The organism is Sanguibacter gelidistatuariae, from assembly GCF_900096585.1.
Taxonomy (GTDB): domain Bacteria; phylum Actinomycetota; class Actinomycetes; order Actinomycetales; family Cellulomonadaceae; genus Sanguibacter; species Sanguibacter gelidistatuariae.
The window spans coordinates 285636-503878 of record NZ_FMYH01000003.1 but is presented as its reverse complement, the minus strand read 5'-3'; the positions used below and the strand labels follow the sequence as shown (position 1 = coordinate 503878).

198 protein-coding genes, 1 pseudogene and 1 riboswitch (1 of these 200 only partly in view) are annotated in these 218243 nt (G+C 70.3%); of the genes and pseudogenes, 50 read left to right on the top strand and 149 right to left on the bottom strand.

What is annotated here, in order from left to right:
• Positions 1–726: 726 nt before the first annotated feature.
• The 11 genes from tyrS to argC all read right to left on the bottom strand — a co-directional run bounded on the left by tyrS (position 727) and on the right by argC (position 12255).
• Entirely contained in the window at positions 727–1992 is a 1266-nt protein-coding gene (gene tyrS / locus BLQ50_RS10015) for a tyrosine--tRNA ligase (RefSeq protein ID WP_093183259.1), read from the bottom strand.
• 61 nt (positions 1993–2053) lie between these two features.
• Positions 2054–2746 carry a DNA-3-methyladenine glycosylase gene (locus tag BLQ50_RS10010; RefSeq protein ID WP_093183370.1) on the bottom strand — a complete coding sequence of 231 codons (693 nt, stop codon included), beginning with the start codon at positions 2744–2746 and terminating at the stop codon, positions 2054–2056.
• A gap of 39 nt (positions 2747–2785) precedes the next feature.
• A complete protein-coding gene (locus BLQ50_RS10005; RefSeq protein WP_093183257.1) occupies positions 2786–3352 on the bottom strand; it encodes a uridine kinase family protein in 567 nt (188 codons plus the stop codon).
• 55 nt (positions 3353–3407) lie between these two features.
• The gene (gene argH, locus BLQ50_RS10000) at positions 3408–4883 is read right to left on the bottom strand and encodes an argininosuccinate lyase (RefSeq protein WP_093183255.1); all 1476 of its coding nucleotides are present in this window, start codon (positions 4881–4883) and stop codon (positions 3408–3410) included.
• A 2-nt stretch (positions 4884–4885) separates the two neighbouring features.
• Entirely contained in the window at positions 4886–6130 is a 1245-nt protein-coding gene (locus tag BLQ50_RS09995) for an argininosuccinate synthase (protein WP_093183253.1), read from the bottom strand.
• 111 nt (positions 6131–6241) lie between these two features.
• The gene (locus BLQ50_RS09990; RefSeq protein WP_175559088.1) at positions 6242–6769 is read right to left on the bottom strand and encodes an arginine repressor; all 528 of its coding nucleotides are present in this window, start codon (positions 6767–6769) and stop codon (positions 6242–6244) included.
• The gene (argF, locus tag BLQ50_RS09985) at positions 6766–7698 is read right to left on the bottom strand and encodes an ornithine carbamoyltransferase (RefSeq protein WP_093183251.1); all 933 of its coding nucleotides are present in this window, start codon (positions 7696–7698) and stop codon (positions 6766–6768) included. The genes BLQ50_RS09990 and argF overlap by 4 nt, the downstream gene beginning before the upstream one ends.
• Complete coding sequence (locus BLQ50_RS09980) at positions 7699–8988, bottom strand: acetylornithine transaminase (protein ID WP_425424093.1); 1290 nt, start codon at positions 8986–8988, stop codon at positions 7699–7701.
• Positions 8989–9017: 29 nt separating this feature from the next.
• The gene (gene argB / locus BLQ50_RS09975; protein WP_093183247.1) at positions 9018–9998 is read right to left on the bottom strand and encodes an acetylglutamate kinase; all 981 of its coding nucleotides are present in this window, start codon (positions 9996–9998) and stop codon (positions 9018–9020) included.
• Positions 9995–11185, bottom strand: coding sequence for a bifunctional glutamate N-acetyltransferase/amino-acid acetyltransferase ArgJ (gene argJ / locus BLQ50_RS09970; RefSeq protein ID WP_093183245.1), 1191 nt, complete (start codon positions 11183–11185; stop codon positions 9995–9997). The genes argB and argJ overlap by 4 nt, the downstream gene beginning before the upstream one ends.
• Complete coding sequence (gene argC, locus BLQ50_RS09965; protein ID WP_093183243.1) at positions 11182–12255, bottom strand: N-acetyl-gamma-glutamyl-phosphate reductase; 1074 nt, start codon at positions 12253–12255, stop codon at positions 11182–11184. The genes argJ and argC overlap by 4 nt, the downstream gene beginning before the upstream one ends.
• A gap of 56 nt (positions 12256–12311) precedes the next feature.
• Between argC and BLQ50_RS09960 the strand changes: the two genes are divergently transcribed.
• Together BLQ50_RS09960 and BLQ50_RS09955 are read left to right on the top strand one after the other, a co-directional pair.
• Positions 12312–13112 carry an alpha/beta hydrolase gene (locus BLQ50_RS09960; protein WP_175559087.1) on the top strand — a complete coding sequence of 267 codons (801 nt, stop codon included), beginning with the start codon at positions 12312–12314 and terminating at the stop codon, positions 13110–13112.
• Positions 13109–14107 carry a quinone oxidoreductase family protein gene (locus BLQ50_RS09955; RefSeq protein WP_093183240.1) on the top strand — a complete coding sequence of 333 codons (999 nt, stop codon included), beginning with the start codon at positions 13109–13111 and terminating at the stop codon, positions 14105–14107. Before BLQ50_RS09960 ends, BLQ50_RS09955 begins: the two co-directional genes overlap by 4 nt.
• Positions 14108–14463: 356 nt before the next feature.
• Here the strand turns inward: BLQ50_RS09955 and BLQ50_RS09950 are convergent, their stop codons facing one another.
• The 4 genes from BLQ50_RS09950 to BLQ50_RS09935 are packed head-to-tail and all read right to left on the bottom strand — an operon-like array spanning position 14464 to position 17342.
• Positions 14464–15222 (bottom strand): ABC transporter ATP-binding protein, encoded by a 759-nt coding sequence (locus BLQ50_RS09950; protein WP_093183239.1) that lies wholly within the window; start codon positions 15220–15222, stop codon positions 14464–14466.
• The gene (locus BLQ50_RS09945; protein WP_093183237.1) at positions 15203–16237 is read right to left on the bottom strand and encodes an ABC transporter substrate-binding protein; all 1035 of its coding nucleotides are present in this window, start codon (positions 16235–16237) and stop codon (positions 15203–15205) included. The genes BLQ50_RS09950 and BLQ50_RS09945 overlap by 20 nt, the downstream gene beginning before the upstream one ends.
• 41 nt (positions 16238–16278) lie before the next feature.
• The gene (locus tag BLQ50_RS09940; RefSeq protein WP_093183236.1) at positions 16279–17052 is read right to left on the bottom strand and encodes an ABC transporter permease; all 774 of its coding nucleotides are present in this window, start codon (positions 17050–17052) and stop codon (positions 16279–16281) included.
• Complete coding sequence (locus BLQ50_RS09935) at positions 17049–17342, bottom strand: thiamine-binding protein (RefSeq protein WP_093183234.1); 294 nt, start codon at positions 17340–17342, stop codon at positions 17049–17051. The genes BLQ50_RS09940 and BLQ50_RS09935 overlap by 4 nt, the downstream gene beginning before the upstream one ends.
• Positions 17343–17507: 165 nt before the next feature.
• A riboswitch (TPP riboswitch) is annotated at positions 17508–17635 on the bottom strand.
• A 99-nt stretch (positions 17636–17734) separates the two neighbouring features.
• On the opposite strand from BLQ50_RS09935, the pseudogene BLQ50_RS19285 reads away from it, so the two are divergent.
• The 3 genes and pseudogenes from BLQ50_RS19285 to BLQ50_RS09920 form a co-directional block, all read left to right on the top strand.
• Positions 17735–17980 (top strand): annotated as a pseudogene (locus tag BLQ50_RS19285) (alcohol dehydrogenase catalytic domain-containing protein); the annotation flags it as partial.
• Positions 17981–18044: 64 nt separating this feature from the next.
• Positions 18045–18587: a transposase gene (locus BLQ50_RS19205; RefSeq protein ID WP_175559086.1), complete on the top strand. Its 543-nt coding sequence runs from the start codon at positions 18045–18047 to the stop codon at positions 18585–18587.
• A gap of 206 nt (positions 18588–18793) precedes the next feature.
• Positions 18794–19048: a hypothetical protein gene (locus tag BLQ50_RS09920; protein WP_139185795.1), complete on the top strand. Its 255-nt coding sequence runs from the start codon at positions 18794–18796 to the stop codon at positions 19046–19048.
• Positions 19049–19161: 113 nt separating this feature from the next.
• Here BLQ50_RS09920 and pheT read toward each other — a convergent pair whose 3' ends face one another.
• The 7 genes from pheT to infC form a co-directional block, all read right to left on the bottom strand.
• Positions 19162–21750, bottom strand: a complete 2589-nt coding sequence (gene pheT, locus BLQ50_RS09915) for a phenylalanine--tRNA ligase subunit beta (protein WP_093183231.1) — start codon at positions 21748–21750, stop codon at positions 19162–19164.
• Positions 21750–22889 (bottom strand): phenylalanine--tRNA ligase subunit alpha, encoded by a 1140-nt coding sequence (gene pheS, locus BLQ50_RS09910; RefSeq protein ID WP_093183230.1) that lies wholly within the window; start codon positions 22887–22889, stop codon positions 21750–21752. Before pheS ends, pheT begins: the two co-directional genes overlap by 1 nt.
• Positions 22890–22938: 49 nt before the next feature.
• The gene (locus tag BLQ50_RS09905; RefSeq protein ID WP_245701049.1) at positions 22939–24345 is read right to left on the bottom strand and encodes an amino acid permease; all 1407 of its coding nucleotides are present in this window, start codon (positions 24343–24345) and stop codon (positions 22939–22941) included.
• Complete coding sequence (locus tag BLQ50_RS09900) at positions 24332–25171, bottom strand: TrmH family RNA methyltransferase (RefSeq protein ID WP_093183228.1); 840 nt, start codon at positions 25169–25171, stop codon at positions 24332–24334. Before BLQ50_RS09900 ends, BLQ50_RS09905 begins: the two co-directional genes overlap by 14 nt.
• Positions 25172–25240: 69 nt before the next feature.
• On the bottom strand, positions 25241–25627 hold the full coding sequence (rplT, locus tag BLQ50_RS09895; protein ID WP_093183227.1) for a 50S ribosomal protein L20: 387 nt from the start codon (positions 25625–25627) through the stop codon (positions 25241–25243).
• A 68-nt stretch (positions 25628–25695) separates the two neighbouring features.
• Positions 25696–25890, bottom strand: coding sequence for a 50S ribosomal protein L35 (gene rpmI, locus BLQ50_RS09890; protein ID WP_093183225.1), 195 nt, complete (start codon positions 25888–25890; stop codon positions 25696–25698).
• A gap of 119 nt (positions 25891–26009) precedes the next feature.
• Positions 26010–27038, bottom strand: coding sequence for a translation initiation factor IF-3 (gene infC / locus BLQ50_RS09885; RefSeq protein ID WP_093183223.1), 1029 nt, complete (start codon positions 27036–27038; stop codon positions 26010–26012).
• 394 nt (positions 27039–27432) lie between these two features.
• Here infC and BLQ50_RS09880 point away from each other — a divergent pair, with 394 nt between their 5' ends.
• The 6 genes from BLQ50_RS09880 to BLQ50_RS09855 all read left to right on the top strand — a co-directional run bounded on the left by BLQ50_RS09880 (position 27433) and on the right by BLQ50_RS09855 (position 32136).
• Positions 27433–27882: a Fur family transcriptional regulator gene (locus BLQ50_RS09880; RefSeq protein ID WP_093183222.1), complete on the top strand. Its 450-nt coding sequence runs from the start codon at positions 27433–27435 to the stop codon at positions 27880–27882.
• Between the two features lie 51 nt (positions 27883–27933).
• The gene (locus BLQ50_RS09875; protein ID WP_093183220.1) at positions 27934–29427 is read left to right on the top strand and encodes a catalase; all 1494 of its coding nucleotides are present in this window, start codon (positions 27934–27936) and stop codon (positions 29425–29427) included.
• Positions 29428–29680: 253 nt separating this feature from the next.
• The gene (locus BLQ50_RS09870) at positions 29681–30055 is read left to right on the top strand and encodes a DUF1844 domain-containing protein (RefSeq protein ID WP_093183219.1); all 375 of its coding nucleotides are present in this window, start codon (positions 29681–29683) and stop codon (positions 30053–30055) included.
• A gap of 98 nt (positions 30056–30153) precedes the next feature.
• Positions 30154–30795, top strand: a complete 642-nt coding sequence (locus BLQ50_RS09865; RefSeq protein ID WP_093183217.1) for a hypothetical protein — start codon at positions 30154–30156, stop codon at positions 30793–30795.
• Entirely contained in the window at positions 30792–31565 is a 774-nt protein-coding gene (locus tag BLQ50_RS09860) for a S1C family serine protease (protein WP_425424090.1), read from the top strand. The genes BLQ50_RS09865 and BLQ50_RS09860 overlap by 4 nt, the downstream gene beginning before the upstream one ends.
• Positions 31566–31626: 61 nt before the next feature.
• Entirely contained in the window at positions 31627–32136 is a 510-nt protein-coding gene (locus tag BLQ50_RS09855) for a spore germination protein GerW family protein (RefSeq protein WP_093183216.1), read from the top strand.
• A gap of 12 nt (positions 32137–32148) precedes the next feature.
• Here BLQ50_RS09855 and BLQ50_RS09850 read toward each other — a convergent pair whose 3' ends face one another.
• The 6 genes from BLQ50_RS09850 to BLQ50_RS09825 all read right to left on the bottom strand — a co-directional run bounded on the left by BLQ50_RS09850 (position 32149) and on the right by BLQ50_RS09825 (position 36751).
• Positions 32149–32883, bottom strand: a complete 735-nt coding sequence (locus BLQ50_RS09850) for an SseB family protein (protein ID WP_245701047.1) — start codon at positions 32881–32883, stop codon at positions 32149–32151.
• Positions 32880–33611, bottom strand: coding sequence for a bifunctional 1-(5-phosphoribosyl)-5-((5-phosphoribosylamino)methylideneamino)imidazole-4-carboxamide isomerase/phosphoribosylanthranilate isomerase PriA (gene priA, locus BLQ50_RS09845; RefSeq protein ID WP_093183362.1), 732 nt, complete (start codon positions 33609–33611; stop codon positions 32880–32882). Before priA ends, BLQ50_RS09850 begins: the two co-directional genes overlap by 4 nt.
• A gap of 102 nt (positions 33612–33713) precedes the next feature.
• Positions 33714–34352 (bottom strand): imidazole glycerol phosphate synthase subunit HisH, encoded by a 639-nt coding sequence (hisH, locus tag BLQ50_RS09840; protein WP_093183215.1) that lies wholly within the window; start codon positions 34350–34352, stop codon positions 33714–33716.
• A 1-nt stretch (position 34353) separates the two neighbouring features.
• Entirely contained in the window at positions 34354–35001 is a 648-nt protein-coding gene (locus BLQ50_RS09835) for a hypothetical protein (protein WP_093183213.1), read from the bottom strand.
• The gene (gene hisB / locus BLQ50_RS09830) at positions 34998–35612 is read right to left on the bottom strand and encodes an imidazoleglycerol-phosphate dehydratase HisB (protein WP_093183212.1); all 615 of its coding nucleotides are present in this window, start codon (positions 35610–35612) and stop codon (positions 34998–35000) included. The genes BLQ50_RS09835 and hisB overlap by 4 nt, the downstream gene beginning before the upstream one ends.
• On the bottom strand, positions 35609–36751 hold the full coding sequence (locus BLQ50_RS09825) for a histidinol-phosphate transaminase (RefSeq protein ID WP_093183360.1): 1143 nt from the start codon (positions 36749–36751) through the stop codon (positions 35609–35611). Before BLQ50_RS09825 ends, hisB begins: the two co-directional genes overlap by 4 nt.
• A 990-nt stretch (positions 36752–37741) precedes the next feature.
• On the opposite strand from BLQ50_RS09825, the gene BLQ50_RS09820 reads away from it, so the two are divergent.
• Positions 37742–39862: a RecQ family ATP-dependent DNA helicase gene (locus tag BLQ50_RS09820; protein ID WP_245701079.1), complete on the top strand. Its 2121-nt coding sequence runs from the start codon at positions 37742–37744 to the stop codon at positions 39860–39862.
• Between the two features lie 42 nt (positions 39863–39904).
• Here the strand turns inward: BLQ50_RS09820 and hisD are convergent, their stop codons facing one another.
• Positions 39905–41227 carry a histidinol dehydrogenase gene (hisD, locus tag BLQ50_RS09815; protein WP_093183209.1) on the bottom strand — a complete coding sequence of 441 codons (1323 nt, stop codon included), beginning with the start codon at positions 41225–41227 and terminating at the stop codon, positions 39905–39907.
• 213 nt (positions 41228–41440) lie between these two features.
• Here hisD and BLQ50_RS09810 point away from each other — a divergent pair, with 213 nt between their 5' ends.
• A complete protein-coding gene (locus tag BLQ50_RS09810) occupies positions 41441–41659 on the top strand; it encodes an RNA-binding S4 domain-containing protein (protein WP_093183207.1) in 219 nt (72 codons plus the stop codon).
• 33 nt (positions 41660–41692) lie between these two features.
• On the opposite strand, the gene BLQ50_RS09805 is transcribed toward BLQ50_RS09810, so the two are convergent.
• From BLQ50_RS09805 to BLQ50_RS09680, 26 genes are all read right to left on the bottom strand, one after another.
• Positions 41693–42130: a pyridoxamine 5'-phosphate oxidase family protein gene (locus tag BLQ50_RS09805; protein WP_245701045.1), complete on the bottom strand. Its 438-nt coding sequence runs from the start codon at positions 42128–42130 to the stop codon at positions 41693–41695.
• Between the two features lie 68 nt (positions 42131–42198).
• Positions 42199–42663: an NUDIX hydrolase gene (locus BLQ50_RS09800; RefSeq protein WP_093183206.1), complete on the bottom strand. Its 465-nt coding sequence runs from the start codon at positions 42661–42663 to the stop codon at positions 42199–42201.
• The gene (gene dnaE / locus BLQ50_RS09795; RefSeq protein WP_093183204.1) at positions 42663–46211 is read right to left on the bottom strand and encodes a DNA polymerase III subunit alpha; all 3549 of its coding nucleotides are present in this window, start codon (positions 46209–46211) and stop codon (positions 42663–42665) included. Before dnaE ends, BLQ50_RS09800 begins: the two co-directional genes overlap by 1 nt.
• A gap of 111 nt (positions 46212–46322) precedes the next feature.
• Complete coding sequence (locus tag BLQ50_RS09790) at positions 46323–47261, bottom strand: RluA family pseudouridine synthase (protein WP_093183203.1); 939 nt, start codon at positions 47259–47261, stop codon at positions 46323–46325.
• Complete coding sequence (gene lspA, locus BLQ50_RS09785; protein WP_093183201.1) at positions 47261–47911, bottom strand: signal peptidase II; 651 nt, start codon at positions 47909–47911, stop codon at positions 47261–47263. Before lspA ends, BLQ50_RS09790 begins: the two co-directional genes overlap by 1 nt.
• Positions 47912–47992: 81 nt before the next feature.
• Positions 47993–48454, bottom strand: a complete 462-nt coding sequence (locus BLQ50_RS09780) for a TraR/DksA family transcriptional regulator (RefSeq protein WP_093183200.1) — start codon at positions 48452–48454, stop codon at positions 47993–47995.
• Positions 48455–48608: 154 nt separating this feature from the next.
• Positions 48609–49265 (bottom strand): DivIVA domain-containing protein, encoded by a 657-nt coding sequence (locus BLQ50_RS09775; RefSeq protein ID WP_175559096.1) that lies wholly within the window; start codon positions 49263–49265, stop codon positions 48609–48611.
• A gap of 179 nt (positions 49266–49444) precedes the next feature.
• Positions 49445–49732: a YggT family protein gene (locus BLQ50_RS09770; RefSeq protein ID WP_093183197.1), complete on the bottom strand. Its 288-nt coding sequence runs from the start codon at positions 49730–49732 to the stop codon at positions 49445–49447.
• Positions 49733–49735: 3 nt separating this feature from the next.
• The gene (locus BLQ50_RS09765; protein ID WP_093183356.1) at positions 49736–50227 is read right to left on the bottom strand and encodes a cell division protein SepF; all 492 of its coding nucleotides are present in this window, start codon (positions 50225–50227) and stop codon (positions 49736–49738) included.
• 133 nt (positions 50228–50360) lie between these two features.
• Positions 50361–51110 carry a peptidoglycan editing factor PgeF gene (gene pgeF / locus BLQ50_RS09760; protein WP_093183196.1) on the bottom strand — a complete coding sequence of 250 codons (750 nt, stop codon included), beginning with the start codon at positions 51108–51110 and terminating at the stop codon, positions 50361–50363.
• Positions 51111–51131: 21 nt separating this feature from the next.
• Entirely contained in the window at positions 51132–52496 is a 1365-nt protein-coding gene (gene ftsZ / locus BLQ50_RS09755) for a cell division protein FtsZ (RefSeq protein WP_093183194.1), read from the bottom strand.
• A gap of 245 nt (positions 52497–52741) precedes the next feature.
• Positions 52742–53833, bottom strand: coding sequence for a cell division protein FtsQ/DivIB (locus BLQ50_RS09750; RefSeq protein ID WP_093183193.1), 1092 nt, complete (start codon positions 53831–53833; stop codon positions 52742–52744).
• Positions 53830–55380 (bottom strand): UDP-N-acetylmuramate--L-alanine ligase, encoded by a 1551-nt coding sequence (locus tag BLQ50_RS09745; RefSeq protein ID WP_093183191.1) that lies wholly within the window; start codon positions 55378–55380, stop codon positions 53830–53832. The genes BLQ50_RS09750 and BLQ50_RS09745 overlap by 4 nt, the downstream gene beginning before the upstream one ends.
• Positions 55377–56543: an undecaprenyldiphospho-muramoylpentapeptide beta-N-acetylglucosaminyltransferase gene (murG, locus tag BLQ50_RS09740; RefSeq protein ID WP_093183190.1), complete on the bottom strand. Its 1167-nt coding sequence runs from the start codon at positions 56541–56543 to the stop codon at positions 55377–55379. The genes BLQ50_RS09745 and murG overlap by 4 nt, the downstream gene beginning before the upstream one ends.
• Entirely contained in the window at positions 56543–57892 is a 1350-nt protein-coding gene (locus BLQ50_RS09735; RefSeq protein WP_425424089.1) for an FtsW/RodA/SpoVE family cell cycle protein, read from the bottom strand. Before BLQ50_RS09735 ends, murG begins: the two co-directional genes overlap by 1 nt.
• Positions 57893–57901: 9 nt before the next feature.
• Positions 57902–59392, bottom strand: a complete 1491-nt coding sequence (gene murD / locus BLQ50_RS09730) for a UDP-N-acetylmuramoyl-L-alanine--D-glutamate ligase (protein WP_281181320.1) — start codon at positions 59390–59392, stop codon at positions 57902–57904.
• A complete protein-coding gene (gene mraY / locus BLQ50_RS09725; protein ID WP_093183188.1) occupies positions 59392–60468 on the bottom strand; it encodes a phospho-N-acetylmuramoyl-pentapeptide-transferase in 1077 nt (358 codons plus the stop codon). The genes murD and mraY overlap by 1 nt, the downstream gene beginning before the upstream one ends.
• On the bottom strand, positions 60465–61853 hold the full coding sequence (locus BLQ50_RS09720) for a UDP-N-acetylmuramoyl-tripeptide--D-alanyl-D-alanine ligase (RefSeq protein WP_093183187.1): 1389 nt from the start codon (positions 61851–61853) through the stop codon (positions 60465–60467). The genes mraY and BLQ50_RS09720 overlap by 4 nt, the downstream gene beginning before the upstream one ends.
• Positions 61850–63514 (bottom strand): UDP-N-acetylmuramoyl-L-alanyl-D-glutamate--2,6-diaminopimelate ligase, encoded by a 1665-nt coding sequence (locus tag BLQ50_RS09715; RefSeq protein ID WP_093183185.1) that lies wholly within the window; start codon positions 63512–63514, stop codon positions 61850–61852. Before BLQ50_RS09715 ends, BLQ50_RS09720 begins: the two co-directional genes overlap by 4 nt.
• Before the next feature lie 85 nt (positions 63515–63599).
• Positions 63600–65429 (bottom strand): peptidoglycan D,D-transpeptidase FtsI family protein, encoded by a 1830-nt coding sequence (locus BLQ50_RS09710; protein ID WP_245701043.1) that lies wholly within the window; start codon positions 65427–65429, stop codon positions 63600–63602.
• A gap of 464 nt (positions 65430–65893) precedes the next feature.
• Positions 65894–66319 (bottom strand): cell division protein FtsL, encoded by a 426-nt coding sequence (ftsL, locus tag BLQ50_RS09705; RefSeq protein ID WP_093183182.1) that lies wholly within the window; start codon positions 66317–66319, stop codon positions 65894–65896.
• A 2-nt stretch (positions 66320–66321) separates the two neighbouring features.
• Positions 66322–67341, bottom strand: coding sequence for a 16S rRNA (cytosine(1402)-N(4))-methyltransferase RsmH (rsmH, locus tag BLQ50_RS09700; RefSeq protein WP_093183181.1), 1020 nt, complete (start codon positions 67339–67341; stop codon positions 66322–66324).
• A 180-nt stretch (positions 67342–67521) separates the two neighbouring features.
• Positions 67522–67986 carry a division/cell wall cluster transcriptional repressor MraZ gene (gene mraZ / locus BLQ50_RS09695; RefSeq protein WP_093183351.1) on the bottom strand — a complete coding sequence of 155 codons (465 nt, stop codon included), beginning with the start codon at positions 67984–67986 and terminating at the stop codon, positions 67522–67524.
• Positions 67987–68547: 561 nt separating this feature from the next.
• The gene (locus BLQ50_RS09690; RefSeq protein WP_093183179.1) at positions 68548–68979 is read right to left on the bottom strand and encodes a DUF3040 domain-containing protein; all 432 of its coding nucleotides are present in this window, start codon (positions 68977–68979) and stop codon (positions 68548–68550) included.
• Positions 68980–69020: 41 nt separating this feature from the next.
• Positions 69021–70280 carry a DNA polymerase IV gene (gene dinB / locus BLQ50_RS09685; protein ID WP_093183350.1) on the bottom strand — a complete coding sequence of 420 codons (1260 nt, stop codon included), beginning with the start codon at positions 70278–70280 and terminating at the stop codon, positions 69021–69023.
• Entirely contained in the window at positions 70277–70744 is a 468-nt protein-coding gene (locus tag BLQ50_RS09680; protein WP_093183178.1) for an SAV_6107 family HEPN domain-containing protein, read from the bottom strand. Before BLQ50_RS09680 ends, dinB begins: the two co-directional genes overlap by 4 nt.
• A gap of 78 nt (positions 70745–70822) precedes the next feature.
• On the opposite strand from BLQ50_RS09680, the gene BLQ50_RS09675 reads away from it, so the two are divergent.
• The gene (locus BLQ50_RS09675; RefSeq protein ID WP_093183177.1) at positions 70823–71785 is read left to right on the top strand and encodes a spermidine synthase; all 963 of its coding nucleotides are present in this window, start codon (positions 70823–70825) and stop codon (positions 71783–71785) included.
• Between the two features lie 29 nt (positions 71786–71814).
• On the opposite strand, the gene BLQ50_RS09670 is transcribed toward BLQ50_RS09675, so the two are convergent.
• The 4 genes from BLQ50_RS09670 to BLQ50_RS09655 all read right to left on the bottom strand — a co-directional run bounded on the left by BLQ50_RS09670 (position 71815) and on the right by BLQ50_RS09655 (position 76284).
• Complete coding sequence (locus tag BLQ50_RS09670) at positions 71815–72768, bottom strand: PAC2 family protein (RefSeq protein ID WP_093183175.1); 954 nt, start codon at positions 72766–72768, stop codon at positions 71815–71817.
• A gap of 79 nt (positions 72769–72847) precedes the next feature.
• Entirely contained in the window at positions 72848–73288 is a 441-nt protein-coding gene (locus tag BLQ50_RS09665) for a response regulator (protein WP_093183174.1), read from the bottom strand.
• 72 nt (positions 73289–73360) lie between these two features.
• On the bottom strand, positions 73361–74992 hold the full coding sequence (locus tag BLQ50_RS09660) for a sensor histidine kinase (protein WP_093183348.1): 1632 nt from the start codon (positions 74990–74992) through the stop codon (positions 73361–73363).
• On the bottom strand, positions 74989–76284 hold the full coding sequence (locus tag BLQ50_RS09655) for a PP2C family protein-serine/threonine phosphatase (RefSeq protein ID WP_245701042.1): 1296 nt from the start codon (positions 76282–76284) through the stop codon (positions 74989–74991). Before BLQ50_RS09655 ends, BLQ50_RS09660 begins: the two co-directional genes overlap by 4 nt.
• Before the next feature lie 174 nt (positions 76285–76458).
• On the opposite strand from BLQ50_RS09655, the gene BLQ50_RS09650 reads away from it, so the two are divergent.
• A complete protein-coding gene (locus tag BLQ50_RS09650; protein ID WP_093183172.1) occupies positions 76459–78693 on the top strand; it encodes a HelD family protein in 2235 nt (744 codons plus the stop codon).
• A gap of 77 nt (positions 78694–78770) precedes the next feature.
• The gene (serA, locus tag BLQ50_RS09645) at positions 78771–79982 is read left to right on the top strand and encodes a phosphoglycerate dehydrogenase (RefSeq protein WP_093183171.1); all 1212 of its coding nucleotides are present in this window, start codon (positions 78771–78773) and stop codon (positions 79980–79982) included.
• 119 nt (positions 79983–80101) lie between these two features.
• Here the strand turns inward: serA and BLQ50_RS09640 are convergent, their stop codons facing one another.
• The gene (locus BLQ50_RS09640) at positions 80102–80290 is read right to left on the bottom strand and encodes a DUF5302 domain-containing protein (RefSeq protein WP_093183169.1); all 189 of its coding nucleotides are present in this window, start codon (positions 80288–80290) and stop codon (positions 80102–80104) included.
• A 144-nt stretch (positions 80291–80434) separates the two neighbouring features.
• On the opposite strand from BLQ50_RS09640, the gene BLQ50_RS09635 reads away from it, so the two are divergent.
• A complete protein-coding gene (locus BLQ50_RS09635; RefSeq protein WP_093183168.1) occupies positions 80435–81478 on the top strand; it encodes an aldo/keto reductase in 1044 nt (347 codons plus the stop codon).
• Between the two features lie 10 nt (positions 81479–81488).
• On the opposite strand, the gene nrdR is transcribed toward BLQ50_RS09635, so the two are convergent.
• On the bottom strand, positions 81489–82025 hold the full coding sequence (gene nrdR, locus BLQ50_RS09630) for a transcriptional regulator NrdR (RefSeq protein WP_093183345.1): 537 nt from the start codon (positions 82023–82025) through the stop codon (positions 81489–81491).
• Positions 82026–82384: 359 nt separating this feature from the next.
• Entirely contained in the window at positions 82385–82843 is a 459-nt protein-coding gene (locus tag BLQ50_RS09625; protein ID WP_139185793.1) for a hypothetical protein, read from the bottom strand.
• 398 nt (positions 82844–83241) lie between these two features.
• Here BLQ50_RS09625 and lexA point away from each other — a divergent pair, with 398 nt between their 5' ends.
• Positions 83242–83985, top strand: a complete 744-nt coding sequence (gene lexA, locus BLQ50_RS09620) for a transcriptional repressor LexA (RefSeq protein WP_217629145.1) — start codon at positions 83242–83244, stop codon at positions 83983–83985.
• Between the two features lie 80 nt (positions 83986–84065).
• On the opposite strand, the gene BLQ50_RS09615 is transcribed toward lexA, so the two are convergent.
• The 3 genes from BLQ50_RS09615 to hflX are packed head-to-tail and all read right to left on the bottom strand — an operon-like array spanning position 84066 to position 88827.
• Positions 84066–85061 (bottom strand): L-lactate dehydrogenase, encoded by a 996-nt coding sequence (locus BLQ50_RS09615; protein ID WP_093183163.1) that lies wholly within the window; start codon positions 85059–85061, stop codon positions 84066–84068.
• A gap of 43 nt (positions 85062–85104) precedes the next feature.
• The gene (locus BLQ50_RS09610; protein WP_093183162.1) at positions 85105–87228 is read right to left on the bottom strand and encodes an ATP-dependent DNA helicase; all 2124 of its coding nucleotides are present in this window, start codon (positions 87226–87228) and stop codon (positions 85105–85107) included.
• A 51-nt stretch (positions 87229–87279) separates the two neighbouring features.
• Positions 87280–88827, bottom strand: a complete 1548-nt coding sequence (hflX, locus tag BLQ50_RS09605; RefSeq protein ID WP_093183160.1) for a GTPase HflX — start codon at positions 88825–88827, stop codon at positions 87280–87282.
• A gap of 134 nt (positions 88828–88961) precedes the next feature.
• Here hflX and BLQ50_RS09600 point away from each other — a divergent pair, with 134 nt between their 5' ends.
• Entirely contained in the window at positions 88962–89609 is a 648-nt protein-coding gene (locus tag BLQ50_RS09600; protein ID WP_093183159.1) for a class I SAM-dependent methyltransferase, read from the top strand.
• 52 nt (positions 89610–89661) lie between these two features.
• On the opposite strand, the gene dapF is transcribed toward BLQ50_RS09600, so the two are convergent.
• Positions 89662–90663, bottom strand: a complete 1002-nt coding sequence (dapF, locus tag BLQ50_RS09595) for a diaminopimelate epimerase (protein WP_093183157.1) — start codon at positions 90661–90663, stop codon at positions 89662–89664.
• Complete coding sequence (gene miaA, locus BLQ50_RS09590; protein ID WP_093183156.1) at positions 90660–91625, bottom strand: tRNA (adenosine(37)-N6)-dimethylallyltransferase MiaA; 966 nt, start codon at positions 91623–91625, stop codon at positions 90660–90662. Before miaA ends, dapF begins: the two co-directional genes overlap by 4 nt.
• 175 nt (positions 91626–91800) lie before the next feature.
• Here miaA and BLQ50_RS09585 point away from each other — a divergent pair, with 175 nt between their 5' ends.
• Genes BLQ50_RS09585 through BLQ50_RS09575 form a run of 3 tightly spaced genes read left to right on the top strand, consistent with a single transcriptional unit; the run spans position 91801 to position 96222 of the window.
• Entirely contained in the window at positions 91801–92271 is a 471-nt protein-coding gene (locus tag BLQ50_RS09585; RefSeq protein WP_175559084.1) for a type III secretion system chaperone family protein, read from the top strand.
• A 25-nt stretch (positions 92272–92296) separates the two neighbouring features.
• Positions 92297–94186 carry an HSP90 family protein gene (locus BLQ50_RS09580; RefSeq protein ID WP_093183154.1) on the top strand — a complete coding sequence of 630 codons (1890 nt, stop codon included), beginning with the start codon at positions 92297–92299 and terminating at the stop codon, positions 94184–94186.
• A complete protein-coding gene (locus tag BLQ50_RS09575; protein ID WP_093183153.1) occupies positions 94183–96222 on the top strand; it encodes a hypothetical protein in 2040 nt (679 codons plus the stop codon). The genes BLQ50_RS09580 and BLQ50_RS09575 overlap by 4 nt, the downstream gene beginning before the upstream one ends.
• Here the strand turns inward: BLQ50_RS09575 and BLQ50_RS09570 are convergent.
• A complete protein-coding gene (locus BLQ50_RS09570; RefSeq protein WP_093183151.1) occupies positions 96219–96827 on the bottom strand; it encodes a hypothetical protein in 609 nt (202 codons plus the stop codon). The genes BLQ50_RS09575 and BLQ50_RS09570 overlap by 4 nt on opposite strands.
• A 123-nt stretch (positions 96828–96950) precedes the next feature.
• Between BLQ50_RS09570 and BLQ50_RS09565 the strand changes: the two genes are divergently transcribed.
• A complete protein-coding gene (locus BLQ50_RS09565) occupies positions 96951–97565 on the top strand; it encodes a type III secretion system chaperone family protein (RefSeq protein WP_093183150.1) in 615 nt (204 codons plus the stop codon).
• Positions 97562–98119, top strand: a complete 558-nt coding sequence (locus BLQ50_RS09560) for a type III secretion system chaperone family protein (RefSeq protein ID WP_093183148.1) — start codon at positions 97562–97564, stop codon at positions 98117–98119. The genes BLQ50_RS09565 and BLQ50_RS09560 overlap by 4 nt, the downstream gene beginning before the upstream one ends.
• Positions 98120–98154: 35 nt before the next feature.
• Here the strand turns inward: BLQ50_RS09560 and miaB are convergent, their stop codons facing one another.
• On the bottom strand, positions 98155–99885 hold the full coding sequence (gene miaB, locus BLQ50_RS09555) for a tRNA (N6-isopentenyl adenosine(37)-C2)-methylthiotransferase MiaB (RefSeq protein ID WP_093183147.1): 1731 nt from the start codon (positions 99883–99885) through the stop codon (positions 98155–98157).
• Between the two features lie 134 nt (positions 99886–100019).
• Between miaB and BLQ50_RS09550 the strand changes: the two genes are divergently transcribed.
• The 4 genes from BLQ50_RS09550 (at position 100020) to BLQ50_RS09535 (ending at position 103402) form a co-directional block, all read left to right on the top strand.
• Positions 100020–100799: an amino acid ABC transporter ATP-binding protein gene (locus BLQ50_RS09550; RefSeq protein ID WP_093183145.1), complete on the top strand. Its 780-nt coding sequence runs from the start codon at positions 100020–100022 to the stop codon at positions 100797–100799.
• Positions 100800–100907: 108 nt separating this feature from the next.
• A complete protein-coding gene (locus BLQ50_RS09545) occupies positions 100908–101783 on the top strand; it encodes a glutamate ABC transporter substrate-binding protein (RefSeq protein WP_093183144.1) in 876 nt (291 codons plus the stop codon).
• A gap of 126 nt (positions 101784–101909) precedes the next feature.
• Positions 101910–102560, top strand: coding sequence for an amino acid ABC transporter permease (locus BLQ50_RS09540; RefSeq protein ID WP_093183142.1), 651 nt, complete (start codon positions 101910–101912; stop codon positions 102558–102560).
• Positions 102557–103402, top strand: coding sequence for an amino acid ABC transporter permease (locus tag BLQ50_RS09535; protein ID WP_093183141.1), 846 nt, complete (start codon positions 102557–102559; stop codon positions 103400–103402). The genes BLQ50_RS09540 and BLQ50_RS09535 overlap by 4 nt, the downstream gene beginning before the upstream one ends.
• A 36-nt stretch (positions 103403–103438) precedes the next feature.
• Here BLQ50_RS09535 and rny read toward each other — a convergent pair whose 3' ends face one another.
• The 4 genes from rny to BLQ50_RS09515 all read right to left on the bottom strand — a co-directional run bounded on the left by rny (position 103439) and on the right by BLQ50_RS09515 (position 107215).
• Positions 103439–104905, bottom strand: a complete 1467-nt coding sequence (rny, locus tag BLQ50_RS09530; protein WP_093183140.1) for a ribonuclease Y — start codon at positions 104903–104905, stop codon at positions 103439–103441.
• A 126-nt stretch (positions 104906–105031) separates the two neighbouring features.
• Complete coding sequence (locus tag BLQ50_RS09525; protein ID WP_217629144.1) at positions 105032–105634, bottom strand: regulatory protein RecX; 603 nt, start codon at positions 105632–105634, stop codon at positions 105032–105034.
• Between the two features lie 62 nt (positions 105635–105696).
• The gene (recA, locus tag BLQ50_RS09520) at positions 105697–106782 is read right to left on the bottom strand and encodes a recombinase RecA (RefSeq protein WP_093183137.1); all 1086 of its coding nucleotides are present in this window, start codon (positions 106780–106782) and stop codon (positions 105697–105699) included.
• A gap of 199 nt (positions 106783–106981) precedes the next feature.
• Positions 106982–107215: a DUF3046 domain-containing protein gene (locus BLQ50_RS09515; RefSeq protein WP_093183135.1), complete on the bottom strand. Its 234-nt coding sequence runs from the start codon at positions 107213–107215 to the stop codon at positions 106982–106984.
• Between the two features lie 195 nt (positions 107216–107410).
• On the opposite strand from BLQ50_RS09515, the gene BLQ50_RS09510 reads away from it, so the two are divergent.
• Complete coding sequence (locus tag BLQ50_RS09510) at positions 107411–112363, top strand: DEAD/DEAH box helicase (RefSeq protein WP_093183344.1); 4953 nt, start codon at positions 107411–107413, stop codon at positions 112361–112363.
• Positions 112364–112453: 90 nt separating this feature from the next.
• Here BLQ50_RS09510 and BLQ50_RS09505 read toward each other — a convergent pair whose 3' ends face one another.
• The 3 genes from BLQ50_RS09505 to pgsA form a co-directional block, all read right to left on the bottom strand.
• The gene (locus tag BLQ50_RS09505) at positions 112454–112789 is read right to left on the bottom strand and encodes a helix-turn-helix domain-containing protein (protein WP_093183133.1); all 336 of its coding nucleotides are present in this window, start codon (positions 112787–112789) and stop codon (positions 112454–112456) included.
• A gap of 223 nt (positions 112790–113012) precedes the next feature.
• Positions 113013–113549, bottom strand: coding sequence for a CinA family protein (locus tag BLQ50_RS09500; RefSeq protein WP_093183131.1), 537 nt, complete (start codon positions 113547–113549; stop codon positions 113013–113015).
• A gap of 25 nt (positions 113550–113574) precedes the next feature.
• A complete protein-coding gene (gene pgsA, locus BLQ50_RS09495; RefSeq protein WP_281181319.1) occupies positions 113575–114171 on the bottom strand; it encodes a CDP-diacylglycerol--glycerol-3-phosphate 3-phosphatidyltransferase in 597 nt (198 codons plus the stop codon).
• A gap of 58 nt (positions 114172–114229) precedes the next feature.
• On the opposite strand from pgsA, the gene BLQ50_RS09490 reads away from it, so the two are divergent.
• Positions 114230–115549: a CapA family protein gene (locus tag BLQ50_RS09490; RefSeq protein ID WP_245701040.1), complete on the top strand. Its 1320-nt coding sequence runs from the start codon at positions 114230–114232 to the stop codon at positions 115547–115549.
• 92 nt (positions 115550–115641) lie between these two features.
• Here BLQ50_RS09490 and BLQ50_RS09485 read toward each other — a convergent pair whose 3' ends face one another.
• The 4 genes from BLQ50_RS09485 to dapA all read right to left on the bottom strand — a co-directional run bounded on the left by BLQ50_RS09485 (position 115642) and on the right by dapA (position 122606).
• Positions 115642–118317 (bottom strand): DNA translocase FtsK, encoded by a 2676-nt coding sequence (locus BLQ50_RS09485; RefSeq protein ID WP_093183127.1) that lies wholly within the window; start codon positions 118315–118317, stop codon positions 115642–115644.
• 320 nt (positions 118318–118637) lie between these two features.
• Entirely contained in the window at positions 118638–119732 is a 1095-nt protein-coding gene (locus BLQ50_RS09480; RefSeq protein ID WP_093183125.1) for a hypothetical protein, read from the bottom strand.
• A gap of 199 nt (positions 119733–119931) precedes the next feature.
• Positions 119932–121626: a ribonuclease J gene (locus BLQ50_RS09475; RefSeq protein ID WP_093183124.1), complete on the bottom strand. Its 1695-nt coding sequence runs from the start codon at positions 121624–121626 to the stop codon at positions 119932–119934.
• 77 nt (positions 121627–121703) lie between these two features.
• On the bottom strand, positions 121704–122606 hold the full coding sequence (gene dapA, locus BLQ50_RS09470) for a 4-hydroxy-tetrahydrodipicolinate synthase (RefSeq protein WP_093183122.1): 903 nt from the start codon (positions 122604–122606) through the stop codon (positions 121704–121706).
• A 214-nt stretch (positions 122607–122820) separates the two neighbouring features.
• On the opposite strand from dapA, the gene BLQ50_RS09465 reads away from it, so the two are divergent.
• On the top strand, positions 122821–123606 hold the full coding sequence (locus BLQ50_RS09465) for a polysaccharide deacetylase family protein (RefSeq protein ID WP_139185792.1): 786 nt from the start codon (positions 122821–122823) through the stop codon (positions 123604–123606).
• 33 nt (positions 123607–123639) lie between these two features.
• On the opposite strand, the gene BLQ50_RS09460 is transcribed toward BLQ50_RS09465, so the two are convergent.
• On the bottom strand, positions 123640–124176 hold the full coding sequence (locus BLQ50_RS09460; protein WP_093183119.1) for a dihydrofolate reductase: 537 nt from the start codon (positions 124174–124176) through the stop codon (positions 123640–123642).
• Positions 124173–124994, bottom strand: a complete 822-nt coding sequence (locus BLQ50_RS09455) for a thymidylate synthase (protein ID WP_093183118.1) — start codon at positions 124992–124994, stop codon at positions 124173–124175. Before BLQ50_RS09455 ends, BLQ50_RS09460 begins: the two co-directional genes overlap by 4 nt.
• A gap of 67 nt (positions 124995–125061) precedes the next feature.
• On the opposite strand from BLQ50_RS09455, the gene BLQ50_RS09450 reads away from it, so the two are divergent.
• A complete protein-coding gene (locus BLQ50_RS09450; protein ID WP_093183340.1) occupies positions 125062–126534 on the top strand; it encodes an NAD-dependent succinate-semialdehyde dehydrogenase in 1473 nt (490 codons plus the stop codon).
• A 74-nt stretch (positions 126535–126608) separates the two neighbouring features.
• Positions 126609–127118, top strand: a complete 510-nt coding sequence (locus tag BLQ50_RS09445) for a GNAT family N-acetyltransferase (RefSeq protein ID WP_093183116.1) — start codon at positions 126609–126611, stop codon at positions 127116–127118.
• Positions 127119–127157: 39 nt separating this feature from the next.
• On the opposite strand, the gene BLQ50_RS09440 is transcribed toward BLQ50_RS09445, so the two are convergent.
• Together BLQ50_RS09440 and dapB are read right to left on the bottom strand one after the other, a co-directional pair.
• A complete protein-coding gene (locus BLQ50_RS09440) occupies positions 127158–127604 on the bottom strand; it encodes a hypothetical protein (protein ID WP_093183114.1) in 447 nt (148 codons plus the stop codon).
• A gap of 7 nt (positions 127605–127611) precedes the next feature.
• A complete protein-coding gene (gene dapB, locus BLQ50_RS09435) occupies positions 127612–128388 on the bottom strand; it encodes a 4-hydroxy-tetrahydrodipicolinate reductase (RefSeq protein WP_281181318.1) in 777 nt (258 codons plus the stop codon).
• 106 nt (positions 128389–128494) lie between these two features.
• Here dapB and BLQ50_RS09430 point away from each other — a divergent pair, with 106 nt between their 5' ends.
• Positions 128495–129397, top strand: coding sequence for a hypothetical protein (locus BLQ50_RS09430; protein ID WP_093183113.1), 903 nt, complete (start codon positions 128495–128497; stop codon positions 129395–129397).
• Positions 129398–129498: 101 nt separating this feature from the next.
• On the opposite strand, the gene BLQ50_RS09425 is transcribed toward BLQ50_RS09430, so the two are convergent.
• From BLQ50_RS09425 to BLQ50_RS09405, 5 genes are all read right to left on the bottom strand, one after another.
• Positions 129499–130824 (bottom strand): M16 family metallopeptidase, encoded by a 1326-nt coding sequence (locus BLQ50_RS09425; protein ID WP_093183111.1) that lies wholly within the window; start codon positions 130822–130824, stop codon positions 129499–129501.
• Between the two features lies 1 nt (position 130825).
• Complete coding sequence (locus tag BLQ50_RS09420; RefSeq protein WP_093183109.1) at positions 130826–133051, bottom strand: polyribonucleotide nucleotidyltransferase; 2226 nt, start codon at positions 133049–133051, stop codon at positions 130826–130828.
• A 233-nt stretch (positions 133052–133284) separates the two neighbouring features.
• A complete protein-coding gene (gene rpsO / locus BLQ50_RS09415) occupies positions 133285–133554 on the bottom strand; it encodes a 30S ribosomal protein S15 (protein WP_066463546.1) in 270 nt (89 codons plus the stop codon).
• 152 nt (positions 133555–133706) lie between these two features.
• A complete protein-coding gene (locus BLQ50_RS09410) occupies positions 133707–134504 on the bottom strand; it encodes a LuxR C-terminal-related transcriptional regulator (protein WP_425424088.1) in 798 nt (265 codons plus the stop codon).
• On the bottom strand, positions 134501–135763 hold the full coding sequence (locus tag BLQ50_RS09405) for a sensor histidine kinase (protein ID WP_093183108.1): 1263 nt from the start codon (positions 135761–135763) through the stop codon (positions 134501–134503). Before BLQ50_RS09405 ends, BLQ50_RS09410 begins: the two co-directional genes overlap by 4 nt.
• A gap of 161 nt (positions 135764–135924) precedes the next feature.
• On the opposite strand from BLQ50_RS09405, the gene BLQ50_RS09400 reads away from it, so the two are divergent.
• The 3 genes from BLQ50_RS09400 to BLQ50_RS09390 are packed head-to-tail and all read left to right on the top strand — an operon-like array spanning position 135925 to position 138385.
• Entirely contained in the window at positions 135925–137028 is a 1104-nt protein-coding gene (locus BLQ50_RS09400) for an ABC transporter permease (protein ID WP_093183106.1), read from the top strand.
• Positions 137029–137069: 41 nt separating this feature from the next.
• Entirely contained in the window at positions 137070–137810 is a 741-nt protein-coding gene (locus BLQ50_RS09395) for an ABC transporter ATP-binding protein (RefSeq protein WP_093183104.1), read from the top strand.
• A gap of 47 nt (positions 137811–137857) precedes the next feature.
• The gene (locus tag BLQ50_RS09390) at positions 137858–138385 is read left to right on the top strand and encodes a DinB family protein (RefSeq protein ID WP_093183103.1); all 528 of its coding nucleotides are present in this window, start codon (positions 137858–137860) and stop codon (positions 138383–138385) included.
• A gap of 21 nt (positions 138386–138406) precedes the next feature.
• On the opposite strand, the gene BLQ50_RS09385 is transcribed toward BLQ50_RS09390, so the two are convergent.
• The 9 genes from BLQ50_RS09385 to BLQ50_RS09345 all read right to left on the bottom strand — a co-directional run bounded on the left by BLQ50_RS09385 (position 138407) and on the right by BLQ50_RS09345 (position 148596).
• The gene (locus BLQ50_RS09385) at positions 138407–140029 is read right to left on the bottom strand and encodes a DUF6297 family protein (protein WP_093183101.1); all 1623 of its coding nucleotides are present in this window, start codon (positions 140027–140029) and stop codon (positions 138407–138409) included.
• Positions 140029–140721, bottom strand: coding sequence for an ABC transporter ATP-binding protein (locus BLQ50_RS09380; protein WP_093183100.1), 693 nt, complete (start codon positions 140719–140721; stop codon positions 140029–140031). Before BLQ50_RS09380 ends, BLQ50_RS09385 begins: the two co-directional genes overlap by 1 nt.
• Before the next feature lie 7 nt (positions 140722–140728).
• Positions 140729–141688, bottom strand: coding sequence for a bifunctional riboflavin kinase/FAD synthetase (locus BLQ50_RS09375; protein WP_093183098.1), 960 nt, complete (start codon positions 141686–141688; stop codon positions 140729–140731).
• A gap of 154 nt (positions 141689–141842) precedes the next feature.
• A complete protein-coding gene (gene truB / locus BLQ50_RS09370; protein ID WP_093183096.1) occupies positions 141843–142874 on the bottom strand; it encodes a tRNA pseudouridine(55) synthase TruB in 1032 nt (343 codons plus the stop codon).
• Between the two features lie 25 nt (positions 142875–142899).
• The gene (rbfA, locus tag BLQ50_RS09365) at positions 142900–143391 is read right to left on the bottom strand and encodes a 30S ribosome-binding factor RbfA (RefSeq protein ID WP_093183095.1); all 492 of its coding nucleotides are present in this window, start codon (positions 143389–143391) and stop codon (positions 142900–142902) included.
• A 114-nt stretch (positions 143392–143505) separates the two neighbouring features.
• Positions 143506–146379: a translation initiation factor IF-2 gene (gene infB, locus BLQ50_RS09360; RefSeq protein ID WP_093183093.1), complete on the bottom strand. Its 2874-nt coding sequence runs from the start codon at positions 146377–146379 to the stop codon at positions 143506–143508.
• A 91-nt stretch (positions 146380–146470) separates the two neighbouring features.
• Positions 146471–146725, bottom strand: coding sequence for a YlxR family protein (locus tag BLQ50_RS09355; RefSeq protein ID WP_093183092.1), 255 nt, complete (start codon positions 146723–146725; stop codon positions 146471–146473).
• A gap of 166 nt (positions 146726–146891) precedes the next feature.
• Entirely contained in the window at positions 146892–148058 is a 1167-nt protein-coding gene (gene nusA, locus BLQ50_RS09350) for a transcription termination factor NusA (RefSeq protein WP_093183090.1), read from the bottom strand.
• A 1-nt stretch (position 148059) separates the two neighbouring features.
• Entirely contained in the window at positions 148060–148596 is a 537-nt protein-coding gene (locus BLQ50_RS09345; RefSeq protein ID WP_093183089.1) for a ribosome maturation factor RimP, read from the bottom strand.
• A gap of 283 nt (positions 148597–148879) precedes the next feature.
• Here BLQ50_RS09345 and BLQ50_RS09340 point away from each other — a divergent pair, with 283 nt between their 5' ends.
• Complete coding sequence (locus BLQ50_RS09340; protein WP_175559081.1) at positions 148880–149923, top strand: DUF4439 domain-containing protein; 1044 nt, start codon at positions 148880–148882, stop codon at positions 149921–149923.
• Between the two features lie 248 nt (positions 149924–150171).
• Here the strand turns inward: BLQ50_RS09340 and BLQ50_RS09335 are convergent, their stop codons facing one another.
• From BLQ50_RS09335 to rpsB, 12 genes are all read right to left on the bottom strand, one after another.
• On the bottom strand, positions 150172–151947 hold the full coding sequence (locus tag BLQ50_RS09335) for a proline--tRNA ligase (RefSeq protein WP_093183086.1): 1776 nt from the start codon (positions 151945–151947) through the stop codon (positions 150172–150174).
• 150 nt (positions 151948–152097) lie between these two features.
• Positions 152098–152976 (bottom strand): GNAT family N-acetyltransferase, encoded by an 879-nt coding sequence (locus BLQ50_RS09330; protein WP_093183084.1) that lies wholly within the window; start codon positions 152974–152976, stop codon positions 152098–152100.
• A 53-nt stretch (positions 152977–153029) separates the two neighbouring features.
• Positions 153030–154187, bottom strand: a complete 1158-nt coding sequence (gene ispG, locus BLQ50_RS09325; RefSeq protein WP_093183083.1) for a flavodoxin-dependent (E)-4-hydroxy-3-methylbut-2-enyl-diphosphate synthase — start codon at positions 154185–154187, stop codon at positions 153030–153032.
• A 71-nt stretch (positions 154188–154258) separates the two neighbouring features.
• Positions 154259–155575, bottom strand: coding sequence for a M50 family metallopeptidase (locus BLQ50_RS09320; protein WP_093183082.1), 1317 nt, complete (start codon positions 155573–155575; stop codon positions 154259–154261).
• 97 nt (positions 155576–155672) lie between these two features.
• Entirely contained in the window at positions 155673–156878 is a 1206-nt protein-coding gene (dxr, locus tag BLQ50_RS09315) for a 1-deoxy-D-xylulose-5-phosphate reductoisomerase (protein ID WP_093183081.1), read from the bottom strand.
• Positions 156879–156882: 4 nt separating this feature from the next.
• A complete protein-coding gene (locus BLQ50_RS09310; RefSeq protein WP_093183079.1) occupies positions 156883–157434 on the bottom strand; it encodes a DivIVA domain-containing protein in 552 nt (183 codons plus the stop codon).
• Positions 157431–158522, bottom strand: a complete 1092-nt coding sequence (gene rlmN / locus BLQ50_RS09305; RefSeq protein WP_217629148.1) for a dual-specificity RNA methyltransferase RlmN — start codon at positions 158520–158522, stop codon at positions 157431–157433. Before rlmN ends, BLQ50_RS09310 begins: the two co-directional genes overlap by 4 nt.
• A gap of 179 nt (positions 158523–158701) precedes the next feature.
• The gene (locus BLQ50_RS09300) at positions 158702–159556 is read right to left on the bottom strand and encodes a phosphatidate cytidylyltransferase (protein ID WP_093183076.1); all 855 of its coding nucleotides are present in this window, start codon (positions 159554–159556) and stop codon (positions 158702–158704) included.
• Positions 159556–160113, bottom strand: coding sequence for a ribosome recycling factor (frr, locus tag BLQ50_RS09295; RefSeq protein ID WP_093183075.1), 558 nt, complete (start codon positions 160111–160113; stop codon positions 159556–159558). Before frr ends, BLQ50_RS09300 begins: the two co-directional genes overlap by 1 nt.
• Before the next feature lie 79 nt (positions 160114–160192).
• The gene (gene pyrH / locus BLQ50_RS09290) at positions 160193–160960 is read right to left on the bottom strand and encodes a UMP kinase (protein WP_425424087.1); all 768 of its coding nucleotides are present in this window, start codon (positions 160958–160960) and stop codon (positions 160193–160195) included.
• Between the two features lie 126 nt (positions 160961–161086).
• Entirely contained in the window at positions 161087–161926 is an 840-nt protein-coding gene (gene tsf / locus BLQ50_RS09285; protein ID WP_093183071.1) for a translation elongation factor Ts, read from the bottom strand.
• A gap of 90 nt (positions 161927–162016) precedes the next feature.
• The gene (rpsB, locus tag BLQ50_RS09280; protein ID WP_093183070.1) at positions 162017–162994 is read right to left on the bottom strand and encodes a 30S ribosomal protein S2; all 978 of its coding nucleotides are present in this window, start codon (positions 162992–162994) and stop codon (positions 162017–162019) included.
• Positions 162995–163348: 354 nt separating this feature from the next.
• Between rpsB and BLQ50_RS09275 the strand changes: the two genes are divergently transcribed.
• Complete coding sequence (locus tag BLQ50_RS09275) at positions 163349–163981, top strand: M23 family metallopeptidase (RefSeq protein ID WP_093183068.1); 633 nt, start codon at positions 163349–163351, stop codon at positions 163979–163981.
• Here BLQ50_RS09275 and BLQ50_RS19345 read toward each other — a convergent pair.
• The 32 genes from BLQ50_RS19345 to BLQ50_RS09120 form a co-directional block, all read right to left on the bottom strand.
• Positions 163918–164946 (bottom strand): FliA/WhiG family RNA polymerase sigma factor, encoded by a 1029-nt coding sequence (locus BLQ50_RS19345; protein ID WP_425424086.1) that lies wholly within the window; start codon positions 164944–164946, stop codon positions 163918–163920. The genes BLQ50_RS09275 and BLQ50_RS19345 overlap by 64 nt on opposite strands.
• A 17-nt stretch (positions 164947–164963) precedes the next feature.
• The gene (locus BLQ50_RS09265) at positions 164964–165896 is read right to left on the bottom strand and encodes a tyrosine recombinase XerC (protein ID WP_093183067.1); all 933 of its coding nucleotides are present in this window, start codon (positions 165894–165896) and stop codon (positions 164964–164966) included.
• Positions 165897–166055: 159 nt separating this feature from the next.
• Positions 166056–167318, bottom strand: a complete 1263-nt coding sequence (dprA, locus tag BLQ50_RS09260) for a DNA-processing protein DprA (RefSeq protein WP_245701038.1) — start codon at positions 167316–167318, stop codon at positions 166056–166058.
• Positions 167315–168850, bottom strand: coding sequence for a YifB family Mg chelatase-like AAA ATPase (locus BLQ50_RS09255; RefSeq protein WP_093183064.1), 1536 nt, complete (start codon positions 168848–168850; stop codon positions 167315–167317). The genes dprA and BLQ50_RS09255 overlap by 4 nt, the downstream gene beginning before the upstream one ends.
• The gene (locus tag BLQ50_RS09250; RefSeq protein ID WP_093183062.1) at positions 168850–169209 is read right to left on the bottom strand and encodes a YraN family protein; all 360 of its coding nucleotides are present in this window, start codon (positions 169207–169209) and stop codon (positions 168850–168852) included. The genes BLQ50_RS09255 and BLQ50_RS09250 overlap by 1 nt, the downstream gene beginning before the upstream one ends.
• Positions 169210–169352: 143 nt before the next feature.
• On the bottom strand, positions 169353–169652 hold the full coding sequence (locus BLQ50_RS09245) for a DUF2469 domain-containing protein (protein ID WP_093183060.1): 300 nt from the start codon (positions 169650–169652) through the stop codon (positions 169353–169355).
• 7 nt (positions 169653–169659) lie between these two features.
• On the bottom strand, positions 169660–170400 hold the full coding sequence (locus tag BLQ50_RS09240) for a ribonuclease HII (protein ID WP_245701036.1): 741 nt from the start codon (positions 170398–170400) through the stop codon (positions 169660–169662).
• The gene (gene lepB / locus BLQ50_RS09235; protein WP_245701034.1) at positions 170397–171074 is read right to left on the bottom strand and encodes a signal peptidase I; all 678 of its coding nucleotides are present in this window, start codon (positions 171072–171074) and stop codon (positions 170397–170399) included. Before lepB ends, BLQ50_RS09240 begins: the two co-directional genes overlap by 4 nt.
• A 258-nt stretch (positions 171075–171332) precedes the next feature.
• Entirely contained in the window at positions 171333–171692 is a 360-nt protein-coding gene (rplS, locus tag BLQ50_RS09230) for a 50S ribosomal protein L19 (protein ID WP_093183057.1), read from the bottom strand.
• Between the two features lie 224 nt (positions 171693–171916).
• On the bottom strand, positions 171917–172693 hold the full coding sequence (trmD, locus tag BLQ50_RS09225; RefSeq protein ID WP_093183055.1) for a tRNA (guanosine(37)-N1)-methyltransferase TrmD: 777 nt from the start codon (positions 172691–172693) through the stop codon (positions 171917–171919).
• On the bottom strand, positions 172694–173281 hold the full coding sequence (rimM, locus tag BLQ50_RS09220; RefSeq protein ID WP_093183054.1) for a ribosome maturation factor RimM: 588 nt from the start codon (positions 173279–173281) through the stop codon (positions 172694–172696).
• Between the two features lie 141 nt (positions 173282–173422).
• Entirely contained in the window at positions 173423–173662 is a 240-nt protein-coding gene (locus BLQ50_RS09215; RefSeq protein WP_093183052.1) for an RNA-binding protein, read from the bottom strand.
• Positions 173662–174117, bottom strand: coding sequence for a 30S ribosomal protein S16 (gene rpsP / locus BLQ50_RS09210; RefSeq protein ID WP_093183051.1), 456 nt, complete (start codon positions 174115–174117; stop codon positions 173662–173664). The genes BLQ50_RS09215 and rpsP overlap by 1 nt, the downstream gene beginning before the upstream one ends.
• Before the next feature lie 196 nt (positions 174118–174313).
• Positions 174314–175420 carry an amidohydrolase family protein gene (locus BLQ50_RS09205; protein ID WP_093183049.1) on the bottom strand — a complete coding sequence of 369 codons (1107 nt, stop codon included), beginning with the start codon at positions 175418–175420 and terminating at the stop codon, positions 174314–174316.
• Positions 175421–175450: 30 nt separating this feature from the next.
• Positions 175451–177034, bottom strand: coding sequence for a signal recognition particle protein (gene ffh / locus BLQ50_RS09200; protein ID WP_093183048.1), 1584 nt, complete (start codon positions 177032–177034; stop codon positions 175451–175453).
• A gap of 115 nt (positions 177035–177149) precedes the next feature.
• Positions 177150–178970, bottom strand: a complete 1821-nt coding sequence (locus BLQ50_RS09195; protein ID WP_093183046.1) for a [protein-PII] uridylyltransferase family protein — start codon at positions 178968–178970, stop codon at positions 177150–177152.
• A 13-nt stretch (positions 178971–178983) separates the two neighbouring features.
• Entirely contained in the window at positions 178984–179322 is a 339-nt protein-coding gene (locus BLQ50_RS09190; RefSeq protein ID WP_093183045.1) for a P-II family nitrogen regulator, read from the bottom strand.
• Positions 179319–180629, bottom strand: coding sequence for an ammonium transporter (locus BLQ50_RS09185; protein WP_093183043.1), 1311 nt, complete (start codon positions 180627–180629; stop codon positions 179319–179321). The genes BLQ50_RS09190 and BLQ50_RS09185 overlap by 4 nt, the downstream gene beginning before the upstream one ends.
• 134 nt (positions 180630–180763) lie before the next feature.
• Positions 180764–181954, bottom strand: a complete 1191-nt coding sequence (gene ftsY, locus BLQ50_RS09180) for a signal recognition particle-docking protein FtsY (RefSeq protein ID WP_093183042.1) — start codon at positions 181952–181954, stop codon at positions 180764–180766.
• A gap of 115 nt (positions 181955–182069) precedes the next feature.
• Positions 182070–182552 carry a hypothetical protein gene (locus BLQ50_RS09175; protein WP_093183040.1) on the bottom strand — a complete coding sequence of 161 codons (483 nt, stop codon included), beginning with the start codon at positions 182550–182552 and terminating at the stop codon, positions 182070–182072.
• 189 nt (positions 182553–182741) lie between these two features.
• A complete protein-coding gene (locus BLQ50_RS09170) occupies positions 182742–186476 on the bottom strand; it encodes an AAA family ATPase (RefSeq protein WP_093183039.1) in 3735 nt (1244 codons plus the stop codon).
• 188 nt (positions 186477–186664) lie between these two features.
• Positions 186665–187102 carry a nucleoside-diphosphate kinase gene (gene ndk, locus BLQ50_RS09165; RefSeq protein WP_093183037.1) on the bottom strand — a complete coding sequence of 146 codons (438 nt, stop codon included), beginning with the start codon at positions 187100–187102 and terminating at the stop codon, positions 186665–186667.
• A gap of 83 nt (positions 187103–187185) precedes the next feature.
• On the bottom strand, positions 187186–187560 hold the full coding sequence (locus BLQ50_RS09160) for a DUF4233 domain-containing protein (protein ID WP_281181317.1): 375 nt from the start codon (positions 187558–187560) through the stop codon (positions 187186–187188).
• An 82-nt stretch (positions 187561–187642) separates the two neighbouring features.
• Positions 187643–189376: an MDR family MFS transporter gene (locus tag BLQ50_RS09155; RefSeq protein WP_093183036.1), complete on the bottom strand. Its 1734-nt coding sequence runs from the start codon at positions 189374–189376 to the stop codon at positions 187643–187645.
• Between the two features lie 28 nt (positions 189377–189404).
• Positions 189405–190028 (bottom strand): TetR/AcrR family transcriptional regulator, encoded by a 624-nt coding sequence (locus BLQ50_RS09150; protein ID WP_175559080.1) that lies wholly within the window; start codon positions 190026–190028, stop codon positions 189405–189407.
• A 90-nt stretch (positions 190029–190118) separates the two neighbouring features.
• Positions 190119–190844, bottom strand: a complete 726-nt coding sequence (gene dhaM / locus BLQ50_RS09145; RefSeq protein ID WP_093183332.1) for a dihydroxyacetone kinase phosphoryl donor subunit DhaM — start codon at positions 190842–190844, stop codon at positions 190119–190121.
• Positions 190841–191482: a dihydroxyacetone kinase subunit DhaL gene (gene dhaL, locus BLQ50_RS09140; RefSeq protein ID WP_093183033.1), complete on the bottom strand. Its 642-nt coding sequence runs from the start codon at positions 191480–191482 to the stop codon at positions 190841–190843. The genes dhaM and dhaL overlap by 4 nt, the downstream gene beginning before the upstream one ends.
• 57 nt (positions 191483–191539) lie before the next feature.
• Positions 191540–192535 carry a dihydroxyacetone kinase subunit DhaK gene (gene dhaK, locus BLQ50_RS09135; RefSeq protein WP_093183331.1) on the bottom strand — a complete coding sequence of 332 codons (996 nt, stop codon included), beginning with the start codon at positions 192533–192535 and terminating at the stop codon, positions 191540–191542.
• 64 nt (positions 192536–192599) lie between these two features.
• Positions 192600–194000 carry a bifunctional folylpolyglutamate synthase/dihydrofolate synthase gene (locus BLQ50_RS09130; RefSeq protein ID WP_093183031.1) on the bottom strand — a complete coding sequence of 467 codons (1401 nt, stop codon included), beginning with the start codon at positions 193998–194000 and terminating at the stop codon, positions 192600–192602.
• Positions 193997–197380: an isoleucine--tRNA ligase gene (gene ileS, locus BLQ50_RS09125; protein WP_093183030.1), complete on the bottom strand. Its 3384-nt coding sequence runs from the start codon at positions 197378–197380 to the stop codon at positions 193997–193999. The genes BLQ50_RS09130 and ileS overlap by 4 nt, the downstream gene beginning before the upstream one ends.
• A 285-nt stretch (positions 197381–197665) precedes the next feature.
• Positions 197666–197839, bottom strand: coding sequence for a hypothetical protein (locus tag BLQ50_RS18630; RefSeq protein WP_175559079.1), 174 nt, complete (start codon positions 197837–197839; stop codon positions 197666–197668).
• A gap of 263 nt (positions 197840–198102) precedes the next feature.
• Positions 198103–198897 carry an SDR family NAD(P)-dependent oxidoreductase gene (locus tag BLQ50_RS09120; protein ID WP_093183028.1) on the bottom strand — a complete coding sequence of 265 codons (795 nt, stop codon included), beginning with the start codon at positions 198895–198897 and terminating at the stop codon, positions 198103–198105.
• 139 nt (positions 198898–199036) lie between these two features.
• On the opposite strand from BLQ50_RS09120, the gene proC reads away from it, so the two are divergent.
• The 4 genes from proC to BLQ50_RS09100 all read left to right on the top strand — a co-directional run bounded on the left by proC (position 199037) and on the right by BLQ50_RS09100 (position 203044).
• Entirely contained in the window at positions 199037–199864 is an 828-nt protein-coding gene (proC, locus tag BLQ50_RS09115; RefSeq protein WP_093183027.1) for a pyrroline-5-carboxylate reductase, read from the top strand.
• Positions 199865–199995: 131 nt separating this feature from the next.
• A complete protein-coding gene (locus BLQ50_RS09110; RefSeq protein ID WP_245701033.1) occupies positions 199996–201057 on the top strand; it encodes a putative F420-0 ABC transporter substrate-binding protein in 1062 nt (353 codons plus the stop codon).
• Between the two features lie 2 nt (positions 201058–201059).
• Positions 201060–202214, top strand: a complete 1155-nt coding sequence (locus BLQ50_RS09105; RefSeq protein WP_093183025.1) for a putative F420-0 ABC transporter permease subunit — start codon at positions 201060–201062, stop codon at positions 202212–202214.
• Positions 202211–203044, top strand: a complete 834-nt coding sequence (locus BLQ50_RS09100; RefSeq protein WP_093183024.1) for a putative F420-0 ABC transporter ATP-binding protein — start codon at positions 202211–202213, stop codon at positions 203042–203044. The genes BLQ50_RS09105 and BLQ50_RS09100 overlap by 4 nt, the downstream gene beginning before the upstream one ends.
• 72 nt (positions 203045–203116) lie before the next feature.
• Here the strand turns inward: BLQ50_RS09100 and BLQ50_RS09095 are convergent, their stop codons facing one another.
• Together BLQ50_RS09095 and BLQ50_RS09090 are read right to left on the bottom strand one after the other, a co-directional pair.
• Positions 203117–204016, bottom strand: a complete 900-nt coding sequence (locus BLQ50_RS09095; protein WP_093183022.1) for an HAD family hydrolase — start codon at positions 204014–204016, stop codon at positions 203117–203119.
• 279 nt (positions 204017–204295) lie between these two features.
• A complete protein-coding gene (locus BLQ50_RS09090; RefSeq protein ID WP_093183021.1) occupies positions 204296–204796 on the bottom strand; it encodes a DUF6325 family protein in 501 nt (166 codons plus the stop codon).
• Positions 204797–205307: 511 nt separating this feature from the next.
• Here BLQ50_RS09090 and BLQ50_RS09085 point away from each other — a divergent pair.
• Positions 205308–205673 carry a VOC family protein gene (locus tag BLQ50_RS09085; protein WP_093183019.1) on the top strand — a complete coding sequence of 122 codons (366 nt, stop codon included), beginning with the start codon at positions 205308–205310 and terminating at the stop codon, positions 205671–205673.
• A 20-nt stretch (positions 205674–205693) separates the two neighbouring features.
• Here the strand turns inward: BLQ50_RS09085 and BLQ50_RS09080 are convergent, their stop codons facing one another.
• From BLQ50_RS09080 to BLQ50_RS09065, 4 genes are all read right to left on the bottom strand, one after another.
• Positions 205694–206746 carry a LacI family DNA-binding transcriptional regulator gene (locus tag BLQ50_RS09080; protein WP_093183018.1) on the bottom strand — a complete coding sequence of 351 codons (1053 nt, stop codon included), beginning with the start codon at positions 206744–206746 and terminating at the stop codon, positions 205694–205696.
• A 3-nt stretch (positions 206747–206749) separates the two neighbouring features.
• Positions 206750–207691 (bottom strand): carbohydrate ABC transporter permease, encoded by a 942-nt coding sequence (locus BLQ50_RS09075; protein WP_093183016.1) that lies wholly within the window; start codon positions 207689–207691, stop codon positions 206750–206752.
• Between the two features lie 2 nt (positions 207692–207693).
• Entirely contained in the window at positions 207694–208665 is a 972-nt protein-coding gene (locus BLQ50_RS09070; protein ID WP_425424085.1) for a carbohydrate ABC transporter permease, read from the bottom strand.
• Between the two features lie 98 nt (positions 208666–208763).
• Positions 208764–210098 (bottom strand): ABC transporter substrate-binding protein, encoded by a 1335-nt coding sequence (locus BLQ50_RS09065; protein ID WP_093183013.1) that lies wholly within the window; start codon positions 210096–210098, stop codon positions 208764–208766.
• 196 nt (positions 210099–210294) lie between these two features.
• On the opposite strand from BLQ50_RS09065, the gene BLQ50_RS09060 reads away from it, so the two are divergent.
• Positions 210295–212385, top strand: a complete 2091-nt coding sequence (locus BLQ50_RS09060) for a beta-galactosidase (protein WP_093183012.1) — start codon at positions 210295–210297, stop codon at positions 212383–212385.
• Positions 212386–212476: 91 nt separating this feature from the next.
• Here the strand turns inward: BLQ50_RS09060 and BLQ50_RS09055 are convergent, their stop codons facing one another.
• The gene (locus BLQ50_RS09055) at positions 212477–212908 is read right to left on the bottom strand and encodes a CoA-binding protein (protein WP_093183011.1); all 432 of its coding nucleotides are present in this window, start codon (positions 212906–212908) and stop codon (positions 212477–212479) included.
• Between the two features lie 97 nt (positions 212909–213005).
• On the opposite strand from BLQ50_RS09055, the gene BLQ50_RS09050 reads away from it, so the two are divergent.
• The 5 genes from BLQ50_RS09050 to BLQ50_RS09030 all read left to right on the top strand — a co-directional run.
• Positions 213006–214361 carry an MFS transporter gene (locus BLQ50_RS09050; RefSeq protein WP_245701032.1) on the top strand — a complete coding sequence of 452 codons (1356 nt, stop codon included), beginning with the start codon at positions 213006–213008 and terminating at the stop codon, positions 214359–214361.
• Entirely contained in the window at positions 214358–216235 is a 1878-nt protein-coding gene (locus tag BLQ50_RS09045; protein ID WP_093183010.1) for a glycoside hydrolase family 2 protein, read from the top strand. The genes BLQ50_RS09050 and BLQ50_RS09045 overlap by 4 nt, the downstream gene beginning before the upstream one ends.
• Positions 216236–216242: 7 nt before the next feature.
• Positions 216243–216824, top strand: a complete 582-nt coding sequence (locus tag BLQ50_RS09040) for an HhH-GPD-type base excision DNA repair protein (protein WP_093183008.1) — start codon at positions 216243–216245, stop codon at positions 216822–216824.
• Between the two features lie 18 nt (positions 216825–216842).
• Entirely contained in the window at positions 216843–217892 is a 1050-nt protein-coding gene (locus BLQ50_RS09035; RefSeq protein WP_093183007.1) for a zinc-dependent alcohol dehydrogenase family protein, read from the top strand.
• 241 nt (positions 217893–218133) lie between these two features.
• On the top strand, positions 218134–218243 hold the 5' end (the start) of the coding sequence (locus BLQ50_RS09030) for a hypothetical protein (RefSeq protein ID WP_093183006.1). It continues 784 nt past the right edge of the window; only the first 110 of its 894 coding nucleotides appear in the window; it begins with the start codon at positions 218134–218136; the stop codon falls past the right edge of the window.

The following is a 218243-nucleotide window of genomic DNA, read 5'->3' as shown; positions in this document are numbered from 1 at the left end:
CGAAACCAGTTAACAACCATACGAAGCAAGCACCCCTGCAAAGAGGCACTTGATTAATCAAGGCTACAAACCGAAAACTTGCGTTTTCAATTCATACCAAATAAACCTTGCTGCGAATCAGCCACCAGATCGAAGACCCGGCAACCAACACCAGACAAGGGGTCTTGGCATTGACTATTAAGCACACTGTTGAGTTCTCAAGGAGCGGACGCGCACCACTTCCAGACCGCTAAGGTCCTTCTCTTGGGGCAACCGTTCAAACTTACCCGATCCGCATCTCACTGTCAACCAGTCCGTTTCCGAACCACCTAACCGCCAAGAGCGGGCCATTCCAGTCTATCCGATCCAACCTGGCCTCGGAACCACTCTTTCAAGCAGTTCCGCGCACCGGTCTGAACCAGAAGCCCAACACTACCCCACCCAGCAAGACGAACTCACCAGCAGAAACAGCGTGGAAATCAACCCCGGGACCAGCCACTTCGCGGCGGCTCTCACGAGCTTCGCAGTGGTGTCTGTGTCTCCCGGTCGGGCTGACTTCCAGAACATTACGGTGGCCCGACCGCACACGTCAACCGAGGGCGACGTGACGGCCAGCACAGTGCCAGCGAAGGAGATCTGCCTAGACAGGGATGGCTCGCCTCCCCGTGGGAGACGAGCCATCATCTGACAGTGCGCCACGCACCGCGACCGGTTCGCGGCCGAGCCGCGTGCCAACTGCTGCTCCGGCTACTGCTGCGCGACCCGCACCACGGCGAGCGTCTTCTTGCCGCGGCGCAGGACCGCGAAGCGGCCGTCGAGCAGATCGTCGGCGGTGAGCACTGCGTCGTCCGCCGTCACCTTGATGTTGTTGACATAGGCCCCACCCTCGGCCACGGCGCGCCGGGCGGCTGCCTTCGAGGCGACGAGCCCGCTGCTGATCATCACGTCGATGATCGAGGTGCCCACCCCGCCCTCGGTGGAGGGGAGCTCCGCGACGGCTGCCTCGATAGTTTCCGGGTCGAGGTCCGCGAGCTCCCCGCGACCGAACAGCGCCGAGCTCGCGGCGATCGCCTGGGCGGTCGCACGTTCTCCGTGCACCATCGTGGTCACGTCGCCGGCCAGGATCTTCTGCGCCTCGCGGGCCTGCGGCCGCTCGGCGACGGACTGTTCGATCTCGGCGATCTCCTCCCGGGTACGGAAGGTGAACGTCTTGACCCAGCCCACGACGTCGGCGTCGGCCGCGTTGATCCAGTACTGGTAGAAGGCGTACGGGCTCATCATGTCCGGGGCGAGCCAGACGGCGCCGCCCTCGGTCTTGCCGAACTTGGTGCCGTCGGCCTTGGTGATCAGCGGGGTGGTCATGGCGTGTACGGCAACCTTGTCCGACTTGCGGATCAGCTCGACGCCGGCCAGCAGGTTGCCCCACTGGTCGTTGCCGCCGGTCTGCAGCGTGCAGCCGTGCCGGCGGTTGAGCTCGAGGAAGTCCATGCCCTGCAGGATCTGGTAGCTGAACTCCGTGAAGGACACACCCTCGTCGCTCGCGAGGCGGCGGGCGACCGTCTCCTTGGCGAGCATGGTCCCCAGCCGGAAGTGCTTCCCGATGTCCCGCAGGAAGTCGATCGCGGAGAGCTCACCGGTCCAGTCGAGGTTGTTGACCATGCGCGCGGCGTTCTCCCCCTCGAAGGACAGGAAACGTGAGGCCTGCGCCTGGAGCCGCTCGACCCAGCCGGCGACGGTCTCCTTGGAGTTGAGCACCCGCTCCCCCGACATCCGCGGGTCGCCGATCAGGCCGGTGGCGCCGCCGACCAGGGCGATGGGGTTGTGCCCGGCGAGTTGGAGGTGGCGCAGCACGATCAGCTGGACGAGGTGGCCGTGGTGCAGGCTCGGTCCGGTCGGGTCGAAGCCGCAGTAATACGTGATCGGGCCGCTCTCCAGAGCCTCACGCAAAGCCTCGACGTCGGTGGTCTGAGCGACCAGTCCGCGCCAGGTGAGTTCATCAAGAACGTTGCTCACTACTGCTCCTTCGGTTCGCGCGCCTCGAACGGCGCTCCCCTAGTCTGCCGTGTCCGGGCGATCAGCGAGAACGTGGGCCGGATCGTGAGCGCGGCGCGGCGGCCGCCCGGTACGCCGAGACGGCCGGGTCGCCGGTGATCCACAGTCTCCAGGGGAAGAGCGCACCCTCGCCGCCCGCGCCGGAGACGCCCACGCGCGGCCCGGAGCTGACCGCGTCGTCCGGGAGCCTCCATCCCGTGCCCGACGCCGTAGCCACCTCGAGCGACAGCGCGGAGTCCGGGTCGAGCAGGTCCAGGCCGTAGTCGGTCATGGTCACGCCGAGGGCGACTGTCAGCCGCGCGGGGCCGCGCGCGAGGTCCACGGACCGGGTCACCGCGCCCGCCGCGAGCCGCCGACGACGGGCGACCGGTTCCCCGGCGACCACCTCCCCCGCGCGCAGCAGGACCGCGGCGGCCTTGCAGTCTGGGCCGCACACGATGTTCATGCACGTGTGCAGGCCGAGGTGGCGGTAGACATAGAGCCGTCCTGGCTCACCGAACATGACCTGGTTGCGGGGGCTCGGACCGCGGAAGGCGTGGGAGCCGGGGTCCTGCTCCCCCTGATATGCCTCGACCTCGGTGATACGCACGGTCACGTCACCGCCTGGGTCGCGGCGCGTGAGGTGAGCACCGAGCAGGTCGCGGGCGACGTCGATCCCCGGCCGCGCGAACCAGGCCCGGTCGGGTTGCTGCCCCGCGAGCGTCGGCACGGACACCGGCTCAGCCTCGGACTCAGCCGCGTTCGCCGGCACCGCTCAGCCGACCAGGCGGCCGAGGCCGTCGAGACGAACGTGGGCACGCTCAGGAGTCCTGTTGGCGGCGTAGAGCTCGCGCTCGGTGACCATCCACCGGGTCCACTGCTCGGAGGCGTCAGCCCCGTCGCGGTCCAGGCCGCGGGCGAGGCGCAGGTCATCGTCGGCCTCGACCCAGATGATGAAAGGCGCGTACTCGTCGACCGGCAGCGCGGCGGAGTTGCAGCCCTCGACGATCAGGAAGTCTGCCAGGGGCACGGTGTGCCGTTCGGCGTAGACGCCGAGCGGCCAGTCGTAGCGCCGGTAGCGTCCGGGCACGCCGTGGGCGAGGGGGCCGAGGACCCACTCCCGGAGCAGGTCCGCCCCCTCGGCCATGCCGGACCACCCAGGGTAGAGGTCGTCCATGTGCACCACCTGGGCGGGCAGCGACCAGGCAAGCTGGGTGGCAAGGGTCGTCTTGCCCGAGCCGGCCGGGCCATCGATGCACACCAGCCGGGAGCCGCCGAGACCAGCCGGTGCGGCCTCGATCGCGGAGACGAGCTCGGTGAGAACCGAGTCGGGGACGGTCATGAGCGTGTGACCTCTGCCATGACCGTCCCCAACGTCGTACCGATGTGTTCTGTTCCTAGCCGTTGACCCAGTAGCGGTACTCCGCGACCTGGACCTTGGCCTCTTCGAGCTGCTCGGCCACCCGCTCGGGGGCCGTACCGCCCACCGCATTGCGGGACCCGAGGGACCCTTCGACCGTGAGCACCTCGCGTACACCGGGGGTGAGGTGCTCAGAGATGGCGAGCAGATCGGCGTCGGACAGGTCCCACAGCTCGATGCCGCGGTCCTCGCAGACCTTGACGCACGCGCCGGCCACCTCGTGGGCGACCCGGAACGGGACGCCCTGGCGGACCAGCCACTCGGCGATGTCGGTCGCGAGCGAGAAGCCCTGGGGGGCGAGCTCGGCCATCCGCTCGGTGTTGAAGGTCATGGTGGAGACCATGCCCGCGAAGGCCGGCAGCAGGACGGTGAGCGTGTCGACCTGGTCGAAGACGGGCTCCTTGTCCTCCTGCAGGTCACGGTTGTACGCGAGCGGCAGGCCCTTGAGCGTGGCCAGCAGACCTGTGAGGTCACCGATCAGGCGCCCGGCCTTGCCGCGAGCGAGCTCGGCGATGTCCGGGTTCTTCTTCTGCGGCATGATCGAGGACCCCGTGGAGTACGCGTCGTCCAGGCGGACGAAGCCGAACTCCTTGGTGTTCCAGATGATGATCTCCTCGGAGAACCTCGAGAGGTCGATCCCGAGCATCGCCGAGACGAAGGCGAACTCCGCGACGACGTCGCGGCTGGCCGTCCCGTCGATCGAGTTCTCGACCGCCCGGTCGAAGCCGAGCTCGGCCGCGACCGCCTCGGGATCCAAGCCCAAGGAGGACCCGGCGAGGGCGCCCGAGCCGTAGGGCGAGCGCGCCGCCCGCACGTCCCAGTCGATGTAGCGGTCGACGTCGCGCAGCAACGGCCACACGTGGGCGAGCAGGTGGTGGGCCAGCAGGACCGGCTGGGCGTGCTGCAGGTGCGTGCGCCCGGGCATGGCCGCACCGGGGTGCGCCTCGGCCTGGGCGATGAGTGCGTCGGCGACGTCGAGCACAAGAGCGCCGATCACCTTGGCCTCCTCGCGCAGGTACATCCGCACGAGGGTCGCGATCTGGTCGTTGCGAGACCGTCCGGCGCGGAGCTTGCCGCCGACCTCGGGCCCGGCCCGCTCGATCAGGCCTCGCTCGAGGGCCGTGTGCACGTCCTCGTCGGCGACCTCGGGGCGGAAGCCCCCGCTCTCGACGTCGACCGCCAGCCGGTCGAGACCGTCGAGCATGATCTCGAGCTCGTCGTCGGACAGCAGGTTCGCGGTGTGCAGCACGCGGGCGTGCGCCTTGGACCCGGCGATGTCCTGGGAGGCGAGCCGCCAGTCGAAGTGGGTCGACAACGACAGCGCAGCCAAAGCCTCCGACGGACCGCCGGCGAACCGCCCGCCCCACAGGCTGACCCGCTGCTGCGGTTCAGCCTGCGGGGCGACGGCCTCCGAGGCCGCGGCGTCGGAGGCAGCGCCCTGGTCGTCGCTCATGCTCAGGCCTGGCTGCCCGGCAGGGAGGACCCGGACAGGTCCACGCCGTTGCCGAACTTCACGTCGCGGGCGGCGGAGAGCTTCGCGGTGAGACCAAAGATCTCGATGAAGCCACGCGCCTGGCTCTGGTCGAAGGTGTCGCCCTCGTCGTAGGTGGCGAGGTTGAAGTCGTACAGGCTCGCCTCGGACCGACGACCGGTCACGGTCGCGCGGCCACCGTGCAGGACCATGCGGATGTCGCCGGAGACGTACTGCTGGGTGTCGTTGATGAAGGTCTCGAGGGACTTCTTCAACGGCGAGAACCACATGCCGTCGTAGACGAGCTCGGTCCAGCGCTGCTCGACCGTCCGCTTGAAGCGAGCCTGCTCGCGCTCGACCGTGATGTTCTCGAGCTCCTGGTGCGCGGCGATGAGCGCGATGGCGCCCGGCGCCTCGTAGATCTCACGGGACTTGATGCCCACGAGACGGTCCTCGACGATGTCGATGCGGCCCACGCCCTGGGCGCCGGCGCGACGGTTCATCTCCTGGATGGCCTGCAGCGGGGTGACCGGCACGCCGTCGAGGGCGACGGGGATGCCCTTCTCGAACGTGATGATGACCTCGTCCGCGACGGGCGGGAACGTGGGGTCGTCGGTGTAGTTGTAGACGTCCTTGGTCGGGGCGTTCCAGATGTCCTCGAGGAACCCGGTCTCCACGGCACGGCCCCACACGTTCTGGTCGATCGAGAACGGGTTGTGCTTCGTCGTCGCGATCGGCAGCTTGTGCAGCTCGGCGTAGGCGATGGCCTTCTCGCGGGTGAGGGCGAGGTCACGGACCGGTGCGAGGCACTTGAGGTCCGGGGCGAGGGAGGTGATGCCCACCTCGAAGCGGACCTGGTCGTTGCCCTTGCCGGTGCAGCCGTGCGCGACGGTCTGCGCGTCGAACTGGCGAGCGGCACGCACGAGGTGCTTGACGATCGTCGGACGCGAGATGGCCGAGACGAGCGGGTAGCGGTCCTGGTAGAGGGCGTTGGCGCGCAGCGCCGGCATGCAGTACTCCTCGGCGAACTCGTCGCGGGCGTCGGCGACGTAGGCCTCGACCGCGCCGCAGTCGAGGGCGCGCTGGCGGATGACCTCGAGGTCCTCACCGCCCTGGCCGACGTCGACGGCCACGGCGATGACCTCGGCGCCGGTGCGCTCGGCGATCCATCCGATGGCAACAGAGGTATCCAGGCCGCCGGAATAGGCGAGCACGACGCGTTCAGTCATGGCACTTCTCTTTCTCACGTGTTGATTGGGTCAAGTCTGTCATCCTCGGCGCGACTGCGATGACCGCAGATCGCCCCTCGGACAGGTGTGGGCAGCGTGGGCAGGCGCCCGTCACGGGCTGTCGCTCGCGAGCGCGACGAACCGGGCAGCCAGCTCGTCGCCCCCGTCGCCGTCCCGGGCGATCACCAGGACCGTGTCGTCGCCGGCGATCGTGCCGAGCACCCCGGGCAGGACCGAGTGGTCGATCGCCGAGGCGAGGTACTGCGCCGCGCCGGGCGGGGTGCGCAGCACAACGAGGTTTGCCGAGCTCTCGGCCGAGACGAGGAGCTCCCCACACAGCCGCGCGAGCCGCGCGGCCAGGTACTCCGCGTCCGCCGTCCCCTGCACGCTGCGGTCCCCGCCCTCACCGGGCACGGCGTAGACGCCCGCGCCGGAAGTGGTGCGCACCTTCTCCGCGCGCAGCTCGATGAGGTCGCGCGAGAGCGTCGCCTGGGTCACGTGCAGGCCGTCCCGGGCGAGCGCCCTGGCGAGCTCGGCCTGGGAGTGGATCTGCTCGCGGACCAGCAGCTGGACGATCCGGGCGTGCCGGGCGGCCTTGGTCGCGGGCACGGTGCCCGAGGGAACCGAGCTGATCGTCACTGGCGCTCCAGCAACCAGGTGAGCAGCGCCTTCTGTGCGTGCAGGCGATTCTCGGCCTCGTCCCAGACGACCGACTGCGGGCCGTCGATGACGTCGGCCGTGATCTCCTTGCCGCGGTAGGCCGGCAGGCAGTGCAGCACGACGGCGTCGGGCGCGGCGTGCGCCATGAGCTCGGCGTTCACCTGGAAGGGCACAAAGGGCTGGGCGCGGTCGGTCGCCGAGGCCTCGTCTCCCATGGACACCCAGGTGTCGGTCGCCACGGCGTCCGCGCCGGCCACGGCCTCGGCCGGATCGGACGTGACGAAGACCGAGCCGCCGGTCTGCTCCGCGATCCGGGCAGCGTCGGCGAGGAAGACCGGATTCGGCGGGTACCCGGCGGGCGTCCCGATCCGCACGTGCATGCCCGCCAGCGCGCCACCGATGAGGTAGGAGTGGGACATGTTGTTCGCGCCGTCACCGACGTAGGCCAGCGTCTGGCCGGCGAGGGCGGCGACCCCGCCGCGGTGCTGGGCGATGGTCAGCAGGTCCGCGAGGATCTGGCAGGGGTGGAAGTCGTCGGTGAGGGCGTTGACCACGGGCACTGAGCTCGCCGCGGCCATCTCCTCGACGCGGTCCTGGCCGAAGGTCCGCCACACGATCGCGGCGGCCTGGCGGTCGAGCACCCGAGCGGTGTCGGCGATCGGCTCGCCGCGCCCCAGCTGAGAGCTGGCAGCGTCGATGACCAGCGGGTACCCGCCGAGCTCGGCGATCCCGACCGAGAACGACACCCGGGTCCGGGTCGAGGGCTTGTCGAAGATCACCGCGACGGCTTTCGGGCCGTGCAGCGGCACCCGGTGGAAGCGGTCCTGCGCGAAGCGCAGGCCCAGCTCGAGGACCTCGGCCTGTTCGGCGGGGCTGAGGTCGTCGTCGCGCAGGAAGTGGCGGGTCATCTAAGCCTCCGCAGGGGTGAGGTCGGCAGCAGTCGTGGGCAGGTCCGCGAGGAAGGCGACGAAGTCGTCGACCTGGTCGCGGGTGAGGATGAGGGGAGGCGCGAGGCGGATGGCGGTCGGGTTCACCGGGTTGACGATGAACCCCGCCTCCAGGGCGCGTGTGGCCACGGCCGGTGCAACCGGGGCGGTGAGCTCGATCGCGATGAGCAGGCCCTCCCCGCGCGCGGCGGCGATGAGCGGGTGCCCGACGGCGTCCACCTGCTCGCGCAGGTAGCTTCCGGTCTCCCGGACGCTGGCGAGCAGGCCGTCGCGTTCGATGACGCCGATCGTGGCCAGGGCCGCGGCGGCCGCGACCGGGTTGCCGCCGAAGGTCGTGCCGTGCTGGCCGCGGCCTAGCAGCGTCGCGGCCCGATCGCCGTAGGCGACGACGGCGCCGATCGGGAAGCCGCCGCCGAGGCCCTTGGCGAGGGTCACGACGTCGGGCACGACGCCGCCGCCGATCTGCGGGAGGTGGTGGGCCATCCAGGCGCCAGTGCGGCCCATACCGGTCTGCACCTCGTCGAGGATGAGCAGGGTGCCGTGGGCGCGGGTGAGCTCACGGACGCGGGCCAGGTAGCCGGCGGGCAGCGAGCGGACGCCGGCCTCACCCTGGATTGGCTCGATGAAGAAGGCAGCGATGTCGCTCGTGGCCGCGCCGTCGACGGCACCGGCGAAGACGGCCTCGAGGGCGTCGAGGTCGCCGAAGGGCAGGAACTCCACTCCCCCCGGCAGCGGCTCGAAAGGCTCCCGGTAGGCGGCCTTGGACGTGAGGGCGAGCGCGCCCATCGTGCGTCCATGGAAGCTGCCCTCGAGGGCGAGGATCCGGGGCCGACCGGTGCGCCGGGCCATCTTGAAGGCGGCCTCATTGGCCTCGGTCCCGGAGTTCGTGAAGAACACCCGCGAGCCCTGGGGCGCCCGGCTCAGCTCGAGCAACCGCTCGGCGAGGGCGATCTGGGTGGGCGTGCCGAAGAAGTTGGACACGTGCCCGAGCGTCCCCAGCTGGGCGCTGATCGCCGCGGTGAGCGTGGGGTGGGCGTGGCCGAGGGCGTTGACGGCGATCCCGGCGAGCAGGTCGAGGTAGCGCTTGCCGTCCGCGTCCCACACGTAGGCGCCCTCGCCGCGGACCAGCACGCGCTGGGGTGGGCCGAAGGTGTCCATGACGGCGCCGGTGTACCGCTGGGTCCACTCGGCCGCGGAGCCGGCGGCGGGCTGAACCACGGTCTGGGCGGCGGGCTGGGCTGCGGTGTCCACGGCCGCGCTCGGGGCGGCGTTCTGGTCGCTCACGCGGGAGCTCCGTTCTGGGTTGGTACGGGCTGAGTCTGGGCGGTGGGGATGGCATCGTCGGGCACGACCATGGTGCCGATGCCCTTGGTCGTGAAGACCTCCATGAGGACCGAGTGCGCGAGCCGGCCGTCGATCACGTGGGCCTCGCGAACCCCGCCGAGGACAGCTCGCAGGCACGCCTCCATCTTGGGGACCATGCCCGACTCGAGGGAGGGCAGCAGGTCCGCGAGCGCACCGACGCCGATCTGACTGGCGAGGGAGCTGCGGTCCGGCCACGAGGTGTACAGGCCCTCGACGTCGGTCAGCACGATGAGTTTGCGCGCACCGAGCGCGACGGCCAGCGCTGCGGCGGCGGTGTCCGCGTTGACGTTGAGCACCTGGGTCGGGTCGTCGACGTCGGGGGCGATCGTGGAGACCACCGGGATCCGGCCGGCGTCGAGCAGGTCCTGGACGGCGCTCGGGTCGACCTCGACGACGTCGCCGACGAGGCCGACGTCGACAGGCTCGCCGTCGACGGTCGCGTGGCGGCGGCGGGCGCGCAGCAGCCCGCCGTCCTCACCGGAGAGCCCGACGGCGTAGGGGCCGTGGGCGTTGATCAGGCCGACGAGCTCGCGGGAGACCTTGCCGGTGAGCACCATCCGGACCACCTCCATGGCCTCGGGGGTGGTCACCCGCAGCCCGCCGCGGAACTCGCTGGGGATGCCGAGCCGACCGAGCATCTCCGAGATCTGCGGGCCGCCGCCGTGCACGACGACGGGGTGCAGGCCCACCTGGCGCAGGAACACCATGTCCTGGGCGAAGGCGGCCTTGAGACTGTCGTCGATCATGGCGTTGCCGCCGTACTTGATGACGACGAGCGCGCCGTTGAACTCCTTGAGCCACGGCAGGGCCTCGAGGAGCACCTCTGCCTTCTGGGCGGGGGTGAGGTCGGCGCCGACGTCCATCTGGGAGAAGTCGAGGGCGGTGGGCGCTCTCATGAGGAGTACGCGCTGTTCTCGTGGACGTAGTCGTGCGTGAGGTCGTTGGTCCACACGGTCGCGGTCGCGGGTCCGGCGTGCAGGTCGATGAGCACCCGCACTTCGCGGTTTCCGGCCAGGTCGACGAGGGTGCGGTCCTCGCCCACTCCCCCGGCGCGGCACACCTGGACGCCGTTGATCGAGACATCAAGCCGGTCGGCGTCGAAGGTGGCGACGGATTCCGGGACGGTGCCCACGGCCGAGAGCACCCGTCCCCAGTTGGGGTCGTTGCCGAAGACGGCGGCCTTGAAGAGGTTGGACCGGGTCACGGCGCGGGCCACGGCCACGGCGGCGTCCTCGGAGTGTGCGCCGACCACCTCGACGGCTACGTCGTGGCTCGCGCCCTCGGCGTCGGCCACGAGCTGGCGGGACAGGGAGGCGCACGCCGCGGTGAGCGCGGTCGTGAGCTCGGCGGCGGTCGCGGTCAGGCCGCTCGCGCCGGAGACGAGCAGGATCACCGTGTCATTGGTCGACATGCAGCCGTCGGAGTCCACCCGGTCGAAGGTCAGCCGGGTCGCCTCACGCAGGGCGGCGTCGGCCGTGGCCGAGTCGACGACGGCGTCGGTCGTGAGCACGCAGAGCATGGTGGCCAGGCCTGGGGCGAGCATGCCCGCCCCCTTGGCCATGCCACCGACGGTCCACGTCGGGGCACCCGGCTCGGCCGGGCCGGATCCGCCGGTGATCGCGACGGTCTTGGGCACGGTGTCGGTCGTCATGATGGCCGCGGCGGCGAGGAAGCCGCCGTTGCTGGCGAGCTGCGCGGCGGCGTCGTCCACCCCGGCGAGCAGCTTGTCCATGGGCAGCCGTTCGCCGATGAGGCCGGTCGAGCAGACGAGGGTGTCCCCCGCGGAGGTGCCCAGCACACCGGCGAGGTGCTCGGCGGTGCGGTGGGTGTCGGCGAAGCCCTCAGGGCCGGTGCACGCGTTGGCGCCGCCGGAGTTGAGGACCACAGAGGTCGCGCGACCGTCGGCGACCACCTGGCGGGACCAGGCGACCGGGGCGGCGAAGACCCGGTTGGAGGTGAACACCGCGGCGGCCACGTCGAGCGGGCCGTCGTTGACCACGACGGCGACGTCGGGCTTGCCGGTGGACTTCAGGCCGGCGACAACCCCGGAGGCCCGGAATCCCTGGGCTGCGGTAACGCTCACGGCGCGACTCCTTGTGCGGTCAGGCCCAGGGTCTGGGGCAGACCCAGGGCGATGTTCATGGACTGGACGGCGCCGCCTGCGGTGCCCTTGACGAGGTTGTCGATCGCGGTCACGGTCACCACGCGCCCGGCGCGGCGGTCGATCGCGACCTGCACGAGCGCGGTGTTGGCGCCCGCGGTCATCGCCGTGGTCGGCCACTGGCCGGCCGGCAGGAGCTCGACGAAGGGCTCACTGACATATGCCTGCTCCCAGGCCTGACGCAGCTCGGCAAGATCGATGTCCTCGTGGCCGGGGGCCAGGCGGGCGGTTGCGGTCGCGAGGATGCCCCGGGACATCGGGACGAGCACGGGGGTGAAGGAGATCGTGACCTCACCGGCCCCGGCGATGCGGAGGTTCTGCTCGATCTCGGGGATGTGCCGGTGGCTGCCGCCGACGGCGTAGGGCTGGGCCGAGCCGAGCGCCTCGGAGGCCAGCAGGTGGGTCTTGAGGGTCTTGCCCGCGCCGGAGTAGCCGACGGCGAGGACCGCGACGAGGTCGTGGGCGCTGAGCAGACCGGCCGCGATGCCTGGCTGCAGGCCGAGGGTCACCGCGGTGACGTTGCAGCCGGGGACCGCGATCCGACGGGCGTCGGCGAGCAGCTCACGCTGCTTCATGAGCTCGCCGGTGCCAGCCCCGCCCGCGCGCAGCAGCTCGGGCAGGCCGTAGGGCCAGGTCCCGGCGTGCGGGGTGCCGTAGAAGTCGGTCCATGCCTGGGGGTCGACGAGGCGGTGGTCGGCGCCGAGGTCGATGACAAGGACGTCGTCGGGAAGCTGGGCGGCGATCTCGCCCGAGGCGCCGTGCGGCAGCGCGAGCACGACGACGTCGTGGCCGAGCAGGTTCTCGACGTCCGTGGGGAGCAGGACGCGGTCTGCGAGCGCCCGGATGTGGGGCTGGTGCAGACCCAGCTGGCTGCCTGCGTTGGAGTGCGCGGTGAGGGCACCGATCTCGATCTCGGGGTGGTCGGCGAGGATCCGCAGGGTCTCCCCACCTGCGTATCCGCTCGCCCCTGCGACTGCCACTGTGAAAGTCATATGTATAACAATACACACCGATGCGAGTTGATACAGCCGGGGGCTATCCTCTGCCCATGACCAGCCTGAACATCGACCGCGCTCCTCTGACCGTTCTGCCCGCGCCCGACCCCGGCGCGGGCGGGCGCTCGCGGGGCTTTGTCCTCGTGCTCGCCGGCGGTGGCTACGTCGGGCGCGCCGAGCACGAGTACCTCGACGTGACGGCGTGGTTGGCCGCGAACGGTGTGGCCTGCGCGTACCTGGACTACGCGGTCGCACCGGCGACATACCCGGTCGCCCTCGGCCAGGTGCTCCGGGCCGTCGCCGAGCTTCGCTCGGGCGAGCACGGCCCGGTCGACGGGCCGATCGCAGTCCTGGGCTTCAGCGCCGGGGCGCACCTGGCCGGGCTGGCGCTGACCGCGACCGACGCGGAGCTCACGCTCGCGGCGCAGGGCCTCGACCGCCCCACCCGCCCGGACGCCGGCGTGCTGTGCTACCCGGTCGTGTCGATGACCGACCTCCCCCACCTGGGGTCACGGGGCAACCTGCTGGGCGCCCGTGCCGACGACACCGCCTACGCCAAGGCGCTGAGCGTCGAACGCCGGGTCGACCTGCGAACGCCGCCCACCTTCCTGTGGCACACGGCCGACGACGCGGTCGTCGACGTCGAGCACAGCCTGCGGCTCGCCGGCGCACTGGGCCGCGCGCACATCCCCTACGAGCTACATGTCTACCCGACCGGTTCGCACGGCCTCGGCCTGGCCGAGACAGCCGGAGCCCCTGCGGAGTGGACCCAGGCGTGCCTACGCTGGCTCGGCGAGCAAGGAATCGGACCGGCGCAGGGAGAACAGATGACCAGATCAGGGGAGACCACATGAACGACCAGACCACCACCCATGCCATCGTCGCCACCCGTGCGGGAGGCCCCGAGGTCCTTGAGCTCCGCGAGATCCCGGTCCCCTCCCCCGGTGACGGAGAGCTGCTCGTCGAGGTCGCCGCAGCGGGCGTGAACTTCATCGACACCTATCGCCGGTCCGGGGTCTACCGGATCGACTACCCCTCCGTGCTGGGCACCGAAGGCGCCGGGGTGGTCGTGGCTACGGGCTCCGACGCGGGTGGCTTCACGGCCGGCGACCGGGTCGCCTGGTCCGATGCCCCTCGTTCCTACGCGGGCCACGTCATCGTCCGGGCGGAGCGCGCCCTGCCCGTCCCACCGGGGATCGACCTTCAGGTCGCGGCCGCACTGCCTTTGCAGGGCATGACCGCGCACTACCTCGCGACGTCGACCTACCCGATCGCCGCCGGCGACCAGGTTCTGATCCACGCCGGGGCGGGCGGCGTCGGGCTGCTGCTCACCCAGCTCGCCGTCGCCCGCGGGGCGACTGTGATCACCACGGTCTCGACCGAGGCCAAAGCCGATCTCTCCCGGGGGGCCGGCGCCCACCACGTCATCAACTACCGCGAGCTGACGGACCTGACGACCGAGCTGCCCGCCCTCGTGCGAGAGCTGGCCGGCGGCGGCGTGCACGTCGCCTACGACTCGGTCGGCAAGGACACCTTCGACGCTTCCCTGGCCAGCCTGCGCCGGCGCGGCATGCTGGTGCTCTTCGGCGGGTCCTCGGGGCAGGTGCCGCCCTTCGACATCCAGCGGCTCAACGCAGCAGGCTCGGCCTTCCTCACCCGGCCGACCCTCGGCGACTACGTGGCTACCCGCGCCGAGCTGCTGTCCCGGGCGGAGGAGCTCTTCGCAGCCGTGCGCACGGGGCAGCTGAACGTGCGGATCGGGGCGACGTTCCCGCTCACCGAGGCCGCCGCGGCGCACACTGCCCTCGAGGGACGCCGCACGACCGGGAAGGTCCTGCTGCTTCCCTGAGCACCGGCTACCGTTGCTTAGGACTTGAGTTTTCCTGAGTGGGCTGTAGCGGGCGCCTGCGCGCGGCGCCGGGCGTAAAGCTCGGGAGTCGCACGTAGGTGCCGGCGGTAGGCCCATCGGGCACCCTCGAACGTGAGGGTGGTAGTCCTGTCGTTCCGGCACTGGACGGGTGTGTCCTGGGTGTCCGGCCCCACCGAACGGTGTCCGGCCCCACCGAACGGTGTCCTGCCAAGGGCAGGGGTGGGGCGCTCGCGCGCCCAGCTCGTGAGCTCGTGAATCGTTGCGCCGACCGGGTGGGGGTCGGGCTGGTCTTGTCCCGCGTGCGTTGACGCCCTTCTCGATACGCTCGTTCCTCTCTACTCGACCGACAACGCTGCAAGCACGCGCTCCCTGGGCGATTGTTCGGTGGCGACGACTATCTCGTCGACGATGCGCCCCGGCCTTGAGCTCATGACGATGACTCGGTCCGCGAGGGTCACGGCTTCGTCGACGTCGTGGGTGACCAGGACGACGGTGCTGGGCAGGGCGCCGTCGTGCGACCGCCGCAAGTCGGCGAGCCACTGGTTCATCGAGCGGCGGGTGATCGCGTCGAGCGCTCCGAACGGCTCGTCGAGCAGGAGCACGCTGCGGCCTGTGAGCGTGGTGCGCAGCAACGCGAGTCGCTGACGCATCCCACCTGACAGCTCGTGCGGCCACGATCGTTCGAAGCCTGCGAGACCGAAGCGTTCGAACATCTCACTAGCCCGATGTACCGCCTCGGCGCGCGGCACCCCCGCCACCCTCGCCCCCAGTGCGGCGTTCGCCATCGCCCGGCGCCACGGCAGCAAGCAGTTCTGCTGTGGCATCCACACGACGTCGGGCCGCCCCGAAGCATCACGCGGAACCGTGATCGTGCTGGACCGGTCGACGACCGCTGACGCCAGAAGCAACCCAGCGAGCGCCCGCAGCAGTGTCGACTTGCCGCACCCTGACGGTCCCACCACCGCGAGGAACTCCCCTGCCGCCAGCGTGAGATCGACGTCCTGCAGCGCTGTCACCTCGCGTCGGCCGGTGCGGAACGTGACGGTGAGGCGCTCGACGCCGAGGACGCGCCCGTCAGTGCGGAAGGTAGTCATCAGTCCACGCCGCTGCGGTGTCGAAACCAGGCTTGATCAGGTCGTTGTCCTCGAGGAATCCGACAAATCCGTTCCACACGACAGCGTCCTGCTGGCCCCAGCGCGCGGGGTCGTCGGTGTACCGGGTCGCGAGGTAGTTGGCGCTGCGCTCGACGAGACCGCGGTCCAGCTCCGGCGCGGCCTTCAGTAGGTCGTCGGCCGCCAACGGCGGGTCGCTGATCGCCTTCTGGTAGCCCTCGCTCAGCGCGGCAAGGAAGTCGCGCACCAGCTGCGGGTTCTTCGTGATCGTCTTCCCCGACGTCGCGAGCAGCGGCGTGTACCAGTCGGGGATGCAGTCGGTGTGATCGGAGAAAGCGATCGTCGAGACGTCGAGGTGGTCGACGTCGCGCAGGCGGATCGTGTCCCACGCGTCGAAGACCCACGCGACATCGAACTGATTCTGCGTCAGGCCGATGCGGAAGTCGTCGGAGCCGAGCGGGGCGAAAGTGACCTTGTCCGGGTCGCCGCCGTCGCATGTGACGAGCTTGCGGATCAGCGCCTTCTCCAGGTCGCTGCCATAGGTGCCGTACGAGCGCCCCTCGAGGTCGCGCGGTCGGGTGATACCGCTGCTGGTCAAGGAGATCAGGCTCGAGGTGTTGTGCTGGATGATCGTCGCCACCGAGACGACATCGGCCCCGGCCTGGCGCGCAGGCACGAGGCTCTCGGCGACCGAGTAGGCGAGGTCCGCCTGCCCGGCGGCGACGAGATCGAGGCCGGAGGTCTCCCCCGGCTCGATGATCGTCACGTCAAGGCCACGAGCGGCAAAGTAGCCCTCGGTCTGGGCGACGTAGAGACCCGAGTGGTTGGTGTTGGGGGTCCAGTCGAGAACGACGGAGACCTTGCGGAGGGCGTTGGCCTGCGAGCCGCCAGTGGCGGCAGGCGACGTCGTCGAGCATCCTGCGAGCGCGAGTGCGGCAGCGATCGCCGCGCCGGTCGCGATGATGGCTCGGCAACGTCGGGCAGTGGCAAAGAACATGAGAATGCCTTTCGAGAATGAGTAGAGAGAAATGAGTGCGATCAGCGCTGATCGCGCTGCCAGGGGGTGGCGAGCCTGCACAGGGTGTCGACGATGACAAACAGCACCGCAGTGAGCACGGCGATCACGAGGATCGCCACGAAGATCTGGTCGACGGCGTAGGCCTTGCGTGACCGTTGGATGAAGACGCCGAGCCCGCTCTGGCCCGCGAGGTACTCCGAGACGACGGCGGCGCCGATCGTGTACGTCGCCGCGAGCCGCAGTCCGGACAGTGCACCGGGCAGCGCGGCGGGCAGTCGCACGAACCACAGCTGGTGGCGGCGTCCCCCACCGAGCCCTGCGACCATGTCGGTGAGGTCCGCCTCGACCGATCGCATCGCGCTGACCGCCGAGACGAGCACCGGGAAGAACACCGTGAGTGCCACGAGGATCACCTTGGGGGTCAGGCCGAAGCCCGCCCACAGGATCAAAAGTGGGGCGAGCACGATGATCGGGATCGTCTGGCTGAAGGTCACGAGCGGGTAGATGGCGTCGCCCACCGCCGGGATCGCAGCGATGACGACGGCAAGCAGCGCACCGACAGTCACGCCCAGCGCCAGGCCCAAGCCCGCCTCGGTGAGCGTCGTGGCGATGTGCTCGCCAAGGAGCGGCGCGGTGCGGACCGCGGCGTGCCAGACGTCGGAGGGTGCCGGCACGATGAAGATCGGGACATGGCTGACCCGGACCGTGACCTGCCACGCGACGATCAGTGCGGCACACAGGGCCAGCGGCGACACGACCCGGCGCACCGTCACAGCACCGTTCGGACTGCTCACGCCCGGAACTTCCCGACCAGGTCGATGATCGACGGGCCGTCGTCGTCCGCGCCCTGACCGACCTTGATGTGACTCGTCACCCCCGCGGCGCCCGCCTTGAGCGTGGCCTCGTGGACGGCGCGCAGCAGCGTCCACACCTGCTCGGGCGTTCCCTCGATGGTCGTGCCCATGGCACCGACCTCGTAGACGAGCCCGGCATTTTCGATGACCGCGATCGCGGCCTCGATGTGCGCATAGGGGTTCTCAGCGTTGCCGCCCGGGCGTGGTGACACTTGGATCTCAGCGAGCATGACTTCCTCCGACGGTCCGGGGGAATGCGCAGCGCGGCGGCATGAGGCAAGGACCCGCGAGACCGGGCACGGTTCACCCGGTACGACGTCGGTCGACAGCCCTCCGCGCACACGGGCCTAGGGCTCGCGCACATGGGGGCCGTCGGCGGTCTGTCGAGCAGTGCGCACAAGCACTACGACGCATCCCTCCGCTGGCATTACCCAGTTCAGGTTCGCGGGTCGGTGGCGCTGGCACGTGTTGTGCCCAGCCACCCTCTCAGCTCGATCTGCTCCGAGCTCCCCGGCGTATCGGAGCCACTGTAGGCACATCGACAGACCGGCGGCGAGGGCTCATAGGGTGACCTCAGTCACGTCCCGCTCGCGCGCGTGCAGGTCCGAGTGGTTGTCTGGGTATGCGAGCCATCATCGCCGCCCACGCCGGCGGCCCAGACGTCCTCGAGATCGACGAGCTGCCGGCCCCCCGTCCAGGACCACTCGACGTGCTCGTTCGTGCTGCGGCTGCGGGCGTGAACTTCGTCGATGTCTATCGCCGCTCCGGCATCTACTCGGCGTCGTTCCCGCAGGTCCCGGGCTCGGAGGGCGCCGGGACGGTCATCGAGGTCGGTGACGACGTGCACGACGTCGCCGCCGGGGACCGGGTCGCGTGGACCGAAGCGCCTGGGTCGTATGCGGAGCTCGTCGTCGTGCCTGAAGCTCACCAGCATGCCCGAGAACGCACTGCTGGCCATGCTGCGCCACACCCACCCCGGCGACCCCCTCGACAACGCCGAGAAGGCAACGACGATCGGACTGCGCCACCTGGCCCGCCGCCACCGGGTCCTGACCGAGGAGATCGAAGAGACCACCGACGAGTTGCGCGCCCTGGTGACCTCAGTCGCCCCAGCGCTGCTGGCCTCGAGAGGAGTCGGGGTAGTTACCGGCGCTCAGCTGCTCATCACCGCCGGCGACAATCCTCACCGGATCACCAGCGAGGCCGCGTTCGCCGCGCTCTGCGGCACCAGCCCGCTACCGGCTTCTTCCGGTCAGACCACCCGCCACCGCCTCAACCGCGGCGGGGACCGTCGCGCCAACTGCGCCCCGCACCAGATCGTCCTGGTCCGCATGACCTGCGACCCACGCACCAAGGACTACGTCACCAAGCGACGCGCCGAGGGCAAGAGCGCCCGCGAGACGATCCGCTGCCTCAAACGAGCCCTCGCCCGCCGCCTCACCCTCCAAGACGTCGCCGCCCACTTCGGCCTCTAGCCCGCCGCCACACGATCGAAGGGGCCAAGCGCCGAGACGACACATTCGCCACCACCTACCGAGAATGGCTCACCCACGACCTTGACGAACGATAAGAGCGTCACACAGGATCAGACAAGCCACCGGAGCTCCTTTTGCGGACCGAAAGCGCAGCACGGCTACGGAACACTAGAGAAATCGCGCAACTGTTGTCTACCCTCATGTCCATGATCAACAACTCCTGGGCCGACGGCGGCTACGAGGACCGCGGTCCGGCGCCGTCCCGCCGGGTCCGGGTGGCCACGACCGTGGTCATCATCCTCAGCACCGTCGTCGGGGTCGCCTGGTTCGCGAAGGTCGGCCTGGACCAGTCCAGGGCCGACTGCTACGCCAACGCCCCGGCCGGTACGACCGTGGCGGACGTGACGACGACGCTGCGCTGGTTGCCGCCCGGCTACGACTGCGAGTACGACCAGCCCTGACGAGCACCCGTGGCGCCGCCCTCGGGTGGCGCCGGAGACACGAACGGCCCGGTTCCCTCGAGGGAACCGGGCCGTCAGCCAGCCATCACCGCGCAGCGATCAGCGCCGCCGCATCAGCCGCGCAGCTCCGCGCCGCATCGGGCATGAGCCTCGGCGACGGCCGCCTCGCGGACGGCCGCGGTGTCCTCCGCGGTGAGCGTGCGGTCGCTCGCACGCAGCCGCAGGGAGAAGGCCAGGGACTTCTTCCCCTCCCCCACCTGCTCGCCGGAGAAGACGTCGAAGAGCCGCAGCTCCTCGAGGAGGTCGCCGGCCCCGGCGCGGACCGCGTCGAAGACGTCCTGGGCCGCGACCGAGGCGTCCACGACGAGGGCCAGGTCTTCCTTGGCGAGCGGGAACGTCGAGACCGGGGAGCCCTGCAGCGGCTCGGTGGGGGCGGCCGCGAGCAGCACGTCCAGGTCGACCTCGAAGGCGACGGCGCGTGCCGGCAGCCCGCTCCGCTCGATCACCTTCGGGTGCAGCTCCCCGGCGTGGCCCACGAGCGTGCCGTCGGCCAGGGTGACCTTGGCGCAGCGACCGGGGTGCCACGGTGCGTGGTCGGAGTCTCCCGAGAGCACGACGTCCACGCCGAGCCGGTCGGCGACCAGCCGGACTGCCGCGACCGCGTCCGTCCAGTCCGCCGCGCGGCCCGCGCCCCACCATCCCGGCAGGTCGCGCTGACCGGCCAGCAGGCCGGCCACTCGGCGCGGCTGGGCGGGCACGCCAGCCTGCAGCCGGGCGAGCTCGTCGTCACTGGGGCGGCGCGCTCCGGGGAGCAGCGGCGCCACCGGTGCGCCGAGGACCGGGCGGGTGACCAGGCCCATCTCGAAGAGCGCGAGGTCGCTCGTGCCGCGGGCGACGTTGCGGCGCGCGGTATCGAGCAGCGTCACGAGCAGGTTCGTGCGCATGAGGTTCTTCTCAGCGGACATGGGATTGAGGACCCGCAGGGCCACGCGTCGTGCGTCGTCGGCGGCGATACCCAGGTCGTCGAGCTGACCGGAGCCGATGAACGGGTAGCTCAGGGTCTCGACAAAACCCGCCTCGGCCAGCGCGCGAGCCACCGAGCGGCGACCCCGCTGTCCCGCAGTGAGGCCGCGCCCGGCCGGGGCGACCGGCAGGATCGAGGGGATCGTGTCGTAGCCGACGAGGCGGGCGACCTCCTCGACGAGCTCGGCGGAGCCGGTCAGGTCCGGGCGCCACGTGGGCACCAGGACGGCGACCCGCGCCTGCAGACCCGACCCTTCGATCAAGGAGACCTCGCAGCCGATCTGGCGGAGCACGTCAACAACCTGGTCGGCGGTGTAGGCCACCCCCACCAGACGCTCAGGCTCGGAGAGGACGAAGGGGATCGCCTGGCGCTCGGGAAGGTCGGACAGGTCGCTCACGGCCGGGTCGGCCGTTCCACCGCCGTGCTCGACGAGCAGGTCGACGACGCGCTGGGCCGCAACGGCGGGCAGCATCGGGTCGACGCCGCGCTCGAAGCGCTTGGCCGCCTCGCTGGGCAGCTTGTGACGGCGGGCGGTACGGGCGATCGTCACCTGGTCGAAGTGCGCGGCCTCGATGAGCAGGTCGGTCGTGGAGCCGGAGACCTCGGTCTCGGCCCCACCCATGACACCGGCCAGGCCGAGCACGCGAGCCCCGACGTCACCGACGCTGTCGGTGATGAGCAGGTCCTCGCCATTCAGGGCGCGGTCGGCTCCGTCGAGCGTGGTGAGGCGCTCACCGGGCTGGGCGCGGCGCACGACGATCGGGGCGACGAGGGTGGCCAGGTCGTAGGCGTGCAGCGGCTGGCCCAGGTCGAGCATGACGTAGTTGGTCACGTCGACGGCGAGGGAGATCGGTCGCATGCCGGCCTGGGTCAACCTGCGCTGCATCCACGCGGGCGACGGCGCCGCGGCGTCGACTCCCCGGACGATGCGGGTCACGAAGCGGTCGCAGCCGACCTGGGCGTGAATCGGTGCGACGTCGTCGACGACGACCTCGAAACCGTCGGGCGTCGGTGAGGGCAGCGGCCCCTGCGCCAGGCCGGGGTCGGTGAAGACCGCGCCGGTCGAGTGGGAGAACTCTCGTGCCACGCCGCGCATGGAGAAGCAGTAGCCCCGGTCCGGGGTCACGTTGATCTCCAGGACCTCCTCGCCGAGCCCGAGCAGGGCGATGGCGTCGGTCCCGGGAGTCGTGTCGTAGCCGTTGTCCGCGGTGTAGCCGAGGCGGTCGAGCACGATGATGCCGTCGTGGTCCTCCCCCAGGCCCAGCTCGCGGGCCGAGCAGATCATCCCGTCAGAGATGTGCCCGTAGGTCTTGCGGGAGGCGATCGGGAACGGGCCGGGCAGCACCGCGCCGGGCAGAGCGGCGACGACACGGTCACCAGGGACGAAGTTGTGCGCCCCGCAGATGATCCCGCGCGGGACGGTGGGCTGGCCGACCTCGTCGAGGGTGTTGTGCGCCCCGACGTCGACCTGGCACCAGTTGATGACCTTGCCGTTCTTCTGCTCCTCCTTGACGAGAGAGACAACCTGCCCGACGACGAGGGGCCCGGTGACGGCCGCGCCGTGCACGCCCTCCTCCTCGAGGCCGACGCGGACGAGGTCCGCGGCCAGCTGCTCGGCGGTCAGACCCGCCGGGAGCTCGACGTGCTCGCCGAGCCAGGACAGTGCGATGTACGGCATCAGATTCCCATTCCGAAGTGCTGGGAGAAGCGGACGTCGCCCTCCACCATGTCGTGCATGTCGGCGATCCCGTGACGGAGCATGAGCGTGCGCTCAATGCCCATGCCGAAGGCGAAGCCGGAGTAGACGTCGGGGTCGATGCCCGCCGCGAGCAGCACGTTCGGGTTGACCATGCCGCAGCCGCCCCACTCGATCCATCCTGCGCCGCCCTTCTTCTGCGGGAACCACAGGTCCATCTCGGCGCTGGGCTCGGTGAAGGGGAAGAAGGACGGGCGCAGGCGCGTCTTGGCGTCGGGGCCGAACATCGCCTTGGCGAAGTGGTCCAGGGTGCCCAGCAGGTGCGCCATGGTCAGGCCCCTGTCCACCGCGAGGCCCTCGACCTGGTGGAAGACGGGGGTGTGGGTCGCGTCGAGCTCGTCGGTGCGGAACACCTTGCCCGGGCACGCGATGTAGATCGGCAGGTCCCGCTCGAGCAGCGTGCGGGCCTGGACCGGTGAGGTATGGGTGCGCAGCACGAGGTGCGCGGGAACGCCCGCGGTGTCGGGGTCGCTCAGGTCCACAGGCCCCTCGACGAAGAACGTGTCCTGCATCTGGCGCGCGGGGTGATCAGGGCCGAAGTTCAGCGCGTCGAAGTTGAACCACTCCGCCTCGACTTCGGGGCCTTCGGCGATCTCCCAGCCCATCGAGACGAAGAAGTCACCGATCCGCTCCTGGAGCGACTCGAGAGGGTGACGCGCGCCCGGCGCGCGACGGTCGACCGGGAGGGTGACGTCGACGGACTCCTCGACGAGCACCCGGGCGTCGCGCTCGTCCTCCAGGACGACCTGACGGGCGGCCAGCGCCTTGCCGATCGCGGCGCGCACGGGTCCCAGCACCTTGCCTGCGGTCGCCTTGTCTGCCGGGGCCAGCTTGCCGATCTCCCGGTTGGCCAGGGACAGCGGGCTGCGGTCACCGGTCTGGGCAATGCGGACGGCCTTGAGCTCGTCGAGATCGCCGGCCCCCGCGATGGCCGCCAGTGCGGTCTGCAGAGCCTGGGCCGCGGCGTCGGCGTCGATCGGGGAGAAGGACTCAGGTGCGGGGGTGACGGCCTCGGTGGAGGCGGCAGACTCGTCAGAGTGTGCCCGTTCAGGGGTAGACATGCATGCCTTCCAAGCGTTGTCGATCGACCAAGGGACGAGTGAGCCGATTCTAGTCGGCGAGGGTGCGGCCTCGGCGTACCTGGCGAGCCTGTCGCACGGCGTAGACCGCGGCGATGACCAGGGTGAGCGTGAGGGCCGAGAGCAGCTGGCGGCGGGCTGCGGCGTCGAAGAGCATGAGGACGGCGACGCCGGCGAGCAGCGCGAGGGTGAACCAGGTCAGGTACGGGTAGGCCCACATGCGCAGCGACAGCGAGCCTTCGGCCGCGAGCCGCGGTCGCAGCCGCAGCTGGGAGACGGCGATGAACGCCCACACGACGAGCAGGGTCGCGCCGACGGCGTTGAGCAGGATCCCGAGGATCTGATCGGGCAGCCAGGCGTTGAGCGCGACGGACACGACCCCGAAGGCCACCGACGTCCAGACCGCACGGCTCGGCACACCGGTCGCTGAAACCCCCGCGAAGTACGCGGGGCCGTCCCCGCGCTCGGACAGGGAGAACACCATCCGCGACGTCGCGTAGATGTTGGCGTTGAAGGCGGAGAGCAGGGCGATGACCACGACCGCCTCCATGACCGTCACCGCACCGGGGATGCCCGCGATCGCCAGGACCGCCACGAACGGACCAGCCACCAGCTCCGCGGAGTCCCACGGGAGGATGAGGACCATGACGAGGACCGATCCGATGTAGAAGAACAGGATCCGCCAGACCGTGCTGGCGGCCGCCTTGGCGATGCTGCGCGCCGGGTCCCGGGACTCCGCGGCCGCGATCGTGACGATCTCGATCCCACCGAAGGCGAAGACCACGGCGAGCAACCCGGCGGCGATCCCGGCAACTCCGTTCGGGGCGAAGCCGCCGTTGCTCAGCATGGCCGTGAGCCCGACATCCTGACCGACGTGCAGCACGCCCGTCAGCACGAGGACCCCGACCACCAGGAAACCGATGATCGCGACCACCTTGATCGCCGCGAACCAGAACTCGAACTCACCGAAGTGCGCGACGACCGACAGGTTGACCACCGCGAAGGCGCAGACGAACACGAGGGCCACGACCCACTGCGGGACGCCGGGGATCCACCCGTGCACGATGCGTGAGGCTCCGGTGATCTCCACCCCGAGCACCATGATGAGCATGAACCAGTACAGCCAACCGGTCGTGAAGCCGGCCCAGCGCCCGATGGCAAGGTCCGCGTAGCGGGAGAACGCCCCGCTCGAGGGGATGGCGGACGCCATCTCGGCGAGCATCCGCATGAGCAGGATGACGAGCAGGCCGGCGATCGCGTAGGAGACCAGCACGGCCGGACCGGCGGCCTGGATGCCGACCCCGGTGCCGAGGAAGAGCCCGGCGCCGATGGCCGAACCGAGGCCCATCATCGTCAGGTGGCGGACCTTGAGCCCGTGGGAGAGGTTCGCCGGGATGGGCGGCGCCGGGGCGAGCGCCGGTCCGTCAGCGCTGCGCACGTGAGCTCGCGTAGAGGCACACGGTCGCCGCGGTCGCGAGGTTGAGCGACTCGGCCTTGCCCCGGATGGGGACACGCACGACGGCGTCGGCCAGCGCTCGCTCCTCCTCGCGCAGGCCCCAGGCCTCGTTGCCGAAGATCCAGGCGGACGGCTGGGACAGGTCGGGGACGCCGTCGGTGGCCGAGCCGGCCGTGTCGAGCAGGTCGTCGAGGTCGTGGGTGCCGACGCCGTCCGCGGCCAGGGTCGTCAGGCCGCGGCGGGACAGGGCGGCGACGATCTCGGTGAGCGGCAGGCCCGTCACGACCGGAAGGTGGAACAACGAGCCCGCCGTGGAGCGCACCACCTTGGGGCTGTGGATGTCGACGCTCTCGGACGTCAGGACGACGAGGTCGGCGCCGGCAGCGTCAGCCGCGCGGATGACGGCCCCGGCGTTGCCGGGGTCCCGCACGTTGGACAGGACCGCCACGAGGCGGGGACCGGCATCGAGCAGCACCTCGAGGTGCTGCGCAGGATCCTGGGCTGCGGGGAGGTCGAGCACAGCGAGGACGCCCTGGGCGTCGGGGCTCATCAGGTTGAGCACCTCCTCGCTGGCCACATGGGTGACCATGCCGGCGAGCTCGGATTCGACCACGATCTCGGTGTACCGCTCGTAGGAGTCCCGGGTGAAGTAGATGTCGCGGACCTGGCCGGGGGCGAAGCGGACGGCCTCGCGGACCCCCTGGGGGCCTTCGACGAGGAACCTCCCTGCCCGGGAACGCGCAGAACGCCCAGCCAACGACCGAGTGACCTTGACCCGCTCGCTGCGGACATTCGTCAGTTCAGTCATTGTCTGGGCGTTCCGTGATTCTCTCGGGTGACATGGTGCGCCTTAGGGGCGCACCCTCCACGCAGAGGGTCAGGCCGCGACCTTGGGCGCGTTGACGTCAGCGGGGAGTGCAGCCTTCGCGAGCTTGACGAGCGCGTTGAACGCGGCGACGTCGGAGATGGCCAGCTCGGCGAGGATACGACGGTCAACCTGGATCTCAGCGGCCTTGAGGCCCTGGATGAAACGGTTGTACGTCATGCCCTCAGCGCGGGCTGCAGCGTTGATGCGCTGGATCCACAGGCGACGGAAGTCACCCTTGCGCTTCTTGCGGTCACGGTAGGCGTAGACGAGGGAGTGGGTGACCTGCTCCTTCGCCTTACGGTAGAGACGCGAGCGCTGGCCGCGGTAACCCTTGGCGCGCTCGAGTGTTGTACGACGCTTCTTCTGGGCGTTTACCGCCCGCTTCACGCGTGCCACGTGATGCTCCTTGCAGTTCGGGGCTGGAAAGGGAATCCGTCGGCGAGCCGTAGCTCGCCGTCAGCAGATCACTTACCGAGCAGCTTCTTGATCTTGCGGACGTCGGCGGGGCTGACAACCAAGTCAGCAGACAAGCGGCGCTTGCGACGGCTCGACTTGTGCTCGAGCAGGTGGCGCTTGTTGGCCTGCTCGCGCATGACCTTTCCACTACCGGTGATGCGGAACCGCTTCTTCGCGCCGGAGTGCGTCTTGTTCTTCGGCATGGCTGCCGTTTCTCCTCGGGTCTGGTCAGGTGTCAGGATCGACACACGACGTCGGTCGGGTCAGAACCGGTGGGTTCCGACTCGGTTAGGTCTAGGACCTAGCCAGATGGTCGTGGTGCTTACTCGCTCTTCTTCGGAGCGGGCTTCACACTCGGCTTGGGCGCCGTGGCAGGCTTCGCCGCGGGCTTGGGCATTGCAACCGGCTTCGCCGTAACGGGCTTGGCTGCAACAGGCTTCGGGGTCACCGGCTTGGGGGCCGCGGCCGGCTTCTTGACGACGGGCTTGGCTGGAGCAGCCGGGGCTGCCACAGGCTCGACGACGGTGGGCGCGGACGGCTCGGCTGCTGCCACCGGCGCGGCGGCCGTGACCGGAGCTTCCTCGGCAGGAACCTCGACCGGAACTTCCTCGACAGCCGGTGCGGCTGCCTGGGCTGCCTCGGCGGCCTCGACCTGGGCCAGGGACTGCGCGGCGAGCTCCTCGAAGGACTCCGCAGCCTCAGTCGAGTCCGACTCACGAGGCTCACGGGCCGGACGCGCGGGTTCTGACTCCTGCGCGCGGCGTCGCTGCTCGTTCTTGGCGTCGGCCTTCTTCTTCGTCGGGCCGAGCACCATGATCATGTTGCGACCATCCTGCTTCGGCATGCTCTCGATGAAGCCCAGCTCCGCGACGTCGTCGGCCAGACGCTGCAGGAGGCGCACGCCCATCTCCGGGCGCGACTGCTCGCGGCCTCGGAACATGATCATGACCTTGACCTTGTCGCCTGCGGCCAGGAAGCGCTCGACGTGGCCCTTCTTGGTCCCGTAGTCGTGCGGGTCGATCTTCAAGCGGAAACGGATCTCCTTGAGGACCGTGTTCGCCTGGTTACGGCGGGCGTCACGGGCCTTCATGTCCGACTCGTACTTGAACTTGCCGAAGTCCATGAGCTTGCAGACCGGCGGTCGTGCGTCCGGGGCGACCTCGACGAGGTCCAGGTCAGCGTCCTGGGCAAGGCTCAGGGCGACCTCAATGCGTACGACGCCGACCTGCTCTCCACCTGGGCCGACAAGCCGGACCTCGGGAACGCGGATCCGATCGTTGATGCGAGGCTCGCTGATGTGATGCTCCTTGAAACTCGTCGGTAGCTCGCCAGGAATGAGAAAGGCCCCCACTCCTGAGCACAGGATGGAGGCCTCGATATCCGACGGTCACCGCGACACTGCCCGCGTCTGCACGCGTGCGGTCGAGCAACACGGTCATGCAACGCATCCTCAAGACACGATCCACGACCCGGACCAGAACCCGGATTCGGTTGTCGGCTGCGATGATCAGATCATCTGCCAAGCTGTTGAAACTCAGGTGGGAGAGACTCCACTTGCGCACCACCGTCTCGCTCTCACCCTCCGCGAAGGGGGCGATCACAATGAGATGGTCGGTCAACTGGGAACACTAGCACGCTAGCGTGGCCCATCGCGACCGACGGGGCGCCACCCCCTCGTCCAGGCCGGTGATCTAGATCGGTTCTAGAACTGGAAGAGTTCCAGTTAACGTGCGTATGATGAGGTCATGACACCAACCGAGCAGGAAGAGGCGCTGCGGTCGCGCGGCCTCCGGGTCACCGCGACCCGCCTCGCGGTGCTCGGCGCGGTCTCTGACCATCCCCATGCGACGACCGACACGATCCTCGGCAAGGTGCGCCACGCCCTGGGCACCGCCTCGACACAGGCGGTCTACGACGTGCTCGCCGCGCTGACTCACGCCGACCTCCTGCACCGCATCGAGCCGGCCGGGCACCCCGCCCGCTACGAACGGCGCGTCGGCGACAACCACCACCACCTCGTGTGCCGCACCTGCGGCACGGTGACCGATGTGGACTGCTCGGTCGGTCACGCTCCGTGCCTTCGCCCCGCCGACGACCACGGTTTTGTCGTCGAGGAGGCCGAGGTCATCTACTGGGGCCTGTGCCCCGCGTGCCGGTCTAGCGTTCACACAGAGGCCGCACAGCCGACCATCTAGCTTCCCTGACACCTTGATCCCCCAACCCCCTTGTTTTGAAGGAGTGCTCCGATGACAGATTTCACGACCACGCAGACCGGCTCGCCGGTCCCCAGCGACGACCACTCGCTGACCACCGGCCCGGACGGCACGACCGCGCTGCACGATCGCTACCTCGTGGAGAAGCTGGCCCAGTTCAACCGCGAGCGCATCCCCGAGCGCATCGTGCACGCCAAGGGTGGCGGCGCCTTCGGCACCTTCGAGGTCACCGGTGATGTCTCGGCCTACACCCGGGCCGCCCTCTTCCAGCCCGGCGCCGTGACCGAGACGGTTCAGCGCTTCTCCTCGGTCGCCGGCGAGCAGGGCTCCCCCGACACGTGGCGCGACGTCCGCGGCTTCTCGGTGAAGTTCTACACGACCGAGGGCAACTACGACATCGTCGGAAACAACACCCCGGTGTTCTTCATCCGCGACGGCATCAAGTTCCCCGACTTCATCCACTCCCAGAAGCGCCTGCCCGGCTCCGGCCTGCGCGACGCGGACATGCAGTGGGACTTCTGGACCCTCTCCCCCGAGTCCGCCCACCAGGTCACCTACCTCATGGGCGACCGCGGGCTGCCGCGATCCTGGCGCGAGATGCCCGGCTTCGGCTCGCACACCTACCAGTGGATCAACGCCGAGGGCGAGCGCTTCTGGGTTCAGTACCACTTCAAGTCCAACCAGGGCAACGTCGAGATGACTGCGGACGTCGCCGAGCAGATCGCCGGCGCGGACGCCGACCACTACCGCCGCGACCTCTACGAGGCCATCGACGAAGGCAACTTCCCGTCCTGGGACGTGTTCGTCCAGATCATGCCGTACGAAGAGGGCAAGACGTACCGCTTCAACCCCTTCGACATCACGAAGGTGTGGCCGCACGCGGACTACCCGCTGATCAAGGTGGGCACGCACACCCTGAACCGCAACCCGCAGAACTTCTTCGCCGAGATCGAGCAGGCGGCGTTCTCCCCCGCGAACACCGTGCCGGGCATCGACCTGAGCCCGGACAAGATGCTCATGGCCCGCGTGTTCTCCTACCCCGACGCCCAGCGGTACCGCGTCGGAGCGAACTACAACCAGATCCCGGTGAACTCTCCGCACGCTGCGCCAGTTCACAACTACTCCCAGGACGGCGCAGGTCGCCACGGCTTCAACTCCCCGACCACCCCCGTCTACGCCCCGAACTCCTTCGGCGGCCCCGTCGCCGACGAGGCACGCGCGGGCATGGGCAGCTGGGAGAACGACGGCGAGCTCACCCGCGCGGCGGCCACCCTGCGCTCGGAGGACTCCGACTTCGGCCAGGCCGGCACGCTCTACCGCGAGGTGTACGACGACGCCGCCAAGGCGCGCTTCCTGGATACCCTCACGGGTCAGGGTGACTCGATCACCTCGCTGGCCATCCTCGAGCGCTTCTTCTGGTACTGGACGTCCGTCGACGAGAACCTGGGTGCGGCGCTGCGCGAGCGCGTGGGCAGCACGGTCGAGTCAGCGGCCGCGGCGGCCGAGCCGGTCGGCACCGGCGCGTGATCTTGCCGACATACCGCTAGCAGGTTGTCGGCGGCCGCGACTGGACGCTGAGTCACCCCCCAGCCGTGACCGAGGCGCGGCACGAGGGTCAGGACCGTGCGGTCCTGGCCCTCGTGCCGTGTGCAGGGCGAGGCCGGACGGTCGCGCGGAGGTGCCGGCCGCGTCGTCGGGCAGTGTGAAGCACTTGTGGATCTCTGGTCGCATCGTGGGTCCGCGTTCGCCACAAAGAGGCAACCTTTGTGACACTAGGTGCATGACCGCAGAGCACACGCACGAAACCACCACCTTCGAAGAGCTCGCCCCGCAGGCCACGCGTGACATCGCGGATGTCGCAGCGGTCGAGGTCATCACGACCGCGGCCGTCCACCTCATGAGCGCGGCGGCCATCAAGTGTGGGCTCGCCGAGGGCGAGGACGCGGGGGAGCTGCTCGACCTCGACGAGGCACGCAAGCTCATCAACGCCCTCGCCGCCCTGGTCACCGCGTCCGCCCCGGATATCGGCAACCAGCATGCACGGTCTCTGCGCGACGGGCTCCGTTCGCTCCAGCTCGCGTTCCGCGAGGCTTCGATCTACCCCGATGCGCTGGGTGAGGGCCCCGGTGAGAAGTACACCGGCGCCGTCAGTTGAGCGGCCCTGAAGTCCACGGCGACGCCGTGGCCGACCCGCAGCCAAGCTCGGGTGCCGGTCCAGGCCCGACGAGCGAGCCGTTCCAGCCTGGGGACCTGATGCCCCAGAGCTACCCCCCGGCACAGATCCCGTCCTTCGACACGCCCGTCTCGGCTCCGGTCTCTGTGCGACCGGCCATCGAGGGCGCGCACCTGATCGGTGCGGGCGACCACTCGATCACGCCCGCGCGACGGCGTCGGTCACCCATCGCCGTGGTTCTGCTCTCGGTTCTGCTCGTCGCAGCCCTGGGGGCCGGTGCCTACCTCGCGGTCCTGTCCAACCAGTGGCACGACCGCAGCGCCGCATGGGAGAGCGAGTCACGGATGCTCGGGGAGAAGGTCGCGAACCTCACGACCGACCTGAGCGGCATCACCGCCGAGCTCACGCTCGCCCGCGAACAGCTCGCGACCGCCCAGACGCGGATCACCGAGCTCGCCGACGAGAAGGCTCAGGTCGGCGACGACCGCGAGAACCAGAAGATCCTGGCCTCCGACATCCAGGCCGTCGCGCAGGAGGCCCTCAAGGTGTCCGCCTCTCTCGGCGACTGCATCGCCAGCCAGAACACCGTGCTGGGATACCTCACGGCGCCAGACACCGCGACCCCCGAGGTGCTGCAGACCTCGATCGACCAGGCCAACACCGTGTGCATGGCCGCGATCGACGCCTACAACTCCCTCCAGAAAGACCTTGCGAACCAGTGACGACTCCCGAGACCACAACGGCCCGCCCGGGCCCGCGGGCGGGGCGCATCCGTCGCAGCGCCACGGCGGCCGCCCTGCTCCTGATGCTCGGCGGGTGCTCGATGGTGCCCTCCCTCCCCGAAGCGATGCCCGACACGGTCATCCCGACGCAGGGTGTGGGCACGGTTCCCGAGGACACCGGCAACCTCTCCCCCGACGGCTTTGATGCCGCGCAGCGGATGGCGGTACGGATCCGCAACGTCGGGTGCGACGGCGTCGTGCGCGGGACCGGCTTCGCGATCGACTCACGGACCCTGATCACCAACCGCCACGTCGTCGACGGGAGCCGCAAGCTCCAGCTGAGCACGTACGACGGCCGCGACGTCAGCGTGGAGACGTCGGCCACCGCCGCGCTCGCCGACCTGGCGATCGTGCGGACGGTCGAAGACCTCGATGCCTACCCCGAGCTGGCCGCGACCGATCCCAAGCCAGGCGACGCGGTGACCGTGGTCGGCTACCCGAACGGCGGAGCGCTGACGGTCACCAAGGGCACGGTCATCGAGTACACGTCGGACCCGCTCAACGCGAACCTCGGTCAGGTCCTGCTCACCGACGCGAGCGTCGAGCCCGGCAGCTCAGGATCGGCCGCCCTCGACACCGAGGGGCGGGTCATCGGGATCGTCTACGCCAAGAGCTCGGACGGGTACTCCTACCTGGTGCCGGTCAGCACGCTGCAGGAGCTGCTGGCCGACGACTCGGGGTTCGTCGAGCAGACCCAGCCGGTCTGCTGAGACCGTCGCCGGCCGACGCTCCTCGCTTTCCACGCGTCGGCTGCGGGCATAGCCTGGGGCGATGACCGACGAACCGGATGCACCAGGAGAACCGAGCAAGCAGCGCGGGTCGAGCAGACAGCGCGGATCGAACCGGCGTCGTCACAACCCCGGGTTCATCACCAGGGCCGCCCGCGACACGCTGCACGTCTCGCGTGCGTTCGGAACGGCGTACGAGCGGGACGGCGTGCGCATCATCCCGGTCGCGCGGGTGATGGGCGTGACCGGCTCTGGGTATGGAGGCGCGTCTCTCGCCGCGGACGCGGACGTCTCGGGCAACGGGGACGGATATGGCGGCGGCGGCGGGTTCGGGACGATCGTCAAACCCCTGGGAGTCGTCGTCATCGACGACTCGGGCGTCCATTGGCAGCCGACGATCGACGTCAACCGTGCCATCCTCGGCGGGCAGATCGTGCTGGCTCTGGCAGTTCTCACGACCGGGTGCGTCCTGGGGCGACGGCGCAAGACCGTGCATCGTCTGCACCTTCCCTCCGTCGCCGGCCTGCTGAGGCACCGGGTGGACCGCGCGTAGGAGGAGCCTCCGTCAGTCGGCGCGGCCGATCCGCAGCTCGAGGGAGTCCACGCGCTCGCTCACGAGCTTGCTCGCCCCGAGCGCCGCGTTGACCTCCGCCAGGACCTCGGTGAGCCGGGCGCGGGTCAGACCCGAGTCGATCCCCAGGCGCACCGCGACCTCGGCGGTGCGCCCGGGGGCCGCCGAGACCCGGGCGACCGAACCGACCGGGGACACCGCGTCGACGATCGCCTGGGCGATCTCCGGGGCGACGACGTCGCCCTCGACCGCGGGCAGCCACGTCTTGCCCTGGGCGATCGCCCAGACCGCGGGGCGCGGGACGAGGACGCTCACGGGACCGCCGGGGTCCAGCACGAGGAGCGCCCAGTCCTCGGCGACCGCCGAGAGCGCCGCACGCACGGCATCGGCGGGCACGGGCCGCGCGTCGTGACGCCAAGCGCTCATCGACGCCACGCTCGAGAACACCGGGAGGGCCTTGCGGCCGTCCGGCGCCTCGAGGGCGACGACGCCCGCCGATGCCTGCTTGTCGACCTGGAATCCGTGGTCGCCCTGCTCGGCGACGTCGAGCTCGGCGAGGATCGGGATGAGGACCCGGACCTTCGCGAGCCGCACGACGACGTCAGTCAGCGTCGCGGTCCCGGCCGCATAGCCCATGAGCAGGGTCGCGAGCTCGGGGTCGGCCGACCCGTCGTCGCCCGCGAAGGGGGACGCGCCCGGCAGGGCACGGCCCTCGTGCGCCTCGGTCACGGCCGTCCGGCCACGTCCAGCGCCTGGGGCAGGGTGAACGCACCCGCGTACAGCGCCTTCCCGACGATCGCGCCCTCGACCCCGGCCGAGACGAGCTCGCGCAGCGCGGCGAGATCGTCGAGGCTGGAGATGCCGCCCGAGGCGACGACGGGCGCGTCGGTGCGTGCCACGACGTCGCGCAGGAGGTCGATGTTCGGTCCGCGTAGCGTCCCGTCCTTGGTCACGTCGGTCACGACGTAGCGCGAGCAACCGGCCTCCTCGAGGCGGGCGAGGACCTCCCAGAGGTCTCCTCCGTCCTCGGTCCAGCCGCGCGCGGCGAGCGTCGTGCCGCGCACGTCCAGGCCGACGGCGATCTTGTCGCCGTACTCGCTGATCACGCGCGCGGTCCAGTCCGGGTTCTCCAGGGCGGCCGTGCCCAGGTTGACGCGGGCGCAGCCGGTCGCGAGGGCCCGCTCGAGGGAGGCGTCGTCGCGGATGCCGCCGGAGAGCTCAACCAAGACGTCGAGCCGGTTGACGACGTCGGCAAGCAGCTCGGCGTTGGAGCCGCGCCCGAAGGCGGCGTCGAGGTCGACGAGGTGCACCCACTCGGCGCCGCCGGACTGCCAGTCGAGGGCAGCGGTCAACGGGTCACCGTAGGAGGTCTCGGATCCGGCTTCGCCCTGGACGAGGCGGACGGCCTGCCCGTCGGCGACATCAACGGCGGGAAGAAGAACGAGGCGGTCAGACATGACGAAGAGGATCCTCTCGGGGAACCGGTAGAGAGCGTAGGGCACGTACGGAGCAAAGCAACGATCAAGGAGCGGGGCAGAGCAGCCGGTCAGAGCAGCACGTCACAACGTAGTGAGCCAGTTGCGCAGGAGCTGCGCACCGGCGTCGCCGGACTTCTCCGGGTGGAACTGGGTGGCCGACAGCGGCCCGTTCTCGACGGCTGCCACGAAGCGGCCGCCGTGCTCGGACCAGGTCACGAGCGGCGGCTTGAAGCGGCTCGAGGCCGGCTCATCGGTGCCCAGGAGGAAGCTGCGCGCGGCGTAGGAGTGGACGAAGTAGAACCGCTCGTCCTCGATCCCCTCGAAGAGCACCGAGCCGACGGGAGCCTCGACCGTGTCCCAGCCCATGTGCGGGACGATGGGCGCCTCGAGGCGATCCACCAGGCCGGGCCACTGAGCCAGGCCGTCCGTGTGTTCCCCGTGCTCGTCACCCGCATCGAACATGACCTGCATGCCCACGCAGATGCCGAGCACCGGGCGACCACCGGCGAGGCGGCGCTCGACGATCTGGTCGCCGTTGACCGCGGTCAGCCCCTTCATGACGGCCGCGAAGGCCCCCACTCCCGGGACGACCAGGCCGTCGGCCTCTGCGGCCGCGCGGGGGTCGGCCGTGAGCTCGACGGTCGCCCCCACGCGCTCGAGCGAACGCACGGCGGAACGCACGTTGCCAAACCCGTAGTCGAGTACGACGACGCTCGTCACGTCACTCCCCTCCGCGCTGCTTGCGGGCCTTGCCCGACAGGTTGCGCATGGCCTTCCAGCGGGACATCCCCGCGCTCGAGACGACGCCCGGGAGGTCGTGCACGGTCGTGGTGCCGAAGAGCAGGTCTTCGAACTCGTGCGGCGCGCCGTCGAGCACGAGGGCTGCGGGCATGTCGCCGAGGCGCTTGCCGCCCTGCCACTGGCTGGCCTTGACCTGGCCGCCGGCCGCCTCGAAGAGGATCAGCGGGACGGTTTTGACCAGAGTCGAGACGGCGCGGGCCAGCTCGGCCGGGGCACCCTCGGACAGGTCACGGCAGATCGCGTACGCGCCGACCGGTGAGGTCACCGCGTCGACGACGATCTTGTTCACGGCGCATGCCGCGGCCAACGCCTCGGCCGTGGCCACCTGGGTGAGGATGATCGCGATCTTGTGCGCGGGCGCCTCGGGGGCGGCCGCCGCCGCGTCTGGCGCGGTCGCGGGATCGGCTGCGACCGCGGCCGCGGCCGCGGGATCGGCTGCGACCGGACCGGCCGCGGTCGGGATGGCCGCCGGTTCGGCCGGCGAACTGAGATCGGAGAGCGAGCTGAGATCGTCCGGCACGGAGAAGCCTTCAGGCAGCGCGTCGTCGGGCAGGTCTGAAGTGGTCACAGTGCTCCCTTGGTGGACGGGATGCCCTCGACCCGGGGGTCCGGCTCGACGGCGGCGCGCAGCGCGCGGGCCAGTGCCTTGAACTGCGCCTCGACGATGTGGTGCGGGTCGCGGCCGGCGAGCACGCGCATGTGGATGCAGATGCCCGCGTGGTGCGCGATCGACTCGAAGACGTGACGGGTCAGCGAGCCGGTGAAGTGACCGCCGATGAGGTGGTACTCCTGGCCGGCGGGCTCGCCCGTGTGCACGAGGTAGGGACGCCCGGAGACGTCGACGACGGCCTGGGCGAGCGCCTCGTCGAGCGGCACGAGGGCGTCACCGAAGCGGCCGATGCCGGACTTGTCGCCGAGGGCGATGCGCAGCGCCTCGCCGAGGGCGATTGCGGTGTCCTCGACCGTGTGGTGGACGTCGATGTGGGTGTCGCCGGTCGCTTTGACCGTGAGGTCGATGAGGGAGTGCTTGCCCAGCGCGGTGAGCATGTGGTCGTAGAACGGCACGGTCGTGGAGATGTCCGTGCGGCCCGTCCCGTCGAGGTTGATCTCGACCAGGACGCTCGACTCGCTCGTCGTCCGCTCGATCCGTCCGCGACGTCCTGCCTGCTCAGCGCTCACAGCCCTGCCACCTCCACCAGTGCGTCCTTGAACGCATCCATGTCTTGCGGCGTACCGATCGATACGCGCAACCAACCCTCGGGGCCCGTCTCACGGATGAGCACGCCCCGGTCCAGCAGACCCTGCCACACGGCGTGGCGGTCGTCGAACGTGCCGAAGAGCACGAAGTTCGAGTCGGACTCCGCCGCCTGCAGCGGGGAGCCCTGATACGTCTGCGCGCGCAGCCACGCGACGGTCGCGTCGCGCTCGGCGCGCAACGAATCTACCGTCGCGAGCAGCGTCGTGGCGTGCGCGAGCGCGCCTCGCGCAGTCGCCTGCGTCACAGCGGAGAGGTGGTAGGGCAGGCGCACAACGCGCAGCGCGTCGACAAAGCCCTGCGAGGCCGCCAGGTATCCCACTCGCGCGCCCGCCAGGGCGAAGGCCTTGGACATCGTGCGGCTCACGGCAAGGTTCGGGAAGCGGGCGAGCAGCTCCATCGCCGAGGGCACTCCCGCGCGGCGGAACTCCCCGTAGGCCTCGTCCACGACGACGACGGCGGGGGCGCCGTCGATGTCCAGCTCGAGCGCCGCCTCGCACACCGCGACGATCACGTCGGTCGTCAGCGCCGTGCCGGTCGGGTTGTTCGGGCTGGTGAGGATGATGACCGAGGGCTGGTGCTCGCGGATCGTCGCGATGGCGACCTCGGCGTCGAGCGTGAAGTCGCTCTCGCGCCGTCCCGCGACCCACGTCGTGTGGGTGTCCCGGGCGTACTCGGGGTACATCGAGTACGTCGGGGCGAAGGAGAGGGCCGTGCGTCCCGGTCCGCCGAAGGCCTGCATGATGTGCAGCATGACCTCGTTGGAGCCGTTGGCCGCCCAGATCTGCTCCTTGGCCACGCGCACACCGGACTCTCGAGCCAGGTAGTCGGCCAGGTCCTGGCGCAGCGCGGGGAAGTCGCGGTCGGGATACCGGTTGAGGCCGGCTGCCGCGGCGGTCACGAGCTCGGTGATCGTAGCCACGACCTCTGGGCCGGGGCCGTAGGGGTTCTCGTTGACGTTGAGCAGGTGCGGTACGTCGAGCTGGGGGGCACCGTAGGGCGACTCGCCCGCGAGGTCCGGGCGGATCGGCAGGTTCACGGGCTGAGGGGTGGCTGCGGAGATCACCTCCCCAGTCTAGAGAACTGCGCCAACGATTTCGCGAGCGTCCATATCGGCGCTGGCCTTCGGCAACCGTCTTGTCCACAGGCACGGCCCGCCAAGTCGTGGGCGCGGGCCCGAGGTCCTTAGGCTGGGGGCATGACCTCCCCCGGCGAGTCCACCCTTGTGACGCCCGACGACGACGCGGCCGGCTCTAGCGCGGCTGGCTCGGACCCTGCTGGTGCGGACTCTGCCGGCTCGGACCCTGCGGGCTCCGGCGCGGGAGAGAGCCCAGCTCCGGCGCGATTCAAGCCCAAGGGGCCCAAGCGCTGGGGGGTCGAGCCCGACTGGTCAAAGCTGCCGACGACTCCGCGGCGCCCCCCGATCATCAGCGACGAGCCCGCCTGGGGGACTTCCTCGGTCGACGCCCGAAACCTGGTGAGCGCGCCCGTGCCCGACGGCGGCCCGGGAGCGGGCGGAGCCGGCAGCGGTCCCGCCCCGTCCTGGCAGACGCCCGGCTTCGCGCGCGCCGCCGAAGAGGCACCGCTCGCGGGTGCGACCTTCCCAGAGGACGAGGACGAGGACGACGACGAGGAAGAAGTCGAGATCGCCGTTGCGGTCGCCGCGGCCCCCTCGACGGCGGTCGATGACGACAGCGGGGCGCTCCTCGCCGGCAACTCGGCCGATGCCGCGGCCGCACAGGCGACCGTCGAACCGGTCGCCGACAGCAGCAGCCCGACGCCACACCCGACTGACGCAGATCTCGCAGACAAGGCACCCGTGACCCCGACGCAGCCCACCTCTTTCGACGACGACCCGTACAAGGACGTCCCGTACTTCGACGAGCCGGTCTTCGACGAACCCGACGAGGGACACTCTCGCGGGCAGGCCTCGCCGTCGCGATCGGCGTCGTACAGGCCCTCGTCGCCCACCTCCCGCGCGACCAACCGCGACGAGGCGGCGCCGACCGCGCCTCCCGCGCCGGCCCGCCGGCTCGTCGACGCCGACGAGGACCTGCGCCCCGAGGCCGAGGCCGCGCTGCGCCGCCTCGTCGGGCGGGACGACGTCACGCTCCGCGACGACCAGTGGACCGCGATCGATGCCCTCGTCCGCGACCACCGCCGGGCGCTCGTCGTGCAGCGGACCGGGTGGGGCAAGTCGGCCGTCTATTTCGTCTCGACCGCCCTGCTGCGGGCCCGCGGCGCCGGTCCCACGATCATCATCTCCCCGCTCCTGGCGCTTATGCGCGACCAGATCGCGGCGGCCGAACGGGCCGGCATCCGGGCCGCGACGATCAACTCCGCGAACGTCACCGAGTGGGACGAGATCCATGCGAAGATCACCTCAGGAGAGATCGACGTTCTTCTATGCTCCCCCGAGAGGCTGAACAACCCGGGGTTCCGCGACGAGGTGCTGCCCCGACTCGCGGCCGACGCCGGCCTCGTAGTCATCGATGAAGCTCACTGCGTCTCGGACTGGGGTCACGACTTCCGACCCGACTACCGGCGCATCCGCACGCTGCTCGCCGACCTCCCCGCGGGCATCCCCGTCCTCGCCACGACGGCCACCGCCAACTCCCGCGTGACCCAGGACGTCGCCGAGCAGCTCGAGGTCACCGGGGCGGGCGCCCACGGGTCCAAGGTCCTCGTGCTGCGCGGCGGGCTGGACCGTGAGTCGCTCCACCTGAGCGTGCTGCTGCTCAAGGACCAGCCCACCCGGGTCGCCTGGCTCCTGGAGATGCTGCGGTCCACCCAGGGATCGGGGATCGTCTATTGCCTGACCGTCTCGGTCGCCGAGCAGATCGCCTCCCAGCTCAAGGACGCCGGCGTGCCGGTGGCCGCCTACACCGGGCGCACCGATCCGGCCGAGCGAGAGGCGCTCGAGGCGGATCTCAAGGCCAACCGGGTCAAGGCGCTCATCGCGACGTCCGCGCTCGGAATGGGCTTCGACAAGCCAGACCTCGGCTTCGTCGTCCACGTCGGCGCCCCCAGCTCCCCGATCGCCTACTACCAGCAGGTCGGGCGCGCCGGGCGCGGCGTCGACTCCGCGCTCGTGGTGCTCCTACCAGGCGAGGAGGACCGGCGGATCTGGGAGTACTTCGGGTCCCTCGCCTTCCCCCGGGAGGACCAGGTCCGCGCAACCCTCGACGCCCTGTCCCGCGGCGGCACGCAGTCCGCCCAGCTGCTCGAGACCCAGGTCGACCTCACCCGCTCCCGCCTGGAGATGATGCTCAAGGTCCTCGACGTCGACGGCGCCGTCAAGCGCGTCAAGGGTGGCTGGGAGGCGACCGGGCAGGGCTGGTCCTACGACAGCGACCGCTACGCGCGCGTCGAGAAGGCCCGCCTCGCCGAGCAGGCCACGATGGTCGACTACGTCACGACCGACCAGTGCCGGATGGCCTTCCTGCGCCGGACACTGGACGACCCCGAGCTCGAACCCGGCATGCGGTGCGGACGGTGTGACAACTGCGGCGGCGTGACAGTCCCCGCGGCGCCGACCGCCGAGCACGTGGCCCAGGCGCGGGAGGCGATGGACACTCCCGGGGTCGTCATCGAGCCGCGCAAGATGTGGCCATCGGGGATGGCCTCTCTCGGGATGGACGTCAAGGGCAAGATTGCGGCCGAGCAGCAGTGCGCCCCCGGGCGCGCGATCGCCCGCCTCGACGGCCTCGGCTGGTCCCAGCCGCTGCGCGAGCTCTTCGCCCCCGCCACGCCCGACGGCGAGACGCCCGTCGCGCTGCGCCGGGCCGCGGTCCAGGTACTTGAAGCGTGGCCGGCGGGCAAGGCCGTCGACGGGGTCGTCGTCGTGCGTTCGGTAACCCGGCCGATGCTCGCCCAGCATCTGGGCCGAGGGCTTGCGACGTACCTGGGCAAGCCCTTCGTGGGAACCATCGGGCCACGCCCCGACCACGAGGCCCCCGGCCGCCACGACATGAACTCCGCCATGCGGCTCTCGGGGGTGGCCAACCGCCTCGTCCTTGAGCTCTCCGACGCGGCCCTCGGCGGTCTCGCCGGACGGTCCATCCTGCTCGTCGACGACTACACCGACTCCGGCTGGACCCTCACCGTCGCCGGTCAGCTCCTGCTCGAGGCCGGAGCCCGCGAGGTTCTCCCCCTAACCCTTGCCCTCCAATAGCCCCCGCACCCCTTCGCTTGCGCGCTGGGGTGGGGGTTGGGGTCAGAAGCGGACCTGGATGGCTTCGCCGTGGGCGGGGAGGTCTTCAGCGTTGGCGAAGGCGACGATCTTGGTCGAGATCTCCTGGAGCGCATCGGCCGAGTACTCGATGACCTGCACGGCCTTGATGAAGCTGTGCACCCCAAGACCGCTCGCGAAGTGCGCGCAGCCGCCCGTGGGCAGCACGTGGTTGGAGCCGGCCATGTAGTCCCCCAGAGCCACCGGGGAGTACGGGCCGACGAAGATCGCCCCGGCGTTCGTGATCTTCAACGCCACGTCGGCGGCGTCGGCCGTCTGGATCTCCAGGTGCTCGGCGCCGTAGGCGTTGACCACCTCCACGCCGTGGGCGATCGAGTCGACCAGGACGATGGCCGACTGCGGCCCGGCGAGGGCCTGGCTCACCCGGGCGGAGTGCCGGGTGACCTCGGTGCGGTCGACCAGGCGGGCCTCGACCGCGCCGGCCAGCTCGACCGAGTCGGTGACGAGCACGGACGCGGCGGCCGGGTCGTGCTCGGCCTGGCTGATGAGGTCAGCGGCGACGTGGTCGGCGTTCGCACCGCCGTCGGCCAGGACTGCGATCTCGGTCGTGCCGGCCTCGGCGTCGATCCCGACGACGCCGCGCACGAGGCGCTTGGCCGCGGCGACGTAGACGTTGCCCGGGCCGGTGACGACGTTGACCGGCTCGCAGAGAATGTCGCCGTCCTGCGGCTCGCTGCCGCGTGCACCGTAGGCGAACATCGCGATAGCCTGGGCGCCACCCACGGCGTAGACCTCGTCGACGCCGAGCAGCGCGCAGGCCGCGAGGATGGTCGGGTGCGGGAGGCCGTCGTTCTCCTTCTGCGGGGGCGAGGCGACGGCGAGCGAGCGGACGCCCGCCTCCTGCGCCGCGACGACGTTCATGATGACTGAGGACGGGTAGACCGCGAGGCCACCGGGGACGTAGAGGCCCACCCGACCGACCGGGATCCAGCGCTGGCGCACCTGGGCACCCGGGGCGAGGTCCACGACGAAGTCCTGGGGCAGCTGGGCCTTGTGCACAGCGCGGACCCGGGTGATCGACTCCTCGATCGCCTCGCGGACAGCTGGGTCCAGGGTGAGCAGGGCCTTCTTGAAGGCCTCTGCGGGGACCCGGAGGTTGACCGGGCGGACGCCGTCGAACTTTTCGGCGAGGTCGCGGAGCTCGGCCGCACCATGGGCACGAACCGCCGCGATGATGCCCACCACGCGCTCGGCGGCGTCTTCGACGCGTACCTCGGCGCGAGGCAGCGCCTCGATGAGCTCACGGGCTGTCAGGGAGCGACCACGCAGGTCCAGTCGATTGATCACTCACCCATTCTAGGCGCGAGTTTGCGAGCGCCCAAGGCGCGAGTTTGCGAGCGCCCAAGGCGCGAGTTTGCGAGCGCCCAAGGCGCGAGTTTGCGGGCGCCCTAGGCGATTCTCGCGCGGACGTCGCGAACATGCTGCGACGGGTCTGCGTGGACGGGTCTGCGGACGGGAGTGGCGGACAGGTCCGCCCAGGATCCGCGAGAGAATAGGTGCATGGACCACGTAGAGATCTCTGACGACATCATCCGGCTGGGGCAGTTCCTCAAGCTGGCGAACCTCGCCGAGTCCGGCGCGCAAGCACGCGAGCTCATCTCCGACGGCGAGGTCTCGGTCAACGGCGAGGTCGACACCCGTCGTGGACGCCAGCTGCACAAGGGCGACGTGATCGTCGTCGACTCCCCCGCCGGCTCGACGTCCGCAACGGTCTCCTGAGCGGACGGCACTGCACGGGCACCGGCCACCCGCTCAGCGGGACATGTACCCCGAGCTCATGACCTTGTCCGGGGTGAGGACCAGGACGACGCGGCTGGGGTTCTCCGCGGGCTCGCGGTAGCGACGGGCGTACCGGCGCACCGCCTCGGCGATCTCCTCGGGCTCTCGGGAGACGGTGACGGGGCCTTCCAGGGTGATCCACCGTCCGCCGTCGACCTGGCAGACGGCTGCGCGGGGCGGGGCGCCGTCGGTCGCAGGCCGTTCGGCATTCTTGCGCTTGATCGACGAGTCGTTCGTCGTGATCCGCACGACGCCGGCGTCGGGGTCCCAGGTGAAACCGACCGGGACGACGTGCGGGGACCCGTCGGCGCGCAGCGTCGTCAGGGTGGCGAGGTGGCGTTCGGTCACGAACACCTGCTGCTCGGGCGTGAGGTGAATCGCTCGCTGGTCGATCAGTCGCTGGTGGATCACACCGGCAAGTCTATGCGAGGGGCCGGTCAGAGCGGATCGGGCAAGCCGTGTCGAGGGGCAGCCGCCGGTCAGAAGCCAAAGGCGACCACTGGGTCGAGAGACCCGGCGCCCAGCTGCTTGAGCACGTACAGCTCGTGCGGGACGACCGGGTCCGGAAGCGCGGTCAGGTCGAACCAGCGCAGCGAGAGGGCCTTGTCCGCCTCCTGCAGCGCCGGCTCCCCCGACCACGTGCGGCACTGGAAGAAGAAGTCGACCCGTTCCTCGATCGGGCCACCTCCCGCCGTCGTGCGGTGCATGACCGTGGCTGGCAGGAGGTCCTGGCCCACGACGCGGACCCCCAGCTCCTCGCGGGCCTCGCGCACGGCCGCGGCGAACATCGACTCCCCCTGCTCGACGTGACCCGCCGCCCCGCAGGCCCAGTGCCCGTCCATGTACCCGGTGTTCTGGCGTAGCTGCAGGAGCACCTGCTCGGCTCCGTCGTGGGTGCGGCGGAAGATCACGTAGGCGGCCGGGATCACCTGGAAACGGTTCATCACGAGGGCAGGCAGCTCGTGCCGAGCAGGGCCTTGAGGTCCCCGTACAACGACGGGTTGCGCTGCACGCGCAACGCGTCCTCGACCCGCATGACCTTGGTCCGCCCGGGGCTGGTCAGGCTCAGGTGCACGGGGGTGCTGCCCGGGTGGGTGCGCAGGATCTCCCGCAGCCGCTCCACGACGTGCTGCGTGCAGCGCGACTCAGCGAGCGTCACCACGACCGGGGAGTCGGTCCCGGTCGAGATGTCCGGCAGGGACACCTCCATCGCCTGCAGCTGCATCGTCTCGTCGCGGCGTCGCACCCGCCCGCGGAGCACCACGATCTGGTCCTCGGCGAGGATCGTCGAGTACGCCAGGTACGTCTCGCCGAAGAACATCACCTCGACGCCTCCGTCGAGGTCCTCGATCGTCACCGCGGCCCACGGGTTGCCCTGCTTGGACATCTTGCGCTGCAGGGACGTGATGAGGCCCGCGATGACGACGGTCGACCCGTCTGCCCGGCCCTCGTCGGTCAGCAGGGTCGCGATCGAGACCTCCGCGGACTGGGCGAGGACGTGCTCAAGGCCGGAGAGCGGGTGGTCGGAGACGTAGAGGCCCAGCATGTCCCGCTCGAAGGCGAGCAGCTGCTTCTTGTCCCAGTCGGGCAGGTCCGGGATGTCGACGCTGAAGGACATGCCGTCGTCCTCGTCGTCGCCGAAGCCGGCGAAGAGGTCGAACTGCCCCTCAGCCTCCTTGCGCTTGACGCCGATCACCGAGTCGACGGCCTGCTCGTGAACCACCTGGAGGGCGCGGCGTGCGTGACCGAGGGAGTCGAAGGCGCCGGCCTTGATGAGCGACTCGATCGTGCGCTTGTTGCACACCACGGCCGGGACCTTGTCGAGGAAGTCGGTGAAGCCGGTGTAGGCGTCCTTGGCCTCGCGGGAGGCCACGATCGCGTCGACGACGTTCGCTCCGACGTTGCGGATGGCTGTCAGACCGAAGCGGATGTCCTTGCCGACGGCGGTGAAGTTCGCCGAGGAGGAGTTGACGTCCGGGGGCAGCACCGTGATGCCCATGCGCCGGCACTCGTTGAGGTAGAGGGCGGACTTGTCCTTGTCGTCGCGCACGCTCGTGAGCAGCGCGGCCATGTACTCGGTCGGGTAGTTCGCCTTGAGGTAGGCCGTCCAGTAGGAGACGACGCCGTAGGCCGCCGAGTGTGCCTTGTTGAAGGCGTAGTCGGAGAAGGGCAGCAGGACGTCCCACAGCGCCTTGACCGCTGCCATCGAGAAGCCGCGCTCGACCATGCCGCTCGAGAATCCCTCGAACTGCTTGTCCAGCTCGGACTTCTTCTTCTTGCCCATCGCGCGGCGCAGGATGTCGGCCTGGCCGAGAGAGAACCCCGCGACCGTCTGCGCGATCGACATGACCTGCTCCTGGTACACGATCAAGCCGTGGGTCATGCCCAGGGTCCCCGCGAGCGGCTCGGCGAGCTCAGGGTGGATCGGCACGACCTCCTGCAGGCCGTTCTTGCGCAGCGCGTAGTTGGTGTGCGAGTTCGCACCCATCGGCCCCGGGCGGTACAGCGCGCCGACGGCGGAGATGTCCTCGAAGTTGTCGGGGCGCATGAGCTTGAGCAGGGTGCGCATGCCGCCGCCGTCGAGCTGGAACACACCCAGGGTGTCCCCACGCCCGAGGAGCGCGTAGGTGTCCGGGTCATCGAGGGTGAGCGACTCGAGCTCGACCGGGCCCTTGCCGTTCATGACGATGTTCTCGAGGGCATCGTCGAGGATCGTGAGGTTGCGCAACCCCAGGAAGTCCATCTTGATCAGCCCGAGCTCTTCGCACTTGGGATAGTCGAACTGCGTGATGACCGCGCCGTCCTGGGGGCGGCGCATGATCGGGATGATGTCGATCAGCGGGGCGCTCGACATGATGACGCCGGCGGCGTGCACGCCCCACTGGCGCTTCAGCCCCTCGATGCCCTTGGCGAGCTCGACGACGCGCTGGGCGTCCGGGTCCGCTGCGTGGATCTGGCGGAACTCCTCGGCCTCGTTGTACCGCTTGTCGGCAGGGTCGAAGATCCCGGTGAGGGAGATGTCCTTGCCCATGATCGCCGGCGGCATCGCCTTGGTGAGCTTCTCACCCATCGCGTACGGCATGCCGAGCAGCCGGCTCGAGTCCTTGAGCGCCTGCTTGGCCTTGATGGTCCCGTAGGTAACGATCTGGGCGACGCGGTCCTCGCCGTACTTGTCCGACACGTAGCGGATGACCTCACCGCGGCGGCGCTCATCGAAGTCGATATCGAAGTCGGGCATGGACACACGGTCCGGGTTGAGGAAGCGCTCGAAGATCAGGCCGTGCTGGAGCGGGTCGAGGTCGGTGATCTTCATGACGTAGGCGGCCATCGACCCGGCGCCCGAGCCACGGCCAGGGCCGACCCGGATGCCGTTGTTCTTCGACCAGTTGATGAAGTCGGCGACGACGAGGAAGTACCCCGGGAAGCCCATCTGGATGATGACCTTGGTCTCGTAGTCCGCGCGCTGGCGAACCTCGTCAGGGATACCGCCCGGGTACCGGTACCGCAGCCCGGCCTCAACCTCCTTGATGAACCAGGAGGTCTCGTCCTCCCCCGGCGGGCAGGGGTAGTTCGGCATGTAGTTGGCCTTGGTGTCGAAGGACACCTCGCACTGCTCGGCGATGAGCAGGGTGTTGTCGCACGCCTGGGGCAGCTCTTTCCAGATCCGGCGCATCTCGGCTGCGGACTTGACGTAGTACCCGTCGCCGTCGAACTTGAAACGGTCCGGATCGGTCAGGGTCGACCCGGAGTTGATGCACAGGAGCGCCTCCTGGGAGTGGCTGTCCTCCTGCTTGACGTAGTGCAGGTCGTTCGTCGCCACGAGCGGGGCGCCGATGTCCTGGGAGAGGCGGAGCAGGTCCTTGAACACCCGGGTCTCGATGTCGAGTCCGTGGTCCATGAGCTCGACATAGAAGTTCTCCTTGCCGAACACGTCCTGGAGCTCGCCGGCGGCCTTGACGGCCTCGTCGTAGTGGCCCAGCCGCAGCCGGGTCTGCACCTCGCCGGAGGGGCAGCCGGTCGAGGCGATCATGCCCTTGCCGTAGGTCTCGAGCAGCTCGCGGTCCATCCGGGGCCACTTGCCCATCTGGCCCTCGAGGGAGGCGAGGGAGCTCATCCGGAAGAGGTTGTGCAGGCCCTCGTTGTCCTTGGCCCACATCGTCAGGTGCGTGTAGGCGCCGCGCGCGGAGACGTCGTCGGAGGCCTGGCTCGCGTCTCCCCAGCGCACCCGGGTGTTGTCCTTGCGGGACGTGCCCGGGGTGACGTACGCCTCGACCCCGATGATCGGCTTCACGCCGGCGGCGGTGCCCTGCTTCCAGAAGTCGTAGGCCCCGAAGAGGTACCCGTGGTCGGTCGTCGCGATGGCCTTCTGGCCGAGCCGGCTGGTCTCGGCGAAGAGGTCCCCCAGCCGGGCCGCGCCGTCGAGCATGGAGTACTCGGTGTGGACGTGGAGGTGGACGAAGTCCTCGGAGGCCGAGGTCGAAGCAGACGACATGCCACGAGTCTAGATCGGCTGGCGGGCCGACTCGCCGCCGGGCCCGCGATCACCGCCGTGGGTCTTGTCTCACCGGCATCTCACCTGCCTCTCACCGATGGCTCACCGGTCCTAGCGGTAAGCGGAACGGACGATCTCGAGCGCGTCGGCGAGGTCCTGGGGGTACTCGCTGGAGACCTCGAGCCACTCCCCGGTGGACGGGTGGGCGAAGCCGAGGCGCTTGGCGTGCAGCCACTGCCGGGTGAGCTTGACCTTCGCGGCGAGCTTGGGGTCGGCCCCGTAGGTGATGTCCCCTACGCAGGGGTGGTGCAGCGCGGAGAAGTGCACCCGGATCTGGTGGGTGCGACCGGTCTCCAGGTGGACCTCGACGAGGGAGGCCGCCGAGAGCATCTCCAGCACCTCGTAGTGCGTGACCGATGGCTTGCCCTCGGCCACGACCGCAAACTTGTAGTCGTGGTTGGGGTGGCGGCCGATCGGCGCGTCGATCGTCCCGGTGGTCGGCTCGGGGTGGCCCTGGACGAGGGCGTGGTAGACCTTCTCGACCGTGCGTTCCTTGAAGGCGCGCTTGAGGACGGAGTAGGCGTGCTCGCTCTTGGCCACGACCATGAGGCCCGAGGTACCCACGTCGAGGCGGTGCACGATCCCCTGACGCTCGGCGGCACCGGAGGTCGCGATCGTGTAGCCGGCGGCGATGAGCGCGCCGACGACGGTCGGTCCGGTCCAGCCGACCGAGGGGTGCGCGGCGACGCCCACCGGCTTGTCGATGACCACGACGTCGTCGTCGTCGTAGACGATCTTCATGCCGGGGACGGGCTCTGCCACGATCACGGGGCCGACCTGGGTCGGGGCGTCGGGCATCGTGACCTCGAGCCAGCCGTCGGCCGGGAGACGGTCGGACTTGCCGGCCGGGCGGCCGTCGATCTGGACTCCGCCGTCCGCGGCGATCTGCGCGGCGACGGTGCGGGACAGGCCAAGCATCCGCGAGAGGGCGGCGTCGACCCGCTCGCCGACGAGCCCGTCGGGGACCGGGAGGGTGCGCACGGCGGGCATCAGGACTCGCTCGATTCGGGGTTCGTGGTCGTGGGTTCTGCGGTCGTGGGTTCTGCGGCCTCGGGTTCTGCGGCCTCGGCCGTGGTGGTCTTGCTCCCGGCATCTGCGTCGCTCTGGCGCTTGCCGTCCGGACCGATGCCGATGAAGGCGAGCACCGCGATGAGGACGGCGGCGCCGACGATCGCGATGTCGGCCACGTTCCCGATGAACGGGCCGTAGTCGATGAAGTCGACGACGTGTCCGTTGGGGAATCCCGGGGCCCGGAACAGGCGGTCCAGGAGGTTCCCGAGCGCTCCGCCGAGCACGAGGCCCAGTGCCACGGCCCAGGCGGTCGAGGCGATCTTGCGGGCCATCAGGACGATGAACACGACCACACCGGCCGACAGCAGGGTGAGCACCCAGGTCATGCCGCTCGCGATGGACAGCGCGGCACCGGAGTTGTAGATGAGGCGGAGCTGGATGAGCTCGCCGATCAACGACTTCGGCGCATGGCCGACGACGAGCGCGGACTGCGCCCACATCTTGGAGAGCTGGTCGGCGGCCAGCACGAGGGCGGCGAGCCCGAAGATGAACGCGAGCACCTTCAGGGGGCTGCGCACCGGCGCGGGTCCGGGGTCTTCGGTCACGGGGGTGTTCTCGATCTCAGGCATCACGCGCAAGTGTCCCACGTCCAGCGGTGCTGGGGCAGCCTCGGCCACCCCAGCACGTCAAGGACACAGCCGGCGGGACGGTCAACGGCGCTCTTCGCGCTGCTTGCAGGTGACGCACAGGGTTGCCCGCGGGAAGGCCTGCAGGCGTGCCTTGCCGATCGCCAGTCCACAGGACTCGCAGGTGCCGTAGGTCCCGGCGCTGATGCGCGAGAGTGCGCGGCTGCTCTGGGTGAGCAGGTCACGGGTGTTGTTGACGAGGGTGAGCTCCTGCTCACGCTCGAGCGCAGACGAGCCCGAGTCAGCCTGGTCGTCCCCTGCCCCGTCCCCGGAGTTGCGCAGCAGCTCGGAGAGCTCCTGGTCGGCCACGGCCAGCTCGGCCTGGAGCCTGACGCTCTCGACGATCAACTCGTCGGCCAGAGTTTCGATCTCCTTGGTAGACCACGGCGTCTCGCCATCTCGGACAGGAAACGTCTTGACGTCCTTGGCGAGGGTCGGGAACTGCTCCTTGGCAGGAGCGTTGCTGATTGCGTCACGGATCGACATCACGGCCTCTTTCATAGAAGTGAGCCGAGGTTAATCGCCGCAGCCGGTGCACGCAATTCACCACGCCGCATTGAGCGGAGAGAGGAATCGCGTGCACCGGCTGCGGACAACGCTGTGGGTGCTGCTCAGGGCCGGGTGACCGGCCGATGCTGCGTCAGATGCCCTGCTTGGCCTGGTCGACCCCGGACGGCAGCGCGCTCGCGCGGTTGTCGAGGTCGCCGAGCAGGTTCTGCAGGTAGCTCTTCAGGCGCGTGCGGTAGTCGCGCTCGAAGATCCGCAGCTCGTCGATCTTACGTTCCAGGAGCGAACGCTCCTGCTCGAGCTGGGTCAGGGTCCGCTGCGAGGTCTCTTCGGCCTCGCGGACGATCCGCGATCCCTCGGACTTGGCCTCGGAGATCAGGCGGTCGCCCTCGTCCTGGCCGGCCCGGACGTGGTCGTCGTGAAGCTTCTGGGCCATCTGGATGATGCCCGTGGCCATCTCCGGCTCGCGCGGGGCGAGCGTTGCCACCGGTGCCGCGACGGGCACGGGTGCGACGACGGGCTCCGGCTTGGGCTCCTCGACGACCTTCTCGATCGAGACTGCCGCCGCGTCGGGTGCGGACTGCTGGGCGTTGGCACGGCTCAGCTCCGCAACACGCCGCTCGGACGCCTCAAGCTTGGCCTTGAGATCGTCGTTCTCGGCATACAGCTCCCGAAGGGTGTTGAGAACTTCGTCCAAGAAGTCATCAACCTCTACGACGTCGTACCCCTCCCGGAACTTGGTTGCCGGGAACTTCTTGGTCAGGACGTCATCTGCTGTGAGCAGTGCCACCATCGTTTTCACCTCGAATACTCGCGCTGGTCTGTTCGGTCAATCCACCGACCGCCACTGGTCACGCTAGCGGACAATCACGCCAGCGCATGCACCGTGGGACGGATCGGTGGGACATTCGGTCAGGGCTGAGTGCTCGCCTCCGGCCTGTTGGTACTCATCTGGCGCTCATCTGTAACTCATCGTGCAGCCATGATGTTGAAGAACTGGAGGAGGACCGTCACCCCGACGAAGAGGATCAGGAATCCCACGTCGATGCGCAGCTGACCGATGGTCAGCGGCGGGATGTACCTTCGCAGGAACTTTACCGGCGGGTCGGTCAAGGTATAGAAAAACTCCGCCAGGACGAGCAGGATCCCCTTGGGACGGAAGTCCCGGGAGAAGACCTGCACCCAGTCAAAGATCACCCGACCGAAGAGCGTCAGCAGGTAGAGAAAGCACACAAGTGCCAGGAGGCTCCAGATCACGTCTTAGCTCTGGTTGTAGAAACCGGGGCGGCCGGCCGGCTTCTCAGCAGGACGATCCTGACCGGAGATCTCGACGTGCTCGGGCGAGAGGAGGAAGACCTTGTTGGTGACCCGCTCGATGGCGCCGCGCAGACCGAAGATCAGCCCGGCGGAGAAGTCGACCAGGCGCTTGGCGTCGGCGTCGTCCATGTCGGAGAGGTTGATGATGACGGGGGTTCCGGCGCGGAACGCCTCACCGATGACGCGTGCGTCGTTGTAGGAGCGCGGGTGGACCGTGGTGATCCGGCGCAGCTCGGTCGAGGGCGCGGGGGCCGCGGGCGCCTCCCGACGTGAGACGGAACGATTGATCGGTGTCACCTGAGCCTCGTATTCGGGCGTCACGTCGCTCTCCACCTCGTCGTAGTCGTCGTACTCCTCGAGCTCGTCCTGGACATCCTCGCCCCGATCATCTGCGAGGCCAAGGTACAGCATCGTCTTGCGTAGCGCTCCGGCCATCGCCATCTCTCCGTTCTGCCTCGGTACGTCCAGCTGGTCCCGGTCTCCCGGATGCCGACGCTGGGTTCACGCTAGCCCAGCGCGGGGAGGCCTACCGCGCGACACGCCAACGGGAGAAGAAGATTCGCCGCGCTCAGGCCCGGAGGACGACGCCGGCGAACCGCCCGGCGGGCAGTGCGTCCGCGCTCGAGCGGCGATGGGAGAAGAACGCCGGATCAGTGCGCGTGCATCGATGGATCCGCTCGACGTGGGCGACCCCGGCCAACGCGAGCTGGGTGGTCACGGCGCGGGGCAGGTCGAGTGCGGGCGTCCCCCAGCTGGTCTGGGAGAGCGCCGAGGGCACCCGCTCCCCCACCCGGGCCGCCAGATCGGCGGGCACCTCGTAGCAGTCACCGCAGACTGCGGGGCCGACGACGGCCCGCAGGTCCCGGGCACGCCCGCCGCAGGCCAGCATCGCCTCGACCGCGGCTCCCACGACACCCATCTCGACCCCGGGGCGCCCGGCGTGCGCCACCGCCACCACGCCTGCGCGCGGGTCGGCCAGCAGGACCGGCACGCAGTCCGCGACGTACACCCCGAGCGGGACCCCGACCTCGCTCGTCACCAAGGCATCCACCTCCGGGGCCGGCGCGGATGCCAGGGAGGCACTCGCAACCGCGATGTCGCGCCCGTGGACCTGGGTGGCGAAGTTCACCGGGGCGCCGGCCACGGCGTCGACCAGGCGGCGGTTGGCGCGCACCGTGGCCTCGGTGTCGCCGACTCCCAGGCCGAGGTTGAGCGAGGCCCACGGCCCCTCGGAGAGTCCACCGTGGCGCGTGGTGAAGAACGCACGGATCCCGGGCCCGAGGTCAACCTCGAGCACCGGGATCGTAGGTGCGCCCATGTCAGACCGTACGGTCACGAACTACTTGAGGAAGTCCGGGACGTCGAGCTCGTCGACGCGGCGCCGTGGCTCCTCGTCGAAGATGCGCGGGACCTCAAGCTGACCGGTGCGCAGGACCGCGTCCGGGTCCGTGGACAGGAAGGCCGGCACCTGGCCACCCTGCTGCTCCCCGGCCCAGGCTGCGGGAGCCTGCTGGGGTGCGGCAGGCTGGCCCTGCTGGGCGTATCCGCCGTACTGGGCAGCCGGGTTGACCGGTGCGGAGTCTGCGTGGTCGAAGCCGGAGTCGAGCGGCACGACCGGACGGGCGAGGGCGTGCACACCGGTCGCCGTCGGGACGGCGTTGTGCGCTGCCGGGTTCTGCGCGGCAGCGACCGGCTGGGCGGCCGCCGGAGCTCCGGCGATCTGCCCCGGACCGCGAGCGTCCTTGCGCGGGTGCGGCGATCCGCCGTCAAAGCCGGCGGCGATGACGGTGACCCGCACCTCGTCCCCGAGCGCGTCGTCGATGACCGTTCCGAAGATGATGTTCGCCTCGGGGTGGGCGGCCTCGTGGACCAGACGTGCGGCCTCGTTGATCTCGAAGAGACCGAGGTCGGACCCACCCTGGATGCTCAGCAGGACCCCGTGCGCGCCGTCGATGCTCGCCTCGAGCAACGGCGAGGAGATCGCCAGCTCGGCCGCCTGGACCGCGCGGTCCTCCCCACGAGCCGAGCCGATCCCCATGAGCGCGCTGCCCGCGCCCTGCATGACGGACTTCACGTCGGCGAAGTCCAGGTTGATCAGGCCCGGGGTCGTGATGAGGTCCGTGATGCCCTGGACACCGGAGAGCAGGACCTGGTCGGCGGAGTGGAAGGCGTCGAGCGCCGAGACGTTGCGGTCCGACATCGACAGCAGCCGGTCGTTGGGGATGATGATCAGGGTGTCGACCTCGTTGCGCAGCGCCTCGATGCCGGCGTCGGCCTGGGTCGAGCGTCGCCGCCCCTCGAAGGTGAACGGACGGGTCACGACGCCGACGGTCAAGGCTCCCAGCGAACGGGCGATGCGTGCCACGACGGGTGCGCCGCCGGTTCCGGTGCCGCCACCCTCGCCTGCGGTGACGAAGACCATGTCGGCGCCCCGCAGGACGTCCTCGATCTCCTCCTCGTGGTCCTCGGCTGCCTTCTTGCCGACCTCGGGGTCAGCTCCGGCTCCGAGTCCGCGGGTCAGCTCGCGTCCGACGTCAAGCTTGACGTCGGCATCCGACATCAGGAGCGCCTGGGCGTCGGTGTTGATGGCGATGAACTCGACGCCCTTGAGGCCGACCTCGATCATTCGGTTGACGGCGTTCACACCACCGCCGCCGATGCCGACCACCTTGATCACTGCTAGGTAGTTTTGCGGAGTTGTCACGTCCGTGCCTCTCGATCTGGGAACCCTAAACCCTCACCCTCAAGTAGAAGGTTATAGTTATGTCAGGTTGTGCTATCCGTGACGTTAGGCGGGCTTGGCGCTGCTATCAACGACCTGCTCCGCGTGTCGGCCATATTCCTTCTTACCGTGTCTTCCATCGGGGGCGCATCTCCCCTCTGATCCACCTGAATCGCGCGCTCGGCACGGGCATCGCACCGAATCTCGGGATCGCATCCGGCGGACAGTCATCGCGTGATCGGGAAGGTCGGCGCGGACACGTCGAACACGGCCGCTCCCTTGCTCACCTCGGCCAACCGCAGTGTCGCCAGGACCTGCGCCTTGAGCGCCGAGTCGTGCGAGCTGCCCCATTCGATGACGACGCCGTCGCGCAGGGTCAGCGTGACCGCGTCCTGCGAGGCCGCCGCGATCGAGGCGACCTCCGCCCGGAGCTCGTCCGGGAGCGACTTCAGGACGGCCAGCGCCGCGTCGAGGGTGCGCTCGTCGTCCCCGGTCAGGGGGATGTTGATGACCGGCAGCTCGGCGGGGGCCTCGGGGACCGTGTCCACCACGACCGCGTCCTGGTCCATGAGTGCCATGCCGCCCTCGACCGGTATCGCGGCGACCGGTTCCCTGGCCACGACGTCGACCGCGAGGCCCGAAGGCCACTGCCGCTGGATCGAGACGTCGCGGATGTTGGGGACCTGGAGGATCTCCTCACGCAGGTCGGAGATGTCGACGAGGGCGAGCGAGGTGCCCTCCAGCTTGGCGACGACCGCGACCACCGCGTTCATGTCGACCGTGGTGCCGGTCCCCTTGACGACGAGGTGGTCGGCGTCGAAGGAGAGCATGTCGGAGGCGAAGAGCGCCCAGGTCACGGCGGCGACCACGACCGCGGTGGCTCCCCAGGCGATCACCAGCCGGGTGACCCGGTGACGGCGCATGGCCTTCTGCTCGGCGTGGCGCTCCGACATGCCGGTCGAGAGAACCGCGACCTTGGGCGGAGCCGTCCGCGCGATCGCCGACGTCGCGGTCGTGGGGCGTCCGACGACGACGGCCTGGCCGACCGTGCGCCCCTCGCCGGTGCGCGGCGTCGGTCCGGTTCCCGGTGCTCCCGCGGCGCGCGGGGTGGTCCCTGTACGCGCAGGCGCCCCGGTGCGCGGTGATTTTCCCGTGCGCGGAGCGGCCTCGGGTCGCTTGGTCGGCGCACTGGGCGGGGGCCCGTCGGGGGCACCCTGGCGTGGCCGAGCAGTCCGGGCCGGGGGCGCGGGCCGGTGAGGTGCCGGTTCGCCCGCCTCCTCCCTGGGGGCGCGAGGACGCGGGGCGGCAGGCTGCTTCATGCGCCCACTCCGCCCGCGGTCTCCTCCGGGAGGTCACCCGCTGCGACCCGGGCGGCCAGCTCTCCGAGGATCACCGCTCCCAGCTCTGTGACGTCCCCGGCTCCGACAGTGATCAGGAGGTCACCGGGCCGGGCGCGCCGGGCTAGGGTCTGGGCCGCCTCGAGCTTGTCCGCGACCACCTCGCCGCGTCCGGGCGTGGCCATCAGGTCGACGACGACGTGCGGTCCGACTGCAGGATCGTGGTCCTCGCGCGCGGCGTAGACGTCGCACACCACGGCGAGGTCTGCCAGCTCGAGGGCGTCGGCGAATGCCTGGGCGAAGATGGCTGTCCGGGAGTACAGGTGGGGCTGAAAGACCACAAGGATCCGCCCAGCCCCGACAACTCCACGGGCGGCCCGGAGCATGGCTGCGACCTCGGTCGGGTGGTGAGCGTAGTCGTCGACGACTCGCACGCCCCCGACCTCCCCGCGGCTCTCGAAACGACGACCCGTGCCACGGAAGGCTCCTACTGCGCGCGCGGCCACCGACGGCTCGATCCCGAGCAGGATCGCCGTGAGCACCGCGGCGGTCGCGTTGAGCGCGTTGTGCTCACCGGAGACGGCCAGCTCGACGTCGAGGACCTCGCCGTCCCGGGAGGCGGCCGTGCCCGCGGCCAGGGTGATCGTGAAGGTGCATGCCGCCGGTCCGGTCGCCGGGTCCGTGCGTATCCGGTATCCGCTGATCACCGCGGAGGTCGGCGACCCGACCTGTGGCGCGGCCCCAGATCCACCCCCGGATCCAGCCGGTGCCGACGTCCCGTATGTGAGGGCCGCTCCGCCCCCGGCGGTGTGGGTGCGCACGAGCTCGGCCGAGCCAGAGTCGTCGGCGCAGGCCACGAGGTGTCCGCCGGGGACGATCTGACCGGCGAAGGTCACGAAAGCCTGCTCGAAGGCCTCCCGAGACCCGTAGTGGTCGAGGTGGTCCGGCTCGACGTTGGTGACGACCGCGATGGTCGGTCGGTAGTTGAGGAAGGAGCCGTCGGACTCGTCGGCCTCGGCCACCAGCACGTCACCGGTCCCCGAGTACCCGCCTGGCAGCGCGCCGTCGTCGGTGAGCACCGATCCGCCGATCGCGAAGGACGGGTCGACTCCGCAGGCGCGCAGCGTCACCGCGATCATCGCCGACGTGGTGGTCTTGCCGTGCGCGCCGGCGACCGCGACCGACCTAGCACCGACCATGAGCAGCGCGAGCGCCTGGGACCGGTGCAGCACCCGCAGCCCGGCGGCCTGGGCCGCCACGAGCTCGGGGTTCTCCGGTCGCACAGCGCTCGAGAGCACCACGGTGTCCGCGCCGGCGACGTGCGCGCCGTCGTGCCCGATCCACACCCGGATGCCCGCCGCGTCCAGGGCGTCGGTGACCGCGCTGCGTCGGGCGTCGGAGCCCTGCACGCGCAGGCCGCGAGCCGCGAGCAGCTGGGCGACCACGGACATCCCGGCCCCGCCCACCCCGACGAGGTGCACGGTCCCAAGCTCGGCGAGCGTCTGGGGGGCGAGCTGCGCCGGGCTCATCGGGTCCCCGCCTCGTCTGCCGCGGCCGTGCCTGCCGCGTCTGCTGCGTCGTTGATGAGAGCCACGACCTTCGCCGCGGCGTCGGTGACCCCGGCTCCGCGCGCGGCCGAGCCCATCGCCTGGAGTGCAGCTGCATCGGCAAGCAGCGGGAGCACGGTCGACCGCGCCCAGGCGGGGGTGAAGTCGGCGTCGGACACCAGGATGCCTCCCCCGGCGCCGGTGACCGGGGCGGCGTTGAGGCGCTGCTCACCGTTGCCGACCGGCAGCGGCACGTAGACGGCCGGGAGCCCGAGGGCGGCCAGCTCGCACACCGTACCCGCGCCCGCGCGGCACACGACGAGGTCGGCGACCGCGTAGCCGAGGTGCATCTCGGACAGGTACTCCCGCACCTGGTAGTCGACCTGGTGCTCGGCGGGCAGGGCAGCGACGACGGCACGCACCGGCGTGTCCTTGCCCTTGCCGGTCAGGTGCAGCACCTGGACGCCCGCGGCCACGAGCTCGGGCGCGAGGGCAGCAAACGTCTCGTTGAGCCGTTGGGCGCCGAGGGACCCACCGGTCACGAGCACGACGGGTCGATCGGCGTCCAGCCCGAGGGCCTGGGCTGCCTGCGCCCTCGAGCCCGCCGCAGAGCGGGCTCGCTCGGCCACCAGGGAGGCGATCTCGCGGCGCAGCGGCAGGCCGGTGACCTGAGCGCCGCGCAGCTCGGTCGCGGGGAACGTCACGGCGACCGACCGGGCCCAGCGGGCACCGAGACGGTTGGCCAGCCCGGCCCGGGTGTTCTGCTCGTGGATGACCACGGGCACGCCGCGGCGTCGGGCAGCCAGATACGCCGGGGTCGAGACGTACCCGCCGAAGCCGACGACGACCTGCGCTCCGCTCTCGTCGATCGCGGCGCCCGCGGCGCGGACGGCCGCCCGCAGGCGGCCGGGCAGCCGCAGCCAGTCCAGGGTGGGTCGGCGCGGCATCGGGACCCGGGGCACGATCGCCAGCGGGTACCCCCGGGCGGGCACGAGGTCGGCCTCGAGGCCCTCGCGGGTGCCCAGCACGGTGACCGAGGCCCCCGGCGAGGTCGCCATGATCTCGTCCGCGACGGCGAGCAGCGGGTTCACGTGCCCCGCGGTGCCGCCTCCGGCAAGAAGTACTGACTCAATCACGTGTTCCATCACCCATGTTCGTTGTTGCCGGACGGTCCGTGCGTGTGCGCGCGCCGCCGCCACGTGGCCGAGCCGACCACAGCGATCGACTTGCGCACCACGCTCGGGCGGGCGGCCAGGGCTTCCCTGGCCCCGGGCTCGTCCCGCGCGAAAGAGATGAGGATCCCCAGGGCGAGCATCGTCGCGACGAGCGCCGACCCACCCGCGGAGATGAGGGGCAGCGGGACACCGATCACGGGAATCACTCCGATGACCACCCCGATGTTGATGAGCGCCTGGCCGATGATCCAGCAGGCCAGCGCGCCGGTAGTGATCTTCACCATGGGGTCGGGGTGGCGCCGGATGACGCGCACCATGCCGACCCCCAGGAGCGCGAACAGCCCGAGTACCAGGAGCGTGCCGAGCAGCCCGAGCTCTTCGCCGATCACCGAGAAGATGAAGTCGTTGTGCGCCTCGGGCAGGTAGGACCACTTCTCGCTGCCCGCGCCCAGCCCGACGCCGGTCAGCCCGCCCGTGCCCAGGCCCTCGAGCCCTCGCTTGACCTGGTAGCCGGCCCCGGCCGGGTCCGCGCTCGAGAACAGCTCGAGGATGCGTCCCTTCCGGTTCGCGGTCGAGGCCAGCAGCGCCACCACGACGCCGGTTCCGGCCGCCAAGACCCCGAAGACGCGCAGCGGGACCCCGGCGACGAAGAGCGCACCCGCCACGAGCATGATGAGGATCAGGGCGGTCCCGAGGTCCTTGCCCGCCAGCACGAGCGTGATGACCGCAAGGGAACCGGGCACGACGGCCGGGACGAGCGCGTGCTTCCAGTCGTGCAGGAGCGGGAGCTTGCGGGCAAGCACGACACCCAGCCACACCGCAAGGGCGACCTTGGCTAGTTCCGACGGCTGGATCGTGATGCCCCCACCGAGGTAGACCCAGCTTGTGTTGCCCTTCTCCCCGCGTGCCATCGGGGTGAAGATCAGCAACTGCAGGCAGATCGCGAAGATCAGCGCCGGCCAGGCGATCCGCTTGTAGACGGCGGGGCGCAGGTGCATCGCGACGATCATGAACGGCAGGCCCATGAGCGCAAACTTCGCCTGGTTGAGGAACACCGAGTAGGCGGACTTGCCGTCGGCCAGGGAGTCGATCGAGGAGCTCGAGAGCACCATGACGAGCCCGAGCACCAGAAGCAGCACGGTCGCCCCGAGCAGGACGTAATAGCTGGTCACGGCGCTGTTCCACTGGCCGAGCCAGGCTCCGCGCAGGGTCGGGCGGGCGGGCTGGGCCTTCCGGTCGGGCTGGGCCTTCCGGTCGGGTCGCGCGGCTGACGATGCAGCCGGCACCGCCGAGCTCGCGGGACGGGGCGGCCGTGTCACGGTGGCCACCTACCCTGCCGCCGCGGCGATCCTGCGCGCCTGACGCGCGAAGGACTCCCCACGCTCGGCGTAGGAGGCGAACTGGTCCATCGACGCGCTGGCGGGCGCGAGCAGGACCGTGTCGCCCGGTCGGGCGAGCTCGTGGGCCTGGTCGGCGGCGCGCTGCATCACCGTCTCAGTGTCACCAGGATCCACCTCGACGACGGGGATGTCGCCCGCGTGTCGGGCCAGCGCCTCGCGCAGCTCGTGATGGTCGACGCCGATCAGCACGACCGCGCGCAACCGGTCCGCGCGGCTGGCGACGAGCTCGTCGAAGGTCGCTCCCTTGGCCAGTCCGCCCGCGATCCAGACGACCGATCCGGGGGCGAAAGACGCCAGGGACGCGGACGCGGCGTGGGCGTTGGTGGCCTTGGAGTCATCGACAAAGGCGACCGGCCGCCGGTCCGCCACGGTCTCTGGGTCTGGTGCGGGAGCGTCCAGGGACGCCGGCACCCGTGCGGGAGCGAACGCGACCGTCTCGATCCGGTGGCCGCCCGGGGTGAAGGCGCGCAGGCCGTCCCGCACGGCTGCGGCAGACACCCCGTAGCCGCGGGCCAGCGCAGCCGCGGCGAGCGCGTTGGCCACCACGTGGGAGGGCACCGTGCCGTCGGGCCTGGCGAGGTGGGCCAGGTCGGTGTAGGAGGCGAGCTCGGCCGCGACGGTGTGCCGGGCGGGGTCGTCGCCGGCCGCGTGGAAGGCACGGTCGACGAGGATCCCCTCCACGACGCCGAGCTGGGACCGCGCCGGAGCGCCCAGCGTGAAGCCGACCGCGCGCGCGCCGTCCACCACGTCCGCCTCGCGGACGAGCCGCTCGGTGAGCGGGTCCTGGACGTTGTAGACGCAGGCGACCTGGACGCCGTCGTACACCTTGCCCTTGGTCGCGGCGTACTCCTCGAAGGAGCCGTGCCAGTCGATGTGGTCGGGCGCGACGTTGAGCACCGCGGCCACCTGCGCGGACATCGACTCTGTGAAGTGCAGCTGGAAGCTCGACAGCTCGATCGCGAGGACCTCGAGGTCAGGGTCGATCACGGCCTCGACCAGCGGGCGCCCCACGTTGCCCACGGCTGCGGCCTTGCGGCCGTCCGCGGCCAGGATCGAGGCGAGCATCTCCACGGTCGTGGTCTTGCCGTTGGTCCCGGTCAGCGCGAGCCAGGGGGCCGGCTCACCGGTCGCGGCTGTGGCCACGCGCAGCTGCCACGCGAGCTCGATCTCGCTCCAGACGGGCACGCCGGCCGCGTGAGCCGCGAGGAACACCGGGTTTGTCGGGCGCCAGCCTGGGGAGGCGATCACGACGTCGACCGCAGCGAGGTCGACGTCGGACGCGTCGTGGAAGTCCGCGTCGGGGGCACCGGCGTCGATCGTGAGGACCGTGCGCGCGCGGGTGGCCAGCACTCGGGCGACCGCGCGTCCGGTCATGCCCAGGCCGGCCACCAGAACTGTGGACCGTGCGAGGTCGACCACTATCCGACGACCCACTCTGCGTAGAAGATTCCCAGGCCCAGGGCGACGAACAGCCCGGCGATGATCCAGAACCGGATGACGATCGTGACCTCGCCCCAGCCGGACAGCTCGAAGTGGTGATGCAGCGGCGCCATCTTGAACACCCGCCGCCCGGTCATCTTGAAGAAGCCGATCTGGATCACGTCGGAGAGCACGACGAGGACGAACAGGCCGCCCAGGATGATCGCGAGCAGCTCGGTGCGGCTGAGGATCGACAGCCCGGCGAGCGCGCCACCGAGGGCGAGGGATCCGGTGTCGCCCATGAAGATCTTCGCCGGGGAGGCGTTCCACCACAGGAAACCGAAGAGCGCTCCGACAAGGGCGGCCGCGACGACCGCGAGATCGAGAGGGTCACGGACCTCGTAGCACCGCGGCCCCACGGCCCACTGGCAGTTCTGGTTGAACTGCCAGATGGCGACGATGACGTAGCCGCCGAACACCATGAGCGAGACGCCGGTCGCCAGGCCGTCGAGGCCGTCGGTGAGGTTCACCGCATTCGACCACGCGGTGATGATGAGGTTCGCCCACAGCACGAACAAGATCAAGCCGAGAGTCACGCCCGCGAAGGCGAGGTCGATGTTGGTGTCGCGGATGAAGGAGATCTTCGTCGACGCGGGCGTACGGAAGTTGGCGTTCGGGAACTGCAGCGCGAGGATCGCGAAGCTGATCCCGACGATCCCCTGCCCGATGATCTTCCATCGAGCGGACAGGCCGAGGCTCCGCTGCTTGGAGATCTTGATGTAGTCGTCGAGGAAGCCGACCAGGCCGAGGCCGGTCATGAGGAAGATCACCAGGACGGACGACACCGACGGGAGTCGGCCGCTCACCACGCAGGAGGCGGCCCACCCGACGAGCGTGGCGCCGATGATGACGACGCCACCCATGGTTGGCGTCCCGCGCTTGGTGAAGTGCGCGGTAGGTCCGTCCTGCCGGATGAACTGGCCGTAGTTGCGCTTGACCAGGAACTTGATGAACAACGGCGTGCACAGCAGCGCGACAAGGAGCGAGACACCCGCCGAGACGAGGACAGCGATCATGAAGCGACCAGCTCGTCGCCCAGGCGCCACAGCCCGGCGCCGTTGGAGGACTTCACCAGCACGACGTCGCCCTCGCGCAGCTCACCGGCCAGGAAGTCCGCCGCGGCGGCGACGTCGGGAAGCTCGAGGACCTCTTCGCCCCATGACCCTTCCTGGATCGCGCCGTCGGCGAGACCCGAGGTACCGTCGCCGACGACGATGAGCAGCTTGATGTTGAGCCGGACGACAAGGAGGCCGATCGCCTCATGATCGGCCCGGGACCCGGCGCCGAGCTCGAGCATGTCCCCGAGGACCGCGATCGACCGGCGATCACGCCCCGCCATGACGGCGAGGGACTTGAGAGCCGCCCGCATCGAGTCGGGGTTCGCGTTGTAGGAGTCGTCGATGATCGTGACGCCGTCCGCGCGTTCGGTCACGGCCATCCGGTGCGGGCTGAGCGCCTGCGCCCCGGAGATCCGAGCGGCCGCGTCGGCGAGCGACACGCCGAGCTCGACGGCGGCTGCAGCGGCGGCGAGCGCGTTGGTCAGGTGGTGCTCGCCGTAGAGGTTGAGGGTGACGGCATGCGCCTCGTCGCCCATGGTCAGGACGGCGGAGACCCGGCCGGCCCGGTCGACGCTGATGTCGCGGGCCCGCAGCGTGGAGTCGCGCACAGTTCCGAAGGTCACGACGCGGTCGGGGGCGATCTCTCGCATGGCCACGACCCGCAGGTCGTCGGCGTTGAGGACCGCCACGCCGCCGGGCGCCAGCCCGGTGACGATCTCCGACTTCGCCCGGGCGACCGCCTCGATCCCCCCGAAGCCGCCCAGGTGGGCGGTGCCCACGGCCAGCACGATCGAGACGTCGGGCGGCGCGATGCCCGTGAGGTAGGTCAGGTCGCCGGCTGCGGAGGCGCCCATCTCGAGCACGAGGTACGTCGTGGACGGGCCGGCCTCCAGGACGGTCAGCGGGAGGCCGATCTCGTTGTTGAAGGATGCCTCGGGCAGGACGGTCTCGCCCGAGGGGCGCAGCACCTGGCCGAGCAGGTCCTTGGTCGTGGTCTTGCCGACGGATCCCGTCACCGCGACCACCCGCAGGCCACCACCCGCGCGCAGCTTGCGCAGGTGGTCGGCGGCGAGCAGGCCGAGGGCACGGGGGACGTCGTCGACGACGACGGCGGGGACGCCGTCAATCTGCCGGTTCGCCAGAACCAGGGTCGCGCCGGCGGTGACCGCGGCCGCAGCGTGGTCGTGACCGTCGGAGGTCTCCCCGGCCAGTGCGACGAACAGGCTGCCCGCGGCGACCTTGCGTGAGTCGATCACCGTTGGACCGGCAACCCGGGTGCCGGGAGCCGCCTGCAGGGCGCCACCGGTGAGCTGCGCAACTTCCGCTGCGGTCAGATCGATCACTTGCTGAGCTCCTTCGTCATGTCATTCCTGCGCGCCGCAGCTGCGGCGCGTGCCTCGACGCGGTCGTCGAGAGGGTGGTCCACCCCGTTGATCTCCTGCCACACCTCGTGCCCCCGCCCCGCGACCAGGACAGTATCCTCGTCCCGTGCGTGGCGGATCGCCTCGGCGATGGCGCGCGCCCGCGGGGCGATCTCCAGCACCTCGACCTGTCGCGCCCCTGCTCGCGCCCCCGCCGAGCCGACCTCGCCGTCTGGACCGGCCGCCGCGCGGGCTCCGACCAGGACCTGCTGCCGGATCTGCGAGGCGTCCTCACCGTGCGGGTCGTCGTCGGTCACCACGACCACGTCCGCGAGCCCGACGGCCACAGCTCCCATGATCGGTCGCTTGCCTGTGTCCCGCTCGCCGGTCGCACCGAAGACGACGATGAGCCGTCCCACGGTCGTCGGCCGCAGGGCTGCGATCGCCAGGCCAAGAGCGTCCGGGTTGTGAGCAAAGTCGACGATCACCCGGGGCTCGCTGGCAACAGGTTCCATCCTGCCAGGGACGGCCGCGTCCACTCCCCCGATCCCCTCGAGCGCGGCTGTGAGGACGGCCACGTCGACCCCGCTCTCGATGACCATGACGAGCGCGAGGGCGGCGTTGGCGACGTTGAAGGCGCCGGGCAGCGAGGTCGACGTGGACACGGTCCGTCCGTCCCGGTGAACCAGGGTGAAGGCCGAGCCGGTGGGGCCGGCCTCGACGTCCACGACGGCCCAGTCGGCGGCGGGCTGGTCGGCAGCGGACTGGTCGGGGTCGTCCAGGCCGTCGGCGGTACGCAGCGTCACAACCGGGATCGTCACGGTCGAGGCGAGCCGTCGGCCCCATGTCTCATCGACGATCACGACGCCGCGGCGAGCACGGCTCGGGGTGAAGAGCTCGGCCTTGGCCAGGAAATAGTCCTCGAGGGTCCCGTGGAAGTCGAGGTGGTCCTGGCTGAGGTTGGTGAACCCAGCCACGTCGAAGACGATCCCGTCGACGCGGTGCTGGACCAAGGCGTGCGAGGACACCTCCATCGCGAGGGCGTCCACCCGGTCCTCGCGCATGACCGCGAGGACGCCCTGGAGCGCGGCGGCGTCCGGGGTGGTCAGCCGGCTGGGCAGGACGCGGGCCCCGGAGCGTGTCTCGACCGTGCCGATCAGCCCGACCGTGCGTCCTATCGCGGACAGCAGGTGGTCGATGAGGTACGTCGTGGTCGTCTTGCCGTTCGTCCCGGTCACCGCGAAGGTCGTCAGGGCGTCGCCCGGATGGTCGTAGAACCAGGTCGCGACCGCGCCGAGCATCGAGCGGGGGTCGGTGCCGGCGGGCATCGTCAGGACCGGGACCGCGGGGCAGGTGCCGGCTGAGATCGCGGCCTCCACGATCCCCTGGCCGTCGTGGTCGGTGAGGACACCGGCGGCACCCGCGCGGACGGCCCTCCCGGTGTACCGGGCGCCGTGCGAGGCGGTGCCGCGAAGTGCGATGAAGAGATCCCCTGGGACGACGTCCGCGCTGCTCGCGGCCACTCCGGTGAGCGTGACGGCGGCGTCGGCCGGGCGTGCTCCGAGGCCGAGCGCGTGCGCGAGGTCCCCCACGGAACGTGGTCGTTGCGCGGTCGGGCGCATGAGGCCCTGCACGGAAGTCATGGGTGCCAATCTATCGCGGGTGGGACTAGATCCTGAGTCCGCTGTCGCATGCCGGGCGCCCATGGCGACTGCAGCGTGCACGTGATCACCAGGTCGTGGGGAAGAGATCTGGGGTCGTTCCGCTCGGTACCACCCCGAGCTTCTGCAGCGCGAACGCCGTGACCTCGGAGAAGACGGGTGCTGCGACGACGCCGCCATAGATCGACGCGGTGGGGTTCTCGATGAAGACACCCACCGCGATCCGGGGGTCGTCCGCCGGGGCGACCCCGATGAAGGAGGACAGGATGCCGTCCAGCTGCCCGGAAGGGCCGGGGATCTGCGCCGTGCCGGTCTTACCGGCGACGCGATAGCCGGCGATCTCCGCGCCCGCTCCGGTCCCGTCGAGGACGGCCGACTCGGTCATCTTCAGGACCTGGTCGGCCGTGCTCTCCGAGACCACTCGCACCCCTTCGGGCTGGACGGAGGGAGTGAAGATCCCAGCGGCGTCGGTCGTGCCGGCGACCAGATGCGGGGTCATCCGGACGCCCCCGTTGGCGATGGTCGCAAACACGTTGGTCGCCTGGAGCGCGGTCACCGAAAAACCTTGGCCGAAGAGCACCGCGTACTTGGTGCTGCCGTCCCACTTGTCGGCCTCGGCGAGCAGGCCCTTCTCCTCCCCGGCGAGCTCGACGCCGGTCTTGGAACCGAAACCGAACTTCGTGAGGTAATCGTGGCGGACCTGCTGCGGCAGCTTCTGCCCGACCATGACCGTGCCGGTGTTGGACGACTCCGCGAGGATGCCGGTGAGCGTCCAGTTCGCGTCCGCGTGGTCGTGGGAGTCCTTGAAGGTCTGGTTGTTGACGGTCGTGTAGCGATCCGGGACGACAAACTGATCGGTCGGTGTGGCCAGGCCCGTCTCGATGAGCGCGGACATGGTGACGATCTTCGCGGTCGACCCGGGGTCGAAGATCGTCGAGATCGCTTGGCTTCCGCCGAAGCCGGTCGGGTTGTTCGGGTCGATCGATCCCGCGTCGGCGAGGGCGTAGATTGCGCCGGTCTTGATGTTGGTGACGACGAGGAATCCCCCGGTGCCGCCCATCTTCGTGATCTGCTCCTCAAGGGCCGCCTTCGCCATCCACTGCAGATCGCGGATCATCGTCAGGGTGACGTCGTCCCCCGGGACCGCTTCGGTGCTGGACTGTTCACCGGTCGGGATGACGTGACCGGACCGGCCGCCCTCGTAGGTCGTGCTGCCGGCCGAGCCGGAGAGGATGTCGTTGAGGGAGTACTCCAGGCCGGACTGGCCGTTGCCGTCCTGGCCGGTGAAGCCGACGATGTTTCCGCCGGTGGTTCCGGCCGGGTAGGACCGCTCGGGCTGAGACTCGGCGAAGATGCCGGAGATCTTCAGCGCGCGGATAGCGTCCCAGGTCTCCTGGGACACATCCATCGTGATGGTCTTGTGCTGGTTCTTCTCCCCGTTGAGTGCAGCCGCCAGCTCGGGGGCCGAGAGCTCGAGGATCGGGGCGAGCAGGCGCGCCGCTTCGGTCGGTCCGCCCTTGATCGTCCCGTCGACGGAGTGCTTCCAGGCCGCGATGAGCGGCTGGTCGGCGAAGATGTTGTAGCGGTCGACCGAGGTCGCCAGGATGTTCCCGTCCAGGTCGGTGATCTGGCCGCGCACCGCCGGGATGGTGATCGTGCGGATCCGCAGGCTCTGGGCTTCGGCAGCCAGCGCAGGCCCCAGGTACGCCTGGACGTAGATCAGCCGACCGGTGAAGAGCACCAGTACGACCATCACGGCGATGCTCAGCACCCGGATCCGGCCGTTGGGGTTGCCTGTGCGGGCAGGCTTGGCCGCCTTCGGTGGTCGAGGGGGGCGGGGCGGGCGCCGCGAGGACGTGAGCGTTCCTGACCCGCTCCGGAGCGCAACCGCGGTCATGCCTGCGCCCACCTTCCGCCGGCGCTTGTCGGGTCCCCGGGTGGGGCGCGGGTCGGACGCCTTCGCAGCCGGGGTGCGTGCGGAGGTGTCGCCATCGCGCGTGGAGGCACGGGGGGATGAGACACGGGGGGACCGAGCGGACGTCTTCGCCCTGGACGACGTCGCGGCAGCCCCGCGCGGTGCCCCCACGGCACCTCCGTCTCCACGTGCTGCAGTCGTCCGGGCAGGCGTGGCGCGCCCGGCGGTGGTGCGCGTCGTCGAGCGGGCGCCTGCCGGACGGTGAGGCTTGTCCTGTGCCGGCGACGACGGCTTGGCCGTCGACGTCGAGCCGGAGGTGCGCCCACTCTTGGACGCGGCTCTGGCGCCGGCACCCTTCACGAGATCTCCCCTGCCGGAGTCGCGCGTGCCACCACTGCGGGTCGCGGGCGTGCGATCGTCTCGGGAGCCCGCGGGGCGCGCCGTGGTCACTGACCTGCCTCCGGCGCGGCAGCACCACCGAAGATCGATTGGTCGGAGAGCCTGAGTATCCCCGGGTTCGCAACCTGGACCATGCCCAGCGCCGTGGCCTGGGCGGCGAGGGCCTGCGGTGAGGTCAGCGCGTCGAGGTCGGCCTGGTAGCGGTCGGTGGCCTGCGCCTGGACGGCGAGCTCACGCTTGATCCGCTGTGCCTCATAGGAGCCGTCGGCCATCGCCGTGTTCAGGACGAGGGTGCCCAGCAGTGCGGCACCGAGGATCCCGATGCAGGTGAGCACGAAGGGGACTCGGCTGCGCGCGTGCACAGGCGCCTGGACGAGCCGCAGCCGAGGCACGGCCTCGCTCGGGCGGCTAGCCGGGACCGAGGTCTCGCGGACGGGAAGAACCCGCGCAGCACTGGTGTGTGCAGAACTCATGATCAGCGCTCCGATCGACTCTTCATATGGGTAGGCGTTGGACGGAGTCGTTGTGCGGCTCGCAACCGGACCGAGGCGGAACGAGGATTGCGTTCGAGCTCGGCCGCGTCGGCCTCCTCGGCGCCGCGGGTGAGCAGCGTGAGGTAGGGCTTGTGGGTCTCCGGCTCGACCGGGAGGTCCGGAGGAGCGCTCGACGTCGCGCCGCGGACCAGCTCACGTTTGGTGAGCCGGTCCTCGAGCGAGTGGTAGGACTCCACGACGATCCGGCCGCCCACGGCCAGGGCCTCGACAGCGGCCGGGAGCGCCCGCGCCAAGACTTCGAGCTCGCCGTTGACCTCGATGCGCAAGGCCTGGAAGGTGCGTTTGGCCGGGTTGCCCTGTCCCTTGCGGGTCGCGGCCGGGATGCACGCACGGACAAGGTCGACGAGGGCGGCTGACCGCTCCCACGGAGTCGTCTGACGGCGGGCGACGATGGACCTGGCGATCTTGGAGGCGTAGCGCTCCTCGCCGTACTCGCGCAGGATCCGTGTCAGGTCGCGTTCGTCATAGGTGTTGAGGACCTGCGCCGCGGTCAGCTCGGCTGTGGAATCCATCCGCATGTCCAAGGGTGCGTCCTGGGCGTAGGAGAACCCCCGCTCGGACTCGTCGATCTGCAGGGAGGAGACCCCAAGGTCCATGAGGACGCCCTGCACGGACGGTATAGCGAGGTCCGCGAGGACCTCGCCGATCTCGTCGTAGACGGCGTGGACGCCGGTGAAACGGTCGCCGAAGCGGGCCAGCCGGGCGCCCGCAAGCTCAAGCGCCTGCTGGTCCCGGTCGATGCCGATCGCCCGAACCTGGGGGAAGCGTCGCAGGACCTCTTCGGTGTGACCACCCATCCCGAGCGTGCAGTCGACGTAGACGGCTCCTGGAGCCTCGAGTGCGGGAGCCAGGAGGTCCACGCAGCGCTCGAGGAGAACAGGAACATGACGGTCTGCGGCATCGCCAGACGGCTGTGAACCGTCCTCGTCTGCTGGCGTCATGCTTCGTCCTCCTGCTCTGCCGATGGGTCTTCGTCGGGGACTGCCGTGCTCAGGCCGGGCCTCGCGCACCGTCTGTACTGCTTGCGGTACACCCGATCAGGTCTCCCTCCGCGACTGTCTGACACCGGGGAAGTGCGTCAGACCGAGCGGGAGGAGGCCTCATCGTGCGTGCTGCACCTGCTAAAACCGCAGGCTCGGAAGGACTTCTTCGGCGGTGTCGGCGTACCCGGCCTCTTGCTCTGCCAGGTAGGCGTCCCACGACGACGCGTCCCAGATCTCGACGCGGGTGCCCGCTCCGATCACTGCAACTTCCCTGCCGAGCCCCGCGTACTCACGGAGGTTGGCCGGGATGGAGATCCGTCCCTGCTTGTCGGGCATCTCGTCGCTTGCTCCCGAGAGGAAGACCCGCAGGTAGTCGCGCGCCTGCTTGCTCGTCACGGGGGCCTGCCGGATCTGCTCGTACATGCGACGAAACTCGTCCATCGGCAGCAAGAAGAGGCAGCGTTCCTGTCCCCGCGTCATCACCAGGCCCGGCGCAAGCTGGGCTCGGAACTTCGCGGGGAGGATCAGTCGCCCCTTCTCGTCAAGACGAGGGGTGTACGTCCCCAAGAGCAGGCTGGGCGAGCCACCGAACGATTCGCTCACGACCCTCCCCTTCTGCTCCAGTGGCTCCACGGTACTCCACTTCCCTCCACTCCTCTCGGGCGAACACCAAAACTTCACCCACGCGCCATCAAATGCGCAGGTCACAGCGGTGGGGAGAAGTGGAGGGAGTTGAACGTCCAAGGTCTCGCTTTGACGCCTTTGGGAGCCAACCGTCTATTGACGAGAGCCTGAAACGCCCCCCAAACGCCGAGAAACCCTCCATTTCCAGCGCTGCCGGCTCGCCTGACACGGTCCGGTGGAGGGAAGTGGGGGCGGTCGCGAGAACGGGCCTTGTTCACGAGCTCGGCAAACAGTCGACGAGTTCGGCGGAGGCACGGAGCGCGCGAGACGGCGCGAGCGCGACACGGGGGCGAGCGGGGCGGGGGGCGTCGGGAAGGACGGCGCACGACAGAGGGAGTCGGCTGCATCGCAGCCGACTCCCTCGGGTCAGGTCTTGGTCCTACGGGTGGGCGGCCACTCCGTCAATGTCGAGCTCGCGTCAATGTCGAGTTCGCATCAATGTCGAGCTTGCCGTCGATATGGAGCTCGTGGCCTGCGGCATCATTCGCCGCGCCGACGGTCCCATCGTTCCTCGAGCCGGTGCATGAAGGAGCCCCGGTTCTGTGGCCGCTGCGGCGCAGGCCCCGACCTCGATCGGGATCCGTTCGAGGTCCCCGCCTTCGTCGGGTTGATCGACCCGGACTCCGACACGGTGCCGAGCGGACCCACCGGACGCCTTTTCGGCGGGGTGAGTGCGTAGGTGACGGCCGCAAACATGATCACGAACCCGATCACCCCTACCCAGGGGACAGACTGTGCCGCGCCGAGCACCAGGGCGAGCAGCCCCACCACCAGGCCGATGCCAGCAATGACGTACCGCGCACCAGACCGCGACGTCGTCGAGGTCAACGTTGTTGCGAGCCGTGGATCATCAGACGTGAGCTCTCGCTCCATCTGTTCCAGAACACGTTGCTCGTATTCGGACAGAGGCATCGCTACCCCCGCACTTTTGTTGGGTGAGACCTTGTCATACATCAGGATAGTTCGACTTGAGGCAAGACGGTAGTCGGCCCCCTTCCCGAGGCGGCCGGACGGATCGCAGATCGCCCGAATCGCATCCGAACCTGGTCCATCGCCGCATCGGCAAGGCGCTGCTGCTCGGTCTTCCCCCCGACGGCATCCTCGAGGGTGAGCTGCAGCACAGCGGTTGACCTGCGCTCCAGCCCTTCCCCGCGCACGCCGACGAGGCGGACGGGCAGGCCTCGAAGATCGACCGACGACACAAGCTCGCGAGCCACAAGATAGATCTCGTGGCCGCTGTCCGACGGGGAGACAAGAGACCGTGAGCGGGTGAGCGTCCGGAAGTCGCTCGTCCGCACCTTGACGCTGACGGTCCGAGCCAGGACCTCCTGTGCCCGGAGCCGATGGGCGCACCGGTCGGCCAGGTCGAGAAGCTTCGACTCGACGAACGACATGTCGTAGACGTCCGTGGCGAAGGTTGTCTCGGCGCCGATGCTCTGCTCGGTGCGGGTCGGCTCGACCGGCCGGGCGTCCCTCCCCCAGGCCAGGTCGTGAAGGTGGGCGCCGGCCGCCTCGCCCAGGATCTGGCGCAGCACCATGGGATCGGTGTCGGCGAGCTCTGCGACCGTCGAGATCCCCCAGCGCGCGAGGTTCTCCTCAGTCTTGCCACCGACCCCCCAGAGTGCTCCGACCGGCAGCGTCCGCAGGAACGCGACCGTCGCGTCCCTCGGGATGAGCATCATCCCGTCGGGCTTGGCGTGGGTCGAGGCCAGCTTCGCCACGAACTTCGACGACGCCACCCCCACCGAGCACGTGATGCCGAGCCGCGCCTGGACCCGTTCCCTGATCTGACGGGCGATCGACGTCGAGGACCCGAGGCGTCGCCGGGCACCGCTGACGTCGAGGAACGCCTCGTCGACGCTGATCGGCTCGACGAGGGTGGTCACCTCGCGCAGGATCTCCATGAGCTCCTCCGAGGCGGCACGGTAGGCGGCATGGTCCGGTGGGATGTAGACCGCCTGCGGGCACAACCGTCGTGCGGCGCCGACCGGCATCGCCGAGCGCACGCCGAAGGCGCGCGCCTCGTACGTGGCGGCCAGCACGACGGCCCGCTCCGATCCGGCCACGATCACGGGGAGTCCACGCAGGTGCGGGCGCCGCGCGACCTCGACCGAGGCGAAGAAGGCGTCCATGTCGACGTGGAGGATCGAACAGTCCGAGTCCTGGGTGCCCCAGGACCTGTGCGCACCCTCGGCCCGCGGTCCGCGACTCATGACGCCCACGCCATCGCGGACCGCAGGTCGGCGAAGGGATCGATGCCGAGCCGCACGCAGACCGCGTCCCGGAAGTCCTCGGCGGCGGCGACCCAGGTGCTGGCGAAGGCGTCGTCGACGGTGTCGGGCCGACCGGCGTCGATCGCCGCGCGGACCCGTGCGCCGGAGGTGAAGAATGCCGCCCAGGCGGCGCACCCCGGCTCGGCAGCCGTCAGGCGGTCCCAGGCGCTGCGCGTCCGGCCACGCGGCGGGCGCGCGTCCGCCGCCAGCAGCAGCGCACCTGCAAGCCGGAGCGCAGCCAGGTGCGCGTGCAGGAACCGCTCGGCCGGGTCGGTCGCCAGCTGGGCCGCCAACAGCTCCGCGTCGCACCGTGCGACGAGCTCGACGGCTGCCTTGGCGACCGGTGCGTGGTCCGTGCCCGCGCTCGGAGCACCTGCCGTGGTCATCGCGTCTGCACGTTCCATCTCCCGCACCTCCTCCGTCCAGTATCGAACACTCGTTCGATACCTGTCAAGGGTTCGACCTCCGTCTACCCTTGCCACATGGCCCGCCGTGCTTCTCGAAACTCATCCTCCACCGGACCACTGACAAAGCGGTCGACTCAGCCCGCACTCCCCGTCGGCCCGATCGAGACGGACTCCGGATCGGTCGAGCTCGTGCCCGACCGCGACGACCCGCGCGCGCTGACCGTCATGATCAACGGTGTCCCCAGCTCGTTCATCGACCTCGACGACCCGCGCAACGTCGGCTTCGAGTACATGGACATCATGTGCGCGGTCCTGGACCACACCCGGACCGGCCCCCTCGACGTCGTCCACCTCGGCGCGGCCGGGTGCGCGATGGCTCGGTCCATCGACGCCACCCGACCGGGTTCGCGCCAGATCGGCATCGACATCGACGCCCGGCTCATCGAGCTCGCCCGCACCTGGTTCGATCTGCCTCGCTCGCCCCGCCTGCGGCTGCGCGCCGGGGACGCGCGCGCCCAGCTCGCGACGCTTCCGGCCGCGAGCGCCGACGTCGTGATCCGCGATGTCTTCGCCGGTGACACCACGCCCGCGCACCTGCTGACGGTCGAGTTCGTGGGGGATGTGCTCCGGGTGCTGCGTCCGGGCGGCATCTACCTGATCAACTGCGCCGACAGGCCACCGCTCGACGGCGCGCGGTCGGAGGTCGCGACGCTGCGCACGGCGCTGCAGGCGGCCCTGGATTCAGTACCCGACTCCGGTGCCGGGCCGGCCACCGACGCCCGGGGTGAGATCGGCGTCGTCTCAGAGCCCGCGCTGCTCAAGTCCCGCCGCTACGGCAACCTCGTGCTCGTGCTGGTCGCGCCCTCGCGACCGGAAGCCGGCGCGCCGGAGCCGGGCGACGGCGTGCTCGGCTCGGCCGCCCTCGGGCGGGCCCTGCGCACGTTGGCCGTCCCCGCCCAGCTCCTGCACACCGACCCCGAGACGACAAAGTTCGCCGGACAGGCGCGGGTGCTGCGCGACGTCGTGCAATCGACCTAGTGCAGCAGCGCCGCCGCGGTCGGAACCGCTCAGGCGCCCTGCCCCTCCTGGCCCTGCTGGGCGAGGAAGCGCTCGAACTCGGCGCCGAGCTCGTCGGCCGTCGGGATCGGCGCGGAGTCCGCGAGCAGGCTCTGGCGCTCGGCCGAGCGGGTGAACGCGTCGTACTGCTCTTCCAGCCCCCGGACCAGCTCCGCGATCTCGGGTGACTGCCCCACCTGCCGGACAACCTCTTCACGGGCCTCGAGCGCGGCCTCGTCGAGGTCGGTGACCCGCAGGTCGAGCCCGGTGACACCCTCCACCTTGGTCAGCGCGATGATCGCGGCCGGCGGGTAGGGGGACTGGGCGAGGTAGTGCGGCACGTGGACCGCGTAGCCGAGCGAGTCGTGACCGCGCTCACCGAGGCGGAACTCAAGCAGGTTGGCGACCGCGGCGGGGACCGTGACGCGCCCGAACCACGACGACGCGTTGGCGATGAGGCCGTCGCGTGAGGCGTGCGGCGTCGCCGAGAGGGGTCGGGTGTGCGGAATACCCATGGGGATGCCGTACATTCCGATCGTCATCGACACGTCGAGGCGGTCGACGAGCTCGAGGACGGCGGCGACGAAACGTTCCCACTGCAGGTCGGGCTCGTTGCCGTGCAGCACGAGGAACGGGGTCCCCTCGTTGTCGTGGGCCAGGTCGACCGCGATGCTCGGTGCGTCGTACCCGGACCAGGTGTTCGTGTCGAAGATCATCGTCGGGCGCTTGGACCGGTAGTCGATGAGCTGGTCGGCGTCGAAGGTCACCAGGCGGGTCGTCTCCCCCAGGCCCAGCAGATGCTCGACGGCGATCGTACCGACGCTCCCGGCGTCGACGAATCCGCGCAGCGCGTTGATCAGGACCGGCCCGGTCGCGGCGGTCTCGGCGCGCGCGTCTGCGGGACGCACACCCAACGACGCTTCCGCCTCGGTATCGATCTCATAGAGCCCACGGGGGTCGAGCACGATCTACCTCCAGTCCACAGTCGGTCAGTCGTTGACAAGAACGTCACCGGGAACCGATTTCTTCCCGGCGGGCGGGGACTCAGCGGTTGGGCAGGCGCACGACGGTGACGAAGAAGTCGTCGATCTGACGGACCACCTCGATGAAGCGGTCGAAGTCGACGGGTTTGGTGACGAAGGCGTTGGCGTAGAGGGAGTAGCTGCGGACCACGTCCTCCTCAGCTTCGGAGGTGGTCAAGACCACAACCGGGATCTTGCGCAGCTCGGGGTCGGCCTTGAGCTCGGCGAGCACCTCGCGGCCGTCCATCCGGGGCAGGTTGAGGTCGAGCAGGATGAGGTCGGGCGTCACCGCGTCGGCGAACTCCCCCCGCTTGCGCAGGTAGTCCATCGCACTCACACCATCGCTGACCACCGAGAGCCGGTTGACGACCTTGTTGTGCTCGAAGGCCTCACGCGTCATCAGGACGTCACCGGGGTCGTCCTCGACCAGCAGGACCTCGATCACGTTCGTCGCGTCGGGCATGGATCCTCCTTGTGCCCCGCGACCAGGCGCGGCCGGGGAGCTGTGGTTGAGTGGCAAGCAGCAGGCGTGAGGCTACGGTACGCGAGCGTCGTCGGGAAATGTCCACCGCACGCTGGTGCCGCGAGCGGGACGACCGTCGGCCGTCGACGATGCGGAATCCGCACCGCCGGCACCCAGCGCCCGGGCATCGATCCAGATCTCGCCGCCGTGGTACTCGACGATCTTCTTGCACAGGGCCAGGCCGATCCCAGTGCCGTCGTAGACGTCCTTGGCGTGCAGGCGCTGGAAGATCACGAACACCCGGTCGACGTACTGGGCGTCGATGCCGATGCCGTTGTCCGTGCACCACAGCTCCCACCCCGCGTCGGCGCGCCGGGCGCCGATCTCGATCTGCGGCGTCCGTTCCGGGTCGCGGAACTTCAGCGCGTTGCCCACCAGGTTCTGGAAGAGCTGGACGAGCAGGGTCGGCTGCCCGACGACGGTGGGCAGCTCTCCCACCTCCACCACGGCGCCCTGGTCGGCGATCGTCGCGTCGAAGGTCGCGACGGCGGTGCGGGCGGCGTCTGCGAGGTCCACCGGCCGCGGTGCGTCGAGCGATCGCCCCACCCGGGAGAACCCCAGGAGGTCCTGGATGAGGCGCTGCATGCGCTTGGCGCCGTCGACCGCGAAGTCGATGTACTGGTCGGCCCGCTCGTCGAGCTCTCCGCCGTAGCGCTTCTGCAGCAGCTGGGTGAAGCTGGCCACCTTGCGCAGCGGCTCCTGCAGGTCGTGCGAGGCGACGTAGGCGAACTGCTCGAGGTCCCTGTTCGACCGGCGCAGCTCCTCGGCCTGCTCGGTGAGGTGCTGGTGAGCCTCGGCGATCTCCTTCTCGGACTCCTTCGCGGCGGCCATCTGGTCGACGAGCTCGACCCGCATGGTGTCCACCGCATGAGCGAGGGAGGCGATCTCCCCCGGGGCCTTGGTGCGCACCTCTTGGGTGAGCGCGCCGCCGCTCACGGCCTCCGCCTTCGAGGCGAGGTCCGCCAAGGGTTCCAGGATCCGACGACGCAGCGTCAGCCACACCCCCAGACCTGCCGCGAGCGCAGCGACCGTGAGCAGCATGACAGTCATGAAGAGGTTGCGCGTCCAGCGGGTGAGCTGGTCGGCCGCCACGGCGCGGGACCGCGCGAGCTCCGCGGCCAGGTCGTCCGCCTCCTGCTGGGTCTGGGCGAAGAGGACCTCACCGGCCGCCACGAGCTCGGGCGAGGCGGCGCCGACCCCGTCCTGGGCGACGGCGGCGATCGCCGGCTCCGCGAACGTCGTGTGCCACTCCTCGATCCGCGCCGCGAGGGCCTCGAGCGAGGCCACGGTCGGCGAGTCCGTACCGAGGTCGGCCACGAGGGAGGCGTGAACGTCGGCCGCGGAGAGGTCCGGGGACGCGTTGAAGGCATCGAGGGCCGGTCGGTACCCGGTCGACAGGTACGCGTCGACCGCGGGACCGACGTCGTCCAGCCAGGTGCGCAGACCTTCGCTGAAGGTGATCGCCTCGAAGTACGTGTGGGTCACCCGGGTCTGCAGTGTCATGACCTGGGCGAGGGAGTACACGGCTCCGGCGACGATGAGCAGGAGGACCGTACCGGCTGCCACGAGGGTGATCCCGAGCCGCTGACGCAGCGTCGCGACCGACTCGGGCGGGGCCGGGGCCTCGATCGACGTGTCGGTCATCGCCATTCCGCGGAGTCGGCGAGGGTCGCAGACCGTTGGCCGACTCCGTCGTCTCCGTGGCCGGGCCAGCCCAGGATGAGCACCGCGGCGTCGTCGACCAGGCGCCCCCCGTGGACCTCGCGTACCCGGCGCAGGATCCGTTCCACGAGCCCCTCGGTGCCGTGCAGGAACTCCGAGCTGACCGCCTCGAGCAGGCCCTCGATCCCGATCCTGGGCCGCGGGACGGGCGCCCCGGCGTCACGGGCCGTCGTCCCATCGACCGCCTCCCCGCCCGTCGCCGCGGCGGGAAGACTGGCTGGCGCCCGGTCCAGGACGGTCGCCTCGAGCAGGCCGTCGGTGTAGAGCATGAGCCACCAGGTGTCCTCGAACTCCAGCCGCTGGGCCTGCCACGTCGAGTCGATGGGGATCCCCAGCGCCCGACCGCGCGACGTGGGTTCGATCGACGTCGACGCGGGACCGAGCAGGATCGGGGCGTGATGCCCGGCGAGGTAGAGGTCCGCCGTGCGCCGGTCTGCGGAGATGACGACCTGGCACAGGGTGGTGAACGTCTCCGGTCGCGAGCGTTCGTTGACCATGACGCGCTCGACCAGCGGAAGGATCCTGTCGTCGCTCGTCTCGGCGAGCACGAGGGTCCGCCACGCGGTGCGCAGGGTCGCCCCGAGCGCGGCCTCGGCCGGTCCGTGACCGGCCACGTCACCGATCACGGCGGTCACCGTGCCGTCCGCGCGCTCGACGACGTCGTAGAAGTCGCCTCCGAGCAGACCGTCCCCTCCCGGCAGGTAGCCGACCAGGACCGCCAGGTGGGGGTCGATGAGGGCGGGGGTGGGCAGGAGCGCGCGCTCCAGGCGCGCTGTCTCGCGCTCACGCACGCCGTTGCGGAAGATCGTCCGTTCCTGTTCGTCGGAGAGGCGACGCTGGACCGCGTACCGGACCGCCCGGATGAGCAGGTCCGGCCCCGCCTCGTGCTTGACGAGGTAGTCCTGAGCCCCGGCCGCGACGGCCTCGATCCCCAGGTCAGAGCCGGTCATCCCGGTGAAGACGACCAGAGCAGGCGGTTCGGGCGCGGCCTGGATGCGGTGGACCCCGGAGATCCCCACCGAGTCCGGAAGCCCGAGGTCGAGCAGGATGCAGTCGACGTCGAGCATCCGCAGCGCCTCGTCGACCGTCCGGGCACGAGTCAGCGTGACTGCGGTCCCGGAGTCTTCGAGCAGTGCCTCGACGAGCAGCGCGTCGCCGTCGTCGTCCTCGACGATCAAGATACGAACCGGTTCATCCTGGTTTACGCGGCTCACGCGGACCCCCTCTACGATGCTTCCCGTCGTGCGTCCCCCGATGGTAAACGGTTCTTGACGCAACCCGAGCGCGCGAGATAGGTCCTGGCCCGGAGATCAGGGATACTGGACGGTCGTGAACGTGGGGTGCCACGTTCCGTGCCGGCGAGATCGCCGGCTCCTGGGAGGAGAAGCGTGGCCGATCAGTCCGACGAGATCCAGGTCGAACAGCAGACGCTGGACGTGCTCTACGCGCGGTTGGACGAGCTCCGCGCGGCCACCCGCGCGCGCCTCGGAGCGGTCCGCCGGGGCGGTCCGTCGGGGTCGCCCCAGAACCGCAGCGAACGAGACGCCTTCGCGACCCTGTACGAGGACCGGGCCGCGCTCCTGGAGGCCGTCGAGGACCGGCTGTGCTTCGGTCGCCTCGACTTCGACGACCAGGTCACGCGGTACATCGGCCGGATCGGCCTCACAGACGAGCAGCACACCTCTATCCTCACCGACTGGCGGGCCCCGGCGGCCCAGTCCTTCTACCGCGCCACGGCGGCCCACCGCGACGGCGTCTTCCGTCGTCGTCACCTGGTCACCACAGGGCGACAGGTGACCGGGCTCGAGGACGAGATCCTCGACCTGACGCTGCCGGGCAGCCACGTGAGCGAGCTCAACCTCTCGGGCGAGGGGGCGCTGCTCGCGGCGCTCGCCGCGGGGCGGACCGGGCGGATGGGCGACATCGTCGCGACCATCCAGTCCGAGCAGGACGCGATCATCCGCTCCGACCTCCAGGGCGCCCTGGTCGTCCAGGGCGGTCCGGGGACCGGCAAGACCGCCGTCGCGCTGCACCGCGCGGCCTACCTGCTCTATGCCCACCGCCGGCTGCTCGAGCGATCCGGGGTGCTGCTCATCGGACCGAGCCAGTCCTTCCTGCGCTACATCGACCAGGTGCTGCCCTCCCTGGGTGAGACCGGCGTGGTCTCCACGACGATCTCCGACCTCATCCCCGGTTTCTCGGCCCGGGCCACCGAGAGCCCGGTCGTGGCCGAGATCAAGGGGCGCGCCGTCTTCGGCTCGATCATCCGGCGCGCCGTCACCGCGCGCCAGCGGGTCCCCGCCCAGGACGTCCGGCTGCGGGTCGACGGACACGACATCGTCATCCGGCGCCGTGACATCCGCGACGCGATCGCCAAGGCCCGCCGCAACCACAAGCCGCACAACCAGGCCCGGGTCACCTTCGTCCGGGAGATGCTCTCCCGGCTGGCGCAGCAGTACGTGGACCAGATGTCCTTCTCGATCGAGAAGGACGAGCGCGCCGAGGTGATCGAGGAGCTGCGCACGACGCGCGAGATCCGGATCGCGCTCAACCTCGCGTGGATGCCGCTGACCCCCGAGAAGCTCGTCGCGGACCTGTTCGCCAAGCCGCACCGGCTCGCCCAGGTCGCCCACGAGCTGTCCCCCGCTGAGCAGGCCGCCCTGGCCCGCCCGGCCGGGTCGCCCTGGACCGAGTCCGACGTCCCGCTGCTCGACGAGGCGGCCGAGCTCCTCGGCGAGGACAACCAGGTCGCGAAAGCCCAGGCACGCCAGGACGCCGAGCAACGTGCGCACACCCTCGACTACGCCCGACAGGTCCTGGAGAGCTCCGACAGCGGCGGCGGCCTGGTCAACGCGGACATGCTCGCCGACCGGTTCGCGACCGGCGCCAGCTTCCTCACCACGGCCGAGCGTGCCGAGAAGGACCGTGCGTGGACCTATGCCCACCTCGTGGTCGACGAGGCCCAGGAGCTCTCGGCCATGGCGTGGCGTGCGCTCATCCGCCGGTGCCCGTCGCGGTCGATGACGATCGTGGGCGACGTCGCGCAGACGTCCTCACCGGCCGGCGCGCGGTCATGGTCGGCCATGCTCACACCGCTGCTGCGCGACGCATGGCGGATGTCGGAGCTGACCGTCAACTACCGTACGCCCGAGGCCGTCGCGACCGCCGCGCGCACCATGGCGCTGACAGCGCGGCTCCCCGTCTCCCCGCTCACGTCGGCGCGTGAGATCCCCGGCGCCCTGCAGATCCACCCGGCCGCGGCCGCCGACCTGCGCGCGCTCACGCTCGACCTCGCCCTGCGCACGGTGGGCGAGGTGCGCTCTGGCGGCGCCGGTCAGGTGGCCGTCGTGGTCCCCGCCGGGCAGACCGATGCGGTCCGGTCCGGGCTCCTCGCACTTGCCCTCGCCCGTGGCGAAGACCCTGCCGATCTCGCCGACGGGGTCGTCGTGCTCAGCCCCGCCCAGGTCAAGGGGCTCGAGTTCGACGCGGTGGTCCTGGAAGAGCCGGCAGACATCTACACCGGACCGGGTGGGGCATCCGACCTGTACGTGGCGATGACCCGGCCCACGAAGTACCTTCACGTGACGCATTCGAGGCCGTTGCCGCCCGGGATGAGTGCCTGACGGGGCCCATCTAGGCGCCGCGTCCACGTGACAAGACCCGTTTTGTCATTCCCGGGGCCAGGGCGCACTATGACCATGTGCTGAAGGCCCTCCTCCTCGAAAATGTCCACCCACTCGCCATCGAGATCTTTGCCGCCCACGGGATCGAGGTTGAGACCCGATCCGGCGCGCTGGACGAGAACGAGCTCATCGCCGCCCTCGAGGGCGTGCACATTCTGGGTCTGCGCTCCAAGACGCAGGTGACCGCCAAGGTCATCGAGGCGTCCCCGGACCTGCTGACCATCGGTGCCTTCTGCATCGGTACCAACCAGATCGACCTGCAGAGCGCCGCCAACCACGGCGTCGCCGTGTTCAACGCGCCGTTCTCCAACACGCGTTCCGTCGTCGAGATCGCGCTCGCCGAGATCATCTCGCTCACCCGCCGGATGACCGAGCGCGACAAGGCGCTGCACGCCGGGATCTGGGACAAGTCCGCCGAGGGCTCGCACGAGGTCCGTGGCCGCACGCTCGGGATCGTCGGCTACGGCAACATCGGGACCCAGCTGTCCGTGCTCGCCGAGAACCTCGGCATGTCCGTGGTCTTCTACGACACGGCCGAGAAGCTGGCCCTGGGCAACGCACGCCGTCTGGGCTCGCTCGACGAGCTGCTCGCCGTCGCTGACATCGTCACCCTCCACGTCGACGGCCGCAGCGGCAACGCGGGACTCTTCGGTTCTGAGCAGCTCGCCCAGATGAAGCCGGGCGCGATCTTCCTGAACCTCTCGCGGGGCTTTGTCCTGGACACCCAGGCGCTGCACGACTCGATCGTCTCCGGGCACCTGTCCGGCGCGGCGATCGACGTGTTCCCGACCGAGCCCAAGAAGCGCGGCGACCAGTTCGAGTCCGAGCTGCGCGGCCTGCCGAACGTCATCCTGACCCCGCACATCGGTGGCTCGACCGTCGAGGCGCAGGAGTCGATCGGCGTGTTCGTCGCCAACAAGATCAAGGACTACGTGCGCACGGGCACGACGACGCTCAGCGTCAACCTCCCCAACCTCGCCCTGGAGAACTCCACGGGCGTGGCCCGGGTGGCTCACCTGCACCGCAACACCCCGGGCGTGCTGGCCGCGGTCAACAAGACGCTGGCCGAGCACGGCGCGAACATCGAGGGCCAGCTCCTCGCCACCCGCGGGGAGATCGGCTACGTCGTCACCGACGTCGGGTCGGTCCTGGAAGCCGCCGTGGTCGACGCCCTGCGCTCGATGGACCAGACCATCAAGCTCCGCGTGCTCACCGAGACGCAGCGCTGATCGTCGCCTGACGCCCAGACGCCGACAGGCCCTGTCCCTCGCGGGACAGGGCCTGTCGGCGTCTGGGCCAGTGCACGGCTCATCGAGCGAGTGCATGGCTCATCTTGAGATGGGGGCGATCACCCGGACTTGCGGCGGAAGACCCGCTTCGTCTTGCCCGCGGTCTCGGAGCCGTGGACGGTCCCGGTGTTCGAGGACCCTTCGGCACTGAGGTGCTGACCGGCGTTCTTACGGTCGAGCGCTTCCTTGAACTTGGCCTTGGTGTCTTCGCTGACCGTCGCGTCCTGCTGAGAACTGTCCTGCGTCATAGCACCGGACCTCCTTGTCTAGATGTCTGCTGCGTACCTGATGCACCTGCAAGACTTCCCTACTTCATCGACTCCCGCCAGCGAATACTCGCTTCGGGCGCCACCTGAGGCAGGACACCAGTATCGCAGCGGTAGCGTGGAACCATGACCTCCCCTGCCGGTAGCACCCCCTCCGCGTCCCACCAGCGCCGGCTGGGCGGCTCCGGCCTGGCGGTCCCCCCAATCAGCCTGGGGCTGTGGCAGAACTTCGGCGAGCAGACGGCGCTCGAGACGCAGCGGGGACTCGTCCTCCATGCCGTCGACGCGGGCATCGTGCACATCGACCTCGCCAACAACTACGGCCCACCGCCGGGCGCCGCCGAGGCCAGCTTCGGGCGGATCCTGGCCAGGGACCTCGCGGGCCACCGGGACGAGCTGCTCATCTCGACCAAGGCCGGCTACCGGATGTGGCCTGGTGCCTATGGCGAGGGAGGCTCCCGCAAGCACCTGCTGTCCTCCCTCGACCAGTCTCTCGACCGTCTCGGGCTGGACCACGTGGACATCTTCTACAGCCACCGCTACGACCCGACGACACCGCTCGAGGAGACGATCGGAGCCCTCGCCACCGCCGTGAGCTCGGGGCGGGCGCGCTACGTCGGAGTCTCCTCCTACTCCGCGCGCCGCACCCGCGAGGCGCTGGCGGCGGCCGACACGGCGGGGGTCAGGCTGAGCGTCCACCAGCCGTCGTACTCGCTCCTCAACCGATGGATCGAGGAACCCGACGCCAGCGGGGAGTCCGTGCTCGACGTCGCGGGCGACGCCGGCCTCGGGGTGCTCGCCTTCTCCCCGCTCGCCCAGGGTATGCTCACGACCAAGTATCTCGACGGGATCCCTGGCGACTCTCGGGCTGCACGCGGCGGGTCGCTGCCACCGTCCTACCTCAGCCTCCGCAACCGGGCGGCGATCGCCGCACTGGCGGAGATCGCCAGTGATCGCGGGCAGAGCCTCGCGCAGATGGCCGTGTCCTGGTGCCTGCGCGACTCAAGGGTGTCCGGGGTGCTCGTGGGAGCCCGTACGACCGATCAGCTCGACGAGAACCTCGCCGCGCTCGAACACCTCGACTTCTCCGCCGCCGAGCTGGCCGCGATCGACGAGAACAGCGTCGACGGCGAGATCAACCTCTGGGCGGCCCGCTCGAGCGCGCTCTGAACGTGACGGGCTACGCCCCTGCGGCGGGGCCGTTGTCCGGCCCAGAGGGTTCCGCGTCCGTCCCGGCGCCCGGATCGGGGGTCTCGGGGTCCTCGGCCTGCTCATGCTCGGCACGCAGCAGGTTGATGGCGGCCTCGAAGTCCTCAAGCGAGTCGAAGCCCTGGTAGACGCTCGCAAACCGCAGGTAGGCGACCTCGTCGAGCTCCCGCAGCGGACCGAGGATGGTCAGGCCGATCTCGTACGCGTCCAGTTCCGCCATGCCGGTCGCCCGGACGCTCTCCTCGACCCGCTGAGCGAGCATGGCGAGGTCGTCCTCGCTGACCGGGCGCCCCTGGCAAGCCTTGCGGACCCCGTTGACGACCTTCTCGCGACTGAACGGCTCGGTCACGCCGGACCGCTTGACCACGGAGAGGCTGGCCGTCTCCAGGGTCGTGAAGCGGCGGTTGCAGCTGGGGCACTGACGGCGACGCCGGATCGAGGCACCGTCGTCTGACGTCCGGGAGTCGACGACGCGAGAATCCGAGTGACGACAGAACGGGCAGTGCACACGCACCTCCGAGGGTCTTGCGCCTGTGTCCACCCGGTCGGGCGGACACCAGCAAGAATACGCGCCGTCGGGCGCACCGCGGCGCGGTCGGGGCCAGACGATCTGGACGTGACAGACAAACGAGGGCGGTCACCGTAGTGACCGCCCTAGCGGGACGCCCCCGTCCCCATCCGATGGAGAGCGACTCGCCTCGCCCTGCACCGACGTGCTCGAGAAGCCATGTGCCCCGCGAATACCGCGGCCATGCCTTCACCTCGATGACCGGCCCCCCAGCCGGTTGATGAGGCATGGCTAACTTAGGTCATCCTAAATATGGTGCGCAAGCATCTGGGCACGTCGTCTCACATCTCGAGAACACATCAGTCGCGAACGGGCAGCATGATCTGCTCACCGGCCCACAGCGTCGCCGACGCCCGGCCGTTGACCTCGACGATGAGGTCGACCACGTCACGGAGGTCCTCGCCAGGACGAGCCAGCCCTTCCGCGATCCCCCACAGGTTGTCCCCCTCGGACACCGTGTACGGAGTGACCTCACGGGGAAGGTCCGGCGTGCTCGCCAAAGCTCCCCCGCCCATCACCGCCACCCCGATCGCCACGACGAGCGCCATCGACCACAGCACCCACCGTCCGCGGCGGGTGAGCTCAAGATCGGACAACGAGCCCTCGACCGATGCGCTCGCCAGGCGTCGCGACCGCGCGCCCGCCCGCGCATCCGCGGCCGACCGGCGCAGGTCCTCCCGCGCGGGCATGATCACGCGCACTGGGACAACAACACGTTCGGGAACAACAACCAGATCTGGAACTAGAACCAGTGCCATGTCCACTCCATCTCTCCAGCGCACGCGACCAGCTGCGCATCTCCATGGGAACCTGCCGGCCCGTGCCGACATCCCCGCACTCATTCGTACATCTGTTCGTAGTACAACTGTACGAATATTTTCGAGATTGGCAAGGGGCAATCCCGACACGCTCGAACAACTGTTTGAGACTTGCCCACAATCGGCCTAGACTCGAACAAGCCCGCGAGGAGACTCGACCACGAGCCACCGACAAACGGACTGGACGCACAGGCTGGACGGCGCGACCGGCAGACAACCTGCTGGCCTGGAGCCGGTCAACAGGTCTCCCGCCGGGCGTCCGAGCGCTCAGCAGATGCCCATCACAACCGGAGGTCACCGTGGCACCCAACGACACCAGCGCGGCAGGTCCTGCGAGCGTGAGCACACCCCTTCACGACACCGCCTCTCCCTGGCGCAGGGACGGGATCGGCCCGGACGGGCTCACCTCGCGGCAGCGCCGCATCCTCGACACGATTCGAGACTCGGTGACCGGTCGTGGCTACGCGCCGAGCATGCGCGAGATCGGCGAGTCGGTCGGCCTGAACAGCCCGTCGAGCGTCAAGCACCAGCTGACCGTCCTCGAGGCCAAGGGCTACCTGCGGCGCGACCCGAACCGCCCACGCGCGATGGAGCTCGTGCACAGCCCATACACCGAGGGCGCCGGCCGGCCCCTCAACGACATGGCCTCCGGTTCCGGATACGCCGGCTCAGCGCTGGACACCTCCTCCGACGAACCGGACCGCCCCACGCCGTCGTACGTGCCCCTGGTCGGTCGGATCGCCGCCGGTGGACCGATCCTGGCGGAGCAGCTCGTCGAGGACGTCTTCCCGCTGCCGCGCCAGCTCGTCGGGGACGGCGAGCTCTTCATGCTCAAGGTCGTCGGCGAGTCGATGATCGACGCCGCCATCTGCGACGGCGACTGGGTCGTCGTGAGGCGCCAACCCGTCGCTGAGAACGGCGAGATCGTCGCGGCGATGATCGACGGCGAGGCAACCGTGAAGACATTCAAGCGGATCGACGGCCACGTCTGGCTGCTGCCCCACAACCCGGCATTCTCCCCGATCCTCGGCGACGAGGCGACGATCCTCGGCCGGATCGTGTCGGTCCTGCGCAGCCTCTGATCCGGGCACTTTGACACGACCCAAGACTCACGAAGGGCTCCTCACCCACGGTGAGGAGCCCTTCGTACTAGATGCCCGGATCAGAAGCCGAACTTGCGCGCCACGTCCTTCAGAGAGGCGGCCGAGTGCTGCAGGCCGCGGATCTCCAGCGGTGAGAGCGGGACTGCGAGCCGGTCCGTGCAGCCGTGGCGTCCGACGATGGACGGCACGGACAGGCAGATGTCGCTGATCCCGTAGTAGTCGTCAAGCAGGGTCGAGACCGGGAGCACCCGGTGCTCGTCGTTGAGGACCGCCTCGATGATGCGGCTGCCGGCGAGGGCGACCGCGTAGTTCGTGGCCCCCTTGCCCTCGATGATGCGGTAGGCAGAGTTGATGACCTCGTGCGCGATCTCGTCGCGGGCCTGCACCGTGAGCGGGCCGCGTCCGTCGATCCCCTCCCAGTCCAGCAGCGGTACGCCGCCGATGGTCGCCGAGCTCCACAGCGGGATCTCGCTGTCGCCGTGCTCCCCGGCCATGTACGCGTGCACGTTCTGCACAGCGACGCCGCAGTGCTGGGCGATGAGGTAGCGCAGGCGCGAGGAGTCCAGGACCGTGCCCGAGCCGAACAGCTGGGTGGGCGGCAGACCGGAGATCTTCAGCGCCGCATACGTGACGATGTCGACCGGGTTGGTGACCATGACGTACATCGCGTCGGGGGCGACCGCCTGCAGCTCGGGCAGGATCTTCGAGACGAGGCCGATGGTCGCCTCGGCCAGGTCGATGCGGGACTGCCCAGGCTTCTGCTTGGCGCCCGCCGTGACCATGATGACGTCGGCGTCGGCGCACACTGCGACGTCGTCGGAGCCGATCACCTCGGCCATCGGCATGAACTGGATCCCGTGGGCAAGGTCGAGAGCCTCGGCCTCGACCTTGGCCTTGTTGATGTCAAAGAGTGCAACGGTCCGGGCTGACCCGCGCATCAGCGTGGCGTAGGCCATCGTCGAGCCCACCGCACCTGCGCCGACCACTGCGACCTTCGTCGTCTTGCGGACCGCGCTGGCCTCGACCGGGGCGGGTGTTCTGGAACGGTCGCTCATGCTTCCTCCACAGGAAAGTCGGGTTCGCACGGTGGTGCTGTCCTCAGCCTAGGGCCGCCAGCCGTTCCAGCGCAGAAACCGCCACGTGTCGATCGGTCGTCTGCCAAAAGTCCGGCAACGAGTTGACCAGGTACGACGCATAGCGGGCCGTCGCCAACCGCGGGTCGAGGACCGCGACTACCCCGCGGTCCGTCGTCGTGCGGACCAGCCGGCCGGCCCCCTGGGCCAGCAGCAGGGCCGCATGGGTAGCCGAAACCTGCATGAACCCGTTCCCGCCGTGGCTCTCGATGTAGCGCGCCCGGGCGGCCTTGACCGGGTCGTCGGGGCGCGGGAACGGGATCCGATCGATCATCACGAGCTGACAGGCAGAGCCGGGCACGTCGACCCCCTGCCACAGGGACAGCGTGCCGAACAGGCACGTGGCGTCGTCTGCGGCGAAGGCCCGCACGAGCGTGGGCAGCTGGTCGTCGCCCTGGCACAGGACCGGGAAGTCCACCAGCTCGCGCACCAGCTCCGCGGCGCGCTCGGCCGCGCGCCGGGAGGAGAACAGCCCGAGCGTCCGCCCGCCCGCGGCCTTCATCAGCGCGACCATCTCCTCGACCTGGTCGTCGGTCGTCGCCTGCTGCCCAGGCGTGGGCAGCCGCTTGGCGATGTAGAGGATGCCTTGCCGCGGGTAGTCGAAGGGGCTACCGACGTCGAGGCCGCGCCATGCCAGCGAGGCCTTGGCAGCCTGACCAGCCTTGGCAGGGTCCTCGTCGTCCTCGCTCGCGGCGCGCTCGAGCCCGACGGCCCGCGCGATCGGATCGAAGGACTCCCCGAGCGCGAGGGTCGCGGACGTGAGGATGCCGACTTTCTCCTCCCACAGGTTGCTCCGGATCAGCCCGGCCACCCCGAGGGGGGCCGCGTGCAGCTTGGACATGCCGGCGCCGAAGCCGCCGTCGCCCCCGCGCGAGCACCAGAGCACGTCGAAGCCGGAGTGGTCGGCCGCCATCCGCTCGGCGGTCTCGAACACCAGCAGCATGCTTGACGACGCCATCTTCAGGCCGCTGCTGGCCGATCCGGCGTCGGACCCGGGGCCCTTGCCCGGCTCGGGCTTGAGCGCGCTGAGGACCGCGCGGGCGGCGTCGCGCACACCCGCGACGGACAGACGGGCCCCCTCGGGGAGCCCGTCCGGGAAGCGTTCGGCCGGCAACCCGGCGAGCACGGAGCCGAAGTCCGCGGCGGCCGCGTCGAGGTCGGTCGTGGGGATCCCACCGTGGCGGCGGGCCTGGCGGGAGGCGTGCTCGATCGAGGCGACCGAGAGCTCCGCGGTGGCCGCGGCCGTGACCCGGTCGGAGAGCTCGTGGGCCTCGTCCGCGATGACCACCGAGTGCTCGGGCAGCACGCCCGGGGACCCGGTCGCGGCGATGCCGAGCATGGCGTGGTTGGTGACGACGACGTCGGCCTCGCGGGCGATCCCGCGTGCACGCTCGGGGAAGCAGTCGTCGATCAGCGGGCACTTCTGTCCCAAGCACTCCAGGGACGTGACGGACACCTGCCGCCAGGCGCGGTCGCTCACCCCGGGGACCATGTCGTCGCGGTCGCCGGTCTCGGTGTCCGAGGCCCACTCCCGCAGCCGCAGGATCTGCTTGCCCAGCCCAGCGGCGCCGTCGGCGTCCGCGGAGGGCGCGCCGGGACCTGCTGCGGTGAGGGGTTCGGTGGGTCCCTCGGTCCGGGGCATGTCGAAGAGGGTGCCTGCGTCGTCCGGGGGGTAGCCGCCGGCGATCTTGTGCAGGCAGGCGTAGTTGTGCCAGCCCTTGAGCAGCGCAAGCTGGGGGCGACGCGGCAGGTACGGGGCGAGCGTCTGCGCCACGAGCGGCAGGTCCCGGGTCATGATCTGACGCTGCAGGGCCAGGGTCGCGGTCGAGACGATGACCCGCTCGTCCGTGGTGACCGCGTGGTGGACGGCGGGGACGAGGTAGCCGAGCGACTTCCCGGTCCCGGTGCCGGCCTGGACCAGCAGGTGCTCCTTCGTCCGCATCGCCGTGGCCACGGCCTCGGTCATGTCGTGCTGACCGTCGCGTCGCGCGCCGCCCAGGGCGCCGACCGCGAGGTCCAGAAGTCGATGGACGTCGGCCGCACCCGGTGCGTCGTCGCCGGCGCGGTCGGGGGTCTCGGCGTCACTCACCCATGGAGTCTACGCACCGCCCGGCCCCCTGAGGGGGCGGGGCGGGTGGGCTCAGGGGCGGATGGCGACCGCGGCCAGCTCGGCGGCGAGCGCCTCGTCGACGCGTCCACGCAGCAGGGTGCCCTCGCCCACGTGCTCGAGGTGATCGATCTCACCCTCGAGGTGGACGCGGTTCACCAGGTCGCCGCGGTTGTAGGGGACCACGAGGTCGATCGAGACGCCGGGGTGGGGCAGGGAGGCAGCGATGAACTCGAGCAGCTCACCGATGCCCTCGCCGGTGTGGGCGGAGACGACGATCGTGTTGCGTTCCTGGCTGCGCAGCCGGGTGATCGTCTCAGGCGCGGCGACGTCGGCCTTGTTCAGCACGATCACCTCGGGCACGTCCTGGGCACCGGGGATGTCCGCCAGCACGTGGCGGACGGCCTCGATCTGCCCCTCCGGGTCCGGGTGGGAGGCGTCGACGATGTGCAGCAGGAGGTCGGCGTCGGCCACCTCCTCCAGGGTCGAGCGGAAGGCCTCGACGAGCTGGTGCGGGAGCGCGCGGACGAAGCCCACCGTGTCGGCGAGGGTGTAGATCCGCCCGTCCGCCGTCTTGGTCCGGCGCACCGTCGGGTCGAGCGTGGCGAAGAGCGCGTTCTCCACGAGCACCCCGGCACCGGTGAGCGCGTTGAGCAGGCTGGACTTCCCGGCGTTGGTGTACCCGGCGATCGCGACCGAGGGGATCGCGTTGCGCTTGCGGTTGGCGCGCTTGGTCTCCCGCGAGGGGGCCATCGCGTCGATCTCGCGGCGCAGCTTGGCCATCCGGTTGCGGATCCGGCGGCGGTCGAGCTCGATCTTCGTCTCGCCCGGTCCGCGCGAGCCCATCCCGGCTCCCGCGCCACCCACCTGGCCACCGGCCTGACGGGACATCGACTCGCCCCACCCGCGCAGGCGCGGCAGGAGGTACTCGAGCTGGGCGAGCTCGACCTGGGCCTTGCCCTCCCGGGACTTGGCGTGCTGGGCGAAGATGTCGAGGATCAGCGCGGTCCGGTCGACGACCTTGACCTTGATGATGTCCTCGAGCGCGCGCCGCTGGGACGGTGCCAGGTCGCCGTCGATGACAACCGTGTCCGCCCCGGTCGCGGCGACGACAGCAGCCAGCTCAGCCGCCTTGCCCGAGCCCAGGTACGTGCCCGGGTCGGGGGTCTGGCGGCGCTGGAGCACGCCGTCGAGCACCTGGGAGCCGGCCGTCTCCGCGAGCGCGGCGAGCTCGCGGAGGGAGATCTCCGCGTCCATCGCGTCTCGGGACCACAGGCCCACCAGGACGACCTTCTCCAGGCGGAGCTGGCGGTACTCGACCTCGGTGACGTCCTCAAGCTCGGTCGACAGGTTCGCGACCCGGCGCAGCGCGGTGCGTTCGGCGAGCTCGAGCTGGTCCCCGTCGTGGGAGGAGTGCTGCGTGCCGCCCGCGGCGCGGGCTGTGCCCGCGCGGGCCAGCACCCGGGCGACGACGTCGCTCGCGACGTCTCGCGCCGACGCCGCCGCAACCGGTCCGCTGGTCTCGTCCGGTCCGGACGGGTCCTGCGACGAGGTGGGTTGCGGTTCGTGGCTGTTCGTCATGCAAGTCCTTCGGTCGACCAAGTGTTGCCGTGCACCTAAGGTTCCCACGTCAGGTCGCCCCGGCCGTAGCGTTTTTGCGGACAGAGGAAAGCACCGCTCCCCGCGAGCGCCGCCCTCGCCTACGATTACCGCTTGTGAGCGACGAAACCCCGGACCACTACTTCACCGCCCAGCCGGCCAGCCCGGACGAACGGCGCACCCTCTCCGTCGTGCTGGACTCCCAGCCCTACGAGGTCGAGACGGCCGGTGGGATCTTCTCCCCCGGGCGCATCGACCTGGGCACCTCGGTCCTGCTGCGGACCGTCTCGGACCCGCCCACGGGTGACGTGCTCGACCTCGGCTGCGGCTGGGGGCCGATCACGCTCACCATGGCGCTGCAGAACCGTCAGGCGACGGTGTGGGGCGTGGACGTCAACGAGCGAGCGCTCGACCTGCTGCGGCGCAACGCCGAGAAACTGGGCCTGAGCAACGTGCGGGCCGTACGCCCCGAGGAGGTGCCCGACGACGTGCGGCTGGCCGCGATCTGGTCCAACCCGCCGATCCGGGTTGGCAAAGACGAGCTGCACTCGATGCTCGACACGTGGCTGCCGCGGCTGCTCCCAGGGTCGAGCGCGTACCTCGTGGTGCAGCGCAACCTCGGAGCCGACTCCCTCCAGGGGTGGATGGCCAGCCGCTACGGCGCCCAGGGCGACTTCCGGTCCGCGCAGGGACCGTTCACGGCCACCGTCACCAAGCTCGCGAGCGCCAAGGGGTTTCGGGTCATCGAGGTCATCCGGGACTGAGCGGCGCCCAGTCGCGCAGCGGCTGGGCTCAGTCCCCGTGCATCGGCTGTCTTCAGGCGCCGCGCACCGGCGACCGCAGCTGCCCGTCGGCGACGAGCTCGGCAGGTCCGGCGAGCTCGACGTGGCCGTCGGTGAGCATCGTCACGCGGACGGTCCCCCCGGGCACCTCGACCAGCCAGACGTCGGGGGCGCCGTCGCCGGCCCAGGCGCGGACGGCCAGGGCCGCCGCACAGGCACCGGTCCCGCAGGAGCGGGTCTCCCCCACCCCGCGCTCGTGCACCCGCATCCGCACGCGTCCCACGACGGATCCGTCAACCGTGGTCTCCTCACCGAGGGGAACGACCAGCTCGACGTTGGTCCCCTGCGGCGGGGTGGGCACGACCCGGGGCGCGTGGGTCAGGTCTGCGCGCTCCAGGTCCGCCACGGTCGCCAGGGCGAGGACGGTGTGCGGGTTGCCGAGGTCCACGCTGAGCGCCGGGCGAGGGATCTCCGCGCCCGCCGGCTCGAGGCCGCGCACTCCCACCTCGGCGTCGAAGCCGTCCGTGACCGCGCCGGTGCCACCGGGGAAGGACCACACTCCCATGTCGACCGCGAACCACCCGTTGGCCTCCTTGCGCACCCGCCGCACGCCGGCACGGGTGCCCAGGGCCAGCTCGTGTCCGTCGTCGAAGTAGGCGAGGCCGAGGTCCTCGAGGTAGGCGGCAAAGACACGCACCCCGTTGCCGCACATCTGCGCGATCGAGCCGTCGGCGTTGCGGTAGTCCATGAACCACACGGCGCTCGGGTCCTGGGCGAGGACGGCCGCGCCCTCGTCCAGCGCGGCGGAGGGCACGACCCGGATGACACCGTCGGCTCCGATGCCGGCCCGTCGGTCGGTGAGCTCGCGAACCATGGCGGGGGTCAGGTCGAGCGTGGCGTGGCGGTCGTCGATGAGGACGAAGTCGTTCTCGGTCCCGTGCCCCTTGGTGAAGGAGAGCTGCCCAGCTGGCTGAGCGGTTGGCTGAGCGGCCGGCACAGCGGCGACGGGGGTCAGGTCACGGTTCTCGCTCGTCATGAGCCAAGACTACGACGCACCGGACCGGTCCCCGGAGCGGGTGCCTGGCCGGCATCGGCCGCCGCGATGACCGCGAGCGCGTCGTCGAGCAGGGTCGGGGAGCCGACCGAGAGCCACGCGACCCGGGGGTCCCGGCCGAACCAGCCCATCTGCTTGCGGGCCAGCCGGCGGGTGTTCGCCGTCACGTCCGCGCGGGCCTGCTCGGCGGTAGTCTCCCCGGCCAGGTAGGCGAGCACCTCCGCGTAGCCGACGGCGCGCCTTGCGGTGCGCCCGAGGCCGCGGCTCAGCGTGCGCACCTCATCGACGAGGCCGGCGTCCCACATGTGCTCGACCCGCGCCTCAACCCGGGCGTCGAGCACGTCGCGGTCGCAGTCCAGGCCGATCTGCACGGCGGGGCGGACGTACTCCTGCCGAGGCAGGTTGGCGGTGAACGGGGCGCCGGTGATCATGATCACCTCGAGTGCCCGGACGATCCGCCGGGTGTTCTTCGGGCCGATCGAGACGGCGGCGGCCGGGTCGGACCGCTCGAGCTCGGAGAAGAGGGCACGCGTGCCCTCCCGCTCGGCCCGCTCCTCGAGGGCGGCGCGCACGGCCGGGTCCGTCCCGGGGAACGTCATGTCGTCGAGCAGGGCTCGCAGGTAGAGACCCGACCCGCCGACCACGACCGCCCGCGCCCCGCGCGCGGCGATCGCGTCGAGATCCGCGCGTGCGGAGGCCTGGTAGCGAGCGACCGAGGCATCCTCACCGACACGGAGCACGTCGATCTGGTGATGGACGATCCCCCGGCGCTGGTCCACGGGAACCTTGGCCGAACCGATGTCCATGCCGGAGTAGAGCTGGTAGGCGTCGGCGTTGACGATCTCCGCGGGCGGCCCCCCGGCAGGGGTCAGCGCCTGGGCGAGATCCAGGGCAAGGTCGGACTTTCCGGTGGCCGTTGGGCCCACCACAGCGACGATCAGCACACCGAGACGGTACCGTCTTTGTCTGCCGTCCTTGGCGCTTGTCAGCCATTGCCCATAGGCTGCTCTCCGCATCCGTGATCTTGTGGACACCCACGGATTCCATCGCATACGGCAGGCAGCTGCCCGCACCGGCACGTACGACACCGATCACACCCGACTTCAGGAGATCATCACGATGGGGTTCTTCAACAAGCCCGAGACCACTCCTTCGCTGGCCGCCAGCGGTGAGAACGCACCGCTGGCGCGGAGCCGGATCGAGGCGTTCCTCACGTCCCAGGACTGGTCCTTCGGGGTCGACCCCGATGGTGACGTGGGCGGCCAGTGGGACGACAACGTCTTCTACTTCTTCCAGATGGGCGAGGCGCAGGAGGTCTTGCAGATCCGTGGGCGCTGGAAGCACTCCTTCCCCGCCAGCCGCGAGGCCGAGTTCGCGGTGCTGCTCAACGAGTTCAACCGGGACCTCATCTGGCCAAAGCTGTACGTCCGGGTCGAGGACGAGGAGATCGGCGTCTACTCCGAGGTCTCGACCGACCTCGAGCACGGCGTGAGCGACGACCAGCTCGGCCAGCTCATCTCCTGCGGGCTCTTCACCGGACTGCGGGCCTTCGAGCGCATCGCCGAGAGCCTAGGCATCTCCGAAGAGTGACCTGTCCCGCCGTGAACGGAGCCGCATGAGCCAGACCTTCCAGGTCGACCTCGGGGGGATCGTCGACCTCCTCGCCCGCCACCTCTACTCGAGCCCGCGGGTCTACCTGCGCGAGCTGCTGCAGAACGGCGTGGATGCGATCACGGCGCGGGATGATCTGGCCGGCGAGGCTGGGCCGCCCGGTCAGCTCGGCCGACCGGCCGCGCCCCGGCGGATCACCCTGCGGCCGCTCCCGGATGGCGGGCTCGAGGTCACCGACACCGGGGTGGGTCTCACCCTGGCCGAGGCCCGCGAGCTGCTCGCGACGATCGGTCGCAGCTCCAAGCGCGACCTGGAGCTGGGCACCGGGCGCGAGCAGTTCCTCGGCCAGTTCGGCATCGGGCTGCTCTCGGCGTTCATGGTCACCGACGAGATCGAGCTGGTCTCGCGCTCCGCACGCGACCCCCACGCCTCGGCGATCGCCTGGCGCGGCCACGCGGACGGTCGCTACTCCCTCACGGAGCTGCCCGACGACGACCCGCGCCACCCAGAAGCCGCCGGCAGCACCGTGCGGCTGCGGCCGCGCCGCGACCTCGAGCACTGGCTCGAGGCCGCCACGGTCGAGTCGTTGGCGCGCGACTACGGGTCCCTGCTGCCCGTCGAGCTGCTGCTCGAGGAGCGCCTGGCCTCGGGCGAGATGCGCCTCCGCGACCTCGCAGAACCGGACCTGCCCTGGGAGCGAAGCTTCGCGACCCCGCGGGCCCGAGAGCTGGCCCTGCGAGCGCACTGCGAGACGACGCTCGGCTTCACCCCGTTGGCGGCCATCGACCTGGAGATCCCGGTCGCGGGGCTCAGCGGCGTCGCCTACGTGCTGCCCTCGGCCGTCTCCCCCACCACCTCGAGCGCCCACCGGGTCTACCTCAAGCGGATGCTGCTCGGCACCAAGGTCGACGACCTGCTGCCGCCGTGGGCGTTCTTCGTCCGGTGCGTCCTCAACACCTCGGCCGTGCGGCCCACCGCATCCCGGGAGGGCCTCTACGAGGACGACATCCTGCTGGCAACCCGCCACGCGCTCGGCGCCCGGATCCGCCAGTGGACGCTGGACACCCTCGCGCTGCGCGACGGCGGGTCCGCCCAGTTCCTCGCCGTGCACCACCTCGCCGTCCGCGCCCTCGCCCTGGTCGACGACGACATGCTCGACCTCGCGATCGACGTGCTGCCCTACGAGTGCACGACCGGCCAGGCCACCCTCGCCCAGATCCATGCCACCCACGGGCAGATCCACTTCACGCCGACGGTCGAGGGCTTCCGGCGGATCGCCCCGGTCGCCCACGCCCAGAACCTCTCGGTCGTCAACGCCGGCTACGTCTACGACGCCGACCTGCTCGAGCGGGTCCGCCGCCGGCGGCCGCAATGGACGGTCTCCCCGATCACCTCCGCCGACGTGTCCCAGGTGCTCTCCCCGCTCGAACCGATGCGTCAGCTCGAGACGACCGACGCGCTCGAGGCCGTCCGCGCGGCTGTGCTGCCGAGCGGCTGCGACCTCGACCTGCGCTCCTTCGAACCCCACGAGATCCCGTCCCTGCTGCTCGACGACCGAGACGCCGAGCACGCCCGCGACGTGAGCGAGACCCTCGCGCAGGGCTCCGACCTGTGGGGCGGGGTACTCGGCCAGTTCGCCAAGCCGTCGACTGTGCGCCGGATGGTGCTCAACGACAAGAACCCCGCCGTCCGGGACGTGCTCGAGGCCCGGGACACCCAGGTGCGCGCCGCCGGCGCCCAGGCGCTCTACGTCACGGCCCTCCTGCTCTCCGGGCGTCCGCTGAGCGTGAGCGAGGCGACCCTGATGAACGGGGCGCTCTCGACCCTGCTCCGCAGCGCCGCGGGCAGCGGCGACCGCCCGCCGTCGGACCCAGCCCAAGGACCGCTCTCATGACCCGTTCGATCGACGAGGCCAACCAGGCGATCATGCGCGTGCGGGAGATGCCCTTCGGCCTCGCCCGCAACGAGGTCGCCGCCGAGCTCGCGCGTGAGGTCGGCGCCCAGGGCCCGGAGGGAGCTGTCGCCTTCGCACTGTTCTCCCTCGTGGAGTCGTACGCCTTCAGCGAGGAGGTCGAGAAGGCCTACCTGCCGTTCACCCGGTCTGTGCGGCTGTGGGACGAGCGCCCCGAGCTCTTCGACGCCCAGGACGTGCACTCGTTGTTCTGGTCGTTCAAGTGGATGGTCTCCAACCTCATGAGCTACCCGAGCATCCCGGCCGCGCAGATCCAGGCGACGATCGAGGACATGGAGCGGCGCTACCGGCTTGCCGGGAACGGGCTGAGCGCCGTCAACCACCTGACATTCGAGTGGCACCACCTGCTTGGAGACGCCGAGCTGCCCGCCCGCTACGAGGAGTGGGTGACGACCGAGCGTGACGACTTCTCCCAGTGCCCCGCGTGCGAGCCGGGCGACCGGACCGCCTACCTCTTCGAGGAGGGGCGCTACGCGGAGGGCATCCGGCTGCTGGAGAACGCCCAGGAGGCCGGCGAGGAGTGCCGCACAGAGCCGGCAGACATGCTCTCCCAGCTGCAGCTCGCCTACCTCGAGGTGGGCGACGCCGACGGCGCAGCCCGCGCGCACCGGCGCGGCCTGGCGACCCTGGACACGTCCGGGGAGATGTGCGGCGCGCACGGTCGTCACATCCAGTTCCTCGCCCGCACAGCCAACACGACCACCGCCCTGCGCTTCCTCGTCCGGTACCAGAAGCTCCTGACGCGCACCGAGTCGCCGCAGGGACGCTGGTCCTTCCTGACGACCGCGGGAGTCGGGGTGGCCGCGCTGCGCGCCGACGACGTCACGACACCGATCTCTCTCGACGACGTGCCCGCCACGACGATCGGCGAGCTCGACGACTGGATGCGTGATCAGGCTCTCTCCCTCGCCGCCGACTTCGACCGGCGCGGCGGCACCTCAGCGATGACCGACCGGACGCTGCGGGCGTGGTCGGGCAGCCACGTCCGGCTGCCGGTCAACCTCACGGTGCTGGGTGGCGCTGGCGCGGCCGCTGCCGGTCCTGGCACACAGGGCGCGGCCGGCGCGCCTGCGGGCGGCCACACCTCGGGGCTTCAGCCACATGTGGGCATCGGTCCGGATGCACTCGTCGACCAGGCCGAACGCATGGCGGACGAGGACCCGGTGACCGCCGCCCGGCTCTATGCCCAGGCCAGCGCGGCCTTCACAGCGGCCGGTGAGAACGAGGCCGGAGGCTTCGCGCTGGCCGAGGCCGCCGCGCTGAGCGACCGCCTCGGCGACCTCGACGGTGCGGCCGCGACGGCCGACGCCGCGCTGTCGCTGCTGTTCTCTGCGGGGACGGCCATCGAGTACATCGGCCCCGTCGCCCGGATGGCCGCGCGCCTGCTCAGCTCCACCGATGCGTCGTCACGCGCCACGGATCTCCTCACCACGGCTCTCGAGGCGGCCGAGTCCGGCCACGCCCTCGCTGTGACAGCGCACGACGGAGCCGGGCACGACCGAGCGGGGCGTGAGCAGCACGCTCCCGACGACGCCGGACGTGACGACGCCGCAGGCCGGCCCGACGGTCCCCCACCACCCGACGCCGCGCGACTCGCGCAGCAGGTACGCGTCGTCGCCGTCGAACGGGCCCACCTGCTCGACACCCGAGCCCGCGTCCACGCCTCGAACGGGAACGGTCCGGCCGCGGTCACCGACGCCCGGCGGGCCGCGGAGGCATTCGCGGCCCATGACCTGATCGGTGACGCTTCGCACGCCTTCTGGCTCGCCGGCACGGTCGAGCAGGGGTCGGGGCGCCCGGCGGATGCCGTGTGGTTCCTCGAGTCCGCGGTCGAGGGCTTCGCCCAGATCCGGGCGCGAGACAACCGGGTCGAGGTCACAGGTCTCCTCATCCAGGCGCTCACCGACCTGGGGCGCGCAGACGAGGCCGCCACCCTTGTCAAGGGCCTGGCGGGCTAGGACAGCTCAGAGGTCTTGAGGGCGGTGACGACCTCGCGGTGGAGGGCATGGGCCTGCCGCTCAGCCTCGGCGAGCACCTCGGAGGCTCCTGCAGGGAGCGCACCGTCCGGCGTCGCACAGGCGAAGACCACGAGGTGCGATACGGTGCCCATCGGAAGACCGCCCATGCTGTCTGGCGCGGTGTCCGGCGCGGTCAGCGTCCGGGCCAGGACCGCACGGCCCGCGCCGATCTCGTGGGTCGTGATCCCCCCAGCCCAGCCGGCCAGGCGCAGGAGTGTCACCGCAGCCGAGGCCGTCACGTGCAGGGCTGTCTCGTAGGACCGGGGCGGCTCGTAGGTCCGGGGCAGCTCGCACGGCAGGCCGGTCTCGTGGGGCAGGACCGGTTCGCCGGCCAGGTCCTGCGGGGCGGCGTAGCCGATCGCACCGAGGTCGGGCTGCGCCGTCGTCGTCGTGCGGGAGACCAGGGCCGGTGCGACCACCGTGACGGTGCTCCCCGGCGTCAGGCACTTCTCGAGCGCCTGTCGCAACAACCCCACCAGCTCACCGCGCCGGTCGGCGAAGACGTCGTGGCGGCCGGTCACGCCGGGCAGCAGTGCCAGGCTCATCTCATGTCGTTGCACGGTGACTGTCGCTGAGGCTGGCACAGCCCCACGGTAACCGATCACGGCCGCCGAGCCCGCTGGGTGACCGTACGGCGACCGGGCAGCGGCAACGGTAGGCTGGCTCGCATGGGGTTCTTCAGAGATCGCTGGCGCCGCACGGCTGACGAGACCGGTCCCAGCCGCGCCACGCATGGAGCGACCGCGGGTCACCCGGGAGCCCAGTCGCTTCCCCAGACCGGGGGCGATGTCGAGGCGATGATCGTCGACAAGCTCGGCGGGCTCACCATCGCCGACACCGACACCAGCCACGCGCCGGGTCCGCTCACGATGGCCAGGATCGTCGACTGGATCGGCGACTACGGGTACTCCTACTTCATCGACTCCGACGGGGACATCGGCGGCCTGTGGCACTCACGGCTGTACTATTTCCTGCTCTTCGGCGGCGAGCGAGAGATCCTCCAGGTCCGCGGTCAGTGGAACCGCGAGATCACGATCGACCGGATCGAGGAGGTCCTCGAGTTCTGCAACGAGTGGAACACCGACCGGATCTGGCCCAAGGCGTACTTCCGGGTCCGTGACAACGGCATGATCCAGGTCTACGGCGAGGTGTCGGTCGACTTCGAGCACGGCGCCAACGACGAACAGCTCGACCAGGTCCTCACGTGCGGGCTCAGCACCGGCGCGATGCTCTTCGACGCCCTCGATGCCCTCTACCCCGACCCCGCGCGGGTGGCACCATGAGCGCCCGCCAACGCGCGCCGTGGCTCGCCCGGATCCTCGCGAAGGGAACAGGTTCAGCCCCCGACACGGCCGTGCACATCCCCACCGAGCTACCGACCCCGCTCACCCGGGACCGGGTGGGCGCCTACCTCACCCGCCGCGGCTACACCTTCCGCCTCGATGACGACGACGACATCACCGGGACCTGGGACGGCAACCGCTTCTGGTTCCTGCTGCTGGGCACCCAGCACGAGATCCTGCAGGTCCGCGGCCGGTGGCACCGCCCGCTCGCCGACTCCGGTCGCCTCGCCGTCCTGCAGATCATCAACGACTGGAACCGCGAACGGATCTGGCCCAAGGCCTACCTGCGCGCTGAGCCCGCCGGGCTCGCGCTCTACACCGAGGTGTCGGTGGACTTCGGCCCGGGCGCGACGAAGAATCAGCTCGAGCAGATGGTCGCCTGCGGCCTGGGGACCTCGATCCAGCTCTTCACGTCCGTCTCGGCGCTGCTCCCCCCCGAGGACCCGGACGACCTTGAGGGCATGGACGACAACGGTGCGTTCGGGGACGGCTGACGGTCGCTCGAGCTGGGCCTCGATCTAGGCCCGCGCTAGGCCCGCCGGATCGTCGGCAGTCCGAGCTCGACCGGCGCCCCGGGCACCGGCGACGGCTGTGTTCCGTGACTGTGCTCCTCCTCACCCAGGCCCGCGCGTGCCTTCTCCCGCTGCACCCAGGCGTCCCCGGACCGTGTGCGGCGCACCGCGTACACGGCCTGGGCTGGGCCGGCGGAGAGGGCGGAATCGGCGACCAGGTGGTAAGGCGCGGAATGGGTGACCTGGACCGTGACGACGTCGCCCGGCCGGGGCAGCTGGTCGTCCAGCCGGTCCGCGAGGCGCGGGTCGCCGGCTGCCACGGCGTCGGGCAGATCGCCGCCTGAGCGGTCACCGCCGGCGACGTCGTCGCGGCCGAGGGTCGAGGTGAGGTGGGCCGGCAGGGCGAGGTGCACGAGCCTGTTGTCGGCCGCGCGCCCGGTGAGGCGATGCGTCGCCCCGTCCTTGCGTCCGGCGCCGTCGGTGATGAGGACCTCGACCGTGCGTCCCACCTGCCGCGCGCTCTCCTGCGCGGAGATCGCGTCCTGGAGGGCCATGAGGCGTACGTAACGCTCCTGGACAACCTCTTTGGGGAGCTGGTCGGGCAGGGTGGCCGCCGGGGTCCCGGGACGCTGGGAGTACTGGAAGGTGAAGGCCGAGGCGAAGCGGCTCGCCTCGACGACCCGCAGGGTCTCGGCGAAGTCTTCCTCGGTCTCACCGGGGAAGCCGACGATGAGGTCGGTCGTGATCGCGGCGTCGGGCATGACGGCGCGGACCCGGTCGAGGATGCCGAGGAACTTGTCCGAGCGGTAGGACCGGCGCATGGCCCGCAGGATGCGGTCCGAGCCGGCCTGGAGCGGCATGTGCAGCTGCGGCATGACGTTGGGGGTCTGCGCCATCGCGTCGATGACGTCGTCGGTGAAGGCCGCAGGGTGCGGGGAGGTGAAGCGCACGCGCTCGAGGCCGTCGATCTCCCCGCAGGCGCGCAGCAGCTTGGCGAAGGCACCGCGGTCGCCGAACTCGACGCCGTAGCTGTTGACGTTCTGGCCGAGCAGCGTCACCTCGATCGCGCCCTCGGCGACGAGCGCCTCGATCTCGGCGAGGATCTGCCCCGGCCGACGGTCGCGTTCCTTGCCGCGCAGGTGCGGGACGATGCAGAAGGTGCACGTGTTGTTGCAGCCGACGCTGATCGAGACCCAGCCGGCGTAGACCGACTCCCGCCGGGTGGGCAGGGTGGACGGGAAGACCTGCAGCGACTCCGCGATCTCGACCTGCGCGGCCTCGTTGTGCCGGGCCCGCTCGAGCAGCACCGGGAGGGCGTCGAGGTTGTGCGTGCCGAAGACCACGTCGACCCACGGGGCGCGGTCGACGATCCCCGAGCGGTCCTTCTGCGCGAGGCAGCCGCCGACCGCGATCTGCATGCCCTCGCGGCGGTTCTTGAGCGCGGCGAGCTGGCCCAGGTTTCCGTAGAGCTTCGTCGAGGCGTTCTCCCGGACCGCGCACGTGTTGATCACCACGACGTCGGCCTCATAGCGTGCGGCGTCCGCGTCGGTCGCCTTGCGGTACCCGGCCTGCTCGAGCATCCCGGCCATGCGCTCGGAGTCGTGGACGTTCATCTGGCAGCCGAGCGTGCGCACCAGATAGGTGCGGGGCGCGTCGGCGTCGCCCACGCCACCAGGGACGGGCGCCAAGGCGGTCGCCGGGAGGTCCAGCACGGGCAGGGCGGCGGGGGGCACGAGGTTCGCAGACATCGGCACAAGGATACGTCTCATCGACGAGGACGTGACGAGCCGGGCGGTCAGCGCCGTGACCTCAGGGTCCGGTCGTTACGGGACCGAGACCGTTAGGACTCGCCGATGCCTCACCGGTCACCTACGTTCGACAGATGGAGGACACGAATCTACCCACTTCGGGCACCATCGGTGCCCGGCGCGCGCTCGTGCGGCTCACGGACGTCAACAAGCACTTCGGAGAGCTGCACGTTCTCAACAACATCAACCTCACGGTGAGCCAGGGCGAGGTGGTTGTGGTCATCGGCCCTTCCGGCTCGGGAAAGTCCACGCTCTGCCGGGCCATCAACCGCCTGGAGACGATCGACTCCGGAACCATCGAGGTGGACGGCCGGGTGCTCCCCGAGGAGGGCAAGGCCCTCGCCCAGCTGCGGGCCGACGTCGGCATGGTGTTCCAGTCCTTCAACCTCTTCGCCCACAAGACGGTTCTGCAGAACGTGACCCTCGGCCCGATCAAGGTCAAGAAGATGCGTTCCGCGGAGGCGAAGGAGCTTGCGATGACGCTGCTCAGACGGGTAGGCGTCGACTCGCAGGCGAACAAGATGCCCGCCCAGCTCTCCGGCGGCCAGCAGCAGCGGGTCGCGATCGCCCGCGCGCTGGCCATGCACCCCAAGGTCATGCTCTTCGATGAGCCCACCTCAGCCTTGGACCCAGAGATGATCACCGAGGTCCTGGACGTCATGGTCGGTCTCGCGACCGAGGGAATGACGATGATCGTCGTCACCCATGAGATGGGCTTCGCCCGCAAGGCCGCGGACCGCGTCGTGTTCATGTCCGACGGCCAGGTCCTCGAAGAGGCCGAGCCCGAGCAGTTCTTCACCGCCCCGTCCTCCGACCGGGCACGGGACTTCCTGTCCAAGATCCTCTTCCACTGATCCCACTCTCCATTCAGCCGACCGCCCACCGACAGCCCTGGAGCACCCACCGACCGGCTTCGCGCCACCCACGACGGCCCAGCCAGCCGTGAACCGAAGGAGAAGACCATGTTGCGAACATCCAGAACCGCGCTCGTCGCCATCGCCGCCACGGCCGCCCTGCTGCTGGCCAGCTGCAGCGACGACAAGAAGGAGGACACGCCGACCACCCCGAGCGTGGACGCGAGCGCCTTCCCTGCCGGGAGCACGATGGCCCGCCTCGCTGACCAGGGGACGATCATCGTCGGGACGAAGTTCGACCAACCACTGTTCGGGCTGGTCGGACCGGATGGCACCCCAGTCGGTTTCGACGTCGAAATCGCGAAGATCATCGCCGCCGAGCTCGGGATCGCGCCGGAGGACATCACCTGGAAGGAGACGGTGTCCCAGAACCGCGAGTCCTTCATCCAGGACGGCCAGGTTGACATCGTCGTGGCCACGTACACGATCAACGACAAGCGCAAGGAGGTTGTGGACTTCGCCGGTCCGTACTACGTCGCCGGCCAGTCCCTCATGGTGCGCGCGGACGAGACCTCGATCGCGTCCTCCGACGACCTCGCCGGTAAGAAGGTGTGCTCGGCTGACGGGTCGACCCCCGCGAAGAACATCGAGGAGAACTTCCCCGATACCGAGCTGGTCGTCTTCGCCCAGTACACCGACTGCCTCGACCCGCTGCGCAACGGCCAGGTCGACGCGGTGACCACGGACAACGTGATCCTCGCGGGGTACGTATCGGAAAGCCCTGACGACTTCAAGATCGCCGGTGAGCAGTTCACCGAGGAGCCGTACGGCATCGGCCTGAAGAAGGGCGACGACGACTTCCGAGCCTTCATCAACGACACCCTCGAGGCGTCGTTCACCGACGGTCGCTGGACCACCGCATGGGAGGACACGGCAGGCACGGTCCTACCGACGCCCACCCCGCCCGCGGTCAACCGGTACTGATCCGATCTGATCACGCCCCGCTTGATCACCTGGCTTGATCACCTGGCTTGATCACACCTGGCCGGCAGCGGTCGCCGTTCGTCACGGCGGCCGTTGCACCGGGTACTCACCACGAAGGGAGGGCACGTGGACGCACTCGTCTCGTCGATGCCGAGGTTCATCGACGGCTTCCAGATGACGCTGCTCCTCGCGGTCGTCTCGGGCGCGCTGTCCCTCGTCCTGGGCACCGTGCTGGCAGCGCTGCGCGTTGCGCCGCTGCGAAGCCTGCGGGTCGTGGCGACCGTATACGTCGAGACGGTCCGCAACACCCCGCTCACCCTTGTCTTCATCTTCTACGTGTTCGTGCTGCCCACCCTCGGGTTCGTGCTGCCGCTGGGAAAGGTCCCCGCGATCATCGCACTGACCACGTACACCTCGGCCTTCGTCTGCGAGGCAGTCCGGTCGGGGATCAACAGCGTCAGCGCCGGGCAGGCCGAGGCCGCCCGCGCGATCGGCCTGGGCACGGTGTCCACCCTGCGCCTGGTCGTCCTGCCTCAGGCTCTGCGCAGCGTGGTGCCGCCGCTCATCAACGTCCTCATCGCCCTGACGAAGAACACCTCGGTCGCGGCGGGCTTCGCGGTCGTCGAGCTCACGTCGACCGGGCGAGCGCTCGCCCGGGACAACCCCTCCGACGTCCTCCTCCTGCTCGGCGGGATCGCGGTCTGCTATCTCGTCATCACCATCCCGGCCGGCCTGGCCGCCGGGGCCATCGAACGACGGGTGGTGTTCAGCCGATGAGCGGCTCCGTCCTCTACGACGCCCCGGGGCCACGGACCCGGCGGATCGAACGCATCGGATCGATCGCCTTCGCGGTGGTCCTCCTCGCACTCGTGGCGTGGTTCGTCGTGTCCCTCTCCCGACGCGGTGTGCTGGACGACCGGTGGGAGGTGCTGACGGACCCGCCCAAGCAGCAGACCGCATCCGACGTGTGGAGATCCCTGCTGGTCGTCGGGCTGGGCGGGACGCTCAAGGCCGCGGTGGTCGCGGCGCCCCTCGCCCTGATCCTGGCCTTTCTGCTGGCGATCCTGCGCACCTCACGGCTCACGATCGTCAGGCGGCCCGCCGTCGTGGTCATCGAGGTGCTGCGCGGCCTGCCTGTACTCCTCATGATGTTCTTCGGGCTCCTGGGCTTCGGCTTGTCGTCCTTCCAAGCAGTCGTCTTCGGACTGACCTTGTACAACGCGGCCATCATCGCGGAGATCCTGCGGGCGGGCCTCAGTGCTCTCCCTCACGGGCAGGTCGAGGCCGGGACCTCGATCGGGTTGACCCGCGGGCAGACCCTACGGATCATCCAGCTGCCCCAGGTTGTCCAGCTCATGCTGCCGAGCCTGATCAGCCAGCTCGTGGTGCTGCTCAAGGACAGCTCGCTCGGGTTCATCGTCGGCTACGGGGAGCTGCTGTCGGTCATGAAGAACAACTACAGCTTCTTCGGCGACTCTTCTCGGCTACCGCTCTTCGTCGCCGTCGTCGCGATCTACCTCGTCGTCAACCTCACTCTGACCCGGCTGGCCGTGTTCACCGAACGCCGCCTCTCGTCGCGGATCGCGACCCCCGTCGACGATCTCACCGTCGTGCGGTAGCTGTGAGTCTCAGGGGGCGGGTCCGCAGGGGCGGCGTCAGCCCGCCGTGGCCGTCGCACGGAGCTCGCGGACGACGGTGACCGACACCTCGCCCGGGTAGCTCAGGTCCTTCTCGATGTGCCCGGCGATCGCCGCGGCGAGACCGGGCAGTTCCGCGTCGGAGATCTCGCGGGGCTCGACCACGACCCGGACCTCGTGGCCGCTGGCCATCGCGAGCACCTTCTTCACGCCGGTGTGGGTGCTCACGAGCTGTTCGAGCTGCTCCATCCGTTCGACGTACCGGTCGAGGTCGTCCCGGCGCGCGCCGGGACGTGCGGCCGAGCACGCATCGGCAGCCTGCACCAGGACCGCCTCGACCGAGGTCGCCTCGATCTCCCCGTGATGGGCCGCCACGGCATTGACCACGACAGCGGACTCCCCGGCGCGCCCCACGAGCCGTGCCCCGACCGTGGCGTGCGAGCCAGACGAGCCCGCGGGCAGGCACTTGCCGATGTCGTGCAGGAACGCCGCTCGTCGCGACAGCTCGACGTCGGCGCCGATCTCCGCTGCCATCGCGGCGGCGACCAGCGCGGACTCGACGCTGTGCTCGAGGACGTTCTGGGAGTAGGAGGAGCGCAGCCTCAATCGGCCCATCGCCTCGACGAGCTCGGGAGCCAGTCGTTGCACCCCGCTCCGCTCGGCGGCGTCGTGCCCGGCCGCGACGGTGCGCGCGGGGGCATCAGCGAACGCATGGGCGTACGCCGCCTCGATCCGCTGCGGATGGATCCGCCCGTCGTCCATGAGCAGGCGCATCACCACCTCGGCGATCTCGCGACGTTCGGGATCAAAACTGGACAGCTGGACGGACTCGGAGTCGTCCTCGAGGAGCACGTTGACGCCAGTCACGGCTTCGAAGGTCCGGATGTTGCGCCCTTCCTTGCCGATGATCCGCCCGCGCATGTCCTCCGAGGGAAGCGCCAGGACCGTCACGGCGGCCGCCGAGCTCGTGGGGACGGCGAGGCGCTGGACCGCGGTCGCGACGATGTGGCGGGCCCGCTCGTCCGCGCGGCGGCGGGCGGCCGCCTCGATCCGGTGGACCGAGGCTGCTGCGTCCTGGACCGCCTGCTCACGCATCTGCTCGACGAGCCGGGTGGAAGCTTCGTCCTGGGAGAGCCCAGCCACGGCTTCGAGCTCTGTCAGCAGCGTCGCTCGCAGCCGCGCCCGTTCCTGGGCGGAGTCGATGGTCAGGCGTTCGACCTCGACGGCGCGGGCGTCGGTCTTCTCGGCCATGTCCTCGGTTCGTGATCGGAGCTTGTTGAGGTGGCGTTCGGAGGCGCGCGCCTCCTCGAGCCGAACGAGGGACTCGGCGTCACGCTGCTTGGTAGCCTCCCGGACCTCGGCGACGTCGATGATCGCCTGGGCGCGCACGTCTGCGGCCTCGCGCCGGGCGACGTGCACCAGGAGCAGGGCCACCAGGGACGATCCGAGCAGCGCCAGGAGGACACCGATCTCACCTGCAGTCACGATCTCACCTACCCATCCTCGTCGCCGACCCCACCCACCGGCGACTCGCCCGTGTCCGTGCGCCTATCATCACTGACCCGCGGGACCTGCCTCGGCCAACACACCGTGCAGGGGTGCACGAGGCAGTCAGAGGCCCCCGTCGTACGTCGACGCGTCCATACCGAGCGACTCGCCGTCAGCATCACGGCCGGCATCGTGGCCGGCATCGAAGCGGGCATCGTCGTCGACCTCGACGGCCCCTTCCTCGGCGAGGGCCGCACGGATGCTAGCCATGGCAACGCCGGAGGAATAGCCTTTGCGACCGAGCGCACCCAAGGCACGACGGATACGGGTGTCGGGGCTCAGCCCCTGTGTCCGGCGCAGACGCGCCCGCGCGATCTCGAGCGCCGCAGCGCTCTCGTCGTCGTCGTCGAGCTGGTCGAGCGCCGCCGCGGCGATGTGTACCGGGATCCCCTTGCGGCTGAGCTCCTGGGCGATCGCCCGACGGGACTGCTTCTTCTCTGCGAACCGGGTGCGCACGATCATCGCGGCGAGCTCGGCGTCATCGAGCAGTCCCACCTGCTCGAAGCGGTCGAGGAGCCGGCAGATGATGGCCTCGTCGACCTCCTTCGCGGCCAGGCGCTCCTCGACCTGCGCCCGGCTCTTGGGCGCGGCCGTGAGCATGCGCAGGGCGAGATTCCTGGCCCGCTCTTCCTGCTCCAGCGGGCTCGATGGTGGCGCGGGGGTCACGGACGTCTCCTCTTCCCCAGGAGAACGTTGACGTGACCCCCGCGTCGAGTGGCGCATCGGACTCAGGCGTCGGCCTTCTTGGCCTTGGCCGCTGCGGCAGTCGACTTCTCGGCAGGTGCTGCCGGGGCGGCCTCGGCGGGCGCGTCGACACGCGCCCCGACGCCAAGCTTCTCCTTGATGCGCTTCTCCAGCTCGTTCGCGAGGTCGGGGTTGTCTCGCAGGAAGCCGCGAGCGTTCTCCTTGCCCTGACCGAGCTGGTCACCGTCGTAGGTGAACCAGGACCCGGACTTGCGCACAAATCCGTGCTCGACGCCCATGTCGATCAGGCCACCCTCGCGCGAGATGCCCACGCCGTAGATGATGTCGAACTCGGCCTGCTTGAAGGGCGGGGCCATCTTGTTCTTGACGACCTTGACACGGGTCCTGTTGCCGATCGGCTCGGTGCCCTCCTTGAGGGTCTCGATCCGGCGGATGTCCAGGCGGATGGAGGCGTAGAACTTGAGCGCCTTGCCACCCGTCGTGGTCTCAGGGGACCCAAACATGACGCCGATCTTCTCGCGCAGTTGGTTGATGAAGATCGCGGTCGTGCCGGACTGGCTGAGTGCCCCGGTGATCTTGCGCAACGCCTGCGACATCAGGCGGGCCTGCAGACCGACGTGGCTGTCACCCATCTCGCCCTCGATCTCGGCCTTGGGTACGAGCGCCGCGACGGAGTCGATGACGATGACGTCGATCGCCCCGGAGCGGATGAGCATGTCAACGATCTCGAGCGCTTGCTCCCCCGTGTCCGGCTGGGAGACCAGGAGCGCGTCCGTGTCGACGCCGAGCTTCTTGGCGTAGTCCGGGTCGAGGGCATGCTCGGCGTCGATGAAGGCGGCGATGCCGCCGTTGCGCTGTGCGCTGGCGACGGCGTGCAGGGCGAGCGTGGTCTTACCGCTCGACTCCGGTCCGTAGATCTCCACGACGCGGCCGCGGGGCAGGCCACCGATGCCGAGCGCGACGTCGAGCGCGATCGACCCGGTGGGGATGATCTCGACGGGTGCGCGCCCCTGGTCGCCGAGACGCATGATGGAGCCCTTGCCGAAGTTGCGGTCGATCTGGGCGAGAGCCGCTTCGAGGGCCTTCTCGCGATCTGCTGGTGCGGGCATGTCTGCCACCTCTACGTCTGGGAGCGGGATCCCGCTCGGTGTGGTGCCTGAAGTTGTCTACGGTCTCGACGCTACGTCCAGCCACTGACATTCCCGCCTTGCCGCTGCGGCGGTGTGGACGACGCCTGACGACGATCGACCTGTGATCGATCGTAGCCGAACATCTGTTCGAGCGCTATGCCCGGGCGTCCGAAGTTCGTCAGCGGGGCGGCGGAGCCTGCCGGTTGACGTCGTGTCCCCAGCGCTGGGCGTCGGGGACGTCCATCGCGTCGCACAGCGCGTGCCATACCTCGCGGGGCTCGACCCCGTCCTCGATCGACTGTTCGACCGTCCTGTCCCCCAGGGCGCTCAGCACCTGGTCGGCGGCCAGCGTCCGGCCATAGGTCGGCCCGAAGACCTCGTCGACAAGCTGCCAGAATTCTCGGTTTCGCACGCTCTAGGGTGCCACGCCCGCGGGCCTCCCGTCGCATGCCACCTCACCGCGCACGTCCGAACGTCGCCTGTCGGTGGTACCGGCGACAATGACTGTGTGCTGACCCACACCGACGCAACCGAGGACGACCACCACGACGACACGGGTGACGACACGAGTGATGTCACCCGCGACGCCGAACAGCCGGCCAACTCGCTGCCGGCCAACTCGCTGCGCCGCTTCGCACCCGCGACCGCGGCGTGGTTCACCGGCGCTCTGGGCGCACCCACACCAGCCCAGGCCGGCGCCTGGGCTGCCGTGGCCGCCGATCGCCACGCCCTCGTCGTCGCACCGACCGGATCGGGGAAGACCCTCGCGGCTTTCCTCTGGGCGCTCGACCGGCTTCTCGACCCGGCCACGCCCGAGCCGGAGCCGGTCCGCCGGTGCCGGGTCGTGTACGTCTCCCCGCTCAAGGCCCTCGCCGCGGACGTCGAGCGCAACCTGCGTGCCCCTCTCGCGGGGATCGCCGCGGCCGCCGCACGCCGCGGGGAGACGATCCGTACGGTCACGATCGGCACACGGACCGGGGACACCCCGCCGTCCGAGCGGCGAAGGTTCGCCCTCGCTCCCCCAGACATCCTCATCACCACCCCGGAGTCCCTCTTCCTTATCCTCACCTCAGGGGCCAGAGCCGGGCTGAGCGGCGTCGACACGGTCATCATCGACGAGATCCACGCCGTCGCGGGGACCAAACGGGGCGCGCACCTGGCTGTGTCCCTGGAGCGTCTTGACGAGCTCACCGACGCGCCGGTCCAACGCATCGGCCTGTCCGCCACGGTGACGCCGGTCGAGGCCGTGGCATCCTTCCTCAGCGGGCATCGACCTCTGACCGAGGGAGGGCGCGTGGTCGACGTCGTGCAACCAGCCTCGACGAAGCGGATCGAGATCGACGTCGTCGTCCCGGTCCCGGATCTGGGCGACCTGGCCGCCGCGCCCGCTCCGCAGCCGTCCCGCGGGCGGAGGGCTGCAGGCGGCGCGACCAATGGTGCAGGACTCGGCCCGGGAACCGGCGCAGACGATCCCGCCGCCCCGCGCCCCATCCGGCCCTCGGTGTGGCCGCACGTGGAAGAACGCGTCGTCGACCTGGTCACCCAGAACCGGTCCACCCTGGTCTTCACGAACTCCCGGCGCGGGGCCGAGCGCCTCACGACCCGGATGAACGAGGTGTGGGCCGAACGTCAGGGCGAGGAGGTCAGCGACCCCGGCGAGCGCCACGCGGCCCACGTCCAGGCGCAGTCGGGGGCCGCCGCGGGCCTTCCACCGGTGCTCGCGCGCGCCCATCACGGGTCGATGAGCCGCGCCGAGCGCACAGTGACCGAGACCGAGCTCAAGGAGGGCCGTCTGCCCTCGGTCGTCTCGACCTCCTCGCTCGAGCTGGGCATCGACATGGGCTCGATCGATCTGGTCGTCCAGATCGGCGCGCCGCCCTCGGTGGCCAGCGGGCTCCAGCGGGTGGGCCGCGCCGGGCACCAGGTCGGCGCGGTCTCGCGCGGCGTGATCTTCCCGATGCACCGCGGCGACCTCGTGCCGTGCGTGGTGATCGCCGAGCGGATGCGGACGGGCTCGATCGAGGCCCTCGCCCCGCTGAACAACCCGCTCGACGTCCTCGCCCAGCAGATCGTCGCCATGGTCGCGGTCGCGGACCGCACGGTCGACGACGTGGCCCGCCTCGTCCGGCGGTCGGCGCCGTTCGCCGCCCTTGGCGACGGCGTCCTGCACGCCGTGCTCGACATGCTCTCCGGCCGGTACCCGAGCGAGGACTTCGGGGAGCTGCGAGCGCGCCTGGTGTGGGACCGGACGACCGGCCGTCTGACGGCCCGCCCCGGTGCGCTCCGCCTCGCCGTGACGAGCGGGGGAACCATCCCCGACCGCGGGCTCTACGGCGTGTTCCTCGCTGCGGGGGCTGACGGCGCACCCGACGACCGGCGGGCACGCGGCGGCAAGCGGGTGGGCGAGCTCGACGAGGAGATGGTCTACGAGTCCCGGGTCGGTGACACCTTCACCCTCGGATCGAGCACCTGGCGGATCGAGGACATCACCCACGACCGCGTGCTGGTCACCCCGGCCCCCGGCGTGCCCGGCCGGCTGCCGTTCTGGAAGGGCGACTCCCCCGGCCGCCCGGCCGAGCTGGGCCGCGCGATCGGCGCCTGGCTGCGCGAGGCGACCACGGACGTGGGCGCGGCTGTCGTCGCTGGCGCGCCGTCTCCCTGGCCAGGGCTGGACGCCTGGGCCGGAGACAACGTCCGGTCCTACCTCACCGACCAGCTGACCGCGACGGGTGTGCTGCCCGACGACCGCACGATCGTCGTCGAACGGTTCCGCGACGAGCTCGGCGACTGGCGCGTCGTCATCCACTCCCCCTTCGGGGCGAAGGTCCACGCCCCGTGGGCCCTCGTGCTGGCGGCCCGGATCCGCGACCGGTTCGGGATCGACGCAGCGACCATGCACTCCGACGACGGGATCGTGCTGCGGCTCCCAGACCTGGGCGACCAGCCGACCGGGCCAGGGTCCCTAGGCGCGGCCGACGGCGCCGGGTCCGGCGGTCCGTCAGGCACTGCGTCCGGCAGCGCATCCGGCTCGAGCACCCTCGACCTGACCGACCTGCTCATCTCCCCCGAGGACGTCCAGACCGACATCCGCCGCGAGCTCGGGCAGTCGGCGCTCTTCGGCGCACGATTCCGCGAGGCCGCCGCGCGCGCCCTGCTGCTGCCCAGGCGCCGCCCGGACCAGCGCCAGCCGCTGTGGCAGCAGCGCCAGCGCTCCGCCCAGCTCCTCGCGGTGGCCTCGGCCTACCCAGACTTCCCGATCGTCCTCGAGGCGGTCCGGGAATGCCTCCAAGAAGACTTCGACATCGCCTCCCTCACCGCGCTCATGGCCGAGCTCGAGGACGGGCGCATCCAGGTCGTGGAGGTCTCCACCCCCTCGCCGTCGCCCTTCGCCCAGTCCCTGCTCTTCGGCTACACGACCCAGTTCATCTACGACGGGGATGCCCCGCTCGCCGAGCGACGGGCCGCCGCGCTCACCCTCGACCCGGACCTGCTCGCCGAGCTGCTCGGCCAGGACGGCCAGGCGCAGATCGCCGACCTGCTCGACCCGGCGGCCGTGACGCGCACCGAGGCGGAGCTGGGGGGCCTGGCCGAAGACCGCCAGGCCCGCAGCGCCGAGGACGTTTGGGACCTGCTGCGTCGCATGGGCCCGCTGACCACGTCCGACGTCGCGGATCGCACCCGCGAGCCGGTACGCCCCGACGTCGCGGGGTGGCTGTTCGCCCTGGAGGCTGACCGTCGGGTCTTCCGGCTCGTCGGTCCCGGCCCGGGAGGTCCCGACGCCGGGCAGCAGTCAGCCGGCACCGGGCAGCGGGAGGGCGATCCCGATGGCGCCCGGTGGGCGGTCGTCGAGGATGCCGGGCGGCTGCGCGACGCCCTCGGGGTCGCCGTCCCCGCCTGGGTCCCGGAGGTCTTCACCACACCCGTGCCCGACGCCGTGGGCGACCTGGTCCGCCGGTTCGCCCGGACCCACGGTCCGTTCACCGCCCGGCAGCTGGCCTCCGCCCTCGGGATCGGCGTGGCGGTGGTCGAGCCGGTCCTGCGTCTCCGCGTGACCGAGCGGGTGCTCGTCGCCGGGCGCCTGCGTCCAGATGTTCTGCGTGGCCCAGGCGGCACGGGAGAGGACTTCTGCGATGCGGACGTGCTGCGCACCCTGCGGCGTCGCTCCCTCGCCGCGCTGCGCGCCGACGTCGAACCCGTGCGGCAGGAGACCCTCGGGGCGTTCCTGCCCCGGTGGCAGTCCGTCGGGGCGCTGCGCGGCACGGAGGGCTTGTTCCGGGTCGTCGAACAGCTCGCAGGTGCGGCGCTGCCGGCGTCGGCCGTGGAGTCGCAGATCCTTCCGGCGCGGGTCGCGGACTACTCCCCCGCGATGCTCGACGAGCTGACCACGTCAGGTGAGGTCCTCTGGTGCGGGCACCGGGAGCTGCCGGGGACGCGCGGCGGCAAGGATGCGCTGATCAGCCTGCACCTGGCCGAGTCGGCGCCGCTCACGCTGCCGGCGCTCGATCCGGACCTGGTCGAGTCCACCCGGCCTGACCTGCACGTGCGGCTGCTCGACCTGCTCTCCCGCTCGGGCGGATTCTTCCTCGGCCAGCTCGCGACATCGGTCGACGCCCCCGTGCCCGAGACCCTGGCGGCTCTCTGGGACCTCGTCTGGGCCTCCCTCGTGACGAACGACGGGCTCGGCCCCGTCCGCAGCCGACTCGGACAGCGCACTTCCGGTATCCGCTCGCCCGCCCGCTCGGTCGCCCGGCCGCGTCCGATGGGCCGGCGTCCGCACCTGGCGTCGTTGTCTCCACCCACCGGTATCCGCTCCGGACCGGGTGGGGCCTACGGCCTTCCAGGCGATCCGGGGGGCGGCGGTCGATGGTCGGCACTGCCGCCCCGCGAGGGGAACCCGACGCTGCGCACCCATGCGCAGGCCTTGATCCTGCTCGACCGGCACGGGGTGCTCACTCGGGCGGTGGCCGCATCGGAGAACATGTCCGGCAGCTACGGGGACATCTACCGCGTCCTGGGTTCCTTGGAGACCGCCGGACGGGTCCGCCGCGGCTATTTCGTCGAGCACCTGGGCGGCTCGCAGTTCGCACTGCCCGGCGCCGTCGACCGGCTGCGCACCACGGACGGGGAGCTTGTCCTCGAACGTGCACGGGGTGCGTCGCTGACCACGACGTGCCTGGCGTCGACCGACCCTGCCAACCCGTACGGCGCCGCGCTGGCCTGGCCGGCGTCCACCCCCACCGGCGAGCTCACGGCCGGGCACCGACCGGGTCGCAAGGTGGGGGCATCCGTCGTGCTCGCGGCCGGCGAGCTTGTCTTCTACCTCGAGCGGGGCGGGCGCAGCCTGCTGACCTTCACCGACGACCAGTGCCTGCTCGACGCCGGGGCTCGGGGGCTGGCCGCGGCGATCTCGGCCGGGCATCTGGCCACGGTCCGCCTCCGGACCATCGATGGCAACGACGCCCTGCTCGGGGCGTCTGGGATCGATCGTCCCGCCCCGTTGGCGGCGCTCCTCGGAGCCGGATTCGGCGCGACCCCATCGGGGATCCGGCTCGCTCGGTGAGGCGCTCGGGGACGCCACCCGCTCCGGGACGTGACTGAGCCCCCTGCCACTGTGTGGCAGGGGGCTCAGATGGAGCTGATGGGTGCGGACTCAGCCGATGGGCTGCAGAGCTTTGCCTGCGTGGCTCATCGCCGAGTGGTGGCGGCCCATGGCCGCAAGGTCGGCCGGAACCGTGTCAGGGATGACCAGGCCTTCGGCGATCGCAATACGCTCGCTGACCTCACGCAAGATCAGTGAGAGCGGACGGTCCAGTGCTTCACAGATCGAACCGAGCAACTCTGACGAGGCTTCCTTCTGACCGCGCTCGACCTCGCTCAGGTATCCGAGCGAGACGCGAGCCGCCGAGGACACCTCTCGGAGCGTTCGTCCCTGCAGCTGGCGGGAATCTCGGAGAACATCCCCGATCTCCCGACGTAGTAGAACCATGTGACGACCCCCTCTCGTGCCCTGTGCTTCGTGTGGTCTTGTCGCCGTCGCCGAGAGCGCCTGTCGGGTCCCGGAGATGACTGTGTTCCTCCTACCGTACCCTGACGGCCCTGCAAGAGGCCCTTCGGAGGCCTCGCCGGTGCCAAACCTTGACCGTTTCATCACATTGGCTGGTCGCTCTCCACCGCGGCTGATCATCACACCCTGTCCAACGCCGAACAGATCAGCCTTGTTCCCACGTGCCCGTGTCAGCGCCCGTACCCTCGGCCGTGCCAGCATCAGCATCCGCATCGGTGCCCGTCAGAACGTCGCCAAGAAGCGCGAGCGCCGCACGCACCGTCGCGGCTCGCACGGCCCCCCGGTCGCCGGGCACGGCCAGGGCCTGCACCCGGGACAGGCGACCGCACACGTCCACGGCGATGAATACGGTGCCGGGCACCCGGCCGTTCTGGGGGTCCGGCCCGGCCACCCCGGTCGTGGACACCCCGACGTCGGCTCCCATCCGGTGCCGGATGCCTGCCGCCATCTGGCCTGCGACCTCCGGGTCGACCGGTCCTCGAGCCTTGAGCAGCCCGGGGTCGACACCCAGCAGGGTGGACTTGAGATCCGTGGCGTAGGCGACGATCCCGCCGCGGAACACCGCCGACGCACCGGGCACGTCAACGATCTCAGCGGCCAGCAGCCCACCGGTGAGCGACTCGGCGACCGCGAGGCTGCGACCCGAGCGCTTCAGCAGCTCGAGCACCTCTACAGCGGGCATCGTCCCTGTCATGGCCGCGACCGGCTCACGCCGGCTTGGACGCCCCAGCCGCCCGGGCCCCCCGGGTGACCTGCCAGCCCTTGACCGCGTAGTCGATCCCGGTCACGACCGTCACGACGAGCGCTAGGCCCATCACCGCGGCACCCACCCACGTGACGACGTCCGGCAGGTGGTCGATCGGCAGCAGAAGGATGGCGATGGCCACCGACTGCAGGACGGTCTTGAGCTTTCCTCCGCGGGAGGCCGGCATGACCACGTACCTCAGCACGAGGAACCGCATGGCGGTGATCCCCAGCTCGCGGACGAGGATCACGATCGTCACCCACCACCACATGTCCCCGAGCCAGGACAGCAGCACCAACGCCGTGCCGATGAGCACCTTGTCCGCGATCGGATCGAGGATCTTTCCGAGGTCGGTGACGAGATTGTTCCGCCGGGCGAGATAGCCGTCAAGGCGGTCCGTGGCGGCGGCGAGGCCGAAGATCGCGGTAGCCACCAGCCGCCACGTGACGGTGTGTCCGCCGTCGGCCAAGAGCGCCCATGCGAACACGGGGACCATGGCGATGCGCGCCATGGTGATGATGTTCGGAGCATTCCACGGCGAGGCAGTCTGTGACGTCACCACCCAAGCGTAGGCGCACTTGCTGCACTTCAGACGCATGAACCAGTAGTGTCAGCGCGTGAACAGACGGCATGCTCGCGCGCAGCGCACCCGGCCCTGGGGTTTCATCGCGGCGAGCGGGGCGATCGCCTGTGCCGTCGCAGCCGCGGCCACCGTGATCGCGCTGCAGCCGGGATCCGACGGTTCCCAGGCCGCGACCGGGCCGGCACCGTCCTCGTCTGCATCGACGCCCGTCGATCCGGCGCCAACCACTGACCCGACTCCCGAGCCGACCCCTGAGCCCGTCCCCGATGCGGAGTTCACCATCGTGGCCGCCGGTGACGTGCTGCCGCACATCCCGGTGCTGGCGTCGGCGAAGTCGGGCGGCTCCTACGACTTCTCCCCGCTGTTGGCCGACCTCGACCCCTGGATCGCGGGCGCCGACCTGGCGCTGTGCCACTTCGAGGTCCCGGTCGCCCCGGCCGGGGTCGCCCCGTCGGGCTATCCCATGTTCGGGACGGTCGCCGCCCTCGTCGACGATCTCGCCGCCCAGGGCTGGGACGGCTGCTCGACCGCCTCGAACCACTCGGTCGATCGTGGCTTCGGCGGCCTGCAAGCCACCCTCGACGCCTTCGACGGTGCGGGCCTCGGGCACGTAGGCACCGCTCGGACAGAGCGCGAGGCCCAGGAACCTCAGCTCTACACGCTCGAGCGCGCGGGGCAGGCGATCACCGTGGCCCAGCTCTCGGCCACCTACGGGACCAACGGGCTCCCGGTGCCGTCCGACGCGCCGTGGTCGGTCCAGCTCATCGATGCCGACGAGATCGTCGCCCAGGCCGTCGCCGCCCGCGAAGCTGGTGCCGACCTCGTCGTGGTGAGCATGCACGCGGGGACGGAGTACCGCACCGACCCAACTCCCGAGCAGGTCGCGCTGGCTACCGCGCTGGCCGCCTCCGGCGAGATCGACCTGTACATCGGACACCACGCACACGTCCCGCAGCCGATCGAACTGCTGCCCGGCGGGCGCGAGGGCCAGGGCATGTGGGTCGCGTACGGCCTGGGGAACATGATCTCCAACCAGGACACGGCCTGCTGCGTCGCAGCGACCGCCTCCGGTCTGCTGGTCACCGCGACCGTCGTCAAGCCTGCGGACGGCCCGGCACGGGTCTCCGGGGTCGAGTGGACCGCGCTGGGTGTCGACCGCGTCGGCGGTCACCGTGTGCACCTCCTGCACGCCGCCGCCTACGGGACCAACCCCGGCACGCTCTCCTCGGCGCAGTGGCAGGATCGCTACGACGCGCTCCGAGCGGCGGTCGGGACGCAGGCCCCCGAACGTGTCGCCGCTCCGGTCGCGACGGGGGACCCCGCAACCGTCGTGCAGCGGATGCCGCCCGGCTGACCTGCGAGGCTGACCTACGCGGCCGGCCCGCGTGGCCGGCTTACCAGGGTCACCCCTCCGGGAACACCCCGGGGAGGTACCCGCATCTCAGGTCAGCGGACCGGCCCGGTCCATCCGTCGTCGTCGGTGTCGGCGCTGTCGTGGTAGTCGACAGCCTCCGGCGGCATGTTCGCGCTGAGGTCCTCGTAGCGGGCGCCCAAGTCGCCGCCACCCAGATCGGCCCCGGCGTCTCCGCCGCCGCCCCGCAGCATCTCCAGCGTGCCGGGCAGGTCGTCCGGCTGGACGAGCACGTCGCGGGCCTTCGATCCCTCTGAGGGGCCGACGATCTCGCGCGACTCGAGCAGGTCCATGAGCCGACCGGCCTTGGCAAAACCGACGCGCAGCTTGCGCTGCAGCATCGACGTCGAGCCGAACTGGCTCGTGACGACAAGCTCGGCGGCCTGCAGCAGCAGGTCGAGGTCGTCTCCGATGTCGTCGTCCACCTGCTTCTTCGTCGCGACCACGGCCACGTCCGCGCGGTAGACGGGCTTGAGCTGAGCCTTGACGTGCTCGACGACGGCATGCACCTCGCTCTCGCCCACCCACGCACCCTGCACGCGGATCGGCTTGGACGCCCCCATCGGCAGGAAGAGCGCGTCTCCCTGACCGACGAGCTTCTCGGCACCCGGCTGGTCCAGGACCACCCGGGAGTCGGCGAGCGACGACGTCGCGAAGGCAAGCCGCGAGGGGACGTTCGCCTTGATCAGACCGGTCACCACGTCGACGCTCGGTCGCTGCGTGGCAAGCACCAGGTGGATGCCCGCGGCGCGGGCGAGCTGGGTGATGCGCTGGATGGACGCCTCGACGTCGCGCGGGGCGACCATCATGAGGTCCGCGAGCTCGTCGACCACGACGAGCAGGTACGGATACGTGGCGATCTTGCGCTGGGAACCGGGCAGCGGCTTGATCTTGCCGGCCTTCACCGCGGCGTTGAAGTCGTCGATGTGCTTGTACCCGAACATCGCGAGGTCGTCGTAGCGGGCGTCCATCTCCCGGACCACCCACTCCAGGGCCTCGGCAGCCTTCTTCGGGCTCGTGATGATCGGGGTGATGAGGTGCGGGATGCCCTCGTAGATCGTCAGCTCGACGCGCTTGGGGTCGACGAGCACCATGCGCACCTCATCGGGCGTGGCTCGCATGAGGATCGAGGTGATCATCGAGTTGACGAAGCTCGACTTGCCCGCGCCGGTCGCCCCGGCGACAAGGATGTGCGGCATCTTCGCGAGGTTCGCGACGACGTACCCACCCTCGACATCCTTGCCGACGCCGATGATCATGGGGTGCTCGCTGCGGCGGGCGACCGCCGAGCGCAGCACGTCACCGAGCACGACGGTCTCGCGGTCGGTGTTGGGGATCTCGATACCGATCGCCGACTTGCCCGGGATCGGGGACAGGATGCGCACGTCGGCGCTCGCGACCGCGTAGGCGATGTTCTTGCTCAGGGCGGTCACCCGCTCGACCTTGATGCCCGTGCCGACCTCGACCTCGTAGCGGGTCACGGTCGGTCCGCGGGTGAAGCCGGTCACCTTCGCGTCGATGTCGAACTGCTCGAAGACTCCCGTGAGCGACTCGACCACCCGGTCGTTGGCGGCCGAGCGCAGCTTGTGCGGGGCGCCCTTGACGAGCACGTTCTCGTCCGGGAGCACGTAGACCGTGTCGCCGTCGAGCATCGGCTGCTCGCCGCGGGGCAGGGCCGTGGTGGGGGGCGCGTCGAGGGTCCGGTCCACCGCGACAGCGATCGCGGCGGTCGCCACCTCGGACGAGCCGGGACCGCCGCCGTGCGCCGGGCCGGCAGGTGAAGACCCGAGCAGGTCGGTCTCCGGCTCGCCGTACTCGTCGCCGGAGCCTGCGCGGCTGCTCGCGGCGCGGGCGTCGCGTGCGTAGGCCTCGCTGTCCAGGACCGCACTCTCGAGCAGCTCCCGCTCGAGGGCGGCCGCCCGTTCGAAGGCCTCGTCACCGACGTAGCCGCCCGGCAACAGCTCGGTGGCGCTGTCGTCACCGGCGCTCTCGGGGCGGGGCTTGCGAGGCAGCTTCATCCGGCGGCGCGGCTTGACCAGAGTCTCCTCCGAGCCGTCGTGACGGAGTACGCCCTCGGCCAGGTCGAGCCCGCCGTCGTCGTCGTTCTCGGTCGCTGCGTCCGCGGCCGCCTCGGTCGCGGCGCGGTCGTGCCCGGTCAGCCGGTCGTAGGCGCCACGCACCCGCTCGGGGATCGCGTGGACCGGGGTCGCGGTCACGACGAGCACGCCGAAGAAGGCGAGAAGCAACAGCACAGGAATCGCGATCCAGACCGTCAGCAGCGCCACGAGCGGCTGCCCGACGGCGAATCCCACGATCCCGCCCGCCTCACGCAGGCCGTCAAAACCGTCGGCGATGTCGGGGCGGCCGGACTTGATGTGCACGATCCCGCAGACCGCCAGGGTGATCGCGGTCAGCCCGATCGTCACGCGAGAGGTTGCCTCTCGCTTATCCGGGTGGCGCATGATCCGCACGGCCATGCCGAGCAGGACGAGCGGCAGTACGACGGCCACGACGCCGAAGGTCCCGCCCACCACGACGTGCAGCGCGAGACCGGCCGAGCCCTCGACCCCCCACCACTCTCGGGCGGCGATCACCAGTGCGAGGGCGAGGAGCAAGAAGGCGAGCCCGTCCCGGCGATGTGCAGGGTCCAGGCCGCGAGCATCGCGTCCGACCCGTCGAGCAGTTCCGCCCACGAGGTGTGCAACTCCCATCCATGCGCCGCGTACGGCTCTGATCGGCCACGGGCGCCTGGCCGGGGAAGCCTTCGCGGCAGTGGTCGGCTTCTTTGCGGCGGTGGCCGGCTTCTTCGCCGCGGAGTTGCCCGCAGCCGGTTTCCCACCTCGCCCGCCCGCGGACGAACTCGAACGCTGGGAGGGTGTCGCACGGGTGGCCATGCGTGCCAATCTAGTCGCGGGGCACCGTCCAGCGCCGGATTCCGGGGGTGCGTGTCCGCCCGAGCGCACCCGGATGGGACACGCAGAAGGCCACCTGCCGGGCAGGTGGCCTTCTGAATCGTGCCTTCAGCCAAGGATCAGGAGAGGGCGAAGTAGCCTTCCGAGTTCCCCTTGTAGTCGGCCCAGGACTCGACCCGCCACACGCCGCCAGCGACCTGATCGGCCGGAACGGTGATGCACATGTTCCCGGTGGCCGAGGCCCCGGTGTACAGCTCCTGGTAGAGGTCGAGCTCGTTGGGCAGGTTCGCGTAGCCGCACTTGTCGTCGTAGGTAGTTCCCGCGGCGCTCACGAAGACCCAGTCGAGGTCGCCGACCGAGCTGCGGTCTTCACCGGTGAAGGCGACGGTAGCGGGCGCCATCACGTAGACGAACCCGGCCTCGGGCTGGTAGTAAGCGTCTGCCTGGGCTGAGATCTCCGCCCAGGCGTCGAGGTTGGCGGCGCCCATCGACACGGTCCAGGACGTGAACGTCGCCTGCTCACTAGGAGCGAGCGGGACCGCCCGGGTGCCGTTGTCGGCCGAACCCGTCGCGGAGTCGGTCGGCTCGTCCGTCGCCTTGTCGGTCGCCTTGTCGGTGGCCTTGTCCGTCGCCTTGTCCGTGGCCTTGTCGGTGGCCTTGTCGGTCTTCTTGCCCGTCGCCGTCGCCGTCGCGGTCGCCTTGTCCTTCGGCTTGTCCTCGCCGCCCAGGACACCCGTGGCGAACAGCACGCCAAAGATGGCCGCGAGCGCCACGATCGCGATGATCACGGGGATCAGCCACTGCTTGCCACCGGACCGCGGACCGGCGGGCGGCAGGCCGCCCGGTGCCCCCGGACCGCCCTGCCACTCGCCGGGCGGCGGGATGCTCGGCGCGCCGAAGCCGCCCTGCGCAGGTGCCTGTCCGCTGAAAGGTGACGGCGCCGAGTCGGCCTGCTTGTCGAAGGGCGACTGACCGCCCGGGGCGGAGAACGTCTGCGTCGGCGCGCCTGCCTCGGGTCCGGCGAACCGGCCGACGTCGGGCTGGTCCGTGGCAGGAGGCACGGGACCACCGAACGGCGCGGCCGCGTCGTCGATCCACAGCTGCCATCCGGGAGGCGGCGCGGGCCACGACGGGTCGGGTGCCCAACCGGCGGGGGGCGTCCAGCCGTCAGGCGCGGGCGGCCATCCCGGGGGTGGGTTGAATCGTGCAGCCATGAAAGGCCCCTTCCAACAGCGGTGCGCAGAGCGCGGGTGACGTCGACGTGAACTCGGCGACCGCCGGACGGCTGGTCCGGTCAACAGAAGATTCCGGATCAGGCTACACGCGGGCACCCAGCGAATCGACGAATGTTCGCACATGACGCATGGGGACAACTCCCCACCCGGATCAGCCCGCTCGCCTCAGCCGGTCGCCTCAGACTGTCGCGACGACCGAGACGATCATCGGCCTGCGTCGCAGGCTCCCCCAGACCCACCGCCCAACCGACCTCCGCATGGTCTGCTGGAGCTGGTGGACGTCGATGGCGCCGGGTGTGGCCACCACCTCGAGGTCGGTCACGATCTGTGCGCGGATCTCCTCGTAGACGCCGGGCTCCTCGGCGATCCCGCGGGCGACGACGTGGGGGCCGGAGGCGACGAGCCCGGTCTCCTCGTCGATCACGACGAAGAAGGAGAGGAACCCTTCCGTACCGAGCACCAGCCGGTCCTTGAGCTCGGACTCCGTCAGCAGCCCCACGCTGGCGCCGTCGACGTAGACGTAGTCGCACGGCACCGCCCCGACGACGGATGCCCGGCCGTCGCGCAGGTCGATCACCACGCCGTCCTCGACGACGACCACCCGCTCGGTCGGGACCCCAGAGGCGACGGCCAGGGCCGCGTTGGCGACCAGGTGGCGGGGCTCCCCGTGCACCGGCATGACGTTCTTCGGGCGGACGACGTTGTAGCAGGTGAGCAGCTCGCCCGCGCTCGCGTGCCCCGAGACGTGCACCTTGGCGTTGCCGCCGTGCACGACCCGCGCGCCACGCCGGGTGAGGCCGTTGATCACGGAGAAGACCGCGTTCTCGTTGCCGGGGATGAGGGAGGAGGCCAGGATCACCGTGTCCCCCGGACCCACCCGGATCTTGTGCTCGCCCTTGGCGATCCGGGACAGGGCCGCCATCGGCTCCCCCTGCGAGCCGGTGCACATCAGGACGACCTCTGTGCTGGTCAGCGCGTCGGCCTGGGCGGCGTCGACGAGCAGCCCGTCCGGGACGTGGAGGTAGCCGAGGTCGGCCGCGAGTGCCATGTTCCGCACCATCGACCGGCCGACGAAGGCGACCCGGCGGCCATGGCGGGCCGCGGCGTCGAGCACCTGCTGGACACGGTGCACGTGGGAGGCGAAGGACGCCACGACGATGCGCTGGTGGGAGGCCGCGAAGACGGAGTCGAGGACCGGCCCGATCTCCCGTTCGGAGGCGAGGAAGCCGGGGACCTCGGCGTTGGTGGAGTCGACCATGAAGAGGTCGACCCCCCGCTCGCCGAGCCGCGCGAAGGCGCCCAGGTCGGTCATCCGCCCGTCGAGAGGCAGCTGGTCCATCTTGAAGTCCCCGGTGTGCAGGACCGTCCCGGCCGTGGTGGTCACGGCGACCGCGAGCGCGTCGGGAATGGAGTGGTTGACCGCCACGAACTCGCAGGAGAACTCGCCCAGCTGCGCGTGGTCCCCCTCGGCGACCTGGTGCAGCACCGGGGCGATGTGGTGTTCCGTGAGCTTGGCCTCGATGAGAGCGAGGGTCAGCCGGGAGCCCACCAGGGGGACATCCGGGCGGAGCCGGAGCAGGTATGGGACGGCCCCGATGTGGTCCTCGTGCCCGTGGGTGAGGATCACGGCCTGAATGTCGTCGAGGCGGCCGGAGATGTAGCTGAAGTCCGGGAGGATGACGTCGACCCCGGGCTGGTCCTCCTCGGGGAAGAGCACCCCGCAGTCGATGACCAACAGCTGGCCGCCATGCTCCAGGACCGCCATGTTGCGACCCACCTCGCCCAGCCCACCGAGCGCGACGATGCGCATGGTCCCGTCCACGAGCGCCGGCGGAGGCACGGTGGGACGGGCGAAGGGGGTCGGGACGGTCATGATGCCTCCACGGCGAGGGCGGAGCTGGGCTGTCGGGGTCGGGCTGGGCAGTCGGTCGGGCGCGAGACCGGACCGGCTCAGACCAGCCCGACGCCGCCCAGCGCCTCGCGGACCAGCGCGACCTCGGCGCGGGTGGCCGCTACCTGAGGCAGGCGTAGGGACATGTTCGGGATCAGCCCGAGCTCGGCCAGGGCCGCCTTGACCATCACGACGCCGAAGCCGGCGCCCATGATCGCGTCGATCACCGGGATGATCGCGCTGAACTGCGTGGCGGCGCCGTTGTGGTCACCGCTGCGGAAGGCGTCCCCGATCGCGGCGAGCCTGGGCCCGACGACGTGGCCGACGACCGAGACCAGCCCCACTGCTCCGTGGGCGAGGAACGCGAGGAAGAGGGAGTCGTCGCCGCTGTACCAGGCGAGATCCGTGCGCCTCATGTTGCCGGCGGCCGCGTAGACGTCACCGGTCGCGTCCTTGACCGCCACGATCTTCTCGTGCGCGCTCAGCCGCTCATAGGTCTGGGGTGCCAGGCGCACGCCCGAGCGGCCGGGGATGTCGTAGAGCATGACCGGCAGGTCGGTCGAGTCCGCGATCGCCACGGTGTGCTGGTAGATGCCCTCCTGGGAGGGGCGTGAGTAGTAAGGGTTGACGACGAGCAGCCCGTGCGCCCCGGCCTCGGCGGACTGTTCCGCCATCCGGATCGAGTGGTCGGTGTCGTTGGAGCCGGCACCGGCGACGATCACGGCGCGGTCCCCGACGGCGTCGACGACGGCCCGGACGAGGTCCGCCTTCTCGGGGGCGTGCGTGGTGGGTGACTCCCCCGTCGTGCCGTTGAGCACAAGACCGTCGTGACCGTTGTCCACGAGATGCACGGCCAGCGTGACCGCGGCTTCCAGGTCGACGGTCCCATCTGTCGCGAAGGGTGTCACCATCGCGGTGAGCAAGGTTCCGAACGGGCGGGTCTGCGTGGAAGGAAGCACCATGGCCTAAAACTACCGCGAGCGCGGCCCTCGCGTGTACGCCTGTCCATCGCGCCCCGCGGTGCGAGCCCCCCAGAGCGGCGCACACCGGTGCGGTGCGCCCCGGTCTGGGACTGTTGCCGATACCCTGTCCGGGGTCGCTCACGTCTGCGGACGCGGCGTCCTGTTCCCGGTGCGCGCTGCGCGCACCACGCCGCAGCCTCAGAAGGGCACCACCATGGCGCATCAGATCAGCCGCCGCCACCTGCTGAGCGTCTCGGCGCTGACCGCGGTCACCGCCGCAGCCGTCGTCGGCGCGGCAGGGCAGCAGCCCGTGGTCCGCGCGCCGCGCAAGTCGCCCAGCGACCGGGTCCCACCCCGCCGGGAGTCCGCGACGGGCACGAGCGGGACCGATGTGTTCTGGCGGATGCAGACCGTCGACCAGCTCGTCGCGCTGACCTTTGACGACGGCCCGGACCCGCGCTGGACCCCGATGGTCTTGTCCGCTCTCGCCGACCACGGCGCTCAGGCCACGTTCTTCCAGATGGGCAAAGCCGTCCGCAAGCACCCGGAGGTGACCCGGGCGGTCCACGACGCCGGGCACGAGGTCGCGAGCCACACCGCTGAGCACAAGGACCTCACCGATCTGGACTACGACCAGATCTGGGACAACCTCACGCTCACCCATGAGGCGATCGTCGACGCGATCGGCACCCCGCCCACCCTGCTGCGGCCGCCGTACGGGCGCATCGACTCCCTCGGGCTGTTCGCGGCCGCCGAGCTCGGCTACCGGGTCGCGATGTGGTCCCACCACCTGCCGACCTGGGAGGCCGAGGCCGCCGTCGACCACAACATCGCCACCGCGAGCCCGGGCATGATCATCCTGTGCCACGACGGCCGCGGGACGCCCGAAGACTCCCTCTACGTCGCGGTGCGCCGACTGCTGGGCGAGCTCACCAAGGATGGGTACACCTTTGTCACAGTCTCAGACATGCTCGCGGCGCAGCAGGCCCGCGCGTCGTAGGCCGCACTGCCCCTGAACGGCGTTCAGGGGCAGTCAGTCCGTCCGCGTGAACCTCAGGAACCGGTATCGCACGCCCGAGGCCGCGAGCCGCCAGCCCTCGCCGTCGCTGCCCTCGCCGGTCCCGTCAGCGCCGTCAGCGAGCACGGGGACCCCTGACCACTCCGGGCCGATCTCGGGCGCGTAGGCATCTCCGTCGACGTCGAGGTCGATCTCGGTGACGACAAGAAGGTCGGCCTCCGCGATCGTCGCGGCGTAGATCTGGGCGCCGCCGATGACCCACGTCCGCCTCTGCCCGGCTGCGGCGCGCCCAGCCTCGATGGAGGTGACCACGAGCGCACCCGGCGCCCGGTAGCCCGCCTGCCGGGAGACGATGATGTTGGTCCGGCCGGGCAACGGCCGGAAGCGCTCGGGCAGCGACTCCCAGGTGGCGCGGCCCATGAGGACCGGAGCGCCCGTCGTCGTGCGTCGAAAATGGGCGGCGTCCTCGGGGAGGTGCCACGACATGTCGCCGTTCGCGCCGATCACCCCTCCATTCGCCTGCGCCCAGATCAGAGCAAGAGCGTCGCTCATACGGCCACCGTCGCCTTGATCGCCGGGTGGTGCTGGTAGCCCTCGATCTGCACGTCCTCGAAGCGATAGTCGAAGAGTGAGGCGGCCTTGCCCAGCTCGAGGCGCGGGAAAGGGTACGGCTCACGGGCGAGCTGCTCGGTCACCTGGGCATGGTGGTTGTCGTAGACGTGGCAGTCCCCGCCCGTCCAGATGAAGTCACCGACCTCGAGGCCGACCTGCTGGGCGACCATGTGGGTGAGCAGCGCGTAGCTGGCGATGTTGAAGGGCACGCCGAGGAAGAGGTCGGCCGAGCGCTGGTAGAGCTGGCAGGACAGCCGCCCGTCCGCGACGTAGAACTGGAAGAAGGCGTGGCACGGCATGAGCGCCATCGCGTCGAGCTCGGCGACGTTCCACGCCGAGACGATCATCCGGCGAGAGTCGGGGTTGGTGCGCAGGGTCGCGAGCACCTGGGTGATCTGGTCGATGTGCTGTCCGTCCGGCGTCGGCCAGGAGCGCCACTGGACGCCGTAGACGGGGCCCAGCTCGCCGTCGGCGTCGGCCCACTCGTTCCAGATCCGGATGCCGTTCTCCTGGAGCCAGTGAACGTTGGACTCGCCACGCAGGAACCACAGCAGCTCCCCCACGACGGACTTGAGGTGCACCTTCTTGGTCGTCACGAGCGGGAAACCCTCGCGCAGATCGAAGCGCATCTGGTGGCCAAACACGCTGCGGGTGCCCGTCCCGGTGCGGTCGGACTTGGGCGTCCCGGTCTCCATCACCAGCCGTAGGAGGTCCTCGAACTGGTGCGGGGCGGTGGCATGATCGCGGGCGCTCGTCATGGCAGCCATCCTAGATCGACGGCGCATGCGCATGCGGACGACCGACCCACGCGGCGATACTGGGCAGATGGACTCCTCCGGCATCGCACCCTCCCTCGCCTCGCACCTGCCCACGGCGCTGCTGATCGACGGCGTGTGGGCTCCCGCCTCCACGGGCGCCACCTTCGAGGTGGGCAACCCAGCGACCGAGGAGACGCTCTTCGACGTCGCCGACGCGAGCCCCGTGGACGGTCTCCGCGCGCTCGACGCCGCGGCGGGCGCCGCGGCGGCGTGGCGCCGCACTCCCCCACGCGTGCGCTCGGAGGTGCTGCGGGACATATTCGATCGCGTCACCGCCCGCGCCGACGACCTCGCCACGCTGATCACCGCGGAGTGCGGCAAGCCGCTCGCGGAGTCCCGCACCGAGGTCGCCTACGGCGCGGAGTTCATCCGGTGGTACTCCGAGCAAGCGGTACGCTCCCCCGGCCTGGTGCGCGCTGCCCCGTCGGGCACGGGGACCCAGCTCGTGCGCAGCCGCCCGGTCGGGCCGGCGTTGCTCATCACACCCTGGAACTTCCCGCTCGCGATGGTCACCCGCAAGATCGCTCCGGCCCTGGCCGCCGGGTGCACCGTGGTGATCAAGCCCGCCCGGCTCACCCCGCTCACGACGCTGTACGTCGCCGAGATCATTCGGGAGGCGCTCGTGGCGCGCGGGCTGCCGGCCGGAGTCATCAACGTCGTCCCGACGTCGTCCTCGGCCGCGGTGACTGAGCCGATCCTGGCCGACCCGCGCCTGCGCAAGCTGTCCTTCACCGGGTCGACGCCGGTGGGGCAAGGGTTGCTGCGGTCGGCCGCGGCCGGGGTACTGCGCACGTCCATGGAGCTCGGTGGCAACGCGCCGTTCCTCGTCTTCGCCGATGCCGACCTCGACGCGGCGGTCTCCGGGGCGATGGTCGCCAAGATGCGCAACTCAGGTCAGACCTGCGTCGCGGCGAACCGCTTCCTCGTGCACTCCTCGGTCGCGGCGGAGTTCACCGACCGGCTGCGGGACGCCTTCGCCGCACTCGTGGTCGGTGACGGGTCGGTCCCCGAGGTGACGGTGGGCCCGCTCATCGAGGAGGGCGCGGTCGACAAGGTCGCCGCGGCCGTCCAAGGGGCCGTGGACGACGGCGCGCGCGTGCGGATCGGCGGGAACGCGCCGTCGGGCAAGGGGCACTTCTATCTCCCGACGGTGCTCAGCGACGTCTCGCCCGAGTCGCTCGTGGTGACCGAGGAGACCTTCGGGCCGGTCGCACCCGTCGTGACGTTCGGCTCCGAGGAGGAGGCGCTCGCGCTGGCCAACGCAACCGAGTACGGGCTCGTGGCGTACGCCTACACCCGGGACGTCGGCCGGGCGATGCGCCTGACGGAGGAGATCGAGGCCGGGATGATCGGCATCAACCGCGGCCTCGTCTCCGACGCGAGCGCTCCCTTCGGCGGCCTCAAGCACTCCGGCCTCGGCCGCGAGGGCGGGGAAGCCGGGATCGAGGAGTACCTGGAATCGGTGTACGTCGCGATGTGAGGCGGGAGTGTGAGGCGCGGTGCGGGGCCTGGGCGCTCCCGACCCCAAGGCGCCCCTCACGGTAGGGTCACCGCATGGCACTGTTCACAGAATCGGCTGACGTCTCCGTCCGCCCGGCCCAGCCCGAGGACGTCGAGGCGGTCACCGACGTCCAGCTTGCGGCCTGGCGGCTCTCGCACGACGGCGTGCTCGGCGAGCAAGTCATGGACTCCCTCGACGTCCCCCGCATGCGCGAGCAGTGGGCCGCGGCCATCACCGCTCCCCCGGGGCCTGGTTTTGCGGTGTTCGTCGCCTGCAACCGGGCCGACGTCGTCGGCTTCGCTGCGGTGGGGCCGGGACAGCTCGTCGCGCTCGAGGTGCTGCCCAGTGAGCAGCGCTCAGGCCACGGTTCGCGCCTGCTCTCGGCCGCCGTCGACCGCATCCGCTCCGACGGCGCCCAGGAGTTCAGCACCTGGGTGCTCGACGAGGACCCAGCCCGTGAGCAGTTCCTCGCCGGCGCGGGCCTGGGGCCCGACGGCCGACGCCGCTCGCTCGCCACCGGCGTCCGCGACGTCACCGAGTCCCGCTGGTCCGCGACTCTCTGACCCCGCTCGCCCCCACCAGCACTCAGCGGGTTCTTCGGGTTAGGGGGTTTTGTAGAGGCGGGCGGCGGTGCGTAGGGCGGCGCGAGCTCGCTTGCGGTCGCGGGCTGCGTCGTAGGCGAAGGCGACGTTGTACCAGGCCTTCCAGCTCCCCGGCTCGGCCTCGACCCGCTCACGCATGACGACGAAGGCCGCGTCGGCCGCGTCACGGTCGATCCGGCCACCGGGCGACCTGGGCAGGTCGTCAACCGGGAGCTCGCCCGACTGGGCAAGCTGGTCGGCCATCCGCTGGACGACCACGCCCAACCACCACTCGCGCGCGATGAGCCCGACGGCGAGCAGCGGGATGATGAGCACCCCGATGCCGATCGCGATCCCGACCGGCTCCCCGGTGCCCATGAGCGCGTGGGCGCGGCCCCAGATCGCGTAGATGTACAGGGCGAGGAGGGCCGTCACCGTTACCGCGCCAAGCAGCGCCTTCTTGTTCATCGTCGGCTCAGGTCAGGTCGAGGACGTTTTCCAGGCCCACGGTCAGGCCTGGACGGGTGACGACCTCGCGGACGGCGAGCAGCACGCCCGGCATGAAGGACACCCGGTCGAAGGAGTCCTGGCGGATGATCAGCTGCTCACCGACGTTGCCGAAGAGGATCTCCTCGTGGGCCACCAGCCCGCGCAGACGCACCGCGTGCACGCGGACGCCGTCGACGTCCGCGCCGCGGGCCTCGAAGCCCGACTCGGTTGCGTCCGGGCTGGGCGCGAGCCCCGCCTCGGCGCGCGCGGCGGCGATCGCCCTCGCGGTGTGCCGGGCGGTCCCGCTCGGCGCGTCGACCTTGTCCGGGTGATGCAGCTCGATGACCTCGGCGGACTCGAAGTAGCGCGCGGCCTTGGCCGCGAAGGTCATCGCAAGGACGGCGCTGAGGCCGAAGTTCGGGGCGATGAGCACCCCGAGCCCCTGGCTCGCGGGGCCCGCCTGGGCAAGATGCTCGGTGACCCGCGTACGGGACTCGTCCGTCCATCCGGTCGTGCCGACGACGGCGTGGATCCCGGCGTCGATGAGCGCGTGCACGTTGGCCTCGGTCACGGCGGGGATGGTGAAGTCGACCGCCACGTGGGCACCCGAGCCGGCCACGACGGAGAAGTCGTCACCCGCGTCGAAGCGAGCCACGAGCTCGAGGTCGGGGGCGGCCTCGACCGCCGCGCACACCGTCTGGCCCATGCGGCCCGCGGCGCCGAGCACCGCGACCTTGATCGTCTGAGAAGCTGATTCAGTCACCCGCCAAGAGTATCTGCAGGTGCGTGGTGGTCGGCTCCTGCGGAGTCGAGCATCAAGGTCAGCCCGCGTGATGTCGATGGATTGACGTGGCGACTATGGGTAGACGATGACAGCGGAGGTCACCTCAAGACAGTTCGTCGGTCGAGGGACTTCGAGGTGGTGGCTCATCTTCGCGATCCTCGCGCCGGCTACAGCCAGTGCCGCGACGGCCGCGACGCTCACATACCGGCAGGTCAGTGAATGGTTCGGGGCGTGGACCGAGCAGGCGACTCTCGTGGGCATCGACGCCGCGCTCCCGGCCTACGGCATCGCCCCACTCGACTACCTGCCCGCTGGGGCCACGATGGCTGCGCTCACCGTGCTCTGCACCGCGATCGGCGCCCAGCTGCTCACTCCGCGCCCGTGGCGCAGCGCAGCTGCGCTTGCAATCATCACCGCCGCGCTCGTGCTGAGCGACTCCGTCCTGCTGTCCGACGGCGTGTGGCTGCCCATCGCCTCGATCTGGGCGGGCACCGTCCTTCTGTGGAGTGAGGCCGTCTGGCGGGCGACGCCGCGACGGGATGCCAGTCCTCTGGGAGACCCCGCGCCCTCGGCCCCGCGCTCCAGCCGGGACGAGCTCGCCCGGTCGACGCACCACACCGTCACCGTATTCGCCGTCTTCATGCTGGCCATCGTCGTCGGGCTCATCATCTTCAGCGCTGTGGGCGGACTGCGGCTGTTCTTCTCTGATGGCCCACCCCGCTGGAGCGACCTGACCTACAGCGCTCCTGCGCACCTGGCGGCTCTCGCCATCTGGGCCGGGTGGTTGTCAGGCAGGCGGCAAGCTCGCGCGCACGCGACCACGTGGCGGATCGTCGCCTACGCAGGCATCGCCCTGGGCGCCGTGGAGGGCATCACCTACGTCGCCGACGACGGCTGGACCATGGCGATCCTCTCGGCGGTCGGTGTTGCCATCGCGACCAACCGTCAGCACCTGGCCGCCCGAGCCGAGAGGCTGCTCACTCTCTGATCGCACGACGCCACGATCGGCGGAGTCTGCTGGCACGAGAGACAACTGAGGCCGACCGCGTGCGCGGTCGGCCTCAGTACTGTGCTCGGATCAGAGCACGATCAGTCCCCGAAGGGCCCGACTCGCACGGTCGAGCGAGGACGGGAGGCGAGGTCCTTGGCCAGGGCCTGGACCTCCTCGCCCGTCACGGACCGGATCCGTTCGAGCGACTCGGCGACGCTGAGCAGCTCGCCGGTCACCAGGTCCGCCTTGCCCAGCCGGCTCATCCGCGAGCCGGAGTCTTCCAGCCCGAGCACCAGTCCGCCCGAGAGCTGACCGATGCTGCGCTCGAGCTCAGCCGTGGTGATGCCGGAGTCGGCGAGGCGTTCCAGCTCGCTCACCAGGAGCGCACTGACCTCGTCGACCTTTGCCGGGGTGCACCCGGCGTACAGCCCGAAGGTACCGATCCCGCCGTGGCCGGAGGCGAAGGAGTACGTCGAGTACGCTAGCCCACGCTTCTCGCGGATCTCCTGGAAGAGCCGCGAAGACATGCCACCACCAAGAACGGCGCTGAGCACCGACATGATGAAGCGGCGCTCGTCCGTGGCAGAGAGCCCGGTCGAGCCGATGACGACGTTCGCCTGTTCGACGCTACGCCGGATGGTGAGCTCGGTGCCGATCTCCCCCACGCCGGTGATGTCGCTCGAATCGCGCCGCGCGCGAGGCGAGGCGCCGTCGGCGAGGTCCCAGCCGCCGTCGGACAGCGCGGCCTCCACCTGGGTGCACAGGGCGTCGTGGTCCACGCCGCCCGCTGCGGAGATGACTAGCGTCTCCGGGCGGTAGTGCCACTTGTAGTGCTCCCAGACGGCCGCCCGCGGGACGGCGTTGATGGCATCTGGGGTGCCGCCGATGGGGCGTCCAAGGGCATGCCCGGCCAGAACGGCCGCAGCGAACTCCTCGTGCGCGACGTCGGAGGGGTCGTCGTCGTTCATGGCGAGCTCTTCGAGGATCACTCCTCGTTCGGTCTCGAGCTCCGCCTCGTCGATCCGGGCGGAGGTGACCATGTCGGTGATGACGTCGACCGCCATGGGCAGGTCGGAGTCGAGCACCCGCGCGTAGTACACGGTGTGCTCTTTGCCGGTGCCCGCGTTGGCCTCGCCGCCGACGGCGTCGAAGGCCTCGGCGATGTCCATCGCGGTGCGGCGCTGGGTCCCCTTGAACAGCAGGTGCTCAAGGAAGTGGGTCGAGCCGTAGTGGCCGCTGGTCTCGTCACGCGAACCAACACCCACCCAGGCACCGACCGTCGCTGAACGCAGGCCGGGCATGTGCTCGGTGAGCACCCGAACCCCGCCGGGCAGGACGGAGCGACGGATCGTCGCACCGTCCTGCCCGGCGGTCAGCTCGTTCTCCGGCGAACCGGCAGGGGCGAGCGGAAGGTTCCAGGGCACGTCAGGCGTCTGCCTGCCCTGCGTCGGCCGCGTCGCCCGCGGCCGGCTCGTCGATCACGGCGTGCAGCGAGAGCTTCCCGCGGGGGTCGACCTCACCGATCTCGACCTGGACCTTCTGGCCGATGGCCAGGACGTCCTCGACGTTCTCGACACGCTTGCCACCAACGAGCTTGCGGATCTGGCTGATGTGCAGCAGTCCGTCCTTGCCCGGGGAGAGCGAGATGAAGGCACCGAAGGACGTGGTCTTGACGACCGTTCCGACGAAGCGCTCACCGATCTCCGGCACGTGCGGGTTGGCGATCGCGTTGATCGCCGCGCGCGCGGCCTCTGCGGACGGGCCGTCGACCGCACCGATGTACACGGTGCCGTCGTCCTCGATGGAGATGTCCGCGCCGGTCTCCTCCTGGATCTGGTTGATCATCTTGCCCTTCGGGCCGATGACCTCGCCGATCTTGTCCACGGGGACCTGGACCGAGATGACGCGAGGAGCGAAGGGGCTCATCTCGTCGGGTACGTCGATCGCCTCGGCGAGGACGTCCAGGATCGCGAAGCGTGCGTCGCGGGCCTGGGTCAGCGCGCCACCGAGGACCGAGGCGGGGATGCCGTCGAGCTTGGTGTCGAGTTGGATGGCCGTGACGAACTCACGGGTTCCGGCGACCTTGAAGTCCATGTCGCCGAAGGCGTCCTCGGCTCCGAGGATGTCGGTCAGGGCCGCGTAGCGCGGCTTGCCGTCGACGACGTCGGAGATGAGGCCCATGGCGATACCGGCGACGGGGGCGCGCAGCGGCACACCCGCGTTGAGCAGGGACAGGGTCGAGGCGCAGACCGAGCCCATCGACGTCGAACCGTTGGAGCTGAGAGCCTCAGACACCTGGCGGATCGCGTAGGGGAACTCCTCGCGGCTCGGCAGCACCGGCATGAGGGCGCGCTCGGCAAGTGCGCCGTGCCCGATCTCGCGACGCTTGGGGCTGCCCACGCGACCGGTCTCACCGGTCGAGTACGGCGGGAAGTTGTAGTTGTGCATGTAACGCTTGCGCGTCTCCGGACCGAGGGAGTCGATCTGCTGCTCCATACGGAGCATGTTCAGCGTGGTGATGCCCAGGATCTGGGTCTCGCCGCGCTCGAAGATCGCCGAACCGTGGACGCGAGGGACAACCTCGACCTCCGCGGAGAGCGTGCGGATGTCGGCAAGGCCACGGCCGTCGATGCGCACACCGTCGGTCAGCACGCGCTGGCGGATGAGGTGCTTGGTCACGGCGCGGACGGCTGCGGACAGCTCCTTCTCGCGGCCTTCGAAACGGTCTGCCAGGGCGGACAGGGCGGCAGCCTTGATCTCGTCCAGGCGGGTCTCGCGGGACTGCTTGTCCGCGATGGTGAGCGCCTTGGCGAGCTCGGTCGAGACCTGAGCCTCAACAGCGGCGTATGCGTCATCCTGGTAGTCCAGGAACAGCGGGAACTCCTGGACCGGCTTGGCGGACCTGGCGGCCAGGGCAGCCTGAGCCTCGCACAGCTGGCGGATGAAGACCTTGGAAGCCTCGAGACCCTCGGCGACGATCGCCTCGGTCGGGGCGATGGCGCCCTCGTTCTTGATGAGGTTCCAGGAGTTGTTCGTTGCCTCAGCCTCGACCATCATGATCGCGACGTCGTCACCAGCAACACGACCGGCGACGACCATGTCGAAGACGGCCTTCTCCTTGTCGGAGTACTTGGGGAACGCGACCCACTGGCCGTCGACGAGCGCGATGCGCACGGCTCCGACGGGACCGGAGAACGGCAGGCCGGACAGCTGCGTGGACAGCGACGCGACGTTGATCGCGAGGGTGTCGTAGGCGTCGTCGGGGTGGATCGCGAGGACGGTCACGACGACCTGGACCTCGTTGCGCAGACCCTTGGTGAAGGTCGGGCGCAGCGGGCGGTCGATCAGGCGGCAGGTGAGGATGGCCTCGGTGCTGGGGCGTCCCTCACGGCGGAAGAACGATCCGGGGATGCGACCGGCGGCGTACATCCGCTCTTCGACGTCGACCGTCAGCGGGAAGAAGTCGAACTGTTCCTTGGGGTGCTTGCCCACGGTCGTGGCCGAGAGCAGCATGGTCTCGCCATCGAGGTAGGCGACGGCGGAGCCGGCAGCCTGACGGGCCAGACGGCCGGTCTCGAAGCGGACGGTACGGGTGCCGAAGCGCCCGTTGTCGATGATGGTTTCTTCAAATTCAATCTCGGGACCCTCCATGGGTGCCCTCCTCTTTGACGAAGGATCCGCCGCGCTGTGCCCTGGCGGTCTTCGATCGAGGTTCACGGAACAGGTCTGGCGCGTGAGCGCACTGTTGCCGGGAACCACTACCGAGGACCGAACGAGAGCATCCGAGACGGACCGGAGTGGGTGGAGCGTGTTCAGGCGTAACTCAGTTATACCGAACTAGCCCGGCCCCTAAAACGCGAGGGACCGGGCTATGAAACATGCTGTCAGCGACGCAGACCGAGACGCTCGATCAGGCTGCGGTAGCGGTTGATGTCAACCTTCTGCAGGTACCCGAGGAGGCGACGGCGCTTTCCAACGAGGAGGAGCAGACCACGACGGCTGTGGTGGTCGTGCTTGTGCTCCTTGAGGTGCTCGGTGAGGTCCTTGATGCGCTGCGTGAGCATCGCAACCTGAACCTCAGGCGAACCGGTGTCGCCCTCGGTCGTGGCGAACTCGGTCATGATGGACTGCTTCGTGGCAGTGTCGAGGGGCACGGCTCTCCTTGATGTGTATCGTTGCGCGGCGCTCCGGGGCATTTCCACCCGAGCACTATGAATCCGCGGCCGATCTAACGGCGTATGAAGTCTAACAGCATGGCGGGGCGGTCCGCAGACGGGGGTGCGGGGTCTCCCTCCCCCAAGCCTTCCTACTGCTCCGCCAACACTCCCCGCTCACGCGCACGCGCCACCGCGGCAGTGCGGGACTGCACCCCGAGCTTGTCGAAGATGTGCACCAGGTGCGTCTTGACCGTTGCCCGCGACAGGAACAGCTCCGCCGCGACCTCGTCGTTGGACCGTCCGGCGGCCACGAGCGCGAGCACCTCGAGCTCTCGCCGGGTCAGCGACACCGACGGGGCGCGGAGCCGACCCAAGAGCTTGCGTTGCACGGCCGGCCCGAGCGCGACCTGGCCGGCCGCCGCCGCGCGGATCGCCGTCGTCAGCTCCTCGGTCGGCGCGTCCTTGAGCAGGTAGCCCGTCGCACCCGCCTCGACGGCAGAGAGAATCTCAGCGTCGGAGTCGTACGTGGTCAGGATGAGCACCGGCGGGCCTGCCATGGCACTGAGCTCGGCGGCGGCCCGCGACCCGGTCATCCGGCCGGGGCCGAACCGCAGGTCCAGGCAGATGACATCGGCGTGCTGCCCGCCGCGGACCGCGGCGAGCAGGTCCTCGGCCGTCGCGAACTCCGCGACCACGGACATGTCCGGCTCTGCGTCGATCACCGCACGCAACCCCGCACGCACGATCGGGTGGTCGTCGGTCAGCACCACGGCGAGCGTCGCGCTCCTGTCGCCGTCGTTCGCCGCCCCGTTCATGTCCTTGACGTTCATGTCCTTGACAGGCCCGTCACCGGTCACCACCATGCCGCTGGTCACCACCATGCCGCTGGTCACCACCGCACCGTCACCGATCTGCATCTCTCCACCACTCCTCACCGCTGCGGTCATGACGCCCTCTCCTCTTCCGGCTCGTCCGCGGTCGCCACATCCGTATCGTCCGCGGTCCCCACGAGCGGCACATAGACCGCGAGCGCCGTACCCGACCGCCCGTCCGGAGCCGACTCCACGGTCAGCGTCCCGCCGAGCTCGGCGATCCTCGACCGCATCGCCGGCAGCCCAAAACCGCCTGCCCCCGCCGCCGGCCGCCCGGGATCGAAGCCGTGCCCGTCGTCGACGACGTCGAGCGCGACGCCGCCGTCCAGGTAGGTCACCGTCAGGTCCGCGCGCGCAGCACCCGAGTGCTGGACGACGTTCGCCGCCGCGGACTGCGCAATCCGCAGCAGCGTCGCCTCGACCGTGAGCGGGAGCTCACGCGGCTCCCCGCTCACGCTGACGTGCCAGGTGATGTCCGACCGCGCGGTCGACTGCGCCGCGAGGCGCTCGAGCGCGCCGGTGAGCGAAGTGGCCTCGAGCCCGGACGGGGCCAGTGCCTTGACCACGCGGCGCGCCTCGTCGAGGTTCTCGTGCGCGGCGTCGCGCGCGACGGCGATCCGTTCCCGGGCCGTGGCAACGTCGCCGTCCTCGAGCGACTTGTCCGCCGCCCGCAGGAGGAGGTTGATCGAAGAGAAGCCCTGGGCCAGGGTGTCGTGGATCTCCCGCGCCAAGCGCTCCCGCTCGTGCGCGGTGGCCTGCTCCCGCTCGGCGCGCGCGAGCTCGGTCCGCGTGCGGGTCAGCTCGGCGATGACCGCCTGACGCTGCTGGGACTCCCGGACGACCCCCTCGAACCCGAGCACCACCCCGACGGCCACCGCAGCTCCGACCACGGGACCGAAGACCGAGCCGACGGGCGTGAGCCCGTTGTGCAGCGCGCCCGCGACGGCGAGCACCGTCGTGCCGGTCACGGCCAGCACCCCACGCCGGGGGCCGAGCACGTGCATCTGCAGGAACATCAGCGGGAACGCCATCCACAACGCAGCGTCGCCCAGGAGCAGCAGCCCGGCCCAGGTGACGCCGAGCGCGATCATCCACGCGCCACCCGGCCACAGCTGTCCACGCGGGGCGTCGACCGAGTAGTCGCTGACATGGACGGTCAGCCGACCAGCCACGTAGACCCCCACGAAGGCGACCACACCGAGCGCCAGCCAACCGCGATGCGTCTCGCCGTCGGCCAGCGACGTCGCGACCAGCAGCACGAGGAGCGCACCGATGAGGACATCGAGGCCGACCTGGAGCCCACGGGCGGCCTTGATGACGTTGAGGGGTTTCACCGCTCCACCGTACCGACACCAGCTCGTGGTGCATCAACCAAACGGTTGACCTGGGGACCAACCATGTGGCAGGCCAGGAACATCCACCCGCCTGATCTGCGATCAGGTCCTCCGCGGCAGGCTGGGAGCAGTCACATATCCCCGTCCACGAGAGGACCACCATGTTCGTCGCACTCAGAGACCTGCGGTTCGCCAAGGGCCGCTTCGTCCTCATGACTTCCGTCATCGCCCTCATCACTGTGCTCGTCGGCTTCCTCGCAAGCCTCACGGCCGGTCTTGGCCGGGCGAGCACCTCCGGGATCGTCGACCTTCCCGCGACCCACCTGGCCTTCTCGCAGGCCGCCGGATCCGATCCGAGCTTCACGGAGTCCCAGGTCGACCCTGCACAGTGGGAAGGCTGGGCTCAGGTCGCCGGGGTCACGAGCGCCGAGCCGCTCGGCGTCGCCCAGACCCGCGCCAGCGTGGCCGACACGACCGCGGCGGTGACGGCCTTCGGCGTCGTGCCTGGTTCCCCACTTGCGCCAGGGACCGTGGCCGACGGCGCGGTCATCCTCTCCTCGGGCGCTGCGGAGGCGCTCGGGGCGAAGGCCGGGGACTCGCTCGCTCTCGGCTCGCAGACGCTCACCGTGCACGCCGTCGCCTCATCCGATGCCGAGTATGCCCACACCCCGGTCGTCTGGATCTCGCTCGCCGACTGGCAGTCTGTGGGTGCGCGCGGCGGGAGCGGCGCGACCGCCGACGCCGACCTGGTCGCCACCGTCGTCGCGATCCAGACCGCCGACGGCTCGGCACTACCCTCCGGAGCCATCACCGCGGCAGACACCGACCTCAAGACCCAGACCCTGGGGCTCAGCGACTCCCGCTCCGCGATCAGCTCCTTCGCGGCCGAGAACCTCTCGCTGACCATGATGCAGACCTTCCTCGTCGCGATCTCCGCGCTGGTCGTGGGCGCGTTCTTCACGGTCTGGACGATCAACCGCGGCCGCGACATCGCCGTGCTCAAGGCCCTCGGCGCGTCCAACCGGTACCTGTTGAAGGACGCGATCGGTCAGGCGCTGATCGTCCTGGCGCTCGGGACCGGGGCCGGCGCGCTGCTCGCCGCGGGCCTCGGCCTGGTCGCCGCTCAGGTCATGCCGGTGGTCATCGGCGCAAGCACGATCGTCGTTCCGGCCCTGCTCCTCGCGGCGCTCGGCCTGGTCGGCGCGCTGCTCGCGGTCGTCCGGATCACCCGGATCGACCCGCACGCCGCACTCGCCGCCCGCTAGCTGCCGGCCAACCGCACCCCTACCGACAGAAAGGTCTCCTCATGCTCACCCTGGACCACATCACCCTGACCTACCCCGACGGCGACCACGACCTCACGGCGGTCGACGACGTCAGCCTCACCGTCTCCCCCGGCACCGCGACCGCGATCCTCGGCCCGTCCGGGTCGGGCAAGTCAAGCCTGCTCGCGGTCGCCTCGACGCTCACCCGCCCGACCAAGGGACTCGTGCGCATCGGCGCGGACGTCGTCAACGCCCCGGCCGACCACCCCGAGGCCACGTCCGACGCCGCGAGCGCGCGGCTGCGACGCGAACGGATCGGCATCGTCTTCCAGCAGCCGCAGCTCATCGACTCCCTGACCGCCGTCGAGCAGCTCGAGCTCGTGGCGCACCTGCGCGGCAATCGACCGCGCTCGGCGCGGACCCGCGCGATGGACCTGCTCGACGCCGTCGGGATGGCTCCGTGGGCGTCGAAGCGGCCCGCGCAGCTCTCGGGCGGGCAACGTCAGCGCACGGCGATCGCTCGGGCGATGATGAACTCCCCCGAGGTTCTCCTCGTCGACGAGCCCACGTCGGCCCTCGACCACGACCGAGGTCTGCAGATCATCGAGCTGATCACCGCGCTCACCCGCGAGTCCGGGGCGGCCACGATCATCGTCACCCATGACGAGGCGACCCTCGGGTCGATCACCGACCGGGTCCACCTGGTTGATGGGCGCATCAGCGCGCGGACCGCGGGGACTACAGGCACGTCGGCGCCTGCCGCTCAGCCGGCGCGGGCCTGAGCCGACTCAAGGCGATCCGCCACGACCTGCGGGCATATGCTGCGGCCATGACCATCTCTCCGGACACGAAGAACTGGACCTGGGTGACCGAGCGGGCGTGCCCGGAGTGCGGATTCGACGCTCCGGCCGCTGCGCTGGCCGACATCCCGGCTCGGCTGCAGGCCGACGTCGAGCGCTGGCCCGCGATCTTGGGCCGCGCCGACGTGGCCACCCGGCCCGACGACCACACGTGGTCAGTCCTGGAGTACGGGGCCCACGTCCGGGACGTCTTCGTGGTCTTCTCCGGGCGCTTCGCCCGGATGATCACCGAGGACGACCCGCTCCTGGAGGACTGGGACCAGGACGCCGCGGCCACCGCAGGTCGCTACGGCGAGCTAGATCCGCTCGTCGTCGCCGACCAGCTGGTCGCGGCGGGTGAGGCCCTCGCGGCCGCGCTCGAGGCGATCCCCCCAGCTGCGGCGAACCGCGCCGGCCTGCGCAGCGACGGCTCCCGGTTCACGGTCGAGTCCCTCGCCCGCTACCTCATGCACGACGTCGCGCACCACCTGTGGGACGTCACTCGCCCGCACTCCTGACGCCCGCCGTCTGCTGGCGCCTCATGCGATCCCGCGCCGGACCCGCGAGCACACGGCCAGCGCCGCGGCCGAGAACAGCACCTGCAGCGCCACGGTCCCCCACCCAGGCGCGCCGGTGACGACCGCGGCGAGCAGCGGGATCGCTCCTAGCGCCGCGAGGTCGGGTCCTGTGGTCACCATGGACAGCGCGCCGGTCGGCACCGCGCCCGCTGGAGTCGCCAGCAGCGGGGCGGACCAGGTGGGCGCTCGCCGATAGGCACCGCGCACGGCCGCCGCGCCGAAGCACCCTGCCCCGGCAGCCAGGAGCGCGAGCCATCGCGGGTCCTCCACCACCTGCGGAGCGCAGCCGACGGCCAGGCTCACGAAGACCGCCACGGCAGGCACGACGGCGCGCACCAACCGGGTCGCCCGGGCACTGAGCGGCAGCAGTGAGTCGAGCACCGGCGAAACCTCCGCCGACCGCGCCCCCTGCGCCCCGAGCTGAGCGCTGCGGATCCCCACGACCAGCAGCACGACGGCAAGCCCGAGGCCGCCGCTGAGCACGGGGACCTCCCGGGCGACCACGATCAATGCACCGAGACCCAGCACCTGCGCGATCACGGTCGGATTCCGCGCCACGGCCACCGCCTCGGCGGCAAGCAGCGCCGTCACCGGCCCCCGCACCCACCTCTGGTCACGGGACCGTCGAGGCGATCTCAGTACGCCCGGGCGATCCAGTGCCCGGCCGAGCTCACGCAGGTCGAGCGACACCACGGCGCCTCCCGCCCGCTCGACCACTGAGGCCGCGGGCGTCAGTGCGACAGCGCCCAGCGTCTCCAGGCTCCGGTGCCACCGCCACGCACCGGCCACGGCGGCCGATCCGAGCAGGGCCAGCACCGTCCACACGGGCCCACCACCGCCCCACCACCAAGCACCGCCCCACCACGCATCACCCCCCTCCCCTGTGACGCCCCGCCACCAGGCATCGTCCCCGCCCACCTCGGTCGCGCCCACCGTCAGGAGCCCGACGCCGAGGACCGGCGTCAGCGCGAAGATCAGATCGCTCGCGACGACAGTCGCCGCCACGACCGTTCGGCGTCGCTGGACGAGGCCGACCGACATGACAAGCAGCGCCCCGCACACCGCCCCCGTCGCGACGCTCGTCACGAGGGTCCCCGCCGTGACCGGCCCTCCGGTCGACGTCGTCACGACCATGACGAAGGCGGCACCGGCGGCCGACCACAGGAGCAGCCCTTGAACGTACCGCGGAGTGAGCAGACCTCTGCGGTCCACCGGCATCGGCAGCCACCACCGCAGGCCAGCCCCGGACACCGCAAGCGGCCCGAGGCGCGCGGCCAGCCCGGTGGCCAGCGCGGCCCCCGCGACCAGCAGGAGGACCCGCACCGTGGCGAGGGAGAGACCAGACGTCGAGAGATCAGGGCTCGTGGGCCCGCTGGGCGGAGCGACGAGCAGGTCACGGACCACGCCCGAGGCCCCGATCACCAGACCAACCACGATCGCGGCCGAGGCGACCACTGAGACGATGTCCGCGACGACCGTGCCCACCCCGTAGCGTCGGTGCGACGCCGTCACCCGGGCGGTCAGGTCCCGGATCTCGGCGCCCGTGAACTCCTCCTCCGGGTCGGTCTCGAGCCGAGGCAGCATCACAGCCCTCGGGCCAGCGCGGCCACGGCGTCGGCCGGGCTGAGCACAGAGCACGCGTCGTCGGCCATGAGCAACGCCGATGCTCCCGTGCCCCGGACGAGCTCCTCGTCGTGGGTGGCGAAGACGATGCTCACGCCGCGGGCGGCGTCCTCCCGCAACATCTGCACGAGGGTGCGGCGCATGCGCACGTCCAGGCGCTGCTCGGGTTCGTCGAGGACCAGGATCTGGCGGGGACGGACGAATCCCGCGGCGAGCAGCAGCCGCCGCCGCTGCCCCGAGGACAGCGACTCGGGGAACGCGTTCGCATGGTCGGTCAGGCCGAACTGGTCCAGCAGGTCGTCCACGACGGATCCGGCGGCCCGCACGGCGTGCCCGCGTGCCGTGAGCACGAGGTGCTCACGGGTGGTCAGGCCGGGAAAATAGGCGTCGGCGTCCAGGACACCCGCGACCTGAGCGCGGAAGGAACGTTCGCGTTCGTCGACCTCGCGGCCGAGCACCTCGACCGTCCCGGCGAGGGGCTCCAAGAGGCCCAGGAATGCGCGCAGCAGCGTCGACTTCCCGCTCCCGTTCGCGCCGATGATCGCGAGCATCTGCCCGGCCCCGACCGAGATGTCGACCGGTGCGCACACGGGCGTCCCGGCATAGCCGACGCTCAGGTCGCGTGCGCGCAGCACCGAGGACTCACCGGACACCGGCGCGCTACCTGTCCGCCGGCCCGCCGGCCAGGATCTCCCGGGCTTGCACGACGTCGTCGTGCATCTGGATGACGAGCGGCTCGAGGCCGTCGAAGCGCAGCGTGGGCCGCAGATGCTCGACGAACTCGACGAGGATCTCCTCGCCGTACAGGTCGAGGTCGGTACGGTCCAGGACGTAGGCCTCGACCCGGCGCTGCACCCCGTCGAAGGTCGGGTTCGTACCGATCGAGATGGCGGCGGGCAGCACGGCGTCCTCCGTGGACGACGGCCGGCGCACCCACCCGGCGTAGACGCCGTCGGCCGGGACCATGCCCTCGGCGTCCTGGCTGAGGTTCGCGGTCGGGAAGCCGAGCTCACGCCCGCGCGCGTCCCCGTGCACGACGACGCCGCGCAGCCGGTGCGGGCGGCCGAGCACGCGCGCCGCCTCCGTGACACGCCCCGCCAGCAAGAGCTCGCGCACCGCGGAGGAAGACCAGCGGGCAGCGGCGTCGTTGCCGACGTCGTCGATCACCTCGACCGTGAAGCCGAGCTCCTGACCGAGCTCGATCATGGTCGTCAGCGTGCCGGAGTTGTTCAGGCCGAAGCGCACGTCCCGCCCGACGGCCACGGTGCACGCGCCGAGCGCACCGACGATGTACTCCGCGACGAAGTCGCGGGGGGTGAGCTGGGCGAAGTCGAGGGAGTAGGGCAGCACGAGGACCGCGTCCAGGCCGGTAGCCTCGAGCAGGTCGAGCCGGTCCGTCAGGCCGCAGATGAGCGGCGGCGCCTCGGCGGGGCGGTGCACCTGGGCGGGGTGCGGGTCGAAGGTGATCGCGACCGACCGCGCGGACAGCTCGCGGGCGCGCTCGATGAGCCGCGTGATGACCTTCGCGTGCCCACGGTGCACGCCGTCGAAGTTGCCGATGGTCACCACGGAGGGGCCGACCCCCGCAGGGACCTGGCTCAGACCATTCCAACGCTGCACACGAACTCCTGACGATCGACGCGGTGGGAACCGCAGGGACCAGCCTGCCACGACCACCCCGCTGAGGTGGAATATGGTCCAGGACTGGGACAGCCGGGGTGACGCACGCCTCACCGTCCGCGTGACGGGCGCCTCGTGGCGGAGGGGACGCGCCTCATACGGCGGGCGCGAACACCACGACCGGCTGAGAGCGTTCCTCGGACTCCTCGAGCAACGCGATGAGCTCGTTCGAGGAGCTGATCCCGGCGTGCATGCCCCGGGCGTCACCGATCGGCACGAGCCGCTTGCCGTAGCCGAGCGCCGTGACCTCAGCGTCGCTGAGGTCACGGACCGGGAAGGTCGCACGGGCCGCGTCGGACAGCGCCATCACGTCGATGACCCCGTTCTCGGTGACCTGCGCCTGGAGGGACTCGAGGCTCTGGGCGGCGTCCAGGTGATACCCGCCCACCCGGGTGCGGCGCAGCATGGTCAGGTGCCCGCCCGTGCCGAGCATGTCGCCGAGGTCACGGGCCAGGGCGCGGATGTACGTCCCGGAGGTGCATACGACGGTCGCGTCGACGTCGAGCACCACCGTGCCGCCGACGACGGCGCTGCGCTGAGCGGTCACCTCGAAGCGGCTGACGGTCACCGGACGCGCGGCCAGCTCGACGGACTGCCCCGCGCGCACCCGGGCGTAGGCCCGCTGACCGTCCACCTTGATTGCCGAGACGGAGCTCGGGACCTGGAGGATGTCCCCCGTGAGCGAGGCGACCCCGCGGGCCAGCGCGGCCTGCTCGACGGCGCCCGCTCCGGCCGTGGTGGTTGCCTCGCCCTCAGCATCGTCCGTCGTGGTGCCCACGCCGAGCCGGATCGTCGTGGCGTACTCCTTGTCCTCACCGACCACGTAGGTCAGCAGGCGGGTCGCCCGCCCGACGCCGATGACGAGCACGCCGGTGGCCATCGGGTCGAGCGTCCCGGCGTGACCGACCTTGCGGGTCGCAGCCAGCCCGCGCATCCGGGCGACCACGTCGTGGCTCGTCCAGCCTGCGGGCTTGTCGACCACGACGAAGCCGTCCGGGGCGCTGGCCCGCCGCTCGCGGGCCGCTCCCTGCGTCTGGCGCTGCCGGTTGCCTGGCGGATGCGCGGCAATCCGCCGGCCGGCAGCGTCCTGCGATCCAGCGCCGCCCTGGGGGTCGGAGGAGGTCATGCCAGACTCCTTGTTCGGGGTGGGTTCAGAGCGCGGGCGAACCGGGAACGACGTCGTCGGGCACCTCAGCCTCGGCTGGCTCGTCGTCGGCAGGTTCGTCCCCGGACTTCTTGTACGGGTCTTCGTCGCCGGCGTAGGTGGCGTTCTCGCGCAGCGCAGCGATCGCGGCGTCGCGGCGTCGGGCTTCCAGGAGCAGCTCGCCGAACTTCTCGGCCGTCTCGGGGACCGAGTCGAGGTGGAACTCGATGGTCGGGGTGAGCCGGACGCCGGTCTGCTTGCCGACCTCGGAGCGGATCATGCCCTTGGCGCTGTTGAGCGCCGCGGCCGTGCCCTGACGTGCCTCCTCGTCACCCATGACGGTGTAGAAGACCGACGCGTTCTGCAGGTCACCGGTCACCCGCACGTCCGTGACGGTGACGAACCCGAGGCGGGGGTCCTTGATCCGGGTGTCGAGCATCTGGGCCACGATCACCTGGATGCGTTCGGCGAGCTTGCGCGCGCGGGGGTGGTCAACCATGACAACTTCCTTTCGTGGGCACACGCGTCGTCGACACGTGGCGGGAGACGACGACGCCGGTCCTGGCGCGGCGCTCGGGTGAGCGCCGCGCCAGGACCGGCGTCAGATGAGAACTCAGGAACGCGGCTTCTCCCGCATCTCGAAGGTCTCGATGACGTCGTCGACCCGCAGGTCGTTGAAGGAGCCGAGCCCGATACCGCACTCGTAGCCCTCGCGGACCTCGGTCGCGTCGTCCTTGAACCGCTTGAGCGACTCGACGGAGAGGTTGTCCTCGACGACCGTCCCGCCACGAAGGACACGTGCCTTCGTGTTGCGACGGATCGTGCCGGAGCGCACGAGGCAACCCGCGATGTTTCCGAACTTCGAGGAACGGAAGACCTCGCGGACCTCCGCGGTGCCAAGCTGCGCCTCTTCGTACTCGGGCTTGAGCATGCCCTTGAGCGCAGCCTCGACGTCGTCGATCGCCTGGTAGATGACCGAGTAGAACTTGATGTCAACACCCTCGCGGTCAGCCATCTCGGCCACCCGCTCGCCGGTCTTGACGTTGAAGCCGATGATCACGGCGTTGTCGACCGTGGCGAGGTTGACATCGTTCTGCGTGATGGCACCCACACCGCGGTGGATCACGCGCAGCTCGACCTCTTCGCCCACGTCGATCTTGAGCAGAGCGTCCTCGAGCGCCTCGACGGCACCGGAGACATCACCCTTGAGGACGAGGTTGAGGGTCTCAACCTTGCCCTGCTGGAGTGCCTGGGTGAAGTCCTCGAGGCTGATGCGCTTGCGACGCTTGGCCAGGAGGGCTGCCCGCTCGGCTGCTTCGCGCTTCTCGGCGATCTGGCGAGCCGTGCGGTCGTCCGGAGCCACGAGGAACGTGTCACCGGCGCGCGGCACCGAGGTCAGGCCCAGGACCATGACCGGGCGTGCCGGCGTAGCGGCCAGAACCGGGTCGCCGTGCTCGTCGAACATCGCACGGACGCGGCCGTAGGCCGTCCCAGCGACGATCGAGTCACCGACGTGAAGCGTTCCGGACTGCACGAGCACGGTCGCGACCGCACCACGTCCCTTGTCCAGGTTCGCCTCGATGGCAACACCGCGGGCGTCCTTGTTCGGGTTCGCACGCAGGTCGAGCGAGGCGTCTGCGGTGAGCAGGACCGCGCCGAGCAGCTCGTCGATGTTCAGGCCCTCACGTGCAGAGACGTCGACGAACATGGTGTCGCCGCCGTACTCCTCCGCCACGAGGTTGTACTCGGTGAGCTGCTGACGGATCTTGTCCGGGTTCGCAGACTCCTTGTCGATCTTGTTGACCGCGACGACGATCGGCACACCGGCAGCCTGGGCGTGGTTGAGCGCCTCGATGGTCTGCGGCATGACGCCGTCATCGGCCGCGACCACGAGGATCGCGATGTCGGTGACCTGGGCACCACGGGCGCGCATGGCGGTGAACGCCTCGTGACCCGGGGTGTCGATGAAGGTCAGCGCACGGTCGATGCCCTCGTGCTCGTGGTGGACCTGGTAGGCACCGATGTGCTGGGTGATGCCACCGGCCTCGCCCGAGACGACGTCCGTCTTGCGGATCGCATCGAGGAGTCGCGTCTTACCGTGGTCGACGTGACCCATGACGGTCACGACCGGCGGACGTGCCTCGAGCTCGTCGTCGCCCTCGGCGTCCAGCTCGGCGTCGAGGTCGATGTCGAAGCCGCCGAGAAGCTCGCGGTCCTCTTCCTCGGCCGAGACCATCTCGATGACGTAGCCGAGCTCAGTGGCCAGCGTGCTGAACGTGTCCTCGTCGAGGGACTGGGTCGCGGTCGCCATCTCACCGAGGTGGAAGAGGACCGTGACCAGGCTCGCGGGGTTCGCGTCGATCTTGTCGGCGAGGTCGTTGAGCGAGGAACCGTGACGCAGACGAACGACGGTCTTGCCGTTTCCACGGGGAACCTGCACGCCACCGAGTGACGGTGCCTGCATCTGCTCGAACTCTTGACGCTTCGCCCGCTTCGACTTCCGTCCACGAACGGGACGACCACCGGCGCGACCGAAGGCGCCCTGTGTGCTGCCACGCCCTGCCCCACCGGGACGACCGCCGCCGCCGCCGGGACGACCGGCGAAACCGCCACCGGCTCCGGGGGGACCGCCGGCTGCGCCACCGGGACCACCGGCACCGCCGCCGGGACGGGTGAATCCGCCACGACCGCCGCCTGCACCGCCACCGGGGCGGCCTGCGCCACCGCCGGCGGGAGCACGCTCACCGGGACGACCCACGGCCGCGCTGCGGCCGGGCATCATGCCCGGGTTCGGGCGCGGTCCACCCGGACGCGGTGCGGGGGGACGAGGTCCACCGGTACGTTCGCCGGTATTCGTCGCCGCTGCTGCGGGGTTGACGTTGTTGTCGGTGCGCTCCGGACGCTGGCCGGGGCGAGGCATGCCCTGGCTGGTAGCGAAGGGGTTGTTGCCCGGACGCGGAGCGCCCGTACGGGGTGCACCGGACCGGGGCATGCCCTGGCTCGTCGCGAAGGGGTTGTTGCCCGGACGCGGGCTGCCGGGGCGAGGTGCCGAGGCACCGCTCCCTGCGGCCGGCGCGGACTCGCCCGCTTCGGCTGCCGGCGCGGGTGCCGCGGCGGCAGGCTTGGGGCCGGGCGTTGCTGCCGGGACGGCGGCGGGTGCCGACGGCGCGGGCGCAGCCGGAGCCGCGGCGGCGGGTGCCGGAGCAGCCGGGGTCGCAGCAGCGGGGCTCGAGACAGCCTCCGGCGCGGGGGCCGCAGAGGCCTCGGCGGCCGGCTTGGCCGGACGGGGACCCGCGGGCTTGCTCGCCTCAGGCTTGGTTGCGCTCTCGGACACCGGGAAGGCGTCGCGGAGCTTACGAACCACCGGTGGCTCGATGGTTGATGATGCTGACCGTACGAACTCACCGAGTTCGGTCAGCTTGGTCATGATTGTCTTGCTTTCCACCCCGAGCTCTTTTGCGAGCTCGTAGACGCGGACCTTAGCCACAACTCTCCTGTCTTGGTCCACCCAAGGCAAGGGAGGACCGTCGTTAGTACTGGGAACTCATCGCTGAGTACTCATCGGGTGCCCATCGGCTTCACAACCCGCTTCCTTGTCGACGTGTCGTGCTCACGTGGGACACGGATCCCAACGCTTCGGTCAAGTCACTCAGTTCGATGTCCTTCGACGCACGGAGCGCCCGAGGGAACGCCTTGCGCCTGAGAGCCAGGTCCCCGCAGTCTGCGGAGGCGTGCAACCAAGCACCACGTCCCGGCAGCACGCGCCGGAGGTCTGCCACGACGCCTGTTGGGGTGCCGTCGGCCTCGCTCCGACCCGTCACGAACCGGATCATCGTCGCCTGGTCGTCACGTCGACGGCATCCCAGGCATGTGCGAACCGGCCCGTGGCCCCCGAGAGAACTGATCGAGGGATCAACAGACCGAGCGGATACGCCAGAGGATGTCGGGTTTGGTGACCCAGACTCCGACAGTCTACCGCGCCGACCCACCGCGCGTGACCTATCCCTCGTCGGAGGCGCCAGGGCCGCCCGCCGCCGGTGCCCCGCCGTCGGACTGGATGTCGATCCGCCAGCCCGTGAGCTTGGCGGCGAGACGGGCGTTCTGCCCCTCCTTGCCGATCGCCAGGGAAAGCTGGAAGTCCGGGACGATCACGCGTGCCGAGCGCGTCTCTAGGTCGACCACGGTCACCGACGTCACGGTGGCCGGGGAGAGCGCGCTGGCCACGAAGGCCGCGGGGTCCTCGTTGAAGTCGACGATGTCGATCTTCTCACCGTGCAGCTCGGCCATGACCGCGCGCACCCGCTGGCCCATCGGGCCGATGCAGGCACCCTTGGCGTTGATGCCGGCCACCCGGGCACGGACCGCCATCTTGGACCGGTGACCGGCCTCGCGGGCGATCGCGACGATCTCGACCGAACCGTCGGCGACCTCGGGAACCTCAAGTTCGAAGAGCTTGCGAACGAGGTTGGGGTGCGTGCGGCTCAGCGAGATCTGCGGCCCCTTCATCCCGCGCGAGACGTCGAGCACATAGGCGCGCAGCCGCTCGCCGTGGACGTAGTTCTCGGTCGGAACCTGCTCGTGCGCGCCGAGGACAGCCTCGGTCCCGCCCACGTCGACCAGGACCATCCGCGGGTCGCTGCCCTGCTGGATGACGCCGGCGATGACCTCGCCCTCCTTGTCCCGGAACTGGCCCAGGACCTGGTCGTCCTCCGCGTCACGCAGACGCTGCAGGATGACCTGGCGTGCGGTCGAGGTCGCAATCCGCCCGAAGTTGGTCGGGGTGTCGTCGAACTCGGGGCCGAGCGTGCGGATCATCCGGGGAATGAGGGCGGCGGCCGCGGCGGCGGCGTCGGCCTCGGCCTGTTCCGCGGCTGCGTCGTCGCTGTCGTCGCTGTCGTCGCTCTCGGCGTCGTCAGCATCAACCGCGTCTGCGGGGTCCGCGGCAACCGGGGGCCTCCAGGACGGGTCCTGGATCTCGTAGTCCTCGCGCGCCCACACCGTGACGTGCCCGGACTTGCGGTCCACCTCGACGCGCGCTGTGTGCTGAGCGTCGGGGGTGCGCTGGTAGGCGAGTGCGAGCGCCTGCTCGATCGCCGAGATGAGCACGTCGAGGCTGATGTCCTTCTCACGCTCCAGGAGGCGGAGCGTACTCATGTCGATGTCCATCTCAGACCTCATCATCCATCTGGTCGGAAGAGTCCGACCCTTCAAAATCTACGAATTCACTCTCATCGATCGCATTCGCGCGCTTGAGCTCGACCTCGACCAGGCCGCTGGCCACGTCGCCGAAGGTGACCCGCTGCGCGCCGTCGTCGAAGACGAGCGTGTCTGCCTCGACCGCGGTGAGGCGACGGGTAAAGTTCGTGCCGTCATTGAGCTTGACCGCGACCATCCGGGTGCGTGCGCGCTTGAAGTGGCGCAGCTCGGTCAGCGGGCGACTGGTGCCCGGGGTCGACACCTCGAGGGTGAACGCACCCGGCAGCGCGGGGTGCACGTCAAGGAGGTCGGAGATCTCGCGGGCGACCTCGGCCACCCGGTCCAGGCTCAGCGCCCCGGACTCGTCCTCGCCGAGGTCGACGATCACGCGGACCACGGTGCGCGCGCCCGCGGGCGCGACCTTGACCTCTTCGAGAACCAGACCTGCGTTCTCGACAGCGGGGCGAACCGCCTCCGCCACCTTGTCTGCGGTAGAAGATGCCACCATCAGTTCACTCCCGTCGGCTCCATGGCCCACCGGGCATGGATCAGACCGGTGTGTTGTTGTCACTACAGACGACAAGACTACCGAGTCCGTGACCCGGCGCAGCACCGCCCCCTCGTGGCGCGCCGCCCCCGGCCCCGCTCTCACCCTGGCGCACCAGATCATGACATCATCGGGGGCGATGAACACCGCACCGCACCCCCCCGCCTGCGCCGCACGGACCCGCGGATCTCTCCCGGTCTTGGCCCACCGCACGTCCCGCCAGCGCGCCCGGCGAACGAGCGTGATGATCAGCACATTGCTGACCCTGCTCGTGCTCAGCGGCTGCGGCCTACGCCTGGACGGTCCGGCGCCCGCCGAGCCGGTTCCCGACGCCGACGAGGTCTCCCGTCAGGCGATGGTCGCCGACGCGACCGCTATCCACGACGGGGCTCAGGACGCCCTCGCCGTCGTCGCACCGGACTCGAGCGAGGCGGCCTCACTCAACCAGATCATCGACTTCTCCGCACTGCACTCCGCGGCCCTGGGCGGGGTGTACGCCTCCGGGATCGACCACTCCGGCGACGACAGCGCGCCCGACCAGGGGCAGACCGAGCTCGAACCGGGATCGGTCTCCCCGTCCGACGGCGTCACCCCGGCTCCCCCGGTGCCGACGACTGAACCGGCTCCGGCGTCCTCGGCCGAGGTCGTGGCGTTGCTGGCGCAGTCCGCCGCACGGGCCCGCGGATCGCTCGTCACCCCGACCGACCCGCTGCTCGCCCGGCTGTACGCATCGATCGCGACGAGCCAGTTCGAGAGCGCACGCGACCTCGCTGCGCAGGCGGGGCTGGAGTTCACCGCACCGGAGGCGTTCACGACCACCATGCCGACGACGCTGCCGCTCAACCTCTCCGCCTCCGACCTCGCCACGGTCGTGCGCAGCGAAGACTCGACCGGCTTCGCCTACGAGGTGATGGCCGCCCGCCTGTCCGACGACGCCCGCACCCTCGCGACCGAACGCGCTCGGGTGCACCGCGCGCGGGCGCAGACCTGGGCCGAGCTCGCATCCCTCGACGGGACCTCGACCGACCCCCGCCAGGTCGCCTACACGCTGCCGACCGCGGCCGACGGCGGGTCGGCGCTCGCTACGAACGAGACCATCGCTGCGCTGGCAGCCCAGCTCGAAGACACTCTCGCCACGACCTACGCGACCCTCACGGGAGAGGTCGACGCGGACAACCGGGCCGCCATGGCTGACCTGCTGGTCGACTCCCGGGCGGCGGCCCGGGCCTGGGGCGCACCCCTCGTGGCCTTCCCGGGCATGCCCGAGCAGGCCGCCACCACCCCCTGATCTCACCGTCCGCGCCTACGCGCCCCGGTCCCCCGCGTCCCCCGCGTCCGCCGAGCTCGTGAGCCAGTCGCCGAACTCGTGGACCACGGCCGAGCTGACGAGCGGAACGGACGTGGCTCACGAGTTCGGCGGACGACTCACGAGATCGACGAGACGACTCTGCCGCGGCCCATGGGCCGCGGCAGAGCCGTCGATGCTGGGTTCAGCCAGGTGTCATGCGGCGCGGACCGGTGTCACAGGGCCTCGACTCACAGGGCCTCGATGATCTCGGCAATCCGGTCGCTGGCCTGCTCGAGCGGGACCTGCTCGGACTCCCCGCCCACGCGCGGACGGACCTCGATGACGCCGTCGGCCAGGCCGCGGCCCACAACGACGACGAGCGGGACACCGAGCAGCTCGGCGTCGGCGAACTTCACGCCGGGTGAGACCTTGGGCCGGTCGTCGTAGAGCACCTCGAAACCGCGCGAGGACAGCGTCTGAGCGATCGACTCGGCCGCCTCGAAGACGGCCGGGTCCTTGCCCGTGGCCACGACGTGCACCTGCGCGGGAGCCACGTGGGCCGGCCACGCCAGGCCCTTGTCGTCGTGGTTGGCCTCGGCGAGGGCCGCCAGCGCACGGGTGACGCCGATGCCGTAGGAACCCATCGTCACGGTCACCTGCTTGCCGTTGACGTCGAGCACCTTGAGGCCGAGCGCGTCCGCGTACTTGCGGCCCAGCTGGAAGATGTGGCCGATCTCGATCCCGCGGGCGAGCTCGAGCGGGCCGGAGCCGTCGGGGGCGGGATCGCCAGCGCGCACCTCGGCGCACTCGATGAACCCGTCGGCCGTGAAGTCACGACCGGCCACGAGGTCGAAGACGTGCTTGCCGGCCTCGTCGGCACCCGTGATCCACGAGGTGCCCTCCACGACCCGGGGGTCCAGGAGGTAGCGGATGGCCTTCTTGTCTCCGGAGGCGACCCGTCCAAGGGACTTCGGGCCGATGTATCCCTTGACCAGCACGGGGTTTTTGGCGAAGTCTGACTCGCCCGCCGGCTCGACCTCGGCCGGCGCGAGGGCCGCCTCGAGGCGCTTGAGGTCGACCTCACGGTCGCCGGGGAGGCCGACGACGAGCAGCTCGCGGGTGCCGTCGGGCTGGGTGACCGCAAGAACGACGTTCTTGAGGGTGTCCGCGGCCGTCCACTCACGCCCGTCGGTGCGCGAGTGGTCGGCGTTGGCGAGGTCGACGAGCGCCGCGATGGTCGGGGTGCCCGGGGTGTCCTCGACGTGGGCGGCCGGTGCGCCCGTGAAGTCGATCGTCTCGGGGACCACGGTCACCACGGCCTCGACGTTGGCCGCGTAGCCACCCGGCGAACGGACGAAGGTGTCCTCACCGATCGGCGTCGGGGTGAGGAACTCCTCGCTGCGCGAGCCGCCCATCGCGCCGGAGGTGGCCGCGACGATGACGTACTCCAGGCCCAGGCGGGTGAAGATCCGCTCGTAGGCGCCACGCTGGGCGAGGTAGGAGGCCTCGAGCCCGGCGTCGTCGATGTCGAAGGAGTACGCGTCCTTCATGATGAACTCGCGGCCACGGATGAGGCCTGCACGCGGGCGCGCCTCGTCGCGGTACTTGGTCTGGATCTGGAAGAGCGTGACCGGCAGGTCCTTGTACGAGGAGTACAGGTCCTTGACCAGGAGGGTGAACATCTCCTCGTGGGTCGGGGCGAGCAGGTACTCGGCGTCGCGGCGGTCCTTGAGCCGGAACAGGTTGGGGCCGTACTCAGTCCAGCGGCCTGTCGTCTCGTAGGGCTCGCGCGGCAGCAGCGCCGGGAAGTGCACCTCCTGCGCAGCAACGCCTTCCATCTCCTCGCGGACGATGGCCTCGACCTTGGCCAGGACCCGCAGGCCCAGCGGCAGCCAGGTGTAGATGCCGGGCGCGGCACGGCGGATGTAGCCGGCACGCACCAGGAGGCGGTGGCTGGCGACCTCGGCGTCAGCCGGGTCCTCGCGAAGGGTACGGACGAACAGTGTGGAGAGGCGAAGCAGCATGTCCTGAGCCTAGTCGCTGCGGACAACTCGCCAGAACAGCGGCCTGCGGCTTGATAGACAGCCTCCGGCTTGGAGAACGCCCTTCGGCTCAGAAGAGCGCCCTCCGGGCTGGAACAGCAGCCTGCGGCTCTAGAAAAGCAGCCTGCGGCTCTAGAACAGGATCGTGGCAAACGTCCCGACCTGCTCGAAGCCGACCCGACGATACGTCGCCAAGGCGCGGGCGTTGTAGGAGTTGGCGTACAGCGACACGGTCGGCGCCACGTCCCGGCGGGCCGCCGCCACGACGGCCGCCATCCCCGGCGCACTGAGTCCCCGGCCCCGATGCCTCGAGGGGACCCAGACGCCCTGCACCTGAGCGACGGCGCTCGTCACGGCACCGAGCTCGGCCTTGAAGACGATCTCCGCCTCGGCGCTCGGCGCGCGAGCGACAAAGGCATGACGGGCGAGGACCAGGCCGCGCACGCGCTCGGTGTAGGCGCGCCCGGAGTAGGTGATCGGTGAGTACCCGACCTCTTCCTCGAACATGGCCACGCACGCAGGCAGCAGATCGTCGAGGTCGTCGAGGGTGGCGTGACGCACGGTGGGATCCGGCTCGACCAGGGGGTCGCCCACGATCTGCAGGGACGGCTGGTCCGGGCGCACCTCACGGGCCGGGGTCCACGCGTGCTCGAGACGACGCCACAGGCCCAGCGCGACGTCGGCCGGTCCCACGATCGAGGAGCACCGGCGCCCCTGCAGGCGCCCCTGGTGGGCGAATGCGTCGAGGATCTCCGCGGCGGGGGTGGGCACGACCGGGACGAGGTTGGCGCCCGCCCAGCACACGGCCTCGAGCGGGCCCGTCGCAGGAAATCCCCAGACCTGACCCGAGCTGCGCAGGGTCGGATCGGTCATGCTTGCCTCGATCCGGGTCGCGGCCAGGACCGAGGCGACCGGGTCCTGGGAGCAGACGGCGAGGGCTGCGGGCAGCTCCGCGTCGTCGAGCACACGCACGGCGGGTGAGCGCCGGGGCGCCAGCCGTAGCGACTTCATGACGCCTCCTCTCCCATGGACGCCGGCTACCGGCGTCCGGCGATCACACCGGCTCAGCCGACCGTCACGGTCGCGCCGCCACCCTCAGAGGTCTTCTCCATCGTCGCGGCGATCCGCAGGGCCTCTTCGATGAGCGTCTCCACGATCATCGCCTCGGGGACGGTCTTGACGATCTCACCCTTGACGAAGATCTGTCCCTTGCCGTTGCCGGAGGCGACGCCCAGGTCGGCCTCACGGGCCTCCCCAGGGCCGTTGACGACGCACCCCATGACGGCGACGCGTAGGGGGACATCGAGGCCCTCCAGACCCGCTGTGACCCGCTCAGCCAGGCTGTAGACATCGACCTGGGCCCGCCCACACGACGGGCAGGAGACGATCTCGAGCTTGCGGGGGCGCAGGTTGAGCGACTGCAGGATCTGGATCCCGACCTTGACCTCCTCGACCGGAGGCGCGGACAGGGAGACCCGGATCGTGTCGCCGATGCCCTTGGACAGCAGCGCCCCGAAGGCGGTCGCCGACTTGATGGTGCCCTGGAAGGCCGGTCCGGCCTCGGTGACGCCCAGGTGCAGCGGCCAGTCGCCCCGCTCGGAGAGCAGCTCATAGGCGCGGACCATGATGACGGGGTCGTTGTGCTTGACCGAGATCTTGAAGTCGTGGAAGCCGTGCTCCTCGAAGAGCGAGGCCTCCCACACCGCGGACTCCACGAGCGCCTCGGGGGTGGCCTTGCCGTACTTGGCCAGCAGCCGCGGGTCGAGGGATCCGGCGTTGACGCCGATCCGGATCGACACACCGGCGTCGCGCGCGGCGTTGGCGATCTCCTTGACCTGGTCGTCGAACTTGCGGATGTTCCCGGGGTTGACGCGCACGGCGGCGCAGCCGGCGTCGATCGCCGCAAAGACGTACTTGGGCTGGAAGTGGATGTCGGCGATCACCGGGATCTGCGACTTCGTGGCGATGGCCTTGAGGGCTACCGCGTCGTCCGTGGTCGGGACGGCCACCCGGACGATGTCGCAACCGGCAGCGGTCAGCGCGGCGATCTGCTGGAGCGTCCCGTTGATGTCGGTCGTCTGCGTCGTCGTCATGGACTGCACGCTCACCGGAGCGCCGCCGCCGACATCGACCTTGCCCACCTTGATCCTGCGGGTCGGGCGTCGCGGTGCGAGCACGGGCGGAGGGGCTTCTGGCATACCAAGGCTGATCGGAAGGCTCACGGAACCAGTATCCCCCTCCCCCGGGCGTCGGAGGACATCAGCGCCCGACACATACAGGATCGCCCCACTCCTCACATGATCTGGATCGGTTTGACGATGTCGGCATAGATGAGCAGCGCGCCCATCCCCGCGAGAAGCACGAACACCCCGTAGGCGAGCGGCATCATCCGCGCGGTGTCGGCCGGCAGCGGGCGGGGGCGCCCGCGCCACCGGGCGACCTGGCGCCTTCCGCCCTCGTAGAGTGCACCGACCACGTGCCCGCCATCGAGGGGTAGCAGCGGGATGAGGTTGAAGGCAAAGAGCGCGATGTTCAGGCCCGCGACGATCATCACGAGGTTGGCCACCCGCATGGACAGGTCGTAGCCGTCGACGTGTGCCGAGGCGATCTCGCCGGCGAAGCGCCCGATCCCCACCACCCCGACGACCGAGGTCGCGTCCCGCTCTTCCGAGCCGAAGGCCGCCTGTGCGACGTCGACGAGACGTTGCGGCAGGGTGACGATGACCTTCGCCGTCTGCTGCAGCTGCTCCCCGATCATCCCCGGCACGACGGTCGCGGACTGGCGCACGAGGTCCTGGGTGGGACCGATGCCCAGGAATCCCATCGGCTCGGTGACGATCTTCCCGGCTGTGTCGTACACGACCTGCCCGGCGTCGTCGGTCACGGGCCGGTCGGCGACGACCGGTGTGACAGTCGTCTCGACGCGCTGCCCGCCACGCTCGACCACGACGGTCGCGGGCTCCCCGCCCGTCGTGGCGATCAACGAGGCGAGCTCGTCCCAGGAGCCGACGGACTTGCCGTCGAACTCGACGATCGTGTCGCCCGGCAGCAGGCCGGCCGCGGCGGCCGGCGCGAGCGTGTCGCCGGCCGAGCAGGTGGCGTCGGCCGGGGCGTCTGCGGCGAGCACGCACTGGGAGACGGTTGCCAGCGTGGTGGTCGGCCCCATGGTGCCGAATCCGACGACCACACACGTGAACAGGACGACCGCGATGGCCAGGTTCACGAACGGTCCGCCGAGCATGACGACGAGCTTCTTGGGTGCGGAGAGGTTGTAGAAGGCGCGGTCCTCCTCGCCCGGGTAGATCTCCTCGGTGCTCGCGTCGCGGGCGGACTGGATGAGCTCGGCGATGCGGCCGGTCTTCGCGGCGCGCCGCGGGTCGCCCGGGGGGTACATCCCGACGAGGCGGACGTAGCCGCCCAACGGAATGGCCTTGATGCCGTACTCGGTCTCACCGCGGGTACGCGACCACAGGGTCGGTCCGAAGCCGACCATGTACTGGCTGACCCGCACGCCGAACTTCTTCGCCGGGACCATGTGCCCGACCTCGTGCAGGGCGATCGAGACGAGGACGCCGACGACGAGCACAAGCACGCCCACGAGGTAGGCCATCTGTTCTCCTGATGCTGGGTGAGAGTCCGGACAACCTCATGATGCCGGGTTTTTCTGGGAGCTTGCCGAGAGCCTGCAGGTCCAGGGGGCCGACCGGCTACCGCCGCGAGAGCATCTCCTGGGCCCGACGGCGGGCCCAGCCCTCGGCGGCGAGCACCGCCTCGAGGGTGAGCGCGGGCGAGGACACGTGCTCGGCGACCACGCGCTCGACCGTCTCGACGATGTCGAGGAAGCCGATCCGCCCAGCCAGGAATGCCGCGACGCATTCCTCGTTCGCGGCGTTGTAGACGGCCGGGTAGGTACCGGATGCCTCCGCCACCTCGCGGGCGAGACGCACCGCTCCGAAGAGCTCCTCGTCCAGTGCCTCGAAGGTCCACGACGTCGGGTCGGTCCAGCGGCACGGGGTCGCGACATCCGAGAGCCGCTCGGGCCAGCTCAGGCCGAGCGCGATGGGCAGGCGCATATCGGGGGGCGAGGCCTGGGCGATCGTCGAGCCGTCGACGAACTCGACCATGGAGTGGACCACCGACTGCGGGTGCACCACGACCGTGATGTCGCGGACCGGCACGTCGAAGAGCAGGTGCGCCTCGATGAGCTCGAGCCCCTTGTTCATGAGCGTCGCGGAATTGATGGTCACGACCGGTCCCATGGACCACGTGGGGTGCGCGAGCGCAGCGTCGGGCGTGACGGTCTTGACGTCGTCCCTCGCCCAACCGCGGAAGGGGCCGCCGGAGGCGGTGAGGATGAGGCGGCGCACCTCGCGGTGCTCGCCCGAGCGCAGGCACTGCGCGATCGCGGAGTGCTCGGAGTCCACCGGGACGATCTGGTCGCCGCGACGCTGGGCCGCCTTGACCAGCGAGCCACCCACGACGAGCGACTCCTTGTTGGCCAGCGCCAGGGAGGATCCAGCCGCCAGGGCAGCGAGGGTGGGGCCCAGGCCCACCGACCCCGTGATCCCGTTGAGCACGACGTCGGCGCCCGCGCCGGCAAGGGCGGTCGCGGCCTCGGGACCGGCGAGGATCTCCACGGGACGCACGGGGCGACCCGACTCCCCCTGGCGGAGGGCGATGTGCCGGGCGAGCTCGGTGCGTCGCGCGTCGTCGGCGATTGCGACGAGCGGCACGTCGAAGGCGACGACCTGCTCGGCGAGCAGGGCGAGGTTGGCCCCGCCCGCGCTGAGCGAGGCGACCTGGAACCGGTCGCGGTGGCGAGAGATCACGTCGAGGGCCTGCGTGCCGATCGATCCGGTCGAGCCCAGGAGGGCGACGCTGCGCGGGTCGCCAGAGACAGAAGTGCTGGACACGGCGCTACTCGACACCGAGCAGGACCTCGACCGTTCGGGCGAAGAACGCGTCGACGGGGGCCTCGGCGTAACCGCCGCGGCCCTTGCGGCGCCGGAAGACGGCACTGCGCACGTCCTGGGCCGCGAGGGCGGAGGTGCGGTCGAAGTAGGCGACGAGCCGCTCGCACAGGTCGTCGACGTCGTCGGTGTCGTAGGCCGGCTCGCCACGGTCGGCGCGGGCGAACCGCTCACCGTCCGGGCGCCCCAGGCGCCCGTAGAGCGATTGCGCGCGCTCGGCCAGGTCGGCCATCCACGCGTCCGGCCCGCGGGTCACTGTGAACTCGTGCCGCTGGCGGGCGACGAAGGCGCTCTCGAGCCGCGCCAGCGCGGCGTCGACCTCGGCCGTGGAGTATCCGCCGTGTGTCAGGTCGAAGGCGCAGGTCTGGATGTCGCGACTGGTCAGCGGTTCGGTCACGGCCCCCTCGTAGACCTCGCGGGCATGGTCGAAGAACTCGTCGACCTCGTCGGTGTCGTAGCCGACTCGCAGCTTGGAGACCGTTGAAAAGACCTTCGTCATGACGCTTCTTCCGCCGCGAGCTGCCCGCACGCACCGTCGATGTCGCTGCCGCGGGTGTCACGGACCGTCGTTGGGATCCCGTGTCCGCGCAAGCGTGCCACAAACTCCGCCTCGACCGCCGGATCGCTCGCGGTCCAGATCGACCCCGGCGTGGGGTTGAGCGGGATCGGGTTGACGTGCACCCAGCCCCGCCCGCGTGCGGTGAGCTTCTCGCCCAGCAGGTCGGCGCGCCAGGCATGGTCGTTCATGTCCCGGATGAGGGCGTACTCGATGCTCACGCGCCGTCCGGTGACCTCGAAGTAGTTGCGCGCGGCGTCGAGGACCTCGTCGACGGACCACCGGGTGTTGATCGGCACGAGGTCGCTGCGCAGCTCGTCGTCAGGGGCATGCAAGGACAGCGCGAGGGTGACCGGGATGCCCTCCTTGGCGAGCTTGAGCATGGCCGGAACGAGGCCCACGGTCGAGACAGTGATGTTCCGGGCGGACATGCCGAACCCGTCCGGGGTCGGCGCGATCGCCTGGCGCACGGTGCCCATGACGGCCTTGTAGTTGGCCATCGGCTCGCCCATGCCCATGAAGACGAGGTTGTTCAACCGGGTCGGCCCACCGGGAATCTCGCCGTCGGCGAGGGACTTCGCCGCGAGGCGGACCTGTTCGACAATCTCTGCGGTCGACAGGTTCCGGGTCAGGCCCAGCTGACCGGTCGCGCAGAAGGGGCACGCCATGCCGCAGCCGACCTGGCTCGAGACGCACAGCGTCGAGCGGTTGGTGTACCGCATGAGCACGGACTCGACCTTGACCTTGTCGTGGAGGTGCCACAACGTCTTGACGGTGGTCCCACCGTCGGCCTCCATCGTGCGGACCTTGGTCAGCAGCTCGGGGAAGAGCTGGGAGACGAGGTGGTCTCGACTGGCCTTGGGCAGGTCGAGCATGTCCGCGGGGTCGGCTGTGAGGTGCGTGAAGTAGTGGTTGGCGAGCTGCTTGGCCCGGAAGGGCTTCTCCCCCAGCGCGGTCACTGCCTCGACGCGTTCTTCGGGGGTCATGTCCGAGAAGTGCCGCGGCGCCTTGCCGCGCTTGGGCGCTGCCATCGTCAGGGCGAGCGGAGTCTTCAGGCCTGCCGACTGGGCAGCCGTCAGTCCAGTCGTTGCCGCGGTCTGTTGTCCAGCCATGTTCACAGTCCAGTCACTTGCAGAGAGATGTTCGGGTGCGGTCACCGGTGTGCGGTGAGCGCGGCGCGGCCGCCGAGGTGGGTGGCGACTGCGTGGGATCAGGTCGCCACGCTCGGGGCGACCGAGAAGAGGAGGTAGACGAACGGGGCGGTCAGGAGCATCGAGTCGAGCCGGTCCAGCACTCCCCCGTGCCCGGGGAGCAGGGAACCCATGTCCTTCAATTCTAGGTCGCGCTTGATCATCGACTCCGCGAGGTCACCCAGGGTCGCAGTCAGCGGGGCGAGGAACCCGAGGGTGAGGCCGATCACCGGGTTGATCTTGAGCACGAGCACGGCACCGACCAGGCCCACCGCGAGGGCAAGCACGAAGGACCCGGCCAGGCCCTCCCAGCTCTTCTTCGGGCTGACCGACGGCGCAAGAGGATGCTTGCCAAAACGCACCCCGGCGAAGAAACCGCCGACGTCGTTGGCCACCGCGAGGAGGATGAACAGGAGCACCTGCTCACGTCCGTTGTCCGCGGCCAGCATGAGCATCACAAAACCCGCCATGAGCGGCAGGTAGGCCGCCGCAAACACGCCCGCCGCGGCGTCCCGGACCGCGGCGATTCCACCGCCATCCACGACCCGCCAGACGACGAGCCCGGCGACCGTGAGGATGAAGGACACCATGAGCGCCTCGGCGCCCGCGGTGTACGTCGAGATGAGCATGCCCGCGGTCCCGACCCACAGCGGCAGCAGCGGGATCCGCACGTCCCGGCGCCCGAGGGCGCGCGAGAGCTCCCACAGCGCCGCGCCGATCGCCAGGATCGCGAAGCCGATGAAGACCTCCTTGCGGAAGTACAACGACCCGCCGACCACGGCGAGCAGACCGACCCCGACCGCGATCGCGACCGGCAGGTTCCTGCCCCCGCGCGACGGAGCGGGGCCAGCCTCGGAGAATGCGGACTCGGTCATCAGACTTCGAGCAGCTCGGCTTCCTTGTTGACCAGCATGACGTCGACAGCCTCGACGTGACGCTTGGTGAGGATCTCGAGCTCCTTCTCGGCGCGGGCGCCCTCGTCCTCGCCTGCCTCGCCGTCCTTGACCAGGCGGTCGAGGGTCTCCTTGGCCTTGCGCCGGATGCTGCGGACGGAGACCTTGGCGTCCTCCGACTTGGTCTTGGCGAGCTTGACGTACTCCTTGCGACGCTCCTGGGTGAGCATCGGCAGCACGATCCGGATGACGTTGCCGTCGTTGCTCGGGTTGACCCCGAGGTCGGAATCGCGCAGCGCGCGCTCGATCCCCGCCAGCACCGTCTTGTCGAAGGGCGTGATGAGGATGGTCCGCGCCTCGGGGGTGTTGAAGGATGCGAGCTGCTGCAACGGAGTGGGTGCGCCGTAGTACTCCACGACGATCCGGTTGAACATCGACGCACTGGCCCGGCCGGTGCGGATGCTCGCGAAGTCGTTCTTGGCGACCTCGATCGCCTTGTCCATCTTTTCTTCAGCCTCGAGGAGGGTCTCGTCGATCACCGGTACTCCTTCATCACGATTGAGCGCCACACGGTCGGCGTGGCAGGGTCACGGCTGACGCTCGTCAGCCCGTCTGGCTTCAGTCTGCGGTGAGCAGCGTGCCGATCTTCTCACCCAGGAGCGCGCGGGTGACGTTCCCGGGCGTGTCCATCCCGAACACGCGCATGTGCACGTTGTTGTCCCGGCACAGGCTCAGCGCGGTGGCGTCCATCACAGCCAGGCCCTCGACGAGGGCATCGGTGTAGGTGAGCGTGTCGAGCTTGATCGCGTCCGGGTTGGTCCGGGGGTCGGCCGAGTAGACGCCGTCGACACCGTTCTTGCCCATGAGCACCTCCTGGCAGTGCGTCTCCAGGGAACGCTGCGCGGCAACCGTGTCGGTCGAGAAGTACGGCATGCCGGCGCCGGCACCGAAGATGACCACGCGGCCCTTCTCGAGGTGGCGGATCGCCCGCAGCGGGATGTACGGCTCGGCCACCTGGCCCATCGCGATCGCGGTCTGCACGCGGGTGCTCACACCGGCCTGCTCGAGGAAGTCCTGCAGCGCGAGGCAGTTCATGACCGTCCCGAGCATGCCCATGTAGTCCGCGCGGGCGCGGTCCAGGCCCTGCTGGGAGAGCTCGGCCCCGCGGAAGAAGTTCCCCCCGCCGACGACGATCGCCACCTGCACGCCCGCCGCGACGGCCTCGGCGATCTCGGCGGCGACTCGGCGTACGACGTCCGAGGCCAGACCGATCTGCCCACCGCCGAAGGCTTCGCCCGAGAGCTTGAGCAGCACCCGGCGGGCTTCGCCGGGGAAAGTCTCGCCTGTGGTTGCGTCAGTCGTGCCCTGAGTCACTTGTGTTCCCATCCTGCGTTCTTGGCCGAAGCCGTCGTCGAGCGGAGACCTCCCGCGATGATCGCACGAGCCGCGCCACTGTGTGCGGAAGCCCGGCCCGCAGATGCTGCGAGCCGGGCGACCGATCAAAAGGAGTCCTCAGGCGCCGACGCGGAACCGCACGAAGCCGGTGGCGGAGCCGCCGACCTCGTCGAAGGTCTTGGCGACCGTCTTCTTCGGGTCCTTCGCGAGGGGCTGCTCGAGCAGGACGACGTCCTTGAAGAACCCGCCCAGGCGACCCTCGACGATCTTCGGAAGCGCCGCCTCGGGCTTGCCCTCGTTGCGCGACGTCTCCTCGGCGATGCGACGCTCGTTGACGACCGTCTCGGCGGGGACGTCCTCGCGGCTCAGGAACGTCGGGGACATCGCGGCGATGTGCTGCGCGACGTCCTTGCCCACGGCCGCGCCGGCCTCGTCAGAGCCGACCAGGACACCGATCGAGGGCGGGAGGTCCTTGCTCGTGCGGTGCAGGTAGCTCGTGACCTTGGGGGCCGACAGGCTCGCGACGCGACGCAAGACGATCTTCTCGCCGAGCGTGGCTGCGGTCGAGCTGATGAGCTCGGCCAGGGTCTGACCGTCGGCCTCGGCGGCCAGGGCTGCCTCGGTCTCGGTGGCACCGCTCGCGACGACGGCAGCGAGCACGCGCTCGGCGAGGGCGATGAAGCTGTCGCTCTTGGCGACGAAGTCGGTCTCGGAGTTGAGCTCGATCATCGTGCCGACCTCACCCGCGTCCGTCGGGGTCACGACCAGGGCGACGAGGCCCTCGGAGGTGGTGTTGCCCTCGCGCTTGCTGACGCCCTTGAGACCCTTGATGCGGATGATCTCGAGTGCCTTCTCAGCGTTGCCGTCAGCCTCGTCAAGAGCCTTCTTGACGTCGAGCATGCCGGCACCGGTGCGCTCGCGCAGTGCCTTGATGTCAGCGGCGGTGTAGTTCGCCATAGTCTTAGTGTCCTTTTGCGTGAAGATAGCGGGTTCTACAGATCGGGTGGCCGCCCGAGTCAACTCGGACGGCCACCCGGGACGATCTGCTTACTTGGCTTCGGCCTCGTCAGCAAGAGCCTCGGCGACGGCCTCGGAAGGAGCCTCGACGATGGCCACGGCCGGAGCCTCGACGACGACCTCGACAGCTGCCTCAGCGGCGGGCGCCTCGACGGCGACGGCAGCCTCAGCGGCAGCCACCTCCGCGACGACCTCGGCCGGAGCCTCGGCAGTCACGACGACGTCGGCCACGGCGGCGACGGGAGCCTCGAGAAGCTCACGCTCCCACTCGGCGAGCGGCTCGGCGGCCGCGCCGGCGTCGGCTCCGGACTTGCCGGCGTGACGCTGGATGAGGCCCTCGGCGACCGCGTCAGCGATCACACGGGTGAGCAGCGCGACGGCGCGGATCGCGTCGTCGTTGCCGGGGATCTTGTAGTCCACGACGTCGGGGTCGCAGTTGGTGTCCAGGATCGCGACGATCGGGATGTGCAGCTTGCGCGCCTCGTCGACGGCCAGGTGCTCCTTGTTGGTGTCCACGATCCACACGGCGGAGGGAACCTTCGCCATGTCGCGGATGCCACCGAGGGTCTTGGCGAGCTTGTCGCGCTCGCGACGCATGATGAGCAGCTCCTTCTTGGTGAAGGAGCTTCCAGCGACGTCGGCGAAGTCGATCTGCTCAAGCTCCTTGAGGCGCTGCAGACGCTTGTTGACGGTCTGGAAGTTGGTGAGCATCCCACCCAGCCAGCGGTGGTTCACGTAGGGCATGCCGACGCGGACGGCCTGCTCGGCGACGGGCTCCTGAGCCTGCTTCTTCGTTCCGACGAAGAGGATCGATCCGCCGTGGGCGACCGTCTCCTTGACGAACTCGTAAGCGGTGTCGATGTAGGACAGCGACTGCTGGAGGTCGACGATGTAGATGCCGTTCCGCTCCGTGAAGATGAAGCGCTTCATCTTCGGGTTCCAGCGGCGGGTCTGGTGTCCGAAGTGGACACCACTGTCGAGGAGCTGGCGCATGGTCACAACGGCCATGGCACTTCCTTTCGATGCGATCCGGACCTAGTCCCTACATCGCACGCATGTGTGGCGGCCCTCACGGGCCGCATATCGGTTGATGACGCCTCCGAGACGGAGAACGTCCCTAGCACCAAGGGCGACGACGCCGGGTTTCCCCGGACCTCTGCCGTCGCACCTGACCGGCAAGACCGGACAACTGGTGCGTGAAGTCGATCGCTGGGCCGACTGCACCTGGTTACCCAGGGCAGCACGAACATGACGATCGCATCTATCAGTCTACCCGACTTCACCCCTGTGGAAGTCCAGGGCTACGCACAGGCGTCGCCGGCCCGCGCACGGGCGACCGAGAGGTCCGGGCACGATCGAAGCATGTACTCCGGCCACCCCGCGAAAGGCTTCCCCCGACCTTCACCGGCGGGGCCGTCGGCCGTGCTGCTGGCTCTTCTCCTGGCGCTGTCTCCGACTCCGGCCCTCGCCTCCGCGGGGAGCCCGTCGGTCGTCGATCAAGCGGTTCGGGGTGATCCGGCAGATGCGGCCTCCGGTCCCGACTACATCCTGCCGATCCCGGCACCCGCGCCGCTCGGTCGGATCACCCGGGCCGAGCTCCTCGACTCGGGCCTGCTCACCCGCGACTTCGTCGACCCCGGGCCTCGCTGGGGCGCCGGCCACCGTGGGGTCGACCTGGCCGCGGGCGCCGGAACCGCGGTCGTAGCACCCGCGGCCGGCACGGTGTCCTTCGTGGGCGTGGTCGTCGACCGCCCGCTCGTGGTCATCACCCACGCTGACGGCCTGCGGTCCACCCTCGAACCCGTGACGAGCGACCTACCGACCGGTTCCCAGGTCGGCGCGGGAGAGCGCATCGGCTCGTTGGCCGTCGAGCCCTCGACGCACTGCGCACCGGCGCAGTGCCTGCACTGGGGCGTGCGGCGGGGCGAGGACTATGTGGATCCGCTCATCCTGCTGGGAGCGGTCGAGGCCGTGATCCTGCTCCCGGTGGGGTAGGTCGCGGGCGCGCCGACCGGTCTCAGTGACTCTCGCTCCGGGTGAGCTTGGCCCGCAGCCGGATCATCGCGGCGGTATGCATCTGCGAGATCCGCGACTCGGTGACGCCGAGCACCCGGCCGATCTCGGCCAAGGTCATTCCCCTCGTAGTAGTAGAGCACCAGCATGATCTTCTCGCGCTCTCCGAGCTGGTCCATCGCTCGGGAGAGCAGAAACTTCGTCTCCTTCGCCTCGAAGGTCCCCGCCGGGTCATGCATCTTGGACCGCTGCACGGAGTCGAGCGAGCTCACCTGGTCCATGCGTTCTCCGCCGCCCAGGACCTCGTCGAGCGCAACAAGGTTCACCGTGGAGACCTGGCTCTGGATGGCCCGCAGATCCGCCACCGGGATCTCCATGTGCGCCGCGATCTCATCGTTCGACGGCACGCGGTGCAGCTTGCCCTCAAGCTCGGAGTGAGCGCGGTCGACCGCCCTCGCCTTGGACCGCACCGACCTGGGGATCCAGTCGGCGGCCCGCAGCTCATCGAGGATCGCGCCGCGGATCCGTGAGTTCGCGTAGGTCTCGAACTTCACGTCCCGGCCGATCTCGAACTTCTCGATCGCATCGATGAGGCCGAACATCCCGTAGGACACCAGGTCGGCATGCTCGACCGAGCTCGGCAGCTTCATGCCGACCCGCGAGGCGACCATCGCCACGAGCGGTGCGTAGTGCAGGATCAGGCACTCACGCAGGGCCGACACCTTCGTCGCCTTGTACTGCCCCCACACCTCGAGGATGGCGTCTCGCTGCGCGACCTCCTGGCGACCGGAGTCGACGGCGACGCCCCCTGCGGGCGGGAGTCCGTCGACGGCCTTGAGCGCGGCCTGATCGAGCCGTTCGTGCAGCAGGCCCGACCGCGCCGGACGAGTCGTCGTCAGCGCAGCGCTCTGCTCGTCGCGTGCGGCGGTGGCGCTCAGTACTGTCATGGTGCTCTCGGACTCTCTCATGCGCGTGGGTGCGCGAGCTGATAGGACGACCGCAGACGTTCGGCGGAGACGTGCGTGTATCGCTGGGTGGTGGCAAGGGTCGCGTGACCGAGGACCTCCTGCACGGTGCGCAGGTCTGATCCCCCCTGCAGCAGGTGGGTCGCGGCTGAGTGGCGCAGATCGTGCGGGGCCACGTCGTCGACGCCAGCGACGGCCGAGAGACGGTGCACGGCGTCGCGCACCTGACGCTGGCCCCAGCGCTGACCTCGCTGGCCGATGAAGAGCGCATCGGTGCTGGAGCTGTTGACAAGCGTCGGGCGTCCACGCTCGAGCCACTCACGGACCGCGTGGGCGGCCGGGACGCCGAACGGGACCACCCGTTCCTTGTCACCCTTGCCCAGTACCCGCACGGAGCGCTGGTCCAGGTCGATGTCACGGATGTCCAGGTCGACGACCTCGCCCACCCGTGCCCCGGTGGCGTAGAGAAGCTCGACACAGGCCCAGGTACGCAGTTCCACCGGGCCACCTTCGGTGGCAAGGTCGCGGGCCGCGTCCATGAGCGTCGCCGCGCTGTTGACCGCGAGCACGGTGGGCAGGACCTTGTGCAGGCGCGGGCTGGCCAGACGCGCGGCCGGGTCCTGCTCGATCCGGTCCGTGCGGGTGGCCCACTCGAAGAAGGTGCGGGCGGCCGCGCCGCGGCGGGCCACCGTCGAGCGAGAGAGCTCGCGGGTGGCCATCTCGGCGAGCCATCCGCGCAGCGTGGAGAGGTCCATCTGAGCGTAGGAGTCGATGCCTCGGCTCCGGGCGAAGGAGAAGAGCTGTTCAAGGTCCGAGGTGTAGGCGCGGACGGTATGCGCAGACAGGCCGCGCTGGGCGCTCAGGTGCAGCGCAAAGTCGGCTAGGAGGGCGGGCGCGTCCGTGCGCTGCAAAGCATCTGCTACCGAATGCATGCCATTACGGTGGCGTGTGTTCGCTCAGGATTCAAGATGCGACACGCTCCCAATCGTCAAAACCAGACCGGTTTGCCGGATTTTACAGTGAAAACTGATAGCGAATCAGCAGGCATCCAAACAAACTTCACCCACACACATTTCTCGTGATCTACGTTTTCAGGATATCGTCCGCTTCCAGCCGATGCCATCGCGTGCGGCGAGCCCGGCCAGCTCAAGCCTGCCGACGCCGGCCATCGCCTCGGCCGGGCTCACCCCGGCCGCCCGCCCGATCGCCTCCAGACCCGCCCCACGGCGCACCGGCAACGCCTCGTAGACGAGGGCGGTCACGGCGTCGAGTCCGTCGTGCGGACGGTGGTCAGACGCCTCCCGGGCTTGCTCCCGATCCTGCGCGCCCGAGCCGTCCTCCCCCAGCGGGCTGGCCAGCTCGCACACCTCCGCGAGGTCGGTGACGCACACCGCACGCCCCTCGCGGAGCAGCCGGTGGCACCCGGCCGAGGCCATCGACGTCACCGGTCCCGGAACCGCTCCGACCGGCCGGAGCAGGTCGAGGGCGAGGGCTGCTGTTGCCAGCGATCCGGACCGCCACGCCGCCTCCACCACGACGGTCGCGGCGCCCGCGGCCGCGATCAGCCGGTTCCGCTTGAGGAAGCGCACCCGGCTGGGCACCGAGCCGGGGGGCACCTCGCTCAGGACAAGGCCCCCGCCGTCGGCCACCGCCCGCAGCAGGTCGGCGTTCCCCGCCGGGTAGAGGCGATCGATGCCGCCGGCAAGGAACGCCACCGTCGGTCCGTCACCCGCGAGAGACCCCCGATGCACGGCCGCATCGATGCCGTAGGCGCCGCCCGAGACCGTCGTGAAGCCGCGGTCACCCAGGCCCATGCTGAACTCTCCGGCAACCCGTTCCCCATAGTCGGTGCACGCCCGCGCCCCGACGAGGGCGACCGCCCGCTCGAGCGTGGGACCGACCGGGGCGTCGCCGCGAACCCACAGGCACATCGGGGCGCTCGGCCCCAGGTCCGCGAAGCGCCGCGGCCACTCCTCGCCCTCCGGGATGATCAGCCGACCGCCGAGCCGGGTCAGCACGGACACCTCTCTGCGTGGATCGAGGCCCTCCAGGCGCGGCTGCCATCGCGCGACCGCGCGCTCGATGCGACGGCGCGCGACGGCGTCGTCCACGCCGAGGTGAGCGCACAGCCTCCCGACGCCGTGCACGATCGAGCTCGCCTCGCTCGTCATCGCCGCGAGCCAACGAAGCGCCGCCGCGGCGCCCACCCCCGCGACAAGCGCTCCGGCCACCTCGTCACCGGGCTCCACGAGCCTGCTCCATGCCGCCCGGGCCAGCGCAATCTCCTCGAGGTCGCTCGGTGTGAGGCTGGCCGGGACGGGAGCGGACGGAGCTGTGCCGCCTGTCGCGCTCACAGCCCCTGCCCCCGGGTGCGCAGCAGGAGCGCCTGCCCGATCTGATCGGGCCCGGGGCTCCCCTGGCCGGCGAGGTCCGCGAGCGTCCAGGCCACCCGCAGCACCCGGTCCGCCCCGCGCAGGCTCAGCGCGCCTCTCTCCATGGCCCGGTCCAGGTCCCCCAGCAACGACCGGTCCCCGCCCAGCCGGGCGCGCAGCCACGTCCCGGGAACCTCGCCATTCGTCGTCCACGGCGTCGCGGTGAGTCGTTCGCGCGCCGCCCGTCGGGCGAGCGCCACGCGAGCGGCCACGACGGCCGTCCCCTCCCCCGTCGCCTCGCTGGCCATGTCCAAGCGGGTCACCGGGTGCACCTCGACCTGCAGGTCCACCCGGTCCAACAACGGCCCCGACAGTCGCGCGAAATAGCGTCGGCGTGCCATCGGTGTGCATGTGCAGGCGAGGCCCTTGCCGATCGCCAGGCCGCACGGGCACGGGTTGGCCGCGAGCACCAGCTGGAAGCGTGCCGGGTACCGGGCACTGCCGGCTGCCCGTTGGATGACCAGCTCCCCGTGCTCGAGGGGCTGGCGCAGGGTCTGCAGCACCCGGGGGGAGAACTCCGGTGCCTCATCCATGAACAGCACGCCGCGGTGCGCGCGGCTCGCCGCACCCGGTCGCGGCACACCCGAACCGCCACCGACCACGGCGGCCGGGGTCGCGGTGTGGTGCGGGTCCTCGAAGGGAGGCCGGGTCATGAGACCGTCGCTCGGGTCGAAGGTCCCCGCGATCGAGTGGACCGACGTCACCTCGACCGCCTCCGCCTCGGTGAGGTCCGGCAGCAGCCCCGGCAGCCTCGCCGCGAGCATCGTCTTGCCGGTCCCCGGAGGTCCGACCATGAGCAGATGGTGCCCGCCCGCCGCGGCCACCTCGAGGGCGACCCGGGCGTGCAGCTGCCCGACGACGTCACGCAGGTCCGCGCACTCGTCCGGCTCCCGCACGGGCCCCGGACGGTGAGACCGGACCGGGACGGCCGGGACCGGCACCGAGGCTCCGTAGGCGTGGGCGATCTCGGCGAGGGTGTGCACCGCGGTGATCGTCGCCCCCGGGACCAGTCGCGCCTCCGCCTCGTCCTGGGCGGGCACGACGAAGCGCGTCACCCCTTGCCGCAGGCCAGCGACGACAGCAGGCAGCACACCCCGGACGGAGTGCACCCGCCCGTCGAGACCGAGCTCGCCCAGGTGGACCACCCCGGCGGGGGCGGCCGGGTCGATCAGGCGGGCGCCGGCGAGCATGGCGACGGCGATCGCCAGGTCGTAGCCGGATCCGGACTTGGGGAGCGAGGCGGGCGAGAGGTTGACGGTGACCTTGCGTTGCGGTAGCACGAGGCCGGCCGAGGACAGCGCCGCCCGGACCCTGTCGCGGGACTCGGCCAGTGCGGCGTCGGGCAGGCCCACGAGGGAGAAGCCGGGCACGGAAGCTGCCAGGTGCGCCTCGACCTCGATGACGTACCCGCGCAGGCCGAGGAGGGCTACCGCGAGCGTGCGGCCGAGCGCCATCAGCTGATCCCCGTGATGTGCTCGACGCGGGCCGCGCCGGTCGGATCCAGGATCACGGCCAGCACATCGATACGGATGGATGCGGCCCGGGGCGCGTGCTCGGTGAGCCACTGCCCGGCCAGGCGCTTGAGGCGGGCGAGCTTGTCGGCCGTGATCGCCTCGGCGGGATGGCCGAAGCCCAGCCCTGTGCGGGTCTTGACCTCGACGACGACAATCTCCTCGCCGTGCCACGCGACGATGTCGAGCTCGCCTCGGGTCCCCCGCCAGTTCCGCTCGATCAGGACGTACCCGGCGTCGACGAGGAAGGTCGCCGCGATGTCTTCCCCTCGGCGTCCGACCGCTGCTCTGCTGTCCGTCATGACCCACCTCCGACGACCACTGTGCGTCGGCGCGGGGTCAGGTCACCGCTGGGGAGCGGCCGCGGTGGATGCCGCCGCGCTGACCCGCCCTGTGGGCGGGCTGTTCACCTTCCGGTGCCTGGGTCGTCGGAGCTCAGGCGTCGTCAGAGCTCAAGCTCGGCCTGGACGAGCTCCTCGACGTTCACATCCTTGAACGTCACGACGCGCACGGACTTCACGAACCGCTTCGAGCGGTACACGTCCCAGACCCAGGCGTCGCTCAGGCTCAGCTCGAAGTACACCTCGCCCGCCGCGGACCGCACCTGCAGGTCGACGTTGTTCGCGAGGTAGAACCGTCGCTCGGTCTCCACCACGTAGGCGAACAGCCGCACCACATCGCGGTACTCGCGGTACAGCGCGAGCTCCATGTCGGTCTCGTAGTTCTCTAGGTCCTCAGCGCTCACTGGACCATCATGGACCATCCACGCCCTGCCGGTCGGCACCGACCACGCCGGGGAGCTTCCAGCTGAGCCGGTGCAGCGGGCTGGGGCCGCCCTTGGTGAGCGCGGCGATGTGCATGGACGAGCCGTATCCCTTGTTGGCGACCCAGCCGTACTCGGGGTGCATCTTAGCCAGCGACGTCATCTCGGCGTCCCGCGCGCACTTGGCGACGACGCTCGCCGCTGCGACCGAGGCACAGCTCAGGTCGGCCTTGACGCGGGTGTGGACGGTCGGGGCACGGTAGCCCTCGGGAGCCGGGACCTCGGGGGCCTCGAGGAAGCTCAGCAGGTCCGGTTCCGGCTCGGTCAGCCAGTCGTGCGAGCCGTCCAGCAGGACGACGTCGACCGGCCCGACCGCCAGGGCCACCTCGGTCAGGGCCCGTTGGCCGGCGAGGCGCAGCGCACGGATGATCCCGAGGGCGTCGATCTCGGCCGACGACGCGGACCCGACCGCGTAGGCCAGTGCCCAGTCGTCGATCAGCGGGAGGTACTCGGTCCGGGCTCGGGCGGTGAGCACCTTGGAGTCGGTCAGCCCGACCGGGCACACGCCCGTGCCGGCGTCGACCACGCAGACGCCGACGCTCACCGGACCGGCGAGGGCTCCGCGACCGACCTCATCCATCCCCGCGACCAGCTGGGCGCCCGTGCTCAGCAGCTCGCTCTCGTGGGCGAGGTCGGCAAAGACCGGGGGAATCTTGACGCGCTTGGTCACGGCTCTGGGACGTCCTTGAAGGTCTCGCCGGGGTTGCGGAGCCAGCCGACGCTGCTCAGCGGCCAGACCTTCACGAAGGCAGTTCCCACGACGTTGTCGAGGGGGACGAACCCGCCGCCCGGGCTTCCGCCGTTGTACCTGGAGTCGCTCGAGTGCGCACGGTTGTCGCCCATCACCCAGAGGAAGTCTTCGGGGACGACCTGGTCGAACTCGATCACAGAGGGCGCAGATCCGGGCTTGAGATAGGGCTCGTCGATCGATTCGCCGTTGACGCTGATCCGGCCCTCGGCGTCGCAGCACACGACGTGGTCCCCGCCCACGCCGATGACCCTCTTGACCAGGTGCTCGCCCGCGTCCTGGGGCAGCAGCCCGATGAAAGTCAGACCGTTGGTAACCGCCTGCTGGAACGGGGTGCGGTCGGGGGTGGCCATGCCCGCCAGCCAGGTCCCCGGATCCTTGAACACCACGACGTCCCCGCGGTGGACGTCAAACACGCCCGGCACCATCTTGGAGACGAGGATCCGGTCTCCCTCGACGAGGGTGTCCTCCATCGATCCGCTGGGGATGAAGAACGCCTGGACGAAGAACGACTTGATGATCCAGGACAGCACGAGCGCGCTGACCAAGATGATGAGCACCTCCCGGAGGAAGGAGCCTCTCTTCGGCTTCGGCACCGCCCGATGCTCGGCTGCGTGTTCGTCTGATGTCACCCGCATACTGTGCCACCTCTCGACCCATTCATCGAACGCACCCGGCCGCTCCGGCCCATCCCGTCGTCGTCCCGGCCACGCCTTCGCGGGGACGACGACGGGCGGTCACCTAGAAGGTGACCGCCCGTCGTCGATCGTGCTTGGCCTGCCCCGCGCGTCAGCCGACGCGCTCGGCGAAGCTCAGCGGGCCCGCGCAACCGTCACCGGTGCGCGGGCGCCACGTCACTTCGAGGGGAACGCGTCGCGCTTTTCCTTGATCTTGGCCTTCTTGCCGCGGAGCTTGCGCAGGTAGTACAGCTTCGCGCGACGGACGTCACCGCGGCTGATGACCTCGATGGACTCGATCGAGGGGACGTTGATGGGGAACTTACGCTCCACACCGACACCGAAGCTGATCTTGCGGACGCTGAACGTCTCGCCCACGCCGCCACCGTGGCGGGAGATGACGACGCCCTGGAACGCCTGGACGCGAGAGCGGGTGCCCTCGACGACCTTGACGTTGACCTTCACGGTGTCGCCGGCACGGAAGGCCGGGATGTCGCTGCGCAGCGATGCTGCGTCGACGCTGTCAAGCGTTTTCATGTGTTCTCCCCGCCCTGCCACAGGTCAGGAACGTGTTGTGGGCCGCGCGAGAGCGCCGCCGATTCAGCAGATGAGGTCGGATCCGCACCGGCCGTGACAACGGCGAGCTCGAGAGTCCGTCGTGTCAGGCAGGTGCACGTGCTGAGGTGGACACCCCTGTGGCAGAGTCCGGTCCAGCACACACCAAGGAGCCATTCTGCCACATCCCGGGGCCGGGACAAGCGTCAAGACCGGCGCAGGGCCCCGTCGGAACCCGGGAACCAGCCGTGCCCGGCGAGCAGCGCCAGGTCGGCCTTGTCGAGGGTGGTCGGGTCGAGCGCCTCGATCATGTCCGGTCGGCGGTCGAGGGTCCGCTCGATCGCCCGGTCCCTGCGCCAGCGCACGATCTTCGCGTGGTGACCGCTCAGCAGCACCTCGGGGGCATCGAGCCCCGCCCACGACGGCGGCTTGGTGTAGACGGGGTACTCGAGCAGCCCGGCCTCGCCGTGCGACTCCTCCACGAGCGAGGCCGGGTTGCCGATGACCCCGGGCAGCAGCCGGGCGACGGCCTCGATCATCACCAGGGAGGCGACCTCCCCGCCGTTCAGGACATAGTCCCCGATCGACATCTCCCGCACGGTCCCACCCCCCTGGCGGTGACGCTCGGCCACGCGCGCGTCGATGCCCTCGTAGCGCCCGCACGCGAAGACCAGCTGGGACTCGATGACGAGCGACTCCGCGACCCGCTGGGTGAATGTCTCCCCCGAGGGGGTCGGGACGATGAGCGTGCCACCGGGCTGCAGGACGTCATCCAGGGCCGCGCCCCACACGTCCGGGCGCATGACCATGCCGGCCCCTCCCCCAAAAGGCGTGTCGTCGACTGTGCGGTGGCGGTCCGTGGTCCAGCTGCGCAGGTCGTGGACGGCGAGCTCGAGCAGACCGGACTGGGCCGCCTTGCCGACCAAGGAGAGGCTCAGCGGTGCGAGGTAGTCCGGGAAGATGGAGATGACGTCGATGCGCATCTAGCGGTCACCGTCACCGTCGCCGGCGTCTTCGTCGGCGTCATCGTCATCGACGCCGTCGGGGAGCGCGATCTCCAGGTTGGCCTTGTCCCGGGCCAGCAGGCCGCCGGGCGGGTCGAGCACAACCCTGCCCCCGGGGACGTCGACGACCGGGACCATGAGCCGGATGAACGGCACGAGAGTCCGGGTCCCGTCGGTCTCACGCAGGACGAGCATGTCGTCGGAGGGCAGGTGCTCGAGGCCGATGATCGTCCCGACGACCGTCCCGTCCGTGAGCTCGGCGCGCAGGCCGTTGAGCTCGTGCGGGTACCAGGCGTCCTCCTCCTCGGAGGCGTCGGCGTCGATGACGAGCTCGATCCCGCGAGCGTTCTCGGCCGCGGTGCGGTCGTTGAGCTCGGCGAAGGTCACGTGCCAGCGCCCGTTCTGGATCCGGTTGGCCACGACCGTGAACGGCCCGACCTCGGCCGGGACCGCACGCAGCACCTGCCCGACGGCGAATCGCTCCTCGGGATCGTCGGTCCTCAGGTCGAGCGCGACCTCTCCGCGCAGGCCGTGTGCGCGACCGATCTTGGCGACGGTCAGTTCCATAACGACTCCTTGGGCGATCCGTACAAGCGGGCGGTGCAGTGAGGTAGAGCAAGACAGGCAGGCGTGCAGACAGACCGAGGCCCGGCTGCCTCACGGCGGCCGGGCCTCGGATCATGCTTGTGTCGCATCAGCCGTTCGGCCTCAGCGACGGTCCACGTCAACGACGTCTACGCGAACTGAGTTGTCCCCAGCCAGCGCGCCGACGACGGTCCGTAGCGCTCGCGCGGTACGACCACCTCGGCCGATCACCCGGCCGAGGTCCTCGGGATGAACCCGGACCTCGAGGAGCTCGCCCCGGCGCAAGGCCTTGGCGTTCACTTGCACGTCATCGGGGTTGTCCACGATGCCGCGCACCAGGTGCTCGAGAGCGTCAGCCAACATCAGACCTGCTCCTCCGCGGGAGCGTCAGCCTCGGCGGCGGGCGCGGCGTCAGCGGCAGCCGACGCAGCAGCGGCAGCCTTCGCCTCGGACGCCTTGGCCTTGGCCTTCTCGGCGTCGGACGCAGCAGCGGCGACAGCCTCGGCAACGGCCTCAGCAGTCGGCCTTTCCTTGGTGCGCAGGGTGCCCTCGGCGCCCGGCAGGCCCTTGAACTTCTGCCAGTCACCGGTGATCTTGAGGAGCACAGCGACCTGCTCGGTCGGCTGTGCGCCGACGCTGAGCCAGTACTGCGCGCGCTCGGAGTCGATCTCGATGAACGACGGCTCTTCGGTCGGGTGGTACTTGCCGATCTCCTCGATCGAGCGGCCGTCACGCTTGGTGCGTGAGTCAGCGACGACGATGCGGTAGTACGGAGCGCGGATCTTGCCGAGACGCTTCAGACGAATCTTGGTGGCCACAGTGGTGGTCTCTCCTGGTTCTGATGAGGGTGAACCGTGCATCGTCCCGGCGGGGTGCGGGGCGACGAGTGGTTCGGGACACGGCCATGCACGGTGAGAGGGGCCGGGCAAGCCGAGTACAGGGGCTTATTATGCCAGATCCATGACGGGCCGCGCGACAGCCACCGTACCGGTCACCGCACGAGTCACTGACGCGTCAGACGGCAGGGCTGATGACAGCGCCGCGCAAGATCACCGCGAGCGGCGAGCGGAGGACCGCGATGTTGACCCGCGGGTCCGCGGCGTAGACCACGAGGTCGGCCGCAGAACCGTCGACGAGCTCGCCGAAGCCCAGGTACGACCGGGTCCGCCAGCTCGCGGCGGCGACCACCTCGCTCGCTGGCACGCCCGCGGTCACAAGCTCCGCGCACTCGGCCGCGATCTGCCCGTGCCGGATCGTCCCGCCGGCATCCGTGCCGACCAGCAGCCGGACCCCGGCCTCGTGCAGGGCGGCCACGTGCCGATAGCGACGCCTGTGCATCCGTCGCATCCGCGCCGCATAGGTGGGGTACTTCGCCAGCGCCTGGGCGGCGATGACGTCGAACTGGCCCACCTGCAGCAGGGTCGGGGTCACCGCGACACCACGCCGCACGACCTCGTCGATCTGAGGATCGGTCAGCCCGGTCCCGTGCTCCAGGCAGTCGACACCCGCCGCGAGGAGCCCGTCGATGGCCTCCGTCGCGAAGGTGTGAGCGGTAACACGGGCCGCCTCGGCGTGAGCCGCCGCAACCGCGGCGGTGAGCTGCGCCGTCGACCACAGCGGCGCAAGGTCCCCCCCGTCCCGGTCGATCCAGTCGGCGACGATCTTCACCCAGCCGTCGCCTGCCGCGGCCTCCTCGGCCACCGCGCCCGCCAGGTCGTCGGGGGTCTCGAGCTCGCGTCCGAACCCGCGCAGGTACCGCTTGGGGCGCGCAAGGTGTTGGCCGCACCGCAGGATCCGGGGCAGGTCGTCGCGCACGTCCATCCACCGGGTGTCGATCGGGGAACCGGCGTCGCGCACCAGGAGCACGCCGCTGTCGCGGTCGGCGATCGCCTGCGCGCGAGCCTCCTCGGCGCTGACCGGGCCGCCGGGGCCCAGACCGACATGCGCGTGCACGTCGACGAGCCCCGGCACGGCGAAGCCCTCGATGTGGACCGTCTCGGCGCTGAGCCCGGACGGCCGGGTGAGGGTGATCACGCCATCCTCGACCCACACGTCACCGAACTCGCGACCGTCCCCGAGGGTGACGTGGCCGTGGATGTGGAGAACCGGCTGCTGGCTCATCCTGCCCTCCTTCCGGATCCGGTCCCGCGGTCATCGACCGAGGAACTTCTCCAGTCCTGGTGGCAGCTCGAGGGGTGCCTGCGAGTCGGCCGGCTTCCCGACGCCGAAGGACGATCCCGGCGCGGCCGGTGGTGCGTCGATCGCGGCCCGCTGCTCGGCGGCGCGCTTGGCAGGGTTGCCGGACTTGCTCTTCTTGCCGCGCTGGGCGGGTGCCTGCTGGCGCCCCCGGGCCTTCTTGCCGCCCATACCCGGCAGGTTCCCCATGCCCGGCATGGCCATGCCGCCGCCCCGGCTCATCTGGCGCATCATCTTTTGTGCGCCGACGAAGCGGTCGAGCAGCTGGTTGACCTCGGTCGTGGTGACGCCGGAGCCCTTGGCGATACGGGCGCGCCGCGAACCGTTGATGATCTTGGGCGTCTCGCGCTCGGCCGGTGTCATGGACCGGATGATGGCCTCGACGCGGTCGACCTCACGCTCGTCGAAGTTGTCGAGCGCCTCGCGCATCTGCCCCATGCCCGGCAGCATGCCCAGCATCTTCTTCATCGAGCCCATGTTGCGCATCTGCTGCATCTGGACAAGGAAGTCGGCGAGGGTGAAGTCCTTGCCCGACGCCATCTTGTCGGCCATGGCCTGGGTCTGGTCGGCATCGAAGGCCTTCTCGGCCTGCTCGATGAGGGTGAGCACATCACCCATGTCGAGGATGCGCGAGGCCATGCGGTCGGGGTGGAATGCCTCGAAGTCGGTGAGCTTCTCACCGGTCGAGGCGAAGAGGATCGGGCGGCCGGTGACCCGGGCCACGGACAACGCCGCACCACCGCGGGCGTCGCCGTCGAGCTTGGTGAGCACAACCCCGGTGAAGTTCACGCCCTCGGCGAATGCCTGAGCGGTTGCGACCGCATCCTGGCCGATCATCGCGTCGATGACAAAGAGGATCTCGTCCGGGCTGGTCGCGTCGCGGATGTCCGCGGCCTGCTGCATGAGCTCGGCGTCGACGCCGAGCCGGCCGGCGGTGTCGATGATGACGATGTCGTGCTGGCGCGACCTCGCGGTCTCCACGCCGGCGCGGGCGACGGCGACGGGGTCGCCGGCGGAGACGCCTGACTCACCCTCGGCGCCCTGGTTGCCGGGGCTGGGTGCATAGACCGGCACGCCGGCCCGCTCCCCCACGACCTTGAGCTGGGTGACTGCGTTGGGGCGCTGCAGGTCGGCGGCGACGAGGAGCGGCGTGTGGCCCTGCTCGCGCAGGTGCAGTGCGAGCTTGCCGGCGAGCGTGGTCTTTCCGGCGCCCTGGAGGCCGGCGAGCATGATGACGCTCGGCGGGTTCTTCGCCAGGTTCAGGCCGCGGCTCTCGCCGCCGAGGATCGCGACGAGCTCCTCGTTGACGATCTTGACGACCTGCTGGGCGGGGTTGAGCGCGCCCGAGACCTCGGAGGAGAGCGCACGCTCCCGCACGGTCCCGGTGAACTCGCGGACCACGGAGACTGCGACGTCAGCATCGAGCAGGGCCCGGCGGATCTCCCGCACGGTCGCATCGATGTCGGCCTCGGACAGGCGTCCTTTGGTCCGCAGGTTCTTAAAGGTCGTTGTCAGTCGATCCGACAGAGTGGCGAACACCGTTGCAATCCTCACCGTTCGCTCGTGATGTCACGCGGATCGCGGCCCGTAGGCCACCCACCGCGTGTCTAGACGTGAAGCGCTCAGACTACCGGCTCGAGCGGCTCGCCCGCGCTCACAGCGGCTCTCCCGCGCTCAGTTCCCCGCCGAGCGCGGCGATCCCCCGCCGGAACAGGTCGTCGACGAGGCTCGCCCGCCAGCTCGTCCACGTGGTCGGCCCGAGCGAGGACCCATCCGCCTCGGTGAGCGCGCGCAGCACCTCGAGCAGGTCGGGCCGGTGGTCGACGGCGCGGAGCAGCTCCGCGAGCGTGGCCGGGTCATTGGGATCGTGGCTGACGGCGAGCCGGGACAGGGTCAGGTGGTGGGCGACCATGCGCGCCACGTCGTCGACCACGTGCTGCTCGAAGCCCATCCGGCCCAGGATCGCCGGGGCGAGCTCGGCGCCGGTGATCGAGTGGTCCACCGCCCCGGCGCGCTTGCCGATGTCGTGCAGGAAGGCCGAGAGCAGCAGCACGTCGGTCAGCTCGACGTTCTTGTGCCACTGTCGGGCCCGGGAGACCACCTCGATGAGGTGGCGATCGACCGTGTGCCGGTGGGCTGCGGCCCGCTGGGGGCGGTTGCGCACCCCAGCCCACTCCGGGATCCAGGTGGTGACCACGCCGGCGAGGTCGAGGGCCTCCCACACCGGAATCTGGGACGCCCCCGAGCCGAGCACCGTGAGCAGGGCCGAACGCGCCGCGCGCGGCCACGGCACGGGCAGCGCCGGGCACTGCGCCAGGCTGGCGACCGACACGGGCGAGATGGCCAGGCCGGTGCGGGCCGCCGTCGCGGCCGCGCGCAGCGCGAGCAGCGGGTCGCTCTCCGGGTTCGCCGCGATCGCCAGCACCAGCTCGCCGTCGTGCTCGACGAGGCCGTCTCCGACCGAACGCAGACGCGGGGCGGCGCGCCGGCCCCGGATCATCAGCGGGCGGGGGATCGACGGGCGCTGGAGCGCCTGCCGGGCCCGGCGCACGGTCGTGTCCAAGCCGTAGGAGATCTCACGGCCGGCCTCGGCGAGGCTCGCGAGGAAGTCGTCCGGCTCGGCGAAGCCGCACAGCGCGGCGACCTCGTCGAGGTCGGCCAGGCCCAGCCGGTTGGTGCGGCGGCGGGTGGTCAGCTGGAGCGCGTCACGGGCGTCGAGCAGGTGCGCGTAGGCGCGGTCCACCGCGCCGTGCGGACGGTCGGTGAGCCAGGTCGCGGCGAGCGCGGTGAGGATCACGGCGTCGCGGATGCCTCCGCGGGCCTCCTTGAGGTCCGGCTCGATGAGATAGGCGAGCTCACCGTGCCGCGTCGCGCGAGCCTTCGTCGAGGCGAGCAGCTCGGGGAGTCGCCGCCGGGAGGCCGCGCGCCAGTCGCCCAGGACCGCCGAGGTGGCGCGGTGCGCGACGACGACGTCCCCGGCGATCGGGCGGACGTCGAGCATGCCGATCGCGGCGGGGAGGTCCTTGGAGGCGACCTGGCGGCACTGAGCGAGGGACCGCACGGAGTGGTCGAGATCGAGGCCGGCGTCCCAGATGGGGTACCACAGGCTCTGAGCAAGGGTCTGGAGCTGCTGCGCAGAATGGCTGCGACCGTCGTGGATGAGGACGAGGTCGAGGTCGCTCGTGGGCCCGAGGTCACCGCGGCCCAGGCTGCCGACGGCGGCGAGAGCGACCCCCCTCGTATCCGTCGCCGCAGTGGCCCCTTCCCAGAGGTCGGCGAGGTCGGCGACCACGAGGTCGACCAGGGCCGCGCGCCTGGATCGTCCCTGGTCGGGTGACACGGGGCCACGGGGGGCGGGGCCGCTGTGTCGGGCTGCGAGCTCGAGCATCTGGGACCGCAGGCCCCGTACCGCGGACGGGTACGGGGCCTGCGACTCGAGCTCGCCACGCTGGTGAGGCTGTGGCTGGTCTGGCATGGGCGAGCTACCCCTAGAGGGCGGCGGCGCCGTGCTCGCCGGTCCGGACCCGGGCCACGTCGTCGACCGAGACGGTCCACACCTTGCCGTCACCGATCTTGCCGGTCTGGGCGGCCTGCACGATCACCCCGGTGACGACGGCTGCGTCGTCGTCCTCGACGAGGACCTCGATGCGGACCTTCGGCACGAGGTCGACCGTGTACTCGGCACCGCGGTAGACCTCGGTGTGGCCCTTCTGCCGACCGTAGCCGCTGGCCTCGCTGACGGTCATGCCGCGCACGCCCGCCGCCTCCAGGGCCGACTTCACGTCGTCGAGCCGGTGGGGCTGGATGATTCCGGTGACGAGCTTCATGACCTGACCTCCGTAATGACCCGGCCGCCGCCGATGGTCTCGTATGCACCTTCACCGTGGACCGCGAGGTCGATTCCGCCGACCTCTGCGTCCTCGCTGACCCGCCATCCGAGCGTGTTCTTGATGCCCAGCCCGATCACCAGGGTGACCACACCGGAGAAGACGACCGCGGCGAGGGCGATGAGGATCTGGATGACAAGCTGCTTGATCCCTCCACCATAGAAGAGCCCGGTCTCCGTGGCGAGGAAGCCGACGCCGATCGTTCCGACCAGGCCACCGACGAGGTGGACCCCGACGACGTCGAGGGAGTCGTCGTAGCCGAACCTGTACTTGAGGCCGACTGCCAGGGCGCAGAGCACACCGGCGACCGCACCGAGGAGCAGGGAGCCGACCGGGCTCAGCGCACCCGCGGCCGGGGTGATCGCGACCAGGCCGGCGACGACGCCGGAAGCGGCGCCGAGGGAGGTGGCGTGCCCGTCGCGGATCTTCTCCGTGACCAGCCAGCCGAGGATCGCCGCACACGCTGCGGAGGTCGTGTTGACCCAGGCGAGGCCCGCGGTCTCGTTCGCGCCGAAGGCCGAGCCTGCGTTGAAACCGAACCAGCCGAACCACAGCAGAGCCGCGCCGAGCATGACGAAGGGAAGGTTGTGGGGACGCATGGGCTCTGTGCGGAACCCTTTGCGTGCGCCCATGATGAGGACGAGCACGAGGCCCGCGACACCCGCGTTGATGTGGACGACCGTTCCACCGGCGAAGTCGATCGGGGCGACCGTGGCCACGCCGTCGGTCGTACCGAAGATCTTGGCCGCGAGGCCGTCCGGCGAGGCCGAGAGGAAGCCGCCGCCCCAGACCATGTGTGCCATCGGGAAGTAGGCCAAGGTCACCCAGATCGCCGTGAAGACCATCCAGCTGCCGTACTTGACGCGGTCCGCGATCGCGCCGCTGATCAGCGCGGTCGTGATGATCGCGAAGGTCACCTGGAAGGCGACGTCGACGACCTGAGGGTAGTTGCCCAGGGTGCTCGAGACGGCCGCACCAGCGTCGTCGAAGATCGTCCCCGAGAGTCCGAACTGGTCGAAGGGGTTGCCGATGATGCCACCGACATCGCTCCCGTAGGACATCGACCAGCCCCACAGGACGTAGACCACGCCGATGACACCCATCGCGCCGAAGGACATCATCATCATGTTGAGCACGGACTTGGCGCGGACCATGCCGCCGTAGAAAAAGGCCAGGCCAGGTGTCATGAGGAGCACGAGCGATGCTGAGATCAGCATCCACGCAGTCGCCCCGGTATCCCATTCCATCGGATCATCTCCCATCCCAGCCGGCGGCCGGTCGAAGACAACTGTGATGGAGCCCGATTACGGTGACCGTGCGCGCGCGTTTCCGCCCGGTGACGAGATGGCTCCGCAGGTAAACGTTGTGTTACGCGGGCAGCTCAGCCCTGCAGCAGCCCGTCGACAAAGTCCTCGGCGACGAAGGGCGCGAGGTCGTCTGGGCCTTCGCCCAGACCCACGAGCTTGACCGGGACGCCGAGCTCGCGCTGGACCGCGACGACGATGCCGCCCTTGGCGGTCCCGTCGAGCTTGGTCAGCACGATCCCGGTGACGCCGGCGACCTCGGCGAAGACCCGGGCCTGGTTGAGCCCGTTCTGCCCGGTCGTCGCGTCGAGCACGAGCAGCACCTCCGAGAGCGGCGCCTCCTTCGTGATGACCCGGCTGATCTTGCCCAGCTCGTCCATCAGACCGGCCTTGTTCTGCAACCGGCCGGCGGTGTCGACCAGAACCACGTCGACGCCGCGCTGGCGCCCGGTCCGAACCGCGTCGAAGGCGACCGCCGCCGGGTCGGCGCCGTCCTTGAAGGAGCGGATGGTCTCCACACCCACGCGCGCGCCCCACGTCGTGAGCTGGTCGGCGGCCGCCGCCCGGAACGTGTCGGCTGCCCCGAGGATCACCTCGTTGCCCTCGGCCACCAGGACGCGGGTGAGCTTGCCGACAGTCGTCGTCTTGCCGGTTCCGTTGACGCCGACGACGAGCACGACGGCGGGAACCTTCTCCCCCGCCTCGTTCGTCGTGGGAGCGGTATTCAGGCGGCGGTCGAGCGTGGGGTCGACGAGCCGCACGAGCTCGGCCCGCAGCATGGCGCGCACGCCCTCGGGGTCCTTGACACCCTGCACCCGGACGTCGGTGCGCAGCGCGTCGATGAGCTCGGCCGCGGGGCCAGCGCCGACGTCGGCGAGGAGCAGGGTCTCCTCGAGCTCGTCCCAGTCGTCCTCGCTCAGGTGGTCGCGGGACAGCACTGCGAGCAGCTTGGCCCCCAGCGGGGAACCGGACCGCGCGAGGCGGTCGCGCAGCCGGGCGAGGCGCCCAGCCGGCGCCTCGGGAACCTCGATGGCCGGGACGACCTCGGCGAGGGCGTCGTCGACGCTCTCCGTGGCGGGGCCGTCCTCGAGCGTGGCCGACGACGCGCGCCCGGCGACGTCGGAGACGTCACCCGCCGCGGCGCCGTCGGTCGTGATCGTCGTCGTCGGCGGCGTCTTGCGCCGCTTCGAGGACGAGAATCCCAGGAATCCCAGGCCCACGAGGGCGAGGACGGCGAGTGTTATCCAGAGCGGCAGCAGATCATTCACGCCTGAAGTCTCTCAGGCGAGGGCGTGTCCCCGCACCACGGGCGCTCAGTCGGGTGCCGCGCGAGCATCGGTTCGGGAGGGCATGAGGTCCGGACTCCGGGCGCGGCGGGTCAGGTCAGCGGCGCAGGTGGTGCAGGGCGTCGCTCAGCTGGGCGGTGTCGAGGTAGGCGGGCTCGGAGGTCGCGGTCGCCTCGAAGAAGTCGTCGAAGGAGGTGTTCGACTCGGATGCGTGCGGCTCCTCGTCGACCAGATCCCTGTCTTTCGACTCGGCGGTGCCCCGGCCACCGCTCGCCTGCCGCCTGCCGGTCCACCGGCCCTGGGACGGGCGCGGGCCTGCGAGCACGGAGACCCGCCGTGGGCCACCGTCGGGCGCCGACCCTGATCCATCCCGGCGCCGCAGCCGATCCAGGCGGGCGCGCAGGGCCGACACGCCGGAGCGGAAGTCCAGCCACAGCGACGTCCACGCCGATCCGGGGGTTGGGTCGCCTGCATCCTCGGCGCCGTCGGCCGGGTCTCCCGGAGAGACGATCCCTGCGAGCAGCAGGACACCCACCGCGACGACGACCGCAACCAGCAACCACACATACATCTCGACCATGCCCCCAGTCGTAGCACGCATTATCGGCAGTCACCCCACCGGCGAGGCGTGTGCGCGAGGTCCACGTCCCATCCGCACCCAATCTCCACGGGTCACCTCGCGCGGGCCGCACACGGGTCGCACACGGGTCGACGACGCAGCACGTCGGCTCCCGCGTCGAGGCTCAGGAGGGTCTGGTCGAGCGCCGACTCACGCCTGCGACGGCTCCCGCATCCGCTGGCTGATGACCGTCGTCACGCCGTCCCCCCGCATCGTCACACCGTAGAGCGCGTCGGCGATCTCCATCGTGCGCTTCTGGTGCGTGATGACGATGAGCTGGCTGTCCTGCTGCAGCTCCATGAAGATGTCCAGCAGCCGACCGAGGTTGGTGTCGTCGAGAGCCGCCTCGACCTCGTCCATGACATAGAACGGGCTGGGCCGAGCCTTGAAGATCGACACGAGGAGCGCGATCGCGGTCAGCGACCGTTCCCCGCCGGAGAGCAGGGAGAGTCGCTTGACCTTCTTGCCAGCCGGGCGGGCCTCGATCTCGATGCCGGTCGTGAGCATGTTGCCCGGGTCGGTCAGCACGAGCCGGCCCTCCCCTCCCGGGAACAGCCGGGGGAAGACTTCGGCGAACTGCGCCTCGGTGTCCCGGTAAGCCTCGCTGAACACCTGCTCGACTCGCTCGTCGATCTCGCGGACGAGCTCCATGAGGTCGGCGCGCGAGCGCTTGAGGTCGCTCAGCTGGTCGGTGAGGAACTTGTGCCGCTCCTCGAGGGCGGCGAACTCCTCCAGGGCGAGGGGGTTGACCTTGCCGAGTGCGGTCATGGCCCGCTCCGCGGTCCGCAGGCGCTTCTCCTGCTCGGCGCGGACGTAGGGCCGACCGGCCGGCTCGACGGTCGGGTAGCAGTCTGGACTGTCGCCGGAATGGTCGTCGGGCTGTCCTCCGGGCTCGTCGTCCGCCGCGCCGAGCACCGGGATCATCCGGTGCGGGCCGAACTCCTCGATCAGGGTCACCGGGTCCAACCCGAGCTCGTCGACGGCGCGCACCTCGAGGGTCTCGACTCGCAGCTGCTGCTGCGCGCGTGCCACCTCGTCTCGGTGCGCCGTGTCGGTCAGCTCGCGCAGGTCGGCGGTCAGGGCGTCCACGGTGGCCCGCAGCGCTGTCCGTTGCGCTTCTCGGGCCACCCGCGCCGCCTCGGCGTCGTCGCGGCGGGCCGCGGCCCGGGCGATCGACTGCTCCACGTGAGTCAGGGTCGCGTCCGCGCCCTCGCGCACGGCGCGGGCCCGAGCAGTCTGGCGCAGCCGTCGGGTCTGGCGCTGCGCCGCCCGCTCGCGTGCCGCGCGTTCGGTCACCGCCGCCCTCTCGAGCCCCTGGGCGCGGCCGGAGACGGCCCGGGCGCGTTCCTCGCTCGTCCGCAACGCCAGCCGCGCCTCGGTCTCCAACGACCGGGCCTGGACGGCGCGCTCGCTCGCCCGGTCGCGGTCGGCCGTGCCGCGGGCGACCGCCTCCTCTGACTCCTCAGGCGCGGTCTGGGCCACCTCGAGCCGGTCCGTGAGCTCGGCGAGCCCTTCGCGTTCCCGGGCGAGCGCCCGCTCGGCTGCGTCGAGGCGGTCTTGGATCCGTACGGACTCCTCGACCGCCGCCCGCGTGGTCGCGCCCAGCGCGCCAAGCTGCTCGGCGACGGCGGCGATTGCGGCGTCGGACTCGTTGAGCCGGGCCACGGTGAGGTCATGTCGGCGACGCGCGGCGCCCTCGGTCTCCACAGCCGCCACCCGCGCATCGTGGGCGCGGGCCAACCGCTGCTCGGCATCGGCCTGCGCTGCACGGGCCTCGTCGAGGGCTGCCTGCAGGTGCAGGACGCTCGGCGCTGCGGCCGAACCGCCCCAGGCTCGGTGCGCACCGAGCACGTCCCCCGTGCGGGTGACCGCAGTCAGCTCGGGGTGCTCCCCGACGAGATGCTGCGCGGCTACGAGGTCGTCGACGACGACGACGCCGGCGAGCAGGCGATCCACGGCTCTCCGGACCGAGGCTGCGGGCCGCACGACGGCCGCTGCCCACACCGCGCCGTCGGGCAGGCGGACACCGACGCCAGGCGGCATAACACCAGGTGCCGAGGCCCATTCGCCGTGGGCGCTCGTGTGGTCGCCGGTGCGGCTGCCATGACCGCTGCTGTTGTCGGCACTCTCGTCGTGCGCACTGTCGTCGTGAGCGCTGTTGGCTCCGGCACTGTTGTCGCCGATGACCAGGCTCGCCCGGCCGGCGTCGTCGGCGCGCAGGAGGCGGATGGCGTCCACGGCGGCGTCGGCGGAGTTCACGGCGACCGCGTCGGCGTGCGGACCGAGGGCTGCGGCGACCGCGTCGGCGTACCCGGGCTCGATGCTCAGCAGGGCGGCCATCGACCCGATGGTGCCGGTCAACGAGTCCGCGGCGAGCAGGGCGCCGGCGCCGTCCTTGCGGGTCAGGCTCAGGTCGAGGGTCTCGGCGCGAGTGAGCCAGGTGGCTCGGTCCCGTTCGGCCTCTTCACGCTCGCCGAGCACCTCGCGGAGGGATTCCGTGGCTGTGTGCAGGGCAGCGACGGCGTCCTCGTGGTCAGCGTCGAGGTCTTCTTCGCCCTGGGCGGCCCCGGCGACCTGGGTCTCCAGAGCCTCGAACTCGCCGCGAGCTGCGACCCCGCGCTCCTGGGCGGCGTCGAGAGAGGCGCGCAGCCGGCCGATCTCGGCCTCGGTCGCCTCGGCCGTCGAGCGCCGGGCCGCCACCTGACCGGCGAGCCGGGCCAGGCCTTCGCGTCGGTCGGCCACCCCGCGCGTCGCGGCGGCCAGCGCCTTCTCTGCGGCGGCGGTCGCGGCCTCGGCCTCGAGCCGGGCGCCGGCGAGCTCGGTGAGCCACGCCACCCGCCCCGCGACCTCGATCGCGAGCTCGGCGTCGGCCGCGCGGGCGCGGACGGCCTGTGCGTCGAGCTCGCGCGGGTCCTGGCCCTGGTGCGGGGGACCCTCGGCAGACAGCAGGCGCAGCCGTTCGGCGGCGAGAGTCCGGGTGCCGGTCAGCCGGTCGCGCAGCGACCCCAGGGCGTACCAGGTGGCGTTGGCCTCAGCGACCGCGGGTCCGGCCGTGGTGATCTGGTGCTCGACGACGTCCAGCTCGGTACGGCGGCCGGCAAGCGTGGCCTCTGCCTCTGCGGCCCGGGCGCGCAGGGCGCTCTCGTCGGCGATCTCCTGGTCGAGGCTCGCGGTGAGCTGGGCGAGGTCGTCGGCGAGCAGCCGAGCCTTGGCGTCGCGCAGGTCGGCCGCCACGACGGCGGCCTTGCGGGCCATCTCCGCCTGTCGGCCCAGCGGACCGAGCTGGCGGCGCAGCTCGGCGGTCAGGTCTCCTAGGCGCAGGAGGTTGCCGGACATCGCCTCGAGCTTGCGCAGCGCCTTGTCCTTGCGCTTGCGGTGCTTGAGGACGCCAGCCGCCTCCTCGATGAAGCCGCGACGTTCCTCGGGGGTGGCGCGCAGCACGGCGTCGAGCTGGCCCTGGCCGACGATGACGTGCATCTCCCGGCCCAGGCCGGAGTCGGAGAGCAGGTCCTGGATGTCGAGCAGCCGGCAGGAGGAGCCATTGATCGCGTACTCCGAGCCACCGTTGCGGAACAGTGTCCGGGTGATGGTCACCTCGGCGTACTCGATCGGCAGCGCGCCGTCGGTGTTGTCGATGGTCAGGGACACCTCGGCGCGACCGAGCGGCGGGCGCCCGGAGGTGCCGGCGAAGATGACGTCCTCCATCTTGCCCCCGCGCAGGGTCTTGGCACCCTGCTCCCCCATGACCCAGGCGAGGGCGTCGACGACGTTCGACTTGCCCGAGCCGTTGGGGCCCACGACGCAGGTCACCCCGGGCTCGAAGCTCAGCGTCGTCGCCGAGGCGAACGACTTGAACCCGCGCAGGGTGAGTGTCTTGAGGTGCACGTCCCACAGACTAGTAGCCGCACCCCACAACCGACCCCACCCCTCGCTGAGTGCGGGGAAATGGCTGCCCCATGTCCGTTTTGGGCAGCCATTCCTCCACACTCAGCGAAGATTTCGCTCGGCGGAGATTCGCTCGGTGGAGATTCGCTCGGCGGCGGCCGCCCCGCGGGTGGGCCGGTACGGGTGGGTCAGAGGGTCGGGAACCAGAGGGCGATCTCGCGGGCGGCGGACTCGTCGGAGTCGGAGCCGTGGACGAGGTTCTGCTGGACCTTGAGGCCCCAGTCGCGGCCCAGGTCGCCGCGGATCGTGCCGGGGGCAGCGGTCGTGGGGTCGGTCGTCCCGGCGAGGGAGCGGAAGCCGGGGATGACGTTCTGGCCCTGGGCGACGATCGCGAGGACCGGGCCGGACTTCATGAAGTCGACGAGCGGGGCGTAGAACGGCTTGCCCTCGTGCTCGGCGTAGTGCGCGGCCAGGAGGGCGTCGTCGGCGTTCTTCAGCTCGACGGCCACGAGCTCATAGCCCTTGGCTTCGATCCGCCGCAGGACCTCGCCGCTCAGGCCGCGGCGGACGCCGTCCGGCTTGACGAGGATCAGGGTGCGGGACACTGCTGAGGAGGTGGTGGTCATGCCTCAAACCCTAACCGGTGCGGCCGGGCGCCCCGGCGCCCTGCTCAGGCCCAGGACCGAGGCCCCGGCCCAGACAGGACCGCTCAGGTGACGTTCGGGGCCTTGTCCGGGTGCGCGGCGTCGTAGGCGGCGCGCTCCCGGTCGATCTTCGCACCCAGTCTGAGCGACACCACCCATAGCGCGACGAACACGATCGCGACCGGGAACATCAGCGGGACGACAAAGCCGGTGGCCAGGAGTGGGATCTGCACCACGGACCCGGCGACGTAGCCGCCGGGGGTGCCCACCATCCTGCTCAGCACGATGAGCACGACGGCGAGCACTCCCCCGGCAAGCCACACCTTCGACGACGGAGCGTCGACGAGCTTGTCCGCGACCAGAGTTGCAAAGAACACCACGAAGGCTTCCAAGATCAGCATCGTGGAGGTGAACTGTGGCTTCGCAGCCTTCTTCCTCACGATCCTCGGCGTCGCAGGCGACGCGTCCGAGGGGTCCCGGAGGGGACCGGACTGCGCAGGCAACTCTGATGAACTCACGGTCTCAGGATACCGACGTCGGAGCACCCGTCGGGTCACGAGGGTCACCCTGGGCCGTGTCGACAGTCACGTCGGATCCGACCCCGGAGCCGACGAGCGCACTGTCGAGACCGGCCAGCGTCGCGGCGTCGGCGTCGGCCAGCGCCTCGGCGCCCTCGACCGAGACCGCCTCACCACGGGCGACCATGCCTGCCTCGTTCGACAGCTTGACCTCGCGCAGGAACAGCGTGAAGACGAAGCCGATGGCCAGCAGCGGGACGAGGTACCAGAACGCCGGCGCGAGCGCGCTGGCGAATCCGTCGATGACGCCCTGCTTGAGCGGCTCCGGGAAGGCCTGGACCGCGGCCGGGGTGATGCCCGACGGGTCGAGCAGAGAGGCCTGGTCGGGCGGGACCGACGCCGCGACGTCGACGAGGTTGTTCGTCAGCCGGCCCGTGAAGATCGTGGAGAACACGGCAACACCGACGGCCGCACCGATCTCGCGGAAGAAGTTGTTCGAGCTCGTGGCCGTCCCGATCTCGTGGGGATCGACCGCGTTCTGCACCGCGAGCACGATCGTCTGCATGACGAGTCCCAGGCCGGCTCCGAGCACGAAGAGCATGACCCCGAAGACGAAGAGCGGGGTGTCGCCCTTGATCTGGGTCAGGGCCACCAGGCCGACCGTGGCCACGGCCATGCCCGCGATCGGGTACATCTTGTAGCGCCCGGTCTTGGTGATGAGGATTCCAGAGCCGATCGCGGTGATCATCATGCCGACCATCATCGGCAGCATGAGGAAGCCGGACTCGGTGACTCCCGCGCCCGAGGACATCTGCAGGAACGTCGGCAGGAAGCTCAGCGCGGCGAACATGCCCATGCCGATGACCAGACCCACGATGGTGGAGATCGCGAAGGTCCGGTTCTTGAACAGGTGCAGCGGGATGAGCGGCTCCTGAGCCCGGCGCTCGACGAGGATGAAGAGCGTCGTCGCAGCGACGAAGGCCACAGCGAGGGCGACCAGGCCCCCGTGCGACCAGTCATAGGAGTGCTGACCGCTCCAGCTCGTCCAGCTCGTGATGAGGACCAGGCTGGAGGTCGCGACGACCATGAGGAAGATCCCGGCGACGTCGATCTTCTTGCCGGAGCGGTGCGAGGGCAGCTTGAGGGTGACCCATGCGGTGATGAGCGCCGCGATGCCGATCGGGATGTTGATCCAGAAGCACCAACGCCAGTTCGCGTGGTCGGTGAACAAGCCACCGAGCAGCGGGCCGATCACGGCCGAGAGACCGAACAGCGCGCCCATCGGGCCCATGTACTTACCGCGCTCCTTGGCAGGCACGATGTCGGCGATGATCGCCTGAGACAAGATCATCAGGCCACCGCCGCCCAGGCCCTGCACCCCGCGCCAGACGACCAGCTGGCCGAAGTTCTGAGCGAACCCAGCCCCGGCGGAGGCGAGCGTGAAGAGCCCGATGGCGAACAGGAACGGCCAGCGCCGGCCCCACAGGTCGCCGAACTTGCCGTAGAGCGGCATGACGATCGCGATCGCGAGGATGTAGGCGGTCATCAACCAGCCCTGGTGCGCGACGCCGTTCAGCTCGCCGACGATCGTCGGCATGGCGGTTCCCAGGATCGACTGGTCGAGGGAGGACAGGAACATCGATGCCAGGAGCGCACCGAAGATCGTCCAGACCGTACGGGGGTTGAGCACGACGAGCGGTTTGTCGTCTGCGGTGGTGACGGGAGGGGCGGATGCCATGCGAGGGAACCTCTTCTTGGATCTTGGATCAGTCGGTCGCGAGCAGCCCACGCAGCTCTGCGACGACGACCGGAAGGTAGGTGACGGGCGGTTCGGTACGGCCGGCGCTGTCCCAGTGAGTCAGCGCGGAACGCACGATGAGCATGACGACCATGGCCGTGCTCTTCTCCGCGGGACCAGCCTCACCGACGCCGTTGCGCCGAGCGGCGAGCCGCTCGAACACGCCGCACTGCTCCTCGAACCACGCCATCTGGCGGACCAGGAGCCGCGGTTCGTGCTGGACGAGCCGCATGATCTGACCCATGCGGTCGAGATCCATCGGGAAGTCGGTCAGCTCGCCGGAGGCGAGCGCGGCGCAGTCGAGCAGGAGGTTGCCGGTAGGCCCCGCGTCCGCGAAGCACTCGGCCGCGCCAGAGTCGATCGACCACGGCGTGATGCCGAGCACGGCGTCGACCTTGGAGTCGAAGTAGTTGAAGAACGTCCGCTGGGAGACACCGACCCGGTCACAGATCATCTCGACCGTGACCGCGTCCAACCCGAGCTCGCACACGAGGTCGTGGCTCGCGGCGACCAGGGCCTCTCGGCGGGCGGCCTTCTTCCGCTCCCGCAGGCCGATAGGGGTGCTCGGCGCTGGTTCACGGATGTCATGCACCTGAAGAAAATACACTCACCGCAGTTTTGCAGTCAATGCAATATTGTGCGGGGCGAGCGTGGCCCGCGTCACAGCATCGAGCGTGCGGCCTCAGACCTCGCCGAAGCCGCCCTCGATCGCGTCGGCGACCGCGGCCACGGCCTCGCGTGCCTGCGGCCCGGTGGCGGAGAGGACCAGCCCCTGTCCCCCGGTCGCGCCGAGCTTCATGAGCTCGAGCACGCTCGCCCCGTTGACCCCGTTGACGGTGACCTTGGCGTCGAATCCGGCGATGAGCCGCGCCAGCACGGCCGCCGGGCGCGCGTGCAGCCCCAGCGGGTTGCGCACGACGACGGTCCGCTCGCAGGCGTCCGGATCGCTCACGACGACGTCCCGAGCAGTCTCGCCAGCAGGGGCGGACCCGTCACCCAGCCCGCCGTTGCGCACCGCAAATGTGCTGCCGGCATGCTCGGCGGACTCCAGGACCTCCGCGACCGTGCCGCCACCGTGGGCGGTCACCGCCGCGGCAACGGAGCCCTCGACGAAGGGCGCGTCCGCGAGCACCACACGTTCGGCGTCGTCGGACAACACCTCGAGCACTGACTCCACGGTGAGGATCGCGGACCCGAGGTCGGCGAGGACGACCACGCCGTCCGCCGCGGCCAGTCCCTGCGAGACCGCGTCGAAGACGCGGTCGTAGCTGGTGCCCAGCCCGCCGTCGGTCATCCCGCCCGCGGCGAGCAGCAGCACCTGGGGCGCCATCTGCTGAGCGAGCTCGACCGTGCCCTGCGCGAGGCGTTCGGAGTGCGAGACCAGGACGAGCGCCACCCGGGCCCTCATGCCGGCGCTCCGCACGCGCGGACCGCTGCCTGCAGCAGGATCACGCTCGATGCCGCACCCGGGTCCTTGTGGCCGATGCTGCGCTCCCCGAGGTAGCTCGCCCGGCCCTTCGTCGCGACGAGGGCGATCGTCGCCTCCGCGCCTGCGGCTGCCGCGCTCTCTGCGGCGACGAGCACGTCCTCGGGACTCGCGCCGGCGTCCGCAGCGAGGACCGCCGCGTCCACAGCCGGCGACCATGCATCGACCATCGTCTTCTCGCCCACCTGTGCCTTGCCACGCGCGGTGATGCCCTCGAGGGCCCCCTCGAGCAGGGCGACGACGGCGTGGGCGTCCAGCTCGGCGAGACCGCTGACCTTCGCGGCCCGCAGGAATGCCGTGCCGTAGAGCGGCCCGGAGGCGCCGCCCACCGACGACATCAAGGTCGTGGCGACGGTCTTGAGCACGTCGCCGATCAGTGGGGGTGCGTCCGGGATCAAGTCGAGCTTGAGAACGACCGCCTGGAACCCTCGGTTGAGGTTCTCCCCGTGGTCGCCGTCACCGATCTGCCGGTCGAGCTCGACCAGCTCGTCCTTTGCAGCGGCGATCGCCGCTGCGCTTTCCCGTGCCCATCGCTGTGCCCATGCCACGTCCAACGTCATTCCTGCCTCAGTCCCTCTCTAGACGCACCTGTTCCGCTCCCGCAGGAACCACGGTCGTCACCAGCGCAGCGCAGCGGTGTGGACGGGTGCGTCCCACAGCTCGGTGAGCTCGTCGTCCAGGCGGAGCACGGTCACCGAGGCACCCTGCATCTCCAACGACGTCACGTAGTTCCCGACGAGCGAACGCGCCACGATGATGCCGCGTTCTTCGAGGAGTCGGTGTGCCTGACGATAGACCACGTAGAGCTCCGACTGCGGCGTGCCACCCATTCCGTTAACGAACAGCAACACATTTTCTCCGCGAGCAACCTCGAGGTCTTCGAGGACCGGGTCGAGAAGCATGCCGGTGATGACGTCGGCCGAGGCCGCGGGGATGCGGTGTCGGCCCGGCTCGCCGTGGATCCCGATCCCGATCTCGACCTCGTCGTCAGGCAGGTCGAAGCTCGGGCGGCCCACGTGGGGCACCGTGCAGGCCGTCAGCGCAACGCCCATCGAGCGGACGTTCGCGTTGACCCGCGCCGCGATGGCCGCGACCGAGGCCAGGTCGTCACCGCGCTCCGCGGCGGCGCCGGCGATCTTCTCGACCGCGACCGTCCCAGCCACACCGCGCCGTCCGGCCGTGTAGAGGGAGTCCTTGACCGCCACGTCGTCGTCTACGACGACGACCGCGACGGACACGCCCTCGTCCTCGGCGAGCTCGACCGCGGTCTCGAAGTTGAGCACGTCACCGGTGTAGTTCTTGACGATGGCGAGCACGCCGCTACCGCTGTCCGCGGCCGTCAGGCCGGGGAGGATCTGGTCGGGGGTAGGTGAGGTGAACACCGCGCCCGGGACCGCGGCGTCGAGCATGCCGACGCCGACGAAGCCGGCGTGCAGCGGCTCGTGGCCGGCGCCGCCCCCGGAGACCAGGCCGACCTTTCCGGCAACCGCGCCGCCGCGGCGCAGCACCAGGAGCGGGTCGAGGCGCACCTCGACGATGTCGGAGTGCGCCCAGCCGAAGCCTTCGACGGACTCTGCGACCACGTGCTCGGGATCGTTGATGAGCTTTTTCATGACGTTGCCCTCCATCGCGCGCCAGCCAGGTCCGTCCATTGAAGCACCGAGGACGCGGGCCTGCTCATCCGAGACCGAGCAGCATCCGCGCCTCGGCGACCAGGACCACCGACCCGGTCACCAGGACCCCGGTGCCGGTGCCGACCCCCGTCGTGTCCTCGTTCTCGGCGAGGCCGGCGGCAACGTCGATCGCATCGTCCAGCCGGGGCGCGGAGTGCACCCGATCCTCGCCGAAGATCTCGGCGGCGATCTCTTCGAGGTCGTCGACGTCATGGGAGCGCGCCGAGCTCGACTGGGTGACGACGACCTCGGCGAGGATCGGCTCGAGAAGGGACAGGATCGTCTCGGCGTCCTTGTCCTCCAGGATGCCGACGACGCCGATCAGCCGGGTGAACTCGAAGGACTCCTCGATCGCGTCCACAAGCACCTGCGCGCCCGCGCCGTTGTGCGCGGCGTCGAGCACGATCGTCGGGCTGGACCGCACGACCTCGAGGCGACCCGGGGAGTCCGCCGCGGCGAAGGCCGCGCCGACGATGTCGCCGTCGAGCGCGCGACCGCCCGAGACGAGCGCCTCGGTGGCCGCGAGGGCAAGCAGCGCGTTGTGCGCCTGGTGCGCGCCGTAGAGCGGCAGGTAGATCTCGGTGTACAGGCCGGCCGGGGTGCGCAGGCTCATAAGCTGACCGCCCACCGCCGGGAAGCGCTCGGCGACCTCGAGGTCGGCGCCCTCGCGCAGCACCCGGGCGCCGCGGCGGGTCGCCTCGGCGAGGATGATCTCCTCGGCGATCGGGTTCTGCTCGGCGAGCACGACCGTCGCGCCGTCCTTGATGATCCCCGCCTTGTTCTCCGCGATCTCCTCGATCGAGTACCCGAGCCACTTCTGGTGGTCGAGGGAGATCGGGGTGACGACCGCGATCTCACCGTCGACGACGTTCGTCGAGTCCCACAGCCCGCCCATGCCGACCTCGACGATCGCGACGTCGATCGGGGCGTCGGCGAAGGCGGCGAAGGCCATCACGGTGAGCACCTCGAAGAAGCTCAACCGCGGTCCGCCCGCAGCCTCGGAGCGGGCGTCGATCATCTCGATGTACGGCTCGACGTCGCGGAACACCTCGACGAAGCCCTCGGCGCTGATCGGCTGACCGTCGATCGCGATGCGCTCGGTGACCGAGCTCATGTGCGGGCTGGTGAACCGGCCCGTGCGCAGCCCGTGCTCGCGGACGAGGCCCTCGAGCATGCGCGAGGTGGAGGTCTTGCCGTTGGTCCCGGTGATGTGGATGGTCCGGTACGCCTTCTGCGGATCGCCCAGCAGCTCGCACACGTCCCGGACGCGGTCCAGCGTCGGGTGGATGTCGTGCTCGGGGGCCCGGGACATGATCTCCCGGTAGACCGCGTCGAGCTCGGCCTGCACCTCGGGGGGCACGACCGGTCCGGTGTCCCGGCGTCGTCCGTTCTTGCGGGTGCTCACGCGTCGACTCCGTCTGTGGTGGCTGGGGTGGCTGCGGTGGCCGCCGTGACGGCGACCCGCCGTTCGGGGGTGGGCGATGTCTCGATGATGACCTCGACCGCGAGGGTCTCGCGGGCGATAAGGTCGCGGTGCTCGTCGACCGCAAGGATCCACTGCGCCGGCACGTCGAGGGACAGGACGATCCGGTCCCCGACGTTGAGGCCGGCGGCCTTGCGGGCGTCCTGGACGTCGCGCACGACGTCGCGGGCGTAGCCCTCGGCGATGAGCGTGTCGGTCAGCTCGAGGTCGAGGACCACGAACCCGCCGCCGGGAAGCACCGCGGCGGCCACCGTGGCCGCACCGGAGGCGTCGTCGCCGACGACCGTCACGAGCTCGTACTCGCCCTCGACGAGGGGAACCTCGCCGTCGGGCGTGATGACCACCACGACACCGTCTGCATCGGTGTGCCAGTCTCCCACCTTGGCGGCCTTGATGGCCGCCTGGACGCCGCGGCCCAGGCGCGGGCCGGCCGCGCGGGCGTTGACGTTGAGCCGGCGCGAGATGCCGAACTTCTCGGCCGCGCCCTCGGCCAGCGGGACGAGCGCGACAGACTTGACGTTGAGCTCGCTCTGCAGCAGCGCGGTATACGGCTCGAGCGCAGCGGTGTCCTCGACCACGACCGTGAGCGTGGCCAGCGGCTGGCGCACACGCAGCTGGTGCGCCTTGCGCAGGCCGAGGCTGAGCGAGACGACCGACCGGGTGCGGTCCATGCTGGCCACCAGGGCCGGGTCCGCGGCGAGCACGAGGCCAGCCTCGGTCGGTGCGCCGTCGGCGGTGAGCACGGGCCAGTCGGTCAGGTGCACGCTGCGCCCACCGGTCAGGCCGCGCCAGATCTCCTCCGACAGCAGCGGAGCGAGCGGCGCCATGACCTGGGTGAGCGTCTCCAGCGCCGTGAACAACGTGTTGAAGGCGTCGTCGTCCTCGGCCCAGAAACGGTCCCGCTGGGTGCGCACGTACCAGTTGGTCAGCGCGTCGAGGTACTGGCGCACGGTCTCGCAGGCCCCGGCGACGTCGAAGACGTCGAGCTGCGCCTGGACGTCGGTGACGAGGTTGTGGGTGCTCGCGAGCAGGTAGCGGTCCATGTCGGGCAGGTCGGCGACCTCGTCGGGAGTGACCCGGCGGGCGGTGTAGCCCGCCCCGGAACGCGCGGCCCCGGCGTAGAGCGTGAAGAAGTAGTACGTGCTCCACACCGGCAGCAGCACCTGACGCACCGAGTCGCGGATGCCCTCCTCGGTGACCACGAGGTTGCCCCCGCGCAGGATGGGCGAGCTCATGAGGAACCAGCGCATCGCGTCGGAGCCGTCGCGGTCCAGGACCTCTGAGACGTCGGGGTAGTTGCGCAGCGACTTGCTCATCTTGCGCCCGTCGGAGCCGAGCACGATCCCGTGCGAGACGGCGTTGCGGAAGGCGGGGCGGTCGAAGAGCGCGGTCGCGAGGACGTGCAGCATGTAGAACCAGCCGCGAGTCTGCCCGATGTACTCCACGATGAAGTCGCTCGGATAGTGGTTCTCGAACCACTCGGTGTTCTCGAAGGGGTAGTGCACCTGGGCGAAGGGCATCGAGCCGGAGTCGAACCACACGTCGAGCACGTCCGTGATGCGGCGCATCGTGGACTTGCCGGTGGGGTCGTCGGGGTTGGGGCGGGTCAGCTCGTCGATGAACGGGCGGTGCAGGTCCGTGACCGGCACGCCGAAGTCCGCCTCGAGCTCGGCAAGGGATCCATAGACGTCGATGCGCGGGTAGTTCTCGTCGTCGGACAACCACACGGGGATGGGAGTGCCCCAGTAGCGGTTGCGGGAGATCGACCAGTCGCGGGCGCCGGCCAGCCACTTGCCGAACTGGCCGTCCTTGATGTGCTCGGGCGTCCAGGTGATGTCCTGGTTGAGCTCGACCATGCGGTCGCGGATCGTCGTCACCGACACGAACCAGCTGGAGACGGCCTTGTAGATGAGCGGGTTCCGGCAGCGCCAGCAGTGCGGGTAGGAGTGCTGGTACGTCTCGTGGCGCAGCACGAGCGCGCGTCGGGCCGCATCGATGCGGGCCAATGGACCCGTGCCGTCCTTGAGGTCCTTGATGATGACCGGGTTGGCGTCGAAGACCTGCTCCCCCGCGTACTCGGGAACCTGGGTGGTGAAACGGCCGCGGGCGTCGACGGGGACGACCGTCTGGATGCCGGCCGCGAGGCACACGGCCATGTCGTCCTCGCCGAAGGCGGGGGCCAGGTGGACGAGGCCGGTGCCGTCCTCGGTCGTGACGAAGTCGGCCGCGAGGACCTGGTGGGCCTCGGGATTCTCGGGGTCGTTCGCAAAGTAGTCGAAGATGGGGGCGTAGCGCCGCCCGGCCAGATCGGAGCCCTTGACGGTGTGCAGCACGCGGGCCGAGGGGTCCTCGCCCAGGTCGAGCTCTTTGGCATAAGCACCCAGGCGCGCGGCGCCCAGGACGACCTCGTTGCCTGCGAGGACCGAGTCGTCCCCGGGCGTCACGACGACGTAGTCGACGTCCGGGCCGACGGCCACGGCGAGGTTGGACGGCAGCGTCCACGGCGTGGTGGTCCAGATGAGGACGACCTCGCTCGTGGGCGCGGCATCGGCGTCGAGCAGGCGCAGCGCCACGGTGAGGGCGGGGTCCTGGCGAGACTGGTAGACGTCGTCGTCCATCCGCAGCTCGTGGTTGGACAGGGGGGTCTCGTCGCGCCAGCAGTAGGGCAGCACTCGGTAGCCCTCGTAGGCCAGGCCCTTGTCGTAGAGCTGCTTGAAGGCCCAGATGACGGACTCCATGAAGGTGACGTCGAGGGTCTTGTAGTCGTTGTCAAAGTCCACCCAGCGCGCCTGGCGGGTGACGTACTGCTTCCACTCCTCGGAGTACTTCATGACCGACGTGCGGCACGCCTCGTTGAAGACGTCGATGCCCATGGCCTCGATCTGGGACTTGTCCGTGATGCCCAGGATCCGCTCGGCCTCGAGCTCGGCGGGCAGCCCGTGCGTGTCCCAGCCGAAGCGGCGTTCGACCTTCTCACCGCGCATGGTGCGGTAGCGCGGGACGACGTCCTTGGCGTAGCCGGTCAGCAGGTGCCCGTAGTGGGGCAGGCCGTTGGCGAAGGGCGGGCCGTCGTAGAAGACGAACTCGTTCGTCCCGTCCTGGCCTGCGGGGCGTGCGTCGATGGACGCCTGGAAGGTGCCGTCTTCCTTCCAGTACGCGAGCACCTGCTCCTCGAGGGCGGGCAGGTTGGGCGAGGCGACCACACCCGACTGCTCGGGGCGGTGCTTGGGGTACGTGGAGCCGGCGCTCTGCGCGGCTTGAGGGTTCTGGGGCGCCTGGGAGTTCTGGGCTGAGCTGGACATGAGGATGCGGCTCCTGTTGCGGGTGGTCCGAGTGGTGCGCGTGCCGTGCGAGGACGACTCCGGACGCTCGCGCGCCGTGCCGCGGTACCACCCCGCTTGCCGCCCGGTCCTGCTGGGCAACCACTCATGCCGGCTGTGACGGGCCATATCCGTCCGGTTCTACTGGGGCCCGCTAGGAGCGGCGCGCCTGTTCTTCCGGAGGCTCACCGGTGATGGCCGGGTCGACGCCTGTGTGGCCATGCTACCCGGCAATCCCCCGTCGCTGCCAGCGATTGGACTCCCCGACTACGACGCGGCGCGCTCGGGGGTCCCGTCGGTGCTGTGGCGGTTGCGTTCGGTGAACGCCGAGATGTCACGGGCCACCATCGACTCGATGGTCACGACGGACAGGTCCAGCGAGAGGTTGGAGAGGGCCGAGAGCTCACGGGGGCGGTCGAGGGAGAGGGCGAGGGTAGTCATGGCGAGTCCTTGGGGATCCTGGCTGGCGCCTGGACACACCATCGATCGCACTGGATCGCGCAAGATCGGGGTGGTCAGGCCGGGCGGTCGGAGGCGTTGGGCCTCAACAACACGCAGCCATGCACGACGCCGACGCACGAACCTGCTCGCGCACGGGGCGCGTGGCGAAGGTCTGCTCGGAGAAGGTCACTCGCCGATCATGCCAGCCCGGCGCGCGCACGCACAACCCCTGGACGAGTTTCCCACCCCCACCCCCGCGAAAATCACGTCGTGCGGCGCGCCACCTGCGTGTTCGAGACCTGCGCGCGCGGGCGGATCGTCAGGTGGTCGATGTTCACGTGATGCGGACGGGTCAGCGTCCACGTGATCGCGTCGGCGACGTCGCCAGCAGTGAGCGGCTCGTCGACGCCCGCGTAGACGGCGTCGGCCTTGGCCTGGTCGCCGTCGAACCTGGTCAGGGAGAACTCCTCGGTGTGGACCATGCCCGGGGCGATCTCGATCACCCGGACGGGCTCCCCCACGAGCTCGAGGCGCAGGGTGTCGGCAATGATCCGCTCGGCGTGCTTGGCCGCCACGTACCCGGCCCCGCCAGGGTAGGTCCCGTGCGCCGCGGTCGACGTGAGCACGACGACGTCCCCGCGACCGGAGTCGCGCAGCGCGGGCAGCAGCGCCTGGGTCACGGCCAGCGTGCCGAGCACGTTCGTCTCGTACATCCGCCGCCACTTCTCAAGGTCGGCGCCAGCCACGGTATCCGTCCCGAGCGCGCCGCCGGCGTTGTTGACGAGCGCGTGCACCGGCCCGCCCGCGGTGACCTGCGCGACCAGGCGGGCCACGTCGTCGGCCACCGTGATGTCGGCAACGACGTAGCTCGTGCCGGTCTCGGCTGCGAGCGCCGCGAGGCGGTCCTCGCGGCGAGCCACGGCGACCGTGTCCCACCCCAGCGCACGCAGCCGGCGCACGGTCGCGGCCCCGATGCCCGACGACGCGCCGGTCACGACCGCGCGCAGGGCGCCGGTGGAAGGTGCGGGGGTGACGGAGGCGTCGGTGGCGGATGTCATGGCTTCTCCAAGGGGGTGAGCGGGTACCGTACTTGTTCTAGCACGCCGGGCAGACTCTCCCTGTACGAGCCAGGGTCCGTCTCACCAAGAACGACTGGCCGGGCGCACCCTCGACACACGCTCTGGAAGGTACGACGACATGACGGTCGGATTCATCGGCACCGGGAACATGGCCACCGCGATCGTGCGCGGAATGATCGCCGGCGCGTTCCTGCCCCCTGACGAGATCGTCGTCTTCGACCCGAACGCCGACAAGCGCGAGGAGCTCGCCCACGAGCTGGGGGTCCGAGCTGCGGAGTCCAACGAGGCGTTGGTGGCGGAGAGCGACGTCGTCGTGCTCGCGGTCAAGCCGCAGATCCTCCCGCTGGTGCTCGCGCCACTTGCCGCGCAGATCGCCGACCGGCGCCGGGTGGTCGTGTCCATCGCGGCCGGGACGACGCTCGCCAAGCTCGAGTCGCTGCTCGCGGTCGAGGGCGCCGACGGCGGCGCCGCTCCGGTCGTGCGGGTCATGCCGAATGTCAACGCGATGATCGGCGCCGGGATGGCGGCGGTCTGCGGCAACGCCGCGGCCTCGAACGAAGACGTGGCCTTCGTCGTCGCGATGTTCACCGCGGTCGGTCAGGCCATCGAGCTCCCCGAGTCGCAGTTCTCCACGTACACCGCGATCGCGGGCAGCTCCCCGGCCTTCGCGTACCTGTTCATCGACTCCCTCGCCCGGGCGGCCGTGGCCGCCGGGATGGGCAAGGACCTCGCCACGCAGATCGCCGCTCAGACGGTGCTCGGCTCGGCCAAGATGGTCCTCGAGTCGGAGAAGTCCCCGTGGGACCTCATCGACATGGTCTGCTCCCCCGGCGGCACGACCGTCGCCGGCCTCCTCGCCCTGGAGGACCGCGGCTTCCTGTCCACGGTCGCCCACGGCGTCGCGGCGACGATCGCCCGCGACCAGGAGATGACGGCCGGCAGCTAGCGGGGGCGGGTAGTGTTCGTACTGATCCTGGACCTGATTTGGTCTGGTGGAGCGGCCCGGACTTGGGGCGCTGATCTTCGGTGCGAATATCCGCGCCTCCCGCTGACGCCTCACTCATCCGGAGATCATTCGTGCTGTATACCCGCACCCTGCACACCCGCACTCTGCCCGCCCTCGCGGCGGGCCTCGCCCTCGCCCTCACCGGGTGCGCCTCTTCCACCACGGCCAGCCCGACGCCGTCGGCCACGGCGTCTGCGACCGGCGAGGCCACAGCCGCCGGACCGACCGCCTACCCGCTCACCCTCGACAACTGCGGCTTCTCGGTGACCTTCGACGCCGCCCCCGAGGCGGTCCTGACGATCAAGTCGTCCACGACGGAGATGCTGCTCGCCCTCGGGCTGACCGACTCGATCGCCGCGACGGCCTTCCCCGACGGCCCCGTCGCGGACTGGCTCACCGACGCCGCCGCGACCAACCCGGCGATCGCGACCCCGCTGAGCGAGAAGGCCCCCGGCCCCGAGGCTGTGACCGAGGTCGAGCCCGACCTCGTCTACGCCGGCTGGGAGTCCAACCTCACGGCCGAGAGCGCGGGCGACCGAGCGACCCTGGCCACGCTCGGCGTGGCGACGTACGTGTCGCCGTCCGCCTGCAAGGAGGCCGCCTACCAGCCGAACCCGCTGACCTTCGACGACGTCTTCGCCGAGATCACCGAGGTCGGGACGATCTTCGACGCCTCCGACGCGGCCGCCGCGCTCGTCGCCGACCAGCGCGCCGAGCTCGCCGACATCACGCCCGACGCCCGGGGCCTCACCGCCCTGTGGTACTCCTCCGGCTCGGACATCCCCTACGTCGGTGCGGGCATCGGAGCGCCGCAGATGATCATGGACGCCGCCGGGCTCACGAACATCGCCGCGAGCGTCCAGGACAGCTGGGGACCGTTCTCCTGGGAAGAGGTCATCAGCGCCGACCCCGACGTCATCGTGCTCGTGGACTCCGCGTGGGGATCGACCGAGAAGAAGATCGCCCAGCTCGAGTCCAACCCGGCGACCGCGAACCTCACGGCCGTGCTGAACAAGTCCTACGTCGTGGTGCCGTTCCCGGCCACCGAGGCCGGCATCCGCAACGTCTCGGCCGCGGGTGACGTCGTCGCTCAGCTCGACGCGCTCCCCTTGGCTCCCGGCGCCGCAGGCTGACGATGGACAACGCCTACCGCGCCGACGCAACCGGAGCCCCCGCCGCAGGGCCGCTCGTCGAGCGGCCGGTCGCGCGCACGGCGTCGGGCACTGCGTCGGGCAACCTGCCCACCGAGGCCCGACGCCGCGCCCCGCGCCCCGGCGTGTGGCTGGGCGGCGCTGCCGTGGCGCTCGTGGTGACCGTGCTGGTGGCCGTGACCATCGGGACCGCGGACCTGAGCGTCGGCGAGGTGTGGCGGTCGATCGCCTGGCACGCGACCCACGGCCTCGGGCTGGGCGATGCGGTCTCGGTCGACCCGCTCAGCCGGCTGCGGGACGGCATCGTATGGGAGCTGCGCCTGCCCCGGGTGCTCACGGCCGCGGCCGTCGGTGCGGGGCTGGCGCTGTGCGGGGTGGTCATGCAGTCCCTGACCCGCAACCCGCTCGCCGACCCGTATCTCCTGGGCCTGTCCTCGGGGGCATCCCTCGGCGCGGTGGCCGTGGTCGTGCTCGGCCTGAGCGTGCTGCTCCCGGTCGCAGCCTTCACCGGAGCGGTGCTCGCCCTCGCCGCGGCGCTCGGGTTGGCCGGAGCGCTCGGGACGATCACGCCGACCCGGACGATCCTCGCCGGGCTCGCGATAAGCCAGCTGTGCGCGGCCGCGACGTCGTTCATCATCTTCTGGTCGGCGACCGGGGACACCTACCGGGAGATCCTGTCCTGGCTCATGGGCTCGGTGGCCGGGGCGACCTGGTCCTCGGTCGCGATCGCGGCCGGAGCGGTCCTTGTCCTCGGCGTGCCGCTCGCGCTGAGCGGGTCGGTGCTGGACGCCTTCACCTTCGGCGACACCGCGGCGTCAGCCCTGGGCATTCCGGTCAAGGGGACCAGATGGATCCTCCTGGTCGCGGTGGCCCTGCTGACCGGGGCGCTCGTGTCGGTGTCCGGGTCGATCGGCTTCGTGGGGCTCATCCTGCCGCACGCCGTGCGGCTGGTCACCGGTGCCCGGCACCGGCTGCTGCTGCCGCTGTCCGCCCTGTGCGGGGCGACGTTCCTCGTGTGGGCGGACACGCTCGCCCGGACGGTCTTCGCCCCGCGCGAGGTGCCGGTGGGGATCATCACCGCGGCGCTCGGGGCGCCGGTCTTCGCGGTGATCCTGTGGCGCGGGAGGGAGCGGGCATGAGCAGGACGCGGCCTGCGGATCGCGCCGACGGGTCCTCGGACGCGAGCGGGCTCTCCGTCGACGGGCTTGAGGTGGCGCGCGTGACCTGGTCGATCGGGGCCAAGCTCATCGTCGACGGCATCGACTGCACGGCTCCCGCGGGCGCGGTGACCGGCCTGATCGGCCCGAACGGCTCCGGCAAGTCCACCCTGCTGCGCGTGCTCGCCGCCGTCCAGACCCCCGACGAGGGCCGCGTGCTGCACGACGGCGAGGACCTGCTCGCGCTGGGGCGCCGCCGTCGAGCCCGGCGGCTGGCCTTCGTCGAACAAGATGCCGCGACCGATCTGCCGCTCAGCGTGCTCGACGCCGTGCTGCTCGGGCGCATCCCGCACCGGTCGCTGCTGGCCGGGGACTCCCCGGCCGACGTCGCGGTGGCTCGCGAGGCGCTCGCCCGGGCCGGCGTCGCCGAGCTGGCGGACCGGTCGCTGGGCACGCTCTCCGGCGGGGAGCGTCAGCGGGTGCACGTCGCCCGGGCCCTCGCCCAGGAGACACCTCTGCTGCTGCTCGACGAACCCACGAACCACCTCGACATCGCCGCCCAGCTCGCCGTGATGACCGTGCTGCGCAAGCTCGCCGCCGACGGCGTCACCGTGCTCACCGCGCTGCACGACCTCAACCTCGCAGCCGGGGCCTGCGACCACGTGGTGCTCCTCTTCCAGGGGCGGGTCGTCGCGGCCGGGAGCGCGGCGCGGGTGCTGATTCCCGAGGTCCTCGAGCCGGTGTACGGGGTGCGGTGCGACGTGCTGACGCATCCACGGACTGGGCGGCCGGTCCTGATCTTCGGGGAGTAGCTGCGTGCACGCCCACCATGGGCATGGCCACCACAGGCATGGCCACCACAGGCACGCGCCCACCGGGCAACGTCAGGTATCCGGTGGGAAGACCTGGGCGAAGTCGTCCTTCATGCTGACGACGAGCCAGTCGTCTCGCCCCGCCTGGGAGAGCGCGTTCTCGCTCCCGGTGTCATAGGCGTACTCGCGCACGTCGTCGTCGTGGTGGACGAGGAGCCCGAAGCGCGCCGACTCGAGCATCTGGATGTCGCCGTCGGCGTTGCCGGCGGCGAAGGCGGGCACATAGCCGGTGCGCTCGTAGATGTGCACCGGCTTGCCGGGGCCGTCGTCGATCCCGCCGCTGAGCTGAGCAGTGCGGTAGAGGGTCCCGTCCCGGTACTCGAGGGTGGGCGACGACCCGATGATCGCCTCGCGGGGCAGGCCGTAGATCTCCTCGCTGACGACCCGGACGAAGTCTCTGCCGCCGCCGGTCGTGATGAGCACCTTGAACCCCCGGCCGCGCAGCAGGTGCACCAGCTCGACCATCGGGGTGTAGGTCAGATGGTGCAGCGGCACGCCGAAGCGCGGGTGGTTGGCGCGGTCGAAGAAGTCCGCCACGGCGGCGTCGAACTCGTCGGGGGTCAGCCCCGCATAGGCGTCGCCGGCCCCCTGCAGCAGGTCGGCGACGTGGGCGTAGACGTCGGCGAACCAGGCCCGGTCCCCCTCGACGGCAGCCTTGTAGGGCTGCGTCTCACGCCGGCTCGGGTCCTCGGCGGCCATCTGCTGCCACCGGTTCAGGAGCAGCATGAACTGGACGTAGGCCGGCTTCTCGCACCACAGGGTGCCGTCGTTGTCGAAGGTCGCGATCCGTCTCCGCTCCTCGACGAAGGAGGGCGAGGTCGGGTCCGTCATCGCGTCCACGACCGCCAGGATCCGCTGCTTGGCGGCTCCTCCGGTCCACGACGGGAGGGGTGCCGGGATCAGCGCACTCATCGGTCACCCTCCCCTACTGGCTCGCCGTGGCGACCCGGAGCCGCTCCACCTGCGCTCGTTCCGGGAAGGGCAGGACGGTGCGGGCGACGTCGGGCATGGAGGTCTCCTTGCAGGTGGACGCGAGCGTGAGGGAGAGGCGTGCGGTGCTACCGGCGGCCTCTTCGGCGGCTGACGCCGTTGGCGACCACGGCCGCCGTGGCCACCGTGGTGGCCGTGCGGACGACCGGCGCCGGGCCGATCACTGCTGCGCGACGGATGCGTCGTCGGGCGATTCCCATATCAGTCTTCTTCCTGGTCGGTCTGGTCGTCTTCGTCGTTCTCGTCCGCCTCGATGGCAGCGAGGAGGGCCTGGGTGGCGATGCGACCGCTTGCCACGAGTTGTCCTCCCGCGCGGCGGACCGCCGCTCCGAAGGGCGCAGCCCAGGCGTTCTCCCAGACCAGGACCGCGGCTGTGGTTCCTGGGTCGACCGCCTCGGCGATGGCGGTCACGTCGTCCTCGCTGAGCAGCATCGCCAGCTCGGTCTCGAAGTCCCGTAGGCCACCGACCTCGCCGTCGTCAAGATCGGCGATCTCGAATCCTTCGACCGTCCCGTCAGAGTCCTTGCGGAGGATGAGCAGGTCGAGCACGCGGACGATGCCGCGATCCACCAGGTCTGCCAGCGCCGGGGCGATCTCTCCCTTGAACCTGCTGCCGGGAAACTCCACGACGATCCAGTCCACGGGACCGAGCTCGTCGGCTCCCTCAGAGTTTTGTGTATCCAGTGATTCTGTTGCGCTCATGCGAGGCACCTCGTTCGTCCACCGCCGACGGTCACCTCCGGGCGGCCTGATCAGCGGAGAATCTGCGGCCGTGCCGGGTGGGCGGGACGATCGCCCCGCCCAATGAGGTCTCGATCGAATCAGCCGCGGATGGTGAATCCAGGTCGCGCCCAGGAGTGAGATCCATGGGCGGCGCGGATCGAAGGAGACGACGCGAAAACGACGCCACCAGTGTGCAAGAGGCGAGGCCGGTTCGACTTGCTGGCCGGTCTCACCTTCGAGAGGGCCAGGGGCAACCGAGGATCGGCTGCGAAATGGGAATGTATTTCCAGTATGCGGGCACCGGGCGGACGCGGCAACGGCACGACCCCGGACTGCCGTTCGCCCGGCCGGCGGCGCCGAGCGGGCCGGGGCGCTCCGATCGCGCCCAGAGGTCGTCGCGCGGAAGGGGCCGTAGCGTAGAAGATATGGCGCATCATCGGGCGCCAGGCACGAATCGGCAGCGACATCGGCAGAGACAGCGGAGACAGTTATGGCTCACGGCGACATCACACACATCGACATCCCGGTCAGCGACTTCGGCCGCGCTACCTCGTTCTACAGCGCACTGTTCGGCTGGCAGATCGCAGAGGCCCCGGGCTTCGAGGGCTACCCCATGTGGCAGGCCCCCAACAAGATCAGCGGGGGCGGGCTCGCCCCACGATCTGAGGACTTCACCAGCCCGCGCAGCTACGTCGAGGTCGACTCGATCGACAACTCCCTCGCACAGGCCACCACGCTCGGCGGCAAGGTCCTGATGGAGAAGACGGAGATCACCCCGACGAGCTGGTGGGCTGTCGTCGAGGACACGGAAGGCAATGCGGTCGGGCTGTACGAGGGCACGACGTCCATGGAGTGAAGGTGTCCATGGAATGACAGCTACGCCGAGTCCCGCACGACGAGCGACGTCTGCAGCGTCATCGCCGCCGGGGCCTCACCGTCCATCACCTCGAGCAGCAGCCGCACCATCTCGGCGCTGATCCGCTCGAAGGGCTGGCGCATGGTCGTCAGCGCCGGGTGCAGTGCGGCGGCCACGCCCGAGTCGTCGAAGCCGCCCACGGCGATGTCCTGGGGCACCCTGCGTCCCGCAGACTGCAGCGCGACGAGCGCACCGGCAGCCATGAGGTCCGAGGCTACGAAAACCGCGTCGATGTCCGGGCGACGGCCGAGCAGGTCGCCCATCGCGAGGCGACCGCTCTCACGCGAGTAGTCCCCGTAGGCGACGAGGCTCTCGTCGTAGGCCTCACCGAGCGCGTCCTGGTACCCCGCCAGGCGCAGCGTCCCACCTGGGGTGTCGAGCGGGCCGGTGATCGTGGCGACCCGGGTCCGTCCGGTGTCCAGCAGATGCTGGGTCATCGTGCGCGCACCGGCGCGGTCGTCCGCGGCGACGTAGCCGACCTTCCCCTCATAGCCGAGCGGTACGCCGCAGGCCACGGTGGGTATCTGGTGCTTGAGCAGCTCGGCGACCATCGGGTTGCCCTGGTGGGAGCTGATCAGCAGCACCCCGTCGACATGACCTGCCGCCACGTACGACGCGATCCGGCGACGTTCCTCCGGGGTGCCGGCGAGCATGAGCAGGAGCGGGATCTCCCGCTTCGCGAGCTCGTGGGCAGCCCCGCGCAGCAGGATCGAGAAGTTGGGGTCCTCGAAGAGCAGGTGCTGCGGCTCGGTGAGCATGAACGCGACCGAGTTGGACCGGCCGGTCACCAGGCTGCGTGCGTGCTGGTTCGCCGAGTACCCGGTCGACCGGATCGCCTCGTTGACGGCCGCCAGTGCGTCGGGTGAGACCCAGTGCCCGCCGTTGATCACCCGAGACACGGTCCCGCGGGAAACCCCTGCAGCAGCCGCGACGTCACGGATCGTCGGCCGGCGCTTCGGCGCGCTTCCGGGAGCCTTGCCCGATTCCTTCACAGCACGAGAGTCTACTGACATGACTCAGGCCTTGACCCCACCGGCGGCCAGGTCGACCTGCCAGTAGCGCTGCAGCACGAGGAACAGCGCGACGAGCGGGATGATCGACAGCAACGCACCCGTGATGACGAGCGTGTACAGCGCCGGCTGGGACGCCCCCTGGTTGAGCAGCCCGGACAGCCCCACGGTGAGCGGGAACAGCTTGTCGTCGCCGAGCATGATGTACGGCAGCATGAAGTTGTTCCAGATCGCGACGAACTGGAAGAGGAACACCGTCACCAGGCCGGGCATCATCATGGGCACCGCGACCTGCATGAAGGTGCGGGTCTCGCTCGCGCCGTCGGTGCGCGCGGCCTCGATGATCTCGTCGGGCACCGAGGCCGCGGAGTAGATGCGGGCCAGGTAGATGCCGTAGGGGCTGATGATCGAGGGCAGCAGGACCGCCCAGTACGTGTTGGTCAGGCCGACCTGGGCGAGCAGCAGGTACTGCGGGATGGCGAGCACCACGCCCGGGACCAGCACCCCGGCCAGGAGGATGTTGAAGACGGCGGTCTTACCGCGGAAGGCATACTTCGCGAGCGCGTAGCCGGCCATCGCAGACACGACGACGGACAGCATCGCACCGACGCCGGCGTAGAGCGCGGTGTTGAGCATCCACCGCCAGAACAGCCCGTCGCGGTACGCCGCGAGGTCGCCGATGTTCTCGAAGAGGTGCGTCGACGGGGCGAAGGTGAAGGACGAGAAGAGCTCGCGCCCGGACTTCGTCGCGGCGACAAGCACCCAGGCGACGGGCAGCAGGCAGTAGGCCGCGCCGACGAGCAAGATCGCGGTGGCGCTGCCGCTCGGGCGTTCGCCCGCGCCGCGCACGGTCTTGCGACTCGCGCGACCAGCGCGGCGTCGGGCGGAGGGCGTCAGGACGGCGGCTCCACCGGAGCGGGTGTCATGAGTGTGGGTCAGGGCGGGCATGGTCACTTCTCCTGGCCGAAGGCGCGGTTCTGGACGAGCCGCAAGAACCCGAACGAGAGGACAAAGGTTGCGAGGGCGATGATCACGGACGTCGCCGCGGCCGAGTTGAGGTCGCCGCGCACGAAGGCGTCGCGGTAGACCTTCATCAGCGGAGTCCACGTGCTCGAGATCGTGTTGCTCAGGGGCTTCAGAGTCGTCGGCTCGGCGAACACCTGGAGCGTGGCGATCATCGAGAACACGCAGGTCATGATGATCGAGGGGATGACCGAGGGGATCTTGACCCGGGTGGCGATCTGGATCTGCGAACACCCGTCGAGCTCGGCAGCCTCATACATCTCGGTCGGGATCGCCTTGAGCGCGGTGTAGATGACCACCATGTTGAATCCGACCCCGCCCCAGATGGCGATGTTCGCGACCGCGAAGATCACCAGGTTGGAGGAGAACAGGGAGGGTACCTCCCAGCCGAGCTTGTCGAAGACGTAGTAGAACGGACTGACCCCGGGCAGGTACAGGAAGCCCCACAGCAACGAAGAGATGACCGCCGGGACGGCGTAGGGCAGGAATATCGAGATCCGGGAGAACGTCTTCGCCCGGCTGCGACGTGCGTCGAGCAGCAGGGCGAAGAGGAGCGCCAGTCCCAGCATGATCGGGACGACGAGCAGGCCATAGAGCGCCACCCGGCCCACCGACGCGAGGAACTCGGGGTCGGAGAGCGCGTTGACGTAGTTCGTGAAGCCGTTCCAGACCTCGGTGCGCGTGCCCTTGCCCAGGCCGAGCCCGCTGACCTTCTCCGCGCGGAAGCTGAGATACACCGCGTACCCGATGGGGAGGGCGAGGAAGAGCGCGAACAGCACGATCGCAGGGGCGAGGAACGCCCAGGGTGCGGCTGACTTGCGCCGGAGCCCGGGCTTGCGCCGTCGGGCAGGGACTGTCGGTGGTGCGGTGACGACCGCACGCGGATGGGTGGTGCTCACGTTCTCTCCTTCGACCTCAGGTCGGGGCTGCTTCAGGGGCTGGACCATGCACGACGACGACCGCCCGCCTCCGCGAGGGAGGCGGGCGGCCGCGCGGGTCACTCCTTGACGCTGAACCCGGAGTTCTTGAGGTCCTCCAGGGTCACCTTCTGCATGGCTGCGACCGCGTCGAGGAACTTGGCCTGCGACTTGGCCTCGGCTGCCTTGCCGAACTCGTCGTTGTACGCGGAGTATGCGACGTTGACGTTGGGGCCGTAGGTGAAGCTGCCGGCCGTCTTCGCGGTCTCGCCGGCGATCTCGAAGAAGTCGGGCTGGTTGGAGAAGAACGCGGGCGGCTCGGCGAGCGCACCGGCCTGGGCCGGTGAGTACGCCGGGTAGATGCCCGACTCGGTGACGAGCGCGTTCACCGCGTCCTGGGAGGTGTTGAGCCAGGTGATGAACTCCGCGGCCTCGGCCGGGTGCTTGGACTGCGACGTCACGGCCGTGGCCGATCCGCCCCAGTTGCCGGTGGCCGGCTTGGCGGCATCCCACTGAGGCATGGGGGCCATCTTCCACTTGCCCTGGGTGTCGGGGGCGTTGCCCTCGAGTACTCCGGGAGCCCACACCGCAGACAGCCACCCGACCTCGGTGCCGTTGTTCAGCGCGGCGTTCCACTCGGGGGTGTACATCGGCTTGTTGTTGATGACGCCCTCTTCGACGAGGCCGCCCCAGTAGCTGGCGACCTTCTCCGTCGCGGTGTCGTCGATCGAGACGGTCCAGGCGTCACCGTCGATGCCCCACCAGGAGGCGCCGGCCTGCTGGGCGAGGCCGGTGAACCAGCCTGCGTCCGTGGCGGAGAACGTCCCGAGGTACACATTCGGGTCGGCCGCGTGGATAGCCGCGGCCGCGGCCGCGTACTCGTCCCAGGTGGTCGGGACGGCGATGCCGAGGTTCTCGAAGACGTCGGCGCGGTAGTAGAACTGCATGGGGCCGGAGTCCTGCGGGACACCGTAGACGGCCTCGGAGCCGAGCGTCACCGCGTTCCAGATGCCCTCGGGGAAGCCGGCTGCGACGTCGGCCGGGATCTCGCCGGAGATGTCGGCGAGGGCATCCGAGGAGACCAGGGTGGGGATCTTCTGGTACTCGGCCTGCATGATGTCGGGGGCACCGGAGCCCGCCTTGATCGCGGTCAGGAGCTTCGTGACGGCGGGGTCGCCGCCATCCTGCTTGTTGACCGTGACCTGGATGTCGGGGTTCTCTGCGTTCCAGAGAGCGACGACCTTGTCCATGTTCGGCGCCCAGGTCCAGAAGGTCAGCTCCACCTTCTCGCCCGACGCCTTGCCGGTGGAACCGTCCGTGCCGGTGCCGGCGTCGTCGCTGCTCGAGCAACCCGTGACCAGGAGCGCGGCCGCTGCGAGCGCTGCTGCTGCCTTGAAACCTGTGGTCAGGCGCATGAATCCTCCTCATTAAGGACCGCCGCCCGCGCTCGATCCGTGCCGAGGCGCCTCACGACGATGTGAAAAACTGTGCACGGTCACAGTACCTGCCTCTCGCCCCGGCTTGTCAACACGGTCATTGATCGTGTTACCTAGTTGTTGCACGGCCAATGATGACTGTGATCGTGCACAGGATTGCACCTAAAGGAGTGACATGACGTCTGCACAGCCCCGTCCGGTCGGCCCCCGTTTCGAGGGGTGGCTGACCGGGATCGACTCGATCTGCTACGGAGGGGACTACAACCCCGAGCAGTGGCCCGAGGAGGTGTGGGAGCAGGACGTCACCCTCATGCACGAGGCCGGGGTCAACCTCGTGAGCATCGCCATCTTCAGCTGGGCACTGCTCGAACCGCGCGAAGGCGAGTTCGACTTCGCCTGGCTCGACCGGCTCGTCACTCTGCTGCACTCCCACGGGATCCGGATCGACCTGGCCACGCCGACGGCCTCCCCGCCCGCGTGGTTCTTCCACACCTACCCCGAGGCGCGGGTTGTCACCCGCGAGGGCACCGTGCTGGGCTTCGGCTCGCGCGGCATGGCCTCGCCGTCCTCCCCCGCCTACCGGGCTGCGGCCCTGCGGATCACCGAGCAGCTGGCGGACCGCTACGGCTCCCACCCGGCCCTCGCCCTGTGGCACGTCCACAACGAGTACGGAGCTCCCGTCTCCGAGGACTACTCCCCCGCCAGCGCCGCCGCCTTCCGCGAGTGGTTGCGCGCCCGCTACAGCTCCCTCGACGGGCTGAACGCCGCCTGGGGCACCCGGTTCTGGGGGCAGGTCTACGGCGAGTGGGAGCACGTCGGCGTCCCGGCCGCCACGCCGTCGGTCGCCAACCCGGCCCAGTGCCTGGACTTCGCCCGCTTCACCAACGACTCCCTGCTCGCGTGCTTCATGGCCGAGCGGGACGCGATCCACGCCCGCTCCCAGGTCCCCGTGACGACCAACTTCATGGCGGCCGAGTGCCCCTCGACCGATCTGTTCGCCTGGGGCCGTGAGGTGGATGTGGTCTCCAACGACCACTACCTCACCGCCGCCGACCCGCGCGCCGAGGTGGGCCTCGCCCTCGCCGCCGACCTCACGCGATCCGTCGCGGGAGGCAAGCCGTGGCTCCTGCTCGAGCACTCGCCGTCGGGCGTGAACTGGCAGCCGCGCAACGTCGCCAAGCGCCCCGGCGAGATGGCCCGCAGCGCGTTCTCCCATGTGGGACGCGGCGCGGACGCCGTCATGTTCTTCCAGTGGCGGGCCTCGCGCTCGGGCGCGGAGAAGTTCCACGGCGCGATGCTCCCGCACGCGGGCACGTCTTCAAGGGTCTGGCGCGAGGTCGTCGCCCTCGGCGCGGACCTGGCAGCCGCGAGCGAGCTGCGCGGCTCGCGCGTCACGTCCGACGTCGCGCTGCTGTGGGACCAGGAGTCGCTGTGGGCCCAGGGGCTGGAGTGGCACCCCTCGGTCGATGTGAACGCCCGCGAGCGGATCAACACGTTCTACGACCGCTTCTGGCGCGACGGCGTGGCCGTCGACTTCGCCCACCCGGCCCAGGACCTCTCCGGGTACAAGCTCGTGGTGGCCCCGGCGTCCTACCTGCTGACCGCCGAGTCCGCGGCGAATGTCACCCGGTTCGTCGAGGGCGGCGGCGTGCTCCTGGTGTCGTTCTTCTCCGGGATCGTCGACGAGAACGACGCCGTGCACGAGGGCGGCTTCCTCGCCCCGCTGCGCAGGGCGCTCGGCGTGACGGTTGAGGAGTTCCTGCCGCTGCGCGAGGGCAAGACCCTTCAGGTGACGCTCGACGGCGGCGACGTAGCACCTGGCCTGTCCGGAGTCCTGACCGGCTCGGTGTGGGCGGACGACCTCACCCTGGCCGGGGCCACCGTGGTGGGCACCTACCTCGACGGACCTGCGCCGGGTGCACCCGCGATCACGCGGAACACCCTCGGCTCCGGCTCCGGCTGGTACGTCTCCACCCAGCTCGACGTCGACGCGCTCGCGAGGATCCTGGCTCCCGTCTATGCCGACGCCGGCCTCGCCCCGAGCGGACTGCCGGAGGAGCTTGAGGTCATGCGCCGGGTGGGCGTCGACGCAGACTACGTCCTTGCGATCAACCACAGCGGGGGCGACCTCAGGGTCGACGGTCCGGTTCTGGCGGGTTCCGCCGCCGGGGTGACGGACCTGCTCACCGTGGCCGCCGTCGTCGGCTCCGTCACGGTCCCGGCGGGCGGGGTGCGCGTCCTGCGCATCCCCCACCCAGCCTCCTGACCGGGTCGGCCCGACCGCTTCGCCAGGGACCGCCCTGTCCCTGGCGCCCGAGCGGGCCGCCCCTTTGACCAGCCACGCGGGTCCGCCGGGACTATGCCGTCGGGCCTGCGTGGCCGTTCAGCTTCGGCCCCTCGATGGCCGGGCACGTGTCCATGACGACATCGAGCCCAGCCTTCGACGCGCGCTCGGCCGCGGCGTCGTCGATCACCCCGAGCTGGAGCCACACCGCCTTCGCCCCCACCGCGATCGCCTGGTCGACGACGTCTCCGGCCAGGTCGGAGCGCACGAACACGTCAACGACGTCGATCTGCCCCGGGACGTCGGCCAGGGACGGGAAACCGCGGGCCCCGTGCACCGTCTCGGCCTTGGGGTGGACCGGGACGATCTCCATGCCGGTCCCCTGGAGATACGTGGCGATCGAATAGGCAACGCGCGCGGGGTTGTCCGAGAGCCCGACGACGGCCCACCGGCCCGGTTCGGTCAGCAACCGGCGGATCACCGCGGGATCGTTCGTGTGTGTCATACCCCCACACAACCACACTCTAAAGTTGTCCTCCAGGCGGCGGGATCGTGCCCGGTGCTGCGCTCTGCAATCGACGGTGATCGCGATGGGACCTGACGTGACACAAAGCCCTGAGGAAACCACCACCCGCGCCCCGGACGCTGCCGAGGCAGCGCACCCGCCCGCGGGCCACCCGGCAGGAACGTTCGGTGCCCGGCGGTGGTTCGCCGTGGTGATCGTCGGCCTGGTCGGCCAGATCGCGTGGACGCTCGAGAACATGTATCTCAACGTCTTCGTCTACGACACCATCACCGACGACCCGACCGCGCTCGCGGCGATGGTCGCGGCGAGCGCCGTCGCGGCGACGATCGCCACGCTGCTGATCGGGGCGGTCAGCGACAGGCTCGGCAAGCGCCGCATCTTCATCGTGGTGGGCTACCTGCTCTGGGGCCTGTCGACGACGGCCTTCGGTTTTGTCTCAGTCGAGGGCGTCGGGCAGCTCGTGCCCGTGATCGACGCCGTGGTCGCGACGGTTCTCGTGGTGATCCTGCTGGACTGCGTGATGACGGTCATCGGGTCCAGCGCCAACGATGCCGCGTTCAATGCGTGGGTGACCGACGTGACCACCGTGAGCAACCGCGCCAAGATCGAATCCGTGCTGGCGGCCTTGCCGCTGCTCAGCATGCTGATCGTCTTCGGCGCCCTCGACGGCTTCACACGCGCCGGCCAATGGCGGGAGTTCTTCGCCATCATCGGGTTCGCGACGATGCTGGTCGGAGTGCTGGCCTGGTTCCTCATTCGCGATGTACCCAACCCGGCCAGGCAGAGCGATCGGGTGTTCCGCTCGATCGCGCACGGGCTGCGGCCCTCCGTCGTGCGCTCAAACCCGGCGCTCTATCTCGCGCTCAGCACGTGGGCGGTCTTTGGCATCTCCACCCAGATCTTCCTGCCGTACCTCATCATCTACATCCAGCGCACGCTGAAGATCGAGGAGTATGCGCTGGTGCTCGCCGTCGTCCTGCTCGGCGCCGCAGTGGCCAGCGTGCTGGGCGGTCGGGTGATCGATCGGATCGGAACCGTGCGGTCGATCCTGCCGATCGCCGCGATCTACGTGCTCGGCCTCGCCCTGATGGCGATCGCGCGCGACACGGTCTTCGTGATCGTCGCCGGCCTGTTCATGATGAGCGGATTCATGCTCATGACGGCGGCCATCGGCGCATCCGTGCGCAACTTCTCTCCGAGGGACCGCGTCGGCTCCGTGCAGGGTCTGCGCATGATCTTCGCCATCCTGCTGCCGATGCTGATCGGCCCGTTCATCGGCGCCGCCGTCATCCGCGGGGCCGGGGAGACCTACGAGGAGCTCGGCGTGGCGAAGCAGGTACCCACCGCCGGCATCTTCGTCGCCGCGGCAGTGGTGACCCTGTTCGTCCTCATTCCAGCGCTCGCGCTGCTGCGGCGGGAGCGCGAGCGATGAGCCGCGCTCCACGCCCCGCACTGACCCGCCTGCTGACGCCCTGGGGTGAACAGCTCGACAGCGAGAATCCGCTGCCGGAATACCCGCGCCCGCAGCTCGTGCGGGAGAGCTTCCAGAGTCTCAATGGACGGTGGCGTTACGCGATCACGGCGACGGATGCCACGCCTGGCGGGTACGACGGCGACATCATCGTGCCGTTCTCCCCGGAGGCCACGCTCTCCGGGGTCGAGCGCCAGCTGCAGCCGACGCAGTGGCTGCACTACGCCCGCGCGTTCGAGCTCGCGGCCGAGCTGGTACCAGGCGCGGGAACGCGGCTGCTGCTGCGCTTCGGCGCGGTCGACCAGAGCTGCACGGTCTGGTTGAACGACGTCGAGCTCGGCTCCCATGTCGGGGGATATCTGCCGTTCACCTTCGACGCGAGTGCGGCGGCTAGACCCGGCGTGAACGAGCTGCGCGTGCGGGTCAGCGATCCGAGCGACGACGGGCAGCTCTCCCGCGGCAAACAGAAGCTTGACCGTGGTGGCATCTGGTACACGGCACAGTCCGGCATCTGGCAGACGGTGTGGTTGGAGTCCGTGCCGATCGTGTGCGTCGACGCCGTCGAGATTCTGCCGCTGGCCGGGCTCGACGCCATCGAGATCACCGTGCGCACACGCGGCGACGTCGGTCCGGATTCCGTGCCGGCCACCGTGCAGGCCACCGTGCAGGCACTGATCACGGTGCGCGACGGCGATGCCGTCGTGGCCCACGCGACGGCCATGATCGGGGCGCCGACGCGGATCGACATGCCGGGAGCCCGCCTCTGGTCACCCGAAGATCCCTTCCTCTACGACGTCGAAGTGACTCTCGGAACCGACACCGTGGTCAGCTACTTCGGCATGCGCACCTTCGGTATCGGCCCGGATTCCTCCGGACTGCCGCGACTGCTGCTCAACGGTGAGCCCTACTTCCACGCGGGCGTGCTCGACCAGGGGTACTGGCCCGACGGCCTCTTCACGCCACCGAGCGACGCGGCGATGGTGCACGACATCGCGACCGCCAAGCGCCTCGGCTTCACGATGCTGCGCAAACACATCAAGATCGAGCCTATGCGGTGGTATTACCACTGTGACCGACTCGGCATGCTCGTCTGGCAAGACATGGTCAACGGAGGCGGCCGGTACAAGCCCGTCGTCATCACCGCACCAGTGCTGGCGCCGCTGCGCCTGCGCGACTCGCGACTTCGGGCCTTCGCCCGCTCAGATGCCGCCGGCCGGGCGCACTGGACACACGAGATGTGCGACACCGTCGAGCTGCTGCGCTCGGTCGTGAGCATCGCGGCCTGGGTTCCGTTCAACGAGGGGTGGGGTCAGTTCGACGCGCTCGAGGCCACCCGGCTGCTGCGCGGCCTGGACCCGAGCCGCAGCATCGACCACGCCAGCGGCTGGCACGATCAGGGCGGCGGAGACATGACCAGCCTGCACGTGTACTTCCGGCCATTCCGGATGCCACGGCGGCGCCGCGGGACGGCCGAGCGCGTCGTCGTGGTCTCGGAGTACGGCGGCTACAGCCAGCGCCTGCCCGGGCACAGCGTCAGCGAGCGAGAGTTCGGCTACAAGCGCTTCGGCGACGCAGGGGCCCTCACGGCGGCGTTCGTGCGCCTGCACGAACGCGAGATGATTCCCGCGGTCGAGCGGGGGCTGTCGGCCACCGTGTACACCCAGCTCACCGACGTCGAAGACGAGACGAACGGCGTGCTCAGCTACGACCGGAGGGTTCTCAAGCTCGCGGAGGAGGACGTGCAGTCCGTGAACGCGCGGCTGCGACTGCCTGTGGTGACGGACCATGCCTGGGCCAGTCCGTCCACGGGTGCCAGGCAAGCTCCGCTGCCATGATGGGGCGATGACACCCGACCTGTGGCTCACCGGTGATCCCGAGGCCGACCACCTGCTCTCGACCGATCCCTTCGCGCTGCTCCTCGGCATGCTCCTCGACCAGCAGGTGACGATGGAGTCCGCCTTCGCCGGTCCGCGCAAGATCGCCGAGCGGATGGGTTCCCTCGACGTCCACGCGATCTCGGTAGCCGCGCCGGAGGACTTCGTGACGCTGTGCGCCACGCCGCCGGCGGTCCACCGCTACCCGGGGTCGATGGCCGGGCGGATCCAGGCCGTGGCCCGGGCGATCGAGGACTCCTACGGCGGCGACGTCACCCGGCTGTGGACCGACGGGTCCCCCGACGGCCCCGAGGTGCTCCGCCGGCTCAAGGCGCTGCCGGGCTTCGGTGAGCAGAAGGCACGGATCTTCCTCGCCCTGCTGGGCAAGCAGTATGGCGTCGAGCCCGAGGGGTGGCGCGCGGCCGCCGGCCCCTACGGCGAGGACGGCGCCCGACGGTCGATCGCCGACGTGACCGACGACGCGAGCCTCCATGAGGTCCGCGCGACGAAGCAGGCCGCGAAGGCCGCCGCCCGGGCGACTAAGACCTAGCGACCTAGACTGGTACCCATGCGCGCAACAGTGATCTACGGCGAGCGCGACGTTCGCCTCGACGACGTTCCCGATCCCCAGATCCTCCTGCCCACCGATGCCGTCGTCCGGGTCGTGGCGGCCTGCGTATGCGGTTCGGACCTGTGGTCCTACCGCGGGATCGCGCCGACCCCGCACCCCCGGCGGATCGGGCACGAGCTCGTCGGGATCGTCGAGGAGGTGGGCGCGGGCGTCCAGGCGATCGCCGTCGGCGACTTCGTCATCGCGCCGTTCTACTTCTGCGACAACACCTGCGTGAACTGCGCCAACGGCGTGAGCACGTCCTGCCTGCACGGCGGATGGTGGGGCTCGACCGACCGCGACGGCCACCCGGTCGACGCCGCGCAGGGCGAGCGCGTCCGGGTCCCCTGCGCCGACGGCACCCTCGTCGCGACCCCCACCATGCCCGACGACGCGCTCATCCCCTCCCTGCTCACCCTCGCCGACGTGATGGGCACCGGGCATCATGCCGCGCTGTCCGCCGGGGTCACCGCCGGCAGCACAGTTGCAGTCGTGGGCGACGGCGCCGTCGGGCTGTGCGCCGTGCTCGCCGCCAAGCGGCTGGGTGCCTCGCAGGTCGTGGCCATGTCGCGGCACGCCGACCGCCAGGCGATCGCCCTCGAGTTCGGGGCGACGGGCATCGTCGTCGAGCGGGGCGACGCCGGGGTGGCGCGGATCAAGGAGCTCTTCGACGGAATCGGGCCGGACGCCGTGCTCGAGTGCGTGGGGACCGCGGAGTCGATGGACCAGGCCATCCGGTCCGTGCGCCCCGGTGGCACGGTCGGCTACGTCGGGGTGCCCAACGGCGGCCCTGAGCTGCCCGTGCGGACGTTGTTCAACTCCAACATCGGGGTCAACGGCGGTGTGGCGCCCGTGCGCGGGTACATCGAGGAGCTGCTGCCCGAGGTGCTATCCGGCGCGATCAACCCCGGCCGGGTCTTCGACCTCGAGCTGCCCCTGTCCGACGTCGCCGAGGCCTACGCCGCGATGGACGAACGCCGCGCCACCAAGGTCCTCCTCCGCCCCTGACGCCGGCCCCTGCCCTCCCCCACCGCGCCGGCCCCGCCGGCCCGCCGGCCCCGCCGGCCGCTGGCCCCACCGGCCCGCTGGCCCGACCGGCCCCAGCTGTTCCGCCTCTCCTTCCGCTGAGTGCGGTCGTTTGGCTGCCCAAACCGGACACCGGGCAGCCATTCGGCTGCACTCAGCGGAGGGTTGTCCACAGGGGGCGACGGATCGGGGTGCAGGGCGCCGCGCGGCGTGAGGATGAGGGATGGACACCTTCACGATCCAGCAGGGACTCGCCCTCGGGCTGACCCGGGCCACCATGCGCTCGCGAAGGTTCACCGCACCCTTCCACGGCGTCCGGGTCGAAGGCCCGTG

Excerpts from the sequence above, each read along its gene's own strand:
- BLQ50_RS09485 (WP_093183127.1), bottom strand. The coding sequence starts at position 118,317 with ATGGGAGTTGCACACCTCGTGGGCGGAACTGCTCGACGGGTCGGACGC.
- BLQ50_RS09400 (WP_093183106.1), top strand. The coding sequence starts at position 135,925 with ATGTTCGTCGCACTCAGAGACCTGCGGTTCGCCAAGGGCCGCTTCGTC.
- BLQ50_RS09410 (WP_425424088.1), bottom strand. The coding sequence starts at position 134,504 with ATGACCGCAGCGGTGAGGAGTGGTGGAGAGATGCAGATCGGTGACGGT.
- BLQ50_RS09355 (WP_093183092.1), bottom strand. The coding sequence starts at position 146,725 with ATGATCCGGTTCGTGACGGGTCGGAGCGAGGCCGACGGCACCCCAACA.
- hflX (WP_093183160.1), bottom strand. The coding sequence starts at position 88,827 with ATGACGAACAGCCACGAACCGCAACCCACCTCGTCGCAGGACCCGTCC.
- BLQ50_RS09935 (WP_093183234.1), bottom strand. The coding sequence starts at position 17,342 with ATGCTCGCTGAGATCCAAGTGTCACCACGCCCGGGCGGCAACGCTGAG.
- BLQ50_RS09430 (WP_093183113.1), top strand. The coding sequence starts at position 128,495 with ATGACAGCGGAGGTCACCTCAAGACAGTTCGTCGGTCGAGGGACTTCG.
- ftsL (WP_093183182.1), bottom strand. The coding sequence starts at position 66,319 with ATGAGTTCTGCACACACCAGTGCTGCGCGGGTTCTTCCCGTCCGCGAG.
- BLQ50_RS09075 (WP_093183016.1), bottom strand. The coding sequence starts at position 207,691 with ATGCCCGCCCTGACCCACACTCATGACACCCGCTCCGGTGGAGCCGCC.
- BLQ50_RS19205 (WP_175559086.1), top strand. The coding sequence starts at position 18,045 with ATGCCCGAGAACGCACTGCTGGCCATGCTGCGCCACACCCACCCCGGC.
- BLQ50_RS09045 (WP_093183010.1), top strand. The coding sequence starts at position 214,358 with ATGAGCCGCGCTCCACGCCCCGCACTGACCCGCCTGCTGACGCCCTGG.
- argH (WP_093183255.1), bottom strand. The coding sequence starts at position 4,883 with ATGAGCGACGACCAGGGCGCTGCCTCCGACGCCGCGGCCTCGGAGGCC.
- proC (WP_093183027.1), top strand. The coding sequence starts at position 199,037 with ATGACGGTCGGATTCATCGGCACCGGGAACATGGCCACCGCGATCGTG.
- BLQ50_RS10005 (WP_093183257.1), bottom strand. The coding sequence starts at position 3,352 with ATGACCGTCCCCGACTCGGTTCTCACCGAGCTCGTCTCCGCGATCGAG.
- BLQ50_RS09920 (WP_139185795.1), top strand. The coding sequence starts at position 18,794 with ATGATCAACAACTCCTGGGCCGACGGCGGCTACGAGGACCGCGGTCCG.
- dhaK (WP_093183331.1), bottom strand. The coding sequence starts at position 192,535 with ATGAAAAAGCTCATCAACGATCCCGAGCACGTGGTCGCAGAGTCCGTC.
- BLQ50_RS09060 (WP_093183012.1), top strand. The coding sequence starts at position 210,295 with ATGACGTCTGCACAGCCCCGTCCGGTCGGCCCCCGTTTCGAGGGGTGG.
- BLQ50_RS09680 (WP_093183178.1), bottom strand. The coding sequence starts at position 70,744 with ATGGAACGTGCAGACGCGATGACCACGGCAGGTGCTCCGAGCGCGGGC.
- rpmI (WP_093183225.1), bottom strand. The coding sequence starts at position 25,890 with ATGCCGAAGAACAAGACGCACTCCGGCGCGAAGAAGCGGTTCCGCATC.
- BLQ50_RS09995 (WP_093183253.1), bottom strand. The coding sequence starts at position 6,130 with ATGACTGAACGCGTCGTGCTCGCCTATTCCGGCGGCCTGGATACCTCT.
- BLQ50_RS09950 (WP_093183239.1), bottom strand. The coding sequence starts at position 15,222 with ATGACTACCTTCCGCACTGACGGGCGCGTCCTCGGCGTCGAGCGCCTC.
- BLQ50_RS09615 (WP_093183163.1), bottom strand. The coding sequence starts at position 85,061 with ATGAGCGACCGTTCCAGAACACCCGCCCCGGTCGAGGCCAGCGCGGTC.
- BLQ50_RS09870 (WP_093183219.1), top strand. The coding sequence starts at position 29,681 with ATGACCGCAGAGCACACGCACGAAACCACCACCTTCGAAGAGCTCGCC.
- BLQ50_RS09460 (WP_093183119.1), bottom strand. The coding sequence starts at position 124,176 with ATGAGCGACGCTCTTGCTCTGATCTGGGCGCAGGCGAATGGAGGGGTG.
- BLQ50_RS09790 (WP_093183203.1), bottom strand. The coding sequence starts at position 47,261 with ATGCCCGCCGTGCGCACCCTCCCGGTCCCCGACGGGCTCGTCGGCGAG.
- mraY (WP_093183188.1), bottom strand. The coding sequence starts at position 60,468 with ATGATCGCTGTCCTCGTCTCGGCGGGTGTCTCGCTCCTTGTCGCGCTG.
- BLQ50_RS09300 (WP_093183076.1), bottom strand. The coding sequence starts at position 159,556 with ATGACCGAGTCCGCATTCTCCGAGGCTGGCCCCGCTCCGTCGCGCGGG.
- BLQ50_RS09335 (WP_093183086.1), bottom strand. The coding sequence starts at position 151,947 with ATGCTGCTTCGCCTCTCCACACTGTTCGTCCGTACCCTTCGCGAGGAC.
- BLQ50_RS09155 (WP_093183036.1), bottom strand. The coding sequence starts at position 189,376 with ATGGCATCCGCCCCTCCCGTCACCACCGCAGACGACAAACCGCTCGTC.
- BLQ50_RS19345 (WP_425424086.1), bottom strand. The coding sequence starts at position 164,946 with ATGACAGTACTGAGCGCCACCGCCGCACGCGACGAGCAGAGCGCTGCG.
- BLQ50_RS09085 (WP_093183019.1), top strand. The coding sequence starts at position 205,308 with ATGGCTCACGGCGACATCACACACATCGACATCCCGGTCAGCGACTTC.
- dhaL (WP_093183033.1), bottom strand. The coding sequence starts at position 191,482 with ATGACGTTGGACGTGGCATGGGCACAGCGATGGGCACGGGAAAGCGCA.
- BLQ50_RS09185 (WP_093183043.1), bottom strand. The coding sequence starts at position 180,629 with ATGGAATGGGATACCGGGGCGACTGCGTGGATGCTGATCTCAGCATCG.
- BLQ50_RS09065 (WP_093183013.1), bottom strand. The coding sequence starts at position 210,098 with ATGCGCCTGACCACAGGTTTCAAGGCAGCAGCAGCGCTCGCAGCGGCC.
- BLQ50_RS09960 (WP_175559087.1), top strand. The coding sequence starts at position 12,312 with ATGACCAGCCTGAACATCGACCGCGCTCCTCTGACCGTTCTGCCCGCG.
- truB (WP_093183096.1), bottom strand. The coding sequence starts at position 142,874 with ATGACCTCCTCCGACCCCCAGGGCGGCGCTGGATCGCAGGACGCTGCC.
- BLQ50_RS09800 (WP_093183206.1), bottom strand. The coding sequence starts at position 42,663 with ATGAACCGTTTCCAGGTGATCCCGGCCGCCTACGTGATCTTCCGCCGC.
- BLQ50_RS09640 (WP_093183169.1), bottom strand. The coding sequence starts at position 80,290 with ATGACGCAGGACAGTTCTCAGCAGGACGCGACGGTCAGCGAAGACACC.
- BLQ50_RS09455 (WP_093183118.1), bottom strand. The coding sequence starts at position 124,994 with ATGACGAGCGCCCGCGATCATGCCACCGCCCCGCACCAGTTCGAGGAC.
- BLQ50_RS09900 (WP_093183228.1), bottom strand. The coding sequence starts at position 25,171 with ATGACTGAACTGACGAATGTCCGCAGCGAGCGGGTCAAGGTCACTCGG.
- BLQ50_RS09120 (WP_093183028.1), bottom strand. The coding sequence starts at position 198,897 with ATGACATCCGCCACCGACGCCTCCGTCACCCCCGCACCTTCCACCGGC.
- BLQ50_RS09635 (WP_093183168.1), top strand. The coding sequence starts at position 80,435 with ATGACCTCCCCTGCCGGTAGCACCCCCTCCGCGTCCCACCAGCGCCGG.
- rlmN (WP_217629148.1), bottom strand. The coding sequence starts at position 158,522 with ATGGCAGCGCCCAAGCGCGGCAAGGCGCCGCGGCACTTCTCGGACATG.
- argB (WP_093183247.1), bottom strand. The coding sequence starts at position 9,998 with ATGAGAGCGCCCACCGCCCTCGACTTCTCCCAGATGGACGTCGGCGCC.
- BLQ50_RS09095 (WP_093183022.1), bottom strand. The coding sequence starts at position 204,016 with ATGAGTGCGCTGATCCCGGCACCCCTCCCGTCGTGGACCGGAGGAGCC.
- BLQ50_RS09215 (WP_093183052.1), bottom strand. The coding sequence starts at position 173,662 with ATGTTGGCTGACGCTCTCGAGCACCTGGTGCGCGGCATCGTGGACAAC.
- rimM (WP_093183054.1), bottom strand. The coding sequence starts at position 173,281 with ATGGAACTGACCGTCGCCAAGATCGGTCGCGCACACGGCCTGCGCGGA.
- BLQ50_RS09545 (WP_093183144.1), top strand. The coding sequence starts at position 100,908 with ATGTTGCGAACATCCAGAACCGCGCTCGTCGCCATCGCCGCCACGGCC.
- BLQ50_RS09255 (WP_093183064.1), bottom strand. The coding sequence starts at position 168,850 with ATGGCGCTCGGCCGCACGCTCGCGGTAGCCCTCCTCGGCCTGCGCGGG.
- BLQ50_RS09195 (WP_093183046.1), bottom strand. The coding sequence starts at position 178,970 with ATGCCAGACCAGCCACAGCCTCACCAGCGTGGCGAGCTCGAGTCGCAG.
- BLQ50_RS09710 (WP_245701043.1), bottom strand. The coding sequence starts at position 65,429 with ATGACCGCGGTTGCGCTCCGGAGCGGGTCAGGAACGCTCACGTCCTCG.
- dapF (WP_093183157.1), bottom strand. The coding sequence starts at position 90,663 with ATGACGAGCGAGAACCGTGACCTGACCCCCGTCGCCGCTGTGCCGGCC.
- BLQ50_RS09560 (WP_093183148.1), top strand. The coding sequence starts at position 97,562 with ATGAGCGCCCGCCAACGCGCGCCGTGGCTCGCCCGGATCCTCGCGAAG.
- ndk (WP_093183037.1), bottom strand. The coding sequence starts at position 187,102 with ATGACCACCACCTCCTCAGCAGTGTCCCGCACCCTGATCCTCGTCAAG.
- BLQ50_RS09570 (WP_093183151.1), bottom strand. The coding sequence starts at position 96,827 with ATGAGCCTGGCACTGCTGCCCGGCGTGACCGGCCGCCACGACGTCTTC.
- BLQ50_RS09445 (WP_093183116.1), top strand. The coding sequence starts at position 126,609 with ATGGCACTGTTCACAGAATCGGCTGACGTCTCCGTCCGCCCGGCCCAG.
- BLQ50_RS09690 (WP_093183179.1), bottom strand. The coding sequence starts at position 68,979 with ATGCCTCTGTCCGAATACGAGCAACGTGTTCTGGAACAGATGGAGCGA.
- pgeF (WP_093183196.1), bottom strand. The coding sequence starts at position 51,110 with ATGGGCGCACCTACGATCCCGGTGCTCGAGGTTGACCTCGGGCCCGGG.
- recA (WP_093183137.1), bottom strand. The coding sequence starts at position 106,782 with ATGCCCGCACCAGCAGATCGCGAGAAGGCCCTCGAAGCGGCTCTCGCC.
- BLQ50_RS09040 (WP_093183008.1), top strand. The coding sequence starts at position 216,243 with ATGACACCCGACCTGTGGCTCACCGGTGATCCCGAGGCCGACCACCTG.
- BLQ50_RS09585 (WP_175559084.1), top strand. The coding sequence starts at position 91,801 with ATGGGGTTCTTCAACAAGCCCGAGACCACTCCTTCGCTGGCCGCCAGC.
- dapA (WP_093183122.1), bottom strand. The coding sequence starts at position 122,606 with ATGGTGCTTCCTTCCACGCAGACCCGCCCGTTCGGAACCTTGCTCACC.
- rpsB (WP_093183070.1), bottom strand. The coding sequence starts at position 162,994 with ATGGCCGTTGTGACCATGCGCCAGCTCCTCGACAGTGGTGTCCACTTC.
- BLQ50_RS09105 (WP_093183025.1), top strand. The coding sequence starts at position 201,060 with ATGGACAACGCCTACCGCGCCGACGCAACCGGAGCCCCCGCCGCAGGG.
- BLQ50_RS09745 (WP_093183191.1), bottom strand. The coding sequence starts at position 55,380 with ATGAGCCCGGCGCAGCTCGCCCCCCAGACGCTCGCCGAGCTTGGGACC.
- trmD (WP_093183055.1), bottom strand. The coding sequence starts at position 172,693 with ATGCGCATCGACGTCATCTCCATCTTCCCGGACTACCTCGCACCGCTG.
- dinB (WP_093183350.1), bottom strand. The coding sequence starts at position 70,280 with ATGAGTCGCGGACCGCGGGCCGAGGGTGCGCACAGGTCCTGGGGCACC.
- BLQ50_RS09385 (WP_093183101.1), bottom strand. The coding sequence starts at position 140,029 with ATGCTGCCTCGGCTCGAGACCGACCCGGAGGAGGAGTTCACGGGCGCC.
- BLQ50_RS09660 (WP_093183348.1), bottom strand. The coding sequence starts at position 74,992 with ATGACCGACACGTCGATCGAGGCCCCGGCCCCGCCCGAGTCGGTCGCG.
- pyrH (WP_425424087.1), bottom strand. The coding sequence starts at position 160,960 with ATGGGAACACAAGTGACTCAGGGCACGACTGACGCAACCACAGGCGAG.
- rbfA (WP_093183095.1), bottom strand. The coding sequence starts at position 143,391 with ATGGTTGACCACCCCCGCGCGCGCAAGCTCGCCGAACGCATCCAGGTG.
- BLQ50_RS09265 (WP_093183067.1), bottom strand. The coding sequence starts at position 165,896 with ATGCATTCGGTAGCAGATGCTTTGCAGCGCACGGACGCGCCCGCCCTC.
- rplS (WP_093183057.1), bottom strand. The coding sequence starts at position 171,692 with ATGAAAACGCTTGACAGCGTCGACGCAGCATCGCTGCGCAGCGACATC.
- murG (WP_093183190.1), bottom strand. The coding sequence starts at position 56,543 with ATGGAACACGTGATTGAGTCAGTACTTCTTGCCGGAGGCGGCACCGCG.
- BLQ50_RS09480 (WP_093183125.1), bottom strand. The coding sequence starts at position 119,732 with ATGGCTGCACGATTCAACCCACCCCCGGGATGGCCGCCCGCGCCTGAC.
- BLQ50_RS09275 (WP_093183068.1), top strand. The coding sequence starts at position 163,349 with ATGTACTCCGGCCACCCCGCGAAAGGCTTCCCCCGACCTTCACCGGCG.
- BLQ50_RS09550 (WP_093183145.1), top strand. The coding sequence starts at position 100,020 with ATGGAGGACACGAATCTACCCACTTCGGGCACCATCGGTGCCCGGCGC.
- BLQ50_RS09575 (WP_093183153.1), top strand. The coding sequence starts at position 94,183 with ATGACCCGTTCGATCGACGAGGCCAACCAGGCGATCATGCGCGTGCGG.
- BLQ50_RS09715 (WP_093183185.1), bottom strand. The coding sequence starts at position 63,514 with ATGACTTCCGTGCAGGGCCTCATGCGCCCGACCGCGCAACGACCACGT.
- BLQ50_RS09090 (WP_093183021.1), bottom strand. The coding sequence starts at position 204,796 with ATGAGCGCAACAGAATCACTGGATACACAAAACTCTGAGGGAGCCGAC.
- pheS (WP_093183230.1), bottom strand. The coding sequence starts at position 22,889 with ATGTCTACCCCTGAACGGGCACACTCTGACGAGTCTGCCGCCTCCACC.
- pheT (WP_093183231.1), bottom strand. The coding sequence starts at position 21,750 with ATGCCGTACATCGCACTGTCCTGGCTCGGCGAGCACGTCGAGCTCCCG.
- BLQ50_RS09665 (WP_093183174.1), bottom strand. The coding sequence starts at position 73,288 with ATGCCCGACGCGACGAACGTGATCGAGGTCCTGCTGGTCGAGGACGAC.
- BLQ50_RS09880 (WP_093183222.1), top strand. The coding sequence starts at position 27,433 with ATGACACCAACCGAGCAGGAAGAGGCGCTGCGGTCGCGCGGCCTCCGG.
- BLQ50_RS09535 (WP_093183141.1), top strand. The coding sequence starts at position 102,557 with ATGAGCGGCTCCGTCCTCTACGACGCCCCGGGGCCACGGACCCGGCGG.
- BLQ50_RS09765 (WP_093183356.1), bottom strand. The coding sequence starts at position 50,227 with ATGGCCGGAGCGCTACGCAAGACGATGCTGTACCTTGGCCTCGCAGAT.
- BLQ50_RS09500 (WP_093183131.1), bottom strand. The coding sequence starts at position 113,549 with ATGCCCGCTGTAGAGGTGCTCGAGCTGCTGAAGCGCTCGGGTCGCAGC.
- BLQ50_RS09475 (WP_093183124.1), bottom strand. The coding sequence starts at position 121,626 with ATGACCGTCCCGACCCCCTTCGCCCGTCCCACCGTGCCTCCGCCGGCG.
- BLQ50_RS09035 (WP_093183007.1), top strand. The coding sequence starts at position 216,843 with ATGCGCGCAACAGTGATCTACGGCGAGCGCGACGTTCGCCTCGACGAC.
- BLQ50_RS09390 (WP_093183103.1), top strand. The coding sequence starts at position 137,858 with ATGACCATCTCTCCGGACACGAAGAACTGGACCTGGGTGACCGAGCGG.
- BLQ50_RS09450 (WP_093183340.1), top strand. The coding sequence starts at position 125,062 with ATGGACTCCTCCGGCATCGCACCCTCCCTCGCCTCGCACCTGCCCACG.
- BLQ50_RS09395 (WP_093183104.1), top strand. The coding sequence starts at position 137,070 with ATGCTCACCCTGGACCACATCACCCTGACCTACCCCGACGGCGACCAC.
- BLQ50_RS09810 (WP_093183207.1), top strand. The coding sequence starts at position 41,441 with ATGGACCACGTAGAGATCTCTGACGACATCATCCGGCTGGGGCAGTTC.
- tsf (WP_093183071.1), bottom strand. The coding sequence starts at position 161,926 with ATGGCGAACTACACCGCCGCTGACATCAAGGCACTGCGCGAGCGCACC.
- BLQ50_RS09055 (WP_093183011.1), bottom strand. The coding sequence starts at position 212,908 with ATGACACACACGAACGATCCCGCGGTGATCCGCCGGTTGCTGACCGAA.
- BLQ50_RS09205 (WP_093183049.1), bottom strand. The coding sequence starts at position 175,420 with ATGAGCCAGCAGCCGGTTCTCCACATCCACGGCCACGTCACCCTCGGG.
- dnaE (WP_093183204.1), bottom strand. The coding sequence starts at position 46,211 with ATGTCGTCTGCTTCGACCTCGGCCTCCGAGGACTTCGTCCACCTCCAC.
- BLQ50_RS09780 (WP_093183200.1), bottom strand. The coding sequence starts at position 48,454 with ATGTCGATCCGTGACGCAATCAGCAACGCTCCTGCCAAGGAGCAGTTC.
- nusA (WP_093183090.1), bottom strand. The coding sequence starts at position 148,058 with ATGGACATCGACATGAGTACGCTCCGCCTCCTGGAGCGTGAGAAGGAC.
- BLQ50_RS09190 (WP_093183045.1), bottom strand. The coding sequence starts at position 179,322 with ATGAAGCTCGTCACCGGAATCATCCAGCCCCACCGGCTCGACGACGTG.
- BLQ50_RS09945 (WP_093183237.1), bottom strand. The coding sequence starts at position 16,237 with ATGTTCTTTGCCACTGCCCGACGTTGCCGAGCCATCATCGCGACCGGC.
- BLQ50_RS09855 (WP_093183216.1), top strand. The coding sequence starts at position 31,627 with ATGACCGACGAACCGGATGCACCAGGAGAACCGAGCAAGCAGCGCGGG.
- miaB (WP_093183147.1), bottom strand. The coding sequence starts at position 99,885 with ATGTCTGCGAACCTCGTGCCCCCCGCCGCCCTGCCCGTGCTGGACCTC.
- BLQ50_RS09750 (WP_093183193.1), bottom strand. The coding sequence starts at position 53,833 with ATGAAGCAGCCTGCCGCCCCGCGTCCTCGCGCCCCCAGGGAGGAGGCG.
- BLQ50_RS09440 (WP_093183114.1), bottom strand. The coding sequence starts at position 127,604 with ATGAACAAGAAGGCGCTGCTTGGCGCGGTAACGGTGACGGCCCTCCTC.
- BLQ50_RS09875 (WP_093183220.1), top strand. The coding sequence starts at position 27,934 with ATGACAGATTTCACGACCACGCAGACCGGCTCGCCGGTCCCCAGCGAC.
- BLQ50_RS09565 (WP_093183150.1), top strand. The coding sequence starts at position 96,951 with ATGGGGTTCTTCAGAGATCGCTGGCGCCGCACGGCTGACGAGACCGGT.
- BLQ50_RS09330 (WP_093183084.1), bottom strand. The coding sequence starts at position 152,976 with ATGAAGTCGCTACGGCTGGCGCCCCGGCGCTCACCCGCCGTGCGTGTG.
- BLQ50_RS09865 (WP_093183217.1), top strand. The coding sequence starts at position 30,154 with ATGCCCCAGAGCTACCCCCCGGCACAGATCCCGTCCTTCGACACGCCC.
- BLQ50_RS09175 (WP_093183040.1), bottom strand. The coding sequence starts at position 182,552 with ATGGTCGAGATGTATGTGTGGTTGCTGGTTGCGGTCGTCGTCGCGGTG.
- lspA (WP_093183201.1), bottom strand. The coding sequence starts at position 47,911 with ATGCCTGAGATCGAGAACACCCCCGTGACCGAAGACCCCGGACCCGCG.
- BLQ50_RS09505 (WP_093183133.1), bottom strand. The coding sequence starts at position 112,789 with ATGGTTCTACTACGTCGGGAGATCGGGGATGTTCTCCGAGATTCCCGC.
- BLQ50_RS09340 (WP_175559081.1), top strand. The coding sequence starts at position 148,880 with ATGATCAGCACATTGCTGACCCTGCTCGTGCTCAGCGGCTGCGGCCTA.
- BLQ50_RS18630 (WP_175559079.1), bottom strand. The coding sequence starts at position 197,839 with ATGACTACCCTCGCCCTCTCCCTCGACCGCCCCCGTGAGCTCTCGGCC.
- BLQ50_RS09320 (WP_093183082.1), bottom strand. The coding sequence starts at position 155,575 with ATGGCCTACCTCGTGGGCGTGCTTGTGCTCGTCGTCGGCGTCCTCGTC.
- BLQ50_RS09465 (WP_139185792.1), top strand. The coding sequence starts at position 122,821 with ATGGCGCATCAGATCAGCCGCCGCCACCTGCTGAGCGTCTCGGCGCTG.
- priA (WP_093183362.1), bottom strand. The coding sequence starts at position 33,611 with ATGTCTGACCGCCTCGTTCTTCTTCCCGCCGTTGATGTCGCCGACGGG.
- BLQ50_RS09420 (WP_093183109.1), bottom strand. The coding sequence starts at position 133,051 with ATGGAGGGTCCCGAGATTGAATTTGAAGAAACCATCATCGACAACGGG.
- ileS (WP_093183030.1), bottom strand. The coding sequence starts at position 197,380 with ATGTCCAGCTCAGCCCAGAACTCCCAGGCGCCCCAGAACCCTCAAGCC.
- BLQ50_RS09675 (WP_093183177.1), top strand. The coding sequence starts at position 70,823 with ATGGCCCGCCGTGCTTCTCGAAACTCATCCTCCACCGGACCACTGACA.
- BLQ50_RS09310 (WP_093183079.1), bottom strand. The coding sequence starts at position 157,434 with ATGACGAAGGTCTTTTCAACGGTCTCCAAGCTGCGAGTCGGCTACGAC.
- BLQ50_RS09080 (WP_093183018.1), bottom strand. The coding sequence starts at position 206,746 with ATGTCAGTAGACTCTCGTGCTGTGAAGGAATCGGGCAAGGCTCCCGGA.
- dhaM (WP_093183332.1), bottom strand. The coding sequence starts at position 190,844 with ATGAGGGCCCGGGTGGCGCTCGTCCTGGTCTCGCACTCCGAACGCCTC.
- BLQ50_RS09580 (WP_093183154.1), top strand. The coding sequence starts at position 92,297 with ATGAGCCAGACCTTCCAGGTCGACCTCGGGGGGATCGTCGACCTCCTC.
- argC (WP_093183243.1), bottom strand. The coding sequence starts at position 12,255 with ATGACTTTCACAGTGGCAGTCGCAGGGGCGAGCGGATACGCAGGTGGG.
- argF (WP_093183251.1), bottom strand. The coding sequence starts at position 7,698 with ATGACCCGCCACTTCCTGCGCGACGACGACCTCAGCCCCGCCGAACAG.
- BLQ50_RS09345 (WP_093183089.1), bottom strand. The coding sequence starts at position 148,596 with ATGGTGGCATCTTCTACCGCAGACAAGGTGGCGGAGGCGGTTCGCCCC.
- rsmH (WP_093183181.1), bottom strand. The coding sequence starts at position 67,341 with ATGACGCCAGCAGACGAGGACGGTTCACAGCCGTCTGGCGATGCCGCA.
- BLQ50_RS09250 (WP_093183062.1), bottom strand. The coding sequence starts at position 169,209 with ATGACGGACAGCAGAGCAGCGGTCGGACGCCGAGGGGAAGACATCGCG.
- BLQ50_RS09100 (WP_093183024.1), top strand. The coding sequence starts at position 202,211 with ATGAGCAGGACGCGGCCTGCGGATCGCGCCGACGGGTCCTCGGACGCG.
- BLQ50_RS09955 (WP_093183240.1), top strand. The coding sequence starts at position 13,109 with ATGAACGACCAGACCACCACCCATGCCATCGTCGCCACCCGTGCGGGA.
- BLQ50_RS09625 (WP_139185793.1), bottom strand. The coding sequence starts at position 82,843 with ATGGCACTGGTTCTAGTTCCAGATCTGGTTGTTGTTCCCGAACGTGTT.